Source organism: Streptomyces sp. NBC_01267, assembly GCF_036241575.1.
Classification (GTDB): Bacteria; Actinomycetota; Actinomycetes; order Streptomycetales; family Streptomycetaceae; genus Streptomyces.
The window spans coordinates 454,945-685,139 of sequence record NZ_CP108455.1 but is presented as its reverse complement, the minus strand read 5'-3'; the positions used below and the strand labels follow the sequence as shown (position 1 = coordinate 685,139).

Genomic DNA, 230,195 nt, shown 5'->3' with positions numbered 1-230,195 from the left:
CCGAGTTCGAGCACCCGCGGGGTGGGGGAGAAGAGCCCGTCGGCCGACTCGGCGTACCCCTTCTGCTGCAGTGTCAGCAGCGAACGCCGGGCGGTGGCACGGGAAAGCGCAGTGGTACGGGCGACCGCGGCGAGCGGCAGCCCGCCCTCGGTGGAGCCCAGGGCCGCGAGCACCGAGAGGCCCCGGGCGAGCGACTGGAGGTACGCGGGCCCCAGCTCCTCCTTCGGGTCCCGTGAGGCGTCACGGTCCGGGACGTCCGGGGCCGGGCTCCGCGGGGTGTGCGCCGCGAGCGCCGCCGTCATGGCCCGCGCCGTGTGCCGCATCCGGTCCAGCGCGAAGCCGCGCAGCGAGTCGGCGGAGTGACGGCTGGTGTGGCTGACCACGCTCAGCGCGCACACCGTACGACCGGTGGCGTCGGCGACCGGTACGGCCAGCGCCACCAGGCCCGGCTCGACCAGTTGATCGTCCACGGACCAGCCGCGCTCCCGTGTGAGCGCCGCACGCCGCACGAGCCCCGCCTCGGTGGCGCGGACATCCGTGCCGGCCGGCAGCGGGACCGCGAACGCCGTACCGCCCCCGTCGTCGCGCCGCTCGCGCCAGACCGTGTACTGCTCGGGCCCCCAGTCCGCCGCGAACAGTGCGCCCGGGGCGCAGGATTCGGCCGGGAGCGCGTCACCGGTCCGGAAACTCACGGACAGGGTGCGTCTGCGGGTGGCCTGCGTGACGAAGCGGACCGCGTCCACGTCCGGCACCGCGAGCGAGACGGATTCGTCGAGGGCGTCGGCCAACTGCTCGGCGAGCGGCCCGAGTACGTCCGCCAGGGGGGCCGCGCGCAGGTAGGCGCCGCCCAGTTCCATCGAGCGCGGGGCGAGCGCCAGGTCCCGGCCGTCGGCCCGCAGGTGTCCCAGATGTACGAGCGTGGTCGCGATGCGGTCGACGGGCGAACGGGCCAGGCCGGTGGCGCGGGCCAGTTCGCTGGCGCTCAGCCGCCCGCCCGGCGCCGCGGCGAGCGTGCGCAACACGGTGAGGCCCCGCTCCAGCGGGCCCGCGGGGGCCTCGTCGGCGGCGTCGGTGGTGCTGATCTGCGGCATCGGTCTCCTCCTCGTGCTCGGAACGGTACCGGTCGGGCCGGTCGGCACGCGCACCGTTGACAACCGGGCCGGTACGGGCGGAGACTCGCCGACACAATTTGAACAATAGTTCATCAGGCGAACGCGATCGGACGGACGGATGGACAAGACAGTTCCCACGGCTGCTGAGGCGGTCGCCGGCATCGGCGACGGATCCTCGCTGGCCGTGGGCGGCTTCGGCCTCAGCGGAGTGCCCGATGTGCTGATAGCCGCCCTCCACCGGCAGGGCGCGCGCGGGCTGAGCGTGGTGTCCAACAACTGCGGCGTGGACGGCGGTGGGCTGGGCATCCTGCTGGCGGCCGGACGGATCGTCAGGGTCACCGGCAGCTATGTCGGCGAGAACAAGGAGTTCGCCCGCCGCTACCTGGGCGGCGAACTCGAACTGGAACTCACCCCGCAGGGCACCCTCGCCGAGCGGCTCCGCGCGGGCGGCGCCGGTATTCCGGCCTTCTTCACGCCCGCGGGCGTCGGCACCCCGGTCGCCGAGGGCGGACTGCCCTGGCGCTACGCCCCGGACGGCACGGTGGCGCTGGGCTCCCCCGCCAAGGAAGTACGCGAGTTCGACGGCGCCGAGTACGTCCTGGAGCGTGCGATCACCACGGACTTCGCCCTGGTCCGCGCCGCGCGGGGCGACCGGCACGGGAATCTCGTCTTCCGCCGGGCGGCCCGCAACTTCAACCCGCTGGCCGCGATGGCCGGGCGGATCACCGTCGCCGAGGTGGAGCAACTGGTCGAGCCCGGCGAGCTGGACCCGGACGAGATCCACGTACCGGGGGTGTTCGTGCAGCACGTACTCGAACTGACCCCGCAGCAGGCGGCGGACAAGGGAATCGAGAAGAAGAAGGTGCGCGGCTGATGGCCTGGTCCAGGGACGAGATGGCGGCCCGCGCCGCCGGTGAACTGCCGGACGGCAGTTACGCGAACCTCGGCATCGGTCTGCCGACACTGATCCCCAGCTTCCTGCCCGACGGCGTGGACGTGGTGTTCCAGTCCGAGAACGGGATCCTCGGCGTCGGCCCGTACCCGACCGAGGCGGAGGTGGACCCCGATCTGGTCAACGCGGGCAAGGAGACGGTCACCGTCGTACCGGGCGCCTCCTTCTTCGACTCCGCGCTCTCCTTCGGCATGATCCGCGGCGGTCACATCGATGTCGCGGTGCTCGGTGCCATGCAGGTGTCCGCCCGCGGCGACCTGGCCAACTGGATGATTCCCGGAAAAATGGTCAAGGGCATGGGCGGCGCGATGGACCTGGTGCACGGCGCCCGCCGGGTCGTCGTGCTGATGGAGCACAACGCCAGGGACGGCAGCCCCAAACTCCTGGAGGAGTGCACCCTGCCGCTCACCGGCAGAGCGTGCGTGCACCGGATCATCACCGACCTCGGCGTACTGGACGTCACGGCGGACGGCCTGCTGCTGGTGGAGACCGCCCCCGGCGTGAGCCCGCGGGAACTGCGCGACCGCACCGCGGCGAAGGTCCTTCAGGCACCGTGACCGCCCCGGCCATGTGGCCGACCCGTACCCCTGCTTCCACGTGGCCGACCCGTACCCGCGCTTCCACACGGCGCACCGGTCCCGCCGTTCCCACGCGGTCCACCGGTACTCCCGTTCCCACGCGGCATACCACCGCTTCCGCACGACACACCCCTACCGCCGTTCCCACGAGGAGAGCTCGGATGACCGAACAAGCAACCGTCGACGCGGAGATGGCGGCCGTCGTCCCCGACGGCCGGGCACACCCGGCCCGCGACTACGCCCCGTACCGCAGCACCGCCCTGCGCCACCCCCGGCAGTCGCTGGTGGTGGTCGAGGACCCGGAAGCCGTCGAACTGACCGGACCCGTCTTCGGCGTCACCGACGTCACGGACCTGGACGCGGACCTGACCCGGCAGCACACCGGCGAGCCGCTCGGCGAGCGGATCACCGTCACCGGCCGCGTCGTCGACCGTGACAACAGGCCCGTACGCGGGCAGCTCGTGGAGATGTGGCAGGCCAACTCCTCCGGTCGCTACGCCCATCTGCGCGACCAGCACCCCGCCCCGCTCGACCCCAACTTCACCGGTGTGGGGCGGTGCCTGACGGACCAGCAGGGCAACTACAGCTTCACCACCGTCAAGCCGGGCGCGTATCCGTGGCGCAACCACCTCAACGCCTGGCGGCCCGCCCACATCCACTTCTCCCTCTTCGGAACCGCCTTCACCCAGCGTCTGGTCACCCAGATGTACTTCCCCGGCGATCCGCTGTTCCGCTACGACCCGATCTTCCAGTCCGTGACCGACCCGGCAGCCCGCGACCGCCTGGTCGCCGAGTACGTCCACGACCTGTCCCGGTCCGAGTGGTCCCTCGGCTACCGCTTCGACATCGTGCTCGACGGCCCGCAGGCGACCTGGACGGAGGACGCACAGTGACCGTCCCGCCCCTTCCCACCCCCTCGCAGACCGTGGGCCCCTTCTACGGATACGCCCTCCCCTTCACCGGCGGCGGCGAGATCGCACCGGCCGGCCACCCCGACGCGGTCACCGTGCACGGCCGGGTCCTCGACGGCGACGGCAGCCCCGTGCCCGACGCGCTGCTCGACTTCTGGCAGGCCGCCCCCGACGGCTCCCGCACCGGCGCCCCCGGCTCGCTGCGCCGCGATCCGGTGACCGGCGCGGTACTGGGCCGCCACGGCGTGGACTTCACCGGCTTCGGCCGCGTCGCCACCGACGCCGACGGCCACTGGGCGCTCCGCACCCTGCTGCCGCGCCACGACACCCCGTACCTGTCCATCTGCGTCTTCGCCCGCGGACTGCTGCACCACCTCTACACCCGTGCCTATCTGCCCGTGCCCGGGTACGAGCCGGACGCGCTGCTCGTCTCGCTCCCCGCCGAGCGGCGCGCCACGCTGGTGGCCGACGAGGAGCGCAGCGGGGTCTACGGTTTCGACATCAGGCTCCAGGGGGGAACCACCGAGGAGACGGTCTTCCTTGACTTCCACTGACTCCGGCACCCTCCCCGGCCCCTCCGACGTCGGACTGCTGGGCCCCGGCTGGGCCGGTTCGCCGGTCGAGGAAGCGACCGGCGACCAGGCGTTCCTCCAGGGCATGCTGGACGCCGAGGCGGCGCTGACGCGCGCGCAGGCAGCCCTCGGCCTGGTCCCCGCCGAGGCCGCCGACGCGGTCGGCCGGGCGGCGCGGGCCGCAGATTTCGACCTGCGGGCGCTGGCGGTGAGCGCCCGCGCGGGCGGCAACCCGGTGATTCCGCTGATCGCCGCACTCACCCGCGCGGTACCCGAGCGGTACGCGGCCCACGTCCACCGCGGGGCCACCAGCCAGGACATCCTCGACACGGCGGCCATGCTGGTCGCCCACCGGGCGAGAGTGCTGATCACGGCGGATCTGGACCGCGCGGCGGAAGCACTCGCCCGGCTGGCGGCCGAACACCGCGCCACTCCGATGCCCGGCCGGACCCTGACGCAGCAGGCCGTCCCCACCACCTTCGGCCTCAAGGCCGCAGGCTGGCGCGAGCTGGTACTCGACGCCCGCGACCGGCTCGGCGCCGTCCCACTCCCCGCCCAACTGGGCGGTGCCGCCGGGACATTGGCGGCCTTCGGGGAGCACGCCCTGCCGCTCGCCGCGCGCTTCGCCGCGGAGTGCGGCCTCGCCGAGCCCGTGCTGCCGTGGCACGTGCTGCGCACGCCCGTGGCTGAGCTGGGCGGCGCGCTGGCACTGACCGGCGGGGGGCTCGGCAAGATCGCCGCCGATGTGCTGGTGCTGTCGCGTACGGAGATCGCCGAAGTGGCCGAGGGCTCGGGCGGCGGCTCGTCCGCGATGCCGCACAAGGCCAACCCGGTGCGCGCCACCCTCATCGCTGCCGCCGCACGCCAACTCCCCTCCCTGGCAGCTGTGTTGTACGGATCGATGGTGGCTGAGGACGAACGCCCGGCAGGGGCCTGGCACGCCGAGTGGCAGCCCCTGCGCCAGGCACTGCGGCTGGCCGGGGGAGCGGCACGGGACGCGGTCGAACTCGCCGCCGGGCTGCGGGTCGCACGGCGCACGATGCGCGAGCATCTCGATCTGACCTCGGGCCTGATCGTCTCCGAGCGGCTGGTCGCCGCATTCGAACCGCTGGTGGGACGAGGCGAAGCGCGGCGACTGCTGACCCGCGCCTCGCGCCGGGCCGCCGCCGGGGCGCTACCGCTGGCAGAGGCGCTCGCCGGTGAACCCGCACTCGCCGGGTCGCTCTCCGGAGCGCAGCTGAAGGAACTGCTCGACCCCACCGGCCATCTCGGCGCGGCCACCGCGCTGACGGACCGCGCCCTGCGGCACCGACGCACCGCCCCGCCCGGAGCCACCGCACCCACGCGGGCCGCAGCTGCGCACACCGCACCCACGCGGGCCGCACCCACGCGGGCCGCACCCACGCCCGCCGCACCCCCGCACACGTACGACGCCACATCCGTACCCGACGATGTCACCCCAGAGGACCACCGCTCATGACCCCTCTCCTGCACCACCGGGCCGACGGATCCGCCGACGCGCCCGCGCTGCTCCTCGGCCCCTCGCTCGGCACCTCACTCGCGCTGTGGGACGCGCAGGTGCCCGCGCTGGCCCGGCACCATCACGTCGTCCGCTGGGATCTGCCCGGTCATGGCGGCACCCCGGTGGATGCCCTGCCCACCTCCGGCACCACGACCGTCGCCGATCTGGCCGGGCTCGTGCTCGCCCTGGCCGACAGCCTCCGCATCGACAGGTTCGCCTACGCGGGTGTGTCCCTGGGCGGCGCGGTCGGCGCCTGGCTCGCCGTGCACCATCCCGCACGGGTCACCTCGCTGGCCCTCGTCTGCTCCTCGGCGCGCTTCGGCGAACCAGCCGGCTGGCACGAGCGCGCCGCCGAGGTACGCGCCCACGGCACCGAAGCCGTCGCATCCGGCGCCGCCACCCGCTGGTTCACCCCGGCCTTCGCCGGAACACCCACCGCGAACGCCCTGGTCGACGACCTACGGGCCACCGCCCCCGCCGGATACGCGGCCTGCTGCGACGCCCTCGCCGCGTTCGATCTGCGGGGAACGCTGGCCCGGATCGAGGCGCCCACCCTCGTCGTCGCCGGACGCGACGACCCGGCCACCCCGGTCGCGCACGCCAGGGAACTGGCCGACGGCATCCCCGGCGCCGCACTCGTCGAAATCCCGGAAGCGTCCCATCTCGCCGCCGCCGAGCAACCCGACCGGGTACTCGCCGCACTGAACGGGCACCTGGGCGGAGCCCCGGGCGGGCAGCCGGCCGACGACGGGCGGGCGGCCGTCCGCGCCGCAGGGACGGAAGTACGCGGGGCCGTGCTCGGCGCCGCGCACGTGGCACGGGCGTCCGCCGCCACCAGCGCGTTCACCGCCCCGTTCCAGGACCTGATCACCCGCTACGCCTGGGGCGAGATCTGGACCCGCCCCGGCCTCGACCGCCGTACGCGCAGCTGCATCACCCTCACCGCGCTGATCGCCCGCGGACACCACGACGAACTCGCCCTGCACATCCGCGCCGCGCGCCGCAACGGACTCACCCACGAGGAGATCCAGGAAGTGCTGCTCCAGTCGGCCGTGTACTGCGGTGTACCCGCGGCCAACACCGCGTTCGCGATCGCGGACCGGATCCTGCAGGAAGAGGAGAACGACCGATGACCGGCACCACCACCCGTTCCGCCCGGACCACCGGCCGTACGACCGTCGGCATAGTCGGCGCCGGGCCGGCCGGGCTGCTGCTCGCCCGGCTGCTGCACCAGGCCGGTGTGGAGTGCGTGGTCCTGGAGAGCCGCGACCGGGCCTACGCCGAACAGCGCCAGCGCGCCGGGATCCTGGAACAGGGCACGGTGGACGCGCTGCGCGCCTGCGGCGCGGCGGACCGGCTGGACCGTGAGGGACTCGCCCACGACGGCATCGAGCTGCGCTGGGGCGGACGCGGTCACCGCATCGACCTTCCCGCCCTGACCGGCGGTCGGAAGGTCTGGGTGTACGCGCAGACCGAGGTGGTCAAGGACCTGATAGCCCTCCAGCTCGCCGACGGCCCCGAGCTGCTCTTCGAGGCCACGGTCACCGCGGTCACCGGAGCGGACACCGACCGGCCCGTCATCCACTACACCCACCAGGGCCGCGATTCCACGCTGGCCTGTGACTACGTGGTCGGCTGCGACGGATTCCACGGGGTGACCCGCACCGCCGTCCCGGAAGAACACCGGCGTAGCTACGAGCGGGTGTACCCCTACTCCTGGCTCGGCATCCTCGCCGATGTGCCCCCGTCCGTCGACGAGTTGGTGTACGCCCATTCGGAGCGGGGATTCGCCCTGCACAGCATGCGCTCGGAGACCGTCAGCAGGCTCTACCTCCAGGTACCCAACGGAACGGACCCGGCGCAGTGGTCCGACGAACGGATCTGGGACGAACTCGACGCCCGCTTCGCCGTCGCCGGTGACTGGAAGCTGCGGCGCGGCCCCATCACCTCGAAATCGGTGGTGCCCCTGCGCAGCCAGGTGACCGAACCGATGCGCTGGGGCCGGATACTGCTGGCCGGAGACGCCGCTCACATCGTGCCGCCGACCGGTGCCAAGGGACTCAACCTGGCGGTTTCCGACGTCGTCGTCCTCGCCCGTGCCTTCGCCCGGCTGCAGAGCACGGGGAACGACGATCTTCTCGACGCCTATTCGGACACCTGCCTGCGTCGCGTCTGGCGTGCCGAGCACTTCTCCTGGTTCATGACCACCACCTTGCACGTCGATCCGGAACAGGACGAGTTCACCACCCGGCTGCAGGTCTCGCAGCTGGACAGAATCGCCGGGTCCGGCCACGCCGCAGCCGAACTGGCGGAGAACTACGCGGGGTTGCCCATCGGCTGACCGGCTGCGGGGATCGTCTCGGTGCCGGAGTGCGGCCTGCCGGTGGCGGGAGGCCACACTCCGCCTACGTAGTCTGTGGACAAGGAGACCCACCCGGCGCGGACCGCTGGTGTGGAGCCGAGTCCGAAGGTGGTAGCTGGATGTTCGCGCAGGCCAAGGCAGTGCTCTTCGGTGACCGGGGACCGCTCGCGCCGAAGGGCCCCACCTTTCGTGAGCTGACCGTGCAGGCGCTCTCGTCGATCGAGCACGGCTACGACCTGCTGGCGCCGAAGTTCGACGTGACCCCCTTCCGTACCCCCGACCGCCTCCTCGACGCGGTCACCGGGACCCTGCGGCCCCTCGGCCCGTTCACGGCGGGTGTCGACGTCTGCTGCGGCACCGGGGCAGGGATGCGGGTGCTGCGCCCGCTGTGTACGGAGCGGATCACCGGAGTGGATTTCAGCGCCGGCATGCTGGCCGCGGCCCGGCAGAACGACGCGGGCGCACCACCGCCCTCCGCGGAGTGGGTACGGGCCGACGCCCGCGCCCTTCCCTTCGACGAGGCCTTCGACCTGGCGGTGAGCTTCGGGGCGTTCGGGCACTTCCTGCCCGCCGAACGGCCCGGCCTCTTCGCCGGGGTGCACCGCGCGCTGCGCCCCGGCGGGGTCTTCGCCTTCCCCGTCGGCGCACCGCAGACCCTCCGCGATCCGCTGTACTGGACGCTGCTCGGCTTCGACGCGGTGATGCGCGTACGCAATCTCGTGTGGCGGCCACCGTTCGTCATGTACTACCGGACCTTCCCGCTGGGCGGGGTACGGGAGGACCTGACCGGGGCGGGGTTCTCCGTACGGCTGCTGCCGCTGGAGGAGTTCGGCCGCCGCGCCGACGGGAGCCCGAACTGGCGGCTCGTGGTCGCGCGCAAGGAATGACCGGCCGAAGCAGCGCCACCGGGGGAGCGGTGGCGCTGCTTCGCGTCTGCGGAGGACGTACCAGGAACTACGGAACTACGGCAGCGCGTGGACGTGCGGTCCGACCGCACGTGACCAGGCGTTGCCCGATGTGGCGTCCCAGTTGGTCGACCAGGTCATGGCGCCACGCAGTCCCGGGTAGGTCTTCGAGGGCTTGAACGAGCCGCAGCCCGTTCCCTTGGTGAGACAGTCCAGCGCGTTGTTGACGACGCTCGGTGACACGTAGCCGCTGCCTGCCGCGCTGCTGGAGGCGGGTACGCCCAGGCCGACCTGTGAGGGGTCGAGGCCGCCTTGCAGCTGGATGCAGGCGAGTGCGGTGAGGAAGTCCACGGTGCCCTGGGAGTAGACGTTGCCGTCGCAGCCGAGCATCGAACCGCTGTTGTAGTACTGCATGTTGACGACGGTGAGGATGTTCTTGATGTTGAGTGCGGTCTTGAAGTACTCGTTGGATGTGGACTGCATGTCGATGGTCTGCGGGGCCATGGTGATGACGAGGCCCGAGCCGGCCTTTGCCGAGAGGGACTTCAGCGCCTGTGACATGTAGGTGGAGTTGACGCCGTTCTCCAGGTCGATGTCGACGCCGTTGAATCCGTACTCCTGCATCAGTGTGTACACGGAGTTGGCGAAGTTGGTGGCCGAGGTGGAGTCGGAGACCGAGATGGTGCCGTTCTGGCCGCCGATGGAGATGATGACGGATTTACCGGCGGCCTGTTTTGCCTTGATGTCGGCTTTGAACTGGTCGGTGGTGTAGCCGCCGAGTCCGGCCGAGTCCAGGGTGAAGGAGACGGCGCCGGGTGTGGAGGTCGCGTCGGCGAAGGCGACCGCGATGATGTCGTAGTCCGCGGGTACGTCGCTGAGCTTCTGGACGGCCGCGCCGTTGTTGAAGTTCTGCCAGTAGCCCGTCACCGCGTGCTTGGGTACGGAACCCCCGCCGGTCCCGCCGCCGCTGTCCGCGGAGGTCTGCCCGGTGACGGCCGCGGACTTCGCGGACTCGCCCGCGGAGTTGGTCGCCGTGACCTGGAACTGGTACGAGGTGCTGGCCGACAGCCCGGACACCGTGGCCGAGGCGCCGGTCGACGACTGGATCTTGGACCCGTCCCGGTAGACGTTGTAGCCGGTCGCACCGGACGACGGGCTCCAGGAGAGATCCACCGAGGACTTGGTGACGGACCCGACCTGCAGCCCGCCGGGCGCGGCCGGGACCGTCGGTGTGGGATCGCCGCCCCCGCCGCCGTCCGGACCGAGCACGGTGAGGTCGTCCGCGTAGTAGGCCGGCTGTCCGTACCAGCCGTGGGTGTAGACCGTGACGGACGTGGTCGACGCGCCGGTCCTGAAGCTGGTGGACAGCTGGCTCCACGAGGACGCGCCGGGCGTCCAGGTGGAGACGTCGGTGGTACCGGTACCGCTCGCGCCGAGGTAGACGTAGCTGCCCTGCACCCAACTGCTCAGTGTGTATGTCGAATTGGGCTGCACGGCCACGGTCTGCGTGCACTGCGCGGTGTCCTGCCCGGACGGAGTGGCCTGGAGTGCCGCGCTCCCGCTGTGCACGGGCGAGGAAACGACGGCCCCGCTCCCTGCGGAACAGGTCCAGTTGGACAGGCCGGACTCGAAACCCCCGTTCTTGGCGACGTCGATGTCAGCGGCCTGCGCGGTGCCGGTCAGACCGGCGACCGACAGGGCGGCGGCTGCGATGACGGCCAGCGCGCCGCCGAGCCAGGATCTTCGGGCGAGTGGTGCACGGTCCACGAGGGGCCTCCGGGGGTGAGGTCGGGTGTCGGAAGTGGAGCTGCTCGGACGGTGGCCACCGCTGGAGCTAAAAGGTGGTCCAGACCAATAGGGTTGTCAATACTCCGGGCACCCCGGGTCCGGGAATGGTGACGCGGGGGAGGTCGAGCGGGGCCTTTCCTCGAACCTGATGGACCGTCAATCGAGCGCGTGGCGAACGGTGTCGCAAGGCAAACACTCCGAAATGAAGTGGCCTGGACCCTTGACGCGCTTATGGTCCAGACCAATCATGGGCCCGATCCGTCCGTTGTCCCACCTACTGGGAGCCCCCATGAGACGTAAGAGATCTGCACGCGCCCTGCTGACCACCCTGGCGACCGCCGCGGCATCCGCGGGCATGGTCGTGCTGGGCGGCGGCGCGGCGCACGCTGCCGCGGCCCCCCTGCCCGCCCACGTCTTCGCCCCGTACTTCGAGGCGTACAACGGCGACAGCCTCGCGGACCTGTCACAGCAGTCCGGCGCCAAGTACCTGACCATGGCCTTCCTCCAGACCGAGGCGCGCGGCTCCTGCACCCCGTACTGGAACGGCGACACCGGCCAGCCCGTCTCCTCCTCGGTGTACGGCTCGGACATCACCACCATGCGGTCGCGCGGCGGCGATGTGATCCCGTCCTTCGGTGGCTACGCGGCGGACAACGGCAGCACCGAGATAGCCGACAGCTGCACCGATGTGGATTCCATCGCCGCGGCGTACGAGAAGGTCATCACCACCTACGACGTGTCCCGCCTGGACATGGACATCGAGGACAACTCGCTGACCAACAAGGCGGGCATCGACCGCCGTAACCAGGCGATCAAGAAGGTGCAGGACTGGGCAGCCGCCAACGGCCGTACGGTCCAGATCTCCTACACCCTGCCCACCACCACGAGCGGGCTCGCGAGCAGCGGACTCGCCGTCCTGAAGAGCGCGAACACCTACGGCGCCAAGGTCGATGTCGTCAACCTCATGACGTTCGACTACTACGACAACGCTTCGCACAACATGGCGACCGACACCCAGACCGCGACCACCGGACTGGAGGGGCAGCTGGCCTCGCTCTACCCGACGAAGACCGCGGCACAGCTCTGGGGGATGATCGGCGTCATCGAGATGCCGGGCATCGACGACTTCGGCGCCGCCGAGACCTTCACCACGGCCGACGCCACCTCCGTCTACAACTGGGCCACGTCCAAGGGGATCAACACCCTGTCCTTCTGGGCGCTCCAGCGTGACAACGGCGGCTGTCCCGGCACGGGCGGCTCGGACACCTGCTCGGGCATCGCGCAGGACCCGTGGTACTTCAGCCACACCTTCGAGCCCTTCACCGGCGGCGGCGCTCCGGCGACCGACGACTTCTCGCTCTCCGCGGCGCCCGGCTCGGCGTCCGTGGACCCGGGCGGGACGACCACCTCGACCGTGAGCACCGCGGTCACCTCCGGCGCCGCGCAGTCCGTGACGCTGAAGGCCACCGGCGCACCTGCCGGGGTGACGGCGGCGCTCAGCCCCGCATCGGTCACCGCGGGCGGCACGTCGAAGCTCACGGTCAGTGCCTCGGCGACGGCCGCACCCGGTACGTACCCGATCACGATCACCGGCACCGCGGGCTCGGTCAGCCACTCCAGCACCTTCACGCTGACCGTGTCCGGGCCCGGCGGCAGTACCGGATCGCTGGTGAACGGCAACTTCGAGAGCGGTTCGCTGTCACCGTGGACCTGTGAGAGCGGCGCCTCGGTGGTCGCCACCCCGGCCCACGGCGGCACCCACGCGGTGAAGACGGCCCCCTCCGCCTCCCAGCTCGGCGAGTGCGCGCAGACCCTCACCCTCGCACCCAACAAGGCCTACACGCTGAGCGGTTGGGTCCAGGGCGACTACGCCTACCTGGGCGTACGGGGCGGGGCGACCGGCAGTGCCTGGACCAGCTCCAGCGGCTGGTCGAAGCTGTCGGTCCCGTTCACCACGGACGCGTCGGGTTCGGTCACCGTGTATCTGCACGGCTGGTACGGACAGGGTTCCGTCTACGGCGACGACCTCTCGGTGTCGTGAGCCGCGACCCGGGGCCCGCCCCGAACTGAGCCGGCAACCGGCCCGACCGGTGCCGCGACGTCGCGCGCGTGCGACGCCCCGGCACCGGTCGGGCCACCCCAGCGGCGGGGCACCCGTCGAACACGTCGGCGAGCCTGGAGGATGAGCTGACAAACTGAGACCGACGACCGATGTGGAGGAGTGGGCAGATGCCGCACGAAAGAGCGGGACAGCAGGCGCGGCCGGAGGATCTCACCGATGTCGCCCGGCTGGTGACCGCGTACTACGCGCTGCACCCGGACCCGGACGAGCCGGCGCAACGCGTGGCGTTCGGAACGTCGGGACACCGGGGTTCCTCCTTCGCCACCGCGTTCAACGAGGACCACATCGCCGCGACCAGCCAGGCGATCTGTGAGTACCGGGCCGGCCAGGGCACCGACGGTCCGCTCTTCCTCGGCGCCGACACCCATGCGCTCTCCGAGCCCGCCCGGGTGACCGCCATCGAGGTGTTCGCCGCCAACGGGGTGACGGTGCTCATCGACACCGCCGACGGGTACACCCCGACCCCGGCCGTGTCGCACGCCATCCTCACGTACAACCGTGGCCGCACCTCGGCACTCGCCGACGGCGTGGTGGTCACGCCCTCGCACAACCCGCCCGGCGACGGCGGGTTCAAGTACAACCCGCCCAGCGGCGGACCGGCGGGCTCCGACGCGACCGGCTGGATCCAGGACCGGGCCAACGAGATCATCGCCGCCGGCCTCAAGGACGTGCACCGGATCCCGTACACCCGCGCGCTGGCCGCGCCCACCACCGGGCGGTACGACTTCCTCGGCAGCTACGTGGCGGACCTCCCCGCGGTGCTCGACCTGGACGCGGTACGGGCCGCGGGGATCAGGATCGGCGCCGATCCGCTGGGCGGTGCCTCGGTCGCGTACTGGGGCCGGATCGCCGAGCAGCACCGGATCGATCTGACGGTGGTCAACCCACTGGCCGATCCCACCTGGCGGTTCATGACGCTGGACTGGGACGGCAGGATCCGGATGGACTGCTCGTCGCCCTGGGCGATGGCCTCCCTGATCGAGCGGCGCCACGAGTACGGGATCGCCACCGGCAACGACGCCGACGCCGACCGGCACGGCATCGTCACCCCGGACGCCGGACTGATGAACCCCAACCACTATCTGGCCGCGGCCATTTCCTACCTCTACACCCATCGTGAACAGTGGCCTGCCGCCGCCGGCGTCGGCAAGACGCTGGTGTCGTCGGGGATGATCGACCGGGTCGCCGCCGACCTGGGACGTGAACTGGTCGAAGTGCCGGTCGGTTTCAAGTGGTTCGTGGACGGTCTGGTCGACGGCTCGCTGGGCTTCGGTGGCGAGGAGTCGGCAGGGGCCTCGTTCCTGCGCCGGGACGGCTCGGTGTGGACCACCGACAAGGACGGCATCATCCTGGCGCTGCTCGCCTCCGAGATCCTCGCGGTCACCGGGAAGACCCCGTCCGAGCACTACACCGCGCTCACCGACCGTTTCGGGGCGCCCGCCTACGCCCGGATCGACGCCCCCGCGACACGCGCGGAGAAGGCGGTGCTGGCCAGGCTCTCGCCCGAACAGATCACCGCGGACACACTCGCCGGGGAGCCGGTGACCGCTGTACTCACCGAGGCACCCGGCAACGGTGCGCCCATCGGCGGCATCAAGGTGACCACCGAGAACGCCTGGTTCGCGGCCCGTCCCTCCGGCACCGAGGACGTGTACAAGATCTACGGCGAGTCATTCCTGGGGGCGGACCATCTCGGCCGGGTCCAGGAGGAGGCCAAGGCGGTCGTCTCGGCGGCGCTCGCGGGCTGACGGCGAACGGGCCCTGCCCGTACTCCCGTCGGGGCGGCCGTCAGGCGCCGGGGACGGTCTGCTGGATCTGCCGCAGGAAGGCCGCGTTGTCCGGCGTCTTCCGGATCCTGTCCAGCAGCGCCTCCAGCGCCGACCGGCCGTCCCTGGACCGGAGCGCCCTGCGCAGCCCCCGTACCGCCGTCAACTCGGCGTCGGGGACGAGCAGTTCCTCGCGCCGGGTGCCGGACGGGGAGATGTCGACGGCCGGGAAGATCCTGCTGTCGGCCAGTGCGCGGTCCAGCTTGAGCTCCATGTTGCCGGTGCTCTTGAGCTCCTCGAAGAAGTAGTCGTCGGCGCGCGATCCCGTGTCGACCAGCGCGGTCGCGAGGATGGTGAGCGAGCCGCCCTCCTCGGCGAGACGCGCCGCTCCGAAGAGGCGCTTGGGGCCCTGTACGGCGGAGGCATCGACACCGCCCGAGAGCGTACGGCCGCCGGCGGGGGCCGCGTTGTTGTGCGCCCGGCAGAGCCGGGTGAGGGAGTCCAGCAGGATGACGACGTCCTTGCCCTGCTCGACCAGGCGCTTGGCCCGCTCCACCGCGAGTTCGGCGAGCGCGATGTGCTCCTTCGGCGGCCGGTCGAAGGTCGAGGCGAGCACCTCGCCCCGTACGGAGCGGCGCATGTCGGTGACCTCCTCGGGGCGTTCGTCGAGCAGGACCACCATCAGATGGCACTCGGGGTGGTTGGCCGCGACGGCGGCGGCGAGCTGCTGGAGCAGCACGGTCTTGCCGGTCCTGGGCGGCGCGACGATCAGCCCGCGCTGCCCCTTGCCGACCGGCGTGATCAGATCGACGAGGCGGGTCGTGGCGCTGCCGCCCGCGGTTTCGAGACGCAGCCGCTCCCGGGGATGGAGCGGGGTCAGGTCGCGGAAGTGCGGCCGGCCGCGCAGGGCCTCGGGCGGCCGGCCGTTGACCCGCTCCACGCGGGCGGGCGAACCGGGACGCTCGCAGCTTCCTTCGACGAAGTCGCCCGCACGCAGGCCGAATTGGCGGATCTGCGCGGCGGACACCTGTACGTCGTCGGGGGAGGGGCGGGAGCCCGCTGTCCGCTGGGTGCGCAACAGGCCGTGCCTGCGGTCGGTGAGGTCGAGAACGCCGGCGGCCGGGACGGCCAAGTGCTGGGGTACAGGGGGGCGTTCGAGTGTGCTGGTCATGAGGGGTCCTTTCGCGGACATGGCGAACAGGGGGCCTGGCGGGGCGGTGTGATCACGCCCCGTGCCGGGCGGAGGAGCCCGGGGCCGGGAAGGGAAGTGTGGTACTCGGAGGCTGGATCGCCGCTCACGAAGAGACAGGCGCAACAGCGGGAGAGGAGAATCTGCACCGGCGCCGACCACGGACTGCTGGGAACGTGGTGTACATGAATGTGATGTACGAGAATGCGGCGTACACAAGTGCTGATGGCACCGTACCACACATCGGGTGCGGTGCACGCCGAGGGCGGCTGTGGCGCGGGCTCGGCATACTGGGAGGTGTGGGGTGTCCCCGCCTCGATCTGCGAGCAGGCGCACCACGAGCCGTACGAAGGAGGACACCGTGGCGATGCGAGCACATGACGCCAGGGGGGACGACGTCTACCAGCCGGACGGCAGCGAAGTCACCGAGGACACGGGCATCCTCGACCGTGAGGACACGCTGACCGGTCGCGCGTCGGACCCGTACGACGAGGGCTGGTCGCCGCCGGAGCGGCCACTGGGTGTCGATCACGTGGGTACCACGGCGGAGGAGCAGCACGAGGGCGAGACGCTGGACGAGCGTCTCGCGGAGGAGCTGCCCGACCCGGCGATGCTGCGGGCTCCGCACGGCGACGGCATCGGTGACTCGTCGGACAGCGACGGCGAGGCGCTGGACGACGAGGTCGGCGCCGGCCGTGCGGGCCGTCTGGTCGCCCCCGACGAAGGGGCGCACGAGGAAGCGGAGAAGGACATGCTGGCGGAGGACGTCGGCATCGACGGCGGTGCCGCCTCGGCCGAGGAGGCCGCCGTACACGTCGTTCCCGACGCGGACGGCGGCCTCGCGCACCGCGAGCAGGCGGGCAGCCCGCGCCGGTAGCCCGGAACTGCTGCTCAGTAACGGAGTTCGGCCGCGATGTGCTGGTGGTCGGCGAGTGTGCCGTCAGGGACGAAAGCGACTTCGGCGCCGCTGTCCAGGGCCAGTTCGACGAGTTCGTCGACGATGTCCTCCCGGACGATCCCGTCGTCGGGTGCCTGTGACTCGTGTTCCGCCGGGTCCGCGGGGGCGAGGTGCCCCTCCTTCACCCGGACGGTCTGCTGGAAGCCCTCCTCTACGGCCACGAAGGCGGCGCGCCCCTCCCGTACCGCCTCCCACACCTCGTCGAGACCCGCGGCGAAGGTCCGCCTGCCGCGTGCGGCGTCGAGCCGGTCAGCGGTCCTTTCCGCGGTCCGCCGCTGGAATTCCGCCAGGCTGGGTTCGAGTTCCTTGTGGAGTTCGTAGGCCGGACCGTTCACCATGCCGCCGGTGAGCACCTTGCCCGCGGCGTTGCGGGTGGCGGTCCCCACGTCCTCCAGCAGGCTCAGTGCGGGCGCCAGACCCACCACGTAGAGCGGCCGGGGCACCGCGGTGAGGATCGCGCCGAGCGCGGTGTCCACCTCACGCAGGAACCGCCGGGTCTCCTCGTCCTGGAACGTACTGGCCACATCGCCCACCCGCTCCTCGCGCTGAGGGTCGTTCTGCAGTTCGTCCGGGGTGACGGGGAAGGTGTTGCCGGTGTGCTCGCGCACGGTCTCGCCCGACCCGTGCCAGAGCGTGGCGCGGGTCGCCGCGACGGCGAGCACCCAGTAGGGCCTGGCCTGCGCCCTGGCGGCGACCAGGTTCCTGGTCAGATAGCTGTCGCTCACCACCACCCGCTCGGGCACCGCCCTTTCCAGCACCCAGATCTGGTACTCGTCCGTACCGGCGAAGATCACCAGACCGTCCAGGGAGTACCGCAGGTCGACTTCGGCGAGCGCCCGGTCCAACTGGGCCTTCAGCCCCACGCGCACCTGCCGCGACACGGATTCGTCGGCGTCGATCCGGCGCCCGGCCTCCGTCATGAGATTGCGCAGACGCACCGAGTCCTGGGCGTTGTCGGGTTCGCGCCGGTGGGTGGGCATACTCACGGACACCACCGGATGGGGCTGCTTCTTGCGCAGGGTCTGCAACAGCGCAGGCGTCAGAGCGTTGGTTTCCATGACTCCCTTTCTGGTCCTTGTCCTCCTTCACAATCCATCAGCCGCCGCACGGCTGCATCCGGACGCGACCCGCTCCGATCCGTGCTTAGCATGAGGAATGGCGACGGACGGGCCCGTGCTCGATGTGGTGACCGAATCCCTGGTGGAGCTGTACGAGCGGCTCGGCGCACTGGACGACGGAGCGGTCGCCGACTACATCCCGCAGCTGGCCCTGGCGGACCCGGACACCTTCGGGCTCTCCCTGGTGAGCATGGACGGACACCGGTACCAGGCGGGCGACGCGGAGATGCCGTTCACCGTCCAGTCGGTGTCCAAGCCGTTCGTCTACGCGCTGGTCCTCTCGGAGTTCGGCCTGGAGGAAGTGACCCGCTGGGTGGGCACCGAACCGAGCGGCGAGGGGTACAACGCCATCAGCCTGGAGCCGGACACGGGACGGCCGGACAACGCGATGATCAACGCCGGGGCCATCGCCACTACGGCATTGGTGCCGGGTGCCACCTGCGAGGAGCGGTTCGAGCGCATCCTGGACTGCCTGAGCCGCTTCGCGGGACGCGGCCTCGACGTCGACGAGGCCGTCCACCGCTCCGAGGCGGAGACCGGCGACCGCAACCGCGCGCTGGCCTATCTGATGAGCAGCGCCGGCGCACTGCCCGGCGCGCCCTCCGTCGTGGACACCTACTTCCGGCAGTGCGCGGTACGGGTCACCACCGGAGACCTCGCCGTGATGGCGGCGACCCTGGCCAACGGCGGTGTCAACCCGGTGACCGGAGAGACGGTGGTGTCCGAGACGGTGGCCTGCCAGGTACTCGCGGTGATGGCGTCGTGCGGGATGTACGACGCCTCCGGCGCATGGCTGCTGCGGGTCGGGCTGCCCGCGAAGAGCGGGGTGTCCGGCGGCCTGATCGCGGTGAGCCCCGCCCGGTTCGGCGTCGCGGTGCACAGCCCGCCGCTCGACGCCAGCGGCACCCCGGTACGCGGTGTCGCGGCGCTGCGGGAGCTGTCCGAGCGGTTCGGCCTCCACATGATGCGTCATCCGACGCGCAGCGCCCCCACCGTCACGGAAGCCGACCGGGGCGTGCGGCAGGGCCTGGTGGCCGCGCAGGGAGCGCTGGACTTCACCGCCGCCGAACGGCTCCTGCACGGTCTGTCGGACGTCACCCCGCAGGACGGTGGCTGGGTGGTCCTCGATCTGCTGGACGTCACGAGCATGGACACCTCGGGCGCGACGATGGTGGCGACCGCGCTCGCCCGGCTGGAGGAGGAAGGGCACCGGGTCGCCGTCGTGGTCGAGCCGCGCGCGACCGCCGGCGCGGCGCTGACGCCCTGGCGGAGGTTCCCGTCCCGCGAGGAGGCCGTCGACTGGTGCGAGAACGGGAGCGCCGGTGTGGGCGGGACCGGGCGTACATGAGCGGTGCGGGTGACGGCCCGGGTCCGGCCGTACGGATGACGCCGGCCCGCCGGGCGGGGCCGCGTGGTCGCGCGGCCCCGCCCGGCGGGATCCCGGAACTGCCGTACCGCCCGGTGCGCCGGTTCAACCGCCGTGCGGGGCAACCTTCTTGGCGGCCTGCCCGGTCGGCAGTGCGCTGTTGCCGGTGGTGACCTTGACCTCGTCGACGACCAGCTGCTGCGGGAAGGCGGTGCTGCCGTCGGGGTCGCCCGGCCAGTATCCGCCGACCGCGAGGTTGAGGATCAGGTAGAAGGGCTTGTTGAACACCCACTGCTTGCCACTGACATCGGCCGGTGTGCGTTTCTGGTAGACGTTGCCGTCCACGGACCAGGTGATGGAATCGGGGGCCCAGTCGACGGCGAAGGTGTGGAAGTCGTTGGAGAACACCTGCCCGCCGGGGAGCGTGTAGGGGGCGCCGATGCCGTTCGATCCGGAGTAGCCGGGGCCGTGGATGGTGCCGTGCACGGTCGACGGCTCGAAGCCGACGTTCTCCATGACGTCGATCTCACCGCAGTTGGGCCAGCCGACCTGCCCGATGTCGCTCCCGAGCATCCAGAACGCGGGCCACATGCCCTGTCCCTTCGGGATCTTCATCCGGGCCTCGACATGTCCGTACGTGGACGAGAACTTGCCCGAGGTGTTCAGCCGGGCCGAGGTGTACTCACATGTTCCGTACCAGCACTGGTAGTTGTGCGGGTTCTCCTTGCGGGCCGTGATGACGAGATGGCCCTGCCCGTCGAGGGCGGCGTTGTCGCTGCCGGGTGTGTAGTACTCGCGCTCGTGGTTGTCGACGTTGTCGCCGGTCTCGATCTGCCACTTTCCGGAGTCGACCGCGGAGCCCGCGGGCCCGTCGAAGGTGTCGGAGAACGTCGTCGTGGCGGCCTTCGCCGCGGGTGTCTGGTCCGCGCTCGCCGTGGCGGTGAGGACCGGGGCGAGGAGCAGGGCTGAGGCGGTGGCGACAAGAAGTCGCCGTGCCAGTCGTGGGGAGTCCATGACTCTCCCTTCCGGTGCACGGATGCCGTGCACTGAACGGGCATGTTTGACACAGGTATGACAGACATGCGCAGCGGGGTCGCCCATGTGCGACGACCGGGGTGGGGGGTGCGCCGTACTTCACTTCGAGATTTAAGAAGTGAACCAACTTGCTGTCAAGGCCTTGGTCTGTACCACCCACCGGAAAGCTGAATTCATGTCTGAACGGACCAAAACGAAAAGGGTGTTGTGTCATGGTCGTGTGTTCAGGACTTGAAATGGGACGTCCGTGTCGACCTGTAGGTGTCATCTGCCGGGCCCCGGGGCGAGGACGCGAATTCACCGGCGGGACATGGCCCGGGGGGCGGCCCCCGGGCGTGCGCGGAGGGGGCGTCAAACCGACGGGTGAGCGGGCGCGTTGGAGACCGGAGTGAAGGGTGGGGCGCCGATGTACCTGCGGGTGTCGGGGCGATACCCTGCGCGCGCACCGCCAAACGGGCGGTGCCGCAAGTGTGGAGGATTTTTGTGACCGTATCCAAGAGATCGTGGCGGCGCCGGGGGGCCTTCATAGCCGCGGCAACCAGTGTGATCGGCGTCGGTCTGTGTGCTGTCCCGGCGCAGGCGCATGCTCCGGCGTGGTCTGTCTCGTGCTCCGAGGTCACTGTCGACCTGAAGGCGTACAACGCCAAGGTCACCAACACGGTGACCGTCAGCGTGGACGGGAAGGACATTCTCCCCACGCAGGAGTTCGGCTCGTCGTTCAGCAAGACGCTGCCGCTCGCCGAGCACACCGAGAAGCTCTCTGTGCACCTCGTCGTGAAGGCCGGCGACAGCCAGCAGTTCTCGCTGGACGAGACGAAGACGGCGCCGGTGTGCGACACGCCGAAGCCGCCCGTCACCCCGACCCCGTCGGACACCCCGAGCAAGCCGGCCCCCACTCCGAGCGAGTCGGTGACCCCCAGCGCCAGCCCCAGTGAGTCGGCTGCGGTGCCGGTGCCCTCGCCGAGCGCGAGTAAGCCGACCGACCTGGCCGAGACCGGTTCCTCCAGCTCCACGCCGCTCATCGCGGGCGCGGCTGCTGTGGTGATCGTCGCCGGTGGCGGCATCATGTTCGCCGCGCGCAAGCGCCGCAGCACGCAGAGCTGATCCCCCGTGAGCTGCCGACGCCTCTGCCTGAGGCGTCGGCAGCTTTCGTGATACGTCGGTCAGACCTTGTGGTACGCGTACGCCTCGGACGCCGCGGCCTCCACCGCGTCGAGATCGCCACCCGCCGAAGCGGTGACCAGGGCCGCCACCGCGCCCTCCAGGAACGGTGCGTCCACCAGCCTGGTGCCGTCGGGGAGTTCATCGCCCTCGGCCAGCAACGCCTTCACTGTCAGTACCGCGCTGCCCAGGTCGACGAGGATCGCGACACCGGCCCCCCGGTCGACCGCCGCGGCGGCAGTGCTGATCAGCTCCGAGCTGGTACCGAGCCCGCCGTCCGGGGTGCCACCCGCCGCGGCCACCGGAGCGGTGGTCGCCCCGCCGGTCAGCCCCGTCGCCAGCTCGGCGACCGCAGCCGCGACCGGCGCGCTGTGCGACACGAGGACGATTCCCACGAGCGCACTCATGCGGCCACCGCCACGAGCGCGCCGATCAGCAGCGCGGACGAGGTCGCCCCCGGATCCTGGTGCCCGATGCTGCGCTCGCCCAGATAGCTCGCCCGCCCCTTGCGCGCCAGCAGCGGTACGGTCGCGAGCGCCCCGGCGTCGGCGGCTTCCCCGGCAGCCGCGAACGACTCCCCGAGAGCCTCGGCGGCCGGCAGGAGTGCGTCCAGCATCGTCTTGTCACCGGCGGCGGACCCACCGAGCTGGCCCACCGCCGCGACACCGGCACCCAGGGCCTCGGCCAACTGCTCCCGGGAGACGGTGGCGTCGTCGCCCAGTGCCTTTCCCGTACGGCGCAGCAGCGTGCCGTACAACGGCCCCGACGCACCGCCGACCGTGGAGATCAGCTGCCGCCCGGCCAGGGTCAGGACCGCGCCCGGAGTGTCCGGGGCCTCCTTCTCCAGCACGGCGGTCACCGCGGTGAAGCCGCGCCGCAGATTGCTGCCGTGGTCGGCGTCACCGATGGCCGAGTCCAGTTCGGTCAGCCGGTCCGCCTCCCTTTCGACCGCCTCGGCCGTCGTGTACATCCAGCGGCGGAAGAATTCGGCGTCGAGCACAGGGCCTCCCTGATGGGTCCGGTTCGGTGGACGGGACGAGTTCGGTGGACGGGACGGTCAGCAGCCCCAGCGCAGAGCGGCGGTCCTCACCGGCGCGTCCCACAACCGCAGCAGTTCCTCGTCCACCTGGCAGAGCGTCACCGAGCAGCCTGCCATGTCGAGCGATGTGACGTAGTTCCCCACGAGGGTACGAGCCACGGCCACACCACGCTCGGTCAGCACGCGCTGCACCTCGGCATTGAAGCCGTACAGCTCCAGCAGGGGAGTCGCCCCCATACCGTTCACCAGGGCCAGCACGGGGCCGTTCGGCCGCAGATCCTCCAGAACCGCGTCCACCGCGAAGTCCGCGATCTCCCGCGATGTCATCATCGGGCGCCGCTCGCGGCCGGGCTCGCCGTGGATCCCGACACCCAACTCCAGCTCGCCGGACGGCAGATCGAAGGTCGGACCGCCCTTGGCGGGCGTCGAGCAGGCACTCAGGGCCACACCGAAGGACCGCGCACTGCCGTTCACCTGCCGGGCGATCGCCTCGACCCGCTCCAGCGGCGCGCCCTCCTCCGCCGCGGCCCCCGCGAGCTTCTCCACGAAGAGCGTCGCACCGGTGCCGCGCCGTCCGGCGGTGAACGTGCTGTCATCCACCGCCACGTCGTCGTTGACCAGCACCTTCGCGATGCGTACGCCTTCGTCCTCGGCCAGCTCGGCCGCCATGTCGAAGTTGAGTACATCGCCGGTGTAGTTCTTCACGACGAACAGCACCCCCTCACCGCTGTCGACCGCGGCGGCGGCCCGGACCATCTGGTCCGGAACCGGCGACGTGAACACCTCACCGGGACAGGCGGCGGCAAGCATGCCGGGGCCGACGAACCCGCCGTGCAACGGCTCGTGCCCGGATCCGCCCCCCGAGACCAGCCCCACTTTTCCGGCGACGGGCGCGTCGCGCCGTACGATCAACCGGTTCTCGACATCGACGGAGAGGTCCGGGTGTGCGGCGGCCATGCCGCGCAGGGCATCCGCGACGACGGTTTCCGGGACGTTGATGAGCATCCTCACGGGTACCTCCTGGTGAGCTTTGCAGGCAAGTTGTTGAGCACGATTTTCACAGGTCAGGATGGGTGGGGCAGATTATTGATCTGGGCGGTTCACGGCGTCTCGAAGCGGTTCCGCGCGGTATTGATGCTGACTCCTTGCCGGGTTCCCGATGGAGCGTCAAGTTGGATTGGCGGGTGGCGCCCTTTGCGGATGTGCATCATGGCGTAATTATCGACGCCAGGGTGCGGGCGCGCGCCAGTGTGCCATCGGTCGGATGCAGGTGATCCCACCGAGGTGGGCGGGGCAGCGAGTCAGCTGGCCGGGCGGGGCGGCGTGGCCAGACGGCGGAATGCGGCCGTGAGCTCAGCCGGGTAAAGGAAGGATCCCTGGCTCCGGGTGGATCAACGGACGCATCTGTTCAGTTGAGGAAGCGAAGAGGAGAAACCGATGAATGCGAGGACTTGTTCCGTCATCATCAGCCACACTGCCCGGCCCCACCGCACCTCGACACACAGTCAAACACCCACACACCCAACAGCGTGACAACGCCGATCGACGGGTTCATCGCCTACGGCATCCGGGCACTCCTGGTCCTCCGCGACGCGCCCCTGCGCGCCCGGCTCTACGTTTGGACCCTCTTCGGCACGGCCACCGCTGCCAGCATCTGGGCCAATGCCCTCCACGCGGGCAGGCTCAACGAGGAAGCGGGCCCACCCGCGCGCTGCCGGCCTCGGCGCCCCGGCCGCCCACCTGGGCTTCCTCGGCCTGGACGACGACGGGGACGATCCCGTGGTCGTCACTGGCTTCAAGGCCACCCGCGCCCGCAGGCTCACATCTGCCGAGAAGGAGGCCAACTGGGTCATGGCCGCCGGACGCGTCCCCGTCGAACGCGGCCTTGCCCACCTGAAGAACTGGCGGATCCTCACCCAGCTCCGTAGTGACCCCGCCCTCGCCACCCACCTGTTCCGCGCGCTGCTCGTCCTGACGAACATCGAGGCCGCTACCGGCAATTGATGTCTGCCGCAGGTAGCCCACGATCAGCACATGCCCCCGGAAAAGCGTCACCGGGCCGGGATCGGCTGAGTGAGGTTCACCGGGTTGCCGTCGGGGTCCTGGATGTGGGCGACGCGCTGTCCCCACGGCATGTCGTTGGGGCCTCCGCTGACCGAGCCGCCGAGCGCCTCCACCCGGGCGAGCGTCTCGTCGACGTCGTCGACACCGATGCTGAGCAGGATCCGTGGCGCCGCCCCGGTCTCGGGGTCCGCCTTGGCCACCAGCCCGAGGTCGGTGTCGCCGATGCGCAAGCCGAGGTAGAAGGACGGGCCTTCCTCCGGTACCCGGAAGATCTCCTTGGCGCCGAACAATTTCGTGTAGAAGCCGAGCAGAATGTCCTGGTTGGCAGTCAGGATCACGGGCTGGATGGTGGACATGGCACTCCTGTCGAGAACGGTCGTGTCGCTGGGTAGACCGTAGGAGGACGGTGAACTCATCGGCAAAAACCACCGCGCCGGACGATCGACAGCACGGACTGCCGCCCACGACCAGCACGAGCACCTCGAAACGAGGTCACGGCACCCCGCTGACCAGCTACTTCAAGATGGCGGAGTTTCAGGTGTCACCGCCAGGCTCCGCAACGAGTGGCAGTGCATTGCGACAGAGGCCCGAGGGACAGATATCGCATAGCACGGCCCTCGGGGATCCTCATGCGACTGGACAGGGTTGGTGCACCGGCCAGGGGAGAGCGTTGCATGGCAAACGAGATGGTGATTGCGGCATCGGTGATTTTCCGGGGAACGCCGGGCCGCGGGTCGTCGCACAAGCCGTCCAGGCCGCGCCCGAGGAACCTGCGTCGCCAGGTGCGGACCGTGTCCGGGGTGATCCGCAGCCGGCGGGACACCTCCATGATGGAGTGGCCTTCAGCGCACTCCAGCACGATCCGTGACCGCTGGGCCAGAGCCTGGGCCGTCGTCCGGCGACGTAACCAGCCCTCCAACACAGCCCGCTGGGCATCAGTTACCGACAACGGCGGAATCTTCGGACCCGGACGACTCATGCCCGACTGACGACGAGTCTCTGACTCAGGTCACTAGGGTGCACCGGTTCGTGCCTGGACACGGTACGAACCGCTCGCGCAGCCCGTGATCCGCCAACCGCCCTGCTCGCGCGCCGACTTCACATCAGTCACGCCGTGCACGGACAGCTTCGGCGCGGCCGAGCCGGGGAACCACACGTCGAGGGTGCACGAGCGTGCGCCCTTCGCCGCCGTGCCGCTGAACTTCAGCGTGTGCCGCGAGCTGGAGAGCGCGTCCAGGGTCCCCGGTACGGCCCGCGGGTAGGGCCGTACCACCAGGTCCTTGACCCCGGCGGCGGGCGGCAGGGTGTCGCCGGTGGCGCAGTCCTGCTGGACGTAGTTGCCGGCCGCCGGGGACGTGGTGCTCGACTCGGGGCTGCCGCAGGCCTGCTTCCACACCCAGAAGGCGCCACCCATCCGGTACGCGTCCGCCTCGTCCTGGAACCGCTCGGCCAGGGACTGCGCGCGCTTGCCCGTGAACGGGAACCAGCCCCACTCGCCGCTCCACATCGGCATCCCGTACGCCTTTGCCTGCCGCTCCGCCAGCGCGAAGCCCCGTTCGACGGAGACGAGGGTGATGCCGAGGGACTGGTCCATGGTGATCGACTCGTTGTACAGGTGCGGGGCGAACACCGTCCACGGGTCTTCGGTGAAGCCCGGCAGCGGCGTCGCGGCGAAGCCGAGCCCGGACCACAGCACGCTGGGTTCGAGGAAGGCCAGGTGGTGGAAGCCGCCCGGCGTCGCGTTCTCCGCCGCGCGGATCGCCTTCAGCGCCCGGTCGTAGTACGCGCCGAGCAGCACCGAGCTGTCGGTGCTCGCGTCGTCACCGAACCCCGGCTCGTTGTAGAGGCCGTATCCGGCCACCGCCGGATTGCCTGCGAAGGTGCGCGCGAGCAGGGCGAGGGTGTCCACGAGGTGGCCCTGGATGCCGTTGGTGTCGTGGTAGAAGTTGCTCGCCGCGCGCTGGACGGCGGACGTGGTGTCCCGGTCGAGACCCTGGCAGCGGGAGAGCCCGTCGGTGAGCGTCGCCCAGGCGGGCGCGCCGTCGAACCCCGGCAGTGGTGTCGCGCACGCGCTGCTCTTTGTGCCCGCCGTGTAGCGGGAGTAGGCGTCCTGGTGCATGTCGATGTCGGTGTACATGCCGTACTCGGCGGCCCAGGCGACGGCCCGCTCGATGCGGGCGAGGTAGGACTGCGACCAGTGCCCACGGGTCGGTTCCAGGCGTGACCAGTTGACGTTGAGGCGTACGACGTCGAAGCCCGCGGCGGCCATCTGATGGAAGTCGTTCTCGGTCAGCGGGAGCACCCTCTTGGCTCCGGACCGGCCGTTCGTGCCGTAATCGTTGAGCTGGTTGACGTTCACGCCGCGCAGCAGCACCTGACGGCCGTTCGTGTCGACGATCGTCCGGCTCCGCACCGTCAGTGCGGGCAGCTCCTGCGACCCGGTGGCCCGTGCGGCGGCGCTCACCGTCGCGGTGCGGTCCGGCGCCGCGGTCAGCAGATTCCCTGCGACGACGGCGAGCAGCACCAGGACCGCCACCAGCGGCAGGCCTGTTCGTGGGTTCGTACGTATCTGTGGCGGGCGGCGCAGGAGCAACTCGGCCGGGGCGAGGGCCCACCCGAAGGCCAGGCCGAGCGCGAGCCCCGCACCGACCGCCTGGCCTGCCATGGGTATCGCCGCAAGGTCGCCGCTGCCGGACACGGCTGCGACGAGTCCGTCGACCGCGCCGACCAGTGCGCCCGCACCGAGCGCGCAGACCCAGCCGCCGACCAGGAGTCCGGTCCCCCGCGCCTGGGCGAAGCGCCGCTCGCTGCGCAGTTGCAGCGCGATCGCCACCGCCGTCACCAACACGGCTGATATCGCCGGCAGCTGGGCGGTCAGGCCCGTGGATATCGAGGCGGCGGGTGAGGAGGAGGCCAGGGCGCCGAGCAGCAGCAGTCCGGCAGGCAGGGCGGTCAGCAGGGTCCGGGCGACGATCGGCCGGAGGTCCTGCCCGGCCGCCGGCTCTCCTGGCGGCGCCGCACGCCGGAGCACCAGTACCGCGACCAGGGCCGGCAGCCAGCCGAGCAGCGCCGTCCGCTCGGCCACCAGTCCCGCCGACCAGAGCGCGACCGGCAGGAAGTCCGTGCTGCCGCTGTGCACGGCGACCCCCACGGTGTCCGCAACGGCCTGCCCGAACCGGGCCAGGGCGCCCGCGAGGACGCACACCCCCCAGACCCGGAGGAGTACCCGGCCGCGCCCGGTGCCCGGCCCGGCGGTGCGCACCGTCGCCAGCGTTCCCGCGTACGCCACCGCGGCCAGGACCGGTAGGAACACCAGCCATCCGGCCAGCGACCACAGTCCGTGCACGGCCCCCGCGCGCAGCGTCTGAGCGCCCACCGGGGCGAACAGGCCGGTCGGATCCGCGTACGCGGCGACGAGGCACAGTGCGGTGAACGAGACGGCGGTGGCTGCCGCCACGGTGTGGTCCTGGTACCTGGCACGGGGCATCGGGCGATCGTATGACACCGTCGGGCGCGCCAACCGGCCTGTGTTGATCACGAGTTGATTAAGTTACCGACGGGTTGGACCGGGCCCCGGCGTGTGCGGGACCCCTTGCCACCGGATGCTGATGTTCGCTCAGGTGGCGCTACGAGGTGTTCGCCACCAGCCGCGTCAAGGACAGTGAGGACGGTAAGGACAGCGAAGACGGTAAGGACGGTGGGGCGTGGCCCCACTGCCGGGTGAGAGCCGCGGTACCCAGGGCGGACGCGAGTCCGAAGTGACCGCGATCGGGATCCGGATCGGGTCGACAGGCTGGTGCGGTCGAGCGCGTCGTCCTGCGTCGGGTAACCCGACTCTTCGCACTGTCGCCCCGCTCCGTTGCGGAACCGGATGGCGTAGGGGTGTGCGCATCCGCCCTGTCGTTTGCAGCTGCAGGTCTTGAAGAAACTGCCCGTCCCACGGATGAGTCTGGTCGCCACGTGCGCCGCTCCGGCCATGTGTTCAGGCCCGAGTCGTACCGAGGAGCGGCTGTCGGCGTCGGCGGCCGGGGGACGGCGCCGGCCGGCGGTGGCGCCCCGGGTCCACCGGATGAGTTGCGTTCCGGGAGTGGTGGAGGACCCGGGGACGTCCACCGCTTGGGCGGCGCCGCCCCCTGTTTGCCGTCTGTCTCAGGACCCGGAGCTGACGGGACCGGTACCGCAGGAGACGGCCCTGCCCGCGTAGGCGCCGATGTTCGGGGCGCCGGTGGCCGGGACGGTGTTGCCGTAGTAGTCGCGCCCGCCGTTGCCGGTGATCGCGGCTCCGGTCTTCAGCGCCGGGGATCCGGAGCAGAGCCGGTAGCCGGTGGCGTGGGCGCGGTCGGCGGCGGTGCCCGGTGCCTGCAGCAGCGGGTCGGTGGTGATCCCGGCGCCGGCCGGTGCGCCGGTCACGTTCGACAGGTCGTTGTGGTCCAGCGAGTAGCCGCCGCCGTGCAGGTTGACGGAGGCGGAACCGCTGCCGGTCTTGACGACTGTGTTGTTGCGGAATGTGACGTTGCGCAGGGTGGTGTTGTTCTCCTGGATCACGGACTGGCTGACACCGGGGCCGATGTAGATGGTGTTGTTGTAGACGTCGGCCGACTCGATGGTCCCGCTGCAGTTCTCGAACCCTCGGTAGGAGTCGTTCTGGCTGATGTTGTACCGGACCACGGCCGTGCGCAGGATGCCCGTCGCGTTGCACAGCAGGAAGAATCCGCCGGCGTTGTCGTGGCTGTAGTTGTACTGGAAGACGGTCCCCACGGTGCCCTGGTCGATGTCGTAGGCCATCCCGTCCAGGGTGGTGGTGCCGCCGCTCGTGTCGTTGTACTGGAAGACCGCGTTGTCCGAGTCGTAGGGCCACATCCCGGCGTTGTAGCCGCTGGAGCGCTTGTGGAAGCCGGTCAGGGTGTTGTGGTCGATCAGCGCGCCGGTGGTGTTGCCGGGCACGATGCCGTCGCCGCCGATGTCGGAGAGGTGGTTGCCGCTGATGGTGACGTTCGGCCAGGGGATGAAGGTACCGGCGCTGGGTCCCTCGAAGCCGGACCGGTTCCAGGACGAGACGAAGAAGACGCCCTCGCGGTCCACCGTGCGGATGGTGTTGTTCCTGATGGCGACCGTGTCGAAGGAGGACGGCGTGGTGGTTCCGCTGACGGTGAAGTAGATGCCGCCACTGCCGGACAGGCCCTTGGTGTCGTCGCCGTTGACATCGTGGATGTTCAGGTTCTCCAGCACGATGTGGTGGGCGGTGCCGTAGTCCGAGAGTTCCACCGACACTCCGCGACGGTTGCCCTGCGTCGCCGCTTTGTTGGTGATCTCCAGATTGCGGATCTCCCACCACTGCTGGTTGTGCAGCCGTACCGCGGCGGCTGCACCGTCACCGGCCACCAGTGGGTCGGCTCCGGTGCCGTAGGTATTCACGGTGATCGGTCTGCGAGCGGCCCCGGAGCCCTGCGGTGCCAGGGTTCCGGCACAGGTGGTGCCGCGGTTGAGCAGGATGCGGTCGCCCGGCGCGAACACGGTCGCATCGACCTTGTCCAGGGACTTCCAGGCTGTCCTGGGCGAGGTGCCCGCGCCTGTGTCGCTGCCGCCCGAGCAGTCGAGGTAGTAGGTACGGCCGGCGGCAGCGGCGGGCCCTGCCGGGAGAACGACGCCGAACAGCGAACCACAGAGGGCGCCGGCGAGGAGAAGGGAACGGACGCGCATGAGAACCTCCCGTTGAGGGGGAACGTGAGAGCCTCCGGCGGCAGGCGCGATGCGGTCAGCCGCTCCGACAGGTGGGGGGCTGATCGGTGCTGTGCAGGCGGCCGGGGCAGGGCAAGTGCATCGCACCCATAACTGGGTGTCAATAGGTGATTGAAAGAGCGTCAAAATAAGCATGAACAAGCAGATTTGATGCAGTCGGCTTCCGAATCGGGAACGTGTGAGAGGGGCGAAATCGAGACCGAACTCGTGGAGCACCCGTGAATACCCTGTGGAAGTGATGTCAGTGGGTCCCCTTATGCTGCACCCCGACGATCACGCGGGACCAGGGGAGGGCGCGGCATGTTCGGCAAGCTGTTCGGTAGGAGTGGCGAGAGACCGGCGGCGGATCCGCACGCCCTTCCCGTCACACGCAGGCAGAAGGGCGGCACGTACAAGGTGCGCGCGCTCGGGGACGCGCGGGTGCTCGCCCTGGTGGAGGCGGCCGACGCGGGTGACTGGGAGGCGGTCAAGACGGCGCTGGCCCCCTTCGACCTCGGCCGCGACCACCAAGTTCTCAGTGAGCTGGCCGACTTGGACGGTGTGCAGGACTGGATCGGCCGGGCCGCCGAGGAGGACAAGGAACACCGGGCGACGGCCCTGCTGATATCCGGGGCCCGTCACATCAGCTGGGGCTGGGAGGCGCGGACCGCCGCGCAGGCCGTGAACGTCTCTCGGGAGCAGTGGCGAGTCTTCCACGAGCGGCTCCACATCGCCGAGGAGCAGTTGTTCGAGGCCGCCGAGTTGCGGCCGGAGTGGGTCGCCCCGTGGCGCCGCCTCCTCACCTCCGGCCGTGGCATGTCGTTGGGTCGCCTCGTCAACGAGACCCGGCTCGACGCCGCGCTGCGCCGCGACCCGCTGGATCTGGAGACCCGCGTCGAATGGCTGTCGCAGTTGCAGCCCCGCTGGGGCGGCGAGCCGGGCCAGGCCCTGGCCTTCGCCCGTGATGCGCTCGCCCGCGCACCGCAGGGGCACCGGCTCGGCTGTGTGATCGCCGTGGCGCACATCGAGGACTGGGTCGAGTCGGACACCGAGGACGTCCTCGAAACACCCAGGATCCAGACGGAGTTGCGGGCCGCGGCCGACCACAGCATCCTGCACCCCGCATACGTACGGCGCCCCGGATGGCAGCACGACTTCAGCATGTTCGCCATGGCGCTGTCGCTGGCCGGTGAACGCCACACGGTCCGGCGCGTCTTCAAGGCGCTCGACGGCGCGTACACCGGAGGGCGGCCCTGGACCTATTTCGCGGAACCCGAGGAGCAGTTCGCCCGCCGCCGCCGCGCCTGAGCGCCCGCCGCCATCGCCGCCGCTTGAGCGCCCGCCGTGCCGATCCCCACCGCCACCTGCCGCCCCTCCCACTTCCGGACTTCCTGATGACTCTGCCCGACACCGCCCCGACCCCGCCCGCCGCCGACCGCACCTTCCAGGTGGATCTGCGCGGCCTCGTCGACCTCCTCTCCCACCACCTCTACTCCAGCCCCCGCGTCTACCTGCGCGAACTCCTGCAGAACGCGGCGGACGCGCTGACCGCCCGGCACGGCCTCGAGCCGGACGCACCCGCCGACGCCTTCGGTATCCGCCTGTACGCCGACGGTTCGGTGGTACGCGTCGAGGACGACGGCGTCGGTCTCACCGAGGCCGACGTGCACACCTTCCTCGCCACGATCGGGCGCAGCAGCAAACGCGCGGAGCGGCTGGCCGAGCAACGCGGCGACTTCATCGGCCAGTTCGGGATCGGCCTGCTCTCCTGCTTCCTGGTCGCGGACGAGATCCACGTACTGAGCCGCTCCGCCCACACCCCCGACGCACACGCCGTGGAGTGGCGGGGGCGTGGCGACGGCAGCTACACCGTCCGTACCCTGCCCGCATCCGCCCGCCCCCGGCCCGGTACCACCGTCACGCTGACGCCGCGCGCCGACGCGGGCGAGTGGACCGGGCCGGTGCAGGTACAGGCGCTGGCCCGGCACTTCGGTTCCCTGCTGCGCCACCCGGTGGCCTTCGACGACGGCACGGGCGGTGCGGGTGCGCCCGTGAACCCTGAGCCCGCACCGTGGGCACGTACGTACCCCACGCCCGGAGCCCGTTCGCGCGCACTGGCCGCGTACGGCGAGGAGGTCTTCGGGTTCACACCGCTGGACACCATCGAGCTGGACCTGCCGGCCGTGGGCCTCAAGGGCATCGCGTGTGTGCTGCCCGAGACGGTGCCGGCCGGGCGCCGTCACGGCCATCGCGTGCACGTCAAGGGCATGCTGCTGTCCGAGCAGGCCGAGGAGATCCTGCCCGAGTGGGCGTTCTTCGTCCGCTGTGTCGTCGACGCCGAGAGCCTGCGCCCGACGGCGTCCCGCGAGTCCCTGTACGAGGACGACACGCTCGCCGCCGTCCGCGACGCCCTCGCCGAGCGGCTGCGCGCGTGGATCGCCCGCGCCGCCGCCAGCGACCCGGACCTGCTCGCCCGCTTCCTCCAGGCCCACCACCTGGCCGTGAAGTCGCTCGCGGTGCACGACGACGAGATCCTGCGGATGCTGCTGCCCTGGCTGCCGTTCGATACGACCGACGGGCACACCACCCTCGACGAGTTCGCGCGCACCCACCGCACCGTGCTCGTGACGTCGAGCGTGGAGGAGTTCCGGCAGGTCGCGGCGATCGCCTCGGCCGCCGGGCTCGGCGTCGTCAACGGCGGCTACACGTACGACCGTGAACTGGTCCACCGGCTGCCCGAGATCAGGCCCGAGGTCAGCGTCGCCGACCTCGACCCGGCGACCCTCACCGCCCACCTCGACCCCGTCGACCGGGAGACGGAACTGGCCGCCGTGGCCTACCTCGCCCTGGCTCGCGACGCCCTCGCCGTCTTCGACTGCGACGTCGCACTGCGCACCTTCCAGCCCGCGTCCGCGCCGGCCCTCCTCGTCGACAGCCGCGAGGCCCGGCACGAGCGCACCCGCTCCCAGCTCGCCCGTGAGCAGGAGGGCGGCCTGTGGGGCGACATCCTGGGCGCTCTGCGCCAGGAGGCACCGCGGGCCCAGCTGATCCTCAACCAGCTCAACCCGCTGGTTCGCACCGCCGTCGCCATCGACGAGCCCGAGCTGGCCCGCACCAGCGCCGAAGCCCTCTACGGGCAGGCCGCACTGCTGTCCCGGCGCCCGCTCAGGCCCGCCGAATCGAGCCTCATCAACCGCTCCTTCCTCGACCTTCTCGCCCACGCCCTCCGCAAGGACAGCTGACGATGCCGACCGCACCCCATCCCCAGAGCACGGACGAGCTGTACCAGGCGCTCCAGGAGAACGACCGGCGCCCCTACGGCCGCACCCGCACCGTCACCGCCGAGGAACTCGTGGAAGCCGCCGAGCAGTTCGGGGATCCCGTCCCACTCGTCGACGCGCTCCTCGAACTCCAGGAGGCGTACACCTACGGCTCCGAACCCCGGAAGTCGCCCGTCGTCTTCGCCCGCCTCCTCACCTTGTTCGACGAGCAGCCCGACGTCTTCGACGAGCGTCGGCGCCGCACGCTGCTCTGGCGGTTCAAGTGGGTGGCCAACGCTCTGCGCGCGCTGCCCGAGATACCGCTGGCCAGCCTGCGCCAGTGGCTGACGGAGATGCGCGACCGGTACGAGAAGGCCGACCTGGGCCTCCAGCCGTACTACGGACAGGCGTACCAGCTCGCCGCCCATGCGGGTGAGGACACCGCCCTCGCCTACGAGCTGTGGGCGGGCCGGCCCCGGACACCGCTCAGCGACTGCGAGGCCTGCGAGATCTGCGAGCTGGCCCTGCACCACCTCGCGGCGGGGAACGACGAGCGGGCGCTGGGCGCCTGGGAGCCCGTCCTGGCCGGGAAGGAGTCCTGCCAGGAGGAACCGGCCCGCTCCATCTCGTACGCACTGCTGCCCCTGCTGCGCTCCGGCCGGATCGACCGGGCCCGCGAACTGCACCTCGCCGGGTACCGCGGCTGTCGGCGCAACCCCTCCATGTCCGGGGAGGTCGGCCGGCACCTGGAGTTCTGCGCGCTGACCGGCAACGAGGCACGCGGCCTGGAACTGCTCGCCGAGAACCGGAGCCTGTTCGACGAGGTGGACTCTCCGCTGGACATGTTCGACTTCGTCACCGGCGTGGAAGTCCTCCTCCAGCGCGTCGAACACCTCGGCCACGGCGAACTGCCCACCGCCGGATACGGGGGCCGCACCTGGACGGTGGCCCGCCTGCGCGCCGAGGTACGGGACCGCGCCGACGACCTCGCCGCCCGCTTCGACGCCCGCAACGCAACTACGGCGCACACCGACCGCCGCAGGGCCCGCCTCGACCGCGCCCCGCTCCTGGACGCGCTGGAACTGACCCTGCGCCCGCGCAGCCTCGACGACGTGACCCCGGCCGCCCCGGTGGCCGCACCCGCAGCCCCTACGGCCGCCGTTCCGCAGTCGCTGCCCGAACTCATCCGCCAGGCACGGGAACTGAACGAGCAGGGGCACCCGGGCGCAGAGGCCTGCTGGGCGCAGCTGCGCACGCTCGTCTCCGCCGGCGACTACACCCACCCCGACGACCCGGCCGTGGGCCCGCTGGTACAGCTGCGCGCGGACCTGCTGACCGACGAGGCGAGCCGGGCGGACGAGAAGGACGACTTCGCCGTCGCCGCCGCACTCCACGAGGAGGCCGCGGGCCTGTACGACGACGCCGGTGCGCCGGGCGATGCGGCGCTCGCCCGCGCCTACGCCCTGCTTGCTTCCGCCGAGATCCCCGCCGGGATCCCGGCGGAGGGCGGCGACGGAGCCGAGGCGAAGGCCGCCGCGCTGACCGCCGCCCACGCGTCCATGGTCCGCCTGCACGAGGAGACGCCCGGCCTCGCCCCTTACCAGGAGGCCCGCCTGCTGCGGCTGCGGGCGACCGCGCTCGGCATGCGCCTGCAGACGTCGGGGAGCGAGGAGCATGCCGCGCCGGTCTTCGCCGAGGCGGACCTGCTGCACGCGTTCGCCACCCGGCACGACATCGGCGCGCAGATCTCCGGCGCCCTGCTGCTGCGGACCAGTGCGCACGCCATCTCCGGCGACCTGCCCGCCGCGGTCACCGAGATCGACGGCGTCCTCGACCGGCTGAAGGCGCACGGCCCCGCCTGGCACCTGCCCCGCACGCTCGGACTGCGTGGCCGGATCCAGCTCGGCCTCCGGGACGCGCAGGCCGCGCACACGGACCTGGCCGAAGGCCTGCGACTGGCCGCCGACTGGCCGGCCGGTGTGGTCGACTCCACCCGCCTCCACGGTGACCTGGCCGAGGCCTGCATGCATCTCGGTCGCCCCGACGAGGCCGTGCGGCACCTGACGCGCTCGGCGGAGGTGTACCTGCGCCGCGGCAGCCGGACGGAGGCGTTCTGCGCCTACAGCAATGCGGCTCAGCTCTGCCTCGACCTGGGCCGCGTCGAGGACTGCATCGCCCTGCTCGACTCCCTCCTCACCGAACCGGACGTCGACGCCGGAGAGTTGGACGACCGGCTCGTCGCCCAACTGCGCCTGACCCGCGCCCGCGCGCTGCGCGCGGGGGAGGACCTCAAGGTCGCCGTGGCGGAGTTCGTCGCCCTCGCGGCCGAGTCGGCCGACTGGGACGACGACCCGGGGAGCCACGCCATGATCGCCGCGGAGACGGCCGTACTCCTCGCCGAGTCCGGCGAGTTCGGCCGGGCCCGCGAGGCCGCGGACCAGGCACTCGCCGCCCATGCGCGGGCCCCGCGCTTCGAGGTGCTCAGCAACTGCCTGCGCGAACTCGCCCGCCTCCAGGCCGAGCGGCAGGGCCCCGACGGCCTGGCCGACGCCCTCGCCCACCTCGACGACGCAGGCCGGATCGCCGACGAGGCCCGCGGCGCCGCGTACGAGGCCCCCGGTCGTTCCCTGGACACCGCCCTGGCCTACGAGCACGGGCGGGTCAATGCCTACGCCGGTGAGTACGAGGACGCCCTTTCCGCCCTGGAGAAGGCCCTCGCCCTGCTCGGTGAGCCGGGGCCCGAGGAGGACCGCGCCGGCGAGTGGGCCGAGTGCGTCCGTCTCGCGGGTGCCGTGGAGGGCATCTACCTGGAACGCCCCGCCCCCGCCCTCACCCGCCTCGACGCGGCGGTCTCCCGCCTGACCGCCCTGGGCCACACCGAGGAGACCCGGCCGCTGACCTCCCTGGCGGCCCGGCTGCGCGACGAGGAGTGACGCTGCGGCCCCAGGCCCCACGCTGCGTTGCGTTGCGCACACTGCACCGCGTCGGCACACCGTGGCGCGCGGTGCAGTTCAGCCCAGACCGACCGGATGGACGAAGGTGCCGGGGCGGGGGGTGCCGGAGCGGTCCAGGACGGCGCCACCGTAGGGCCGGCCTCCCGCTCAGGAGGGTGCGCCGGCCTCGTAGGTCCCGTACCGAGGCAGTCCGGTCGGCTCGTACACCTGGGCCACCACTCCGCTCGGGGTCGTCTCGGTGCTCAGCAGGCGCAGCCCGGCCTGCACGCCGTGGTCCGGGAACAGCCGCCGGCCACTGCCCACCAGCACCGGCGCCACCATCAGGCGTACCTCGTCGATCAGACCCGCGGCCAGCAGGGATGCGCCGAGGCGGGCACTGCCGTGGATCTGCAGCTCACCTCCGGGCTGCCATTTCAACTCCGCGACCCGGGCCGGTACGTCCCCGGAGAGGATCGTGGTCGGCTCCCAGCCGGCCTCGGTCAGGCTGTGTGAGGCCACGTACTTCGGCAAGCCGTTGAGCTTCGCGGCGATCGGGTCGTCCGGGTCGTTCATCGCCGGCCAGTCGCGCGCGAAGTTGTCATAGGTACGGCGTCCGAACAGGAACGCGTCCACGTCGCCGATCCAGCCCGTGACGATCCGCATGAACGCGTCGTCGAGGTGCGGAACGAGCCATCCTCCCCGGGTGAACCCGTCGCTGGTGTCCTCCTCCGGAGACCCCGGACCCTGCGCTACTCCGTCCAGCGACAGGAACTCCTGCAGAACCAACTTCACAGTGCACTGCCCTTTCTCGGTTCCGAGACGCCTGCCGCCCCGGTTCAGTGGAGACCGCCCGATGTGCGGAAACTCATCGGATGAGGTCGTTTCAACCTCATCCGACGTCGTACGGCGGTGACGATTCAGCCGGTGGCTGGGGCGGCTGGGTTCGCGGTACCGCGCCGTGTGACTGCCCACAGGAAGAGTGCGAGAAGGCTGATCCCAGCGCCGAGGGCGCACACGGCTGTCCAGCCTGCCACTGCGTAGAGAGTTGTCGAGGCGACCGCGCCGGAGGCGCTGCCGATCGAATAGAAGACCATGTAGCCGCCGATCAGCCGGCTCCCCGCCTCCGGGTGCAGTGCGTAGATCAACGTCTGGTTGGTGACGTGGACCGCCTGCACGGCGAGATCGAGGACGATCACGCCGACGGCCAGTGCCCAGAGCGAGTGCCGGGTGAACGCCAGGGGCAGCCAGGACACGGTGAGCAGGGCCAGGCCGAGGCCGGTGGTCCGCTGGGCGAAGCCGCGGTCATTCAGCCGGCCGGCCGCGGTGGCGGCGAGGGCGCCCGCGGCTCCGGCCAGCCCGAATGCTCCGATTTCGGTGTGGGACAAGGAGAACGGGGGCGCGCTGAGCGGCAGCGCGACACTGCTCCACAGTGCGCTGAAGGCGGCGAAGATCAGGAGGGCGAGCAGGGCCCGCACACGAAGGAGGCGCTCGCGTGCGAACAACGTGAGGGTGGAGCGCAGGAGTTGCCCGTATCCCTCGGGTGCCGACGGGGCACTGTTGCGGGACGGCAGCAGGCGGTACAGGGCCAGGGCGATCACGCAGGTGAGAACCGCCGAAGCGAGGTAGACGGAGCGCCAGCCCGCGAGGTCGGCCAAGAGGCCGGACACGGTGCGGGCGAGCAGGATGCCGGTGACCACGCCGCTGGTCACCAGGCCGACGACCCGTCCTCGCTCCTCGGGTGCGGCGAGGGAAGCGGCGAAGGCCACCAGCGTCTGGGTGACCACCGCGAGCAGCCCCACGGTGGCGAGGCCCACCAGCAGGAGCGTCGCGGTGCCGGCGGTGCCGACCGCCGTCAACGCCGTTGCCAGGAGGAGGAGTTGCACCGCGATGAGACGTCTGCTGTCGAGCAGGTCTCCCAGTGGCACGAGGAAGAAGAGTCCCAGCCCGTATCCGATTTGAGTCAAGGTCACGACTGCGCCGACCGTCGCCGTACTGATCGAGAAGTCGTGGCCCAGCGTTACCAGGAGTGGCTGCGCGAAGTAGACGTTGGCCACAGCTGTTCCACAGGCCACGGCGAAGAGGAGGGTGACTCCTCTGGACAGCCTGAACCTGGACGTCCCTGTGCTCGGTCCCGCGGCCTCTGTCGTCATGACCCCGCGATCTCTTTCCACGTGAAGCTCCCTCGTGACTGGTTTCATCTTGCTACCAGATAGACCGTAGTCCGAGCTGGTAGCATGTTGCAACCAGCTTGAGGTGGAGAGTGACATGGTGGAGCGAACGCGCTTCGACGACAGCGACTGCCCCGTCGCGCGATCGGTCGACACGATCGGCGACTGGTGGTCCTTGCTGATCGTGCGGGACGCCTTTGACGGCAGCCGCCGCTTCGGGGAGTTCCAGCGCAGCCTCGGCGTGGCGAAGAACATCCTTGCCACGCGTCTGCGCTACCTGATCGCCGTCGGAGTCCTTGACACGGTGCCCGCGTCGGACGGCAGCGCCTACCACGAGTACGTACTGACGACCAAGGGCAAGGGCCTCTTCCCCGTCATCGTCGCGCTGCGCCAGTGGGGCGAGCAAAACCTCTTCGCCCCCGACGAGTTGCACTCGGAGATGATTGACCGCCGACAGGGGCGTCCCCTGCGTACGTTGGAGGTCCAGTCCGCGGACGGTCGGCGACTCGACGCCGACGACACCACCGTGAACAAGGTCGGTTGACGGGGGGCGAGCCTTTGGAGGTTCCGCGCTTGACCGCGGGCGACAAGTTCCTGCTCCGTCCTTGGCAGCTCGACGATCTGCCTCTCGTGCGGGAGGCATCGAGCGATGACTACATCCCGTTGATCACGACCGTTCCTGCGGTGTACTCGCAGGAGGCGGGCGAAGCCTTCGTCCGACGCCAGTGGGAGCGAGCGTCTACTGGCAGCGGCTTCCCCTTTGTCATCGTGCGGATCGAGGACGGGCGCCCGCTCGGAATGCGGCCGAGGCCTCGCCGCCGTTGTCCACTGGGCCTTCGGTGACCTGCAGATTCCCCGTCTTGAGTTGTATGTCGAGCCGTGGAACACCGCCTCGGCGCGAACGGCTGAGCGTGTGGGTTTCCGGCGTGAGGGGCTGCTCCGCAGCTGTCAGCAGGTGGGTGAGGAGCGCCGGGACAGGTTCATGTATGCGATGACGGGTGTCGATCTGTCCTGGCCGGCCGCCGGCCGCCGGCTGACTTCGGCGGCGTGGCGGCCCAGCCGCCGGCGGCGGCTCGCTGTCGGTTGACGGTGATCCGGGAGAGGGGCGGCTACTCCCCGGCGAGCCCACGCAGGCCCTTCCAGGCAGGCTGACGCAGAATCCCGTCGCGCGTGCGTTCGGCGTAGTGGACCTCCCCCTGCAGGAGGGGCAGCACCCAGTGGATGCCGGGTGGGGGCCGTGGCGCACCGGCCATGAAGGGGGAAGCGTCAGTGGCGGCCGTCCTGAGGAGCGGAAGCAGGAGACCGCGCGCGGCGGCCGACAAACCGGAACCGACGGCGCCGACGTAGCGAAGGCCGTCGGCTTCGGGGATGCCGACGAGCAGGGACCGCGGCTCACCGCGGAGGTCGGCGGACCAGCCGCCGATCACGACATCGGCCGAGGGACGGAACTTGACCTTCACCCAGTCCGGGGACCGGCGACCGGGCTGGTAGCGGGAGGCCAGGCGCTTGACGATCACGCCTTCCATCCGGCGTTCACGGGTCCACTCGATGCCGGCCTGCACGTCCTCGACCCATACGGGCGGTACGGCGACCTGGCCGTCGTCGGGGAGGTCGAGGCGCTCCAGCAAGCGGCGCCGCTCCAGGTACGGCCGTCCGGTCACCGGCGTACCGCGATGCATCAGGATGTCGAAGATCATGAATGTCACGGGGGTTCGTGCTTGTGCGGTCCGGATCCGGGCGGGTCCGGCGAGCCCCATTCGCAGCTGGAGACGGCCGAAGGACGGTAACCCTGTCGAGTCGAGGGCCACGACTTCGCCGTCCAGGACAAGGGGCGCCTCGGCCACCAGAGCGGTCACCGCACCCAGCTCCGGGTACCGGGCGGTGGCGTTCGTCCCGGAGCGGCCGTACGCGGTCACCACGCCGTGCGTGTCAACGGCGGCGAGCACCCGCATACCGTCCCACTTCACCTCCGCCGCCCACCCGCGCAGATCGGCGGGCGCGGGCCCGTCGCTCGCCAGCATCGGAGCCGGCCGGCCCGGCTGCCGGTCACTGGGGCGGTGGCCAGGCATCCGGTCCGCCGCCGTGCCATTCGATCAGCGACGTCGTCGCGACGAGCTCCTCGTCGATGCCTTCCAGACCGGCCCTGCGCAGGGCGTCGGCGACATCCTTCCGGCTGCGGGCGACGCCGAGGACTTCGGTGCCGGCGCGCACGCGGCGGCCCCCGGACGGATCAGGCGGATACACGATGACAGGCACTGGCATGCTTCCAGCGTGCTCCTGCTCCGGCATTCCAGCACCCGGGGGAGGACTGCCCGGTCCGGGACCACCCGGCCGGATGAGACACCCGGCAGGAGAACCCGATGAGGCTGTCCGCTCCGGAAGTCGAGGTGGGCGCACACCTGCCACAGCACCTCCCGGTCCGGCAGGCTTCGGTCACCGCTCTGGCGACGCGGGCTGGCCGCGGAAGTAGCGACTGCACGACGACGCCCCGCCCACCAGGGACGTTCTGCCCTGTGGCTCGGTCACACCTCCCCGCGCAGTCCTGCCGCCCATCGTGCGAGCGTCGCGAAGTCGTCCGGGAGCAGCCCGAGTCGGGGACTGACCCAGTGCAGGAGCGCGGGGCTGTCGCCATGAGCAGCCACCCAATCGCGGTCCACCGGTCCCAGCTCGTCGTCGACCCAGGCGAAGGGACGACCGGCGGCGTACGCGACCAGGGCCTGCGTCTTCCAGTGCAGTCGGGTGTCGGTCTGCAGGCTCGCGCCCGGCCAGTCGACGAACGGGAGCTCCGGCAGGCCCAGCTGCGGGCCGATCCATTCGTTCGCCTCGTTCATCCAGGTGGTGGCCCAAACCAACTGGTAAGGCAGCGCGAGGAGTTGCTCGCCATGGCGGTGGTCGAGCCAGACCCGCAGCGGCTTGGTGGACGGATCTTCCCACCCTGTCGGCCGCATGCGGTGTGTGACGTACCCCTGCGGGCGCTCGTGCGGCGGGGCCCCGTAGGGGTTCAGCGGTCCGTCGACATCCAGGAAGAGCAGGGGCCGGGTGCTCTCGTTGTCCGTCATGACACCCCAAGGTAGTTCCGTATCGGGAAGGGCGCGGCGGTCGGCCGGGAAACGCGTGCCCCTTCCGGCCGGCCCGACCGCGTCCTGTGCGTTCTCCTCTCACTCGCTCCGACTGCGGCGGCGCTGGTACACGGTGACCCGGCGGCCACGCGCCTCGGTTTCGGAGCAGCGGACGAAGTGCGCCCGCAGGACGCGCTGTTTGGCCCGGTCGCGATCGGTGAGGGCGGACGGCGCGCTCGCGTCGCTGACGACGACGATCCGGTGCACGGCCAGCATGGCGGCCGTTATCTGTTCCGGGGTGCCCTCCACTCCGTTCATGGTGCCGGACTCCAGCGGGCCGCGGACCAGCACCAGATCTCTGATCCCGGTGAATTCCTCGGGCGAGACCAGGGCGGTGTGAGGGGAATGCCGAACAGCAGCCGGACGATCCCGATCACGTGCAGCACGTTAGGCGGCGGGCGGGATCGGGGTCGTCCCCTGCGCTGACGACCCGGCGGGTCCGCCGCAGGGACTACGGCGTACCCGGGCACAGCCGTTGGGTGTAGTTCTCCGGTGCCGCACGGCCGAGGTGCCGCACGGCCGAGGTGCCGCACGACCGCGGTGTCGCCCGGCCGTGCGGCACCGCGAGGTGGGTCAGCGGCGGGCGGCGCCGGGGGACGCCGGGTCGGGGGAGCGAGGCAGGCCCTGACCCGGGAGTGTGGCGCGGTGTGTGGTCAGTCCGCCGCCTCCAGGTGCCGCCAGCGCACCGGATCGCGGGCATCGCCGCCGGGCCTGGCCGTGGGCAACGGGCCGTGATCGGCGCAGTCGAGGACGAGGGTTTCGTTGCCGCCCGGCTGGAACTCGTACCCGACCCGGTCCAGCCGCGACGGCACCCCCAGGCCGTCGAGGGTGTCGCGCAGCCGGTCCAGCGCGGCGTACCGCAGGTCGCTGGTGTGCAGCACGACCGGGAAGAGCCGCACCTCACGGCGGGCCACCCGGACCAGTTCGAGCAGCGCGCTCAGGTGGAACTCCTCGCTCAGCTGCGCCCCGTAGGAGAAGAGGAGGTGAGAACTGAGTACGAGGTCGAAGGAACGGTCGGGGAAGGGGAGTTGAGGCAGGGTGGCTTCGACGTAACGGTCCGGACGGGCCGCGATGTCGGTGGCGAAGGCGCGCGCGGACCGGGCCCGCAGCCGCGTGTACCGCTCGGCGTCACCGAACCAGTTCCACACGAAACTCGACGCGTGGTCCGCCACGTACCGATGCTTGTGCTCGATCTCCTGCTGCGCCAGTTTCCCCAGCAGATGACGTTGCGGACCGTACTGCGGATCGACCGCGACGACATCGGTGCCCCGGGCCCCGGCCTCCGCCGCGAAGCTCGCGGCCCCGCCGGGGCAGTCGAGGATGCGCAGGCCGAGGTCGTCCTCCGAGAGCGCGAACATCGCCCGGTACTCGTCGAAGGAACGTGCGCTGATCAGCATCGCGTCACCCCCGCCCGATGTACGGCATCGTCGTGGGCAGGACCGTGAGGAACTGCACGTTGGCGTCCGGTGGCATCGACGCCATCAGCAGCAGGGCCTCGGTGAAGCGCTCCACGGGGATGGTCTCCTCCACCGCCATCGTTCCGTCGGCCTGCATGGCGGGCGGCTGCGGGCTGCCGTCCACCGGGGTCACGTTGCCCACGTCGATCTGCCCGCAGGAGATGGTGTACGGGCGGCCGTCCAGCGACAGGGCCCTGGTCAGACCGAGCACCGCGTGCTTCGCCGTGGTGTAGGCGATGGCGTTCGGGCGGGGTGAATGGGCGGACGGCGCACCGTTGTTGATGATTCGCCCGCCCTGCGGGGTCTGGTCGCGCATGACGCGGAACGCCTCCTGCGCGCACAGGAACGTTCCGGTGACGGTGGTGTCCATCACCCGGCTCCAGTCCTCGAACGTCACCTCCGCCACCGGCCTGCGCGGTACGGCTGCGCCCGCGTTGTTGAACAGCAGGTCCAGCCGGCCGAAGTGGTCGCGTACGGTCCCGAAGAGCGCCGCGACCTCGGTCGGGCTGCTGATGTCGGTGGGCACGGCGATCACGCGCTCCGGACCGGCGCCTGACAACGCGACGGTCTCTTCGAGCGTTTCCTTGCGCCGGCCGGCCAGCGCGAGCGACCACCCCTGGTCCAGCAGGGCCAGCGCGGCGGCCCGTCCGAGGCCGCTTCCGCCGCCGGTGACGACACCGATCCTTCCGTGGCCGGTCACCGCTCGTTCATCCACGCGCGCAGGATCCGGCGGGCCTCCGGACCGGGGACATCGACGTAGGGTGAACGGCCGTGCAGCACACGGCTGTTGCGGATCATCAGCAGATCTCCCGCGATCAGTCGGAGCCCGAAGGCGATCTCCGGGCGGTAGAGCACCTCGTCCAGGTAGTCGAGGGCTTCCAGCTGCCGGGCGTCCAGGTCCGCGGACGCCCGTACCGTCCGGGTCTGGTAGTAGCAGCCGATGGTCCCGTCGTCCTGTGTGAACAGGATGGGGGTGACGAGGATCTGCCGGCCCGCACGGCCGGTCCGGTCGAACGTCCACTCCTCCTCGAGCAGGGCGAGCAGGTCCGGCCTCTCACGTTCGATGATGTCGTGGACGTGTCGTGCACTGGCCAGCTTCGTGTTGCCGCCGCCGTCCGCGGCAGGCTGGAGGCAGAGCAGGACGAGCAGGTCGCAGGTGTCGCAGTGGAAGCCGAGCTCGGTGGCGCCGTCGCCGTCGCGGTCACGCAGGATGGTCCACAGGTCGCCCTGGGCGTTCTGCGGTACGGCCCTGCCCACCTCGTCCAGGATGAACGACAGGCTGGTGATGAGGTCGGCGTCGGACGCGTCCGGGGAGATGAGGTTGCGGACGCGTGCGAAGCCCACGGCGTCCAGGCTGCGCCGGACGGACGAGCGTACGGCCGCGTACGCCGCCTCGCCCTCGTCCCAGCGCTGCGCCAGCGAGTCGGTCCACAGCAGCCGCCGGTCCTCGTCGGTCATCGACAACGACCACACGTCGGGTGCGGACTCCAGGTACTCGCTGGTCCAGCCGATGCCACCGATCGTGGTTCCGGTCATGGGGTGATCAGTCCTTTCGGGAGCCGTACGGGAGTTCACCGGGTTGCCGTGGCGACGGCGTCGGCCCACAGCCCGAGCGCCTCGCCGATCTGCTCGCCCGTGACGACCAGCGCCGGGAGCATCCGTACGACATTGCTGTGGACCCCGCAGGTGAGCAGCAGCAGACCGAGATCGGCGGCGGCGCGCTGGACGCGCTGGGCGGTCCCGGCGTCGGGGGAGCCGTCGGGCCGGCAGAACTCGCTGCCCACCATCAGGCCCGTCCCGCGGACATCGGCGACGGCCGGGGCATCGGCGGCGGTCTTGCGCAGGCCGTCCACCAGCAGACGTCCCTGTTCGGCGGCGTTCGCCACCAGGCCCTCGTCGCGGATCACGTCGAGAGTGGCGAGCGCGGCGGCGCAGGCCACGGCATTGCCGCCGTAGGTACCGCCCTGCGATCCCGGCCAGGCCCGGCTCATCAGCTCCGTGGACGCGGCGATCGCGGACAACGGGAAACCGCTGGCCAGGCCCTTGGCGGTGATCACCACATCCGGTACGAGCCCCGGGGCGTGCTGGTGGGCCCAGAACGCGCCGGTCCGGCCGAAGCCGGACTGGATCTCATCGACCACCAGCAGGATCCCGTGCCGGTCCGCACGCTCCCGGAGCCCCGCCAGGAAGCTCGGTGGGGCAGGCACGAAACCGCCCTCGCCCAGGATCGGTTCGACGAACATCGCGGCGGTCTCGGCGGGTGCGCTGACGGTGGCCAGCACACGGTCGAGGCCGCGCAGCGCGTGCTCGGCCGCTTCCTCGTCGCTCATTCCGAGCCGGAAGGCGTACGGGAAGGGCGCCACCGCGACCCCGGGCATCAGCGGCCCGATTCCGGCGCGGAAGCGGGTGCCCGCGGTACTCATCGCCGCCGCACCCATCGTGCGCCCGTGGAACGAGCCGTCGAACACGATCACGTTCTGCCGGCCGGTGGCCTGCCGGGCGAGCCGCAGTGCCGCCTCCACCGCCTCGCTGCCCGAGTTCAGGTAGAACACCGAGTCCAGACCGGTGGGCAGCACCTCGCCCAGGCGTTCCGTCAGCGTGAGCAACTGGTCGTGCAGCACGGTCGTGTACTGCCCGTGGATCAGCCGGCCCGCCTGCCGTTGTACGGCTTCGACGACCCGGGGGTGGCAGTGACCGGTACTCGTCACGCCGACCCCGGCGGTGAAATCGAGATAGCGCCGGTCGTCGGCGTCGTAGAGGTACATCCCCTCCCCTCGGGTGGCGATCACGGGCGTGGCCTGCTTCAGGACCGGGGAGAGCTGGGTCATGGCTTCACTCCTGAGGTGGGGCGGTGGGCAGGGTGGTGCGGGCCGGCGGTCAGGGCCGGCTGGGGGAGGGGCAAGGTGAACCGGCATGCGGCCCAGGCCTGTCGGGACAGGCGACGGCCGCCGGGAGGAAGCCGGTACCGGCCGCCCAGGACAGCGCGGCCGACCACCACTGCGCGGTCGGCTCGGCGAAACGCACCCCGAGCCGGCCGAGCACCGCCTGGGTCCACGAGCTGTCGAAGACGACGTTGCGGTCGCCGAGCTGGGACCAGGCCGAGGCGATTCGGGCCATGTCCGGATGGTGCTCCTCGGCGCGGGCCAGCGCCGCGGCGAACGTGGCGTCGTCCGTCAGCCGGACGGGATAGCCGTGGCGGGTCATCCACGTCACCAGCTCGTCGTGCGGGACGGTGTGCGGCGACTCGACGTGGTAGACGCCCGGCGCCGCGTACGGATAGCTCGCGATCGCCGCGATCCCCGCCGCCACCGTGTCCACGTGGGAGAACTCGAACGTCGCCGACGGCCGGCTCGGCGCCGCGCCGGCCAGTACGTAGCCGCGGACGGTCTGATAGACCCGGTTGTCCGCGATGTTGTCCTGGAACGCCCCGGTCCTGCTGTGTGCCGCGATGTGGCCGCTGCGGTGGATGTAGGCCTGACCGCCGGAGGCGGCCCAGGCACGGACGGTCTCCTCCGCCCCGAACTTCACCTTCTCGTACGGGGTCCGGAAGCTCTGGCCGATGCGGAGATCCGCCTCGCTGAACCGGCGTGCGGGACCGGCCACACCGCCCGCGACGGCCAGCGTGGAGATGTGGTGCAGCCGGGCACCGGGGGCGTGCGCGTCGATCCAGTCGAGCAGTTGCCGCACCCCGGCGATATTGGTCCGCTCCAGTTCGGCGGGTGAGGCCACCAACCGGACGTCTGCGGCGGCGTGTACGACGACACGGGCCGTACGGGCCCGTGCGAGCCCGGCGGGAGAGAGGCCGAGGCCCTCCCGGGTGATGTCACCGGCGATCACTTCGGCGCCGCCGAGCCGCCGGGCCGCCTCGGCGTCGCTCCTCCCGCGCACCAGACAGGTCACCCGTGCGCCCTGGTCGGCCAGCTCGGTGAGTACGTGCCGGCCCAGATAGCCGGTCGCCCCGGTCAGGAGTACGTGTGCCGGCTCGCGCACGACTCGCCAGCCGCCCCGAAACGGTTCAGCACCCCGGTGCAGCAGCTGACCGGAGGTGGACACCCCTGCCCTGACGTGGGGAGGAGCGTTGGTGTCCGCCGCACCGGCCACCGCGTGGGAGAAGGCGGTGAAGATCTGTTCCGCGTGGTCGTGGGAGAGCTGTGGCCATGCGTACACCAGATCGGTCACCAGCCTGCCGTCGACGATCCGGGCGGTGAGGCGGAGCCGGTACAGCGTGTCGCCGCTGGGACAGCGGGCCGCCCCGGCCTGCTCGTCCGCCACCGACCAGCCCAGGGCCGGATCCTCGGGCAGCCGGAACGTGCCCAGGAAGTTGAACCCGGCCTCGGGGCGCGCCCCTTCGGCGTCCATCGGTATCTGGGGTGCCCGCCGGACGAGATCCTCGACCTCGGACACCCGCCGTGTGCCGTCCGCCGCGTCGATGGTCAGCCACTTGGCGGCGGTGAACCAGCCCACCGTGTCCAGGTACTGCCCGTCGTCACTGCCGGTCTCCCGGCCGTGGGTCTCCACCTCCACCGCGAGACTCCGCTGGCCGCTCCAGGCCGGCACGGCGTCGGCGAACGCCGAGAGCAGCACCGCTTCGAGGCGCTGGGCACGCCCGTGGCGCGCGACGAGGCGGTCCGTCGCCTCCTCGTCGAGACACCAGGTGAGGGCTGCCGGTTCGGCACCACCGGTGGCGTCGTCCTCGGGGAGCCGGGGTGCGGCGGCCGGGTGCACGGCGGTGGTCGGGGGCACGGCAGCGGCCCACGCGTAGAAGTCGGCGGTCGGCGGGAGGTCGGCCTGCCGGCCGGACAGCGCGGCCCGGTAGGCGGTGGCGAGGTCGTCGAGCAGGATGCGCCACGACAGTCCGTCGACGACGAGGTGGTGGGCGATCAGCGCGAGCCGGTCGTCCACACCGGGCCCGCCGGAGAACAGATGCACCCTCAGCAGGCGTCCGGCTTCCGGGTCGAGACTGCGGTGCAGCTCGGTGCAGACCGTGCCGACCGTCTCGGACAAGGCGTCGGCAGCCCGCAGCCGGGTGTGGCTCACCGTGTCCAGGTCGGCCTCGGGCCGGGTACGCCCGGGACCGCCGGGGCCGAGCGGCCGGCGCAGCGCCGCATGGCGGTGCAGGACGGCCCGGACCGCCGCCGACAGGGCGCTCGTGTCCACGCGCTGCCCGCACCGCAGCAGAACGGACTGGTTCCAGTGCCGTGGCTCGTCGATGGGCTGTCGGAACAACCAGCGCTGCGCGGGAGCGAGCCGGCCCGGTTCGGTGGCGGTGTCGGAGCGCGGCTGCGGAGGACGGTGCGCGGAAGCAGTCGCTGCCGCTGCCAGCAGGGTGGGTGTCGGGTGCTCGTAGAAGTCCTGGAAGGCGACGCGGTGGCCGCGTCGGCGCAGTGACGCGATGGTGCGCATCGCGAGGATCGAGTCGCCGCCCAGGTCCAGCACGTTGGCGTGCTGATCCACCACGGGCAGGCCCAGTGCGTCCGCCCACAGCTCGGCGATGGTGTGTGCCAGCGACGCGGTGGCCCGGTCGGCGCCCTCTGCCGGGGCGGACGGTTCGAGGCGTGCCGTGCGGGCCCGGGACTCGATGAGGCCGGACACGGCGCTGCTCAGACGTTCGCGGTCGAGCTTTCCGTTCGCTCCGAACGGGAAGTCCGGCAGCGCGAGGATCGGCTGGGGGACGGAGTAGTCCGGCAGCCGGTCACGCAGGTGCGAGCGGAGTGCGGCGAGCGCCTCGCCCTCGGCACACCGGTCGGACAGCCGTACGGCGGCCACCAGATGACTGCCCGCGGGGGTGGCGCGCACGATCACCGCGCACTGGCGGACATCCGGGAACTCCCCGATGGCGTGCTCGATCTCGACGGGATCGACGCGGAAGCCCCGGACCTTCGCCTGGCGGTCGGACCGGCCGACGAAGACGAGGTTCCCGTCCGGCCGGCGGCGGCACACATCACCCGTCCGGTACTCCCGCCGCCCCTCGCGCGTGACGAACCGGCGCGCGGTCTCCTCCGGCCGCCCGAAGTACCCGGCGCTCACCCCTGCTCCGCCGATGTGGAGCTCGCCCTCGACCACGTCGCCCTCGATCACGCCGCCCTCGACCGTGTCGCCCTTGAGCACGTCGCTGTCGACCGCGTCGCCCGCCACCGTGTCGCGCTCCAGCCGCAGTTCGACCTCGCCGATGGCCGTGCCGATCGGCACGGTGACTTCGTCCGCGGGCAGTTCGGCCTCGCTGGACGCGAGGAAGCAGGTGGCCCCGACGGTGGTCTCGGTCGGTCCGTAGTGGTTGGCGACCCGCGCGGTGACGCCGTCCCGGAGGAGGCTCGCGGCGAGCGAACGGGGCAGTGCCTCGCCGCCGAGGATCAAGGTGTCCAGGACGGGCCCGTGCGAAGGACGGCCTGCCAGCAGCGCCGTCAGATGCGAGGGCGTGGTCTTGAGCACCGACACCCCGGCGTCGTGCAGCGAGGCCCAGAACGCCTCCGGGTCGCGCGTCCGGTCGTCGGGGACGACATGCACCGATCCGGCGGTCGCCAGCGCGAGCAGCCACGAGGTGTGACCGAGGTCCGCGGCAAGCGTGGTGACGTGGGCGACGCAGGGCGCGTCGGCGGCAGTGAACCCCAGCCGGTCGCGCAGGGACCGCGCGTAGTGCACGGCGTTGGCGTGGGTGACCGCGACCGCCTTCGGCTCCCCGCTCGACCCCGAGGTGAACGACAGGTAGGCGAGGTCGGCGGGCGCCCAGGGGAAGACCGCGGGCGGGTCGACGGGATCGGTCTTGGCGAGCGTGTCGACATCGACGAACTCGGTGCGGTACGGCTCGGGGGCCCGCATCCGCGGGGTCGTGGTGAAAACCTGGCGCACCCCGACGGCGTCCAGCCTCCGGCGTACATCGTCCGGACTCCACCCCGGATCGACCAGTACGGCGGCGGCTCCCGAGCGCAGGATGCCGTGCAACAGCGCGCACACCCGGGCGTCCCGGGCCCCGAGCAGCGCCACCCGGTCGCCGCGGCCGGTCCCGAGCTCGGCGAGGCGGGCCGCGACGTGGCCGGCCACGGTGTCGAGCCGTCGGTGGTCGAAGGCGCGTGCGCCGTCGCTGAGCGCGGGCCGGTCCGGATGGGACAGGGCGTTGCGTATGAGGAGTTCGGGCAGCGAAGTGCGGGAGCGGTCCGCATCCGTCATGTTCGTGGACCTCCGGCTGTGGCATCGGGTGTGCTGCCGCTCACGGAACCCGGGGCGCCCGGGGTGAGATCACCGGCGATGTACACGGTCGGGCTCTCCGGGAGCGACAGCCGCCCGGACAGTTCCCAGGCGAGCAGACGGTGCAGGCCGTCGAGGTGGACGATGCCCTCGCCGGTGGGGAGGTCCGCGTAGTGGTCGTGGGTCACCGGGCGGGTGCTCAGATAGATGGAGGAGAAGGGGGCGTCACGGAACCGGGCGATCTTCGCCGTGCAGACGGGGTTGGCCGCCGCCAGCTCCGCCGCACGCGAGCTGAGCAGGTCCGCGGCCTCGCCGACCGTCCGCCCGGTGCGGGGTACGAGCTCGAACCCACCGCCCTCGCTGAGGTGCCAGGGCAGTATCACTTCGCGGAATTCGGCACGGGTCAGCCGTACCTTCGACCAGGTGCCGAACATCTTGTCGGCCAGGAGGAGAACATTCTCCGCGTCCTGGTTGGTGTTGTTCCCGTGGTCACGCGCCACGGGATGGTCCTGATGGAAGGCGGTGAGCACCTCGTCGAATGTGACCGGACCGATGATCTGCATCGATGCCACTCCTTCTCACGCCGACCGGGCGTACTCGGTGAAATGCCGTTCGGCGAAGAGTTCCGGCCACCGCCCGCCGTCGAGACCGAGGGTCCGGGCCGTGGCGAGCATCTGCCGCCAGTACGGCTTCGCGGGACGCCAGCGTGCCCCCGTCTGGCAGTAGCACGCGTCGACGAAATAGCGGGGAGCGGCACCGGCCGGGCTCGGCGCGGGCCTGCGGGCGTGCAGCAGAGCGGAGTTGATCAGTACGGTCGAGCCGGGCGGCAGCGTGTCGATCACCACCTCGCCGGGCAGCTCGGCGCTGCCGAGGTGGGCGAACGCGGACTTGCTCCGGGGCCGACGATGGGACCCGGGCACCATCGCGAGGCTTCCTATCGTCCCGTCGAGACCACCGAGATAATGCAGCGCGTGCACCATCAACAGCTCCGGATCGCCACGGTCGTTGGGCTCACGGTCGTGGTGCCACGGCTTTCCGGGAACTCCGGGACCGTGCCGGTCGCTGTGCAGATGGTGAAAGACGAACGGCGCGCCCATGAGATCCGCGATCACCCGTAACAACGGCTCGTAAGTGAGAAGTTCACCGTGTGCGGGCATTTCCAGTTCCATGAGCGGCGGCGGGGTTTCGGCGCCGTGGTCGGCACAGGCGGCTATGGAACGTGAACGCAGTCCGTCGTCCACCCAGCGGTCCACTTCGGGCCTGAGCCGGTCCTGCAGCGATTCGGGAATGAGGCCGGGCAATACGATGTACCCCGAATCCGTAAATTGCTGCGCCGAGAGTAGTGTGTTGCCTTCGAAAGTGAGGCTGGCGCGGGGATTCTCCGGATGTTCCTCGGCCGTCGTCGGCAGCGTGGACACAGCGAACCACACCCTTCCCGGGCTCGTACTGTCAAAACAGCCCCTAACGTAATCAGAACCACTTCTGCCGCAACTGTGATCACGGAAAACGGCTGAAAAGCCTTGGCCGGGTCCCGAATCCGTCGGTTTGTTGTACGTGCAACTGAGGGTATTGCCAGGCCCACGGCATGGCCGGCGCGCTCCTCGGGGCCCGGGGCGAACACAGCGGTCACGACTTCCTGCGCGAGGGGGACGAAGTCCTCTCTCCGTTCTCACCGCGACCTGCGGGGGGCCGCGGATGTGCGTGCCCACACCACTGTGTGTAGCGTCGGCGGTCTCCTGGCCCTGCCCTGAGACGCACCACAACGCCACGTGCCGCCAGCCGTGTCGACACCCGCCCACTTCATTTCCGCGCTTTCTGCCCAGCCCTTGGAGTGCACGTTGAGGACGACGTTCCGTTCTCGTATGACCGCCCGCATCGGGCGCGCCTACCTGTCCAGGATTCAGCAGCGCGGGCTCGGCCCCTCAACCATGCGACTGCTGCCCGCGGACCTGCTGATGCTGATGCGCCGTGACGGCATGGACCCCGTGGACCGGATGGCCGAGGTACAGGCGACGACGCCGGTGTCCAAGGTCTCGCTGCCGTTCGGCATGGACGCCTGGATCGTCACCGGTTACGAGGAGTCGAGAGCCGTCCTCGGCGCGGCCGACGCCTTCAGCACGGACTTCGCCCACCTCGCCGCGAATGCCCGCGTGACGGCGGAACAGACGCCCGGCGGACTCGGGTTCAGCGATCCCCCCGTACACACCAGGCTGCGCCGCATCCTCACCCCCGAGTTCACTATGCGCCGGCTGCGGCGCCTCGCCCCCCGGATCGACGCCATCGTGGAGGAGCGCCTCGACGCGATGGACGCCCGGCAGGGGCCCGTCGACCTGGTGCAGGAATTCGCGCTGCCGATCCCGTCCCTGACGATCTGTGAACTGCTCGGCGTGGCGTACGAGGACCGCCACGACTTCCAGCAGCTGGCCATGGACCGCTTCGACCTCGCCGCCGGATCGCGTGCGCCCTTCGGCGCCATGTCGGCCTCGCTCGCCTACTTCCGGGACGTCGTCAAGAAGCAGCGCGCCGAGCCGGGCGACGGTCTGCTCGGCATGATCGTGCGCGAGCACGGCGACAACGTCGACGACGAGGAACTCGCCGGCCTCGCCGACGGTGTGCTCACCGGCGGGTTCGAGACCACCGCCAGCACCCTCGCTCTCGGCTCGCTCGTCCTGCTGCGGGACGAGGACCTCTTCCGGCGAATACGGACCGACGGCGCGCTGACCGCGCCGTTCGTCGAGGAGGTGCTGCGCTATCTCACCGCGGTACAGATCGCCTTCCCCCGGTTCGCCCGGCAGGACATCGAGATAGCCGGACAGGTCATCCCGCGCGGCGACATGGTGCTCTGCTCGCTCAGCGGCGCCAACCGTGATCCGTCGTACACCGCGGACGGCGGACGCTTCGACCCGCACCGCGACACCACCGGGCACCTCGCCTTCGGTTACGGAATCCACCGCTGCATCGGCGCCGAACTCGCCCGGATGGAACTGCGCGCCGCCTACCCGGCCCTGGTGCGCAGGTTCCCTCACCTGCGCCTCGCCGTCCCGCCGCAGGACCTGACCTTCCGCAAGCTGTCGATCGTGTACGGCATCGAATCGCTCCCCGTGCACCTGCGCTGAAGCCGGCCGCCCTCGCACCGGCGTGAGCGCTCGTGTGCGAGGAGCCGTCGGCCTCCGTCATGCCGCGCCCGTGCGCGCGCCCGTACGATCCCGTCCTCACCGGGCCGGGCGCCGTCGTCGGCAGAAGATCCGGGCGGCCTCTGTACAGGGCCGGGCCCGTTCGTAGATCCTCTGTACGGTGAAGCACACCGACGCATCCGACACGGCCCACCTGACCTCGGCACCGGATCCGGAGATCCGGACACTGCTCTCGGTCCTGGACGGGCAGCGGCGCCATGTCCTCGGCATCCTCGACGGACTCGACGCGGACGGCCTGCGCCGACCGGTACTGCCTTCCGGGTGGAGCTGCCTGGGCCTCGTCCAGCACCTCGCCCTCGACGTCGAGCGATTCTGGTTCCGTGCGGTGGCCTTCGGCGACCAGGAGGTCATCGGGGCGCTGGACGAGATCGACAACGCCTGGCAGGTGGAGCCGGACGTCCGGGCCGTCGACGTCCTCGACCGGTACCGCGCGGAGGCACACCTCGCGGACACCGTCGTCACCGCTGCGACCGCGGACACGCCCCTGGTCTGGTGGCCCCGGCATCTCTTCGGCGAGCCGCACCTGCACACCCTCAGGGACGTCCTGCTGCACGTCATCACCGAGACCGCGTGCCACGCGGGCCACCTCGATGCCGCACGGGAACTCATCGACGGCCGACGGTGGATGGTCCTGACCTGAGGCTTGCCCGCAACACGCTGACGACCGAATGTCTCCCGGGCGTCAGCGGACGCCCGCCGATACCGGGTCCGCCGAGGTGTGCGGGTCGGTGTCGGCCGCTCGGATGCGGCGGGAAAGGATCAGCAGTGGCTGGGTGAGCAGCGTGGTGGCGATGGCCATGAGGACGAGAACGGTGTAGAGAGGACCGCTCAACAGGCCCGCCTGGAGACCGGCGTTGAGGGCGATCAACTCGGTCAGACCCCGGGTGCTGAGCAGGATCCCGACCGTCACCGAGGTCCGCTTGTCCAGACGGCACGCGCGCGCCGCCAGTGCGCCCGAGCCCACCTTGGCGACCACCGCGAGCACCGTGACGACCACGAAGGCGGCCACTGCGGTACCGGTCAGGGCGCCGACACTCACGCTCCGGCCGGAGACCACGAAGAAGAACGGCAGCAGCAGCGACCCGACACCCTCCAGCGAGCGCACCAACTCCGGGTCGGGGGTGCCGTCCTGCTCGCGCGGCGTGACCACTCCGGCGAGCAGTGCCCCGAAGATCACGTGCAGGCCGAGTGCGCTGGTCGCCCAGGCGCCGGTGAAGGCGAAACCGATCAGTACCGCCAGCCGCGGCCCCTGGCTGACGCCGGGACGCCGCATGAACCAGCGCAGCAGCAGGCGCGCGGGCCAGACCATCACCACGGCCGTCACCAGCAGCAGGGCCAGACGCACCGGCATCGCCATTCCGGACCGGTCGCCGGTTCCCAGGAGGATGCCGACCAGGACCGTCCACCCCAGGATGTCGATCAGCCCGGCAGCCGAGACGGCGATGACGCCGGGCACCGTGCCGGCCAGCCCGGACTCGCGCACCACGACGACCAGCACCGGAACGGCCGTGATCGACAACGCGATTGCCAGGAAGAGTGTCGAACGCACCGGCACGTCGTGCGGGAGGCCGAGTTTCTCCAGCGTGCCGTGGAACAGCAGCGCGGCGCCCCCACCCACCGCAATGGGCACGGCGAACGCCGCGAACGCCACCGTCAGCGTGGTGCGGGACCGGCCGCGCAGCAGACGGAGGTCCAGTTCGTACCCGACGAAGTACAGGAACAGCACGAGGGCGACCTGGCTCAGGGCGGTGAGCATGGGGGTGATCTCCGCGGGGAACAGCATCCGGCCCACGGAGGAAGGGAGTTGGGACAGCAGACTGGGACCGATGGCTATGCCGGCTGTCAACTGGCCCACGATGGACGGCTGTCCGAGTCTGCGGGCCAGCAGGCCCGCTCCGTTGGCCACGACCAGGATGATCGCGGCGGCTCCGACCAGGTGCGTGATGGTGCTGTCCGGGCTCATGGGTTCCCCCTGTCGTCCGCGCCGCGTACGGCACGTTCACTGTGACAAGCCGGCCGGGCCCCGGAACGTGTTGCCTGAACCGGGGGCGAATGCGCTGATCCGGGAGACGGTCCCGCTGCGGAGTGGACATTCGACTCTTACGCTGCAGGGCGGTGAGCCGACTGTAGCCGAGCCGATCTCGCACGGAGTGGGTATCGCTGTCCGAGTATTGTCAATTCTCCGTTACGGGCGGGGCCAGGGGGAATTGCGCACTCCGCGCGCGGCCGAAATCGAACCTGCGACACCTGGTGGCCGAGGCGGCACCGACGCCGTAGCGGCGCTCGCCCCGGCGCTCCGCGAACCGGCTGCGGATGCGGCCAATCCGGCACCGCATCAGCTCCGAATACCTGTGGCCGGTCCGCGTCGGCAGACCGTGGCCGGATGGGGTACGGCGCACGGGCCGCGCCCCGCGGACGCCGGAGGTACACCGATGAGCACGCTTCTCCCCACGGGTCCCGACGAGTTCGGGGACGGACCGGTGGACGGGCCCGCCGAACCCGACGAGCAGGCGAGGGCCCGCCACCTCGCGCGCGCCGCAAGCGCTGCCACTCGCGCTGTCGCCTACGGGGGCGCCGAGGTCAGGGACGCGGCGGGGCGAACGGCCGCCGACATCGCGGCGGAGGCCGCGGTCGGCGCCGCCCCCGGCCGCGCGGCGCTCCTCGCCCTCGACACCGCCCGGCTGGCCCTCGGCGCCGCGGTCGACAACACCTCACCGCTGCGCGACGAGTTCGCCGCCACCGCCAGGGACGCCGTCGACGCCGCTCGGGCCGCGGTGGACCACGGCGCCGACGGCCTGTGTCCGGTGGCGAACATCCTGGCCGACGGGTACGAGGCACGCGCCGTCGCGATGCTCGGCGGCCACGCACCGCGGATCCCGACCCGGGAAGAGGAAGCCGCCGCAGGCCGGGGGGAGGGCGAGCCGTACGACGCCGTCTACGTCCACCCGGAGGACTCGGCCGCGTACACGGTGGAGACCCGGGTACGCCAGCCGAAGAACGGGAGGTCCTATCTCCCCCTGCCGTTCGTCCTCTCTCCGGACGCCAGACGCATCTCGCCGACGGGTGAGCTGTTCGCCCCCGGTATCGGTCCGCACTGGCGGATCGCGTGGCGTCCGCTGTTCTCCTGACCCGTCCGCAGGTCTCAGCCCTTCACGGTGAAGCCCGCCCGCAGCAGGGACTCGTCGCGTGACGAGGGGCCGACGAGCAGCTCGAAGGCGCCGGGCTCGACGACGCGACGGCCCTCGGAGTCCACCAGCGAGCACGAGGAGACCGGCAGTTCGATGACGACCTCGCGTGACTCACCGGGGGCGAGTGTCACCTGCTGATAGGCCTTCAGCTCCTTCTCGGCCCAGGTCACCGAGGTGACGGTGTCGCTCACGTAGACCTGCACGGTCTCCCGTGCGGGCCGTTCGCCCGTGTTGTGGACCGTGACACGGGCGTGCAGCGTGTCGTCCGCCCCGAGGGTGGGCGTCCGGACTTCGAGACCGGTGTAGGTGACGGTCGTGTAGCTCAGCCCTTCTCCGAACACGAACGCCGGATGCTGCGTGAGATCGGCGTACCGGGTGCCGTGCTGTCCGCGCACCTGGTTGTAGTACGTCGGCTGCTGCCCCGCGTGCCGTGCGAAGGAGACGGGCAGACGCCCCGACGGTTCGACGAGGCCGAGGATCAGTTCGGCCACCGCCCGCCCGCCCTGCATGCCCGGGTTGAAGGCGTACACGATCGCCGCCGCGCCCAGCGCGGAGGGCGGGAGCACCAGCGGCTTGGAGCTGATGACCACGACGACGAGCGGTGTGCCCGTCGCGGCCAGCGCGTCCAGCAGCGCGACCTGCCCGCCGACGAGTTCCAGGGTCGCGGTGGACCGGCCCTCGCCGACCAGCTCGATACGGTCGCCGACGACGGCGACGGTGTAATCGGCGGCCCGCGCCGCGGCGACGGCCTCACCGATCAGGGTCTCGTCCGGTTCCGCGGGGACGACGACGTCCGGCCGGGGCTGGCCGTCGGGGAAGAACGCGCCCTCCGGATCCGGGCCCACCGTGAGGATGTCGGCGCCCCGCGCGTGCGAGACGGTCCAGCCCGCGGGGGAGTGGGCACGGAATCCGTCGAGCACGGTCCTGATCATCGCGCGCGGGTGACCGTCCGGCAGCCAGTCCGCCTGGCCCGACGCGCCCGCCCAGTCGCCGAGTTGGGTGTGCGGGTCGTCGGCGTTCGGCCCGACGACGGCGATCGTCCGCGGCCCGGAGCCGGCCCCGGCGACCACCCCTCCGGAACCGGACCCTCCGGTGAGGGGCAGCGTGCCGTCGTTGGTCAGCAGGACCAGTGAGCGGCGGGCCGCCTCCAGGTTCAGCGCGGTGTGTTCGGCGCTGCCGATGACCTCGGCCTGCCGGGCGGGGTCGGGGCGGCGCGGGTCCTCGAAGAGACCCAGCTCGAACTTCAGGGTCAGGATGCGGCGGACCGCCGCGTCGATCGCCGCTTCGTCGAGCGCGCCCCGGGCGACCGCCTCCTGCGCCCCGGCGAAGAACTTCGGCGTCGTCATCACCATGTCGTTGCCCGCGCGGACCGCTGCCGCGGCTGCTTGCGGGTAGTCGGCGTACACCCGCTGCTCCCACACCATGCGGCCGACGTTGTCCCAGTCGGTCACCAGGGTCCCGGTGTAGCCCCACTCGCCGCGCAGCACGTCGTTCAGCAGCCAGTTGTTCACCGTGATCGGGACGCCGTCCATCGACTGGTACCCGAGCATGAACGTACGGCAGCCCTCCCGGGCGACCCGCTCGAACGGAGGCAGGAACCAGGAACGGAGCTTGCGCCGGGAGAGGTCGGCCTCGCTGGCGTCCCGGCCGCCCTGGGTCTCGGAGTAGCCCGCGAAGTGCTTGGCGCACGCCAGGATCGCGGTCGGGTCGGCGAGCCCGTCGCCCTGGTAGCCGCGCACCATGGCCGAGGCGAACTCCCCGATGAGGTACGGGTCCTCGCCGAAGGTCTCGCTCACCCGGCCCCAGCGCAGGTCGCGCGTGATGCACAGCACCGGGGAGAACGTCCAGTGCACACCGGTCGACGCGACCTCGACGGCCGTCGCCCTCGCGATGCGCTCGACGAGCGCCGGGTCCCAGGTCGCGGCCATACCGAGCTGGGTGGGGTAGATCGTGGCGCCCTCCCAGAAGGAGTGCCCGTGGATGCAGTCCTCCGCGACGAGCAGCGGGATACGCAGACGGGTCCGGCCGGTCAGCTCGGCGGCTTCCAGAACGCGGTCCGGCGGGGCATGCAGGATCGACCCCACGTGCAGGTCCTCGATGAGGTGCCGCACCCCGTCCTTGGCGTTCAACTGGAGCATCTGTCCGGTCTTCTCCGGCAGCGTCATACGGCCGAGGAGGTCGTCGACCCGCTCGGCGACGGGCAGCGCGGGGTCGAGGTAGGGCAGGGAGGGGGCCACAGGGATTCCTTTCGCAACGTCGTTGTCCTGCTCGTCGGGCGGGACAACGGGAGACGCGGCCCAGGGGGCGGGGCACGGCTCCCGCTGGCCGCGACGGTCCACGGTACGCACCATACCGACCAAGTGGTAAGTATTCCGGTGTGCGAATCTGTTCGGCGACGCAGTCCGACGAGACCCGGGAAGTGACGAGTGACCGCTGAAGAGCGGCGCGGCTACGCGAAGGGCCGTGCGAAACGGCGCGAGATCCTCGACCACGCCATGGCCATGTTCGGCGAGGCGGGTTACCGGGGAGCGTCACTGCGCACGATCGCGACCCGCTGCGGTATCTCCCACCCCGGGCTGCTGCACCACTTCCCGACCAAGGAATCGCTCCTGCTCGCGGTCCTGGAACACCGCGACGAGGTCGACGGCGAGTGGATGTCGCTCGGCAGCCCGACCGGCGTCGACCGGCTGCGCAGGATGGCCGATCTGGCCGAGCTGAACGCGGGGCGCCGCGGGATCGTCGAGTTGTTCTCGGTGCTCGCCGCGGAGGCGACGGCCGCCGACCACCCCGCCCACGCGTACTTCGTGCGGCGTTACCGGACCTCGGTGGAGGGAGCGGTACTCGCGTACGGGCAGGCGCACGACGCGGGCGCGCTGCGGCCCGGCATCGCGCCCGAAGTGGCGGCGCAGCAACTGATCGCGCTGATGGACGGACTCCAGGTGCAGTGGCTCCTCAGCGGATGCACGACGGACATGGCGGGCGTGCTGCGCGCGCACGTCCGGGCCCAGCTCACCGTCCCGTTCTGACCCGAGCCGAGTAGGGCCGATCCGATCCGAGCCGGTTCCCGGGGCGGACACCACGTCCGCCGCGCCCCGCATGCGCCGCGCCCGGTGGTCCCGCAGGCTGGTGCCGGACAGGCCGGAACGAGATCGGGGCATCGCATGGGACAACCACTCGGCCGACGCGCGGTGCTGCTCGGCGCCGGAGGTCTGGTCACGGGAGCCGTGGGACTGGGCGCGGCCGGATGCTCCGGAGACCCCCGGACGGCTGCGGGCCCCGGCCGGGCTTCGTCCCCGTCCCCGTCCTCTCGTTCCTCCTTGCCCGCGACCACGCCCTGGCGCCCGGACCGCGCCGACGTGGACCCCGCGGTGAAGCTGCGCGCCGTACAGGTCGTGGAGGCGATCGGCGCCTGGGGCGCCGGAGAGGGCGGCGCGACCGCGGCGAAGAAGCGGGTGGCCGCGCTGGGAGCGGCGCCGTCCCTGGTGGACCAGGCGGGACCGCTGCTGCCGGGCGCGAACGAGGCCGCACTCCAGGTGATCGACGCGCAGTACGGCGGCATCCTCAGCGACTCGGCCAGCGTGCTGGTGGTCTGCCGCCAGTGGACACCCGGTCATGCCGGTGGCACGACCGTCGACGTACGGCTGAGCCGGGCGCAGCCCCACTGGAAGGTGACCGCGCTCCACCCGGCGCGACCCGGCGCGGCGGTGGCGTCGCTGCCCTCGGCCGCACAGCGTGTGCTGGCGAACCCGCGGATCACGTTGCCCCCCGCGGCCGAGGCCGACATCCGCAGCGGGCACATCCACCCGACCGTCCTGCAGGCGCTGCTGCGGCTGGCCGGCACCTATCGGATGTACGTCAGCGTGATCCGCTCCGGCCACCCGCTGGACGTGTTCGGCACGAACCGGCCCAGCGACCATCCGCTGGGCCGGGCCTTCGACGTATGGCAGATCGACGGGCACATGGTCGTCGACCCGGCCACGTCACGCCGGCTGATCGAGTCCTTCATGCGGGACGCGGCGGCGGCCGGCTCGTACAACGTCGGCGGCCCGGTCCAGCTCTCCGGGGGTGCGACGGCCGGTCAGTTCTTCACCGACAACACCCACCACGACCACGTGCACGTGGGCTTCACGGCTTGAGGACCGACCTGATCAGTCCTGGACGACGGCGAACAGCCCGCGTGCCCTGGTGCCGTCCGGCAGCAGCCACTCGGCGCTGACCTGTCCCAGCGACCCGGCCGCGCTGTCGGACGAGCCGTCCTGTCCCGGCCGTCCCGGCTGCTCCGGCCGGAGGACGCGGTTCACGCGGAGGGTCAGCCGACCCGGTCCGGCAGGGGTGCGCATGCCGATCTCGGTGGCGTCCGGCCCGTCGGCCACCGCCGTGGGCCCGGTCGCCGAGGTGGGGCAGGACCCGGCGCGCCGACTGGTGACGGTCGGGTCGGGGCTGTTGCTCGCGTTCTGTGCCTGCGGCTCGGCCGCGCCCACGACGAGAGCGAACAACTGGGCGGCGAGAACCGGGTCGTGGGCTCCGTCGTACACCCACCGCTGTCCCAGCACCCCGTGCTCCGAGGTGCCGATGAGAGCGTGGTCGGCCCCGTCCAGGGGCGCGCCGCGGTACGTGAGCGGTACCTGGTACGTCACCGGCCCGTCGCCGGAATCGTCGGTGACCGCCATGAACTCGATCCCGACCTCGCCCTGCGGATCGTCGAGCCGGAAACCGCCGGCCTTGGTCAGTTCCGGCTGGTGCCCGCTGCCGCGGTACCAGGACTGCTCAGGGAGCCAGGAGGCGAGGAGCTCCAGCTTCGTAGGGGTCAGTGTGGTCCTGTGGACGACCGCCATGTCGTGGCACCTTTCCCGTCGGTAGGCTGCTCATCCTGTCACTCGCCGTGCCGCGGACCGGCGCCCGGTACCAGCAGTACGGCGGCGGCGCGGGCCGTGGCGAGGGCCTGACGGCTGTCCGTCCCGCCCTGCCCCAGGACGACACGGGTGCTCAGGCCGTCCAGCAGGGCGAGCAGTTGGGACGCCTGCTCGGTGACATCGGCCGGGGCGAACTCCGCGCGCTCCACTCCCTTGAGCAGGATGGACCGGAGATCCTGCTGCCAGGCCGCGTCCATCTCCTCCTGGGCGGGGCGCAGGGCTTCGTCGGAGCCGGTGCGCGCCCAGAGCTCGATCCAGAGCATCCAGCGCGGATCGCGCGGACCGGTGGGCAGATAGAGCTGGAGGAACAGGTCGAGGCGCCGTCGTGGCGTGACCCGCTTCCTGAGTAGGGCCCGGCGCTCCTCGGTGAGGGCGTTCTCGCTGTAGCGCAGCGCCTCCAGGAGGAGCCGGTCCTTGCTGTCGAAGTAGTACAGCAGATGGCCGCCGCTGGTGTTCAGGCGCTTGGCGAGGGCGGACATGGTGAGCGTGGCCAGCCCTTCCTCGGCGATGACCGTCGTGGCCTCCCGCACGATGCGTACGCGCAACTCCTCGCCGCCGCGTGCCGAGTGCCGCTGTGCCGCCGCCCCTGCCACCTGGTCCCGCTCCTTCTGTTCCCGGCGCCCCGTGCCCCGGCGCCTGCGGAGCCGAGCCTATCTCTGTGAATTGCCGTCAAGGGGTTGACGGCCGAGGGGAGCTGCCTCCATCTTGAATGACGTTCAAGAGTTTAGAACACCATTCAAATGCGCGACACGGGTCGCGGGACAGGCGGCGGCGTATGGCCGGCGGGACGAGCACAGCGCGGCGCGAAGGAGTGGGGGAGCACCCGCCCGCGGTCGGCGGCGCCCCGGCCGCCGACGACGTCTTCCAGGTGGAGGAACACGGCATCGACCCGATCCCGGACGCCGAGCGGCACGGAGGCGCCCGGGACCTGTTCTGGCTGTGGTTCGGCTCCAACCTGACGTTCACCTACGTCATCAACGGAGCCCTCGCGGTCTCCTTCGGCCTCTCCTTCTGGCAGGCCGTCCTGGTCGTGGTCGCCGGCGGCCTGACGTTCCTCGCCATCAGCGCCGCGGGCCTGAGCGGCGTCCGTACCGGCACCGCCACGCTGGTGATCTCACGCGCGGCCTTCGGCGTACGCGGCAACTGGCCGGCCGGACTGCTGAACTGGATCGTCAGCATCGGCTACACCATCGTCAACACCGTCGTCGGAGCCCTCGCCCTGGCGGCCTGCTGCGCCTCACTGGGCTGGCACGGCAACGCCGCTCGCGCCGTCGCCCTGCTGCTCACCCTTCTGCTGACGTTCGTGGTGGCCCTGTGGGGTCATGCCACGGTGCAGTGGGCGGAGCGGTGGATGGCCTACGTGCTGGCCATCGGCTTCGCCGCCCTGCTGGTCTTCCTGCTGCCGGGTACCGACACCTCGGCGCCCAGCCTTCCCGGCGGCGCCACCGGCTGGTCCCTGGCCTTCGTGGTGACGCTGGCCGGGCCGTTCAGCTATGTGCCCATGCCCGCCGACTACACCCGCTACCTGCCGCGCACCACCACGCTGCGCTCCCTCACCCTCAACGGCGCGGCGGGCGGCTTCGTCTCCTCCGTGGTCCTCGGCATCGCCGGGGCCGCGGCAGCCACCCAGGCGGACCTGGGCGACGCCGTCGCCGGAACCCAGAAGCTTCTCCCGGTGTGGTTCCAGCCGGTGTTCCTCGTGCTGGTACTCGGCGGATCGGTCACCAACTCGATCATCACGCTGTACTCCTCCAGCCTTAACCTGCAAGTGCTCGGCATCCCCTGGAGCCGCGCCAAGGCCATCCTCATCAGCGCCGCCGTCACCGCGCTGGGTTCGCTGGCCGCGCTGTTCGTACTCGACTTCACCGAATCGCTGCTCTCGTTCCTCTCCCTGCTGGTCATCGTGTTCGCCCCGTGGGGCGGCGTCTTCCTCGCCGACATGCTGCTGCGGCGCTGCCACTACGACAGCGACGCCCTGCACGGCGGGCGCGACGGCGCGTACTGGTACCGCGCGGGCTGGCACGCCCCGGGAATCGTCGCCCTCCTCGGCGGGATGACCTTCGCCGCGCTCACCTGTGACAGCGCCCTGTGGACCGGCCCGTGGGTGGCGCCGCTGGGCGGAATGGACCTCACTGCCCTCGGCGCGCCCGTCTCCGGCCTCCTCTACTGGGCGCTCGCCCGCCGCACGACGAAGCCGTACCGGAAACAGGCCTGAACTCCCTGCGGAACGCGGGCAGTCGAGCCCGCACCGCACTCCGATGCCCCACCGACAAGAACCACGCAGGAGCACCACAGATGACACCTCGCACCCCCTCCGCCCCGGCCGCGACACTCGTTCTGCGCGGAGCCCGGATCCACACCGTCGACCCCGGCCTGCCCCGGGCCGAGGCGCTCGCCGTGCGCGACGGGCGCATCGCCTGGATCGGTGACGACGAGGGGGCCGCGGCGTGGATCGGGCCGGACACCCAGGTCATCGAAGGAGAAGGGCGCCTGGTGCTGCCCGGGTTCATCGACGCCCACAACCATGTCCGGCTGGGCTCGGACGACGCCTGCGTCCAGTTGGCCGGAGCGCAGTCACTGGAGGAGATCCACGCCCGCATCCTCCGCTGGCGCGCAGCGAATCCCGACGCCACGTGGATCGAGGCCGAAGCCTTCGACTACTCCGCCGTCCCGGACGGCAGGATGCCCACCGCCCGCGATCTCGACCCGGCCACCGGGGACACCCCCGCGTTCGTCCTCAGCTACGACGTCCACACCGTCTGGCTCAACACCGCCGCCCTGCGGCTGCTCGGTGTCACCGCGGCCCAGCCGGACCTGCCGTTCGGCACCGCGAGGACGGACCCCGCGACCGGCGAACCGACCGGCTTCTTCACCGACTTCGCGGTCAAGGGGCTCTCGCGCGACGGATACCGCGCCCTGCACGCCCTCGGGGTGCCCTGGGCCTCCCCGGACCGCCAGTACCAGCGCCTCGCCGCCTCGCTCGACGACGCCATCAGCTTCGGTATCACCACCGTCGTCGAACCGCAGAACTCCCTCGACGACCTGCCCCTGTTCGAGCGCGCCCGCGCCGAGGGGCGGCTGCGTTCGAGGATCGTCGCCGCCCTCTTCCACCCGCGTGGCACCACCGGCGCGGACCTCGACGACTTCGCGGCGGCGGCGCGCGAACACGCCGACGACCGGCTGCGGCTGGGACCGCTCAAGCTCTACATCGACGACGTGGTGGAGCCGCGCACCGCCGCCATGCTCCAGCCCTACGCAGGGTGCGCCCACCACCGGGGCGACACCTTCTACCCGCCCGAGGAGTTCGCGGACCTGCTCACCGCGCTCGACGCCCGTGGCTTCCAGTGCTTCGTGCACGCCACCGGCGACCGTGGCATCCGCACCGTACTGGACGCCATCGAGCAGGCCCGCGCCGTCAACGGCCCCCGGGACGCCCGCCACCAGGTCGTCCATGTCGAATGCCTGGACCCCGAGGACCTCCCGCGCTTCGCGGCGCTCGACGTCGTGGCCTGCATGCAGCCCCGGCACTGCGCGCCGGAGATCGCCGGCCCCGGCCAGGACTGGGCGGAGAACGTCGGCGAGGAACGCTGGCACAAGGCATGGCCCATGCGCTCCCTGCACGAGGCCGGTACCGTGCTGGCCTTCTCCAGCGACTGGAACGTCGCGGAGATGGACCCCATGGTCGGCATCTACACCGCCGTCACCCGGCGGCCGTTGTCCGGCGGCCCGGCGTGGATACCCGAGGAGACGGTGGACGTACGGACCGCGGTGCACGGCTACACGATGGGCTCCGCCTACGCCAACTTCCTGGAGCACGAGCGGGGTTCGCTGACGGTCGGCAAGCTGGCCGACTTCGCCGTGTTCTCCCGGGACATCCTCGGCCTGCCCATCGAGCGGACCCCGGGAACCGTCGCCCAGATCGTGGTGGTGGGCGGGGAAGTGGTGCACACCGCGGGCTGAGACGGAACGGCCCCGGGGCCGGGCCGCCCGGACGGCGGCCCGGCCCCGGCGGCCGTGGTTACGCCACCGGTGAGTCGAAGTGCGGTTCCGTGCCGAGCAGCGCGGACACGTCGGAGCCCACCGGGAGCTCCCGGGCGGGCTCGCCCCGCGTGAACAGGCGCGCCGGACGCTCCCCGGCCAGCCGGGCCTCGGCCCCGGTCACCCGGAGCCAGCTTCCCTCGCGCAGTCCGAGTACCGGGACGTCGTTGTCCTCCAGGAACTCCGTCAGGCGCTCCGCGCGGGTCTCGCCCTTGTGCGTGCTGCCCGGATCCGGGTCGAGGTAGTGCGGGTTGATCTGGAACGGGACCAGGCCCAGCGTCTCGAAGGACGGCGGCTGGACGATGGGCATGTCGTTGGAGGTGCGGAGCGTGGGCGCGGCCATGTTCGTGCCCGCGCTGGCGCCCATGTAGGGCAGCCCGCCGCGCACGGCGTCGCGCACCGCCTCGCGCAGCCCCGTACGGTACAGCGCGCTCAACAGCCGGAAGGAGTTGCCGCCACCGATGAACACGGCGTCCGCGGCCGCCAGTTCGGCCACCGGGTCGGCGTTCTCGTGGACACCGCGCACCGTGATGCCGACCGGTTCGAGGGCGCCGCGCACCCGCGCCGTGTACGTGTCGTGGTCGGCCAGGGCGTAGGGGACGAAGGCCAGTCGGGCGCCCCGGGGCAGGAACCCGGTGACGGTGTCCAGGGCGTGTTCCAGGTAACCACGGCCGTGCTGGGTGGAGTTGGAAAGAAGCAGCAGATTCACGGTGGTGCTTTCTCAGCGAGGGGACAGGTGTTGTAGCGGGAGGAAAAAAGGGGGTCAGGTGCGCGGGCGGCGGGTGCGCTGGGGCGGGTGGGTGAGCCGCTTCTCCAGGAGCTGGGCCGCCTGCCGGAGGCTGTCGAGCCGGGACTCGGGTCCCTGCGCGAAGAGTTGTTCGGCCCCGCCCAGGCTGAGGCTGCCGTACGGCTCCCGGCCGAGGAACACCGGGACGGCGACGGTGGCGATTCCGCGGTCGTACTCGCCGACCGTCCACGCGTACCCCTGGGCGCGGATACGCAGGAACTCCCGCTCCAACTCGTCGGCGTCGGTGACCGTGCGGTCGGTGAAGCGGGCCATCGGGCGGGCGCGGAAGAGGCGGTGCCGCTGCTCGTCGGGGAGGAACGCGTAGTACGACTTGCTGGTGGCGCCCGCGTGCGCCGGATACAGCTCACCGACCAGCGGGTAGTACCGCAGCGGCCCGGCCTCGCCCTCCTCCGCCGCCACGCAGCGCATGTGGTAGCTGTCCGGCAGGCAGAACAGCACGGTGTCGCCGGTGGTGCGGCACAGCTCCTCCAGCACCGGGCCGGCCAGCAGCTCCAGCGAGCCCGAGCGCTCCCACTGCCGGCTCAGCCGCAGCACGGCCGGACCGATCCGGTAGCGCCGGGTCGCGGGGTCGGAGACCAGGAAACCGCGGCCCGCCAGCGTCGACAGCAGCCGCTGCGCGACGGAGGTGTCCCAGCCGAACTCGCTCGCCACCTCGGTGACGCCCCAGTCGGGTCGGGTCCGCTCGAAGGCCAGCAGGACGAGCAGTGCCCGGTCGACGGTCTGCAGTGCCCCTGCGGGCTTGCGCCGGTCCAGATCGATCTCGGCCAACGTCATCTCACCATCCAGACCCGAATTGCAAATAGAGGGAAACAGTTGCGCTCAACGCTATCGGATCCCGAATCTGCTGTCAGCACCCCCCGGAAGCACCTACCGGAACTCAGCGGGTGCTGACGTAGCGAGAAAGGCCCCCCATGTTGAAGTACGTCCTGGACATCGTGGATCTGCTGGACGATCCCGCGGCCGACGGCAAGCGCGTCGTCGAGTACCTCGACGCCGTAGCCGGTTCCGAGGGCTCGGGGGCCCGGGTCACCACGGTGGCCGGTGAGCGGGGCTCCACCGACTTCGTACAGATCCGCATCCCCGGCAGCCGGGGCCGCACCTCGGGCGGCACGGCCCGCACCCTCGGTGTGGTCGGCCGCCTCGGTGGAGTCGGCGCCCGGCCCGAGGTGACCGGACTGGTCTCGGACGCGGACGGCGCCGCCGCCGCGCTGGCCACCGCCGCCAAACTGCTCGACATGCACCGCCGGGGCGACGTCCTGCCCGGTGACGTGATCGTCGCCACGCACGTCTGCCCCAGCGCGCCCACCGAGCCGCACGACCCGGTGCCGTTCATGGGCTCGCCCGTGGACATCGCCACGATGAACCGCCACGAGGTGACCGATGACATGGAGGCCGTGCTCTCCATCGACACCACCAAGGGCAACCGGATCATCAACCACAAGGGACTCGCCCTCTCTCCCACGGTCAAGGAGGGCTGGGTCCTGCGGGTGAGCGAGCAGCTCGGTGAGCTGCTGGCCGTCGTGACGGGTGAGCCGTTGGTCACTTACCCCGTGACGACACAGGACATCACTCCGTACGGTAATGGTGCACACCACATCAATTCGATCCTCCAGCCCGCGACGGCAACCGCCGCCCCGGTCGTCGGACTCGCGATCACGTCGGCCGCCGCGGTTCCCGGCTGCCAGACGGGCGCCAGCCACGAGACGGACATCGCGTCCGCCGCACGGTTCGCCGTCGAGACCGCCAAGGTCTTCGGCGGTGGCCAACTGGACTTCCACGACGTGGGGGAGTTCGACAACCTCGTCAACCGCTACGGGTCACTGACGCATCTGCAGACCCTCGGCCACCCGTCACGGGAGTCATAAATGGCAACTTCACCACCCGCTGCCGAGGACACCACAGGTATCGGAAGCGACGACTACGCGCTCTCCCGCGTTCCGCGTGACAAGCGCTTCGGCTTCGGGAGCATGCTGCTCCAGTGGCTGGCCCAGTCCGGCTCGATCTCGCAGTTCACGCTCGGCGCCACCATCGGCGTGGGGATGACCTTCGGTAACGCCTTCCTCGCCTTCACCCTGGGCGCGGTGACGCTGGAGATCGTGATCTTCGCGATCGGCCTGGCCGGAATGCGCGAAGGACTGGCGACCCCGCTGCTCACCCGCTGGGTCGGCTTCGGCCGCAACGGCTCCGCCCTGGTCAGCTTCGTCATCGCGGTCAGCCTGGTGGGCTGGTTCGGCGTACAGAACACGATCTTCGGTGACAGCGTCTCCTCCCTGGTGGGAGGCCCGTCCTGGATGTGGTGCGTGGTGGCCGGACTGGCCGTCACGGTGCTGGTGATCTTCGGCTTCAAGTACATGGCCGTCTTCGCCAAGATCGTCACGCCGCTCTTCTTCGCGCTGGTCGCCTGGTCGGTCATCTCCACCCTGACCAAGCACTCCTTCACGGACCTGGTCCACTCGCCGCCGCCCGGCGAGCCGATCTCGCTGGCAGTGGCGGCCACCGCCATCGCGGGCGGGTTCATGACCGGTGCGATCGTCGCCCCCGAGATGACCCGTTTCAACAAGAAGGGCTCGCACGTCTTCCTGCAGAGCGCTTCGTCGATGATCCTCTCGGAGTACATCGTCGGCATGACCGGCGTGCTCCTGGGCCACCTCGTCAAGAGCAACCAGGTCTCGCACATCGTGCTGAGCACCTCGGGCGCGATCGGCGTGATCGTCGTGCTGATGTCGACCGCCAAGGTCAACGACTGGAACCTGTACGGCTCCTCGCTCGGCGTCGTCAACTTCTTCCAGGTCGTCTTCGGCAAGCGTCTGCACCGCGGCGCGGTCACCATCGTGCTGGGCCTGGCGGGCACCCTGCTGTCGGCGGTCGGCATCATGACGCACTTCACGGACTTCCTGTCCCTGCTGGGCGTCGCCATTCCGCCCATCGGCGGCATCATCGTGGCCGAGTACTGGATCGTCCGGCGGATGCGCAAGCCGCTGGACGAGACCCGCGAGGCGCAGACCCTGCCCACCAGCTCGCCCACCTGGGTCCCGATGTCCCTGGTCATCTGGGTGGCGGCGTTCTGCGTCGGCAAGTTCTACGACGGCGGCATCCCGGCGCTCAACTCACTGATCACCGCCTTCGTGCTGTACGCGGGACTCGGCCTGCTGGGCTGGATCAAGCCGTACGGCACCTCCGCCGTGGAGACCACCCCGGAACTCCCCGTTCACGACACCAACACCCCCGTGGGAGCGGCATGAACACCCCTGACCCCGACCCGATCAGCACGGAGCCGATCCCCGCTTCCGAAGAGGCACAGCGCGAGGTCGTCGAACTCTGCGCCGAGCTGATCCGCTTCGACACATCCAACCCCATCAGCAACGAGCGGGCCTGCGCCGACTGGGTCGTGGCCCGGCTGGCGGAGGTCGGCATCGACTCGGAACTGATCGAGAGCGCGCCCGGCCGGGCCAGCGTCATCGCCCGGATCGAGGGCGCGGATCGTGAGCGCGGCGCGCTGCTGGTCCACGGCCACCTCGACGTCGTCCCGGCGGACGCCGCCGAGTGGCAGGTGCCGCCGTTCTCCGGGGAGATCCGCGACGGCTACCTGTGGGGCCGCGGAGCCATCGACATGAAGGACACGGTGGCCGTGATGCTGGCCACCGCCCGGCACTTCGCACGGACCGGAATCCGCCCGTCCAGGGACCTGGTGCTGGCCTTCCTCGCCGACGAGGAGGCGGGCGGCAAGTTCGGCGGCCACTGGCTGGTCGAGCACCGTCCCGAACTCTTCGCCGGAGTCACCGAGGCGATCGGCGAGGGCGGCGGATTCTCCTTCGCGATCGACGACGACCGCAGGCTCTACCCGATCGAGAACGCCCAGCGCGGCATGGCGTGGATGGAGCTGACGGCCACCGGCCGGGCGGGTCACGGCTCGTCGCCCAACGACGAGAACGCGGTCACCGACCTGGCCGAGTCGATCAACCGCATCGGTCGTCACACGTTCCCCATCCGTCTCATCGAGCCGGTGCGGGCCCTGCTCGTCGAGGCCGCCCGGCTGTACGGTGTCGAGTTCGACGAGAACGACATCGAGGGCAGCCTCGCCCGGCTCGGCCCGGTCTCGGACTTCATGCAGGTGGTGCTCCGCAACTCGGCGAACCCCACCATGTTCCAGGCCGGATACCAGACGAACGTCATCCCCGGCCGGGCCACCGCCCGTGTCGACGGCCGCTTCCTGCCCGGCCACGAGCAGGAACTGATCGACGCCATCGACGCCCTGCTGCTGCCTTCGGTCAGCCGGGAGTGGGTCAACCACGACATCGCCATGGAGACCACGTTCGACGGCCCGCTGGTCGACGCGATGTGTGCGGCGGTACGCGCGGAGGACCCGGACGGGCACCCCGTGCCGTACTGCAACCCGGGCGGCACGGACGCCAAGGCCTTCACGCACCTGGGCATCCGGTGCTTCGGTTTCAAGGGGCTCAAGCTCCCGCACGACCTGGACTACGGCCGGCTCTTCCACGGAGTGGACGAGCGCGTGCCGCTGGAGGGGCTGCGGTTCGGTGTCCGCGTCATGACCCGGCTCTGGCAGAGCGCCTGACGGCACTGCCCAAGCGACCGGCACCGGTCACCGCATACGCGTACGCCCCCGACGTCACGGACGCCGGGGGCGTACTGCGTTCCGCGGGCCCGCCGGGCGGATCCGTTCGGGCCAATTTACGCGCCGACGGGTCACGGCCGATGAGGCCGCCGGTCCCGCCGTGTGCGGCCGGCGTGGCCGGGAGGGCCACGGCACGGTGCAAGGGGCGTGGCCAAAAAGATGCCCTATGCATGAACTTGGGGTTCCCCCGTGCGTGAACGGAGTACTACCGTCCGCGACAGGAAGTTACTTTAGTTAAGTAACGCACCTGCTCAAGTCCTGCCAGCCCCAGTCCCCTGGAGGAACGACGTGCAGATCGCCGTGGACACCGACAAGTGCTGTGCTGCCGGCCAGTGCGTACTCGCCGCCCCCGAAGTATTCGATCAGCGTGACGAGGACGGGATCGTCGTGGTGCTGAACGCCACGCCGCCCGCCGACCAGCACGCGGCAGTGGAAGAGGCCGCGCAGATCTGTCCGGCCGCTGCGATCACCCTCACCTGATCCGGCCCCGCACCCCCCACCGTGACCCACCGTGGAAGGACAACGATGACCGAGGTCCCCACCGCAGCACCCGCCTTCACCACCCGTCGCGCCTCCGGGTGTCCGTTCGACCCGCCTCCCGAGATGTCCCGGCTGCAGGAAGCGGAGCCTTTGTCCCGCGTCACCCTGTGGAACGGGGAGCAGGCCTGGTTCGTGACACGTCACGCCGATCAGGTCTCGCTGCTGCGGGACGAGCGCATCAGCGCGGACAACCAGCGGCCGAACTATCCGAGCGTGAGCGCGGGCAACGAGGCCACCCGCGCGCACAACCGCACGTTCATCACGATGGACGAGCCGGAACACAACGAGCAGCGCAAACGGTTCACCGGCGACTTCACCATCAAGCGCACCCAAGCACTGCGGGTACGCGTCGAGCGCATCATCGACGACCTGCTCGACGCCATGGAGAAGGCGGGCCCCCCGGCCGATCTGGTCACCTCCTTCGCCCTGCCGCTTCCCTCGCTGGTGATCTGCGAACTGCTCGGTGTCCCGTACGAGGACCACGGGTTCTTCCAGCGGGCCAGCTCCGTCATCATCGACACGCGCAGCTCCGTGCCGGACGCCCTCGCCGCCTCCCAGGAACTGGTCGAGTACCTGGGCGACCTGGTCGAGTCGAAAGCCAAGAATCCCGGGGACGACCTGCTCAGCCGACTGGCCGCGCAGTATCTGGTGACCGGGCAGAGCACTCGCGACGAGTGCGCCAAGCAGGCCCGGCTGCTGCTGGTGGCCGGACACGAGACGACGGCCAACATGATCGCCCTCGGTACCTGCGCGCTGCTCCAGAACCCCGAGCAGCTGGCAGCCGTTCGCGACGGCAGCCCCGAGCGCGTCGCGGGCGCGGTCGAGGAACTGCTGCGATACCTGTCCATCACCCACATGGGACGGCGGCGGGTCGCCGCTCAGGACATCGAGATCGGCGGACAGACCATCAAGGCGGGCGACGCGGTCATCTGCGCCAACGACATCGCCAACCGGGACCCGGAGGTCTTCGACGAGCCGGACAGGCTGAACATCGACCGGCAGGCCCGCCGCCACCTCGCCTTCGGCTCCGGTCCGCACCAGTGCCTGGGCCAGAACCTCGCCCGGATCGAGCTCCAGCTCGCCTACCCCGCACTCCTGCGGCGGCTGCCCGGCCTCCGGCTGGCCCGCCCGCTGGAAGAGATTTCCTTCCGTACCGACATGGCCGTGTACGGCGTCCACGAGCTGCCGGTCGTCTGGTGAACCGCCCGGTGCCGCGGATCGCCCGCCACCGGGGGACCGCGGCACCGGCTTGCCGCACATCCTGACGCGTCACTGCATACCCTCTCCTTATGCGGAAGGAGGAGAATTGGGTACGGGGAGAAACGCGACAGGAGACAACGATGAAGCGAAGCCGCTACACCCTTGATCGTGGTCTCACCACGCGCATGGTGACCACCATGTTTCTCATCGGCCTGCTGTACGTCGTACTGGTCGGCGTGCTGCTGGTTCTGTTGCGTGGTGCCTGGCCGGCCATTCTGATCATCGCGGGTGTGCTCTTCGTCGCGCAATTCTGGTTCAGCGACAAGATCGCGGCTCTGAGCATGGGGGCGCGGGAAGTCACCGCCGAGGAGGCGCCGGAACTGCACGGCGCGGTCGACCGTATCTGCGCGCTGGCCGATATGGAGAAACCACGGGTGGCGATCGCCCGGAGTGACATTCCGAACGCGTTCGCGACCGGCCGCAGCGAACGCACGGCACTCGTCTGCGCCACCACCGGACTGATGCGCAGACTGGAGCCCGAAGAGCTGGAAGGCGTGCTGGCCCACGAGATGTCGCACGTCGCCCACCGTGACGCCGCGGTCATGACCATCGCCTCGTTCCTCGGTGTGCTCGCCGGTCTGATCACCAGGATCACCCTGTGGAGCGGCCTCGCCCGGGGCAGCCGCAACGCCGGTCCGCTCGGTATCGCGATCCTGCTGGTCCCGCTGGCCAGCGCCGTGGTGTACGCGCTCAGCTTCCTGCTGACCCGGCTGCTCTCCCGCTACCGGGAACTCTCCGCCGACCGGGCCGCCGCACTGCTCACCGGCCGCCCCTCGGCGCTCGCGTCGGCGCTCACCAAGGTGAACGGCCAGATGGCGCGGATCCCGACGGAGGACCTGCGGCAGGCCGAGCCGTACAACGCCTTCTACTTCATGCCGGCCTTCTCCTCGAAGGAGAGCCTGGGCCGCCTGTTCTCCTCGCACCCGACGCTCGAACAGCGCCTGGACCAGCTGGCCCGCATCTCCACCGAACTCTCCCGCGGGGGTGACGGCGCACCGCGGTGACGACCCGCTCCGCTCCGTGCCGTGCCGCTGACCGCGGCCCCCTGAACCTGAACCGCCTGGACCGTAGGAGTACGACTCGTGGGCCTTCTCGACAGCATCCTCGGCCGGAGCAAGCCGGTCCGCCCCGATCTGGATCAGCTCTTCGCCCTGCCGTCCGCCGCGCTCACCCTGCAAGCGGGTGCCGGATTCACACCCACCGGGCTGGGTTCGGTCTGCTTCGCGGGCGTCGAGGGCGGGGGCTTCGCCCGGATCAAACAGGACGTGGAGGAACTGCTCGACGCCGACACCGGGCGGGGCGGCTCCCCGGTGCGGTTCAGTAACGACTCGTACGGCTACACCTGGCTGCTCGCCCAGCAGGATCCCGACGACACGGCAGCTCTCGTCAACGACCTGCACGCGGTCAACACGCTCCTGGAGGACGGCGGATTCGGCCCGCAGCTCCTCTGCTCGCTGCTCGCCTTCAAGGACGCCGACGAGCGGCCCCTGGCCCTTGTCTACCTCTACAAACGAGGCACTTTCTTCCCGTTCGCACCTGTACCGGGCGGCGGTGAGAAGCGGGACAGCCAGCGAGAACTCCAGGTCAGAGCGGTACTGGGCGACGATCTCCGGATCGAACCCGACCTCGCGCGGTGGTTCCCCGTATGGGGGGCACCCGGCCTGTAGCAGTCAACCCGTTGCCGAGGCCTCCGGGTTTTCGGTACGCGTCAGCTGCGCCACCAGCGGTCCTTGCGGGGCTTACGGTGCCGGGGCGCCGACGACGGCGCCGGGGCCGATGGCGGTTCGGCAGGCGCCGACGGGGCCGCGTCACCACGCCGTTCCGTGTCGGTCGGCGGACGGAGACCTTCGGTGGAATAGCCGGTGGTCGCAATGGCGTCCACCAATTGCTGTTCGGTGAAATCCTCCGAGCCTTCGATATGCGGCACGAAACCCACGAGCATTCCGTCGCTGAGTACCTGCGCATCGAGCCCCGCAGCACCATCGGTGTCCCAGACCGCCTCGATGTTCCAGTCGATCACGACACGCACACCGAATTGATAGACACCCACCTCGGCCACATGAGCCATCACCCCACGGGCGCGCAGTGCCGATACCAGACGAGTGGCACGTTCCGAATTCATGGGCGATACGGCCTCCCTGTGCCGCGATTCCCGCTGGGGAAGCGGCCTCGGCCGACAGGTGATTCCCGTCCTTGGTTCCACTGTATTCCTCGTGCGGTATTGCCGCGCTCAGCGGAGCGGGGGCGGCAGTACCGCCGGATTCAGACGTGGAAGGGGACGGTCGTCACCACGATCTTCGGCAGGGGACGCAGCGCGCGCCGCAGCCGCCCGCCGAGCGGGCTGTGCAGCAGGCGGTGCCGCCAGTGGCGCACCACGATCTCCGGGAGGATGACCGTGATGGTCAGGTCCGGACGCTGGTGGTGCAGCGACCCGATGTAGCCGATCAGCGGGGCCACGGTCGCGCGGTACGGGGAGATGACGATCCGCAGCGGCAGATGGTCCCCCCAGAGATGCCAGGCCTCACGGAAGCGCTCGGCGTCCTCGTCGCTGGCGCTGACGTGCAGAGCGAGGACCGGCTGCTGGAGGGAGGCGGCGTAGGCGAGCGCACGCATGCTCGCCTGGTGCAGTGCGTCGATCAGTACGACGGACAGATGGCTGATCTCCTCCGGCGAGTCCTCGGACTCACCGTTCTCCTCCCCGGACCCGGACGGGCCCGTCGCAGGTGGGGGTACGGGCGGAGCGGCCGGAGGCGCGTCACAGGAGCGCGGCGAGATCGAACGGCTCGGGATCTCGATCGTCTGCGTGTGCAGCCGCAGCGCCGCGGTCACCATGTCGTAGTGACGCCGGATCCTCGTCGTCACCAGCAGGAACAGCCCCACGGCGACAAGGGCGAGCCATGCCCCGGCGGTGAACTTGGTGATCCCGGCGGTGACGAAGACGATGGCGGAGAGCAGGGCGCCGGTGGCGTTGAAGCACAGACTCTTGCGCCAGTGCTTGGCGCGGCTGCGCCACCAGTGCACGACCATGCCGCTCTGGGACAGCGTGAACGCGAGGAAGACCCCGACGGCGTACAGCGGAATCAGCGAAGCCGTCAGACCGCTGAACGCGATGTAGACCACGGCCGCCGCCAGCGACAGCACGATGACCCCGTTGCTGAACGCCAGCCGGTCACCGAGCCGCAGGAAGACCCGGGGCGCGTGGTTGTCGCGCGCCAGCAGGAAGAGCACCCGCGGAAAGTCGTTGTACGCGGTGTTCGCCGCGAGCAGGAGCACCAGCGCGGTCGCCGTCTGGGTGAACACGTACATCCCGCCCGACCCGAAGCTGTGGTGGGCGAGCTGCGACAGCACGGTCTCCTTCGACTCCGGGAGGACCCCGTTCAGATGGGCGATGGCGACGGTTCCGGCGAACAGCGCGATCAGGAGCCCGATCATCCAGGTCAGGGTGGTGCGCGCGTTGCGCCAGGTGACGGGCTGGAACACGGGTACAGCGTTGGAGATCGCCTCGATACCGGTCATGGCGGTCGACCCGGAGGCGAAGGCCCGCATGACCAGCAGCAGACCGGCTCCTTCGACCGCGTGCGAGGGTGGGGTCGGAAGTGAAGTGAAGCCGCGCCCGGCCGCCTGGTGCAGGCCGACGGCCATCATCGCCAGGACGGCGATGATGAAGGCGTACGTCGGCGCGGCGAACAACGCGCCTGCCTGCCGGACCCCGCGCAGGTTCCCGGCGAGCAGGACGGCGATGACCAGCACGCCGATCGGGACGATGTCCCCGGAGAGCTGCGGGAGCGCCGAGGTGACGGCCGCGGTCCCGGACGAGATGGAGACGGCGACGGTCAGGATGTAGTCGGTCATCAGACCGGCCGCGGCCACCAGCCCGGGGATCCGCCCGAGGTTGTCGGTGGCGACGATGTAGGAACCACCGCCCTTCGGGTACGCACGGATCGTCTGGCGGTACGACACCCCGACGGCCAGCATCAGGAACACGATCGCCAGGGACACCGGCAGCGAGTAGGAGAGCCCCGCGCTGCCGCCCAGCACCAGCACCGCCAGCAGCGCCTCGGGACCGTACGCCACCGACGACAACGCGTCCGCCGAGAGGACCGGCAGCGCCACCAGTTTGCGCATCCGCTCCCGCGCGAGGGCCGTGCTCCGCAGTGGCGCCCCCAGCACCGCACGTCGGACGCGAGCCCCGATGCCGGCCTTCCGGCCCGAGTCCTCCCAGCTCACCTCCAGTTCACGGGGTTGCGCACCGGAAGGCTGCCCGAGGAGCGGCGCCACGGGGACGATACGGCCGAAGCGGGCCGGTACGACCTGCGCGGGCTCCGGGTAGCTGCCGACATCGGGGTCGACGGGCAGGGCGCGGCGCCAGGCGTCGGGCGCCGCGGACACCCGCCCCCACTCGTACCCGACCACCCGCAGCAGCCTGGACTGTTCCTCGCTGAGCTTCGGTACGGAGACGATCGAGCTGGAGGCGGTGTCCGGGCCGTTCTGACCGTTCCGGCTGCTCCGGTCGTTCCGGCCCGCCGGGTTTTCGCTCTCTTCTCTGTTCACGACTGCGAGACCCTTCGGACAGCCCGGACAGCCCGGACAGCCCGGACACCCGGTTCCCCCGTCCCGGCGGCACACGGGCAGGAACGCTGATCACCACCGGAGTTGACGTACGTACTGAACAACCCCGGGGCGTACGCCGGGTGTTCGCGCGAGGAGCCTCCCGACGGGACCGGTGCCGCGGACGGCGCGGAGGGCAGCCCGACGGTGGTGATGGTCATCGGTTTGTCGGTCACCGCGATCAGATAGAAGCGGGAGCGGGGCAGTGCACGGAAGCCGCCCGGTGGCCGCACGACGTACGTGGCGGAGGCATGCGGGCCGAGCGTGGCCGGGCCCGAGCGGATGCTCCACCAACTGGAGGCGCCCTGGCCGGTCCGGCTGGCGAAGTGGGGACGGAGCGCGGTCCCGGTGGTGTTCACGGCCCGGACGAGCACCGAGGTGATTCCCCGGTGGGGCCGGTCGGTGAGCCGGGGAGTGACGGTCATCCGCAGCGGCGGCGCGCTCGCCGCCGCCACCGTGAAGCACAGCAGGGACGGCACCAGCAGCCCGACAGCCAGGGTGGCTTTGACCCGGCGGCTGCGCAGCTGGGGAATCCGCGGCTGCCAGGCGGTGGCCAGTGCGGTGGCGGGCACGGTGGCGGCTGCCGCCAGCCACAGCGGTGTCATCAACAGGAAGTAGCCGTCCTGCGAACGCGTGGCGAGATAGAAGGACAGCCACGGCATGACGGTGAGGGCGGGACCCAGCCGCCGGACGAAGAGAACCGTGGCGGTGAGCAGCCCGAGGAACAGCAGCAGGCTCGCGTACGAGTAGAAGTCCAGATGGCGACTGCCGTCGGTGAAGTAGTACGTCAGGCCCATGGCGCCCTGGCCGTGCAGGATCGCCCCCTGCGTGATGGGCAGGAAGGACCCCTCCAGCCAGTCGTGGAAGTCCTGAGCGGCGAAGTACGCGTTGATCAGCAGCCAGACCAGGGCGGCGATGCCGGCATAGCGGGCGATCAGGGCGAGCGCGGCGCGCCCGCCCAGCTCCCCCCGGCGCACGGCGTGGATGCCGACCAGCAGGAACGGGACCAGGAACCAGGCCAGTTGCTGGCTTGCGCAGGCCGCGCCGAGGCAGACGGCGCGCAGCACCCCGTACCGCCCGAGGCGTCCGCCCGCCCCCGTGTCGGGCCAGCGGACCACTGTCGGGACGAGGAAGGCGAGCGCGAGGACGGCCGGGTAGCCGGAGCGCGCGTAACCGGGCAGCAGACCGAATCCGAGACAGACCGCGGTGGCCGACGACCGCCACGGCGCCGGGAGCAGCCACCACAGTGTGACCGTCCCGACGAGCAGCGCGGCGGTGGTCACCAGGGTCGCGGCAGCCGTGGTGTGCACGAAGGCATGCACCGGCGCGGTGAGCAGGGCGGTCAGTGGCGGATAGGCGTACGTGTAGTCGACGCCACCGGACATCGTCTTGGTGACGCCGACGCTCGATGTGCCGAAGAGCCACGGCCAGGGCTGACCGTAGACGGGCTGACCGTGCAGGATCGCCTTCGCGGCCTGCGCGGTGAGTACGCCTTCGTCCGAGCCCGCGTGGTCCAGCCAGTAGTGGCCGAGCACCAGCACGATCGCCAGGACCAGCACGCCAAGGTCCACTCCGGCCAGGGCGCGGCGTCCGCGTACGGCCAGGGCCAGGACACCGCACACCAGGATCCCGGCGTAGCAGACGGTGACGATCGCGGCGAGCGGCGGGTGGGACGCGGTCGCCTGCGTCCAGAGGGCGCGGGTACCGATGAACAGGCTGGTGACGGCGATCAGGGTCAGGCCCCGGTGCCACTGCGGTGGCGCGGCGTCGGGTAGCCGATCGCGCTGCTCCGCCCGGACCGGCACGGTGACGAGCCGACGGGTTCCGGTACGCCTGGGACGGGTGGGCAGGGAGTCGTCCATGCAGCTTCCTTCTTGGTGAACCCGACCCGGAAAGTAACTAACGCCATCGCGTGGACAGACGTGGCTGCCGTGAGGTCTCGTGCTCGGAAGGCTATGGCCGAGGTCTGCGGGCGGGCGGCCAAGCCCGCCCGGCAGACGGCCGTGTCGTCGCGGCATACCGCCGGACGGGGGATCTCTGCACCGGCCGAGAACCGCCCTACTAGTTACGACTGCTTGATAAGCCTATTGTTAGTAATTGTGGATGGGGTTGAGGAGTCGGAAGCAGCGGACGACGCCGCCCGCACCGGAGCGGCGGTCCGGCTGGCCGTGGCCCGCATCGCACGGAGGCTGCGACAGACCCATGCCGTGGGCGACGTGACCCTTTCGGAGGTGTCCGTACTGGCCAGGCTGAGCCGCGACGGCGCGGATTCCCCCGGCTCGCTCGCCGAACTGGAACGGGTGCGCCCACAGGCCATGGCATCCACTCTGGCCGCACTTGAGGAGCGCGGCCTGGTGAGCCGCCGACAGGATCCCGCCGACCGCAGACGCGCGGTGATGACGGTCACCGACGCGGGCCGCAGCGTGCTGCGGGAACGGCGCTCGGAATCCGTCCAGCGCCTCACCGAAGTCCTCGACGAGGAGTTCACCACCGCCGAGCGGCGACGACTGCTCGCGGTCGTACCGCTGCTCGAACGCCTGGCGGAGCGGCTGTGATGGCCGCGCGACGCCGCGGGAACGCTGCCCGGCGGAGCGGCGACGCCGCGGTCGGTGAGCGTTACAAATGGGTCGCGCTCTCCAACACCACGCTCGGTGTGCTGATCGCGACCATGGACGCGTCGATCGTGATCATCTCCCTCCCGGCCATCTTCCGCGGGATCGGTCTCGACCCGCTCGCTCCGGGCAACATCGGCTACCTGCTCTGGATGATCCTGGGCTATCTGCTGGTCTCCGCGGTGCTGGTGGTCGTCCTCGGCCGGCTCGGCGACATGTTCGGCCGGGTCCGGATGTACAACATGGGCTTCGCGATCTTCGCCTGCGCCTCGCTCGCCCTCTCGCTCGACCCGCTGAAAGGCGGCCCCGGCGCGCTGTGGCTGATCGGCTTCCGCATCGTGCAGGCCGTCGGCGGGTCGATGCTGACCGCGAACTCCGCAGCCATCCTCACCGACGCCTTCCCCGCCGAGCAGCGCGGCATGGCCCTGGGCGTCAACCAGATCACCGCGCTGGCCGGACAGTTCCTCGGGCTGCTCGCGGGTGGGCTGCTGGCCACCATCGACTGGCGTGCGGTGTTCTGGATCAGCGTGCCGATCGGGGTGTTCGGCACGATCTGGTCGTACCGCAGTCTGCGCGAGACCGGTTCCCGCAAGCCGGGGCGCATCGACTGGGCGGGCAACCTCACGTTCACCGCGGGCGCGGGCATCCTGCTCGCCGCCATCACCTACGGGATCCAGCCCTACGGCGGCCATCCGACGGGCTGGACCAACCCCTGGGTGCTCGGCGGGCTCGGTGGGGGAGTGCTGCTGCTCGTGGCCTTCTGTCTCGTCGAGACCCGGGTCGCCGAACCGATGTTCCAGCTCGGCCTGTTCCGCATCCGCGCCTTCGCCGCCGGGAACCTGGCCGCGCTGCTCACCGCGATTGCCCGTGGCGGGCTCCAGTTCATGCTGATCATCTGGTTGCAGGGGATCTGGCTGCCCCTGCGCGGATACGACTTCGAACAGACGCCGCTGTGGGCCGGCATCTTCATGCTGCCGCTGACCGTCGGATTCCTCATCGCCGGGCCGATGTCCGGCATCCTGTCGGACCGTTACGGCGCGCGGCTGTTCTCCACCACCGGGCTCGCGCTGGTGGCCGCCGCTTTCGTCGGTCTGCTGATCCTGCCGGTGAACTTCTCGTACCTCTACTTCGCGGCGCTGCTGCTGCTCAGCGGGATCGGGCAGGGAATGTTCTCCGCCCCGAACACCTCCGCGATCATGGGCAGTGTCCCGCCGGAACAGCGCGGGGTGGCGTCCGGCATGCGCGCGACGTTCCAGAACTCGGGTACGGCGCTGTCGATCGGCCTGTCGTTCTCGCTGATGATCTCCGGTCTCGCCGGAACGCTTCCGCACACGCTGAGCAGTGGTCTGCAGGGACAGGGGGTACCCGCAGGTACGGCTGAAAAGGTGGCGGGGCTGCCTCCGGTGAGCACGCTGTTCGCGACGTTCCTCGGTAAGAACCCGATCAGTCAACTGCTCGGTCCCAGCGGCGTGTTGGACAGACTCCCCGAGTCTGCGGCGCGCACCCTGACCGGGACCCGGTTCTTCCCCGAACTGGTCTCGGGCCCGTTCCACCACGGCCTCGTCACCGTCTTCAGCGCTGCCGCGGCCATGGCGGTGGTGGCCGCGCTCGCCTCGGCGTTGCGCGGCCGTCGTCCCACCAGCCCCGTCGGCCCCACCAACTCCAGCGACCCGACCGGTGCGAGCAGCCGGCCCGACGTCAGCAGCCCCGGCGGCTCCAATGACCAGGAAGAGAACATGACGAAGAGCGCACTCCTCGTGATGGACGTCCAGCAGGGCATCGTGGAACGGTTCGGCGAGGACCCCGCGTATCTGTCGCGGCTGCGGGAGGTGATCGACGCGGCGCGGACGGGTGGCCTCCCCGTGGTCTACGTGGTCGTCGGATTCCGTACCGGACACCCCGAGATCACCTCCCGCAACAAGAACTTCGGCGCACTCCCGGGCAGCGAGAGCGCCCTGCACGGCGGGGGCTTCGCCGAAGGCGATCCGGCCGCCCGGATCCATCCCGATGTGGCACCGCAGCCGGGGGACGTCGTCGTCACGAAGAAGCGCGTCAGCGCGTTCGCGGGCAGCGACCTCGACATGGTGCTGAGGGCGGGCGGCATCGACAGCCTCGTCCTCACCGGCATCGCCACCAGCGGTGTGGTGCTCTCCACGCTGCGCCAGGCCGCTGACCTCGACTTCGTTCTCACGGTGCTGGAGGACTGCTGTCTGGACGCCGACCCCGAGGTGCACCGGGTGCTCACCGGGAAGGTGTTCCCCCGGCAGGCGGATGTCCTCACCGCTGACGCATGGGTGCGTGCTGCCGGGAAGTGAGACCGCCTGCCGGATCCGTGACCCGTCCGGCAGGTGAAGACGCCCCTGGCCGTGGCCGCCGATCGAGTCCCGTCAGAGACCCCAGCGCGACCCGTCCTCAGGGGGAAGCCAGGTCTGCGCGGACTTGCCCGGCGCGAGGTGGTCGACCACATCGGCCAGTTCCTCGCAGGCCCGCTCGATCCTGAGGCGGATGTTCCGCTGCTCGGTGACGACGGCGGCCAGGAGCAGCGAGGTCAGTGCCACCGATCCGTTGAGCACCGCGACGTTGATCATCGCCTCGAACAGGGTGAGGTTGTCGAAGGGCCCCAGCCGGTGGGTGGCGGACACGACCGCCAGCACGGTGACCAGCAGCGCACTGGGAGCGCTTCCGGCGAGCTGGAAGCGCAGGGCCGCCCAGATCAGCAGCGGAAAGACCGTGAAGAGCAAGGTGAGGTGACTCCGGGTCGCCAGCGGAGCGACGACGGCGACCGCAAGGGTCAGCGTGATGGCCTCGGCCCACCGGTCGGAAGCCCGGGGCCACCGCACCCTGCGCAGTACCAGGAGCAGCGGGGTGACGACGAGCACGCCCATGGCGTCCCCCACCCACCAGGCGAACCAGACCGGCCAGTAGCCGCCCTCCGGGAGCTTGTCCTCGAACAGCAGCACGGTGGTCCCGGTCGTCGCGCTGATGAGCATCCCGCCGAGCGCCCCTACGAAGACCAGGACGGTGCCGTCCCGCAGATGGGCCAGGTCCGTACGGAAGCCGACCCGGCGGAGCATGACGAAGGCGAGGACCGGAGCCAGGGTGTTGCCCGCGATGATGGTGAGGTCGCCGCGGTCGAAGACGTCTCCGGTCGCGGTGATCACGAGCAGGGCGCCGAGCGCGATCCCCGGCCACATCCGGGTGCCCCAGAGCAACAGGCTGCCCAGCGCGATTCCGGTGGGAGGCCACAGCGGTGTGACGGTCGCGCCGCGCACGGTGACCCGGCTCAGCAGGCCGAGCCGCCCGGACCCGTAGTACACGGCGGCGACGGCCAGGACCCGCAGTACGGTCACGGTCGTACGTCTGGTTGTCTCGCTCCGGATCACGCAGCTCATCAGACACCGCGCCCGAGGTCCGGGCCGGACATGACACGCGCGGGCGGGCGAAGGCCGTCACCCGCCGCCGGGCGCGGCGTCGTGGCGCAGAACGAGAACGGCGGCGTCGTCCTGATGCCCGGTGAGCGCCGCGGTCAGGATGACCGCGTCTGCCAGTTCGTCGGCCTCGTCGGCGGCGTGCGAGGCCACCCTGCGCATCACGTTCTCCAGACCGTCCTCGATCGAGAAGGACGGCCCCTCGATCACCCCGTCGGTGAAGAGCACGAACGCGCCCGCCTGCCTCAGCTTCCGCCGGGTGACGGGGTACGACTGGTCCGCCTGGATACCGAGCGGCAGACCCCCGGCGTCCTCCGCGACGACCGCCCGTCCGTCGACCGAGGCCCAGACCGAGGGGACGTGTCCGGCTCGGGCGGAGTCCAGTTCCCAGGTGACCGGGTCGAAACGCAGAAAGGTACAGGTGGCGAAGAGCGCGGAGTCCGCGGACAGCAGCAGGTTGTTGGTCCGGCCCATGATCTTGCCCGGATCCGCCGTGGTGGTGGCCACGGCACGCATACCGATACGGATCTGCCCCATGAACGCGGCGGCCTCGACGTCATGGCCCTGTACGTCCCCGATGGCGTAGCCGAAGGATCCGTCCGGCAGCGGGAACCCGTCGTACCAGTCACCGCCGATGTCCAGACCGCTGCGCGCGGGGCTGTAGCGAGCCGCCGCCCGGAGGCCGGGGGGCGAGGGGAGGGTACGCGTGAGCATGCCGCGCTGCAGGGCCTCGGCCAGCTCGACCCGTGCCTGGTGCAGTTCCACCTCCCGCCGCGCCTGGGCGGTGAGCTGCTGCAGCGTGGTGAGGAGCTCGTCGGCGCTTGCTGCGCTGGAGGGACGACGCCGGTTCATGTGCCGCTCCGCGGTGCGTTCGTGCCCAGGCTGCGGCGGACAGGGCCTGCCCGCCGCGGAGCAGGCTGTGCGGGCAGTCGATCGGGTCCTTCCTCTCCGGCGACCACGGCCCGCACCGTGTGGAAGAGATAAGAACCATCTTATTTCCGGGGCGCGCTTTGTGCAGGACGCGTCAGGGCGGCCGGAAGCGCGGGGCCGGGCCGTCCCTCGTGACAACGGCATGGCAACGCCTCGTGACAACGACATGGCAGCGTCTTTTTGACAACGGCCCCGGCGATCCGATCGCCGGGGCGCGCTGCCGTTCCGGCCCGTGCGGTGGGCCGGTCCGGGTGCGGCGGCGGTCAGGCCGTGGTGAGGGTGAGGCCGTACCTGCTCAGGATCTCGTTGACCGGCTGGAACCAGGTCTCGCCCCCGCCGGTGCAGTCGCCCCAGCCGCCCGAGGTGACACCCTGGGCCTGGTCACCACTGATGAAGGAGCCGCCCGAGTCGCCCGGCTCGGCGCAGACGTTGGTCCTGGTCAGCTGACTGACCGCGCCCTGGCTGTAGTTCACGGTCTCGTCGGTGGCCAGGACGTTCCCGCAGTGCCAGTGCGACGTGGAGCCGGAGCGGCAGATCGAGGCCCCGATGGGCGCCTCCGCGGAGCCGCGGACCAGCTGGTCGGAGACCGTGCCCCAGCCGAGGACCACCGGAACCGTCCACCAGCCGTTGCCGACGCCGACCCAGGCGTAGTCGTCTCCTGGGAACGACGAACCCTGGAACGTACCTATGGCCGAGCCGTCCCAGCCGCTGACCGCCGCGCCCGGCTGCGCGCAGTGGCCCGCGGTGACGAAACCGCCGTTGACGGAGAAGCCGATGGAGCAGCGGACGTTGCCCGTGTAGTACGGATCTCCGCCCACCGTGCCCGCGGACAGGGTCTTCGCCGCCTCGGGGGCGAGCTCCACCGAGACGGGTCCGGTCTTCCTGGCGCGTGCGACAAAAGCTTGGACATCGTTGTCATTCTTTGCTGAAGCGACGATGTCCACGACGACCCGGCTGGCCTCGGGGTCCACGTGCCAGCTGTTGACGCCCGCCGGCGCGGTGCCTCTGTCCATCTGCTTCTTGGTCGCGTCGAGTTGGCGGGCGCTGTGCGCCACCTGTTCGACGGCCGCGCCGGTCGCCCGTACGGCGTCCGCCTTCGTGGAGTCGGTGAGGGCGACCGTCAGTTTCCCGGTGGCCGCGTCGAACCAGGAGCCGCCGTACGAGGAGCCTGCGGCGCGACGCGCCTTCGGCTGGACGGAGGTTGCGGTCTTCTCTGCGGTCAGGCGGCTCTGGGCCTGGCTCTTCGTCAGGCCCAGATCGTGCTGCATGGCCGAGAGCAGACCGTCGGAGGCCGGCCTCGCGGCGGAGGGGGCGGAGTGATCGGCTGCGGAGGCCGGGGCGAGTCCGACGGTCGCCCAGGTTCCCAGAACGAGGAGTGCGGACAGGGCGGTGCGGGTGAGCGTGCTGCGTCTCAAGGGTCTGGCCCTTCTGTTGTTCCAGCATCGTGGGGGTGGAACAGCAGGCGTCCGTGAACACTTTCGAGTGAGAGCGCTCTCAGAGTGTGCCGCAGCGGAGCGTAGCCCACACCGGTTGGGCAGGTCCATGCCAATGACTGTCCCGCCGTCGGGATCCGGCCGAATTCGCGAGCCGACGGGCGCCCGATTTCTTTCGTCCCGGTTTTCGTGAGCGCCCAGGCAGGGGCGAGTGGGGGCATTGCTCGCCATATCGAACGCAATGCGAGGGTCGGATGTCCGCCAGGAGGGGTGCAACGGACCGGCCGACGGGGTCGTCGCACGTTCGGCCGTGTAGCGTCTCACTCAGCTGTCGTGGTTCCGAAGTACCTCTCGCCCGTGCGTACATGCACGGGCGGGTCTGCTGTTCGGCGTCTCCGAGGACCAGGGCGATCACCTCCGGCTCCCGCGCGGTGCGGGAACCGACTTCGAGTCCCCTTGGAGGGCAATCATGGCCAGTGGCACCGTTAAGTGGTTCAACGCGGAAAAGGGTTTCGGCTTCATTGAGCAGGATGGTGGGGGCCCGGACGTCTTCGCCCACTACTCCAACATCAACGCTCAGGGTTTCCGCGAGCTGCAGGAGGGTCAGAAGGTGAACTTCGACATCACGCAGGGTCAGAAGGGCCCGCAGGCGGAGAACATCACCGCGGCCTGATCCGGCGGTTCGCGCCCGCCCCCGGCTTCCGGCCGGGGGCGGGCGCTGTCGTTTCAGGATCTTCACGCGGTGTTCGTACGCCGAAGCCGTACCGGGGCGGAACGAACCCCGCCGCCACCCCGTCGCCACGAGCCGTTCCGGGGAATGGGCCGCGCGGGTGCGCCCGGCGGGCGCGCTGTCCTTTTTGTGTGGATGATCTGCTGGATGCCCGCAGTTCGTGCTGCTGCGGAGCCACCGGAGTCACCGCACCCAGGAGGAGCCCGATGAGCCACGCCGCTACCTCCGGGACGCACATCATCACCACCGAGGTTCCCGCACGGCTGGACCGGCTGCCCTGGTCCCGCTGGCACTGGATGATCGTGATCGGTCTCGGGACCGTCTGGATCCTGGACGGCCTCGAAGTCACCGTCGTGGGCAACATCGCCAGCAGGCTCTCCGAGAGCGGCAGCGGGCTCTCCATCACCGACTCCCAGGTGACGGGCCTCGGCGCCGCCCTCTACGTGGCGGGCGCGTGTTCCGGCGCACTGGTCTTCGGCTGGCTCACCGACCGCTTCGGCCGCAAGAAACTCTTCCTCGTCACGCTCGCCGTCTACCTCGCGGCGACCGCGATGACAGCCCTGTCCTTCTCGGCGTGGTGGTTCTTCCTCTTCCGGTTCCTCACCGGTTTCGGGATCGGTGGCGAGTACGCGGCCATCAACTCGGCCATCGACGAACTGATCCCCGGTAAGTACCGCGGCCGGGTCGACCTGATCATCAACGGCAGTTACTGGCTCGGCGCGATGGGCGGTGCGCTGCTCTCCGTCCTGGCGCTCGACACCGGCATCTTCCCCGAGAACATCGGCTGGCGGCTCACCTTCGCACTCGGCGTCGTCCTCGGCCTGGTGATCCTGCTGGTCCGCCGGCACGTGCCGGAGAGCCCGCGGTGGATGTTCATCCACGGCAGGTCCGACGGCGCGAACGCGATCGTGGACGGCGTGGAGCGGGAGATCGAGCAGGAGAAGGGCATCGAACTGCCGGAAGCGGGGCGGTCCATCACCATCGAACAGCGGACGAGCGTCAGCTTCGTGGAGATCGGCAGGACCCTCTTCCGCTCGTATCCCAAGCGCGCCACACTCGGCTTCTCCCTCTTCATCGGACAGGCGTTCCTCTACAACGCCATCACCTTCGGGTTCAGTTCGATCCTGGTGAAGTTCTTCGGTGTGTCCAGCGGTACGACCGGCTATTTCTTCGCTGTCATCGCATTCGGGAACTTCCTCGGACCCCTGCTGCTCGGCAGGCTCTTCGACACCGTCGGGCGCAAGAAGATGATCTCGGGGACGTACATCCTCTCCGGGTTGCTGCTCTTCGTCACCGCTTGGGTGTTCGACCAGGGCTGGCTCGACGCCACCACGATGACGGTGTGCTGGTGCGGTGTGCTGTTCTTCGCGTCGGCCGGTGCCAGTTCGGCCTACCTGACGGTGAGTGAGATCTTCCCGATGGAGACCCGCGCCATGGCGATCGCGCTGTTCTACGCACTCGGCACCGCGGCGGGCGGGATCTCGGGGCCGCTGGTCTTCTCCGGTCTCACGTCGAGCGGTGTGGTCGGCGACGCGGTCCTCGCGTTCTGCATCGGCGCCGCACTGATGGTCGCGGCGGGCCTGGTCGCCGTGGTGTTCGCCGTGGACGCCGAGGGCAGGTCGCTGGAGGACATCGCCGGACCACTCTCCGAACGGCCGCCCGCGCAGGCCGGCCCGCCGGACGCGCAGGCCGTATGACCGCCGAGGGGCCCGACCGTCGCGGCCGGGCGGTACCCCGATGACAGCCCCCAGGGAGGCGCCGGACATGAGCGATGAAGAGGCGCTGCGGACCTACCGTGGCAAACGGCATTTCGATACGACGTCGGAGCCCCGCGGTGAGACCGGCGGGTCCGGTGACGCCCCCTGTTTCGTGGTGCAGATCCATGACGCGCGCCGGATGCACTTCGACTTCCGGCTGGAGGTGGCGGGCGTACTGAAGTCCTGGGCCGTGCCGAAGGGCCCGTCGGCCGACCCGCGGGACAAGCGGCTCGCCGTACCGACCGAGGACCACCCGCTGGAGTACCGGGAGTTCGAGGGGGTGATCCCGCGCGGCGAGTACGGCGGCGGCACCGTCATCGTGTGGGACGAGGGGACCTACCGCCCGCTCAGCCACGACCGCCGGGGCCGTGGCATCCCGTTCGCGGAGTCCCTGGAGCGCGGTCACGCCACCTTCTGGCTCGACGGGACCAAGCTGCACGGTGAGTACGCGCTCACCCGCTTCCACGGTGGCGCCGACAGCACCGACCCCGAGGCGTGGCTCCTGGTCAAGGCGAGGGAGAAAACCGGCAAGGAGAGGGGTGCCCCGGCCGAGGCCCGGGACGGCTCCACGTCGCACGGGACGGGCAAGGAACGGACCGGCGGGAGTGCGGGTCCGACGGATCCGCGCCGGGCCCGCTCGGTCCGTACCGGACGCACCCTGCAAGAGGTCGCCGACGGTGCGGCGGCGCAGGACGAGGAGCGCTGACGGCCGGTCACCGGTGGGGGCCGGGGTACGTGACCCGGCCCCCACACAGGATCAGTGCGGAAGGCTGCCCGGCGCGGTGGCCCAGGTGGTGTCGGGCCGGTCCGTCAGCCGGTAGGTGAGGCTGCCGCCCGAGGTGATCAGGGACGCGTCGGTCCAGGAACGGTCGCTGCCACGGCCGTTGACCGACAGGCCGCCGATGTAGCGGTGCGCGGAATCGGCGCCAGGAGCGCTGACCGTGATGTCACCCCGGCCCGCGCGGCTGATCACCGCCTTCGGGAACAGCGGTGCGCCCACGAGCATGGTGGCGCTGCCCGGGGTCTGCGGATACAGGCCGAGCGCCGAGAACACGTACCAGGCGGACATCGTGCCCAGGTCGTCGTTGCCCGGCAGGCCGGCCGGACCGGTGCCGTAGACGGTGTCGAGGATCTCCCGGACCGTGGCCTGGGTCTTCCACGGCTGGCCGAGCCCGTTGTAGAGCCACGGGGCGTGGATACCGGGCTCGTTGGTCGGGTCGTAGCGCAGGGCGTCACCGCCCTTGACCGACCAGGAGCCGTCCGCCCGGTGGAAGAATCCGTCCAGCCGCTGCGCCGCGGTCTCCCGCCCGCCCATCGCGCCGGCCAGGCCCTGGACATCCTGCGGGACCATCCAGCTGTAGGTCGCGCTGGTGCCCTGCGCGAAGCCGAGCTCGCTGCCGGGGCTGAAGGGCGTCACCCAGGAACCGTCGGTGTTGCGGGCCTGGATGTAACCGCCGTCCGCGGTGGCCTCCGGGTTGAAGACATTGCGCCACCAGCCGCCGCGTTCGGTGAAGTCGGCGGCCTCCTTCGTACGGCCGAGCAGCTGGGCCCACTTCGCGAGTGCGGAGTCGGCGACCGCGTCCTCCAGGGTCTCGGCCGCGCCGCCCCAGCAGTGGCAGGTGTCCTGGGGCGCGTAGTGCGAGGTCAAGTACTGTGCCAGGTTGGGGCGTTGTCCGGTGCACTGTCCGGGGCACCCGGCGTCCGACAGATCGTCCGGCACCGGAACGGTGGCCTGGCGCACCAGCGAGTCGAAGGCGCCGCGGTAGTCGAAGTTGCGGACGCCCATGGCGTAGAAGGTGGCCAGCGTCGCCGCCGTGGGATCACCCGTCATGACGTGCGTGGCGCCGTTGATGTGCACCCAGCGGTCCCACACACCGCCGTTCTGGCGGGAGAAGTTGTACAGCGACTGCGCGAAGTCGCCGGCCACCTCCGGCTTCAGCGCGGCCAGCAGCTGGATCTGCGCACGGTACTGGTCCCAGCCCGAGAAGTTGCTGTACTGCGCCTGCTGGCCCCGGCCGATCCGGTGCGGCACGCCGTCCATGCCGGGGTAGCGGCCGTCGGTGTCACTGATCAGGCTCGGCTGCATCAGCGCGTGGTACAGCGCGGTGTAGAAGGCGGTGCGCTGTGCGGTGCTGCCGCCGCTGATCCGCACGGCGCGCAGTTCGCGGTCCCAGGCCGCGCGGGTGCGCTTCGCGACGTCGGCGGCGCTCGCACGCGGCACGATCTCCTTGCGGAGGTTGGTCTCGGCGCCCGCGAGGCTGACGTACGAGATGCCGAGACGCATCCTGACATCGTTGTCGGACGAGGTGTCGAAGCCGACCCAGCCGCCCGAACCGCGGCCCGCGCGGTCCGCCCCCGTCGCGTATCCCTCGCCGCCCGAACCCGTGACCGATCCGGGGGAGAGCGTTCCGTCCTTCCAGGTGCCCGTGGTGGAGAAGGCCCGGTCGAAGGAGGCGCTGAAGTAGAGCTTGTAGTAGCTCTTACGGTTGTTGGTACCCCCGTTGGCGCGTCGGCCGCAGAAGGCTCCGGTGAGCACCCAGCCGGTCACCTTGCGGTGCACGGTGTCGATGTCGACATGTGCGTCCTCGCTGCCGTTGAGCGAGTTGGAGACGCGGAAGAGCAGATTCGCGGGCTTGCCCGCGGGAAAGGCGAAATCGCCCACCCCGGCCCGCTCGCTCACGGCGAGATCGGCGGAGGCCCCGGAGGCGAGGCCGACCTGGTAGCGGCCCGGAGTGGCGCTCTCGTCCGCGTGGGTGAAGTCGGCGGCGTAGACGGCGTCCTTGGTGTCCGCCGAGGGCGAGGTGGTGACGTCCCCCACGAACGGCATGATCGGGATGTCTCCCGCGGCGCCGGGCGCGCATCCGGCGCCGTTGACATGGGTGAGGCTCAGGCCCCGCATCCGGGTCGTGTCGTACGAGTAGCCGTTGGCGGCGGCGGTGTTCGTCTGGTCGCCGGCCGTGCTGGTCGGGGACCAGCCGATCATTCCGTACGGCGCGTCGGCCCCCGGATAGGTGTTGCCGCCGTTCGCCGTGCCGATCAGCGGATCGACATAGGCGGTCGGGTGTGCCACGGCCGATGCGGCCTCGGCCGCCGGTGCGAGCAGGGTGGCGGCCAGTGCGGCGGCCAGCCCGACGGCGGTCGCTGACGCCGCGGTTCTGCCGGGGGCGCGGGACGGTCTGAAGAGCATGGAGCGGAGCCTTCCGTGAAGCGAAGCGGAAGTGGGGGGCGTCGGAGATCTTAAGTCGCTTGTGCGGTACGGGAAATGACCCCTGAGGCCCATCCGGTGAACGACGGGTGAAGGGCGAGGCAGGGAGCGCGTGAGACGTCCGGCAGGGTTGTGCGGTCCGGCGCGTGTCGAACACACAGCCGGAGCGGGCGAGCGGCCAAGGTGGTTCCGCAGACGACCACTCCGGGCGCGGCCGACCGGGGCGGCCCACTCTTCCGGCCGGGGAGCAGCCGATGAACACCGCAGAGGTCCTGGCAGACGCATTCGAGCGCATTCAGGAGTCCGTGCACGGCGCGGTCGAAGGGCTGTCGGAGGAAGCCCTCTCCACCAGACTGGACGGCGGGGCGAATTCGATCGCTTGGCTCGTATGGCATCTGTCGCGGATCCAGGACGACCATGTGGCCGGAGCCGCCGGTCTGGAACAGGTGTGGCTCACCGGGGGCTGGGCGGACCGCTTCGGTCTGCCCTTCCCGGAGGGCGAGACCGGATACGGCCAGAACAGCAAGCAGGTGACGCAGGTGCGGGTGGGCGCCGATCTGCTGCTCGGCTACTTCGACGCGGTGCACGAGCAGACGGCCGGGTTCGTCCGCGGGCTCGACGACGCCGCGCTCGACCGGGTGGTCGACGAGACGTGGTCGCCGCCGGTCACCCTCGGGGTCCGGCTGGTCAGTGTCATCGCCGACGACCTGCAGCATGCCGGCCAGGCGGCCTTCGTCCGGGGGGCCCTGGCCCGCCGTTAGCCGCTGCACCCGGGGAGCAGGTTCCCGGTCTTCCCGCGAACCTGCGGGGCCGGTGCCCGCCGGGTGCGGCCGTACGGCGGGCCGCGGCGGGACTCCAGTCCCCGATAGGCGGCAGCCGCAGTGCGAGCAGAACGGCGGAAAGTTACGCTTTGGCCCCCTCAGCCCTCCTCGGAGCGACCGTATGGCAGGACGAGATCTTCCGCTGATCGGGCCGGGCGAGCGACTGGCCCTGAACCGCATGGGCAGCTTCGACTGGGATCTGCGCAGCGGCACGCTGGAGTTCGACGAGCCGGGCCTGGCCGTGTTCGATCTGCGTCCCGGTGAGTACGACGGCAGACCGGAGTCCCTCGTCAGCCGGATACCGTCCGAGGAGGGGAGCCGTCTCGACGCCGCTCTGATGCAGGCGATCCGCGACGGCCGGTCCTCCTACGGGGTGTACTTCCAGCTCCGCCGCCGTACCGGGGTCCGGCAGTGGACCCACGTACGGGGGCGGGTCCTGCGCGACGAGCAGGGCGTCCCGTACCGGGTCGTCGGCATCGTCCGCAATGCCACGGCCGAACTCACCGAATTCACCACGATCAGCCCCGTCGAGGCGGGCCGCCGACGGCTGACCACGATGCTCCAGGGCACCACGGACGCCCTGTCGAGGGCCGTCACCGTCGACGACGTCACCGCGGTGCTGACCGGCGAGGGCGGTCTTGAACGCTTCGGTGCCGACGGACTCGCCCTGGGACTGGTCGTGGGCGGAGCGCTCGATCTGGTGGCGCTCTCCGGCGACTCGATGAACGTCCTGGAGGATCTGCGACGCCACCGGCTGGACGATTCGCTTCCGCTCGCCGAGGTGGTCCTCACCCAGCGGCCCCGATTCGTGACCTCACCGGCGGAGCTGTCGCAGCGGTTCCCCCGGCTGCGTCCGTATGCCCGGCGGCTGGAGGCCGACGCGGCGGCGTTCCTCCCGCTGATCGCCCAGGCCCGTTCCATCGGTGCGCTGGCGCTCTTCTACCGGGGCCGTAACAGCTTCTCCTCCGAGGACCGCAACCTCTGTCTGGGCCTGGCGGGCATCGTCGCCCAGTCCTTGCAGCGCGCCATGCTCTTCGACCAGGAGCGGGAGTTCGCGACCGGACTCCAGTCGTTCATGTTGCCCCGGCGCATTCCGGAGGTCCCGGGCGCCGAGATCGCGGTGCGCTACCACGCGGCCTGGAGCGGCCGGGAGGTGGGCGGCGACTGGTACGACGTCGTCCCGCTGCCGCGCGGCAGGGTCGGCATCGTCGTCGGCGACGTACAGGGACACGACACCCACGCCGCCGCCATCATGGGCCAACTGCGCATCGCCCTGCGGGCGTACGCGGGCGAGGGACACTCCCCGGCGACCGTGCTCGCACGGGCCTCCCGCTTCCTGGCGGAGCTCGACACCGAACGGTTCGCCACCTGCACCTACGCCCAGATCGACCTGACGTCCGGCGGGATCAGGGCGGTTCGGGCCGGGCACCTCGGTCCGCTCATCCGGCATACCGACGGACGAGTCGGCTGGCCGAATCTCCGCGGTGGCCTGCCACTCGGCCTCGCCACTGACTTCGGGCGGGAGGAGTACCCCGAAACCCGGCTGGACCTGGTGCCCGGGGAGACACTCGTGCTGTGCACCGACGGCCTGGTCGAGGAACCCGGGGCCGACATCGGCGTCGGTATGGAGGCCCTCGCCGACGCGGTGGGCGGCGGGCCGGTGGGGGCGGAGCAGCTCGCCGATCACCTGGCGGACCGGCTGTGGGAACGCTGGGGCACCGGCGACGACGTCGCGCTGCTGGTACTGCGCAGGGCGCCCGACCCCGGGACGCCGCAGGCTCCCCGTATCCATCAGTACATCCACCAGGCGGACCCGGAAGGTCTGGCGGAGGCACGCACCGTACTGCGCAACGCCCTTGAGGCGTGGGGGATGGCGGAACTCGTCGACGACGTGGAACTCGCCGCGGGCGAACTGCTCGTGAACGTCCTGCTCCATACGGAGGGCGGCGCCGTGCTCACCCTGGAGGTGCTGCCCGAGCCGGTGCGGCGGATCAGGCTCTGGGTCAAGGACCGGTCGAGCGCCTGGCCGCGACGGCGGACGCCCGGCGAAGCGGCGACCTCGGGACGTGGCCTGATGCTCATCGACGCCGTATCGGCGCGGTGGGGCGTGGAGCCGCGCGGCGACGGCAAGGCCGTCTGGTGCGAATTCGAACCGCCCGGTGCAGAGGACTGAGCAAGCCCCTACACCTCCCGGCAACACCCTTTTGCATCTGTTCCGTTGAGGATGACGGGCGCCATCATGGAAGTGTCCCGGGCGCCATCACCCGGGACCGTTCCTGCTGGTATGCCCCCACGCATCCCCCGCATCCCCCGCACCGCACGTATCCCCCCACGGAGGACTTCCTCATGCGTACCCGATCCGCAGGGCGGCTCGCCGCTCTCGCCCTTTCCCTCTGCGCCGCCGTACTGGCCGCCTCTCCCGCGGTCGCCGCCCCGGCGGACAAGGGCCAGGTACTCAGCAGCTGGACCCAGACCAGCGCGGCTAGTTACAACTCCTGGAACGCCGCCCACCAGAACCAGGGCGCCTGGAGCGCGTACGGCTTCGACTGGTCCACCGACTACTGCTCCAGCTCGCCCGACAACCCCTTCGGGTTCCCGTTCAAGACCGCCTGCGCGCGCCACGACTTCGGCTACCGCAACTACAAGGCCGCGGGCACCTTCGCCGCCAACAAGGCGCGTATCGACAGCGCGCTGTACGCAGACCTCAAGCGGGTGTGCGCCGGGTACTCGGGTGCGAGCGGGGCCGCTTGCACCGGGCTGGCCTGGACGTACTACCAGGCCGTCGACAAGCTCGGCTCCCTCGCTCCCACCGTCGTGGGCTGACCCCCACGTACCGGTCCGGCCCGGCTGTCCGGCCGGGCGGACCGGTCACGCCCGCCGGTACCACGGGTCCACCGCCCGCCAGTACCCCACGGGTCCACCGCCCTACGGCACGTAGTTGAAGGTGTCCGGGTCGGGACCGGTGCGCTCCCCGCGGTCCAGGGCGGTGATCGCCGCCATGTCGGCCTCGGTCAGCTCGAAGTCGAAGAGCGCGAAGTTCTCCTCGACGCGGGAGCGCGTGACGGACTTCGGGAACACGATGTCGTCCCGCTGGAGGTGCCAGCGCAGCGTGACCTGGGCCGTGGAACGCCCCAGCCGCCGGGCGATGCCGGTGATCGTCGGGTCGTCGAGGACCTTGCCCTGGGCGATCGGGGACCAGGCCTCGGTGGCGATCCGGTGCCCGGCGCCGAAAGCGCGGACCTCGTCCTGCGTCAGATAGGGGTGCACCTCGATCTGGTTCACCGCGGGCACGATCTCGGTCTCCTGGAGGAGCCGCCGCAGATGGTGCGGCTGGAAATTGGACACCCCGATGGCCTTGGCCCGTCCGGAGCGGTAGATCTCCTCCATGGCCTTCCAGGTCTCGACGAAGTCACCGACCTCGGGCAGCGGCCAGTGGATCAGGAACAGGTCGAGGTAGTCGAAGCCCAGCTCGGAGAGGGTCCGGTCGAAGGCCTTGAGCGCGTCGTCGTGCGCGTGGAAGCCGTTGTTCAACTTGCTGGTGACGAAGACGTCCGTACGGGGGAGTCCGGACGCGACGACCGCCTGACCGACTTCCTTCTCGTTGCCGTACATCTCGGCGGTGTCGATGTGCCGGTAGCCGATCTCCAGCGCGGCCAGCGTCGCCGCCTTCGTGTCGGCCGGCTCGATCTGGAAGGTGCCGAAGCCCAGCTGGGGGATCTGGACGCCGTTGTTCAGGGTGATGGTGGGAACCGCGTTCACGATCATTCCTTGCCTCGTCCGGATGATGCCTCGGGCAGGGGCGGCCCGCGCCGACCCACTGGATCCAGAGTGCAACGGCCCAGGGCCCCTGTCGCATCGGCTGCCCGGACGGCGGTCCTTCGTACGGCCCGGCCGATTCCGGAGATCCGAAGAAGACCGGTCATCGCCATTCCAAAAGACTGGAACGCGTTCTACTGTGCCCCTCGATCCGATGCCGTTACCGAGGAGGGGCCGTGCACCTCGAATACACCCCCGAGCAGCAGCGGCTGCGCGCCGAACTGCGCACCTACTTCGCCGAACTGGTGCCGGACAACGCCTACGCGCGCTACGCGGACGCGGGAGCCCAGAAACGCTTCTACCGCGAGACGGTGCGCAGACTGGGCACCGACGGCTGGCTGGGCGTCGGCTGGCCCGAGGAGTTCGGCGGTCGCGGACTCTCCCCGATGGAGCAGTTCATCTTCTTCGACGAGGCCGCGCAGGCGGGCGTACCGCTGCCGCTCATGGCGCTCAACACCGTGGGTCCGACCCTCATGCGGTTCGGCACCGACGAGCAGAAGGCGTACTTCCTGCCGAAGATCCTCAAGGGCGAGATCGACTTCGCGATCGGCTACAGCGAGCCCGACGCGGGCACCGATCTCGCCGCGCTCAAGACCCGGGCCGTACGCGAGGGCGACGTGACCACCGGGCACTACACGGTGAACGGGCAGAAGATCTGGACCACCAACGGCGACACCGCCGACTGGGTCTGGCTCGCTGTCCGTACGGACCCGGCCGCCCCCGCGCACAAGGGCATCACGATGCTGCTGGTGCCGACCGACGACCCCGGGTACTCCTGCACCCTCATCAACACCCTCGCCTCGCACGACACCACCGCCAGCTACTACGAGAACATCACGGTCCCCGCCTCCCGCCGCGTCGGCGAGGAGAACAAGGGCTGGCGGCTGATCACCAACCAGCTCAACCACGAGCGCGTCACCCTGGCCGCCCACGGCACCATGGCCATCCGCGCCCTGCACAACGTGCAGTGCTGGGCGGCCGACACCGAGCTCGCCGACGGGCGCCGGGTCATCGACCTGGGCTGGGTGCGCGGGCGCCTCGCGAGGACCCACACCAGGCTCGACGCGATGAAGCTCCTGAACTGGCAGATGGTCAACGCCGTGCAGAACGGGACGCTCACCCCGCAGGACGCCTCGGCGGTCAAGGTGTACGGATCGGAGGCCCGCCGGGACGCCTACGCCTGGCTCATGGAGGTCGTCGGCGCGGCAGGATCTCTCAAGGAGGGATCCACGGGCGCGGTGCTCCACGGTGAACTGGAGCGCGGCTACCGCTCGGCCGTCATCTTCACCTTCGGCGGCGGCAACAACGAGATCCAGCGGGAAATCATCTCCTGGATCGGGCTGGGGATGCCCCGCGTGCGGCGGTAGGCCCTGCGGGCGGGACGGACGCAGTCTGCCCGCTCGTCTCGACCGTGGCGGTGGCGCGGTGGCGCGGTGGCGCGGTGGCGCGGTGGCGCGGTGGCGCGGTGGCGCGGGGGCTCGGAATGCCGGAGGCCCGGGAGAACGGGAGAAGAAAGGTCCGCGAGGAGGTGGCCCGGCTGCGCGCGGGGGCCGAGCGTGTGCAGGGCCGTGCTCGCGGTAGAGGAAGGCTCCCCTGGTAGGGCTGGCCGAATCCCGCCCTACCTGTGGGTCGCTTGATCTGTTGCCATGGCTGAGGGTGGCGGGGGCGGCACCGTGGGATGGGGGTGTTGTGGGGCCAGGGGCCTCTCCCCTGAACGGAGCACGGACCGGCGAGCGTTGCAGCGATGGCTGCTCGGCAGGTTCACCCTGACCGATGTGATGACCGACACCGCGTTGCCGCCGGGAACGGACCCAAGGGAGGCGTTCGATTTGATCAGGCATGGGCGGCAGGAGCTGGACCGGTTGCTCCACATCGTGGATACGCCTGGGACCGCCGAGGCGGCGTAGTACACGACCAGCCCGAGCGGTGATCAAACTCCTGCCCGGCGAATGCCGATGGAGACCGCCGGTGAGCCGGGACTCGACGAGATCCTGCTGCAGTGGCGGCTTTCCGGCGGCTGCGTTTCATGGGGCCACCAGCAGGCCGTGGCGTCTCAATGGCCCCAGGGTGCAGGGCTCTTCCGCCGAGGACCAGGCCATTTCTTTCCGCCGTCCGACTCAACGCCTGCGTCTCGCTCGTCATCGCCCTGGCGGCCTCCTTCGGCTGGGACACCGGGCGGGCCGTCACCAACTTCGTCTGCATCATGCCGGCCGGACCTGCGGTGCTGACCACGTTCCGGCGCGCTGCCCGACGGGCCCGGTTCCAGGCTCCGGTGCACTTCACGCCGGCCCGCCCGGCGGCACCCGACAAGGAGCAGCGCTGATCCGGATGTGGAACGGCTTGATTGACCCGCCGGAGAAACGGGCCCTACGCTCCCCGTGGAGTGATGGCACAAGGAAGCTGGTGAGATTCCAGCACGGTCGCGCCACTGTGAGCCACGCCACCGGAAGGTGGCCGGCGAGTCGGACACTGAGCCCTCACTCCGCCCGTACACGCAAGGGACGCACGATCCCAGAGGGAGGGCTCACCTTGAGTACCGTTTCCACATTCCGTCCGGTGGCCGCACCGGGCGCGATCGGGACCGCCACCTCGCAGCAGCCGGACCCTGTTCCGGCATGAGCAGCCCTCCTGCGGCGAGCGCGGTGATCGGGGAGATCGCCGAGCTCGGTCCGTTCTTCGCCGTGCAGGCCCACCCGCCCGGCGTGGAGCCGCCCGAGCCCTGGCAGCGGATCACCCGCCCGCTGCTCGAAGCCCGTGTGACGGGTGTACGGGACTGGCTGGCCGCGGCCGGCGGGCAGTCGCCCGACGCGGTCGAGATCCGGGTCGCGGCATCCGTCGCCCACCTGGGACTGGCCGCCCGGCTGATCTCACCCGCACTGGCCGCCGCCGTCCTGCACGGCCTGGTACCCGCCCCCGGCCTCGCGGATCTCCGGTGGCAGCCCGTGATCGGCGGCCAGATCCCCCTGTCGCTGCCCAGCGATGCCTTCACCGACCTGTCGCTGCCCGCCGGTGCCTGCACCGGCGGATCCACGGTTGCGCCGACCCGGCTCGCCGACGAGCTGAGCAGTCGTCTGCTGGACGGCCCACTGCGTGAACTCGCCGATGCGATGGCGGAGTTCACGGTCTCCCGGCGCATCCTGTGGGGCAACACCGCCTCGGCCGTCAACGGAGCCGCGTCCATGATCACGACTACCCGCCCGGACCTCACCGCACGGACCCGTGCCATCACCTCACGTCTCCTGGAACGGCCCCCACTGCGCGACGCGAGCTGTACGGGGCCCGACGGAGCGTTCCGGCGGCGCAGCTGCTGCCTGATCTACCGCGCCGCGCCCGGTGCCTCAGGGGCTCTGTGCGGGGACTGCGTACTGTCCCGTTGACCAGGCCGCTCACCCGGCCTTCGCACCTGTGGAGGAACCGCCGCGCGCCGACGTGCCGAGCCTCGCGGAATCGTCCTGGGCGGAGCGCCGGCCGTCGCGCTCGCACCGGAGGAGTACGGACGGCCGGGCCTGGCCCGCCGCCGGCTCGGTGGCCAGGGCTCCCGCAGGAGCGCCCCGAACCGCGACGTGGCGCTGACCGAACCCCGGTCGAACCCGGACCGGCTCCGACGCCCTCGCCCACGAGTGGCCGCCCCCGCGCCGACCGCTCGTGGGCGGGGGACGCGCGGCTCAGGACGTCTCGCGGCGGACCAGGAAGGGGGTGGCCAGCACGCCGGCCACTACCGATTCCGTGCGTGCGGGCCGTTCCAGCACGGAACGCACCGCAACGCACAGATGGTCGGCGATCTCCACGGGATCGAGGGCGACCGAGGAGAGCATCGGCCGCAGGAATGTGGCGATGGCCAGGTTGTCGGCGCCCACCAGGGCGACATCGCCCGGTATCGTCGCGCCCTGGTCGTTCAGGGCGCGGTGCAGCAGCGCCCCGTACTCGTCGTTGTAGGTGAATACGGCGGTCGGACCGCCGGGCCGCCGCACGGTGGCGGCTGCGGAGGCCGCTGATTCGTGGGTGGCCTCCATGGTGATCTCCTCACCGCGCGCGCCGGCCGCGCGAGCCGCGTTCTCCAGCCCTTCGGCGCGGGCACGGCCCAGGCCCTCCAGCGGCCCGGCGGGGATGATCGCCGCGAGGCGCCGGTGCCCGACGGCGAGCAGGTGCGCTGCTGCTTCGGCGCCGATCCGTCCCTGGTCGAACTCCAGCGTGTCGGCCCAGGGCGTGGGGCCGCTGGAGATCATCAGAACCTCGGTCCCGGCGCGGCGCAGCAGGGCGACGGAGGATTTCGTACACCGGTCGGCCGTCACCAGGACCGCCGCGGGGTGCAGTTCCGCCCACATGCGTGCCGCCGCCATGCCGGTGGTCCCGCGATCCCCGTGCACCAGCAGGGTCAGGCCGTCGGCCCGGAGCTTGTCGGAGAGGTGCTCGATGGTGGCGTCGATGATGGGACCGAGCGGGAGCTCGGGCAGCGGCATCACCACCAGCCGGCTGGTTCCCGCGCGTAGTTGGCGCGCCGACACATTGGGGGCGTAGCCGAGCTCCCGCACGGCGGCCAGGACGCGTTCACGTGTGGATGGCGCGATGCGGGAGTTGGGGACGTCGTTGACGACGAGCGAGACCGTGGAGCGCGACACGCGTGCCAGCCGCGCGACGTCCGCGCTGGTGGGTGCCCGTCCGGCGGCTGAGTTCACGGCGTCTCCTGCGAATCTGTGGCTTCGGTCCCGAATCCTAGCCGGGCCTCCGGTGGGGCTTCACAAATCTGCTCACACGTGTGAACATCATGGAGGTGCTCACACGTGTGAGCAATGCCTTCCCCGGAGCCGTACGAGCCGCGCGAACCGTGCCAGGACGCCGACGCCCTCCGCATGACTGACAACGAGGTCACCATGATCACTTCGAGATCCGGGCACCGCGCCGACTCCGGTACCGCGCTCGTGGACGAGCCGGGCACCAGCCCCGGACGGCAGCCCGGCGAGCGCCGCCTGCTGGGCGGCCTCATGGCCAACAGCGTCGCGCTGTACGCCGTCTACGGCGCGGTACCGGCCGTGCTGCTGGCCGACCTGGTCGGCCAGGTGGACCCCGAGAACAAGTCCACCGCGCTGGGAGTCATCAGCGCCATCGGCGCGATCGCCGCGATGCTGGCCAACCCGATCGCCGGGGCGCTGTCCGACCGCACCCGCAGCCGCTTCGGGCGGCGCGCGCCGTGGATGGCGGGCGGAGCCCTGCTGGGCGGACTGTCGCTGATCGCGGTCGGGTCGGGCAACAGCCTCCTGTGGATCGCCGTCGCCTGGACCCTCGCGCAGATATGTTTCAACGGCCTGCAGGCGCCGCTGACCGCGGTCGTCCCTGACCGCACCCCCGTGCACCGGCGAGGCGTCTTCTCCTCGGCGGCCGGCCTGGCGCAGATGCTCGGCGCGACTCTCGGTACCGCACTCGCCGCCGGTTTCGCCAACGCGCTGGGCCTCGGATTCGCCGTCTTCGGCCTGCTGGTCATCGCCGGTACGGCCGTGTTCCTCCTGCTCAACAGGGAACCCTCCACCGCCGGCGCCGAGGTCGCCCCCTTCCACCTGAAGGCGTTCCTGGCCGGCTTCTGGGTCAGCCCGCGTCGCCACCCGGACTTCGCCTGGGCCTTCCTGGGCCGCTTCCTGATGATCCTGGGCTACTACAGCGTCTCGTCCTACCAGCTCTACATCCTGGAGGACTACATCGGCCTGAGTCACAGCCGCGCCAACGACCTGGTGCCGCTGCTGAGCCTCGCGATGCTGCCCGGCATGATCGTCATGATCTTGGTGATGGGACCGCTGTCGGACCGCGTCGGCCGCCGCAAGCCCTTCGTCGTCGCCTCCTCCCTGGGCATGGCGGTCGCGCTGGTCGTGCCGTTCATCGTCCGCTCGGAGGGGGCCATGTTCGCCTTCGCCGTGATCGCGGGATTCGCCTTCGGCACCTACATGGCCGTGGACACCGCCCTGATGACCCAGGTCCTGCCGAACCAGGGCGACGCCGCCAAGGACATGGGCGTCCTCAACATCGCCAACTCCGCACCCCAGGCCCTGGCCCCGGCCGTGGCTGCCGCCGTCATCGGCCTGCTCGGCGGGTACCGCCCGCTGTTCGCCGTCGCGATCGTCCTGGTCGTGGCCGCGGCGCTGAGCGTGCAGCCGATCCGCTCGGTCCGCTGACCCCTGACCACCCCCCAAAAAACGGAACAGCAGTGGACACGGGGTGACACCGTGACCGCCGCTCTTTCCCGAGGATCCGCCGTCGGCCGGACCTGACACCGGTCGACGGCGGGCACCGCACCCCGCAAGGAGATCTCATGCAGCACAACGAGGCCGTCGAGGCCCGTATCGAAGAACTGCTCACCGGACTCGATCTCGAAGGCAAGGTCCGCCTGCTGACCGGCGAAGGGATGTGGAGCACCCATCCCGAAGCAGCGGTCGGTCTGCGCCGCATGGTGCTGTCCGACGGCCCGGCCGGCGTCCGCGGTGAGGCGTGGGACGAGCGGGACACCTCGGCCAACCTCCCCTCTCCCACCGCTGTCGCGGCGACCTGGGACGAGGAACTGGTCCACCGGCTCGGCGCGCTGCTGGCGGCCGAGGCCCGCCGCAAGGGCGTGGACGTCCTGCTCGGCCCCACCGTCAACCTGCACCGCAGCCCGCTGGGCGGCCGCCACTTCGAGTGCTTCTCCGAGGACCCGCTGCTCACCGCCCGCATCGGCGCGGCCTACGTCAACGGCGTGCAGGAGCACGGTGTGGCCGCCACGCCCAAGCACTTCGTCGGCAACGACTCCGAGACCGAACGGATGACCGTCGATGTCCAGGTCGACGAGCGCACCCTGCGCGAGCTCTACCTGGCCCCGTTCGAGCAGATCGTCGCCGACGCCGGTCCCTGGCTGGTGATGGCCTCCTACAACGCGGTCAACGGACCCACCATGACCGAGAACCCGCTGATCGACGACGTCCTCAAGGCGGAGTGGGGCTTCGACGGCGCGGTCGTCTCCGACTGGACCGCGGTGCGCTCCACCGACGCGGCGGGGGCCGCGGGCAACGACCTGGCGATGCCCGGACCCGCCGGGCCCTGGGGCGACGCCCTGGTGACCGCCGTGCGCGAGGGACGGGTCCCGCAGTCGGCGATCGACGAGAAGGTACGCCGCCTGCTCCGCCTCGCCGCCCGGGTCGGTGCGCTGGACGGCTTCGCACCGGCTGCCCCGGCCCCCGCACCCGTGGCCGACCAGGACATCGCCGCCCTGCTCCGCGAAGCCGCAGCCGCCGGTACCGTCCTGCTGCGCAACGACGCCGGTACCCTCCCGCTGAACCCCGGCGCCCTGCGCCGGGTCGCCGTGATCGGCCCCAACGCCGCCCACGCCCGTATCCAGGGCGGCGGCAGTGCCACCGTCAACGCCCCCTACGCGATCTCCCCGCTCCAGGGCCTCACCGACGCGCTGTCCGCCCACGGCGTCGAGGTCGTCCACACTCCCGGCGCCTACGCGACCACCACCATGGCCCCCTTCACCACCGACCAGGTCGTCGACCCGGTCAGCGGACTCCCCGGCGTACGGGCCCGCCTGCTGGACGCCGACGGCGCGGAACTCCTCAGCGAGCACCGCACCAGTGGCCGCCTCGTCTACCTGGGCGTCCCTGCCCTGGAGCACACGGCGACGGTCGAGGTCACCGCACGCCTGCGCGCCGAGGAGGCCGGCGTGCACCGCATCGGCCTGGCCGGCGCCGGCTCGATGCGGCTGGAGATCGACGGAGAGGTCCGCATCGACGAGACCGTCACCCTGGAGAGCGGTGACCCGGTCGAGGCCTTCCTCAACCCCCCGCAGCGCTACACCGAGATGCATCTGGAAGCCGGGCAGGAGGTGGCCTACCGGCTGGTCCACACCGTGGTCAGCAACGCTCTCGGCGCGGTCATCCTGACCGCCGCGCTGCGCACCCCGCGCCGGGACAGCGCGGCCGAACTCGACCACGCCGTCGAGCTGGCAGCCTCCGCCGACGCCGTGGTCCTGGTGCTCGGCACCAACGAGCAGGTCGAGAGCGAGGGCTACGACCGCACCACTCTCGCCCTCCCCGAGGGGCAGGACGAGCTCGCGGCCCGCATCCTGGCCGTCGCCCCGACCACCGTGGTCGCCATCAACTCCGGCGGTCCGGTCCTGATGCCCTGGGCCGACCGGGCCCCGGCCGTACTGCTCAACTGGTTCCCCGGCCAGGAGTACGGCAACGCCCTGGCAGACGTTCTGCTCGGTCACCGCGAGCCCGGCGGCCGGCTGCCCACCACCTGGGCCGCCCGCCAGGAGGACGTCCCGGTCATCGATGTCACCCCCGCCGACGGGGTGCTGCGCTACGGCGAGGGACTGCACATCGGCCACCGGGCGTGGCTGCGCAGCGGCGCGGAGCCGGCGTTCTGGTTCGGCCACGGCCTCGGCTACACCACCTGGTCCTACGACTCCCTCGCCGTTCACCAGGGCGCCGACGGCAGCTGCGAGTTGCTCGTCGAGGTGACCAACACCGGGACGCGGCCCGGCCGGGAGGTCGTCCAGGCGTATCTCGGCCGCCCGGAGTCCGCCGTCGAGCGGCCGGTGCAGTGGTTCGCGGGCTTCGCCGCCGCCACCGCGCAGCCCGGCGAGTCCGTCCGGGTGCGTATCGCCCTGCCGGCCCGGGTGTTCGCCCACTGGGACGTCGAGGCCCACGCCTGGCAGGTCGAACCGGGAACCTTCGACGTCCAGGTCGGGTCCTCGGCCGCCGTCGCGGCACTGCGGGCCGAGGTTCGCCCCCAGGCGTAGCCGACGGCACCACACGGGTACCGCCGTCTGCTGTTCGCGGAAGTGCGACCAGCAGGGGGCGGTACCCGTCCGAGGCGTACCGGGACCACGGCCGGGCGCGGCATCACGCGGGTCGCCGAAGCCGCACAGCCGGTCGGCTCCCGCATTGCACAGAGGAACGCCGAAGGCCGTCAACGCCCCCAAGGAGGCTGCGGTCATACTGCGGAGCATGAGCGATGCACCCCGGACGACGTACGGAGCGGATCCCGGCCTCTTCGGCCCCGCCTCGGTGACCTGGCAGCTGCACTCCGACCCGATCATGTGGGTGGCCGGGATCCGCGCCCTCTACCTCCAGGCGCTGCACCCCCGGGCGGTGCGCGGCGTCATACAGAACTCGGACTTCCGCCGGGACGCCTGGGGCCGGCTGATGCGTACCGCGGGTTTCGTCGGGACGGTCACCTACGGGACGACGGAGGCCGCCGAGCAGGCGGGGGCCCGGGTCCGGAGGATCCACCGCCACCTCGGGGCCACCGATCCGGACACCGGGGAGCGGTACGGGGTCGACGAGCCCGCACTGCTGCTCTGGGTGCACTGCGCGGAGGTCGACTCGTACGTGAGCGTCCTGCGCCGTTCGGGGGCGCTGACCGGCGACGACCGGGCCGACCGCTACATCGACGAGAACCGGGAGAGCGCCCGGCTGGTCGGTCTCGACCCGGCCGCGGTGCCCGCCGACCGGGCCGCACTCGAGGGGTACTTCGCGGCCGTGCGCCCCGAGCTCGCCGCCACCGCGGAATCACGCGAGGTCGACGACTTCCTGCGCAGGCCGCCCGTCCCCGCCCTGCTCACGCCGGCGCGCGAAGTGCTCTGGCGACGGGTGGCCGCGCTCGCTTACGCCTCCCTGCCTCCGTACGCCCACGAGCTCTACGGCAGACCGGCGCCCGCCGAGGAGACCGTCACCCGTCGGCTCACCGTCGCGGGCAACGCCCTGCGCTGCATCCCTGCCCGGCTTCGCTGGCAGCTGCCACCAGGCCATATTCTGAAAGCCATGGCACGCCTGGGCCCCGGCAGCCGCCCGGCACCGTACAAACTCCGGACACCGGACGCCATACTGGACGGGCCGGAGAGGGTGCAGCTACGCGACGGGGGCGACAGCACGAGATGGCGGACACCAGGCTGATCCACGGCCGGTACCGGCTGCTCGATCTGATCGGGCGCGGGGGCATGGGCGAGGTGTGGCGGGCACGTGACGAGTCACTGGGCCGCCTCGTCGCGGTCAAGTGCCTCAAGCCGCTGGGACCCCAGCACGACCAGTCCTTCACCAGGGTGCTGCGCGAACGCTTCCGGCGGGAGGCCCGGGTGGCAGCCGCACTCCAGCACCGCGGTGTCACCGTCGTCCATGACTTCGGGGAGTACGAGGGTGTCCTCTACCTCGTCATGGAACTGCTGGACGGCCGTAACCTCAGCCAGCTCCTCGAGGCCGACGAACAGCATCAGCTGCCGGTGCCCGTGGTCGTCGACATCGCGCGTCAGGTGGCCTCGGCCCTCGCGTACACCCATGAACAGGGCATCGTCCACCGGGACCTGAAGCCCGCCAACATCATGCGGCTCGCCGACGGCACCGTGAAGATCTGCGACTTCGGGATCGCCCGGCTGGGCCACGACATCGGCTTCACCTCCCGGCTCACCGGAACCGGCATCGCCATGGGAACCCCGCACTACATGTCGCCGGAACAGATCGGCGGCGGGGGCGAGGTCGACCACCGCAGCGATCTCTACTCGCTGGGCTGCGTGCTCTACGAGATCGCCACCGGGCAGCCGCCCTTCGACCTCGACGACGCCTGGGCGATCCTGGTGAGCCACCGGGACACCGTGCCCGAGCCGCCGCGCAGCCACCGGGCCGAACTGCCCGCGTTCTTCGACCGGGTCGTCCTGGAACTGCTCGCCAAGAGCCCGGACGACCGGCCCAGGGACGCCAGGGAACTCGGCCGGCGTCTCGCCGCCGGTGCTCCCGCCCCGGAGCTGCCCGCGGTCCCCGCGCCGCGGCCCCCGGAGCAACTGCCGTCCGCCGCCCCGGCGCTGCCGTCCTGGACCCGCGGGATGACCACCGGCCACAAGGCGACCGGCACCTGGACGGTGACCTCCACCCCGACCGACCGGGCCACGGCGCTGACCGGCGAATGGACCACGGCGGCGCCGCGCGGTACCGGCCCGGTCCCGCTGTCGTCCACCGGGCAGCGCCCCACCCCGGACCCGGGGCTCGTGGCCACGCTCACCGGCCGCCACAACGCGGGCCTCAGCCTGAGCAGGCTGGGCCGCTGGGCGGAGGCGGGTGAGGTGCACCGCGCGGTGGCGGCCGAGCGGGAACATGTACTGGGCCCCGGCCACCCGGACACCCTGGCCAGCCACTACGAGGTCGGGTTCACGCTCAGCCGCACCGGGCGGGCGGCGGACGCGCTGCGCGAGTTCACCCGGGTCGCCGACGGCCGTGAACGGGCCCTGGGCGCCGACCACCCGGAGACCCTCGCCGCCCGCCAGGAGATGGCGTACGTCCTCGGGCAGTTGGGCAGGCACTTCGAGGCGCACCAGGTGTACGCGTCGGTGCTCGCCGCACGGCAGCGCACCGTCGGCCCCGATCACCCGGACACGCTGCGCTGTCGCCACAACCTCGCGTTCAACCTCAGCAGGCTCGGACGGCTGGAGGACTCCTACCGGATGGCGTGCGACGTCGCCGCGGTGCGGGCCCGGTTGCTCGGTGCGGGTCACCCGGACACGTTGGTCACCCGGTACGAAGTGGCCTACACGCTGGGCCAGTTGGGGCGGTGGCCGGAGGCGCTGGCGACCTACCAGGAAGTGGCGGCGGCCCGTGCGCAGGCGCTCGGCGCCGACCACCCCGACACCCTCGCGGCCCGCTACGAGGTCGGGATCAGCCTCGGCAGGCTGGGCCGCAGCGCCGAAGCGCTCGAACTCTTCCGCACCCTGGTCGCCGATCGCACCCGGGTCCACGGCCCCGCCGACCCGGAGACGCTGCGCGCCCGCCACGGCCTGGGGGTGAACCTCGGCCGCCTCACCCGCTGGGAGGAGGCGCTCGCCGAGGCGCGCGAGGTCGGCGCGCTCCGTGCGCAGGTGCTCGGCGCCGATCACCCCGACACGCTCGTCAGCCGCCGCGAGATCGCGGTGGGGCTGGGCTGGCTGGGCCGCTGGGCGGATGCCCTCCTGGTCTACCGGCAGGTCGCCGCGGACCGTGAGCGGGTGCTCGGCGTCGACCACCCCGACGCACTGGCCAGCCGCAACGACGAGGCGCACTGCCTGGAACAGCTCGGCCGCGGCAGCGAGGCCGCCGAGCTCTACCGGCAGGTCGCCGCGCGGCGGCAGCAGCGGAGCGCGCAGGGCCACTGACTCCGGCGGCCGGTGATCGGCACGTGCTACGAAGGGGCATGCCCGCACAGGACTCGTACGACATCGTGATCGTCGGCGGCGGCCACAACGGACTCGTCGCCGCCGCCTACCTCGCCCGCGCCGGACGCTCCGTCCTGGTCGTCGAACGGCTGGGGCACACCGGCGGGGCCGCCGTGTCCACCCGGCCGTTCGACGGTGTCGACGTACGGCTCTCGCGCTACTCGTACCTGGTCAGCCTGTTGCCGCGGAAGATCGTGCGGGAGCTGGGGCTCCGGTTCGAGGTCCGCGGGCGCACGGTCTCCTCGTACACCCCGGCGGTGCGGGGCGGCCGGCCCACCGGGCTGCTCGTCGGCGGGGGAGCGGACCGTACCCGCGCGTCCTTCGCGGCGCTGACCGGCGGGGACGCGGAGTACGAGGCGTGGCGCTCGTTCTACGGGACGACCCGGCAGGTCGCCGAGCGGGTGTTCCCGACACTCACCGAACCGCTGCCCGGCCGCGCGGAGCTGCGGGAGCGGATCGCCGACGACCAGGCCTGGCGGATGCTCTTCGAGGAGCCCATCGGCGCCACGATCGAGGAGCGGTTCGACGACGACCTGGTCCGCGGGGTGGTGCTCACCGACGCGCTCATCGGCACGTTCGCCGACGCGCACGATCCGTCACTGGAACAGAACCGCTGCTTCCTTTACCACGTCATCGGCAACGGCACGGGCGACTGGGACGTCCCGGTGGGCGGCATGGGCGCGCTCACCGACGCCCTCGCGACGGCCGCCCGTGACGCGGGCGCCGAGATCGTCACCGGGCACGAGGCGACCCGTATCGAGACGGACGGTGTCCGGGCCGAGGTGACGTTCCGTACGGAGGACCGTGAGGCGAGCGTCGCCGCGGGTCATGTGCTGGTGAACGCGTCGCCCGAGGTCCTCGCGACACTCCTCGGGGAGGAGCGGCCCCCGCCTGCCGAGGGTGCTCAGCTCAAGGTCAACATGCTGCTGCGCAGGCTGCCCAGGCTGCGCGACCGTACCGTCGACCCGTGCGAGGCCTTCGCGGGTACCTTCCACATCGCCGAGGGGTACGGGCAACTGGCCACGGCCCACGCGCAGGCGGCGGCCGGCGGGCTCCCGGCCGCGCCGCCGTCCGAGATCTACTGCCACTCGCTGAGCGACCCGTCGATCCTCGGTCCCGGCCTTGCCGCGGAGGGGTACCAGACACTCACCCTCTTCGGTCTGCACACCCCGGCCCGGCTCTTCGCCCACGACAACGACGCGGCGCGCGATGCCCTGTTGAAGGCGACGCTCGCCCAGCTCGACGCGCATCTGGAGGATCCGGTCACCGACTGCCTCGCGCTCGACGCGGACGGCCGTCCGTGTATCGAGGCGAAGACGCCACTGGACCTGGAACGTGAACTCCGGCTGCCCGGCGGCAACATCTTCCACCGGGCGCTCGCCTTCCCGTACGCGGACCCGGACGGCGAGCACCCCGGCCGGTGGGGTGTGGAGACGGCGCACGCGAATGTCCTGCTCTGTGGCGCGGGCGCCGTCCGGGGTGGCGGTGTCAGTGGCATCCCCGGCCACAACGCCGCCATGGCGGTCCTCGGAAACTAGTGCCGCGACCGGCACCAGGACCTGTCCGGCAGGTCAGGAACCGATCGGGTTCACGTAGGTTGCCGGGTGCGTGGCGCCGTCCTGCTTGGTGATGGCACCACCGAACGGCCACTGGAGCGCGAACTGCGTCTTCTCGTTGGGCGGGGTGATACGCACCAGACCGGGCTCGAACGTGCCTGAGCCCTTCTCCAGGGTGGCACCGAGGGTGATGCTGAAGTCGGTGGTGTCACCGGGCGACAGCGAGATCGTGGTGACCGGCTTCGACGACCGGGCCAGCGACCAGGTGCCGTCACTTGCCTGGTTGCCGACGATGTCGACGCCCGGGAACCCGCTCAGCGTGCAGGTGCGCTTGCTGATGTTGGTCAGCGCGACCGAAGCCTGCGTCTGGTTGTCGGACTTCATGTCCGGGGCGGCGTCACCGCCCATGGCGAAGCCGGCCTTCAGCTCGGACGTGTGGCAGCGGGACGACGCAGAGGCAGCGGCCGGGGCGCCCTTGCCGCTGGAGGAGTTGGGGGCGGCGGCGGGCTTCGCACCACCGGTGGACCCGGTGCCCGCGGCCTCGGGGGGATTGCCGCTGCCGTCCTTGGTGCTGTCGGACGAGGACGAGCCCGAGGAGTCCGAGGCGGAGGCGGAACTGTCCTTCGCGCTCGATCCCTTGCTGTCGGAGGAGGACGAACAGGCGGCGGCACCCAGGCTCAGAGCCGTGACGGCGAGCAGCGCGGCGACGCGGCGGGGAAGGCGGCTGAGCTGTGTGTTCATGGGTGTGGGGCCTCCGGTGTGGGCAGCAGATGATCTACGTCCGTCATCACGCCCGGATCCCCGGGGCGGTTGCAGTAAGACCGAACTGATGGGTGTGACATAGGTCTCGTCCGGTCAGGAGAACAACCCTTGCGGGAAAGCCCTCCTGACCGGCCGTCACCGGAGGTCACCGGACGGTGTCAGTCGGCGGACCGGGTCCAGCCCACCGCCTCGATCAGGGAGGCGTCGCGGGTCCGCGTCCCGTCGAAGACCGTACGCCGGCCGTCCTCGACCAGGATCGCGTCGACGTACGTGCCGCGGCCGACGTACAGCGGATCGGTGGTGTACCGCCAGCGCAGCCGGATCTCCTTGCCGTGCCACGCCGTCAGGTCCGCGTCCAACCGGTGCCAGACACGTCCGGACCACCCGTCCACCGAGCCCGTCGGATGCGACTCGGGGCCCTGGCCCTTGCGGGTGGTGGAGAACGGCACCGGCTGCCAGGTCGCTCCGGCGTCCGCGGAAGCCTCCAGGCGCAGGAAGTCGGAGTGCGGCTCGGTGTCCCACCAGACGGAGGCGCTGAGGTGCGCCCGCTCCGACACCGGACCGAGGCCGGGCAGTGTGAGCGTGGCGGTCGTGGCGCTCTCCATCCCGGAGAACCACGCGGTGCGCCCGTGCGGGGGCCGCACGGGCACGGCTCGGGCCAGATGGTTGCCCGCGGCGACCCGGGGCGCGCTTCCGGTACGCCAGTTGCGCACCGGATGGACCGAGTTGCCCAGCACGATCAGGAAGGAATCGGTGGACGGGTCGAGCACCAGGCTGGTGCCGGTGAATCCGGTGTGGCCCGCGGTGCGCGGGGTGGCCAGCGCCCCCATGTACCAGTGCTGGTAGAGCTCGAATCCCAGGCCGTGGTTGTCGCCGGGGAAGTCGGTGTTGAAGTCGGTGAACAGCAGATCGACCGACTCCGCGCCGAGGATGCGGGCCTTTCCGTACGCGCCGCCGTTCAGCAGGGTGCGGGCGAGGACCGCCAGGTCCCAGGCGCAGGAGAAGACTCCGGCATGACCGGCGACGCCGCCGAGGCTGTAGGCGTTCTCGTCGTGCACCTCGCCCCACACGAGCCCGCGGTCGAGTCCCGACCAGGGCAGCCGGGCGTCCTCGGTGGCGGCGATCTTCGGCTTCCAGGCGGCGGGCGGGTTGTAACGGGTGCGGTGCATTCCGAGCGGAGCGGTGATCTCGTCGTGGAGCAGCACGTCCAGGGTCCGGCCGGTGATCTTCTCCAGGACCAGTTGCACGGAGATGAGATTGAGGTCGGAGTAGAGGTACGCGGTGCCGGGGGCACTGATCGGCGCCTCGTTCCACAGCAGCCGCAGCTTCCCCTCCCGCGTCGGCTCCTTGTAGAGGGCCAGCGTCGCGCGGAACCCCGAGGTGTGCGTGAGCAGTTGGCGCACCGTCACGTCCTGCTTGCCCGCGGCTCCGAACTCCGGGAGGTACGAGGCCACCTTCGCCGTCAGTTCCAGCGCGCCGCGCTCGATCTGCTGCACCGCCAGGAGCGAGGTGAACAGCTTGGAGACGGACGCCAGGTCGTAGAGGGTGTCGTCGGCCGCCGGGATCTGCTGGTCCGCCGGGAACTCGACGCCGGTGTCGGACTTCTCGTCGTACGCCGAGTACCGCACCGCCTGCCCGATCGGCTGGTGCAGCGCGACCGTGCCCCCGCGTCCGGCCAGCAGTACGGCGCTCGCGTACCACGGGTGCTTGGGGGAGGGGCCGAGGAACGTCACGGCGTCCTTCACGAGCAGTTCCAGGTGGTGGGGCAGCAGCCCGGCCTGCTCCGCGGTGCCGCGCCGCAGCGTCGGACGGCTGGATCCGCCAGGGGCTCCGGCGCCCGTGGCGGCTCCGGTGACCGCGGCGGCCGGTCCCGCGGGCAGTGACGCGAGAGCGAGTGCGCCACCCAGGGCCAGCATTCCGCCACCGAGCCGACGTCTGCTGAGGTCCCCGCCCCTTGCGTTCGCGCTCATCACAGCACTCCTTGAAAGTATCTTTCGGCGCCTCGATCAACTGCGGAAACTTTCTGCCATCAGTGCGAGGCTGTCAACCCTCGCCCCGCGTGTCCCCGGTGCTCCGTTGTTCCCGGGGTCTCAAGGGGCCGGTGCGTCAAAGAATCTGACACAGCATCAGAAAATCTCTTCCCTCGGTCGCTCCGCTGGGGCATCCTGCGCCCCATGGAGACGGAGCTGAGTAAGAAACTGGGGATCGAGCACGCCATCTTCGGCTTCACGCCCTTCCCCGCCGTGGCCGCCGCCATCACCAGGGCCGGCGGATTCGGCGTACTCGGAGCGGTCCGCTACACCGCCCCCGACGATCTGGCGCGTGATCTCGACTGGATGCAGGAGCACACCGACGGGCTGCCGTACGGCCTCGACGTCGTGATGCCGGCCAAGAAGGTGGAGGGGGTGACCGAGGCCGAGGTCGAGGCGATGATCCCGGAGGGACACCGCCAGTTCGTCCGGGACACCCTCGCCAAGTACGGCGTCCCCGAACTGGCCGAGGGCGACGTCTCCGGCTGGCGCATCACCGGCTGGATGGAGCAGGTCGCCCGCAACCAGCTCGACGTCGCGTTCGACTACCCCGTCAGACTCCTCGCCAACGCCCTCGGCTCCCCGCCCGCCGACGTCATCGAGCGCGCCCACCGGCACGACGTCCTGGTCGCAGCCCTGGCAGGCAGCGCCAAGCACGCCCGGCGGCACGCCGAAGCGGGCATCGACGTCGTCGTCGCGCAGGGGTACGAGGCGGGCGGCCACACCGGCGACATCGCTTCCATGGTGCTCACACCCGAAGTGGTCGACGCCGTGTCCCCGTTGCCCGTCCTGGCAGCCGGAGGCATCGGCAGCGGGGAACAGATCGCGGCGGGCATCGCGCTGGGCGCCCAGGGGGTGTGGCTCGGCTCGCTCTGGCTCACCACCACCGAGGCCGAGATGCACTCCCGCGCCCTCACCCGGAAACTCCTCGACGCGGGCTCCGGCGACACCGTGCGCTCCCGCGCCCTCACCGGCAAGCCCGCCCGCCAGCTGCGTACCGAATGGACCGACGCCTGGGACGACCCCAGCGGCCCCGGCACCCTGCCCATGCCGCTCCAGGGGCTGCTCGTCGCCGACGCCATCTCCCGAATCCAGAAGTACGAGACCGACCCGCTGCTCGGCACCCCCGTCGGCCAGATCGTCGGCCGGATGAACTCCGAGCGCAGTGTGCAGGCGGTCTTCGACGATCTGACGCGCGGCTTCGAGCGGGCCGTCGACCGCATCAACCGCATCGCCGGACGGAGTCAGTGATGGCGTCGCAGAACGAGAACCCCAACGGCTTCTGGGCCCAGGCCGCAGCCGACCCCGGCCGTACGGTACTGACCGCGCCCGACGGCGCGCAGTGGAGCGCCGGACAACTGCACGCGTCCGCCAACCAGCTGGTGCACGGGCTGCGCGCCGCCGGTCTCGAACGCGGTGACGCCTTCGCGGTCGTACTGCCGAACGGCGTCGAGTTCCTCACCGCGTACCTCGCCGCCTCCCAGGCCGGTTTCTACCTGGTCCCCGTCAACCACCACTTCGTCGGCCCGGAAATCGCCTGGATCGTCTCCGACTCGGGGGCGAAGGTCCTCATCGCCCACGAGCGGTTCGCGGAGGCCGCCGTGGCCGCCGCGGAGGAAGCCGGACTGCCCGCCGACCACCGCTACGCCGTCGGTGACATCCCCGGATTCCGCCCCTACGCCCAACTCCCGGGCGGGCAGCCCGAATCCGTACCCGAGGACCGCACCCTCGGCTGGGTCATGAACTACACCTCGGGCACCACGGGGCGGCCCCGCGGCATCCGCCGCCCGCTGCCCGGCAAGCTGCCCGAGGAGACCTACCTCGGTGGATTCCTCGGGATCTTCGGCATCCGGCCCTTCGACGGCAACGTCCATCTGGTCTGCTCGCCGCTCTACCACACCGCCGTACTCCAGTTCGCGGGAGCGGCCCTGCACATCGGCCACCCGCTGGTCCTGATGGACAAATGGACCCCGGAGGACATGCTGCGCCAGATGGACGCGTACCGGTGCACGCATACCCACATGGTGCCGACCCAGTTCCACCGCCTCCTGGCGCTGCCCGACGAGGTCAAGCAGCGCTACGACGTGACGGCGATGCGCCACGCCATCCACGGGGCGGCGCCGTGCCCCGACCACGTCAAGCGGGCGATGATCGACTGGTGGGGGCGGTGCGTCGAGGAGTACTACGCGGCCAGCGAGGGCGGCGGCGCCTTCGCCACCGCCGACGACTGGCTGAAGAAGCCCGGCACGGTCGGCAAGGCCTGGCCCATCAGTGAACTAGCCGTCTTCGACGACGACGGGAACCGGCTGCCGCCCGGCGAACTCGGCACCGTGTACATGAAGATGTCCACCGGCGGGTTCAGCTACCACAAGGACGAATCCAAGACGAAGAAGAACCGCATCGGTGACTTCTTCACCGTCGGCGACCTCGGCATCCTCGACGAGGACGGCTATCTCTTCCTCCGCGACCGCAAGATCGACATGATCATCTCCGGTGGCGTCAACATCTACCCGGCCGAGATCGAGTCCGCGCTGCTCACCCACCCGGCGGTCGCCGACGCCGCGGCCTTCGGCATACCGCACGCCGACTGGGGCGAGGAGGTGAAGGCCGTCGTCGAACCCGCCGAGGGACACGAGCCCGGAGCGGCCCTCGCCGCCGAGATCCTCACGCACTGCGAGACCCTGCTCGCCGGATACAAACGCCCGAAGAGCGTCGACTTCACCGAGGCGATGCCGCGCGACCCCAACGGCAAGCTCTACAAGAGGCGTCTGCGCGACCCGTACTGGGAGGGCCACCAGCGCGCGCTGTGAACCGCCGGGCCCGGCGGGGACGCTCACCGGGCGACAGCTGATCACCTCTGTCAGCGTGGCCTCATGAGAGCGCCGAGCCGGACACTGGCGGAACAGTGGACCGTAGTGGTCCCCGTGGTCGCGGTGGTGGCCCTGATCTTCAGCTGGGGCCGCCACCTGCCGGTGTTCGCCGTGGTCCTGGTGGCGCTGTGCCTGGCCGGAGCGGTGCTGGCCGCCGTGCACCACGCGGAGGTGATCGCCCACCGGGTGGGGGAGCCCTTCGGGTCCCTGGTGCTCGCCGTGGCCGTCACCGTCATCGAGGTCGCGCTGATCGTCACCCTGATGGCCGACGGGGGCACCAAGTACTCCTCGCTCGCCCGGGACACCGTCTTCGCCGCCGTGATGATCACGTGCAACGGCATCATCGGCCTCTCCCTGCTCGTCGGGGCGTTACGCCGCGGCCTCGCCGTCTTCAACGCCGAGGGATCGGGTACCGCGCTGTCCTCCGTCGCCGCCCTGGCCACCCTCACCCTGGTCCTGCCGACCTTCACCACGAGCAAGCCCGGCCCGGAATTCTCCGGACCGCAGCTGGCCTTCGCCGCGATCTCCTCGCTCTGTCTGTACGGCCTCTTCGTCGCCGTGCAGACCGTGCGCCACCGTGACTACTTCCTGCCGCTCACCCAGCAGGGCGAGATCCAGGGCACGGACGGCCACGCGCCGCCGCCGAGCAGACGGGTGGCCCTGCAGAGCCTGGGGCTGCTGCTGGTCGCACTCGTCGCCGTGGTCGGCAACGCCAAAGCGATCTCGCCGACACTGGAGTCGGGCGTCGAGGCGGCGGGGCTGCCGCACGCGGTCGTCGGCGTGGTCATCGCGCTGCTCGTGCTCCTGCCCGAAACGCTCGCGGCTGTACGGGCGGCCCGCCGGGACCGCGTGCAGACCAGCCTCAACCTGGGGCTGGGCTCCGCGATGGCGAGCATCGGGCTGACGGTCCCCGCCATCGCCCTGGCATCGATCTGGCTCCCCGGACCGCTGCTGCTCGGCCTGGGAGCCACCCACATGGTGCTGCTCACGCTCACCGTCGTGGTGAGCGCCCTGACCATCCTCCCCGGCAGGGCGACCCTGATGCAGGGCGGAATCCATCTCGTACTCTTCGCGGCCTTCGTCTTCCTGGCCGTCAGCCCCTGAGCCTGCGCGCCCCCTCGGCCCACCCGCGCACCGTCCGTCCCTAGACCCGACCCCTTCCTCTCCCTTGACCCCCGCCCCGGCAAACCGCAGGATCACGCCATGACAGGTGTACGCAGCAGCACAGTCGACGGAATCCTGCGCCGCAGCGCGAGGCGGGTGCCCGAGCGCACCGCGGTCCACTACGGGGACCGCTCGTGGACCTACGCCCGGCTCGACGAGGCGGTCACCACCGCAGCCGCCGTACTGGCGGAGCACGGCCTGCGCCCCGGCGACCGGGTCGCCTCCTACGGCCACAACTCGGACGCCTACCTCATCGGCTTCCTCGCCTGCGCCCGCGCGGGCCTGATCCACGTCCCGGTGAACCAGAACCTCACCGGTGACGACCTCGCGTACATCCTCGGTCAGTCGGGCAGCGCCCTGGTCCTCACCGATCCGGCCCTCGCGGCGCGGATCCCCGAAGGCGTAGCGGTACGGCTGCTGCGCGACAGCGACGACTCGCTGCTCGCCGAGCTGGCCACGCCCCGGCCCTTCACCCCGGACCGCGAACCCGAGGCCGAGGACCTGGTCCAACTGCTCTACACCTCGGGCACCACCGCACTCGCCAAGGGCGCGATGATGACGCACCGGGCACTCGTGCACGAGTACGTCAGCGCCATCACCGCGCTGGGCCTGCACGAGACGGACCGGCCGCTGCACTCCCTGCCGCTCTACCACTCGGCCCAACTGCACGTCTTCCTGCTGCCGTACCTCGCGGTGGGCGCCGAGAACACGATCCTGGACGCCCCCGACGCCACGCGGATCTTCGACCTGGTCGAGTCGGGACGCGCGGACAGCCTCTTCGCCCCGCCCACCGTGTGGATCGCCCTCGCGAACCACCCCGACTTCGGGTCCCGTGATCTGACCGGACTCCGCAAGGCGTTCTACGGCGCCTCGATCATGCCGGTGCCCGTCCTGGGACGGCTGCGCGCCCGCCTGCCGGGACTGGGCTTCTCCAACTGCTTCGGGCAGAGCGAGATCGGCCCGCTCGCCATGGTCCTGGGCCCCGACGAGCACGAGGGCCGGATGGACGCCTGCGGCAGGCCCGTCCTCTTCGTCGAGGCCAGGGTGGTCGACGAGCAGGGCGCCGAGGTGCCGGACGGGACCTCGGGCGAAGTCGTCTACCGCTCCCCGCAGCTGTGCGAAGGCTACTGGGACCAGCCGCAGGAGACGGCGGACGCCTTCCGCGACGGCTGGTTCCACTCCGGTGACCTGGCCGTGCGCGACGCACAGGGGTACTTCACGGTCGTCGACCGGGTGAAGGACGTCATCAACTCCGGTGGCGTACTGGTCGCTTCGCGCCAGGTCGAGGACGCGCTCTACACCCACCCCGGCGTCGCCGAGGCGGCGGTCGTCGGGCTGCCCGACGAGCGCTGGATCGAGGCCGTCACCGCCGTGGTCGTGGCGCGCGGCGACGTCACCGAGGCCGAACTGCTCGCCCACACCCGGGAGAAGCTTCCGCACTTCAAGGCCCCGAAACGGGTGCTCTTCGTCGATGGTCTGCCGCGCAACGCCAGCGGGAAGATCCTCAAGCGCGAGCTGCGGGACCGTTTCGCAGATCCACGATCCGCCTGATCTTGCCGACGGACCGTTCGAGCACCTCGGGGTCGACGACCTCCACCCCGGCCGAGACCCCGATGGACTCCTTCACGGCCGCGGCGACGCTACGGGCCGCCGCGGCCCGGATCCCGGGCGCGGCGTCCGGCCGCGCCTCCACCCGTACGGTCAGCGCGTCCAGCCGGCCCTCCCGGGTCAGCCGCAGCTGGAAGTGCGGGGCGAGACCGGGCGTACGGAGCAGGATCTCCTCGACCTGCGTGGGGAAGAGGTTCACTCCCCGAACGATGATCAGGTCGTCGCTGCGCCCGGTGATCCGCTCCATTCGCCGGAACACCCTGGCCGTGCCGGGCAGCAGCCGGGTCAGGTCGCGCGTCCGGTAGCGGATCACCGGCATGGCCTCCTTGGTGAGCGAGGTGAACACCAGCTCCCCCTGCTCCCCGTCCGGCAGGACCTCACCGGTGACCGGGTCGACGACCTCGGGGTAGAAGTGGTCCTCCCAGATGTGGAGCCCGTCCTTGGTCTCGACGCACTCCGATGCGACACCGGGCCCCATGACCTCCGAGAGCCCGTAGATGTCGACGGCGTCGATGGCGAACCGCTCCTCGATCTCGCGCCGCATCTCCTCGGTCCACGGCTCGGCCCCCAGGATGCCGGCCTTGAGCGAGGTGGTCCGCGCGTCGATGCCCTGACGTTCGAACTCGTCCAGCAGGGTGAGCAGGTAGGTCGGCGTCACCATGATGATCTCGGGGCGGAAGTCCTGGATCAGCTGAACCTGACGTGAGGTCATCCCGCCGGACGCGGGGATCACGGTGCAGCCGAGCCGCTCGGCGCCGTAATGCGCCCCGAGGCCGCCGGTGAACAGCCCGTATCCGTACGCCACATGCACCTTGTCACCGGGCCGGCCGCCGGCCGCACGGATCGAACGGGCCACCAGGTCCGCCCAGGTGGACAGGTCGCCTTCGGTGTAGCCGACGACCGTCGGGCGGCCGGTCGTGCCGCTGGAGGCATGGATACGGCGGACGTCGGCCTGCGGTACGGCGAACATCCCGAAGGGGTAGTGGTCGCGCAGATCGGCCTTGACGGTGAACGGGAAACGGGCGAGATCGGCGAGCGTGCGGCAGTCGTCGGGGCGCAACCCCGCCCGGTCGAAGGACTCGCGGTAGAAGGCGACGTTCTCGTACGCGTGCCGCAGCGAGGCGCGCAGGCGCTCGGTCTGCAGTGCTTCGAGCTCTTCACGACTGAGCCGTTCCGCCGCGTCCAGCAGAGCTGCCATGGGGTCACTCCCGTCCCAACCGGACGACCGATCATTCGGTCGATCTGTTCGTGATCAGTAATTCAGGAGCGGGGTGGGGCGTCAAGGGATGTGCGGGGACTCCCGGCGGCGCGCGTCCTCCCGGGGGAGTGGTGGGCAACGCCCCTACGATCGAGGCCGAACCGGCCGATCAAGGGGCGAACCGTGCAGCTGACCACACCACTTGTCGCCGTGCTGGCCGCGGGCGCCGTGGCAGCCGTGCTGAGCGCCGGGGCCGGACCGGCTGCCGCGGCGCCGGGCCCCGGTACTCCCGCGGGAACCGTTGCCCGGCTCGATCCGGTCGCCGCACTCTCCGCCCAGCGGCTGCGCACCGCCGACCTGGTGGCCGCAGCCAAGTACGGAACGGGCAGCCCCGTCGACGACCCGGCCCGGGAGCGGTCGGTCCTCGACGCGGCGGCGCGGCAGGTGCGCGGGCTGGGGGTGGACCCCGGAGCGACCCGGCGGATCTTCCGGGACCAGATCGAGGCGAACAAGGACGTGCAGCGCGCACTCATCCGTGCCTGGGACGCCGAGCCGTCGAAGGCCCCGGCCCGGCGGCCGGACCTGGCCGTGGTGCGCGCCGAGATCAACCGTGTCAACGGCGCGCTCGTCCGGGCGGTCGCCGACGCGTCGGCCGACCGCGCCGCACCGTTCTGCGGCGCCGGACTGGCGCTCTCGGCCCTGCACGCGCGTCGCACCGAGCGGCTGGACACCCTGCACACGGTGGCGCTGGCCCGCTCACTGCGGTCGGTCTGCGGCTGAGGGACGCGAGGCCGCGGCCGGTCGCGCGATCAGCAGCGACAGCAGGTGGCCGCCCCGCACGCAGCTCCGACAGCGACCCGGAGCGGCGCGTACGAGCCGAAGGTGTTTCGTGTCCATCTGCACGAGGCGCTCGGGGTGTCCCCGAGCGCCTGCCGTGCGACGTTCCGCGGGCCCGGCAAGGGCCGGCCGGGCAGACCCTATTCGGCCGCCACCGCCACCCCGCGCGCCCAGCGGTAGTCGGCCTTGCCGCTCGGCGACCGCTGGATCTCCGGCGCGATCACCAGCTGGCGGGGGACCTTGTATCCGGCGATCCTGGTGCGGCAGTGGGCCTGGATCTCGTCGAGGCTGGGCTCGTCCGCCCCGGAGCGCACCTGCACCACGGCCGCCACATGGTTGCCCCACTTGGCGTCCGGCACCCCGGCCACCAGGGCGTCGTACACATCGGGGTGGGACTTGAGCGCCTGCTCGACCTCTTCCGGATACACCTTCTCGCCGCCGGTGTTGATGCACTGCGAGCCACGCCCCAGGACGGTGACGATGCCCTCCTCGTCGACGGTTGCCATGTCACCGAGCAGCACCCAGCGCTCCCCGTCGGCCTCGAAGAAGGTCTCCGCGGTCTTCTTCGGGTCGTTGTAGTAGCCGAGCGGGACATGCCCGCGCTGGGCGATCCGGCCCACCTCCCCGACGGCGACCCGGCGGTACGTGGCCGGATCGACCACCGCCGTACGGGAGTTCATCCGCAGCCTGAACCCCTTGTCCGGGCCCGAGTCGGGTGTCGCGGTGCCGTTGAACCCGGACTCCGACGAACCGAAGTTGTTGAGCAGCATGGCGTTCGGCACGAGTTCCTGGAACTGCGCGCGCACCGTGTCCGACATGATCGCGCCCGAGCTGGAGACGCTGAACAGCGCCGAGCAGTCCGTGCCTTCGAGCGGCCCCCGGAGGGCGTCGACCAGCGGGCGCAGCATCGCGTCGCCGACCAGCGACACGCTGGTGACCTTCTCCTTCTCGATCGTACGGAGCACCTCGTCGGGCACGAACTTCCGGTGGATGACGATGCGCTGACCGAAGTTCAGGGCGATGAAGGCGGTGAGGGTGGAGGTGCCGTGCATCAGCGGGGGCGTGGGGAAGAAGGTGATCCCGTCGCCGCCCGCGGCCACCCGCTCGGCCAGCTCCTCCGGCGTGCCGACCGGCTCACCCGTCGGGGCGCCGCCGCCGAGCCCGGAGAAGAACAGGTCCTCCGCACGCCACATCACCCCCTTGGGCATCCCCGTGGTGCCCCCGGTGTAGATGATGAACTGGTCGTCCGCGGACCGGGGTCCGAAGCCGCGTCCGGGCGCTCCCGCCGCCTCGGCCTCCGCATACGCCACCGGCGCGATCCCGGGCTCCGGCGCCCCCTCGGGAGGCGCCCCGACCCGTACGAGATGGCGCAGCTTCTCCGTCTGCGGCAGGGCAGCCGCCACCCGCTCGGTGAACTCCGCGTCGAAGACCAGCGCCGCGAGATCGGCGTCGCGGTAGAGGTAGACCAACTCGTCTTCCACGTAACGGTAGTTGACGTTGACCGGCACGATGCGCGCCTTGAGGCAGCCGAGCACCGTCTGCAGGTACTCCACCCCGTTGTAGAGGTGGAGCCCCAGATGCTCGCCGGGGCCGATGCCGCTGTCGATCAGATGGTGCGCGATGCGGTTGGCCGCGGTGTCCAGTTCGGCATAGGTGAGTCTGCGCTCCGCCCCCGTGCCGGGGTGGTCGATGAAGACGAGTGCCTCGCGGTCCGGGACCGCGTCGACGACGGACTCGAACAGGTCGGCAAGGTTGTACTCCACCACTTCTCCTGACGCCGGCGTCCAGTGACCCGCCGGTCATTACAGCGCCGCGCACGGAAAGTGGGAAGAGGCCCCGCGAAGAAATCTGACTGAGTGTCAGAAAACTATTGAACTGGAACCCCACCTCCTGCAACCTGTTCTACGTCTTGAGACGGGAGGACGGTCATGGGTGGTACCGAACACCTCACCGTGCGGCGTGAAGGCGCCACACTTGTGCTCACTCTGAACAGGCCCGAGGCGAAGAACGCGCTCTCGCTGCCGATGCTGGTCGGCCTGTACGACGGCTGGCTGGAGGCCGACGAGGACGACACGGTCCGCTCGGTGGTACTCACCGGAGCGGGCGGCGCGTTCTGCGCGGGCATGGACCTCAAGGCCCTCGCGGGCCGCGGAATGGAGGGCGACCAGTACCGGGACCGGTTGAAGGCCGACCCCGATCTGCACTGGAAGGCGATGCTCCGCCACCACCGCCCGCGGAAACCGGTGATCGCCGCGGTCGAGGGGTACTGCGTCGCGGGCGGCACGGAAATCCTTCAGGGCACCGACATCCGGGTCGGTGGCGAGAGCGCCACCTTCGGCCTCTTCGAGGTCAAGCGGGGGCTGTTCCCGATCGGCGGTTCGACCGTCCGGCTCCAGCGCCAGATCCCCCGTACCCACGCACTGGAAATGCTGCTCACCGGGCGCCCGTACACCGCCGCCGAAGCCGCCGCCGTCGGACTCATCGGGCATGTCGTCCCCGACGGCACCGCACTGGAGAAGGCCCTGGAGATCGCCGGACAGATCAACGACTGCGGGCCGCTCGCCGTCGAGGCCGTCAAGGCGTCGGTGTACGAGACCGCCGAGCTGACCGAGACCGAGGGGCTGAAGGCCGAACTGGCCCGTGGATGGCCGGTGTTCGACACGGCCGACGCCAAGGAGGGCTCCCGGGCCTTCGCCGAGAAGCGCCCGCCGGTCTACCGCCGGGCCTGACCCCGGGACGTCCTCGCCCCCCTTCCTCATGCCCCGCCCTCCCCTCCGGCGCCGCCGGAGCTACCCCCGCCCGCCGCGGAGAAATTGGAGCCCACCCATGACAGCCGCTCCCTCACCGGAGGTGCTCCGCGCCCCCCTCGTCGTCGAGTTCCCCTTCACCCGCTCCCTCGGGCCCGTGCAGAGCGCCTTCCTGACCGGACTGCGCGAGCGCACCGTCCTGGGGGTGCGGACCAGCGACGGCAAGGTCCTGGTACCCCCGGTCGAGTACGACCCGGTCACCGCCGACGAGATACGCGACCTCGTCGAGGTGGCCCCGACCGGGACGGTCACCACCTGGGCCTGGAATCCGGACCCGCGGCGCGACCAGCCGCTGGCCACCCCGTTCGCCTGGGTGCTGGTGAAACTCGACGGAGCCGACACCGCGCTGCTCCACGTCCTCGACGCGACGGGCCCCGACGCCGTCCGCACCGGGCAGCGGGTCCGCATCCGCTGGGCCGGTGAACGCACCGGCGCCATCACGGACATCGCCTGCTTCGAGCCGTACGAGGGCGAGCCCGGCGCCGCGACCCCGCACACCGGCGAGTTCGAGGACACGGTCACCGGCATCATCGCGCAGGCTCGCCTCGACTACGTCTACAGCCCCGGCCGCGCCCAGAGCGACTACATCAACGCCCTCGCCGGACGCAAGACCGTCGGCGAGCGCTGCCCGTCCTGCCGCAAGGTGTACGTACCTCCGCGCGGCGCCTGCCCCACCTGCGGAGTCGCGACGGACGAGCAGGTCGAGGTCGGCCCCGCGGGCACCCTCACGACGTACTGCATCGTCAACATCAAGGCCCGCGGTCTCGACATCGAAGTGCCCTACGTCTACGGGCACATCGCGCTGGACGGAGCCGGCCTCCCGCTGCACGGCCGCATCGGCGGCATCCCGTACGACCAGGTGCGGATGGGGCTGCGCGTCGAACCGGTGTGGACCGAGGGCGGGCGCTTCCCCGACCACTACCGGCCCACCGGCGAGCCCGACGCCGACTACGACACCTACAAGGAGCTGATCTGATGCGAGAGGTCGCGATCGTCGCCTTCGCGCAGACCGACCACCGGCGGAGCACCGACGACCTCTCCGAGGTCGAGATGGTGATGCCCGTCCTGCACGGCGTCCTCGCGCAGACCGGGCTGAAGGCGAGCGACATCGACTTCACCTGCTCCGGGTCGAGCGACTACCTCGCCGGACGGGCCTTCTCCTTCACCATGACGCTCGACGGGGTCGGTGCCTGGCCGCCCATCTCGGAGTCCCATGTGGAGATGGACGGGGCCTGGGCGCTGTACGAGGCCTGGGTCAAACTGCTCACCGGCGAGGCGGACACCGCGCTCGTCTACTCGTACGGCAAGTCCTCGCCCGGCGTGGTCAGGGACGTACTGACCCGGCAGCTCGACCCGTACTACGTCGCGCCGCTCTGGCCCGACTCGGTGGCGCTCGCCGCGCTCCAGGCACAGGCACTGATCGACGCGGGGGACACCGGGGAACCGGCGCTCGCCGAGATCGCGGCCCGCAGCCGGGGCGCCGCCGCGGACAACCCGCATGCCCAACTGCGCGGCGCCCGGCCGCAGGGCGGCTATGTCGTACAGCCGCTGCGCACCGGCGACTGCCCGCCCGTCGGGGACGGCGCGGCGGCCGTCGTCCTCGCCGCGGGGGACCGGGCCCGTGAGCTGTGCGGACGGCCCGCCTGGATCCGCGGGATGGACCACCGCATCGAGGCGCACAGCCTGGGCGTGCGCGACCTCACCGACTCGCCGTCCGCCCGGCTCGCCGCCGAGCGCGCCGGGGCCTTCGAACGCCCGGTGGACACCGCCGAACTGCACGCCCCGTTCTCCTCCCAGGAAGTCGTGCTGCGCAAGGCGCTGGACCTCGGCGACGACGTCCGCGTCAACCCGTCGGGCGGCGCGCTCGCCGCCAACCCCGTCATGGCGGCCGGGCTCATCCGGCTCGGCGAGGCAGCGGCCCGGATCCACCGGGGCGAGTCCGACCGCGCCCTGGCCCACGCCACGTCCGGCCCCTGTCTGCAACAGAACCTGGTCGCCGTCCTCGAAGGAGAGGCCCAGTGAGTCCACAAGGCGCAGTGAGTCCGCAAGGTGCAGCGAGTCCGCAAGGCGCAGTGAGTCGGCAAGGTGCAGCGGGTCCGCGGGGTGCAGCGGGTCCGCAGGGCGCGGCCGGGTCCCGGAGCGCGGCGCACAAGGAACCCGTCGCGGTCGTCGGTATCGGCCAGACCCACCATGTCGCGGCCCGGCACGACGTGTCCATCGCCGGGCTGGTCCGCGAGGCCGCCCGACGGGCGCTCGACGACGCCCAGTTGACGTGGTCGGACATCGACGCGGTCGTCATCGGCAAGGCGCCGGACTTCTTCGAGGGCGTGATGATGCCCGAGCTCTACCTCGCCGACGCGCTGGGCGCCGTCGGCAAGCCGATGATGCGGGTGCACACGGCGGGCTCGGTGGGCGGATCCACCGCGCTCGTCGCGTCCAACCTGGTCGCGGCCCGGGTGCACCGGACCGTTCTCACCCTCGCCTTCGAGAAGCAGTCCGAGTCCAACGCCATGTGGGGGCTCTCCCTGCCCGTTCCCTTCCAGCAGCCCCTGCTCGCCGGTGCGGGCGGATTCTTCGCCCCGCACGTGCGGGCGTACATGCGCCGGGCCGGAGCCCCCGACACCGTGGGCTCGCTCGTCGCGTACAAGGACCGCCGCAACGCGCTGAAGAACCCCTACGCGCATCTCCACGAGAAGGACATCACCCTGGAGAAGGTCCAGGCGTCGCCGATGCTCTGGGACCCGATCCGGTACTCCGAGACCTGCCCCTCGTCGGACGGCGCCTGCGCGATGGTCCTCACCGACCGTGCGGGCGCGGCCCGTTCACCGCAGCCGCCCGCCTGGGTGCACGGCGGTGCCATGCGCAGCGAGCCGACGCTGTTCGCGGGCAAGGACTTCGTGTCACCGCAGGCGGGCAAGGACTGCGCGGCCGATGTGTACCGGCAGGCCGGTATCACCGACCCGCGCCGGGAGATCGACGCCGTCGAGATGTACGTGCCGTTCTCCTGGTACGAGCCGATGTGGCTGGAGAACCTGGGATTCGCCGCCGAGGGCGAGGGCTGGAAACTCACCGAGTCCGGCGTCACCGAACTCGACGGAGACCTTCCGGTGAACCCCTCGGGGGGTGTTCTCTCCACCAACCCCATCGGCGCCTCCGGCATGATCAGGTTCGCCGAGGCGGCTCTGCAGGTGCGCGGACAGGCCGGGGAGCACCAGGTGGACGGTGCCCGCAAGGCGCTCGGGCACGCCTACGGCGGTGGCTCGCAGTTCTTCTCCATGTGGCTGGTGGGCTCGGAACCGCCCACCGGCTGACCGCCGCGGCCACGGTCACTGCGGCCGGCCGTGGCCTGTCCGGCGGGCGCGCCGATCGCTAGTGTGGCCTCGGACGACGAACCGGGAGGAGCACGGACGTGGCCGACAGCACCACCCCTCAGCGACCCCTTGTGGGCTGGGACAAGCCGGATCTCGATCTCACCGACGCCGACTGGCAGTCGGGGAGCCAGGGGCGGGGCGACGTTCAGATCGCCTTCGTCGAGGGGTTCATCGCGATGCGCAACGGCGGCAGGCCGGACAGCCCGTCGCTGATCTTCGACCCCGGCGAATGGCGGGCCTTCGTCCTGGGTGCGCGCGACGGCGACTTCGATCTGACCTGAGGCTGTCGGACGGGGCTGTCGGGCGGAGCTGTCGGTCGGCGCTGTCGGTCGGCGCTGTCGGGCGGGGCCCAGGGCCCGTTCCTAATGGTCATCGGCAGAGCTAGCATTACGGTCATGGCCGACGGCACTCTCGTACTCGATCTCGCCCTCACCGTCCGGCACGACGGACACGGGGGAGTGGCCGATGACCTGGAGCACCCCGAGGGGCTGAGCCGCTGGGTGCGTGATCATGCCGAAGTCCTGGCCGAGGTGCCCGGCGCCGGTGCCGTCGTCGCGGACGCCGAGACGCTCACGGCGGTCCGGGAGCTGCGCGCGGCCGTCCGGGCGCTGTTCGCCCGCGCGGTCGCTCCGGCGGCGCCGAGCCCCGCCGACGCCCGGCGTCTGCTGCCCCCGGAGGAGGCGCTCGCCAGGATCAACGCCGCGGCGGCGGCCGTCCCCACCGTGCCCGTCCTGCGCTGGCCGCAGGACGGGGAACCGGTCGCCGTACTGCGGCCGTCCTGTGCCGTCAGCGAGGAGCGCCAGGCGCTGACCGCCGCGCTCGCCCGCGCCGCCGTGGCCTTTCTGTCCGGACCGGACGCCGAGCGGCTGCGCGCCTGCCACGCCCCGCGCTGCGTGCGTTACTTCCTCAAGGAACACCCGCGTCAGGAGTGGTGCAAACCGTCCTGCGGGAACCGCGCCAGGGTGGCCCGTCACCACGAACGGCAGAAGTCGGCGAACCGGTAGCGGCCACCCGAGGGGCACCGTCGTCGACAGGGAGTACCGGGGGCGGCGCGGGCAGTGAATCCACCGGGTGCGGCCCCGGGTGCCCCGGCTTCGGCGGACCGCCCGGGGCACGTACCATGGCTGCATGTCCTTCCTCCGCCGCCGCAGCGCCGCCACTCCCGCGGGCCCGGATTTCGATGTCCTGGCCATGGACCCGGGTGACTGGCCCGGCAATCTCGGCGCCGGACTGCTTCCCGCTCCCGACGGCAGCTGCCAGGGCGTCTTCCTGCGGTACGACCTCTTCGGCGGCCGTGGACCCGCGATGATCATCGGCAATCTGCCGGAGGGCTCCCCGGCCCGGGAGCTCACCGACGGGCAGGTGCCCTTCGAGGTGGCGCAGCTGCTGGCGGCGCTGGAGAACGACGAGCCCATCGAGGTGCTCGACACCGAGGACACCCCGGTGATGCAGGGTGACAACCTCCTCATCGTGCGACGCCTGAAGCTCTCCGAAAGCCGCATCTCCTGCGTCCAGTTCGACCGCAGCGACAACGTCCTTGTCACGATCGCCAGTTGGGACCGGCCGATCACCGACGACCTGTACGCGCTGCTGAAGCCGCTGCCCGCCGAGATGTTCCAGCAGGGCTGACCGGCCCCGCTCCCGGTACCCGGAAGTCCGCCGGAACCGGCCGGACCCGCCTCCGTCAGAGCCTGGTTGTTCCTCCTTCTTCGCAGGTCAATGGCCATGCCAGTGGTCTGGACAACTGTTTCAACAGCCTTCTTGTGCGGCGCTCTTGACGCGCCTTCACCTCAGGTCCGAGAGTGCGCCCATACCGTTCGAGAGATCACCACGGCGCAACTCCCGGCAAGAAGGGCTGTCATGACGTCCCAGCAGAGGATCAGACTCGCGCTCGCGCTGACCGCCGCGAGCGCCTTCAGCCTCGCCCTCCTCAGCCCTGCCGCAGAGGCCCGCACGCAGGACAGCCGGCCGGAGTGTCCCCGTACCCTCGACTGCGAGTGGGTCCCCGCCGCCTACCAGCAGACGGGCGATCCCGCGGACAAGGAGACGTACGGCAGCTACGACACCGCCGACCGTCCGCACACCGGGAAGATCAAGTACATCGTCCTGCACGACACCGAGGAAACCTTCGACAGGACGCTGCAGATCTTCCAGGACCCGCACAACCAGACGTCGGCCCACTATGTGGTCCGCTCCGCCGACGGTCATGTGGCGCAGATGGTCAAGGACAAGGACGTCGCCTGGCAGGCCGGTAACTGGTACATCAACCAGCAGTCCATCGGCATCGAGCAGGAGGGCGTCGCCACCGAGGGCGCCAAGTGGTTCACCCCGGCGATGTACCGGTCGACGGCGCAGCTCGTGCGGTACCTCGCGGCCAAGTACGACATCCCGCTGGACCGCCAGCACATCATCGGTCACGACAACGTTCCGCCCACCAGCGCCGCGGGCGCCGCGGCCATGCACTGGGACCCCGGGACGTTCTGGGACTGGGACTACTTCATGTCCCTCGTGGGCGGACCCACCGTCCCGACCGCCGGACCCACGAGCCAACTGGTCACCGTCAGCCCGGTGTTCAAGCAGAACATCCAGTCCTTCCGCGACTGCGAGAAGAACATCGACCTCCCGGCCCAGCCCTCCAGCGCCGTGCCCCTGTACACCGAGCCCTCCACCAAGGCCCCGCTCTTCTCCGACCCCGGGCTGCACACCGACGGCTCGGCCGGCACCAACTGCATCGCCGACTGGGGAAGCAAGATCAGCGCGTCGCAGCAGGCCGTCGTGGCCGAGCGCAAGCCGGGCTGGACCGCGATCTGGTGGTACGGACAGAAGGCCTGGTTCCGGAGCCCGGAGCACACCAGGACCACCACACCGACCGGCGGCTACGTGGTCCGGCCGAAGGCGGGAAGGACCGATGTGCCGGTGTACGGCGTGGCCTACCCGGAGAAGAGCGAGTACCCGGCGGACTTCACCGCGGCGCACCTGGGCACCCCCCTGCAGTACACGATCAAGCAGGGCCAGGCGTACCCGGGCGGTGGCGAGGCCCCGACGGGCTACTACTACGCCCCGACCATCGACTCGTCCTACCCCTACGACCACACGTACTTCCCCGGCGGGACGAAGTACGTGACCGTGCAGATCGGTCACCGGGTGGCCTTCGTCAAGGCGTCCGACGTCGACATCGTGCGTACGCACTGAACTGGGGTTTTGCTCCTGCGGGCGGAGGGCGCGGAACAGCGTGGTGCGCGCCCGGTGTGTCGGCACCGGGCGCGCACCACGCGTCCCCCTCGCGATCCGGCTGGATCCGGCCGCGCCCCCCCGCGGCTCAGCGGGTGCCGACAGCCGCGCGCACGGCCCGCCGGGCCAGGGCGCAGTCGTCGTGCAGACGGCGCAGGAGCAGACGCTGCTCCTCGCCGTGGGACAGGAGCCCTGACTGGCTGTGGTGGCCCGCGCCGGTCGGGGCGGCCTCGCGCATGGTGCGCTGGACGGCCGTTTCGTACGTCCGGATCTCGCGGGTCAGCACCAGCATCAGATTCACCAGGAACGCGTCCCTGGACGCCGGTCCCCGGGACTGCGCCAGCTGACTGATCTGCCGCCGCGCCACCGGGGCCTCGCCGAGCACGGACCACAGCGTCGCCAGGTCGTACCCGGGCAGGTACCAGCCCGCGTGCTCCCAGTCGACCAGGACGGGACCCGTCGGCGACAGCAGGATGTTGGAGAGCAGCGCGTCACCGTGGCAGAACTCCCCGGTCCCCTGCCGCCCGCCCGAGTGCGCGAGACCGTGCAGCAGCTTCTGCAGATCCCCCAGGTCCCGGTCCGTGAAGAGACCGAGCTCGTGGTACCGGGAGATCCGTGAGGCGTAGTCGAGCGGCTGACCGAACAGCCCGCTCGGCGGTCGCCAGGCGTTGACCCGGGTGATCGCGGTCAGCACCGCCCGGATGTCCGCGCGGGGCGGAGCCTCCACCGGGTGGCGCTGAAGCCCCGCCGCCCGTCCGGCCATTCGCTCGATCACCAGCGTGCAGTTCTCGGGGTCGGCGGCGATGAGCCTCGGCACCCGGACCGGCGGACGGTGCCGGACGAAAGTGCGATACGTAGCTATTTCGTGGCGGAAGCTTTCCGACCAGGCGGGGGAGTGGTCCAGTAGACACTTGGCAACTGCGGTAGCACGCCCGGTTGTTCCGACGAGCAGTACCGAACGCCCGCTTCGGCGCAGTATCTGCACCGGGTTGAACTCCGGACAGATGCGTTGCACCGACGCGATCGCCATACGCAGCTGCGCGCCCTGGGGACCGGACAAGTCGAGTCTCCCGCTGAGCGGTTGGGTACCCGGTCCCGCTGCCCGCCGGACCCTGCCGGTGCCGAGCGCCGCTGCGGCCTGGGAAGGGTCGAGGTACGGTCCGCCACCGGCCGGAAGGGTGCGGTGCGGCCGAGGTGGGGCGGACACGGAGGACGATGCTGTGTACATGGGGATACAGATCCCTTCGTGTGCCGACGAGTTACGTGTGCTGCCCGCCCCGGCGGCCGGTACATACCCTGGGGAGTACGGTCGGCCGCCGGGTCGGGGTGGCGCGTTCCTACCTGACACCGGCGCGTGGGTGGCACACCATGTGGCGGACCCTGGCGAACCCTGGCGAATAGTCGCAACGCATCTGACAGGCGGTTACTGTCGGAACAGCCGAGAACCTGGGGGCTTGACGTGACCGGAGAACCCAACACCCGCCTGGCAGACCTGTTCGGCCTGGCCGGCTGGTCCAAGGGCGAACTCGCGAGACTCGTGAACCGGCAGGCGGCCGTGATGGGCCACCAGCAGCTGGCGACCGACACCTCGCGGGTGAGGCGCTGGATCGACATGGGTGAGAGCCCGCGTGATCCTGTACCGAAGGTGCTGGCAGCCCTGTTCACCGAGCGGCTCGGTCGTGTCGTGACCATCGAGGACCTCGGGTTCGTACGGCCTGGGCGCGCGGGGAAACGGCAGGCCGTCGGGAGCGCGGAACAGACAGCGAATCCGGACGGCCTCCCTTGGGCGCCAGAACGGACGGCAGCGGTCCTCACCGAATTCACGGGAATGGACCTCATGCTCAACCGACGCGGCTTGGTGGGCGCAGGCGCTGCGCTGACCGCAGGATCCGCACTCAGCAGCGCCATGCACGACTGGCTCCACACCGATCCGGCTCTCTCCTCCGACGCCCCACGTGTCGGCAATCCCCTGCACGCCGAGCCCGCCGGGTTCGACCGTTACGAGGCCGCCCCCATCGGGTCGCAGGAGATCGAGGCGCTGGAACACTCCGTCGAGATCTTCCGGGCCTGGGACGCCTCACGCGGCGGGGGACTCCAGCGCAAGGCGGTCGTGGGACAGCTCAACGAGGTGGGAGGCATGCTCTCCTACCGCCACCCCGACAACCTCCAGCGGCGCCTGTGGGGTGTCGCCGCCAACCTCGCCGTCCTCGCGGGCTGGATGTCCCACGACGTCGGTCTCGAACCCACGGCCCAGAAGTACTTCGTCATCGCCGCGCACGCGGCCCGCGAGGGCGGCGACCGGCCGCGCGCGGGCGAGGCCCTCTCCCGGGCCGCCCGTCAGATGGTCCACCTCGGCCGGCCGGACGACGCACTGGACCTGATGAAGCTCGCGCACGACGGTTCCGGCGAGCAGACCCTGCCGCGCACCCGCGCCATGCTGCACACCATCGAGGCCTGGGCGCAGGCTTCGATGGGCCGCGGCCAGGCCATGCGCCGCACCCTCGGCGAGGCCGAGGAACTGTTCGTGTCGGATCCGGGCGACGAGGCGCCGAGCTGGATGCAGATGTTCGACGAGGCGGATCTGCACGGCATGCAGGCCCTGGCCTTCCGTACGCTCGCCGAGCACGAACCCTCCGCCGCCACGACCGCGCAGCGCCACGCCAAGCGGGCGCTGGAGCTGCGGATCAACGGCCGCCAGCGTTCGAAGATCTTCGACTACATCTCCCTGGCCTCGGCGTGCTTCATCTCCGACGACCCGGAACAGGCCGACCGGTACGCCCGGCTCGCCCTGGTGTCGATGGGGGAGACCTCCTCGCACCGCACCTGGGACCGGCTGCGCGAGATGTACCGGCTGACCGGGCAGTACGCGAACCACCGGACCATCCAGGACCTTCGGGAGGAGATCGAACTCGCGCTGCCCAGGCAGGCGAAGCGCCCCAGGAGCGCGGAAGCGTAGCTCATGGAGCAGAGCGACCAGGAACAGCACGGGTGACCGGCCGAAGAGGCTGACCGGTCAGTGGTCGCCGACCCGGGCGACCAGCACACACGCGTCGTCCTGACGACGGTCGGTGTGGCCGCACTCCTCGATGACCAGCCGCATGCACTCCTGTGCGGTACCGGCGTCGGCGAACCGGGGCGCGAGTGCGAGCAGCCCGTCCGGGACCGGCTCGTCCGGGGCGCCGTGCGGCGTCAGTCCGGTGGTGTGCAGGACCAGCACGTCCCCGGCGTGGAGCTGCTCGACGGCCTGTCCGTACGTGGTCCCCGGCATGGCTCCGAGCAGCACGCCGCTCGGAGGTGTCAGCGCGCACCCCGCTCCCCCGCGGAACAGCAGGGGGGCGGGGTGTCCCGACTGCGACCAGACCAGGGTCCGTGCGGCCGGGTCGTACCGGCAGCAGAGGGCGCTGCCCAGTGCGGGCTGCGCGGACGTTTCCAGCAGCTGGTTGAGGTGGCCCATGAGGGGGCCGGGGTCGATGCCGGCCACGGCCAGACCGCGCAGCGCACCGAGCATCATCGCCATCCCGGAGGTGGCACTCACCCCGTGGCCGGTGAGGTCGCCCACGGTGAGCAGCGAGCGCCCGTCGGGGAGTTCCATCGCGTCGTACCAGTCGCCGCCGATCAGGGTGTGGGCGGCGGACGGCAGGTAGTGCGCCGCCAGGTCGAGCGTCGCGGGTCCGTCCTGCGGGAGCTGGACCGAGCCGCGCCAGGGCGGCAGTACGGCTTCCTGGAGCTCGACGGCGACCTGGCGTTCCGTCCGGGCGATGTGCTGCCGGCGCTGGAGGGAGTCCTCCGTCTCACGTACCGTGAGCTGGCTGCGCCGGAGGTCGCTCACGTCCCGCAGGACCGCCCACATGGAAGCGGTGCAGCCGTCGCCGTCGAGCACCGGCTCGCCCATCATGTGCAGGGTCCGGGGCGTCCCGTCGGGCCGCACGATCCGGAACTCCCCGTCGATCGGCTTTCCGTCGACGAGGCAGTCGGTGACCATCGCCATGAGCCGCGGCTGGTCCTCGGCCGTCAGTACGGAGGGGAGCTCGTCCAGTGAGAGCGGTCCGCTCTCCGGCGGGCGCCCGAAGATCTGGTACAGCTCGTCGGACCAGCTGACCTCGTCGGTGAGGAGGTCCCAGTCGGCGCTGCCGACGCGGCTGAGCAGCGAACCGGGCGGCTGGTCGGTCACCGGGTGGGCGAAGGCGCCACTCCCGGAGATCTCGTCGGCCAGTCCGTCCATCCCGTCCGCCGGGAGGCCTTCCTTGAGCTGGCCCAGATGCGTGCCCAGATCGTCGAGATGGTGGACGGCCAGGTCGCACAGGGCCCGCTGCCAGCGGCCCTGGACGTTGTCGTCGTCCGCCACGGCGTCGCGCCGCACGGCGTCCATGTCACCGCGCAGTCGGCGGGTCCGGGTGATGAGCGCGTCGACCGCGCCCCGCTCGGGTGGCTGCGGGGCGGGACGGTCCGCGAACACATGGGACGGCATGACGTACTCCGATACGGGCGCGGCGCGGCCAGGGCTGCGGGATGGACCGTTACGACTGTTGCACAGCCCGCGACAGCCTGTAAGGGAATTGGCGACACTCGATGTGGTGGTGCTTCTGGCATATGCCCCAGGCCGACCGGAGGGGCGGGGAATTCGGGCGTGGTCCGCTGTGTTGTACGGGTGGATCCACTAATGGAAACGACAATCATTAGTGCTCAGGACTGGCTCGCACCAAGGAAGGATCTCGCATGAAGTCTCGTATTCACCCCGTCTCCCGTCCGGTCGTCTTCCGTGACCGTGCCGCGGACTCCGCATTCCTGGCGCGTTCCACGGTCGATTCCGCGAAGTTCACGGAATGGGAGGACGGGAACACGTACCCCGTCGTCGACGTGGAGATCTCGTCGGAGAGTCATCCCTTCTACACCGGCAGGGCCAGGGTGCTGGACACCGCGGGCCGGGTGGAGCGCTTCGAGCGCCGCTACGGCGGGGCCGTCCGGCCGCTCCGGTGACCTCGTCCGGCAGAGTGCCGCAGCTCACATCCGGAAATGTGCCGGAAGCCGGAACGTTCCGGCACTGTTCACCGTTTATCCCTATGTGGGTACGACGGCGACGCCGTCCGTATCCGCCCCGAAACCGCCCCGGCTGGCCTCCCCCGACCAGTCGGGGCACTTCTGTCCGTGCGCCGGACGGCATCCGAGGGGTCACTGTTTTTCGGCCATGCCGGGCGCTGGATATGCCGGGGATATGGCCAGAACCACATGGTGACAATGGGCTGGGAGAGAAGATACTCGTTGACTGAGAAGGTTGAATTCTGTGCGATTCATTCCTGATCAGCCAATGAACCGCGTTCACTGCCTAGCCGCAAACTGCCCTGGGGGAGTGGCTGTGCACGACGAATTCCTGTGCCACGTCACCGCGTACGGTGTCTGCGGTGGTCGGCGCGTCGGTGTGCCACTGGGAACGTACCGGGCACCCACCCTGCCGCTGGCCCTGTGGTGGCTGCGGGACCGCGCCACCTGGATCTCGGAGCGGCTGGATCCCCGTCCGGACAGCGCCGGTCTCCCGGCGCGGGCCCTGTTCGAGCTGCCGGCGGACGCGCCCGACGTGCCAGGGGCGTTCCGTGCCTGGCGGGACGGTGCGGGACCGCAGCGAAAGGCCGCCGAAGTGCTGGCCGGCGGCGGCCTCATGCGGTTCGCGATCCACGACGACACGACGGAGTACGAACTGCTCGCCGAGTCGGTCGACGCGCTGCGGATGCAGCGCGCCGTTCCCTCACTCGTACCGTCGGTGGCCGAATCGGAAGCGGACCACCGCGGCCCCCTGGTGATGCATACGCAGGGCGGGAGCCACGGTGATTTCCGTTCCGCTCAATGGGAGGGTCTCCCCTCGGGAGCTGCCCTGCTGGCCATGCTGAGCAGCTCCACCGTGGTGTTCAGCTCTGCGGCAGGATGACCGCCCGGCCATTGATCTTTCCGGCGTGCAGCCTTTCGTAGGCGAGCGGCGCCTCGTCGATGGAGTACGTCTCCACGTGGACGTCCACCGCTCCGGCGCGTGCGAGGTCGAGCACCTCCGTGAGCTCTGAACGCGAGCCCCAGTAGGGCGCGGTGACCGAGACCTCGAAGGGGAGTGCCCCGAATCCGACGGGCAGCGTGCCGCCGCCGATCCCGACCAGCGTGACATCGGCCTCCACACCGGCCATCGCGCCGGCCATCGCCACGGTGGGCGGGACACCGACGAAGTCGAAGACCGCCTGGGCGCCGAGCCCGCCGGTCAGCGCGCGGACCGCCGCCGCGGCCTTGTCGTCCGAGAGCACCGCTTCGTGGGCGCCGACCGTCTTCGCGAGCGCGAGCTTGTCCTCGGTGACGTCCAGGGCGATGACCCGCGCGGCGGTCATCGCGCGCAGCAGCTGGATGGCCACGTGCCCGAGCCCGCCGGTGCCGATGACCACCGCGGTGGTCCCGGGCGTGAGCTTCGGCAGCGAGCGCTTGATCGCGTGGTACGGCGTCAGACCGGCATCGGTGAGCGGGACGGCCTTGACCGGGTCGAGGCCACCGAGCGGTACGAGATGGCGGGCACTGTCCACGATCATGTACTCGGCCATCGCGCCGGGAGCGCCGAGTCCGGGCGGACGGATGCCCAGCTCATCGGCGCGCAGGCAGTAATTCTCCTTGCCCTCGGCGCACTTGACGCAGTTGCCGCAGCCCCACGGACCGTAGACGGCGACCGGGTCGCCGATGGTGAGGCCGGTGACCCCGGCGCCGAGCGCGGCGACCGTGCCGGCGCCCTCGTGCCCGAGGGTGAGGGGAAGGTCGTACGGCAAGCTGTCCGCGGGCCGGCTCATCACGGCGAAGTCCGAGTGACAGACGCCCGCGGCGGTGACCTTCAGCAGCACCTGGCCAGGGCCCGGCTCCGGATCGGGGATGGTGACGACCTCGGGTGCGGCGCCGACCGTGCGGTACTGAACTGCTTTCATCGTGTGCTCCTCAACTGTGCGGCAGGCGCCGGTCCCCGTACCCGGACCCTGCGGTGAATCCGGTCAGCGTGCGGCGTAGCCGCCGTCGACGAGGTGGTAGCTGCCGTGGATGAACGAGGCGCGGTCCGACAGCAGGAACACCGTCAGTTCGGCCACTTCCTCAGCTGTTCCCAGCCGGCCCGCGGGGTGCAGCGAGATCAGCTGCTCGCGCATCGGGTTGTCGGTGTGGCGCAGCAGCGGGGTGTCGATGAAGCCCGGCCCCACGGCGTTCACACGGATGTTCTGCGCCGCGTATTCGAGGGCGGCGGTCTTGGTGAGTCCCACGACGCCGTGCTTCGCCGCGACGTAGGCGGGCGATCCCGCGAAGCCGTTGGTGCCGAGGATCGAGGCCATGTTGACGATCGCGCCACCACCGGCGGCCAGGATCGCGGGCAGCTCGTACTTCAGCGAGTAGAAGACTCCGTTGAGGTTGGTGTCGATGACGCGCTGCCAGTCGGCCACCTCGTAGGCGCCGGTGGGCACGCTGGGGCCGCCGATCCCGGCGTTGTTCACGGCCAGGTGCAGTGCGCCGAAGGTGTCGACGGCGTGCTGGACCGCGCGCTCCACCGAGGCGGGGTCGGTGACGTCGACGGCGACCGCGGTGGCGCGGGCACCCGACTTCTCCAGCTCGGCGGCGGCCTCGCGGGCGCCTTCCTCGTTGTAGTCGGCCACGACGACGGCGGCGCCGCCGTCGGCGAGCCGGCGGGCTACGGCGAGGCCGATGCCGGACGCGGCGCCCGTGACCAGTGCGGTCCGGCCGGTGAACTCAGCTGTGGGGGTGGTGTTGCTCATGGTGCGTGTGTTCCTTTCGTACAGTGCGCCGCAGCGGGGTCACCCCTGCGGCAGTTCGCCGGCGAGAGCGGCGAACGCGGCATGAACGATGCCGGGAAGGGCGTCCTCGCGGGAGCTCCGGACCCAGGCCGCCTGGGCGGCCACCAGAGCACCTGCCCCGGCACCCACCAGAACGGCTGGGCGCAGATCGCGCTCGTGGTCGACACCCATACGGGCGGCGAGGATGCGGATGGAATCCGCCTGGGCCTCGACGCGGATGTGCTGGAAAGCCGCGTAGAGCGTCGGCTCACCGTCCGCGATCCGCATGAGTTCGAAGATCCGGGGCCGCCGGTGCCAGGCCGGGTGCGCGTCGTCGCTCAGCCAGTCGTCGACCGCGTTGCGGTAGGCGACCAACGGCGGCTCGTCGGCCGGCCGGGACCGCAGGGCGTCGTTGATCCGGTCGCCGTCGGCCCGTACGGAGTCCAGTACCGCGTCCTCCTTGCTGGAGAAGTAGCGGCTGAACGTCCGGCGGGTGACGTCGGCGCGGTCGGCGATGTCCTCGACGGTGACGGCCTTGAGTCCACGGTCGCACACGAGGGTGCAGGCGGCCTCCGCGAGCGCTTCCCGGGTCCGGCGGGCCTTGCGGCCACGCCGGTCCTGGCCGGGTCCCTCATCGTTCATGTCTTCACCGTACACCTGAGAATGTCCCACTGGGACAAGTGACCCGGCGGGACATTTCCCGGATGGTTCGATGCTTTCAGCCGTGCGGTGTCAGCAGGCTCCCTGGTCCCGCCAGACGCCCGAACCGCCGGTGGCGCCGGGTTCCTCGTTCTGGGTCCACCACTGCGCCTGCCAGGTATGTCCGTTGTACGAGACCAGGTTGCCGCCCGTGTAGGCGGTGGCGCCACTCCAGGCGGCGGCGCTGCACGAGCCGCCCGGAGGGGTGGGGGAGGTCGAGACCGGTGGGGTCGTCGGCGGTGTGGTGGGGGGTGTGGCCCCGGCGAACGTCACCGCGTACTTGGCGAACTCCCACGCCGACTGCGGCACGCTGCTGCAGGTGCCGGACGTGGTGCCGTTGTCCGGCGGGCTGCACTCCCGGTCGCGGTTGAGCGACCAGAAGGTGAAGCGGTCCATGTGGTGGCTGGTGGCGTAGTCCAGGACGGTCTGGAAGTCCGCCTGCCGGAAGTACTCGCCGGTGTCGCTGCGGCCGTTCATGCCGGAGAAGCCCTCGTGGGCGTAGGCGGTATCGGCGCTCCAGCCGAAGGTCGACTGGAGGATGGCGTTGAAGTTGGTCAGGGCGCTGGTCTGGGCGGCGGCTCCGCTGAAGCCGCCGTCGAAGGGCATGATCGAGAAGTTGTTGGGCGTGAACCCCTGCGCCTTGGCCTCGTTCAGCATCTGCTTGCCGAACCAGCCGGTGCCGTCGGCCGTGCCCGCGGTGGTGACCGAGACGTAGAGGCCCGGGTTGTTCTGCTGGAGGATCTTTGCCGCGCCGATCTCGTGGGCGACGGCGGCCGTGTTCTCGTACTCCGGCTCCTCCAGGTCGAAGTCGATGGCCTTCAGCTGGTACTTGGTGATGACCTGCTGGTAGGCGGCGGCGGTCGAGGCCGCGTCGGGGCAGGCCTGGCCGAGTTTGGTGCCGCCGTAGCCGCCGATGGAGACGGACACGTCACCGCCCTTGGCCCGGATCGCGCTGATGACGGAGCCCACCGCCGTGTCCGAGGAGACGGGCGAAGTGCCGCCCCAAGTGGGGCTGCAGCCGCCGCCGTTGGGGGCCAGGACGAAGGCGAGCTGGAACGCCTTCAGGCCGGTCGCGTCCATGATCGCGCCTGCGTCCGGCGGGTTGTTGTCCGTGGGCATGAGGTAGGGCGCGGCGGCGTACCACCGGTTGCTGAGCGCGGTGGTCCCGGTGGTGGCGCCGGAAGCCTGGGCGGTGGTGAGCGCGGTCAGGCCGGCGGCGGCCAGTGCGGCGGTCGCCACTCCGCAGAGCAGGGCACGGATGCGTTTCATTCGACGGTCTCCTGAGTGAGGGAGGGGCCGCCAGAATCGAGTGCTGTCGGGTGCGCGTCAACGACTTGGACTAGACCATTGCCAATCCTTGGAGGTCGAACCGGAGGGGATCGGGTCGAACCGGAACGGGTCGAACCGGAACGGGCCGGGTGGCGGGGTGCCCCGTGGTCCGCGCCCCTCGTGGAGGCGCGGACCGGTGGTCAGCCGCGTGGCAGGGCCGACGACTGGACCTGGGGGAGCAGGGTCCAGTCGTTGGAGACGATGCTCGCGTGGGCCTTGGCGAGCTGGGCCACGCGGGCCCGCGCGTCGGCCTCGGCCGGGTTCTTGTCGTCCAGTGCGGGTGCGACGTTCTGTGCGTCGGTCATCATCAGCAGGTAGTGATGCGTGTCGTACCAGGCGGTGTCGATGGAGCCGTAGGAGGCGGCGTCACCGTCGAAGAGGACGAACCAGGGACGGAGCGAGGCATCCGTGTACCGCGACCGGGGGTCCCCGGCCTGGGCGTTGTGGACCGCGGGGAAGACCTGCGCCTGGGCGGTCCGCCCGGCGGTGTGCAGGTCGCGCAGGTACCCCGCGTACTCGCGGTCCGTCCACAGTGAGTCGGTGGGGTTGTTCTCCTCGACCGTGCCGGGAATGACCTCCAGGATCACCTTGCCCGCGAGCTGTGCGCGCGTGGGCCAGTTGCCCGCGGTGGCCGCTTCGTCCAGGGTGGCGTACTCCCCGCCGTCCGGCTTGGCGAGCAGATCTGCCGGGCGGAAGACGGCGGAGCCGAGGTGGGCGCTGATGGTCTGGTCCAACTGGGCGGGCCCGAGGCCGAGGTTGTTCTGGAAACCCGCCTTCATCTCCAGCTTGATCATCAGCGGCGCGTGCCCGGGGTGGGCCGCCAGCCAGACCCGCACATCGTCCAGGCAGCTCTCCAGGTCCTTGTTCGCGCCACCGCTGTAGAGCTGGTCGGGCGTGGTGGCGTTCACGCAGTTGTTGCTGTTGCCCAGCGGGTTGGAGTGGCTGACTTTCCACTCCTTGGTGACGATGTCGTCCCAGACGTCCAGTTCGATCATCGAGGTGCCGGTGTCCAGGGCCTGGGCGAGATAGGGGAAGGTGGCCGGATCGTAAGTGTTGTGAAGGCCCGACCCGGTGGCGCCGGAGAGCGGCAGCGAATCGGAACCGGCCGCGGCGGCGTTGCCGGTACCGCCCGCCGCGGTGAGCGCGAGACCCGCGGCGGTGATGCCGAGCAGTGCGGCGCGCAGGCGGAGCGGAAGGCGTCTGAACCGTTGACCTGACATATGTCCTCCTGTGGGGATGACTCTCCGCCGGACCCTCGCAGCCTGCGATGAATCGACGGAGACATGTCAAGCAACATAAACGGGAATGCTTCTGTCAGGACCGGAAACCGGCTGAAGTGGGATTTCCCGAAAGGGGTTTAACCGGTGGGAAGTTCGTCACCGCACCGGCTGCAGAAGCGCGCCTCGGACTCCCCGGTCAGCCGGCCGCAGCCGGGACAGACCCGGTGGAGCAGACACGGTGCCTCGCCGCCCGCACGTTCCCCTGCGGGCGACGCGATGGAGAGACCGGCGCGTCGGCGGTGCACGGTGAGGTAGACGAGCCCCCCGGGGCCGGCGGTCAGGGCGCGCCGGACGCCACGCGGCAGCCAGGCGAGTGTCCCGGGCCGCAACTCCTGCTGCCCTTCTGCCGTTTCCAGCTGTCCGTCGCCGTCGAGCACACACAGCAGTACGTCCAGATCGGGCTCGACATGTCCGGCGACCCCGGTGCCCGGCGCGAGGCGGATCGTATTGGAGTCCAGCTGGCGCGCCGGGTCGGTGAGCCGCCACAACGCACCGCGCTGCCCGTCGGCCGCGTCGCGGACGAGGCGGGCCGTATCGGCGACGACACCGGGGGCGAAGGGCGAGGACAACGTTTCCTCCTGCGGACGGGCTGCGGGCTGACATGGGATGTTAACGCCCGCCCGCACGCGGCAGCCCAAGCTTCCGTAACCCGGCAATCCCGTACGCCCGCACTCGGGAACCGTGCCCGACCGCCCGGATGTTCAGCCGCGCACGCCCAGTTGGACGGACACCCCGGCGCGCCCGTCCAACTGGTGCGTGGTGTCCTGGTGCAGCAGGCCGATGAGGCGGTCCGCCTCGGCACGCGTCAGATGGAGCAGCATCGCGTCCTCGGGACGTGCGGGGCCCGGCGGTGCGATCACCATCCTCGCGGTGCTGGCACCGGCCGAGTCGGTGGTGAAGGAAGGCGGAAAGGCCTGGCGCCAGTTGATCAGCGCATCCCTGAGCCGGCCGTGCGGAGAGCTCAGGTCGCGCGCGACCCAGCCCGTCGTCACCTGAGCGAGATGATCGAGTTTCTGGGAATTCGTCACTGCTCGATTCTCACCGCACGGTCCGCCGGACGCTCGCTGGGAGCGCGCGAAGAGTGACGGGTTCCGGCAGCACCTCACCCGGTGCCGGGACCCGTCACTCCTCGCCCTTCCGGTGGCCGGACCGGCCGCGCGGGTCAGCGCCGCGGGGGACGCCCGGCCACGCCGATCTCCTCGCCCGGTGGCACCGGCCCCGGCGGGGTGCCGTCCCCGAACGGGCGGCCACCCAGCTGCTCCCGGTGGTGCGGGGTCAGCCAGCCCGACAGGTCCGGGCCGACCGGCACGATGCCGGTCGGGTTGATGCCCTTGTGCACCTCGTAGTAGTGCCGCTTGATGTGGTCGAAGTCGACGGTGTCGCCGAAGCCGGGCGTCTGGTAGAGATCCCTCGCATACGCCCAGAGGACCGGGTCCTCGGTCAGTTTCGACCGGTTGCACTTGAAGTGGCCGTGGTACACCGCGTCGAACCGCACCAGCGTGGTGAACAGCCGGATGTCCGCCTCGGTGAGCGTGTCACCCACCAGGTAGCGACGGTCGGCCAGCCTCTCGGAGGTCAGGTCCAGCCGCCGGAACACGGCACGGTAGGCGTCCTCGTACTCGCTCTGCCCGGCCGCGAAACCCGCTCGGTACACCCCGTTGTTGACATCGCGGTAGATGCCCTCGACGACCTCGTCGATCTCACCGCGCAGCCGCTCCGGGTAGAGGTCGGGCGCGCCGGGCCGGTGCAGCGCCGTCCACTCGGTGGCGAGGTCCAGCGTGATCTGCTGGAAGTCGTTGGTGACCAGCTTCCCGCTGGGTACGTCCACGATCGCGGGCACACTCACCCCGCCCGGGTAGTCCGCCTCCCGCGCGTCGTAGGCCTCGCTGAGGAAGCGGATGCCGAGCACGGGGTCCCGGTCGTCCGGGTCCAGGGTGAAGCGCCAGCTCCGGTCGTCCTGGATCGGGTCGGTGACGCCGAGGGAGAGCGCGTCCTCCAGACCGAGCAGCCGCCGTGAGACGAGAGCACGGCTCGCCCACGGGCAGGCCAGGCTGACGACCAGCCGGTAGCGGCCCGCCTCGACCGGCCAGCCGTCCCGTCCGTCCGCCGTGATGCGGTCCGCGAAGTGGCTCCTGGACCGCTTGAACGGCTTCTTCCCGTATCCGCTGTTACCGTCCTCGCCGCTGTCGGTGGGGTGGTTCATCACCGTGCTCCTTCCCGTTGGCTGAAGCACAGTGTGCCGTCCGGCGCGCCCCGGGCAGGGGCCTTCCGTCATGTGCGCCGGACGGCGTGGCGCCGCCAGGACGCGCCGGCGGTCGCTGCGGTGACCGCGCCGGACCTCCCGGACGGGGAGGCCGCCCCGCGGTGACCCGGCTGCCGGACGTCTGCTGGATGGTCTGTGCGGGCATCCCCCGGCCGGTCGTGACCGGACTGTCTACGATGATGCGCGAGCGGGAGCCGACTGCGGCCGTGCGCCGGGCAGTTGCGGTCGAGGAGTACGGGCTGCGGCTCCGGCCGGGCGCGGGGGACGGCGAGGACGGACGGCGGCGTACGCCGGAACCGCCGTCATGGATCGAGGGGGAACAGAATTGACCGGACACCGTGCGGATGCGCTCACGAGGGTCGTCGCCGCTCTCGGGGCGGCCGGGGTGGCGGAGGACCGGACGGTACGCTGCGAGCCGCTCGCCGGCGGCACGTACAACACCGTCTTCCGCGTCACGCTCGTCGACAGCCGTGACTGGGTGGTGAAGATACCGCCCGCCGGGTCGGCCGGGCTCAGCTACGAGCGGGATCTGCTGAAGGGTGAGATCGCCTTCTACACCGCGGCGGCCGGACTGGACCCGGCGGTCCCCGAGGTCGTGCACAGCGAACTCGATCCGGAGGCCGCCGCGGGGCGGCACGTGATCATGACCGCGCGCCCCGGCGCCCCCTGGCACGAGTGCGACGCCGGGATGCCGGACGGAGAACGCAGCCGCCTCCGGCGCCGGCTGGGACGGCTGACCGGGCGCCTCCACACGGTCACCGGGCCCGGTTACGGATATCCCGCCGAGCCCCTGGGTCCGTTGGCGGCCACCTGGCGCGAGGCCTTCACCTCGATGACGGACGCGCTGCTCGCCGACGCGGAGCGGTACGGGGCCCGGCTGCCGCGTCCGGTGCCGGAGATCCGCCGGGTCCTCGCGGGCGCGTCGGACGTACTCGACGACGTCACCCGGCCCGCCCTGGTCCATTTCGATCTCTGGCAGGGCAATCTGCTGCTCGACGGGGCGGCGGGGGAGCGGAGCCTCAGCGGTGTCATCGACGGCGAGCGGATGTTCTGGGGCGATCCGGTCGCCGATTTCGTCTCTCCGGCGCTCTTCGGGAACATCGAGGACGACAAGGACTTCCTGGCCGGGTACGCGGAGTCCGGCGGCCCCGTGCACTTCGGCGTCTCGGTACGTACCCGGCTGGCGCTCTACCGCTGCTACCTCTACCTGATCATGCTCGTGGAGGTGGTGCCGCGGGAGGCCGGGCCGCAGGAGCGGGAGTGGAGCCGGGATCACGTGGGACCACAGCTCGTTCTGGCACTGACGGAGCTGGAGTCCGCCTCGCACCGCCCGGTGTGAGCATCTCGCACGGCCCGGCATGAGCACTCGTGAGCACGTCGGACGGCCCGGTGCACGTCGCGCGCCGCCGGATTCCGCCCGCGGCGCGCGACGTCACCCCCGTCATCCCGTCATCCCGTCATCCCGTCGGCCCGGCGAGGCCGGAGCGGTGCCGGACCCCGTCAGCTCGTCGGGGTCGGAGCCGCGCCGAACCCCTCGATCACCGGGTGCCAGGTCGGCTGCAGCCGAGGCAGCGTGGAGCCGACCGCCCAGGCGCTGGGGCCGCCCGGCCGGGCGTGCGGGACGGTGGTCACGCCGAAGAGTGAGGCTCCCTTGCCGTCCGGTCCGGTGGCGGCGGGCACGATGCGCCAGGCCCGGCCGTTCCAGCGCATGGTGAACGCCGGTGTGTCCACGCCCTGTTGTTCACCGACGGCCCACAGCCCACCGCGGCTGTCCGCGGACACCGCGTGCAGATTCGCGTCGGCCTTCGGCACGGCGACGGACGTCCAGCTGCGCCCGTCCCAGTGCAGGGCCAGTGGGTGCGAGGTCCCGTCGGCCGGACCGCCGCCGCCGACCGCCCAGACGTCGTCCGGTGCCACAGCGGTGACCGCGGTCAGCGACTCGCCCTGCCCCGCGGTGTGCGGGGCGTCGACGATCCGCCAGGACCGGCCGTTCCAGTGCTCGGTCAGCGGGCGTCCGGCCCCCTGGGCGTCGTACGCCACCCCGACCGCCCACACCCCGCCCGCCCCGTCGGCGGTCGCACCCTGGAGCATGGCGTCGCCGCCGGTGCCGGGGGTGGGGACGGACGTCCAGCTGTGGCCGTCCCAGTGGTAGGCCAGCGGGCGCGGCGTGCCTACCCGGTCCTCCGCGGTGACCCCGACCGCCCAGACGTCGTCGGCCCGTACGGCGGCGAGCGCCGACGGATACGCCGACCTGTCGGCGGGCTCCTGCGGCAGCGGGACCGAGCGCCAGACCCGGCCGTCGAAGTGTTCGGCGAGCGAGCGGTCCTGGGCGGCGGGGGCGTCGTTCCAGGTCCCGACGGCCCAGACGTCGCGGCCCGAGAGCGGCAGCACGGCGTCCAGCTGACCGGCACCGGAGTGGCCGGTCACGGACGTCGCCCGCCAGGCCCGCCCGTCGAAACGCTCGGCGACGGGGACGTCCACCCCCGTGGTGTTCTCCCGGTAGCCCACGGCCCACGCGTCCGCCGGGCCCCGGGCCGCCACCCCGCGCAGCTCCTCGTCGCGCTGCGGCCCCGCGGGACTCCAGGTGTGCCAGGCCTCGCGGGGGACGCCGTCGTCCGCCAGCGCCGGGGCCGTCGCCGCCACCGTGGCGGCCAGCGCCGCGAGGGCGAGCCTCCCGCCGCGTCGCATCCCTCTCCAGTGCATCAGTGACTCCCTCTCCCGCGGGCTGTCTCCCGGGCGCCGCCCGGACTGTCGGCGTGCCAACGGCGCCGGACGGGCGGAGGGTACGGAGGGTCACCCGGATGAACAGTGGCTGATCGCGGGGGCCGGAACGCGAGGCCGGAATACGGGGCCGGAATACAGGTGGAGGGTCCACCGTTGTACGATTCAGTTCAACATTCAACTAATGGCTTCAGGGCTTCGAGAGGTGAGTGCGATGCAGTTCGGGATCTTCACCGTCGGTGACGTCACGACCGACCCGACCACGGGGAAGACGCCGTCCGAGCACGAGCGGATCAAGGCGATGGTCGCCATCGCGCTCAAGGCGGAGGAGGTCGGGCTGGACGTCTTCGCGACCGGCGAGCACCACAACCCGCCGTTCGTCCCGTCGTCCCCCACGACCATGCTGGGCCACATCGCGGCCCGGACCGAGAACATCATCCTCTCCACCTCGACCACCCTCATCACGACGAACGACCCGGTGAAGATCGCCGAGGACTACGCGATGCTCCAGCACCTGGCCGACGGCCGCGTCGACCTGATGATGGGGCGCGGCAACACCGGACCGGTGTACCCGTGGTTCGGGCAGGACATCCGGCAGGGCATCCCGCTCGCCGTGGAGAACTACGCGCTGCTGCACGAGCTGTGGCGCAAGGACGTCGTGAACTGGGAGGGCAAGTTCCGTACGCCGCTCCAGAGTTTCACCGCCACACCCCGGCCGCTCGACGGTGTGCCGCCCTTCGTCTGGCACGGCTCGATCCGCAGCCCGGAGATCGCCGAGCAGGCCGCCTACTACGGAGACGGCTTCTTCGCGAACAACATCTTCTGGCCCAAGGACCACTTCAAGCGGCTGATCAAGTTCTACCGCGAGCGCTTCGCCTTCTACGGGCACGGGACGCCGCAGGAGGCGACCGTGGGGCTCGGCGGGCAGGTGTTCATGCGGAAGAACTCGCAGGACGCCGTACGTGAGTTCCGTCCGTACTTCGACAACGCGCCGGTGTACGGGCACGGCCCCTCGCTGGAGGAGTTCACCGAGGAGACGCCGCTGACCGTGGGCAGCCCGCAGGAGGTCATCGAGAAGACGCTGGCCTTCCGTGACTCCTTCGGCGACTACCAGCGTCAGCTGTTCCTGATGGACCACGCCGGCCTGCCGCTGAAGACCGTGCTCGAACAGCTCGACATCCTCGGCGAGGAGGTCGTCCCCGTCCTGCGCGAGGAATTCGCCAAGGGCCGCCCGGCCGAGGTGCCGGACGGTCCCACCCACGCGGCGCTCGTCGCCGCACGTGACGCGAGCGCGTCCGAATCGAGCAGGCCGGGCGCGGGAGCGTCCGGCGGGAAGAACACGGAGGTGACGGCATGACGCCCCTGAAGCTCGTAGCCGTGTCCGCCGGCCTCAGCCGGCCGTCGTCGACCAGGCTGCTGGCCGACCGGCTGGCCGAGGCCACCACGGCGCAGCTCCCCGACGCGGAGGTCGAGGTGCGGGTCGTCGAGGTGCGCGATCTGGCGACCGCCATCGCCAACCATCTGGTGACCGGCTTCCCGAACCCGGCCCTGCGCGACGCCATCGACGCGGTGACGGAGGCCGACGGCCTGATCGCGGTGACGCCGGTCTTCACCGCCTCGTACAGCGGGCTGTTCAAGTCGTTCTTCGACCTGATCGACAACACCGCGCTCACCGGGAAGCCCGTCCTCGTGGCGGCGACCGGCGGTACCGCACGTCACTCGCTGGTACTGGAACACGCGCTGCGCCCGCTCTTCTCCTATCTGCGGGCGGTGGTCGTCCCCACGGCCGTCTACGCGGCTTCGGAGGACTGGGGCTCGGACGGTGACGCGCAGACCGAACACCTGCCGGGGCGCATCGCGCGGGCCGGGCGGGAACTGGCCGCCCTGATGGCGGGCCGGGCCGCGGTCGGCGGCGCCGAGGACGCGTACGAGAGCATGCTGCCGTTCGCGCAGCAGCTGGCAGGCCTGCGCGCCGACCGGCCCGCGAGCGCCGGATCCGGAACGGTCCTGGGCCGGCCGGGTGACAGGCAGGACGTACTGGAATAACCCGCGGGACGGGGCGCGTTGGGGCCTCCATGACCTCTGACGCGCACGCCCGTTTCGGCAGTATCGGTATCTGGAGTTCGGCCCTGCACCCCACGGATCCCGGCCGCCGCGGCGAAGTGGACGACGCCGTGGCCGAGTTGGACGAGCTCGGTTACGGCACGATCTGGATCGGTGGCAGCCCGTCCGTCGACCAGGCGGCTCAGGTCGTCGGAGCGACCCGGCGGATCACGGTGGCGACCGGGATCCTGAGCATCTGGCAGCACCGGGCGGCCGACGTCGCTGACCGGTTCGAGCGGATCGAGAAGAGCCACCCGGGCCGGTTCGTCCTGGGGCTGGGGGTCAGTCACGACGCGCTCGCCCCGCAGTACGCGCGGCCGTATTCCGCGATGGTCTCCTACCTCGACGCGCTGGACGCCGCGGCCCACCCGGTCCCTGCGGAGCGCCGGGTACTGGCGGCGCTCGGCCCGAAGATGCTGAAGCTGTCCGCCGGGCGGGCCGCCGGCGCGCACCCCTATCTGGTCACCGCGGAGCACACGGCGCAGGCCCGCGCGGCGCTCGGCCCGGACGCGCTCCTCGCGCCGGAGCTCAAGGTCGTACTCGACCCGGACCTGGACCGGGCGCGAACCGTCGCCAGGGGCACGCTCGCCATGTATCTGCAACTGCCCAACTACACCGACAACCTGGTCCGGCTCGGCTTCGACGCGAGCGACTTCACCGACGGCGGCAGCAACCGGCTCCTGGACGCGCTGTTCGCGCTGGGCGGTCCGGAAACCGTGCGGGCCCGGGTGGACGAGTACCGGTCTGCGGGCGCGGACCATGTCGCCCTCCAGGTGCTGGAGGGCGACCGCGCTACGGACCTGCCGCGCGACGGGTGGCGCACGCTGGCATCGGTCTTCTCACTCGGCTGACCCGGCCCTTCCGGCGCGGCCCTCAGGGCTGTCGCGGGAAGGCCCGCCCGAGCTTTTCCTGCGGCCTCGCGGCCTCGTCCGCGGGGCCGCTCCCCGTGTCCGGGGCAAATGGCAGCTGCGTACAGGCTATTGACGCCTCTGTGCGACCACTCCTAAGGTCTCGACCACTTGATGCATGACGTCTGACGTCCTTCGTCAGGTGTTCTGCCAATCCCCCCTCTCGCACCAAGGAGTGTTCGAGCTGATGGCATTGACGTGGAGAGCGGCAACACCCATGCGCCGCTGGGCTGTTGGTCTGCTGGGACTGACTGCGGTGGCCGGTACCTCGCTGGTGACGACGGCCCCCGCTTCCGCCGCGACCGGCAGTCAGTCGGTCGTGGTCAGCCAGGACTGCACGAGCAGCCGGATCCGGGTGGTCCTGCTCAACCCCACCTCGGCCGCGACGACCTTCACCGTCACCTGGCCGGGCGCCGGTACCTGGACCAGCGCGGTGGCTGCCGGTGACCGCAGCGACCTGTACTTCACGAAGCCCAGTGGTACGGACTACTCGTTCCACACCACCACCCCCCAGGGGCTGGACAACACCACCTCGGGCACGCTGAACTGCAGCACGTCCATGGCCGCACAGGTGAGCACCGAGTGCCCGCGCAACACGGACGGCTCGCTGCCCGCGACCCACCGGCTCAAGCTCACCCTGGTCAACAGGTCGGACGCGGCGAAGACGTTCACCGTCGCGTGGCCGGGACGCTCCGGTTCGCCCTGGACCCGTACCGTCGCGGCGCGCAGTTCGGACGACTCGCTCTACTGGACGGTGGCCAACGGCGCCGCCTACAGCCTCCACACGACGGCCACCGGCTTCGACCGCACCGAGAGCGGCACCGCGACCTGCGGCCTGGGCGTGGGTACCCCGGGGATGAACACACAGACCCTGTTCGAGGCCCGGACCAGCACCTCCGCCGGAACGCCGATCTCCGGGATGAACCGCCGGAACGCGGCCGGTACCGGGTACGAGAGCTACACCGGCACCGCGGTGTCGGTCCGTATCCCGTCGATGGCCGTCACCAACAACGGCACGATCATCGCCATGACCGACGCCCGGGTCGACTCCGCCGCCGACCTCGGCGGCGCCAGCAACAACATCCAGGTCGCGATGCGGCGCAGCACCGACGGCGGCGCCAGCTGGACCCCCGCGTCCACCGTCGCCCACACGGACACCACCACCGAGGGGTACGGGGACAGCAGCCTGCTGGTCGACCGCTCGGCCGGTCCCAACGGCAAGGTGTACGCCTTCATCAACTACGCACCCGCGCCCGGCGTCGGCTACTACGGATCCAAGGCGGGCTCCAACTCCGCGACCGACAAGACCGCGATGCACATCCGCTACATCAGCTCCACCGACAACGGCGCCACCTGGAGCGCCCCGGTCGACCTGAACCCGCAGGTCAAGAGCGTCTCGTGGGCAGGTATGTTCGCCTCGTCCGGACACGGCATCCAACTGTCGAGCGGCCGGCTGGTGCAGCCGATCGTCTACAACGAGTCGGGCGTCGACCACGCCGGCAACATCTACTCCGACGACCACGGCGTCACCTGGCACGCGGGTGCCTCGGCCGGGACCGGAGTGAACGAGAACAAGGCGATCCAGCGCAGCACCGGTCAGGTCGTACAGAACCTGCGCTCCAACAGCGGCGGCAACCGCTGGTACGCCACGGCCGCCGACACCGCCGCGGGTACCGACGTCGCGGGCGCCTTCGGCACGGCCTGGAACTCCGGTCTGATCGACCCGGGCTGCAACTCCGACGAGCTCTCCTACCTCAAGCCCACCGACGTCTCAGCGAGCGGTTACCCCACCAGGACCGCTGTCGCCCTGCAGAGCAACAACGCGTCCACCGGCCGCAGCGAGCTGACCGTACGGGTGAGCAAGGACGACGGGGTGACCTGGCCGCACCAGGTGCTGATCAAGTCCGGCGAGGCCGGCTACTCGACCACGGCGGTACTCGGCAACGGGTCGATCGGTGACCTGTACGAGATCGGCGCCACCGGCGGCATCGTGTTCAGCAGCTTCACACTCGACTGGGCCCAGCAGTCCTGACCCCGTCCCCGTACCACGCACCGCACGAAACAGAGGAGTTGCAGCAGACATGAATCCGGCATCGGGCGGTCCGTCGCTCACTCGCAGGGCGCTGGCCGCCGTCGCGGCAGCAGGTACCGTGACCGCGCTGGCACCGGCCACCCCCGCGAGCGCCGCGACAGCGGCGACGGGCCTCCCGGTGCTGGCCGTGGGCGCCGACTGGGCGTCCGTACTGGCCGCGACCCCGCAGGTCCAGCTGGTACCCGGCGCCACCTACACCCTGTCCGCCACGGTCGAACTGCCCGACGGCTGCCGGATCGTGGGCAACGGGGCAACCGTCACCGTCACCGGGGACACGATCGGTGCGCTGAAGGCCACCGGCCGGAGCGACATCACACTCACCGGCATCACCTTCCTCGGCAGGACCGCCGACCCGCTGGGCTCGGCGGCCTCCTTCGGCCACGTCGGCCTCCGGCTGGACCGCTGCACCAACACCCGCGTCCTCGACTGCGACTTCACCCACTGGCGTGGAGCGGGGATCGCGGTCACCGGGTCGGCGAGCGACGACTACTTCGCCTACCGGTCCAAACTGCGGGGCAACACCTTCGACCGCTGCTACTTCGGCGTCTCGATCGCCGACCGCTGCGAGTACTCGGTCCTCAGCGACAACACCTTCACCTACTGCCGGCTCGCCATCTGGAACTCGTCGGGCAACTGGACGATCAACGACAACTCGGTGATGGGCTGTTACGGCGCCTACTACTCGTTCGCCCGCACCAGCCCGTACGGGTCCCTGACCTCGGACAACTGGAACCACGGAACCCTGAGCGGCAACACGTTCAACCACTCCAACGGCGGGGCGAAAGCCCTGTGGAGCGCCAACGCGGCCTTCCCGGTGGGCGGTTCGGCGCTGGATCCGGGCTCCGGCATCGTCGTGAACGGACTGCTGCCGCCGACCTTCACCGGCAACACGCTCTGGTACACCGACATCCGGGCCACCGACCTCGCGGGCACCGGCTGGCTGCTGTCCGGCTGCACCCTGTCGAACCTGACGGTCACCTGCACCGGAACCGCGCCGGTACGCGTGGTGGGGACCCAGTGCAACGGCGCCGCCGATGCGCCCGTGTTCAGCGGCCGGGTCACTGACGTACTGGCCGCTCTGGGCTGACACCGGCGGCGCCGGGAAGGAGGCGTGATCAGCCGATCAGCTCCCGCACCCAGGCGAGTTGCAGCGCCCGGTGGTGTTCACCGCCGCCCTCGTGCCCGTTGAAGCCGTAGACCTCGACCTGCTTGGGACCCGCGTACGCGTGGTAGGCGCCGAAGCAGGTCGACGGCGGGCAGATCGGGTCCATCAGCGCGATGGAGAAGAACGCGGGGGCGGTGGCGCGCGCTGCGAAGTGCACCCCGTCGAAGTACGAGAGCGTCTCGAAGACGCTCTGCGCGCGGTCCCGGTTGAGCTGGAGGTACTCGGCGATCTCGGTGTACGGGGGCATCGCGGCACGCTCCACCCCGCGGCGCATGTCGCACAGGAACGGGACGTCGGGCATCACCCCGGCCAGCCCGGGTACCAGCCCGGACACCGCGAGAGTGATGCCGCCGCCCTGGCTGACCCCGGCGACGACGATACGGTCGGGGTCGATCTCGGGGTGGCTGCGGGCGGCCTCCACGCACCGGACCGCGTCCGTGTACAGCCGCCGGTAGTAGTGCGTTTCGGGTGACTGCACGCCCCGGGTGAGGAAGCCCGGCACCGGGCCGACGCCCGAGGGGCCCTCGTCGGGGGTGCAGCCCGGGGCCGACGACCAGCCCTGACCGCGGGTGTCCATCACCAGGTGTGCGAATCCGGCCGCGGGCCAGAGCAGGTTCTCGTGGGCCAGTCCCCGGCCGCGCCCGTACCCCAGGAACTCGACCACGCAGCCCAGTCGGCGCGGCGGCCCGGCGGGAAGGCGGAGCCAGCCGCGGACCGGGGCGCCGTCGAAGCCCGGGAAGGTCACGTCGTAGACGCGTATCTGGCTGAGGCCGCTGTCCACCGGTGTGAAGACCGGCTCGACGGGCCTGGAATCGGCGAGTGTGCCGGCCCAGAAGGTGTCGAAGGCCGCTGGAGCGGTCGCTTCCGAGCGGTAGGCGAGACACTCGGCAAGTGTGAGATCCGTCAGTGGCATTCGGCACTCCTCCACAACCATGACATATGACGTCAGACGTCTTGAGGGTTGTGACGATAAGACGGGCCCGGCCCCTCGTCAAGATCAGGACGAGGGGCCGGGCCCGCAGGGGCAGGGGAAGGGGTCAGTCGGCGGCCGGAACCGCCGCCCGCGCCTCCTCGACCCGTCGCCGCACCGGCGCGTAGTGCTCGGCGATGGCGCGCGCGAAGGCGTCGACGTCACCGGCGCGGGCGGCGTCGACGATCCTGCGGTGATTGGCCACGGTCTCGGCCTCGTCCTTGCTGGTGATCACCCCGAGGTGGGGCACCACGATCGTGTAGACGTCCCAGAACGCCAGCGACAACTGCCCGATGAGTTCGTTGCCCAGCGGGGCGACCAGCAGGGCGTGGAAGGAGCGGTCGGCCTCGACGAAGCCGGTGCCGTCGCCGCTGCCGGACCGTTCCATGTCGTCGACGATCCGGTACAGCGTGTCCACGTGCTCGGTGTCCAGGGAGGCGACGATCCGCTCGGCCATGCCGCGTTCGAAGAGCTCGCGCACGTCCACCAGGTCCGACATGACCTTGAAATCGTCGTCGCGGCTGAGCAGGCCGCGGAAGGTGAGTCCCTCCACCAGTGCGGACAGGCTCAGCCGTCCGACGTAGGTGCCGTGTCCGTGCCTGACCTCGACGATATCGAGCGCGTCCAGCGTCTTGACGGCCTCGCGCACGCTCGACCGGCTCGCCCCGAGTGTCGCGCTCAACTCGCTCTCGGTGGGCAGCGGGTCTCCCGGACGGAGCTTGTTGTCCAGGATGTAACGCTTGATTCCCTCGCTGACCTCCTTCCTCAGCAGGGAACGCCCCTGACGTCCTTCCAGGATTTGCCTGCTCTCCACCCCTTGACCCCTCTCCTTGTCCCAGCTACGTTCACACGTTATCAGCCATCAGACATCAGACATCGGACAAGTAAGCTCGCCCGATGCCGACGCTGTTTCGTTCCCCCGCACCAAGGAGGGCCCCGTGTCTCAGAAGACACCTGCCAGAGTCGACCGCCGTAGCTTCCTGCGCTTCGCCGGGGCGGTGGGTGCCGCCGCCGCATTCACGGGCACTCTCGCCGCCTGTGGCGGCCCCGCCTCGACGAAGGGCACCTCCGCCTCGTCGGGTGACAAGACCACGATCGAAGCCGGCATCTCGTACGCGCTGTCCACCGGCTTCGACCCGATGACCTCCTCCGGTGCCACCCCGGTGGCGGCCAACTGGCATGTCTTCGAAGGCCTGGTCGACCTCGACCCGGTCACACTGGTCGCCCGGCCCGCGCTCTCCACCAAGATGCCGACGAAGATCGACGCCACGACGTACCACGCCACACTGCGTGACGGCGCCACCTTCCACGACGGCTCGGCCGTCACGCCCGAGGACGTCGTCTTCAGCTTCGAGCGCATCCTGGACGTCAAGAACGCCTCGCTGATGGCGCAGTTCCTGCCGTTCCTGAAGAGCGTCAAGGCGGTGGACGCCAAGACCGTCGAGTTCAAGCTCAAGTACGCGTTCGCGCTCTTCCCCTCGCGCATATCGGTCGCCAAGATCGTCCCGAAGAAGATCGTCCAGGCCGACCAGAAGGGCTTCGACGCCAAGCCGGTCGGGTCCGGTCCCTACAAGCTCGTCTCCGCGACGCGCGAGGACAAGATCGTCTTCAAGAAGCACGCGGCCTACAACGGCCATTACCCGGCCAAGGCCGAGAACATGGTGTGGAACCTGGTCTCCGACGCCTCCGCCCGGGTCAGCGCCATGCAGTCCGGCCGCGTCCAGGCGATCGAGGACGTTCCCTACATCGACATGGCCGGGCTGGAGAAGAAGTCCAAGGTCGAGTCGGCGCAGTCCTTCGGCCAGCTCTTCCTGATGTTCAACTGCACCAAGGCGCCGTACACCGACAAGCGGGTCCGGCAGGCCCTGCACTACGCCCTGGACACCCAGAAGATCATCACCACCGCGATGGGCGGCGGCGCGACGGCGGCCTCCGGGTACCTGCAGACCACGCACCCCGACTACCGCAAGGCCTCCACGGTCTACACGTACGACAAGGCCAAGGCCCAGCAGCTGCTGAAGGACGCCGGCGTCAAGGGCCTCAAGGTGAAGCTGCTCCTGACCGACACCTCCTGGGTCCAGGACATCGCCCCGCTGGTCAAGGAGTGCTGGGACGCCGTCGGCGTCCAGACAACCCTGGACATCGGCCAGTCCTCCGCGCAGTACGCCAAGGTCGACCAGGGCGACTTCGAGGTGCTCGTCGCGCCCGGCGACCCGTCGGTGTTCGGCAACGACGTGGACCTGCTGATGCGCTGGTTCTACGTGGGCACCTGGCCCGAGTCCCGGTTCCACTGGTCCGGCACCGCCGAGGCCAAGAAGGTCGTCAAGCTGCTCGACGAGGCGGCGCAGGCCACCGACGAGGCGAAGCGCAAGGACCTGTGGGGGCAGGTCACGGACATCGTCGCCGAGCAGGCCCCGCTCTACCCGATCCTGCACCGCAAGCTGCCCACCGCCTGGGACGACAGCGCGCTCTCCGGCTTCAAGCCGGTTCCCACCACCGGTCTGTCCTTCCTGGACGTCGCCCGCGCCTGACCGGATCGCCGGCGCCGGGTGCACCCGGCGCCGGCCGTACCCTCCCAAACCGCAAGGAACCTCACGATGGTTGCTTTTCTCCGGCTCGCGTTGCGCCGTATCGCGATGATGCCGGTGATGATTCTCGGCATCACGCTCCTGGTCTTCGTGGTGCTTCAGTTCTCCCCGGCCGATCCGGCCTACAACGCCCTCGGAGAGAGCTCGACTGCTGCCGCCCGCGCCGCGTTCGCCGAGGCCAACGGCCTCAACGACCCGCTGCCGGTACGCTACTTCGACTTTCTGAAAGACCTGGTCCACGGCAATCTCGGCGTGACCGTGCCGCCCAGCCAGCAGGTGGCCGACCGCATCTCGGTGGCCTTCCCGCTCACCCTCCAACTCACCCTGCTGGGCCTCGTGCTGGCCGTCGTCCTCGCGGTGCTCCTGGGTGTGACCGGCGCCGTCTTCCGTGACCGGTGGCCCGACCAGCTGATCCGCGTGCTGTCCATGGCGGGTGTCGCGGTGCCTTCGTTCTGGCTCGGGGTCCTGCTGATCCAGCAGTTCGCCCTGCGCTCCCCGATCTTTCCCACCGGGGGGTACATCAGTCCAGCGGACTCCTTCAGCGGGTGGCTGAAGTGCATGACGCTGCCCGCGATCTCCCTCGCCGTCCCGGTGGCAGCCTCGCTGGCCCGGCTGATCCGTACCTCGATGGTCACCGAACTGGACCGTGACTACGTACGCACCGCCACCGGCAACGGCCTGCCGCGCCTGCTCGTCATCCGCGGTGTCCTGCGCAACGCGCTCGTCACCCCGCTGACCGTGCTCGGCATCAAGGTCGGATATCTGCTCAGCGGCGCGGTCGTCATCGAGGCGATCTTCGACCTTCCGGGCATGGGCAAGCTGATCCTCGAAGGCGTCACCGGCGGGGACGTGGCGCTGGTGCAGGGCACTGTCCTCACGATCGCCATCGCGTTCCTTGTCGTCAACGTCATCGTCGACCTGCTCTACCTGCTGGTCAACCCGCGTATCAGGACGGTGTGACATGTTCACTGGCCGCATCGGCCTCGCCAAGAGGCTGTCCCGCCCCGGCATCCGCTTCCGCTCCCTGCCGGTCACTTCACGCATCGCCCTCGGCCTGCTCGTCGTTGTCGTGCTCGCCGCGATCTTCGCACCCCTGGTCGCCTCCGACCCGCTCGCCACCGGGATGCCTGCTCAGTCACCCAGCGGTGACCACTGGTTCGGCACCGACCGGGTGGGCCGCGACATCTTCGCACGTGTCGTCTACGGCGCCCGGTACTCACTGATGATCGGACTCGGCGCCACAGCCGTCGCCGTCGTACTCGGCGCGGTCATCGGCTCGTTCGCCGCCACGTCGCGCAAGTGGGGCGACGAATCGGTGATGCGGACCCTGGACATCGTCATGTCCTTCCCGCCGATCGCGCTGGCCGCCGTGCTCGTCACGGTCTTCGGCTCCAGCGTGCCCGTCCTGATCTTCACCATCGCCTTCGTGTACGTCCCGTCGCTGGCCCGCGTGGTCCGCGCCAACGTGCTCTCCCAGTACGGCGAGGACTACGTCGCCGCCGAGAAGGTCATCGGCGCCCGCCGCAGCTACATCGTGCGACGCCACGTGGCGGTCAACTGCGCCGCGCCCGTCATGGTGTTCGCCACCGTGCTCGTCGCCGAAGCCATCATCTTCGAGGCCAGTCTGTCCTTCATCGGCGCCGGTGTGCAGGACCCCGAACCCAGCTGGGGCAACGTCCTCTCCTACGGCCGGCAGATCCTGCTGTCCGGCGGCTGGTGGGCCACCCTCTTCCCCGGGCTCGTCCTGCTGATCACCGTACTGGCCCTCAACATCCTCTCCGAGGGCCTCACCGACGCCTCCGCCGCGCCCGGCGGGGCCAGGGCCGACCAGGTCGATCCCGCAGCCACCGCCGCGGTCGGCGCCGCCCCCGCGCCCACGCCGGCCGGGCAGGAGACGGTCGAAGACCCGGACGGACAGGCCGTATCGGGTGCCGCGGCCGACGGCCTCGCGCAACAGGCCGTGGACCAGGACACCGTGAACGAGGCCCTGGCGGCGCTCGCCGCCCAGGTGCTGCGTACCCCGTCGCGGATCACCCCCGTACCGGACACCGCGGCCGAGCTGCTGGCCGTGAAGGATCTGGCCATCCGCTTCCCGGACCGCTACGGCGACGTCAAGGTCGTGGACGGCATCTCCTTCACCGTCCACGAGGGCGAAACCCTCGGACTGGTCGGCGAGTCCGGGTGCGGCAAGAGCATCACCAGCCTCGCCGTCATGGGCCTGCTGGCGCGCAACGCCGAGGTCAGCGGGGCCATCGAGTACCGCGGCCGGGACCTGCTCACGATGAACCCCAAGGAGCGCCGCTCCCTGGCGGGACCCGAGATCGCGATGGTCTACCAGGACGCGCTCTCCTCGCTCAACCCGTCCGTACTGGTCGGGACCCAGCTCAAGCAGCTCACCTCACGCGGCGGCACCAAGACCCCCGCGGAACTGCTCGAACTGGTCGGTCTCGCACCGGAACGCACCCTCCGCAGCTACCCGCACGAGCTCTCCGGCGGCCAGCGCCAGCGCGTGCTGATCGCCATGGCGCTCTCCCGCAGCCCCCGGCTGCTGATCGCCGACGAACCGACCACCGCGCTCGACGTCACCGTGCAGGCCCAGGTCGTCGAACTCCTGGTCCAGCTGCGCGACGAACTCGGCTTCGCCATGGTCCTGGTCTCCCACGACCTGGCACTGGTCGGCGACCTCGCGCACCGCATCGCGGTGATGTACGCGGGCCAGATCGCCGAAGTGGGCGCCACCCGGCCGCTGCTGACCGATCCCGCGCACCACTACAGCCGCGGACTGCTGGGCTCGGTGACCTCACTGGAGACCGGCGCGGAACGCCTGCACCAGATCAAGGGAGTGGTCCCCGCCCCGAAGTACTTCGGGACCGGCTGCCGCTTCGCCTCCAGGTGCCCGGCGGCCACCGAGCTCTGCCGCACCACGCCCCCTGCCCTGACCGACCGCAGCGCGGACGACCACGGCTTCGCCTGTCACCACCCGGCGGTCCCCGCGCTGCTGGAGAAGAGTGCCCGATGATCCAGCTCGAAGGCGTACACGTCCGCCACCGCGCCCGCAGCGGCGGCCTGTTCCACCGCGACTCCGTCCACGCCCTGACCGACGCCACCCTGCAGGTCGAACGCGGCGAGATCGTCGGCCTGGTGGGTGAGTCCGGCTGCGGGAAGTCCACGCTGGCCCGGGTCCTCACCGGACTGCAGAAGCCCACCGAAGGGCGCATGCTCTTCCGTGGCGAGGACCTCTGGGAGATCCCCGCGGCACGGCGGCGGCGCGAATTCGGCTCGGCCGTGGGCGTCGTCTTCCAGGACCCCGCCACCGCGCTCAACCCCCGGATGTCCGTGGGCCGGATCCTGCGCGACCCGCTGGACGTGCATCAGCGCGGCACGGTCCAGGAACGCGAGGAGCGGGTCGAGGAACTCCTCGATCTGGTCGGCCTGCCGGGGCACACCCTGCGGGCACTGCCCAGCCAGCTCTCCGGGGGCCAGCGGCAGCGTGTCGCCATCGCGCGAGCACTCGCCCTGGAACCGGAGCTGATCGTCGCCGACGAACCCACCAGCGCGCTCGACGTGTCGGTCCGTGCCCAGGTGCTCAACCTGCTCATGGACCTGCGGGCCCGCCTCGGCCTCGGCATGGTGTTCATCTCCCACGACATCCAGACGGTGCGCTATCTCTCCGACCGTCTCGCCGTGCTCTACCTCGGCCGGATCGTCGAACAGGGCACCGCGTCGGCCGTCGCCTCGGCACCCGCACATCCGTACACCGAGGCGCTGCTGTCAGCGACCCCCAGCCTGCTGACGACCACCGAGCGCATCGTCCTGACCGGGCCGGTGCCCTCGGCGACCAACCCGCCGACCGGCTGCCCGTTCCGTACGCGCTGCTGGAAGGCGGAGGACGACTGCGCCACGGTCTTCCCCGTGGCCACCGGCCCCGACGAGCACCGCTGGCACTGCGTCCACCCCCAGCCGGCCGTGGCGAACACGGCCGCCGCACTCCCCGACACCACCGCAAGGAGCACGTCTTGACCCCCCGCACGCCCCGCATCCACGGAGTCGTTCCCCCCGTCGTCACCCCGCTCCTGCCCGACGGGCAGGTCGACACCGACTCCCTGGAAAAGCTGGTCGCCTTCCTGATCGACGGGGGAGTGAACGGCCTGTTCGCTCTCGGCAGTTCCGGCGAGGTCGCCTACCTCACCGACCAGCAGCAGGCCACTGTCCTCGACGTGATCGTCGGCGCGGCCGGCGGTCAGGTGCCCGTCCTCGCCGGAGTCATCGAGACCACCACCAACAAGGTCGTCGAACGCGCCGAGGCCGCGGCCCGCCAGGGCGTCGACGCCCTGGTCGCCACCGCCCCCTTCTACACCCGCACCCACGCCACCGAGATCGACCGGCACTTCCGGCTGATCTCCGCGGCCGTGGACCTGCCCCTCTTCGCGTACGACATCCCCGTCTGCGTCAACAACAAGCTGGACCGCTCACTGATCCTGTCGCTGGCCAAGGACGGCGTGCTGGCCGGCGTCAAGGACTCCAGCGGCGACGACGTGGCGTTCCGCCGGCTGGCCATCGACCTGAAGGAGATGCCCGAATTCGCCCTGCTGACCGGGCACGAGGTCGTGGTCGACGCCATGCTGCTCGGCGGCGCCGACGGATCCGTACCGGGTCTCGGCAACGTCGACCCGCACGGCTACCGGCGTCTGCACGACGCGGCCGACCGCGGCGACTGGGTGGCCGCCAAGGCCGAACAGGACCGGCTGGCCGAGCTGTTCGACATCGTCTTCGTCGCCGACCCGGCCACCTCGTCCGGGACCTCCGCCGGCCTCGGCGCGTTCAAGACCGCGCTCCAGGTGCGCGGCATCATCGCCCACAACACCGTCAGCCCGCCCATGCGCCGCCTGGACGAGCAGGAGACCAGGGCGATCGCCGGGATCCTGGACCGGGCCGGCCTGAAGTAGCAGCGCTGTCCCAGGGGTCCGTGGGCGCGGTCGCGCGCGGACCCCTGGGACGATCCGCGCCGTGTCCGGCCCCGGCGCACGTCGCGGATGCCGGGGCCGGACACCACGCTCAAACCTTCCGACGACGCGGCCGGGGGCGTGATGATGGCCTCATGAGCGATCACGACGAGACCGCGGGCAGCCAGAGCGCTTTCGACGAGGAAGCGCGACAGGTACTCGCGGTCGGCGCCCGCGAGGAGAAGCTGCGCCGCCGCTACCCGATCGAGTCGACGTCATTCGAGCGGACCCGGATGGCGCCCTACACCGCATACGCGGCCATGGTCCTCGAAGGTGCCGGCTGGCGGCAGATGTTCCCCGCCCAGCCGAGCGAGGACGAGGCCCGCCTCGATCTGGCCGCGGTCCTGCGCCAGCTGACGGCGCACGCCCCGGCGGGCGCCCGCTACGCCCAGGCCGCCGAGGCCGTCGAGAACGGGGCGGACCAGATCATCATCGGCGAGCGCGTCTACCGCATCGTCCGTGTCGAGCAGACCGTCATCATGACGGAGTACGGGCCCGAGCCCCCGCAGGGTACGGACAGTCCGTTCCCGGAGGAGTTCGACGACCGGGAGTCCGAGCACTGAACCCGCGTGGTCGAATGGCGGGATGAGCGAACGACAGGTATCCGCGCCCCGGGTCCTCGTGGTGCAGAACACTCCGGACGGCGGCCCCCGCCGGGTCGGATCCTGGCTGCGGGACGCCGGGTTGCACCTGGATGTCGTGCACCCCTGGAACGGCGACCCGCTCCCCGAAGGGCTCGGGCGCCGTGCCCTGGTCGTACTCGGCGGCGGCTATCTTCCCGACGACGACCAACGCGCACCCTGGCTCCCGGGAACCCGCGCCCTGGTGCGCGAAGCTCTCGACGCAGGCATCCCGATGCTGGGAATCTGCCTGGGCGGACAGCTCCTCGCCCAGGTGGCCGGAGGCACGGTCCAGGGCGGGACGGGGACCCCGGAATGCGGCAGTACGCCGATCCGGCTGCGCGCCGAAGCGGCCGGCGATCCCCTGTTCCAGGGGCTGCCGGGCGTGGTTCCGGCCATCGAACGTCATGTGGACACCATCACCGGGCTGCCACCGGGCAGCACCTGGCTCGCGGAGAGCGACGCCTGCCCCCACCAGGCGTTCCGGGTCGGCGACCGGGCCTGGGGTGTGCAGTTCCACCCGGAGGCAGAAGCCGCGCACATCGCGGCGTGGGACGAGCAGGAGCTCCGCGCCCTCGGATTCGATCCACCCACACTGATCGCCGCGGCGGAGGCGGACGCGCCGTTGTCCGCCGACGTCTGGGGCGAGTTCACCCGCCGCTTCGCCGGTCTGGTCGCCGCCGGAGCGAGTCCGTCCACGGGTGTGCCCGTCGCGACCTGACCCGCTGCGACGGGGAACCCTCTGTCCGAGGTCAGGAGAGTCAGGCGAGCCGGGCCAGGGAGTCCCAGAACATCGACTCGTAACTCTGCAGCAGCCGTCCGTGCCTGCGGGCGACCGTGATGTCGAAGGTGCTGCCTGGTCCGGCGTCAAGTCCTGCCTGTACCGCGGCCGTTGCCTGTGCGTCGAGACCGGAGGCCGGTTGTGCGAAGAAGTCGAAGAATCCGCAGGCCTTGTCGTCGAAGCCGTAATGGGTGCGCAGGCCCTGCGCGATCGTGGCGCAGTAGCCGCCCCAGGCAGCGAAGTTGGCGGTGAGCGCGAGGGCGGCCTCGGCCGGTCTGCCGGTGAGGGCCAGCCTGGCCACGTACGACGGGTAGGCCTGGCAGCCGGCCGTCGGCTCGTACCCGGTGACGTCGGCCTCGTCGAGTCCGCACGCGGCGATCAATGCGGCCAACTGCTCCAGAGCGGCTTCCTCACCCTCTTCGAGACTCGTGAAGAAGGCCGCGGCGGCGCTCTCCCGGCGCTCCGTGCACCGCACGGCGAGGTGGTGGAAGGAGCTGCGGTCGCTCGCGATGATGTGCCGCTGTTCAAGCGCGAGCGCACGGAGCGCGCCGAGGCGGGCCGTACCCGCCGCGATCAGCGGAACGAGGGGGTTGGCCGCTGCGGCCGGTGCCAGTTCGGCCTTGCCGGCCCTGAGCAGGTCCTGTGCGGTACGCCCCATCTCCGTGCCCCTTCGTTCGCGTACGCAGTCACCGGTTCACACCACGCTACCGGCCGGCCGGACAAGTGCCAGGTCGTCCGGTAGCTGCCGTGCATGTCACGAGCTGCGGTGCCATAATCGAAATGCGCTCGAAAGGCTGAAAGGCGACCCGCCATGACCTGGGCATCGTGGACAACCAGCGGAATCTTCGCAGGACCCGGCGGGGTCCGTACGGAGGAGATCGGCGTGCTGACCGGCGACGTCACGGTGCACACCACGTGGTCGGACGATCAGGTGCAGTTCGCCGTGCAGTACAGCGGCTCCTCGGACTGGTTCACGCTCACCGGCAGTCCTGTGCCCTGTGGCTCCGAAGCGCTCAGCCGCGAACTGCACCAGATGGTGGTCGAGGCGATTCAGGCCGGCGGAGGTGCCACCGCTCTCGCCGCGCAGAGCCTGGCCACGGAAGAATCAGCCACGGACCGCCCCGAGGGTTAGGGCCGCAGCCCGCATCCCGGCGCGCGGTTGTCGCGCGTTAGGGTGCGGGGTGCTGACGAGAGCTGCGGGGCCGCGTTCCCTCGATGACGTACGGGTGCTGGACCGCGAAGAAGAGGGTGGGTCCTGGCCGCTGCTCCTCTGGACGCCCGGCCCCGGCAATCGCATGATCTCCAGCGCCGTGCTGGGCGGTGGTCTGGGTGAGCGGCACTGGGTGCTCAACGCTCAGGTCCGTGCAGGCTACGCACGGACGGACAGCGAACGCCACCTGTCCGAACTCGCCGCGCAGGCCGGCGCCACGGGCCCCGGAGTCGGCCTGATGACCGCTGCTTCCGTACGGAACGCCCGTTCAGCCGTGGACGGGGAGGCGCAGGCCCTGGTCACCGCGGGCATCGGGGTGCACGGCTGGGCCGCCGCCCCGGGCATCGGCAGCGCGGCGCCCCTGCCCGCGGGGACGATCAACATCATTGTGGCCGTTCCGGTGCCGCTGACGGACGCGGCGCTGGTGAACGCGGTCGCCACCGCCACCGAGGCCAAGGTCCAGGCGCTGCGTGACGCGGGCGTCGACGCCTCGGGAACGCCCACCGACGCCGTGTGCGTCGCGGCCCGGGATCCGTCGCTCGGCCCGCCCGGTGCCGTGGAGTCCTTCGCGGGACCCCGGTCGCGGTGGGGCGCCCGGATCGCCCGCGCCGTGCACCGCGCCACCTACCTCGCCTGCCTGCCGTCCGACGCGGCGAGGTGAACGAGGCGAGCTGAACGAGGCGAGCTGAGCGAGGTGGCAACGAGGCGCCCCGGCCCGTACGCCCGGTGCGCGACGCCGGCGCTCAGCCGCGCGTTCCGGCGGTGTCGGCAGTGCCGGTGGTGTCGGCCGGCTGCGGCGCGGCAGGTGTGGCGGGCGCGGTCCTGCCCCCGGCGAGACGACCGGAGAGGCGACGGGCCAGCGGCTCGGTCCAGCGTGCGGTGAGCGGGCCGACGATGACCAGGATGAGTACGTACGCGGTCGCCAGCGGCCCGATGCGGGGCTCGACGCCGACCGCGAGGCCCGCGATCACGATGGAGAACTCGCCGCGGGCGACCAGCGTGCCGCCCGCGCGCCAGCGTCCCGCTGTTCTGATTCCGGCCCGCCGGGCCGCGTACCAGCCGGTGCCGATCTTCGTGAGGACCGTCACGACCGCGAGCAGCAGCGCGGGCAGCAGGACGGGTGGGATGTCGGCGGGGTTGGTGCTCAGGCCGAAGAAGACGAAGAAGACCGCGGCGAACAGGTCGCGCAGCGGGGTGAGCAGGTTGTGGGCGCCTTCGGCGACTTCACCGGAGAGCGCGATACCGACGAGGAATGCACCCACCGCGGCGGAAACCTGCAGTTGCTGGGCGATACCCGCGACGAACAGGGTCAGTCCGAGGACGACGAGGAGCAGCATCTCGGGGTTGTCGGAGGAGACAGCCCGGCTGATGAACCGGCCGTGGCGCAGGGCCACATAGAGAACGGCGCCGACGGTGCCCAGCGAGATCAGCAGGGTGAGACTTCCCCCGGCCAGGCTCAGCCCGGCGAGCATCGCGGTCAGCAGTGGCAGGTAGACGGCCATGGCGAGGTCTTCGATGACCAGGACACCCAGGATGACGGGTGTCTCGCGGTTGCCGAGGCGGCCGAGGTCTCCCAGGACTTTGGCGATGACGCCGGAGGAGGAGATCCAGGTGACCCCGGCGAGGGCGACGGCCGCGACCGGTCCCCAGCCGAGCAGGAGTGCGGCGGCGGCGCCGGGAGTCGCGTTGAGTACGAAGTCGACGATGCCGGACGGGTACTGGGTCTTGAGGTTGGTGACGAGTTCCGATGCGCTGTACTCGAGTCCCAGCAGGAGCAGCAGCAGGATGACGCCTATTTCGGCGCCGGTGGCGGTGAATTCCTCACTGGCGTCCAGGGGGATGAGTCCGCCGTGGCCGAAGGCGAGACCGGCCAGCAGATACAGGGGGATCGGTGAGAACCCGATGCGCCCTGCGAAGCGGCCGAGGAGGCCGAGGGCGAGGATGACCGCCCCGAGTTCGATGAGCAGCGCGGACGTGTTGTGCACAGGTGTCTATCCTCCGGTGATCAGTTCGGCGACGGCGTCCACGCCCTCGCGGGTGCCGACGACAACGAGGGTGTCGCCGCTGGCGAAGCGGAAGTCCGGGGCGGGCGAGGGGAACGCTGCGGTGCGTCGCAGCACGGCGACGACGGAGGCACCGGTCCTGGTACGCGCCTGAGTGGCGCCGAGGGTGCGGCCCGCGTACGGCGACCTCTTGGTGATCAGGACGTGCTCGGTCACCAGATCGATCTCCAGGTACTCCCGGAGATGGGCCACCGGGTCCGGGGTGAGCAGCCTGGACAGCGCGGTCGCTTCGTGCGAGGCCAGCGGGGTCGCGTTGCGGCAGTTGTCGTCGTCCTCGGGGTCGTGGAAGGCGACGATGCGGCGTCCGTCCTGGTGCACCACGACCGAAATGTGCTGTCCGGCCTCGGTGTTGAGGTCGTACCGGGTGCCGACTCCCGGCAGGCTGGTCTTCCGGACGTGCGCGGCGGGTTCCATAGGAGGCTCCATACGGGCATGCAGGGGCGGTGTGCGGGCACAGGTGCGGGAATGGTCGGCGGGCCCGGGGGTGCGGCGTGGACGCTGTCCCGGCCGGCGCCCTCCGGATCACACGAGCCTTCGGCCGGTTCGCAGGAACGGCCCTTGGCCCTGCGAATACTCTAGCGCAGGTCAAGTAATGGTAAACAAGGCGGATTGTATGCGTAGATTCGGACGATATGGGGGGTGTGGCGCGGACCTGCCGCCGGTACTGGAATGATCGAGGGCATGACTGAACGCGTTATCGCCGCGTGTGACGGGGCGTCGAAAGGAAATCCGGGGCCCGCGGGCTGGGCCTGGGTCATTGCCGACAGTGCGGGGACGCCCGTCCGCTGGGAGGCGGGTCCGCTGGGCACCGCGACCAACAACGTCGCCGAACTGACAGCCCTGGAGCGGCTGTTGGCGGCTGTCGATCCGACGGTTCCGATGGAGATCCGGATGGACTCCCAGTACGCGATGAAAGCGGTCACGACCTGGCTGCCCGGCTGGAAGCGCAAGGGCTGGAAGACCTCTTCCGGCAAGCCGGTCGCCAACCAGGAACTCGTCGTCCGCATCGACACGCTGCTCACGGGGCGCTCCGTCGAGTTCCGCTACGTGCCCGCGCACCAGGTGAACGGCGATCCGCTCAACGACTTCGCCGACCGGGCCGCCAGTCGGACGGCGATCGTGCAGCAGCCCGCGGGCAGCGATCAGGGTTCTCCCGAGCCGCCGGCCTCACCCGACACCGTACGGACGGGCGGCGCGTCCCGTCGCTCCTCCGGTGGGGCGGCGAAGTCGGCAGCGCCGCGGCAGCGCGCGTCGACGCGTACGCTCCAGGCCAAGTTCCCCGGCCGCTGCCGGTGCGGTCGCTCGTACGCCACGGGCGAGTCCATCGCCAAGAACACGGACGGCTGGGGCCACCCGGAGTGCCGTACGGCGAGCGGCGCCGAGGCGTAGCGCCTCCTGTGTGGGCCCTGCTCCCTGGTCAGGCCTTCACGGGGTGTTCGGTCCGGCCGACCAGATGATCAGCGGGGGCCGGACGGAACCGCAGAGCGGCGCCCCCGCGGCGTCCGTGAGGCGCAGTTCCGCGGTGAGCCGACCGGCCAGGACCGCGGCGTCCAGCACCTCGGTCGGGACCGCGTCGAGCATCAGTTTGGCCCGGCGGAACATGGTGGCGGTACCGGTCCCGTCCGTGGTGGTCCAGGACAGATAGATGAACCGCCCGCCGAAGCGGTGCTGGATGTACGGACCGGCGAGGGTGATGGAATCCGGGGTGACGGTCGTCGTGCAGTCCAGGGTCCACGAGGCGGACGGGCTGTCACCCGCGTGCAGTTCCACTACGTCCTGCGGCCGGTCCTTGGCCTGAACTCCCACCTGGATGTCCACGGCGTCGGCGAAGGCGGCGCTGGTGCGGCCCGGGAGGGCGGTCGCCTCGATGCAGATCTTCATTGCGTGCCCTGTTCTCCCGGACCGAGGGGCCGGGATCGGCCCGATGGCATCAGTTGCCCCAACTCCCAGTAGAGCATCCGTGGCGTCCGGCCCTTCGGTGCGGCCCGGCCCGGCCCCGGTCCCGTGGGGAGATCGGCACATGCTTGTTCCGCGTTCTTCACCCGCCGGATCGACGGCTGTGGCAATGTCCCGGGAACCGCAACCGACGTCAACAGCGCGCTACAGCGCGGCAGTTGGAGAGGACACCCCACATGTCCCGTCTTATGACGACGAGATGGATCACCGCCACCGCGACCGCCTTCGCGGCGGCCGCGGTCCTGAGCGCCGCACCCCCCACGCCGGCCGCGACCCCGGCGCGTGCCACCCCGGCGGCAGCCGCCTCCACGGTGCTGGACGACTCGTACTACGCGGGCGCCGAGGGCAAGACCGGCCCGGCGCTCAAGAGCGCGCTGCACACCATCATCAGCGTGCAGTCGAAGGTCACCTACGCCCAGGTCTGGGACGCCCTGGACCACACGGACCAGGATCCCGCCAACGCGTCCGACGTGATCGAGCTGTACACCGGCCGGTCCATACCCAAGACCAGCCAGGGCGGCAGCACGGGCGACTGGAACCGGGAGCACGTCTGGGCCAAGTCGCACGGCGACTTCGGCACCGCCACCGGCCCGGGTACCGACCTGCACCATCTGCGGCCCGCGGATGTCGCGGTGAACGGCATCCGGGGGAACAAGGACTTCGACAACGGCGGCACGGCGGTCGCCGGTGCTCCCGGCAACTACACCGATTCCGACTCCTTCGAGCCGAGGGACGCGGTCAAGGGCGATGTCGCACGCATGATCCTCTACATGGCGGTGCGGTACGACGGCGGTGACGGCTTCCCCGACCTGGAGCCCGACGACAAGGTGAACAACGGCTCTGCGCCCGCCATCGGACGCATCAGCGTACTGAAGCAGTGGAGCGACCAGGACCCGCCGGACGCCTTCGAGAAGAACCGCAACGACGTGATCTACAACGACTACCAGCACAACCGCAACCCGTTCATCGACCACCCCGAATGGGTCGACGCCATCTGGTGATCACGGACGCCGTCCGGTGATCACGGCTGGGGCGGGCCGGTCTCCTCGCGGAGGTTACCGGCCCGCACCTCGCGCGCCCTCGTTGCCGTCCTTGGACGTGTGGGCGATGCATTCGACGTCGATCTGGTCGGCGAGTTTGGCCAGTTCGATGGTCAGGGCGGCCACGGTGTTCTCGTCGGCGTTCGACGCGTCGTCGCGTACCGCCTGGAGCCAGCCGGCGCCCAGCGTCCGCAGCATGTGGCTCACGTCGGCCGCTGCCACGTGCAGGACACCCTGTTCATCAGGGACCAGGGCAAGCATGACGTCACGGTTCACAGTCTCTCCGCCTCCAGTGTCTGCGGAATTCTCCGCAAAGCGACTCTAATGACACCTTGTCCCCCCGCGTGGGACATGAGGTCCATGCCCTCCGCGGGTGCGGGCGATGCACGGTGGCCCCACCGGGTCCGTGTTCCCGCTGCTGTCACGGGTATCTCCGCCGATATGGTGTGCGGGCCGGAAAAGGCGGGCCGGGAGATACCCTCCGGCCGCGTGCCTGCCTCATAATCTCGTCCCATGCGCCTGAATCCCGTGGAACCCGATTCCGTACGCCCGTCCGCGGTGTGGAACGAGGCGGTCCGTGAGTTCCTCAGGACGCGGCAGGGGCAGGCGCTCTCCACCCACGAGAGCGCGGAGTACCAGCGTCTCCGGGAGGGTTACATCCGCGCGGTGCGGCACGAGTCCGGCGACGGCGCCGACGCTCAGCCCTGACCCTCGGAGCGTCGGCGCCGGATGACGACGATGTCGATCGCCGCCACGATCGCCAGGACACCGCAGATGACGGCCAGGGTCACCAGGAACCCCGGGCCGGGCGATCCGGCCGGTGCGGAGACGGCCCACAGGGAGAACCCGGCGGCCCCTGCGGCGAATACGGGAAGCGCGGTGACCGAGAGCACCAGGCGCAGCCCCAGCGCGCTGTACGCGGTCAGCGGCTCGGTTCCGGTCCGGACCCGTCCCGGGCCGAGGAGTACAGGATGGTGGTGGTGGGTCGGAACGGTGTTCCGGCCGCCCAGCGCAGCACGGTGAGACATGAGTCCCCTTCCTGGCAGCGGCCTCTCCCGTTGAGGGGCGCGGCCGGAGCCTTCCGGTCCTCTTCCACCAGTGTGCTCCGCCACTGCCGGACCGGGCCACCCCGTACGCGAGGGGGCGGCCCGGTCCGGCCAGGTCCTAGCGGATCCGGGCGACGGCGGAGTAGATGCCGCTGCCTTCCGGCTGCGGGGCGGAGCCGTCCTTGAACCATTCCGGGGCCGTCACCAGTCCCGGCCCGACCAGGTCGAGCCCGTCGAAGAACCGGGCGACCTCGTCACGGGTGCGGAATCCCAGCCGCATGCCGCCCTTCGCGTACTCCGCGGTGACCATCGCCGCCAGTTCCGAGTACAGATCGGACGCGGCGTGGGACATCACCAGGTAACTGCCGGACGGCAGGGTGTCGACCAGGGTGCGGACGATGCCGTACGGATCCTGGTCGTCCGGGACGAAGTGCATGAGCGCGATGAGGGAGAGCGCGATCGGCCGGTCGAAGTCGAGGAAGCCCCTGGCGTGGTCGATGATCGACTGCGGTTCGCGCACATCGGCCTGGATGTAGTCGGTGGCGCCCTCCGGCCGGCTGATCAGCAGGGCCTCGGCGTGACGCAGCACGATGGGGTCGTTGTCCGTGTAGACGATCCGGGCCGAAGGGGTGGTCCGCTGGACGATCTGGTGCAGGTTCGGCCGGGTCGGGATGCCGGTGCCTATGTCGAGGAACTGATCGATGCCACTGCCCGCCAGCCAGGCGGCGGCGCGGTGCATGAACTCACGGTTCTGCCGGGCGGCATCCTTCGCCTCGGTGGGGAGTTGTTCCCCCACCTCCTGGTCGACGGGGTAGTTGTCCTTGCCGCCCAGGAGCCAGTCGTACACCCGCGCGGGATGAGGCTTGCTCGTGTCGATCCGGGGCGTGGGTGTGGCTGCCGTCATGACGGACTCCGTTGCGCGAGGAGTGGATGAGAGAGGCGGGAACAGGCCGGGGGAGGGGGTGCCGGGCGAGCGACTGCCGTACCGGGTCCCGCGGCCGGGCGGGCACTGCCGCCGCCGTTCCCCCACCGCGGAGACTCGAACAGCTCACTCACATCCCACCGCAACCCGACCGACCAGCGCCTTGTCGGCGAAGTCTGCCACAGCAACTCGGCCGTGGCCGCACGGCGTTGACCTCCGGATTCCGGCCCGTCCCGGCCGCCGGGCACGGCGCCGGTGTTCGACGGCCCCGAGGACGGCCGCGAGGACCGCACGCGGGTTCACAGCTGCCGCTTTCGCGGGACGCAGACACGGGTGGTCGCCGGATCGTCCGGGCGTTCCCGTTCGTACAGCGCGACGACCGGGCGGCCGAGCGCGTACCGCTCGACGACCACCGGGACCACGACGGCGCTCCACAGTGCGATGACCAGACCCGCCCCGGGCGACGCAGTGGCCGACGGCGGACCACTGCGACGTCGTCAGACGGCCCACGATCCACCCGGCCGGTTCGCCCGGCACGACATCGCCCGAGTCGACGGCGTCCCGCCGGCCCGTGGCGAACGCCAGACCCGCCAGCACCACCGGGACACCCGCCGAGGCCCGGTGCAGATAGCGGCGGGACATCAGGGCCAGCAGGACACCCCCGCCGTGCCCGTCACGGGTGCGACGCTCGCCAGGTCGTTGGAGGTGCAGCCTTCGTCGTCGCAGCTCCAGACGGTGTGTGACGCCTCGGCCGAACTGATGCGGGGCGTGAACGGGGGTACGGATACCACACCCGTCGGAGACCCGGGCACGTGTGGTGGATGGGGTCCCTGAGGCGAACGTGACAGGATGTCCCTATGTCTACCAACGTATTCTTCGACGTCACCATCGATGAGCAGCCCGCCGGACGGATCGTCTTCGAGCTGTTCGACGACATCGTCCCCAAGACCGCCCAGAACTTCCGCGAGCTGGCCACCGGCGAGCACGGCTTCGGCTACGCGGGCTCGCCCTTCCACCGCGTGATCCCCGACTTCATGCTCCAGGGTGGCGACTTCACCCGGGGCAACGGCACGGGCGGCAAGAGCATCTACGGCGAGAAGTTCGCCGACGAGAACTTCACACTGAAGCACGACCGTCCGTTCCTGCTGTCCATGGCGAACGCCGGGGCCAACACCAACGGCTCCCAGTTCTTCATCACCACGGTGGTGACGTCGTGGCTGGACGGCAAGCACGTCGTGTTCGGCGAGGTCGTCGAGGGCCAGGACCTGGTCAGGAAGATCGAGGCGCTGGGCTCCCGCTCCGGCGCGACCAGCTCGAAGATCGCCGTCTCGGCTTCCGGGACCGTCGAGAAGTAGTCCCGGATCCGGTCCGGCGAGGACCGGGATCCCGATGGGCACCCGAAGTGTCTCCGTGACCGCTGTCGCCCACGCGGTCACGGAGACACCGCCCTTTCCCCGCCGCGCACCACGCGCCCCCGCATCGCGCTCCGGCTTCGGCGCTCCGGCTTCGGCCCACCGGCCTCCGTCAGGCGGCCGTGTCCTCCGCGTTCCGTCCGGCGATCGCCAGGATGGCCATGTCGTCCTGGCGGGTGCCGCCCGTCCAGCGTGTGACATCCGCGGTCAGCGCGTCGATCAGCGAAGCGGGATCCGTGAACCGGTGACCCGCGAGCCGGGAGGTGCACGGGTCGTAGAAGACGCCGTCGCGGTTCCGCGCCTCGGTCACTCCGTCGGTGATCATCAGGAGCATCGCAGTCGGCGGCAGCCGCAGGACATCGACCTGCGCGTCGTCCTCCGGAGTCGCCGGGCCCGCCAGCCGCATACCGAGCGGTAGTTGCGGGACGGTCGGGTCCAGCCGGAGCAGCCGCCCCCCGTCGAGCAGGTACGGGGCGGGGTGCCCCCGGTTCACCAGCCGCAGCACGCCGCCGTCGGGTGAGACCTCGGCCAGCACCACGGTGGTGAAATCCTCACCGGCGATCTCCCGGCTGCTGCGCTCCGCCTCCCTGGACAGCGCCTCGTCCAGCTGGTGCGCCAGCTCCGCGAGGCTGGAGGCACGCTCTGCCTCCTGGCGGAACGCCCCGACGGTGACCGAGACCGACGAGATGGCCTGGAGTCCCTTGCCCCGTACGTCGCCGATCATCATGCGCACGCCGAACGGGGTGTCCTGTACAGCGAAGAGATCGCCGCCGATCCGGGCCTCTGTCTCGGCGGCCGTGTACCCCGCGGCCACTGCCAGGTGACCGGCGTGCGTCGGAGGATCCGGAAGTACGGCCCGTTGCAGGGCCTCGGCGACGTCTCTGGCCACCGCGAGATCGCGCCCCTGGCGTTCCATGAGCCGGTTGACCAGGACGGCCAGCACCCCGATGAGCGCGACGACCGCCAGATCGACGAAGTTCGCCGAGAGTGGACGGGTGTGGTGGTAGTCCAGCGTCACCGAGGCCACGCAGGCCAGACCCCCGAAGACGACGGTCGCGCGGAGCGACAGCATCGCTCCCGCGATCATCGGCGATGCGGCCAGCAACGGGAGGCCCATGTAGGGCTGGGGCGCGGTGAGATCGAGCAGTGCTCCAGCGATCAGGGAGAGCGCCGCCAGTGCCCACGGCACCTTCACCGAAGTGGGTGAGAGTCCCTTCACCTGCTGCTCCCTGCTGCCCGGGGTGGTTCCGTCCGTGGCCACCGACGAAGAGTCGGATCATGCCAGGAACCCGCACGAAACGGGACGAAGGCGCGCGAAAGCCGCCCGGTCCGCTGGCGACGGGGGCCGGTGCCGTCCCGGTCGGCGGGCATCCGGCCCCCGTCGTTCGTCGCCTCAAGTCCGGTGTCCGGAGGGAGGGTTACGGCACCTGCGCGGGGCCGGTCGCGGGGGAGACTCCCGGAGAGGGGGCGACCGGACCGGCGAGCACCCGGGCCCGGCAGGCGGACGGTGTGCCCCAGGCCGAGCGCAGCGCGCGGGCCTTGCGGATCCACAGCGACAGGTCGTACTCGGCGGTGTAGCCGATGGCGCCGTGCAGTTGCAGGGCGGTACGGGCCGCCGCGTACGCCGCTTCGCCCGCCGCCACCTTCGCGGCGGCGATCTCCGCCCCGGCGTCGGCCGACTTCCCGGACAGGGCCACCGCAGCGCCGTGCACCAGCGGACGGGCGAACTCCAGGCCGATGAGGGCGTCCGCGAGCCGGTGCTTGACGGCCTGGAAGGCGCCGATGGTGGTGGAGAACTGGGTGCGCTGCTTGGCGTAGGCGACGGTCCTCTCGACCAGGGCGAGGCCGACCCCCAGCGTCTGGGCGGCGGTGGCGAACGCGGCCCAGTCGGCGGCGGCCGTGGCCGCCGCCTCGACGGCCGGGCTGATGGCGAGCGTCGCACCGGTGCCGGGCAGCGGGCGGGCGAGGCGCCGCGCCGGGTCGAGCGAAGGCTGAACAGGCCCGTGTCCGGCGGTCGTTCGCAGTTCGGCGGTTCCGGGCGCGTCGGCGCCGGTCACCACGAAGGTGACGTCGGCCGCGTCCGCGTCCAGGGCGTACGGCCCGCCCTCCGCCAGCGCCAGGGACACCATGGCCTGCCCGGAGGCGATCCGGGGCAACCACGCGTCTGCCGCGGCGGTGTCTCCGCGCTCGGCCAGACCGCCGAGGAGCACACCGGCCGCGACGCTCTCCACGAGCGGCCCCGGCACCGCGTGCCGCCCCAGTTCGACGAAGGACACGGCGAGTTCGACGGGCAGCAGCCCCATGCCGTCCTGCGCTTCGGGTACGGCCAGGGCGAACACTCCCGCCTCGGCGATCCGGGCCCACAGGGCGCGCCCCCGGCCGGTGTCGCCGTCGCCCCAGGCGCGTACGGCCGCGGGGGTGTCGGCGGCCGTCAGCATGCGGTCCAGGGTCCGCCCGAACTCGGCCTGCTCGTCGTCCAGCAGGAACTTCATGACCGGCGTCCTTTCGGCAGGCCCAGCAGCCGCTCGGCGATGATGTCGCGCTGGATCTCATTGGTGCCCGCATAGATGGGGCCGGCCAGCGAGAAGGTGTATCCGTCGGCCCAACTGCCGTCGGCGGGGGCCTCCCCGGCCTCGTCGGACAGCTCGCCGCGCGGGCCCAGCAGATCGAGCGCCGTCTCGTGCAGGCTGATGTCCAGCTCCGACCAGAAGACCTTGTTCAGGCTGGACTCGGCGCCGATGGAGGCGCCCGCGGCGATGCGCGAGGCGTTGGCGTAGGTGAAGAGCCGATAGGCGCGGGAGCGGATCACGGCGTCGGCCACCCGGTCGCGCAGCGCGGTGTCCGCGGGGTCGGCCTCGTCCCGCCAGAGGGCGGTGAGCTTCTCGGCCGCGGCGGTGAACCGGCCGGGGCTGCGCAGGGTCAGACCGCGTTCGTTCCCCGCGGTGCTCATCGCCACCTGCCAGCCGCGGCCGGGCTCGCCGATGACGTCCTCGTCGGGGACGAAGACGTCGTCGAGGAAGAGTTCGGCGAAGGCGGGCTTCCCGTCGAGGCGGCCGACGGGTCGTACGGTCACGCCCTTCGCGTCGAGCGGGAACATCAGATAGGTGAGGCCCCGGTGCGGCCGGTCCGCCCCGGGATCGCTGCGGAAGAGCCCGAAGGCGCGGTCGGCGAAGGCGGCCCGCGACGACCAGGCCTTCTGGCCGTTGAGCAGCCAGCCGCCTGCCACCCGCACGGCGGTGGAACGCAACGACGCCAGGTCCGACCCGGACTCCGGCTCGGACCAGGCCTGCGCCCAGATCACCTCACCGCTCGCCATCGCGGGCAGGATCCTGGCCCGCTGCTCGGGGCTGCCGTGCTCGAAGAGGGTGGGGGCGAGGAGGTTGATGCCGTTCTGGCTGACGCGGCCCGGTGCCCCCGCCGCGTAGTACTCCTCCTCGAAGATCAGCCAGTGCAGGATCGACGCGCCCCGGCCGCCCTGCTCCACGGGCCAGGAGACCGCCGACCAGCGGCCCGTCGACAGGGTGCGTTCCCAGGCGCGGTGGGCGGCGAAGCCCTCGGACGTCTCCAGGGAGGGCAGCGGGCGGGCCGGGACGTGCGCGGCGAGCCAGTCGCGGGCCTCGGCCCGGAAGGCGTCGTCCTCGGTGGTGAAGTCGAGGTCCATCAGCGTCCCGCCTTCTTCATCGCGCCGATGTCCATACCGCCGAGGGAGTCGGCCGCGGTCTCGGCGTTGTGCGCGTGGGCCAGGTGGTGGAGACCGAAGACCGAGTCCAGGCCGGTGTGCAGGCCCTGGAGGTCCTCGGCCTGGTTGACCGCGCGCTTGGCCAGGGCCAGGCCCATCCGCGGCATCTCTGCGACCCGGGAGGCCAGTTCATGGGTGCGGGCGGTGAGTTCGGTGCCGGGCACGACGCGGTTGACCATGCCGAGCTCGTAGGCACGGCGGGCGCTCATCCGCTCCCCGGTGAAGAGGAACTCCTTCGCGATGCGTGGCGGCATCACCCACGGGTGGGCGAAGTACTCGACACCCGGGATGCCCATCCGCACGACCGGGTCCGCGAAGAAGGCGTCCTCGGAGGCGACGATCAGGTCGCAGATCCAGGCGAGCATCAGACCGCCGGCCACGCAGGCCCCCTGTACGGAGGCGATCATCGGCTTCGGCAGCTCGCGCCACCGTCGGCACATGCCCAGGTAGACCTCGGACTCCCGGGCGAAACGGCTCTCGGCCCCGGTCTTGTCCGAGTGGTCCCACCAGAGACCCGCCGTGCGGTCGAAGGGCAGGTGGGCGTCGCGCTCCGGCGTGCCGATGTCGTGGCCCGCGGAGAAGTGCTCGCCCGCGCCGGCCAGCACGACGGCCTTGACCTCGCTGTCGTCGGCCGCGCGGTAGAAGGCGCGGTCGAGGGCGTAGGTCATCGCGGAGTTCTGGGCGTTGCGGTAGTCCGGGCGGTTCATGGTGACGAGGGCGACCGGGCCCTGCCGCTCGTAACGCACCACGGACGGCTGGTGATCGGCGGTCATCGGCGACTCCTTCCCTAACAAGTGTTTGGTAGGTTAACCTACGGCCATGAGCAGCGTCGAGGAATACGGCACCGGGAACCCCGCCCGGCCGCGGACCGCATCAGCAGGACCTGTCCCAGGTGGGCAGCCGTGAACCAGCCCCCGAAGTACCTCCCCGGGCACCAGCTGCTCGCCGGCCGTACCGCCGTGATCACCGCCGCCGCGGGCGCCGGGATCGGCGGCGCGACCGCGCGCAGATTCCTGGAGGAGGAGGCCCGCGTCGTCCTCGGCGACAGCCACGCACGCCGGCTGGCGGAGACGGTGCAGGCGCTGGCCGAGGAGTTCGGTGCGGACCGGGTCGCCGGGGTGCCCTGCGACGTCACCGACGAGGAACAGGTCGCCGCCCTCCTCGACCTCGCGGAGGAACGACACGGGCGGCTCGACCTCGTCGTCAACAACGCGGGTCTCGGCGGCACCGCGGACCTGGTCGAGATGACCGACGCCCAGTGGGACAAGGTCATCGACGTCACCCTGAACGGCACCTTCCGCTGCACCCGCGCCGCGCTGCGCCGGATGAAGCGGTCCGGCGCAGGCGGCGTCATCGTCAACAACGCCTCGGTGGTGGGCTGGCGCGCCCAGCGCGGGCAGGCCCACTACGCGGCGGCCAAGGCCGGCGTGATGGCGCTGACGCGGTGCGCCGCCGTCGAGGCCGCGGAGTACGGCGTACGCGTCAACGCCGTCTCGCCGAGCCTCGCCATGCATCCGCACCTGGTGAAGGTCACCACGCCCGAACTGCTGGAGCGGCTGACCGAGGCCGAGGCCTTCGGCCGGTACGCCGAGCCGTGGGAGATCGCCAACGTCATCGTCTTCCTGGCCAGCGGCTACTCGTCGTACATGACCGGCGAGACCGTGTCGGTCAGCAGCCAGCACGCCTGAGCGGGGAACGACAATGGACGTGTGCCTACAGCCAAGAAGAAGACCACGATGAGCCCGTCGCCCGCGCGGCGCCGGGAGCTGCTGTCCACCGCCGCCGAGGTGTTCGCCGCGCAGGGCTACAACGCCACCACGGTGCGGAAGATCGCGGACGAGGCCGGGATCCTGGCCGGCAGCCTCTACTACCACTTCGACTCCAAGGAGTCGATGCTCGACGAGATCCTGAGCACCTTCCTGGACGAGCTGTGGGCCCGTTACGACGCAGTCCTCGCCGCCGGGCAGAGCCCCAGGCAGACCATCGAAGACCTGGTCACCGAGTCCTTCCGGGAGATCGACAGGCACCGCGCCGCCGTCGCCATCTACCAGAAGGAGTCCAAGTACCTTTCGATCCAGCCCCGTTTCGGCTATCTCGCCGACTCGCAGGAGAAGTTCGAGAAGGCATGGCTCGGCACGCTCGAACGCGGCGTGGCCGACGGGGCCTTCCGCTCAGATCTCGACATCCGCCTCACCTACCGCTTCGTCCGCGACACCGTCTGGGTCGCCGCGAGCTGGTACCGGCCGGGCGGACAGCACAGCCCCGAGGAGATCGCCCGCCAGTACCTGGCGATGGTGCTGGACGGCATCGCCTCCGGGCCCCCGCAGGACACATAGCGTCTTCCGTCCGGGCCGGACCCCGCGAGCCCGGCCCGGACGGGAGGCCCTACCCCTACCAGGTTCCGCATGGAGGAGCAGTCATGGCTGAGGCCTACATCGTCGAAGCGGCACGTACCCCGGTCGGCCGGCGCAAGGGCGGGCTCAGCGCCGTTCACCCGGCCGACCTCGGCGCGCATGTGCTCGGTGCGCTCGTGGAGCGCACCGGCATCGACCCGTCCGCCGTGGAGGACGTCGTGTTCGGCTGCCTCGACACGGTGGGCCCGCAGGCGGGTGACATCGCGCGGACCTGCTGGCTGGCCGCCGGCCTGCCCGAAGAGGTGCCGGGTGTGACCGTCGACCGGCAGTGCGGCTCCTCCCAGCAGGCCGTCCACTTCGCCGCCCAGGGCGTGCTCTCCGGCACCCAGGACCTGGTCGTCGCGGGCGGCACGCAGAACATGTCGATGATCCCGATCGCCTTCGCCAGCCGGCAGGCGGCCGAGCCGCTCGGGCTCACCGAAGGCCCGTACGCCGGGTCCGTCGGGTGGCGGGCGCGCTACGGCGACCAGCCGGTCAACCAGTTCCACGGCGCCGAGATGATCGCCGAGCAGTGGAACATCTCCCGCCGGGACATGGAGGAGTTCGCGCTCCGCTCGCACCAGCGCGCCGCGCGCGCCATCGACGAGGGCCGCTTCGCCCGGGAGACCGTCGCGTACGGGGACGTCACCGTGGACGAGGGCCCGCGCCGGGACACCTCACTGGAGAAGATGGCCGGGCTCAAGCCCGTCGTGGACGGCGGCAGGCTGACCGCGGCTGTCTCCTCGCAGGTCTCGGACGGCGCCTCGGCCATGCTGATCGCCTCCGAACAGGCCGTCCGCGACCACGGGCTGACGCCGCGGGCGCGCATCCACCATCTCTCCGTACGCGCCGAGGACCCGATCCGGATGCTCTCCGCGCCCATAGCGGCCACCGCCCACGCGCTGAAGAAGACCGGTCTGACGATCGCCGACATCGATCTGGTCGAGATCAACGAGGCCTTCGCCTCCGTGGCGCTGGCCTGGCTGAAGGAGACCGGCGCCGACCCGGAGAAGGTCAATGTCAACGGCGGCGCCATCGCGCTCGGCCACCCGCTGGGCGCGACCGGCACCAAACTGATGACGACCCTGCTGCACGAACTGGAGCGCACCGGCGGCCGGTACGGGCTGCAGACGATGTGCGAGGGCGGCGGTCAGGCCAACGTCACCATCATCGAACGCCTCTGACGGCGCAGGCCGCCGGACAGGACCTGATGCACACCAACGCCCGCGCCCTTCCCGGCACTCGACGGTACCGGGAAGGGCGCGGGCGGTTCGCCCGGAGGGGGCTCAGCCTGCCCGGGACGCCGAGGGCGCGCCCAGCGCGGCGAGGGAGCTCAGCGTGTCCTGGGCCTCGGCCATGATCCGGTCGACGAGTTCGGCGCAGGAGGGCAGGTCGTCGATCAGGCCGGCGACCTGGCCCGAGGCCATCACCCCCAGATCCGGGCGGCCGTCCACCATCGAGGCCTTCAGCATCATCGGGGTGTTGGCCGCCAGCAGTACCTGACTCCACGTCAGATCCTTGCCGTGCTTCATGGCGAGGCCGTCACGGACCATTCCGGCCCAGCTCAGCCCGGAGTGCGCCTTGAAGCCGGCGGCGTGCCGCAGCGCCCGCACCAGCGCGGCCGGGCGGCCCGAGCGCTCCAGCGCCGCGACCAGGGGTGTCCGCAGCATCCGGTGCGGAAGGCCGTCGACCTTGGTGGTGACGGTGATGTCCTTGACGCCCGCCGCGAGGTACTCCGCCTTCACGGCGTCCGGCACCGTGCTGTCCGAGGTGAGCAGGAAGCGGGTGCCCATGGCGACCCCCGCCGCCCCGTGCGCCAGCGCAGCGACGAGACCCCGCCCGTCCCGGAAGCCGCCCGCGGCGATCACCGGAATCCCGACCGCGTCGACGACCTGCGGCAGCAGCACGGTGGTGGCCACCTCGCCGGTGTGCCCGCCGCCCTCGCCGCCCTGCACGATGACCGCGTCGGCGCCCCACGCCGCGACCTTCTCCGCATGGCGGCGCGCGCCGATCGACGGGATCACGACGACACCCGCGTCCTTCAGCCGCCCGATCAGCGCCTCGGACGGCGCCAGCGCGAAGGACGCGACCCGCACACCCTCGTCGATGATGACGCCCACCCGCTCCGCCGCATCGCCCGCGTCCGCCCGGAGGTTGACGCCGAAAGGACGGTCGGTCCGGGACTTCACCTCGCGTACCGCGGAGCGCAGCTGCTCCAGGGTCATGGTCGCGGAGGCGAGGATGCCCAGCGCCCCCGCATCGGCCGTCGCCGACACCAGCCGGGGGCCCGCCACCCACCCCATGCCCGTCTGGACGATCGGATGGCGGACGCCGACCAGCTCGGTGAGCCGGGTGGACAGCGTGAATCCGCTCCCGCTCACGTCCGCACCTCGCGGTTGCGCAGGCCCCGCGGGTCGATGACCGTACGGATCAGCCGGAGCTCCTCCGCGCTCGGCTCGCGGGTACGGGGGACGTCGTCCGGGACCGGGAGCTCGAAGCCGGTGGCCTCCCGCACCTGCGCGGCGCTCACCCCCGGGTGCAGGGACCTGACGCGCAGGGTCCGTCCGGGGGTCTCGAAGTCCAGCACCGCCAGGTCCGTGACGACCCGGCGGAGCTGGTGGAACCGGGTCGCGGACGGACCGGCCGCGGCGGCGCGGTCGTGCCCGACGCCGCTGACCATGTCGACCTTCTCGACGAACACCCGGGGAGAATGCCGGGGGATCCAGTAACTCGTCGGGTTGTTGATGGTGTTGACCGGCGCGCCGCGCACGCCCAGCAGCTGGCGGGCCGGCTGCTTCCAGTCGCCGATGCAGCTGATGTTCTGGTTGCCGTGCCGGTCCAGCTGGCTGGCGCCCATCATGACGTGCCGCTTGCCGCCGGCGACCATGGCCAGATGCCTGCGGTAGGGCAGCCATCCCTCGACGGTCTCCGGCTGCGCGCCGATCGCCGGTACATCACCGATCACCAGGGCCTCGCCGTCGGTGAGCAGCAGATCGGGCGAGAAGGTCAGCTTGGCGAGCCGGGCGCCGACCGACGGCACGGTGCCCATCGGGCTGGCCAGCACCTCGCCGTCACCCCGCCACGCCTCGGCGCAGGCGATGACGCAGTACTCGGCGCGGGTGACGCCGGTCTCCGCGCCCTGAGCGGTCTCCTGCGTACTCATGCGCCCTCCTTGGCGAAGGCCGCGACCGCGGCCTGGTAGGTGTCCTCGTCCCCGGACAGGAAGCGGTCGGTGAACTCGCGCCAGGCGTCCGGGTCCGCGGCTGCCTTGGCGTACGCCGTCTGGAACGCCTCGTCGCGCCCGTAGTCGGGGATGCACGAGGTGAAGTGCGCGCCGTTCGGGGTCTCGACGACCCCGGTGACCGAGTGGCGCCCCACGAGCAGGGTCTGCGGAGGGCCGGCGGCGGCGAACTCCGAGCTCGGCACGATCCGTTCGCAGGAGACGTAGGCGTCGGTGGCCGCTTCGCAGAAGAGGTCGTCGAAGTACGGGTCGGGGCCCAGGTACTGGCCGTTGCCGCGGGCGTCCGCGCGGTTGACGTGGACGAGGGCCGCGTCCATCCGCAGCGCCGGTACGGCCACCAGCTCCTCACCGTCCGCGTACGGTGAAGTGACCGCCCGCAGCTCCGGGTTGACCGTCATCACGTCCGATCCGAGACCGGCCCGGATCGGCATGAACGGCAGTCGGTGGGCGGCGGCGGTCAGCCCCCACATGAACATCGCCTCGTCCAGTTCCGTCAGCTCGAAGTCACCGCGCTGGCGGGCCGCCCGGAAGTGCGGCTCCAGCGGGATGGAGTCGAGCGTGGCGAAGGCGGCGACCAGCTTGCGGATCTTTCCGGCGGCGGCCAGCAGGCCCACGTCGGGGCCGCCGTAGGAGATGACGGTCAGATCGGTGACGTCCGACCGCAGCAGGGCGCGGACGAGCGCCATGGGTTTGCGCCGGGAACCCCAGCCGCCGATGCCCAGCGTCATACCGCTGCGCAGCCGTCCGACGACGTCCTCCGCGGACATGACCTTGCCGGTCCTCTCAGGGGTGTCGCTGCTCACGACTTCTCCTCCTTGTTTCCGAAGGTGTTACGGACCTGGTCGGCGATCCCCACGAGGTTCGCCTCGAAGGTGAAGCCCTGTTCGAAGCGGTAACTGCGGCGGACGTCGACCGGGTCGATGCCGTTGATCGCGGCCTTGGCGAGGCGGATCAGCGTGCCGTCCTTGGCGGCGATCTCGACGGCCAGAGCCACCGCCGCGTCCAGCAGCCCGTCGCGGGGAACGACCTGCCACACGGAGCCGTGCCGGTGGAGTTCCTGCGCCGTGGCGGTACGGGAGGTGTAGTACAAGGTGCGCATCAGGTGCTGGGGGACCAGCCGGGCGAGGTGCGTGGCGGCGCCGAGCGCGCCGCGGTCCAGCTCGGGGAGGCCGAAGGTGGCGTCGTCGCTCGCCACGATCGCGTCGGCGTTGCCGACGAGGCCGATACCGCCGCCCAGGCAGTACCCGCCCACCGCGGCGACGACGGGCACCTCGCACTCGTATACGGCGGCGAAGGCCTCGGCGCAGCCGTGGTTGGCGCCGACCAGCGCTCCGTGGCCTTCGGAGCGCTGCATCTCCTTGATGTCGACGCCGGCGTTGAAGCCACGTCCGGCGGCGGTCAGCACCACGCAGCGGACGGTGGGATCGGCCCCTGCGGCGCGCACCGCTTGGGCCAGGGCGAACCAGCCCTGTACGGGCAGGGCGTTGACGGGAGGGAAGTCGACGGTGACCACACTGACGCCGTCGTGCGGGCTTGAGGTGGAGACACCCATGAGCAGATCAGCTACCTTTCCACCAAACATTTGTTAGGTGAGAAGGTAGCAGTGCTTCGCGTACCGCGGGAGGGGGCGCCCGGCGTCCCGGCTCCCGCAACTGCCGAGAAGGAGAAGTGAGATGACTTCGAGCACCACCGGAAGCGGCACAGGAAACGCCACGGGAAACGGCTCCGGGCTCTGCGCCGGACGCGTCGCCGTCGTCACCGGCGCGGGCCGCGGCCTGGGCCGCGCCCATGCGCACGCCCTGGCGGCGGAGGGCGCGCGGGTCGTCGTCAACGACCTGGGTGTCGGACTCGACGGGGCAGGCGGCTCGGCGGGACCGGCGCAGGACGTGGTCGACGAGATCGTCGCGGCGGGCGGTGAGGCGGTCGCCCACGGCGGCGACATCGCCACCGCGGTCGGCGCGGCCTCCCTGGTCGCCACCGCCGTGGAGACCTTCGGCCGGCTCGACATCCTGGTCAACAACGCCGGGTTCCTGCGCGACAAGATGCTCGTCAACCTCGACGAGGACGCCTGGGACGCGGTGATGCGCGTCCACCTCAAGGGTCACTTCCTGGCGCTCAAGTACGCCGGGGCGCACTGGCGTGCGGAGGCCAAGGCGGGGCGCGCGCCGCAGGCGCGGGTGATCAACACCAGCTCCGGCGCGGGACTGCTGGGGAGCGTGGGGCAGGGCAACTACTCGGCCGCCAAGGCCGGGATCCTGGGGCTGACCCTGGTGGCCGCCGCCGAACTGGGGCGGTACGGGGTCCAGGTCAACGCCATCGCGCCCGCCGCCCGGACCCGGATGACCGAAGAGGTCTTCGCCGAGGCCATGACCGCGTCCGGTGAGGGCGGCTTCGACGCGATGGCGCCGGAGAACGTCTCGCCGCTCGTGGTCTGGCTGGCGTCGGAGGCCGCCGCGGGCGTCACCGGCCGCGTCTTCGAGGCGGAAGCCGGGCGGATCACCGTCATGGAGGGCTGGCGGCCGGGCCCGAGCGCCGACAAGGGGGCGCGCTGGACCCCGGCCGAGGCGGGCGAGGCCGCCCTGGTCCTGCTGGCCGCCGCCGAACTGCCCCAGCCGGTATACGGCGCGCAGTGACCGGCCCACCGTGCGGGCACCCCGGCCCTGGTCCTGCCGGGGTGCCCGCACGGCCCGTGAGCGGGGGTGATCCACGAGCCGGAGCGTCCGGTGTCTTCCCCGGACGGAAGTGTCCTGCTACGTTTTTCAAGAATTCATTTCAGTTCTGTGAACTTCCGTCGCCCTGGCGAAGGACTCGGAGGCTTCGATGCCCCTCGTCGATTCACCCCACCCCGTGTGGGCAACACCTCGACCCTGTGAACTCCCTCCGTCGATGATCGGGCGGATGACCCTGATCATCGACGCGTTCGAAAACCGTTCCTCGCGGCTGACTCTCGAAGAGGTCGCGTACCGCACCCGGCTGCCACGGTCGACCGCGCACCGCATCCTGGACCAGCTCGTCGGCTGCCAGTGGCTGGAACACACCTCGTACGGCTACCGGCTCGGCCCGCGTGCCCTCGGACTCGGCGGCCAGGACGGCAGCCGGGGCGAGATCCGTGAGGCCGCCGCCCCCCTGCTCCACGAACTCCACCTGCGCACCGGCATGGTGGTGCATCTCGCCGTACTCGAAGGTGCCGAGATCGTGTACCTCGACAAGATCGGCGGCCGGTTCGCCAGCGGCCTGCCCTCGCGGGTCGGCGGACACGCGCCCGCCCACGCCACGGGGGTGGGCAAGGCCATGCTCGCCTGGCTCGAACCCGAGCAGGTGGACACCCTCCTGCCCGAGGCGCTGCCCCGGAGTACCGAACGCACCATCACCGGCCTTCCGGCGCTCCGGCAGGAGCTCGACCGGATCAGGCGGCGGCACGGTCTCGCCTTCGACCGGGGAGAGGCGATCCCCGGCGTGTCGTGTGCCGCGGCGCCGCTGCGCGGACCGGAGGGGCCCGTCGCGGCCATCTCCCTCAGCGGTGACGAGCGGACCGCCCGGCTGGAACGGGTGGCCCCCCTCGTGGTCAACGCCGCCCGAGAGGTCTCACGCAGTCTGTTCCCGGAGCGGGAGACCGTACGCCGCAGCAGCCGCGGGCCGCAGATCCCGGAGCGCACCTGGTCGCCGGAGGTCATGGACCGGCTGATCAGCGCGGGCCGGGACGGGGAATGGATCTGACACCGTTCCCGGTGGCGCCGACCGGTCCGGACCGGCGCGTCCGAGCACGGCGGCGCCGCACCGTACACCGGCCCGGGACGGTGGAGCCGCGGGGCCGGCCGCCCCGGGCCCAGCGGCTGTCGGGTGGCCGCCCGGTCGCGGGCCACCCGCCGGGCTCTCAGCCCCAGCGGTCGCCCGGCCCCCAGACCGGCGGCAGCGCCGGGCCGGTCCCCGCGCCCTGCGGCGCGGTGTCCCGGCCGAGGTCGAACCCTCCGCGGTAGAAGATCATCGGCGGTTCCTCGCCCGGCGTGTCCAGTTCCAGCACCCGGCCGAGCACCACGTCGTGGTCACCGGCCGCCCGGACCGAGTCGACCGACGCGTGCACCCGCAACAGCACGCCGGGCAGGGCGGGCGCCCCCCAGCGCGACAACCGCCAGTCCAGGCCGTCGAACTTCCTGCCCCGGCTGGAGCCGAAGCGTGCGCACACCTCGGTCTGGTGTGCGGCCAGCACATTCACACAGAACCGGCCCGTGGCGCGGATCCGCGGCCAGGCCCGGCCGCGGTGGTCCGCGCAGAAGAGAACGAGCGGCGGCTCAAGGGAAACCGACGCGAAGGACTGGCAGGCGAAACCGGCCGGTCCTTCCTCGTCGTGGCCCGTGACCACCGTGACGCCGCTGGCGAACCGGCCCATGGCCGTGCGCAGTTCGGCGGGGCTCGGCGTACGGACGTCCGCGGGAGCCGTGCGGGAGAGCGCCTCGGCCGGCATACGGGACACCTCCGATCGTGAGCGGGCCACCGGCCGGACACCGGTGACATCGGCGACGACCGTAGGACCGGGCCCCGGGAGAGCAGGGAGGGATCCCGCTCAGTGGAACGGCGCCGGGGCCGGTGCCCTGGATCCCGCTGATCGGGACGTGACCCACGGCGCCGGGCCCGGCGGCCTACGGTCCTGGCGACGGGCACCCACCGCACCCGAACCCCACCTCAGCCCGCTCGAACCTCACCGCACCCGAACCTCACTCCACCCGAACCACCCCGACCGAGGCGGACGATGACCACTGATACGAGTTACCGGGCCACCCTGCGCGAACTGGCCACCGACGGCGGCGTCCTGCGCTACCACGAGGCCGGGGAGGGCCCGCCACTGCTGCTGTTGCACGGGTCGGGGCCCGGGGTGACCGGCTGGCGCAACTACCGTGGCAACCTCGGCTTCTTCGCGGAGCACTTCCGCTGCCTGATCCTGGAATTCCCCGGCTTCGGGGTCAGCGACCCCGCCGACGGGCCTCCCATGGTGACCGCGCAGCAGAGCGTGGAACGCTTCCTGGACGGGCTCGGGCTGGACCGCGTACACGTCATCGGCAACTCGATGGGCGGGATCGTCGCCACCCGGTTCGCGATCGCCCACCCCGAGCGGGTCGAGAAGCTCGTCACCATCGGCGGCGTCGGCAAGAACATCTTCAGCCCGGGGCCGGGCGAAGGCATCAGGCTGCTCATGGACTTCACCGAGAACCCCACCCGGGAGGCCCTGGTGCGGTGGCTCCTCTCGATGGTGCACGACCCGGCGCTGGTCACCGAGGAACTTATCGAGGAACGCTGGACGCAGGCCACCGACCCGGCCACGCTGGCGAGCGCCCGGCAGATGTACGGCAGGGCCGCGTTCGCCGGACAGGCTGCCGCAGCCGCGGCCTCGGACACCGCCCCGTACTGGGCCCAGTTGCACAAGGTGCAGGCACCCACCCTGCTGACCTGGGGGCGCGACGACCGGGTCAGCCCCGTCGACATGGCGCTGCTGCCGATGCGCACCCTGCCGCGTGGCGAACTGCACGTCTTCCCGGACTGCGGCCACTGGGTGATGATCGAACAGAAAGCCGCGTTCGAGAGCGCGGTGCTCGCGTTCCTCACGCGCGAAGGGAGCGCACGATGACCGCGGACGCCACGCGCGCCACGAACCCGGCCGCCGGATCCGACGGCTGGGACCAGCAGGTCGACTTCCTGATCGTCGGCAGCGGAGGCGGTGGCATGGCCGCCGCGCTGAGCGCGGCCGACGCCGGCCTGGACACCCTGATCGTCGAGAAGGGCCGTACGTTCGGCGGCTCCACCGCCATCTCCGGCGGCGGTATCTGGATCCCCAACAACCCGACCCTGCGCCGCAAGGGAGTCGTCGACGACCGCGAATCCATCCTGCGCTACCTCGGCGCCCTCACCGAGGGCGAGGTGCCGCAGGCGCGGCTCGACGCCTATGTCGACCAGGGCGCCCCGCTGATGGACCTGCTCGACCGCAGCCCGCACCTGCGCTTCTTCTGGGTCAAGGGCTACTCCGACTACCACCCGGAGAAGAGCGGCGGACGTCCGCTGGGCCGCACCATCGAGGCGCTGCCCTTCGACACCCGCAGGCTCGGCGCGGACGAGGAGTACCAGCGGCCCAACAGCCTCAAGGGGCCGCTCGGCCTCTGGGTGACGTCGAAGGACTACCACGACCTCGCCATGGTCAAGCGGACCTGGAAGGGCCGCCGTGCCTCCCTGGTCGCGGCCTGGCGGGTCTCCTCCAACGTGGTCCGCCGACGGCACATGGCCACCGGAGGGCGCGCCCTGGTGGCCCGGCTGCGCATGGCGCTGAAGGACCACGACATCCCGCTGTGGCTGCGGTCCCCGATGCGCTCCCTGGTGACCGATGCCGACGGTACGGTCACCGGGGCGGTCGTGGAACACCAGGGCCGGACCGTACGGATCCGCGCCCGCCGGGGTGTCCTGCTCGCCACCGGCGGGTTCGACCACCACACGGGCCTGCGTGAACGCCACCTGCCCGCGGGCGGCCGGGAGGACGTCAGCGCCGGCGCCCAGGAGAACGTCGGGGACGGCATCATCGCGGGCCAGCAGGCCGGAGCGGCCGTCGACCTGATGGACGACGCGTGGTGGATGCCGTCGGTCAAGCACCCGTCCGGCGTGGTGATCCCGCTGGTCTCGGAGCGCTGCATACCGCCGTCCGTCATCGTGTCCGGGGCGGGGGAGCGGTTCACCAACGAGTCGGCGCCCTATGTCAACTTCGTGCACGATCAGCTCGACGGCGGCCACGTCCCCGCCTGGTTCGTCATGGACGCCAAGGCCCGATCCCGCTACCCCTTCGCCCAGGTCCTGCCGGGCGTCCCCTTCCCGCAGGGTTTCTACGACAGCGGAGTCGTCCACCGGGCCGACACCCTGGCCGGGCTGGCGGAGCGCATCGGCGTACCGGCCGACGCCCTGACCCGTACCGTCCAGCGGTTCAACGGCTTCGCCCGCGCGGGCCGGGACGAGGACTTCGGCCGGGGGGACAGCGCGTACGACCGCTACTACGGCGACCCCACCCTGAAGAACCCCAATCTCGACGAGATCGACCGGGGCCCCTTCTACGCCGTCCGTATCGAGGTCGGCGACCTCGGCACCAAGGGCGGTCTCGTCTGTGACGAGCACAGCCGGGTGCTGCGCGCCGACCACAGCGCGATCCCCGGTCTGTACGCCACCGGGAACACCTCCGCCTCCGTCATGGGCCGTGAGTACGCGGGGGCGGGCGCGACGATCGGCCCGGCCATGGTGTTCGGCCACATCGCCGCGCGGCACGCGGCCCGCGCCACGCCGACGCATCCGGCGTAGGACTCCAGGAGACCGACCGATGTCACACCCCCGCCCGCTCCGTGTCCGGGTCGTCGAGATGCTCGCCGAGACCCCGGACGCGTACTCACTCGTTCTCGAACCGGCCCCCGGCGACGCCGGACGGTTCGCCTACAGTCCCGGCCAGTTCCTCACCGTCCGGATACCGGAGGCCGGTGGCGGGACCGGCAGCGTGGCGCGCTGCTACTCGCTCGCCAGCTCTCCCGTCCTCGGCGAGAAGCCGAGGATCACCGTCAAGCGAACCCGGGGCGGCCACGGATCCAACTGGATCTGCGACACCGTCCGGGAGGGCTGCACGCTGGAAGTCCTGCGCCCCGCCGGTACGTTCACCCCGGCATCGCTGGACACCGACTTCGTCCTGTTCGCCGGGGGCAGCGGCATCACGCCGGTCATGTCGATCCTCAAATCGGCGCTGCACGCCGGTTCGGGCACCGTGACGCTCGTCTACGCCAACCGGGACGAGGGCTCGGTGATCTACCGCGACGAGCTCATCGCGCTCGCCCGGGAGTACCCCCGGCGGCTGCACGTCGTGCACTGGCTGGAGTCGGTCCAGGGCCTGCCCACCGAAGCCGGACTGCGCCAACTCGCCCTGTCCCGCACGGCCGGGGAGGCCTTCGTCTGCGGACCCGGCCCCTTCATGGACGCCGTGGTGGCGGTGCTCACCGGGCTCGGCATGCCGGCGGAGCGGGTGCACGTCGAACGGTTCTCCTCCCTGGCGGGAGACCCGTTCGCAGGACCGGAGCCCACCGGTCCGGCGGCGTCCGAGGATCCGGCGGGCCCCGCGGGCACCGCCGAGGTCCGGCTCGACGGCGAGACCCGCACGGTACCCCTGCCTCCGGGAACCAGACTGCTGGACGCCCTGCTGGCGGCCGGTCTGGACGCGCCGTTCTCCTGCCGGGAGGGCTCGTGCAGTGCCTGCGCCTGCCGGCTCCTGGCCGGTGAGGTCGCCATGGAACGCAACGAGGTACTGGAACAGGCCGACCTCGACGAGGGCTACATCCTCGCCTGCCAGTCCACCGCGCTCACCGAACGGCTCTCGGTCAGCTATGACGCGTAGCGCCTGATCCGGACGACAGGCTCCGGGCCCCGGCGCGATTCCCACTCAGCGGGAGCGGGCTCCTGCGACCGCACGGGGACTGCAACCTTTCCCGTGTCCCCACGGCCCGTACCCACGTACCCCGGTCCTCGCTCTTCCCTTCCCGATTCGGTTCCAGGAGGTCCCGATGCTCGATGCGGCGCAACGTGCCGAAGCCGCAGACCTGTTGTGGGCGGCACAGCGGGACCGCTCCCCGGTCTCCCCGCTGACCGACAGCTACCCCGGCATCGACGTGGTCGACGCCTACGAGATCCAACTGGCCAACATCCGCCGCCAACTCGCCGACGGCGCCACGGTGCGCGGTCACAAGGTCGGGCTCTCCTCGGAGGTCATGCAGCAGATGATGGGGGTGGACGAACCGGACTACGGCCATCTGCTCTCCGGCATGGTGCTGTCCGAGGACGTGCCGGTGGAGACCGGCGACTACTGCTACCCCCGGGTCGAGGTGGAGGTCGGGTTCCTGCTGGGCGCCGCCCTGCCCGGTGAGGGCTGTACGACGGCGGACGTACTCGCCGCCACGGAGTACGTCGTACCGAGCATCGAGCTGATCGACAGCCGGATCAAGGACTGGCGGATCGGACTCCCGGACACGGTCGCCGACAACGCCTCCTCCGCCGGGGTGGTGCTCGGCGCCGCGCGGGTCCGGCCGTCGGACCTGGACCTCGCCGACATACCCGCCGTACTGCACCGCCGCGGCCAGGAGGCCGCCCGCGGCAACACCGGCGCGGTCCTGGGCGACCCCACCACCGCCGTCGCCTGGCTGGCCCGCAAGGTCGCCGCGTTCGGCGTGCGGCTGGAGGCCGGTCACCTCGTCCTGCCCGGTTCGTGCACCCGGGCGGTCGACGTCCGCCCCGGGGACGACTTCCATGCCGAGTTCGGCGGACTCGGCTCCGTGTCCGTCATCTTCCAGTGAGGCGAGAGCAGTGACCAAGGCCAGTGCAGCCATTGTCGGTTCCGGGAACATCGGCACCGATCTGATGTACAAGTTGCTCCGCTCGGACGCCATCGAGCCCCGCTGGATGATCGGCGTCGACGCGGACAGCCCCGGACTGAAACGTGCGGCCGACCACGGCCTGACCACCGGCTCCACGGGGGTCGGCCCGCTGCTGGAACAGGACGAACTCCCCGACATCGTCTTCGAGGCGACCTCCGCCCACGTCCACCGGGCCAACGCCCCGCGCTACGCCGAACTGGGCATCCAGGCCGTCGATCTGACGCCCGCGGCCATCGGCCCGGCCGTGGTGCCGGCCGTCAACCAGGGCGAGCACCTGGAGGCCCCGAACGTCAGCCTCATCACCTGCGGGGGCCAGGCGACCATCCCGATCGTGCACGCCGTGTCCCGGGTGACCGAGGTGGCGTACGCCGAGATCGTGGCGAGCGTCGCGTCGCCGTCGGCGGGGCCGGGCACCCGGCAGAACATCGACGAGTTCACCCACGCCACCAGCCGGGGCATCGAGCGGATCGGCGGCGCCCGCAAGGGCAAAGCCATCATCATCCTCAACCCGGCCGAACCGCCCATGCTCATGCGGGACACGGTGTTCTGCTCGCTCCCGGCCGACGCGGACCGCTCGGCCGTCTCCGCCTCCGTCCACCGGATGGTGGCCGACGTGGCCGCGTACGTCCCCGGCTACCGGCTGCGCGCCGAGCCGCAGTTCGACGATCCCGGCCCCGGCAGCGGCGGGTTCGCCCGTGTCGCGGTCTTCCTGGAGGTCGAGGGCGCCGGTGACTTCCTGCCGCCGTACTCCGGGAACCTCGACATCATGACCGCCGCCGCCACCAGGGTCGGCGAGGGCTTCGCCCGGCAGATCACCACGGGCCGGGCCTGACCGGCCCCGGGCCCCCACCTCTTCGAGGGAGACACCTTCACATGCCCTACAGCGCAGACCTCGACATCCGGGTCACCGACTCCTCGCTGCGGGACGGCTCGCACGCCAAGCAGCACCAGTTCACCGTCGAGCACGTCCGCTCGATCGTGGCGGCTCTCGACGACGCGGGAGTGCCCGTCATCGAGGTCACCCACGGCGACGGACTCGGCGGATCGTCCTTCAACTACGGCTTCAGCCACACCCCCGAGCAGGAACTGATCAAGGCCGCGGTGGAGACCGCCACCCGGGCCCGGATCGCCTTCCTCATGCTGCCCGGACTGGGCGTACAGGACGACATCCGGAGCGCGGCCGACAACGGCGCGGCCATCTGCCGCATCGCCACCCACTGCACCGAGGCGGACATCTCCGTCCAGCACTTCGGACTGGCCCGCGAACTCGGCCTGGAGACCGTGGGTTTCCTGATGATGTCGCACAGCAGTCCGCCGGAGGCCCTGGCGACGCAGGCCCGCATCATGGCCGACGCGGGCTGCCAGTGCGTCTACATCGTGGACTCGGCCGGGGCACTGGTGCTGGAGCAGACCAGTGACCGGGTGGCGGCCCTGGTCGCCGAGCTCGGCGCGGACGCCCAGGTGGGATTCCACGGACACGAGAACCTCGGGCTGGGAGTGGCCAACTCCGTACTCGCCGTACGGGCCGGCGCCCTCCAGATCGACGGCTCGACCCGGCGGTTCGGGGCCGGTGCGGGCAACACCCCGGTCGAGGCCTTCGCGGCCGTCGCGGAGAAGCTCGGCATCCGGACCGGCATCGACACCCTGAAGATCATCGACGCGGCGGAGGACGTGGTCCGTCCCGTGATGGACGGCGAGTGCCTGCTCGACCGGCTCTCCCTGACCATGGGCTACGCGGGGGTGTACTCCAGCTTCCTCAAGCACGCGGACCGGCAGGCCCGGCGCTACGGGGTGTCCGGCGCGGAGATCCTCATCGAGGCCGGACGGCGCGAACTCGTCGGCGGCCAGGAGGACCAGCTGATCGAGATCGCCGTCGGTCTGGCGGCGAAGAACAAGGCAGCCGTCGGCGCCTGAGCAGTCCCCCCGGTCCGACAGGGCCGCAGCGCAGCAGAGGAATTGAGGAAGAGATGGCCGACACCGCACTCGACAGGATCATGGCCAGGGCGGACGAGCTCCGCGAACTCGGCCCGCGCAACGAGGCCCGGGGCAGGCTCACCGACCGGACGGCCGAACTGCTCCGCGAGGCCGGAACCATGCGGATGCTCCAGCCGAAGACGCACGGAGGCCTGGAGGCACACCCGCGTGAGTTCGCCGAGACCGTGATGGCGGTCGCCGCACTGGACGGCGCCACCGGCTGGGTCAGCGGCGTGGTGGGGGTGCACCCGTGGGAGATGGCCTTCGCCGACCCGAAGGTCCAGGAGGAGGTCTGGGGCGAGGACCAGGACACCTGGATCGCCTCCCCGTACGCCCCGATGGGTGTGGCCAGGCCGGTCGACGGCGGCTATCTCTTCAGCGGGCACTGGCAGTTCTCCTCCGGGACCGACCACTGCCGGTGGATCTTTCTGGGCGGCTTCCTGGGGGACGCCGACGGCACCCCCGTATCGCCCCCGCAGTCGCTGCACCTGATCCTGCCCCGCTCCGACTACGAGATCATCGAGGACTCGTGGGACGTCGTCGGGCTGCGCGGCACCGGCAGCAAGGACGTCGTCGTCACGGACGCGTTCGTCCCCGACCACCGGGTCATCCCGTACAACAAGGTGGTCGACGGCACCGCCGCCAAGGAAGCGGGCCTGACCAACCCCGCCTACCATCTGCCGTTCTCCTGCGCCTTCCCGCTGGGCATCACCTCCGCGGTCATCGGCATCGCCGAGGGCGCACTCGCCCACCACGTGGAGTACCAGCGCCACCGCACCACGGTGACCGGCACCAGGATCAAGGACGACCCGCACGCCCTGTACGCGCTCAGCGAGGCCACCGCCGAGATCGGCGCGGCCCGCACCGCCCTGCTCGACAACGTCTCCCGGATGTACGACACCGTCGAGGCCGGACGGGAAGTGACCTTCGGGGACCGGGCGGCGGGCCGGCGCATCCAGGTCGGGGCGGCCTGGCGAGCGGTCCGTGCGATGGACGAGATCGTCGCCCGCTCCGGGGGCAACGCCATGCGCATGGACAACCCCTTGCAGCGCTTCTGGCGCGACGCGCACACCGGCCTCGCGCACGCCATCCACGTACCCGGTTCGGTGTTCCACGCCTCGGCGCTCACCGACCTGGGCATCGAGCCGCCGCAGGGGCCGATGCGCTCGATGATCTGACACCCGTGCCCCGGGCCCGCAAGGGCCCGCACCGGGCCGGCCCGACCCGCCCGGACCCGTTCCGACCTGACGATGGAGCCGACGACAGATGGCTGAGATCCGCGCACTGGGATACCTCGTGGTCCGCACCCGACACCTCGACCGCTGGCGTGAACTGGCCGTCGACGCACTCGGGTTCGCCGAGGGGAAGGGGCCCGACCCCGAAGGGCTGTACCTGCGCATGGACGAGCGCAGGGCCCGGCTGACCCTGCTCCCCGGCGACAGCGACCGGGTGGAGGCCGTGGGCTGGGAGGTGCGCGACCAGTTCGCACTCGCCCGGGTACGGCACGCCGTCGAGGCCTCCGGCACAGCGGTGAAGGAGCTCTCCCCGGACCGGACGTCGGAGCGGGGTGTGGAGGAGGCCATTGCCTTCACCGACCCCGGGGGCACCCCGCTCGAAGTCTTCTACGCGCCGGTACTCGACCACAGCCCCCTGCTCACGGGCGCGGGCCAGCGGTTCGTCACGGGGGGCGCCGGCATGGGACATGTCGTACTGCCCACGACCCGGATGGACGAGACGGTCACCTTCTACACCGAGGTCCTGGACTTCCTGCCGCGCGGCGCGATGCGGCTCGGCGGCCCGGTCACCGACCCGCCGCGCCGGGTGCGTTTCCTGGGCGTCAACGAGCGCCACCACAGCCTGGCGGTCGTTCCCGCGCCGCACGGCGAAGCGCCCGGCCTGGTGCACCTGATGGTCGAGGCGGACAGCCTCGACGCCGTCGGGATCGCCCTCGACCGGGTGCATCAGCACGGCTTCCCGCTGTCCTCGACCCTCGGCCGGCACACCAACGACAAGATGGTGTCCTTCTACGTCCGGGCGCCCGGCGGCTGGGACGTCGAGTACGGCAGTGAGGGGATGCTCGTCGACGAGACCCACTACACGGCCGAGGAGATCACCGCCGACAGCTACTGGGGCCACGACTGGTCCGGCACCCAGCCGCTGGCCGCCTTCGCCCCGCTGCCCGCGGGAGAGGAGCGCTGACCCGAAGGCCCCTACGACGCCGTGTGCCTGTGCCGTGCGCGAGGTGACGGCGTATCGGCACGGGGCCGGTGTGCTCGTGACCGGCTGATGCCGCTCACCCAGGACGGCCGGGACGGTGAAGAAGTCCCGGCCGTCCTGAATCCGAGGAACGGGGAAGCCAGTGCCCAGAGTTGCGGAGAACCGCCCGGCGGCGGAGCCCAGCTCGCCGGACCAGCGGGCCCGGCGGCTGCGTCTGCTGGAGGCGGCTGCCCAGCTGGCCGCCGTGAACGGACTGGAGCGGGTCCAGATGCACGAGGTGGCCCGGCAGGCCCGCGTCGCCATCGGGACCCTCTACCGGTATTTCCCGTCCAAGACGCACTTGTTCGTCGGAGTGATGGCCGATCAGGTGGGACGCCTCGGCGACACCTTCGCCCAGCGGCGGCCCGTCGCCGGACTGCCGTCCCACGAGGCCGCGTTCGGTGTCCTCCAGCAGGCCAGCCGTGCACTGCTGCGCCGCCCCGAGCTGGCCAACGCGATGCTCACCTCGGCCACCAACGCCGATGCCGGGAAGGTGCCCGGGGTGGCCGCGATCGACAGCGGCATCCGTGCCGTCATCCTGGACGTGATCGGTCTGGAACATCCCACCCCCGAGGACCTGACCCGCGTCCGGCTGCTGCTCCAACTCTGGTACGGAGTACTTCAGTCGGGCCTGCAGGGGCGGATCTCGATGCCGGAGGTGGAGTCGGATCTACGGCTGGGCTGCCGGATGCTGCTCGCCGGGATGTCGCCTCCCGCGCCCGCGCCGTGATTCTCCGGATTCCCCGCCCGCCGGCGGGGAATCCGGAGAGGTCTCAGTTCGCGGCGCTCTGCACACCGGTGGTGTCGAGGTCGGCCACGCTGTATGCCGCGTACGACTGGTAAGGACTGCGGCCCTTGAAGTACGGGGTCAGTTGCTGGTCCAGTTCGTCGGGGGTGAACGCCGGGCCCGTGGTGCGGAACTGCCGCTCCACCTGGGGTGCGGCCATCAGCGCCACCATGTCGCCGTAGACCACGAAGACCTGGCCGTTGATCTCCGCCGCCGCAGGTGACGCCAGGTAGCCGACGAACGTGCCGATCCGCTCCGGGGCCAGGATGTCCAGCTCACCCGCGCCGTCGGCCGCCTCGCCGAAGACGTGCTCGGTCATGCCGGTACGGGCCCGCGGGCAGATGGCGTTGGCCCGCACGCCGTACCGGCTCAGCCCCTGGGCGGTGGAGAGGGTCAGCGCGACGATGCCGGCTTTGGCGGCCGAGTAGTTGGGCTGGCCCGCGGCGCCGAACAGGAACGCTTCCGACGAGGTGTTGACGACCCGTCCGTAGACCGGACCGCCGGTGGCCTTGCTGAGGGCGCGCCAGTGGACGGCGGCGGCCCGTGAGACCGACGCGTGTCCCTTCAGGTGGACACGGATGACGTCGTCCCAGGCGGTCTCGGTCAGGTTGAAGAGCATCATGTCGCGCAGTACGCCTGCGTTGTTGACGAGGATGTCCAGGCTGCCGTACCGGGTGACTGCCTTCTCCACCAGCCGTTCGCCCAGTGACCAGTCACCCACGTCGCCGACGACGGCCGTGGCCTGTCCGCCCCCGCTGATGATCTCGTCGACCACGGCCTGGGCGGCGGGGCCCACGTCGTTGACGACGACCCTGGCCCCGGCCGCGGCCAGGGCCAGCGCCTCGGCGCGGCCGACGCCCGCACCAGCGCCGGTGACGACGGCCGTCCGGCCGTCCAGGCTGACTGCTTCATGCATGGCTTCGCTCCTCGTTGCACGACGGTCCCGGCACGGGGGACCCGGACACCTACCAAGCTAGTATGAATTCTAATTCTGCGACAGGGGGTGGCGGGACGCCACGCTCAGCGGTCCAGGGTCGTGGCACCTTCCACGGTCCTGGACTCCGGTCCGTGCGCCCGCGCTCCGTCCTGCACGGCGAGATAGCGCGCGGGGAACTCGCCGCCCCCGTGGACCGCCAGATCCGCGCCGTTCACGTACGACGCCAGGCCGCTCGCGAGGTAGAGGCACGCACCCGCCACGTCCCCGGGGGCGGCCATCCGGCTCATCGGGATCGTCCTGGCCACGGCCGCTCCGCCGTCGTCTCCGTAGACGGCCGCCGCGTTCTCGGTGCGGATCAGTCCGGTGGTGATGTGGTTGACCCGGACCCGGGGTGCCCACTCCAGGGCCAGGGCGCGGGTCAGGCCCAGCAGTCCGGCCTTGGCCGCGGAGTACGCGGCCGTGCCCGGCTGCGGGTCGTGCCCCGAGACGCTGCCGATGTTGATGACCGAACCGCCGCTCTCCTGCGGCTGCATGACCCGGTTGGCGGCCTGCGCCGTGTAGAAGGGGGCCAGCAGGTTGAGGGCGACGATCTTCTCGACGAACCGCGGCGAGACCGTGGCGGCGTCGGCGTCGGGCGAGCCGCCCGCGTTGTTGACGAGCACGTCCAGTCGGCCGAAGCTAGCCGCCGCATGCTCGACGAGACCGCTCGCCGCGGCGGGATCGCGGACATCGGCGGCGAGGAAGTGCGCGGTCCGGCCGCCCGCCGTGGGCAGGGCGAGGGGCTCGCCGCGACCGCAGACCAGGACGTCCGCCCCGGCTCCGAGGAACGCCTCGGCGATGGCGAAGCCGATGCCCTTGGTGCCTCCCGTGACGACGACCGCCCGTCCGGTGAAGTCCACCGGATTGCTGATGCTCATGCGTTGCCTTCCGTGGCGTCCGGGTCCGGACGCCACGGAAGGCGGCCGGGTGTCGAGCAAACCTACCAAGCGTTTGGTAGGTGGACTAGAGTGCGCTGAATGCGGAAGTGCAATGAATTCCGATGCATGCGTGGATGAGCCGATGAGTGGATGAGGAGTCCCCATGACCCAGGACGGCCCGGTCCGTACCGTTCCCCGTGTTCTCGCCGCCACGGCGCAGCGACACCCCGACACGGAGGCGCTGGTCGACGGCGCGGTCCGGCTGACGTACCGCGAACTCGCCGCGCAGGTACGGCGGGCCACGGCGGCGGCCATGGCGTCCGGCATCGCCCCGGGCGACCGGGTGGCGATCTGGGCGCCCAACGGGCACCGGTGGGTGGTGGCCGCCCTCGGCGCGCTCGGCGCGGGCGCCGTGCTGGTACCCGTCAACACCCGCTACAAGGGGGAGGAGGCCGCCTGGCTGCTGGCCAGGAGCAAGGCCCGGACGCTCTTCGTGGACAACGGGTTCCTCGGCCACGACTACCTGGACATGCTGCGGGACAGTGGCGCGTCCGCCCCCGGAACGCCGGCCGCCGGACGCCCGGTCCCCGCGCTGCCGGACCTGCTCGACGTCGTACTCATCGGCGGCGCCGAGGTCACCGGCGCGCGGACCTGGCCGGAGTTCCTCGCCGCGGGCGGGGACATTCCCGACGCGGCGGCCGACCGCCGCGCCGCCGAGGTCGGTGAGGAGGACGTCTGCGACATGTTCTTCACCTCGGGCACCACCGGCCGGCCCAAGGGCGCACTCACCGCGCACGGGCAGAACATCCGCGCCTACCAGGCGTGGAGCGAACGGGCCGGACTGCGCCACGGCGACCGCTATCTCATCGTCAACCCGCTGTTCCACACCTTCGGTTACAAGGCGGGGGTGCTCGCCTGTCTGCTCAGGGCGGCCACCATGGTCCTCCAGCCGGTGTTCGAGGTCCGGGAGACGCTGCGGCTGGTGAGCGAGGAGCAGGTGAGCGTGCTGCCGGGCCCGCCCGCCGTCTACACGTCGATCCTCGACCATCCCGACCGGCACGCCTACGACATCACGTCGCTGCGCCTCGCGGTGACCGGCGCCGCCGTGGTCCCGGTCGCACTCGTCGAGCGCATGCGGGACGAACTGCACCTGACCGTACTGACCGCGTACGGCCTCACCGAGGCCTGCGGCATGGTCTCCATGTGTACGGTCGCCGACGACACCCGGACCGTCGCCACGACCTCCGGCCGCGCCGTGGACGGCGTCGCACTCCAGGTCGTCGACCCGGCGGGAGCACCGCTCGGGCCGGGCGGGACCGGTGAGATCGTGGTGGGCGGGTACAACGTGATGCGCGGCTACTTCGAGGACCCGGCGGCCACCGCCGAGGCCGTCGACGCCCAGGGCCGGCTGCACACCGGAGACGTCGGGCACCTCGACGCGCACGGCAACCTGACGATCACCGACCGGCTCAAGGACATGTTCCTGGTCGGCGGGTTCAACGTGTACCCCGCCGAGATCGAGCAACTCCTCACCAGGCACCGGCAGATCTCCGAGGCCGCGGTCGTCGGGATACCGGACCCCCGGCTGGGCGAGGTGGGCCGGGCCTATGTCACCGCCCGGCCGGGGGAGCGCCCCGACCCCGGCGAGGTGATCGCCTTCTGCCGGGGGCGGCTGGCCAACTTCAAGGTGCCGCGCGACGTGGTGGTCGTGGACCGGCTGCCGCGCAACGCGGTCGGCAAGGTGCTCAAGAGCGCGCTCGACCGGAGCTGACCGGATCCGGGGGCAGGGCGCGCGCGGGATCGGGTGCGGGGGCCGGGTTCGGGGCTCGCGTCCGGATGGTGTGCGGACCCCTGGGGTGCGGGTGTGGGCCCGGCGCCGCCGGGCTGGGTATCCTCGGGCCGGTCGGACCATGACAGGTGGAGGAACGGTGCCCAGAGTCGCAGCGGGCAGAGCCGCGGTCGAACCGAGCTCGGTCGAGCAGCGGGCCCGGCACATCCGGATCCTGGACGCCGCGGAGGAACTCGCCACCGAGAAGGACCTCGACCGTGTCCAGATGCACGAGGTGGCCAAGCGGGCCGGGGTGGCGATCGGGACGCTCTACCGTTACTTCCCCTCCAAGATCCACCTGTTCGTCGGTGTGATGGCGCACCAGGTGGACCGGATGAGCGAAGGCATCGCCAGGCGTCCGCGCGGCAAGGCCGACGCCGCGGAACGCGTCTTCGACGTACTGGTCCGTGCCAACCGGTCGCTGCTGAGCAAGCCGGCCCTGGCGAAGGCCATGATCCAGTCCTCGAACGCGGCCAACGCCGCCGTCGTGACGGACGTCGCGCGGATCGACGCGACCTTCCGTGACGTGCTGCTGGCCGCGGCCGGGGTGGACCGGCCCACCGCCGACGACCTCGCGGTCGTCCGCCTGCTGCTCCAGGTGTGGTTCGGCATCCTGCAGTCCAGCCTGAACGGCCGCATCTCCATGCCGGATGCCGAGGCGGATCTGCGGCTCGCCTGCACCCTGCTGCTCCGGGGCATGTCACCCGGCGGCCACGCATCCGGCTGACCCGGCGTTCCCCCGCTCCTGGAATTCCGTGGCCCTGGCATGCCTGCAATGCATTAACTAGATTGAATTCTAGTTATGTTCTGCACGTCGAGTGTTCCTGAATAACCGATCTGACCCCGTTTTGCACCTCGTGTTGCCGGGATATCGGTCCATTCTCTTGACCGCTTGATGGGTCGCTGGTGAAATCAATTACAGGCCAGCCGGACGTTCGATTCCGGCTCACCGAGACGTCACGGTTCCGATGAACCGGCCTCGGCCTGGCCGTATCTCACTCCTCCTCATGCGCAAGGCCGGGAGTCTCACCATGAATCAGATACCTATGCCGACGGGCGAGGCCGAACGGCCTCCGCTCTCCCGCGGACGTTCCGTCCTTCTGCTCCTCGTGATTGTTCTGCTGGTCGAGATCGTCCCGCTCACCTACACGCTGGTGACACCGGCGCTGACGCAGATCGCCGAGGAATTCAGTACCACCCAGGTCGCCTGGGTGATCACTCTCACCACGCTGGTGGGCGCCGCCGCGACACCGGTCGTGGGCAAGCTCGGCGACGTCCACGGCAAGAAGCGGGTGTTGCTGGCCGTCTCGGTGGTCTTCGTGGCCGGCTCGCTGCTCGCCGCGCTCGCCCCGGACTTCCCCCTGCTGCTCACGGGCCGGGCGCTCCAGGGGATCGGGCTGCCGGTCATGGTGCTCGCGTACGGGCTGGTGCGGGACATCTTCCGGCCCAAGCTCGTCGCGGTGGCGCTGGGCCTCGTCTCCACCGGTATGGGAATCAGCGCGGTCATCGGCCCGGTGGTCGGCGGATATCTCATCGACCACTTCGGCTACACCGGCCTCTTCTGGTTCCAGGTCGTCCATGCGCTGATCGCCCTGACCCTGGTGGCCGTGCTGCTGCCGGAGAGCGCTCTGCGTGCCCGCGCCCGGCTCGACTGGGCGGGCGCGGGACTGCTGTCGCTCGGCGCCACCGTGCTGCTGCTCGGGCTGAGCGAGTCCAAGGACTGGGGATTCACCTCCGGCCGGACCCTGGTGTGCGTGATCGGCGGTGTCGTCGTCCTGGCCGTCTGGCTGACCCACGAACGCCGCCTGCCGGAGCCGCTGATCGACCTCGCACTGCTGAAGCAGCGACCGGTGGCGATGGCCCTGACGGCCAGCGCCGTCGTACAGATCGCCTTCGTCGGACAGTCGATGCTCGTCCCGATGCTGGTGATGATGCCCGAGTCCGCGGGTCTCGGGTACGGATTCGGCTCCAGCGCGCTCGGGGTGGCGCGTTTCATGCTGCCGCTCGGCATCGTGGCCATGATCTCGGGTCCCCTGGCGGGCCACGCGTCCAGGCGGTTCGGTGCCCGGCCCGCCCTGATGTTCGGCGGTGTCGCGGTGGCCGGGGGAGCGGTACTGCTGGCCGTGCGGCACGACACCGTTCCCCAGATGATGATCGCGATGGTCGTCTTCGGGATCGGCCTGGGCACTTCCTCGTCCGCGCTGCCCAACCTGCTGGTGCAGCACGTGCCGGCCCAGGTGCAGGGCATCGCGGGCGGCATGCTCAATCTGACCGGTTCCCTCGGCAGCGCCTTCGGTACGCAGATGCTCGTGGTCATACTCGCGGCGCCGGGCGTCGTGACGGCCGGGAGGAGCACGATGTACCCCGAATCCGGTTTCGTCGCCGCCTTCCTGACGATGGCCGCGGTGGGTCTGTGTGCCGCGATCGCGGCCACCTTCGCCGGTCCACGGGAAGGCGCGGGGGCGGCCGTGCGGAGCGTCCCCGCGGGCCAGGCCGTGCACTGACCGGCAGCGCGGACCGGAACGCACAGCGGTGTGCCGGGAGGGAATCGCTTCCCTCCCGGCACACCGCCGCGTCTTCTGGACGGTCAGGCCCCGGACTCGAAACCCGACGCGAGCAGCCGGGGCGACTCGGGGCGCCCGTCCAGCACGCGGTTGGTCCGGTACGTCACCAGCCAACCGGCCGAACTCCTGTGCAGCCGCCAGTGGTTGGCGGTCGCCCGGTGGACCGTGAAGCCGCTCTCGCCGTGCACGACCATCAGCGAATGGCAGACCGCCACCGCCTCGTCACCGGTCACCGTCACCCGGGGCGGCCCCACGACATGCGCGCAGCCGCCGGAGATCCACTGTCCGTGCCGTTCGGAACCCACCATCGCGGCGATCTCGGCGCGGCCCGTCATCAGCCACCCCTCGACGTCGTACACGCCGTCCGGCTCCCAGAGGGCGGCCACCGAATCGGCCTCCGCGCTGTCGGCCAGCGGCCCGTACGAGGCGATCAGCCGGGTGATCTCCCGTTCGTCCTCCAACTGCGCGAGGCGTTCCTCGACGGCGGCGAGGCGCCGCGCGATCCCGTCCGCGCCCTGCGTACCGGCTGCGCCGTCCCGGCCAGGCGCACCGGTGCCGTCGTTCCCGTGCATCACTGTCATCTCGGCCTCCCGGCTGTCAGTCGGCCTTCCCGGCCAGCGCCCACAGTGCTTCGAGCTGTTCGCAGTAGTGGGTGGCCGAGCGCGCGTCGATGGCGGTGCTCACCACGGTGGCCCCGGCCTCCCGTACCCGCCGCAGGGCACGTCCGGTGGCCTCCGGGTCCCCGGAGGGGTCGGTCCGCCCCGCGGAGAGCACCACGTCGAAGTTCTCGGGGAGTTCCGCGGCGGCCAGCATCTCGGCCAGCCGGTCCACCGGCAGCCCGAAGGGCACCCACCCGTCGCCGTACTCCACGGCCCGGCGCAGCGACCGGGCGGTGCGCCCGCCGATCCACAACGGCACCTGGGGCTGGACGGCGTGCGGGTCGACGACGAAGCCCTCGAAGTCGTAGAACGCGCCGTGGTATTCGGGTTCGCGCCGGGACAGCGAAGCGCGCAGCGCGGCGAGCGCGTCGTCGGCGCGCGCCCCGCGCCCCTCGAACGGGGCGTCCAGCAGGGCGAATTCCTCCGCCAGACTGCCGACACCGAGGCCGAGTACGAGCCTGCCGCCGCTGACCCGGTCGAGCGTGCCGTACCGCTTGGCGATCTCCAGCGGGTGGTGGTAGCCGAGGACGAGGACCTGGGTGGCCAGCCGGATCCGCTCGGTGTGCGCGGCGAGATGGCCGAGGGTCGCGAGCGGATCCCAGTAGGTGCCGCCCCGTTGCTCGGCGACATCGGCCGGGACGGCGACATGTTCGCTGCAGGTGAGGTGATGGAAACCGAGCCCGTCGGCGGTGCGTGCGATCCGGGCGAGTTCCTCGATGCCGGCGGAGCGTTCCCACTCCGCGTGCGCGCCGGGGACCCGGGTCACGACGGGGCTGACAATACCGATGCGCATCGGCGCACCTTTCGTTACGGAGATGACTTACGGAGAAGGCTTACGGAGAAGGCTTGTTCGGGAGGTCCGCGGAGCGGAGGTACGAGCGCCGCCGCAGCGGGGCGGGTTCAGGTACGGCGGAGCAGCCGCTTCGACGCCTCGTGCGCCCCCGCCACCAGGGCGGCCCGGTCCGGGCCGCCGCGCTGCGCGGCGGTCGCCTCGTTGCCGCCCGCGATCCGCACCGGCCCCTCGTGGAGATGGTCGAGCCCTTCCCGCGCCACGTCCTCGGGGTCGGCGACCCGCAGCCCCGGAAGGTCGAAGTCCAGTCCGGCACGGACCATGGCGGGGGTCCGGGTGACGCCGAGCACCAGCTCCAGCACCTGGATGTCGTACTCCCTGAGTTCCAGCCACAGCCCTTCCGCGAAGATCCTTCCGAACGCCTTCGCGGCGGAGTAGATGCTCATGTGCGCCTGGCCCATGTACCCGGCGAGCGAACCGACGAGCAGGATGCCACCCCGGCGCCGCTCCTTCATCAGGGCGCCGAAATGGTGGGTGAGCCGGAGCTGCGCGGTGATGTTCAGGTCGATGACGCCCTGTACCCCGTCGAGGTCGCCGGTGACGAACTCGTGGCCGTAACTGTTGGCGCCCGCGTTGAAGACCAGCAGCCCGACCTCAAGTCCGTCGGTGACCGCGCGGACCGCTCCCAGTGCGTCCGGGGCGAGGAGGTCGAGTTCCAGCGTGCGGACCTCGACGCCCTTCGCGCGTACCTGCTCCGCGGTGTCATGGAGCGGTCCGGGCTTCCTGGCGATCAGCACCAGGTTGAGACCGGCGTCGGCCAACTGGTGGGCGAAGGCGGATCCCACCCCCTCGGATCCGCCCGCGACGACCGCCCACGGTCCGTACGTGCCCCTGTCGATCACGGAGTGCTCCTCTCGCCGTCTGCCTGGTCGTCCGCGTCGTTCTCTGCTGCGTCTTCCGTCCGCGGGTCCGGTACCTCGATGGCGCCGGTCAGCGCCGCCTGCCGGACGCTGTCACGCAGCGACCGGCAGGTCTCGAGCCGCCCGGCGTCCGTCGCGGCGGCCGGCCGCTCCGCGCACGCGGACATGGCGGCGCCGTCCCACTGGATGCTGGTCTGGTGCCAACTGCTCTTGCGGACCAGCACGGTGGCCTCGCACCGCAGGCACGCCACCGGTCGCATGGGCGCGTCCAGCAGGCGGTTGTCCCGCGGCGTCACCGCGACGGCCCACTTGCGGCGCCCTCGGACGCCTGGCGGGCGAGGTTGTCCTCGACCTCCTTGCGCCACGCCTCGACGGGGCGCTCCGTGTCGAGTTCGAACTCGTACCGCTCCACCATCTCCGGCCGGACATCGGCGACGTCCACGTAGAACTGCTCGTACCAGCGGCGCAGTTGGTAGACCGGGCCGTCCTCCTCGCAGAGCAGCGGGTTGTCGATGCGGGTCTTGTTCTGCCAGATGGCCACGTCCTGCTCGAAGCCGATCCTGATGAAGTCGGCCATCTTCGCGGCCATTTCGTCCGCGGCGTCGCCTTCGAGCGCGTCACTGCGCTCCACCATCACGCCGTACTGGAGCACGAAGGAGTTCTCGTCCACCGGGTAGTGGCAGTTGATCAGGACGGAGTTCAGGTCCATCCGGTCGTAGTGGTAGGTCAGTTCGTCGATCATGAACGACGGCCCGTGGTAGGCGGCCACCGAGGTGTTCCCGAGGAGTTTCGGTTCGTCGCCGGTCGCGGCGGGGCGCCGGTCCTCGCGGCCGACACCCTTCTGGAACTGGCTCGCCACGTGCCCCTCGAAGACGTTCTTGAAGTACGTCGGGAAGGAGAAGTGCACATAGAAGAAGTGCGCCATGTCCACCACGTTGTCGATCACTTCGCGGCAGTTGCTCCTGACCGTGATCTCGCTCCAGAGCCAGTCGGTCCAGTCGTCCCTGCCCGCTCCCGCCATACGGGGGATCGTCACGTCCGGCGGCGGCGGATTGCCCTCGGGATCGTTCCAGAGGAACAGCAGACCGTCCTGCTCCATGGTGATCCAGGCGGCCGTGCGCGCCCTGAGCGGGACCCGGCGGCTGTACGGGATCTGCCGGCAGCGTCCGTCGCCTCCCCACCGCCAGTCGTGGAAGGGGCAGGCCAGCGCATCGCCCTTGACGGTGCCCTGCGACAGGTCACCGCCCATGTGCCGGCAGTAGGCATCCAGAACGTTCAGCGAGCCGTCACCGCTCCGGAAGACGACCAGCTTCTGCCCGAAGGCGTGGATCGCGTGCGGCGAACCGTCCTTGAACCTCGCGGCCGTGCCCAGACAGTGCCAGCCACGGGCGAAGCGGGCCGGGGCCGCCGCTGCCTCGATACTGCGGACGCCGTCGTTCTGAGACTCCACTGCGGTCATGCTCACCCATCCCTTGAGAGCCCGGATTCCTCCTCCCGAAACGTAGGCGCCGGTGACGCGCGGCAACCGCCGAGTCCCACTGACCGGAACCGCCCGGGGCGCCGGGCGGTGACACGGCGCACCATCGATCCCGGCAGTTCCGACACACCTGGGAGGACACATGGCGAGCAACGGCGTTCTGGAGTCGGTCCGCCCGCTGCTCCCCGCCATCGCGGAGCGCGCGGGAGCGACGGACGAGAACCGGGTGGTGCCCGGTGAGAGCGTGCGCGAACTGCGTGCGGCCGGATTCTTCCGGATGCTCCAGCCGAAGCGGTACGGCGGGGCCGAGAGCGACCCCGTGCACTTCTACGAGGTGGTCAGGGAGGTCTCCGGCGCCTGCGCCTCGACCGGCTGGGTGGCCTCCGTGCTCGGTGTGCACGCCTGGCAGCTGGGGTTGTTCCCCGAGCGCGCCCAGGACGAGGTGTGGGGGCCCGGCCCGGACACGCTGATCTCGTCGTCGTACGCCCCCGTCGGCCGGCTCACCCCGGTGGACGGCGGGTACGAGCTCAGTGGCCGCTGGAGTTTCTCCTCGGGCTGCGACCACGCCTCGTGGGCGCTGCTGGGCGCGCTGCTGGTGGGCGCCGAGGGCAAGCCGGTCGACTTCATGACGGTCCTGGTGCCACGGGAGGACTACCGCATCCTGGACGTCTGGGACGTGATCGGGCTGCGTGGCACCGGCAGCAACGACATCGCCGCCGACCGGGTCTTCGTCCCCGCGCACCGGACCCTGCGCAACTACGAGCACTCCAGGCTGCGCGGGCCGGGGCAGCGGGTGAACCCGGGACCGCTCTACCGGATGCCGTTCGGGGCCGTCTTCACCTCGGCGATCACCGCACCCGTCGTCGGCGCCGTGGCCGGGTGCTACCGGTCCTACGTCGACGCCATGCGGGAGCGGTCCCGGCGGAGCCTGGGCGGAGGGCGGTTCGCCGACGACGGATTCGCCCAGGTCGCGGTGGGGCGTGCCGCCTCCGAGATCGATGCCGCCGTCCTCCAGACGGACCGCAACATCGGTGAGCTGTACGCCTGTGCCACGAACGGCGGTGAGATCCCCATGGAACTGCGGCTGCGGACCCGCCGCGACCAGGTGCGCGGCACCGAACGGGCGCTGGAGGCCGTCGACATCCTCTTCAAGACCGCAGGGGGGAACTCCCTGCGGCGGGGGAACCCCGTCGAGCGCGCCTGGCGGGACGCGCACGCCGGGAGCGTGCACGTGGCGAACGACGTGGAGCGCACCCTGGCCATGTACGGCCGGGGCGCGTTCGGTCTCACCGTCGAGGACAACCTGCTCTGAACCAGTACCGGGGCCTGCGCGAAGCCGGCCGCGCCGCTCGCGCGTGAAGGCCCCGGTGCCCGGCTCAGCGCGAGGCGTTTGGCCGGTGTTGCGAGAACAGGGCGTCGGCGAACCTCTCGGCGTCACCCCACGAGGCGGCGATGGAACCGCGGTGGTCCGCACCCGGATACACCCGGTAACTGACGTCGCGTGACGTCTTGCGCAGACTCTTCACCAGGTCGTCGGTGGTGGACCTCGCGACGAGCTGGTCGTCCGCGCCCTGCGCCACGAACGTGGGCACCCGCAGTTTCAGTCCGCCCGTCTCCTGCTTCTTCAAGTAGTCGGTGAGCGGCGCGACATCGGCGTCCGGCTTGAAGACGTCCTCGGGCGGGATCGTCGCCGCCACCTCACGCACGCTCTCCAGACAGCCGGTACGGGCGGCGGTGATCAGCGGCAGGGCCTTCTTGGTCAGCAGGTCCTCGGGGACGACCGCCGGATCCGCCGCCGCCGCGCCGAGCAGCAGCGGGGGCAGGAAGGCCACGGAGGCCTGGGCGCCGGGACCGCCGGCACGGATGTACGGCACGGTCTGGCTCACTTCCCACCCACCGGGGGCGATGGCGACGGCGCCGACCAGCTGCACGTCCTTGCCGGTGGAAGCGGCGGCGGCCGAGAACAGCGCCGCGTGACCGCCCTGGCTGTGCCCCACCGCGAGCCAGCGACGGCCCACCCGCGGGTCGACCCTGCGGGCCGCCCTGACCAAGTCCACGACCGTGTTCGCCGCGCTGCGGCCGTTCAGATAGGGATGGTCGCCCGGGGTTCCCAGGCCCTCGTAGTCGGTCCGTACGACCGCGTAGCCGTGTGTCACCCACTGGTCGAGGGTCTGGACCTGCTGGGCGAGCTGTTCGTGCTCCGGGCCGTCCGGGGTGTCGGCCGACGGGGCACAGATGTCGGCCAGTCCCGTGGTGCCGTGCGCCCAGCTGATGACCGGCCAGCCGCCCGGCGGCGGTGGTGTCTTCGGCAGGGACACCGTGCCGGACACCACGATCCGGCGTCCCTGGCTGTCCTCCGACAGATAGGTCACCGTGCGGTTCTCGGCCGCGCTCGGCAGCGCCGCCACTCCGGTCAGTGTCCGTTCGGTGAGCAGCGAGCCGCGCTGACCGGGGAGGGTTCCGGCGGCCGTGTCCGAGACCGGGGCCGGGGCATGCGGTTCGTGGGCCTGCGCCGCGAGCGGGGTGAGTCCCGCGAGGACGACGGTCGCGACCGCGGTGACGACCGTGATCCGGCCGCCCGGCGGCCTGAGAGCTGATCCCATGTGTCTCTCCTGATACGAGGGGCCGACTGATCCGGCGAGGCCCGTTGCCCGTCCCGGGGGCGGGAACCGGCCGGAATTCCTTGCGAAAGCCAGCCAACCGCTCCCCGGGCGGTGCCGGGGCGCCGGTCCCACTGAGCGGTCACGGCGCGGGGCATACGTCGCGCCGGTTCGGGATCTCCTCTCCCGGTGAGCGGGAGGGAGCCCGCGCGGGGTGCGGCCCGCCCGCTAGCGTCCGGCCGTCGGCCGCCCGTCCTGCTTGCGCGGCCCGCCCGGCCGGACCCCACCGGCACCCTTCACCGGCCGGCACTGCCACCGAGGAGAACCCATGACACGTCATGTCGCCGTCACCGGCGCCGCTTCCGGTATCGGCCACGCGCTGGCCGCCCTGCTCACCGCGCGCGGTGACGAGGTGATCGGCGTCGACCTGGCCGACGCCGAGGTCTGCGCGGACCTCTCCACGCCCGACGGCCGCGCGAGCGCCGTCGGCGGAGTCCTGGAACGCTGCGACGGCGTCCTCGACGCGCTCATCACCTGCGCCGGGGTGGCGGCGCCCGGACGGCTGATGATCAGCGTCAACTACTTCGGGACCACCGAGCTAGTGACGGCCCTGCGCCCGGCCCTCGCCGCGGCCGACCGGCCCCGGGTCGGCGTGGTCGGCTCCATCTCCGGTACACAGCAGGGCGATCCGCGGATCGTGGCCGCCTGCCTGTCCGGTGACGAGTCCCTTGCCACGGCGCGGGCGGAGGAGGCGGTCGCCCGGGGCGACGCGCGGCAGCTCTACCCCTCGTCCAAGGCGGCGCTCGCCCAGTGGCTCCGGCGCACCTGCGTCTCACCGGGCTGGGCCGACGCCGGGATCCCGCTCAACGCGGTGGCCCCCGGCGTGGTCCTGACGCCCATGTCCGCGGAACTCGTCGCCGACGAGCGGATGCGTGAAGTGATGCGGGAAGCCGTCCCCATGCCGCTGAACGGATACGCGGACCCCGAAACCGTGGCACACGCCCTGGCCTGGCTGACCGCGCCGGAGAACTCCCACATCACCGGTCAGGTGGTGTACGTCGACGGCGGCGCCGAGGCCACGCTCCGCGGACCGGAGCAGTTCTGACACCCGGGGAGCATGTCTGACGCCCCGACAGAAACGGGCGACCTTCCCTTGTACTGAACGAGAATTGATTCTAGTTTTGTGGTGGCCGCCGCTGTGTCGCGGCCACCACTGCGAGGAGGACCCATGCCTGAGGCCGTCATCGTCGAAGCCGTACGCACCCCGGTCGGACGCCGCCGGGGCGTCCTGTCGGGGCTGCACCCCGCGGAACTGCTCGGCACGGTGCAGCAGGAGGTCGTGGCACGCGCGGGCGTCGCCCCGGACCAGGTGGGCCAGGTGATAGGCGGCTGCGTCACGCAGGCGGGGGAGCAGTCCAACAACGTCACCCGCACCGCGTGGCTGCACAGCGGCCTGCCGTACACCACCGCCTGCACCACCGTCGACTGCGCCTGTGGCTCGTCCCAGCAGGCCGTCCACCTGATCGCCGGGCTGATCGCGTCCGGCGCCGTCGACATCGGCATCGGCTGCGGTGTCGAAGCCATGAGCCGGGTGTTCCTCGGCCAGGCCAGTACGCCGGAAACGGGATCACCCGTACCGGAGAGCTGGGCACTCGACCTGCCCGATCAGTTCACCGCGGCCGAACGGATCGCCCGCAACCGCGGGATCACCCGCCAGGACGTCGACGCCTTCGGTCTGGCCTCCCAGCGCAAGGCCGCCGAGGCCTGGGCGGCGGGCCGGTTCGACAGCCAGATCGTTCCCGTACGGGCCCCTGTCCTGGAGTCCGGGGAGCCGACCGGCCGGACCGCCGTCGTCACCCGGGACCAGGGGCTGCGGGAGACCACCGCGGAGGGGCTGGCCGGGCTGCGTCCCGTAGTGCCCGACGGCATCCACACCGCGGGCAACTCCTCGCAGATCAGCGACGGGGCGGCTGCTGTACTGCTGATGAGCGCAGAACGGGCCAGGGAACTCGGGCTGCGCCCGCGCGCCCGGATCGTCGCCTCCGGCATGGTCGGCGCGGACCCGTACTACCACCTCGACGGGCCCGTCGCGGCCACCGAACACGTACTGCGCCGGGCGGGGATGAAACTCTCCGACATCGATCTGGTCGAGATCAACGAGGCGTTCGCCTCCGTGGTCCTGTCCTGGGCGCGGGTCCACCGGGCCGACATGGACCGGGTCAACGTCAACGGCGGCGCCATCGCGCTGGGACACGCCGTGGGCTCCACCGGTGCCCGGCTGCCCACCCAGGCCCTGCACGAACTCGAACGGTCCGACAAGTCGACCGCTCTCGTCACCATGTGCGCCGGCGGTGCCCACGCCACGGGCACCATCATCGAACGGATCTGAACCACCATGACCATGGGACTGACCGAGGAGCACCGCGACCTGCGGGACTCCGTCCGTGCCTTCGCCGCACGGCACATCACCACCACCGTCGTCCGCGCCGCCGCCGACGCCGGGACCGAGCAACTCCCGCCGTTCTGGGCGGCCCTGGCCGGACAGGGGCTGCTCTCCCTGCATCTTCCCGAGGACATCGGGTCCGGCTACGGCATGCTCGAACTGGCCGTGGTGACAGAGGAATTGGGCCGCAACCTGGCCCCCGGCCCCTTTCTGTCCACGGTGCTCACCAGCGCCGTCCTGGACCGGGCGGGCCACCGGGACCGGCTGGCGGGGCTGGCCGACGGCAGTACGGTCGGGGCCACCGCCCTCGCCCCGGGCACCCTGACGGCGACCCGGGACGCGGCGGGCACCCTGCGGGTCTCCGGCACCTCCGCGCCGGTACTCGGCGGCGGGCCCGCCGATGTGTTCGTCCTGCCGGTCGAGTCCCGCGGCCGGACCCGCTGGGCAGTGGTGGCCCGTACGGACGCCGAGGTCACCGCCGTCGACAGCCACGACCCGACACGCCGGCTGGTCCGCGTAGCCCTGCGGGACCTGGAACTCTCCCCGGAGCGGCTGCTCTCCGGAATCGACCCCCGGCTGCCCCTGGACCTCGCCGCCACGCTGTTCGCCGCCGAGGCCTCCGGGCTGGCCGACCGGGCCACGTCGACCGCCGCCGAGTACGCGAAGGTCCGCGAGCAGTTCGGGCGGCCGATCGGACAGTTCCAGGGGGTCAAGCACCGCTGCGCCCGCATGGCGGCCCGCGCCGAACAGGCCCGCGCGTGCGCCTGGGACGCGGCCCGCGCCCAGGACCCCGGCGCCGTCGGGACCCCCGAGGAGGCCGCCCTCGCCGTGGCGGTCGCGAGCGCCACGAGTGTCGAGGCGGGCTTCACCACCGCGAAGGACTGTGTGCAGACCCTCGGCGGCATCGGCTTCACCTGGGAGCACGACGCGGGACTGTACCTGCGCCGCGCCCAGACGCTCCGCATCTTGCTCGGACCGACCACCGGCTGGCAGCGCCGGGTCGCCGCACTCACCCGCGCCGGTACCCGTCGCAGGTTCTCCGTCGACCTGCCGCCGGAGGCCGAGACGGTCCGTGCCGGGACCCGGGCCGAACTCGCGCCCGCCATCGCGCTGGACGGCGCGGAGCGCACCAGCTACCTGGCGGAGCACGGCTACACCGCCCCGCACCTGCCGGCCCCCTGGGGCAAGGGCGCCGACGCGGTGGCGCAGCTCGTCATCGCCGAGGAGCTGAGCGCGGCGGGGCTGGAACCCGCCGACATGATCATCGGTGGCTGGGTGGTACCGACCCTCATCGAGCACGGCAGCGAGGAACAGCAACGCCGCTTCCTGCCGCCGACGCTCCGCGGCGACCTCGTCTGGTGCCAGCTGTTCAGCGAGCCGGGAGCCGGATCCGACCTGGCCGGGCTCAGCACCAGGGCGGAGCGGGCCGAAGGCGGCTGGCGGCTCACCGGGCAGAAGGTGTGGACGTCCATGGCGCGCGAGGCGGACTGGGGCATCTGCCTGGCCCGCACCGACGCGAGTGTGCCCAAGCACCGGGGGATCTCCTACTTCCTGGTGGACATGCGCAGCCCCGGCATCGACATCCGTCCGCTGCGTGAACTCACCGGCGAGTCCCTGTTCAACGAGGTCTTCCTGGACGACGTCTTCGTCCCCGACGCCCTGCTGGTCGCAGGTCCGGGAGACGGCTGGAAACTCGCCCGCACGACGCTGGCCAACGAGCGCGTCTCGCTCTCGAACGACTCCTCGCTCGGCTCCGGAGGCGAGGAACTGCTCGCACTCGCCGGCCGGGACCCCGGCGAGGAACGGCTCACGGTGCTCGGCCAGATCCTCTGCGACGCCCAGTCGACCGGGCTGCTCGGCCTGCGCCAGACCCTGCGCTCGCTGGCCGGCGGGCAGCCGGGGGCGGAGTCCAGCGTCGCCAAGCTCCTCGGTGTGGAACACATGCAGCAGGTGTGGGAGACCGCGATGGACTGGCAGGGCGCCGACGCGCTGACGGTGGCACCCGCCTGCGACCCCGGCCCGGAAGAGCCGCGTCCGCCGGTGCGGGCGGACCGGCCGCGCACCGCCACCTGGATGTTCCTCAACACCCGGTGCCTGTCGATCGCGGGCGGCACCACCGACGTACAGCTGAACATCATCGGCGAGCGCCTGCTGGGACTCGCCCGCGATCCCGCTCCGGTACCGCGCGGCTGACCGGTCGACCCCACGAGCGCGGCCGACGCCGTCCGGCACCGGCCGGACAGCGAACGAATGAAGCGAAGAAACGAAGGAATACAGACGATGCCGATCGATCCCGACAAGGCGCTCGGGGCCACCACCCCGGCCGAGCGGGTGAGCTGGACCGTGCGGGACGTCCTCCTGTACCACCTCTCGCTGGGCGCGGGCACGCACGCCGCCACCGACCCCGAACTCCCGTACACCTACGAACGCGGGCTCCGCGTACTGCCCACCTTCGCCATGGTGGCCGGCCGTGGACCGTCCGCCGGGGAGCGGGCGGCGGCGCCGCTCGACCTGCCCGGCCTCGACCTCGACCCGCGCGGGATGCTGCACGCCGGACAGGCGCTGACCCTGCACCGGCCGCTCCCGTCCTCGGGCACCGCGGACATCACCACCCGAGTGGCCGGGCTCCGGGACAAGGGGAAGGCCGCGCTGGTCACCCTCGAACAGATCGCGGCCGACCCGGACGGCGCCCCGCTGTGGACCGCCACCATGGACATCTGGGCCCGCGGCGAGGGCGGCTTCGGCGGCGACCCGGGGACGGAGGCCCCCTGGCGGGCCCCCGATCGCGCGCCGGACCAGGTCGTCGACGTACCGACCACCCAGGGACAGGCACTGCTCTACCGGCTCAACGGAGACCTCAACCCGCTGCACGCGGACCCCGCGTTCGCAGCCTCCGCGGGCTTCGAACGGCCCGTCCTGCACGGGCTGGCGTCCTACGGAGTGCTGGCCAAGACCCTGGTCGACAGGGTGCTCGACGGCGACACCGACGCACTCACCGGACTGTCGGTCCGGTTCGCGGGACCGCTTCTGCCGGGCGAGACGCTCCGTACGGCGGTCTGGCGCGAGAACGGTGCGCTCACCCTGGAATCGACCTGCCCGGAACGCGACGGCGCGCCCGTGCTCAGCCGGGCGACCGCCGAGGTGACGTCATGACCGCGGAGCCCGGAGTGCACACCGCCCGGCCGCAGGACAGCCGTCCGGCCCTGACCGCCGACACCCGGGACACCGGCGTCGACGCCGCGGTGGCCGCCGCCCGCAGGGTGATCGCCGCCCTGCTCGCCGCGGGCGACGCGCCCGGCGCGGACCTCGGCCGGGTGACGAGCACGCTCCACGAGGTCGCCGACCATCTCGACGAGCACGCCCCGCCGTTGAAGGAACGGCTCGTCACCATGTGGGCCGGGGAGGGCGTCACCCGCCACGACCCGGTCACCGGCCCGGAGAACGCCATCGCCCCGCCGCTCGTGCTGCGGGGCAAGGACGACGGTTCGGTGACCGCCACCACCACGCTGGGCCTGCCGTACCAGGGGCCGCCCGGGTACGTGCACGGGGGCGTCTCGGCGCTCCTGCTCGACCACACACTCGGCGTGGCCAACCACTGGGGCGGCCCGTCGGGCATGACCGCCGAACTGACCCTGCGCTACCACCGGCCGACCCCGCTGTTCGAACCGCTGACCGTGACGGGCCGTCAGACATCGGTCGACGGACGCAAGATCAGTACGGCCGGCGCCATCACGGCCGCCGGAAAGGTCTGCGTCAGCGCGGAGGGGCTGTTCATCGCCGTCCAGCCGGAGCGGCCACGCTGAGACGGTGACGAACCGGCCGCACGGGCGTGACCGGCGTACGGGGGCGGGGCGCCGGATCCATCCGGCGCCCCGCCCCCGTACGCCGCTGTCCGTCAGAGCCGGACGTCCCGGCGTACGACCTTCCCACTGGCCCCGCGCGGCAGCTCCTCGCCGGTGATCCGCCACCGGGACGGCACCTTGTAGTGGGCCAGCCGCTCGCGTGCGTACGCCGTCAACTCCCGCTCGGTCGGCGCCGGTTCGCCCTGCGTCACGACCACCGCGCCGACCTCCTGCCCCAGGTCCGGATGGGGCACGCCCAGGACGATGCACTCCCGCACCCCCGGGTGCTCCGCCAGGACGTTCTCGATCTCGGCCGGATAGACGTTCTCGCCACCGCGCAGAATCAGGTCCGAACGCCGGCTGGTCAGCCGCAGCAGGCCCCCGTCGATCCGGCCGATGTCACCGGTGTGCAGCCAGCGCCCGGCCCGGACCGTCTTCGCGGTGGCTTCCGGATCCTCCCAGTAGCCCAGCATGTTGAACGCGCTGCGCACACACACCTCGCCCTCCTCGCCCTCCGGAAGGGCGTTCCCTGCGGGATCCCGGATCTCCACCGAGACGGTGACGTTCGGCCTGCCCAGCGTGCCCGGGAACTCGGCCAGCTCCGCCGGGGTGGCCGCGGCCACCCCGGTGGACGTCTCGGTGAGTCCGTAACTGTCCACCAACGCCTGCCGCGCCACCGGCAGCGCCTCGCGCAGCCGGTCCTTGAACGCCGGTGACGACGGTGCGGAGGCGAGCGAGAAGGCGGTCAGTGACGACAGGTCGTAACCGGACAGATCGCCGTGCTCGACGAGCCGGTGCGCCATGGTGGGCACGGCGCCCCAGTTGGTGACCCGCTCCCGCTCGATGAGCCGGAGCACCTTGTCCACGTTGAACGCACCCCGGTGCATCACCACCGTGCCGCCGGCCGCGAGCTGGGGCACCACCAGATTGTGCAGACCGGCGATGTGGAAGAGAGGCAGCGCCAGCAGATGGCGGCGCGCGGCGGCGGCCGGTCCGCCGTACTCCTGCGCGCGCGAGTTGCTGAACGCGTGGAAGTCCACCACGGCCAGGAGATTGCGGTGCGAGTGCACCGCGCCCTTCGGCAGGCCCGAGGTGCCGCTGGTGTAGAGGATGACGGCCGGGTCGTCCTCGGCCACGTCGCAGGACGGCAGCGCGGCCTGCGGGTATTTCCGGGCGAGGAGCGGCACGTCCGTCTCGACGCTCAGCACGGGCACCCGCGGATCGTCGATCAGCGCGGCCCGCTTGGCGTCCGCGATCACCACCGTGGGCCGGACATGTCCGATGCCGTAGGCCAGTTCACGCCCCGACCACCAGGCGTTGAAGCCCACCGCGACGGCCCCGATGGACACCGCGGCCCAGAACGACATGATCCACTCGGGCGAGTTGGCCGCCGCGATGGCCACCCGGTCGCCCTTGCGCACTCCGTGATCCGTACGCAGCGACTCGGCCAGCGACGAGACCAGCGCGGCATGCCCCGTGAAGGTCAGCCGCTCGTCCGTGGTGACCACGTAGTCGCTCTCACCGTGGCGCAACGAGTCGGCGAGCAGTTCGTGCAGCGCTCTGCGACGGTTCTTGAACACCGGCATCCGGGCGCCGAGAACCTCCTCGTCGACGAGTTCGAACGGTTCGCCCGGTCCGGTGGGACCGGCTGCTGGGGCGGAAGGAACCGCATGCTGATCCGTCGGCCTGGCCATGGCACATCTCTCCCTCGGTGACGTCGAGCCCGTGCGCCGACATTGTGGCCGCGACACCCGAACCCGCCGGGCGGCCGGTCCCGATGAGCGGGACAGCCCCGACCACCCGCACCACGCCGCCCCGATGATGGGGCACTCCAGGAGATGATCACGGGAGGAACACCCATGGGAACCCTCGCGGGGAAGGTCGCACTCGTCACCGGCGCAGGCCAGGGGGTGGGCCAGGGAATCGCATTGGCGCTGGCGGCCGAAGGCGCGGACATCGCTGTCGTCGGACGCACCCGCGCCCGCTTGGAGACCACCTGCCTGACGCTGCGGGAACGCGGTGTGCGAGCAGAGGCGTACGTGTGCGACGTGAGCCGCACCGAGACGATCCCCGCAGTCGTCGACAGCGTGGTCGCCGACCTCGGAGGTGTGGACATTCTCGTCAACAACGCCTACGACGGAGCTTACGGGCGCCTGCTGTCCATGACCGAGGACGACTTCCGACGGGGTTTCCACAGCGGGCCGTTCGCCGCCTTCGCGTTCATGAAGGCCTGCCATCCGCACCTCAGGAGGAACGGAGGGGGCAGCATCATCAACCTGGTCAGCTCGGCGATGGTGCGCTGGGATCCGACGACGTACGGAGCCTACGCGGCTGCCAAACAGGCCCTGCGCTCGCTGACACGCACCGCGGCGGCCGAATGGGGCGCCGACGGGATCAGGGCCAACTCCATTGCCCCGCACGCACTCTCGCCCGGCCTGAAGAGCTGGACGGAGACCAACCCGGAGGAGGCGGAGGCGTTCCGCCGGACCATTCCCCTGGGATACATCGGTGACTGCGAGCAGGACATCGGCCGTGCGGTCGTGATGCTCGCGGGCCCCGACGCCCGCTACCTGACCGGCGCCACCGTTCCGCTCGACGGCGGCCAGGCCCACTTCGGATGACCACACGCCCCACGCCCCGCGCGTGGACGGAGGAATCTTCATGAGCCCTGAGACCCCCTCGACCCCTGACGGCCCCGCGGTGCCCGACGTACTGGCGCCCGCCCGTCTCGGCCCGGTGCAGCTGCGCAACCGCATCATCAAAGCGGCCACCTACGAGGCCCTGAGTTACCGCAGCAGGGTCACCGAGGAACTGATCGAGTTCCACCGCAGGTACGCCGCAGGCGGTGTCGGGATGACCACTGTTGCGTACTGCGCGGTCGCACCCGAGGGACGCACCGACCGCCACCAGCTCCTCTGGGAACCGGAGGCAGCGCCCGGCCTGCGCAAACTCACCGAAGCGGTCCACGCGGAGGGCGCCGCGGTCTCGGCGCAGATCGGGCACGGCGGTCCCGTCGCCAACCCGAAGGGCAACCGGCTGCCCGCGCTGTCGCCGTCCCGCCAGTTCCACCTCACCTCGCTGAGCTTCGCGAAGGAAGCCACCCGCGACGACATCAGCCGCATCACCCGCGCCCACGCGGACGCCGCCCGGATGGCCGCCGACACCGGTTTCGACGCGGTGGAGATCCACCTCGGCCACAACTACCTGGCCAGTTCGTTCCTCAGCCCGAAGATCAACCACCGGACCGACGGCTACGGCGGCAGCCTGAAGAACCGGGCCCGGTTCGCCCGCGAGATCACCACGGCGGTGCGGGAGGCGGTCGGCGACCGGATCGCGGTCCTCGCCAAACTGAACATGGACGACGGTGTCCCCGGCGGCATCTGGCTCGACGAGGCGATCCCGGTCGCCCAGTGGCTGGACGCGGACGGCTGCCTCGACGCACTCGAACTCACCGTGGGCAGCTCGCTGCTGAACCCGATGTACCTCTTCAAGGGCGACGCGCCGCTCAAGGAGTTCGCCGCCGTCATGCCCCAGCCGGTCAAACTCGGCGTGCAGCTCTTCGGGAAGCAGAAACTGCGCAGCTACCCCTACCAGGACGCCTACCTCCTGGAGGACGCCAAACAGATCAGGGCCGCGGTGAAGACGCCGATGGTGCTGCTCGGCGGAGTCACCGACAAACCCGTCATGGACCGCGCCATGGCCGAGGGCTTCGAGTTCGTCGCCATGGCCCGCGCCCTGCTCCGCGAGCCGGACCTGATCAACCGCATCCGCGCGGACGAGAAGACCCGCTCCCTGTGCATCCACTGCAACAAGTGCATGCCCGCCTCCTTCAACGGAACCCGCTGCGTCCTGGTGGAGACGAGCAGCCCGCGCGGTGACAACTGGGGCCGCACCACGGTCTCGTGAACGGCTCCACGACCACTCCGCCCCCACGGCGGACAGCGAAGGCAGAGGAAGGAGACAGAAGGGTGCAGCACGACACGATCGCCGACCTGCTGCTCGACCGGCTCGGCGACAACCGTCCCGGGCTGCGGACCCGCGAACGGACCTGGACCTGGGACGACGTGGTGAAGGAGAGCGCGGCCCGCGCCGCACTCGCCACGGAGCTGCGGACCGAAGGCCCCTTCCACATCGGGATCCTGCTGGCCAACGTCCCCGAGTTCCTGTTCTGGCTCGGCGGCGCGGCGCTGAGCGGCGCGACCGTCGTCGGGATCAACTCCACCCGGCGCGGCCCCGATCTGGAACAGGAGGTCCGGCACACCGACTGCCAGCTGCTGATCACCGACCGGGCCGGCCAGGAACTCCTCGACGGGCTGGACACCGGGGTTCCGCCCGACCGCTTCCTGCTGGTCGATGACGCGTCGTACACCGCCCGGACGCTCACTCCGGCAGCCCCGCGGAAGGCCCCGGACATCGCACCGGACACCCGGATGCTGCTGCTCTTCACCTCGGGCACCACGGGGGCGTCCAAGGCGGCGAGCTGTTCCCAGGGGCGGCTCGCGGCCCTCGGCCACTCCAACAGCGCCAAGTACGACATCGGCCGGGACGACATCAGTTACTGCTGCATGCCGCTCTTCCACGGCAACGCGCTGATGGCCCTCTGGGCGCCGTCGCTGGCCGCGGGCGCGTGCGTCGCACTCGTACCGAAGTTCTCCGCATCGGGTTTCCTGCCCGACGTACGCTTCCACGGCGCGACCTACTTCACCTATGTCGGCAAGGCGATCGGCTATCTGCTCGGCACCCCGGAGAGCCCCGACGACCACGACAACCCGCTGACCCACGGCTTCGGCACCGAGGCCTCCCCGGAGGACCAGGCGGCCTTCCGGCGCCGGTTCGGGGCGCGGCTCTTCGAGGGGTACGGATCCAGCGAGGGCAGCGGCATGATCCGCCTCGACCCCGACGCCCCGCCGGGCGCACTGGGCCGCCCCGCCCACGACGGGGTGGCGGTCGTGAACCCCGAGACCTTCGAGGTCCGCCCGCCGGCCCTGCTCGACGCGTACGGCCGCGTCACCAACGCCGAGGAGGCGATCGGCGAGATCGTCGACCGGCACGGCGCGGCCAAGTTCGAGGGCTACTACAAGAACGACGCGGCGAACGCCGAACGCGTCCGCAACGGCTGGTACTGGACCGGAGACCTCGGCTACCTCGACCCCGACGGCTGTCTGTACTTCGCGGGCCGCTCCGGCGACTGGATACGCGCCGACGGGGAGAACACCTCCGCCCTGCTCGTCGAACGCATCCTGCGCCGCCACCCCCAGGTCCTCGCCGCAGCGGTGTTCGGCGTCCCCGACCCCCGCTCCGGCGACCAGGTGATGGCCGCGCTGGAAGTCGCCGAAGGCACCGCCTTCGAGGACCTGCGGCTGCCGGAGTTCCTGGACCGGCAGGACGACCTCGGCACGAAGAGCGCACCACGCTTCGTCAGGCTCTCCACCGAGCTGCCCACGACGGGCTCCAACAAGCTCCGCAAGAAGGAGATGCAGCTCGTCGGCTGGCACACCGACGACCCGGTGCACCGCTGGGCGGGCCGCGACCGGCCCGCGTACGCCCTGATGACCGGCGAGGACAAGCAGCGGCTGCGCGAGGAGTTCCTGCTGTACGGCCGCCGGCGCTTCCTTCCGTAGCCCGCCCTTCCCGGCCCCTGGGGGCCGCACCAGATTGAGAGCACATCCATGGACCTGCGCGAGACACCAGCGCACCGCCGGCTCCGCGAGGAGCTGCGGACGTACTTCGCCGGACTGCTCCCGGCCGACGAGCGACGCCGGGCCGGCGAGGCGGGAGTCGGCGGCGACCGCTTCCGCGAGGTGGTTGCCAGGCTCGGCGCCGACGGCTGGCTCGGCATCGGCTGGCCCGAGGAGTACGGCGGTCAGGGCCGCTCCGTGGCGGAGCAGTACGTGTTCTTCGACGAGGTGCAACGGGCCGGGCTGCCGTTCCCGTTCGTCACCGTCAACACGGTCGGCCCGACGCTGATGGCGTACGGCACCCCCGAACAGAAGAAGAAGTTCCTGCCCGGCATCCTCTCCGGCGACATCGTCTTCGCCATCGGCTACACGGAACCCGGCGCCGGGACCGACCTCGCCTCGCTGACCACCCGGGCCGTACGGGACGGCGACGACTTCGTCATCGACGGCAGCAAGATCTTCACCAGCGGCGCCAACACCGCCGACCACATCTGGCTCGCCTGCCGCACCGACCCCGGCGCGCCCAAGCACCGGGGCATCTCCGTCCTCACCGTCCCGACCACCGACCCGGGGTTCTCCTGGAGCCCGATCCGCACGGTCGGCGGCCTGCTGGTGACCGCCACCTACTACAGCGGCGTCCGGGTCCCAGCGGGCCATGTGGTCGGCGAGGTGAACGGCGGCTGGCAGCTGATCACCACACAGCTCAACCACGAGCGCATCGGACTCGCCGCGCTCGGCGGCCGGACCATCGACCTGTGGGAGCAGACCCTGGAGTGGGCCAAGGAGAACGGCCTCGCCGAACTCCCTTGGGTCCAGCGGGACTTCGCCCGCAGCTACGCCAAGCTGGAGGCGATGCGCCTGATGAACTGGAAGATGACGGGCGAGGTCGCCCGCTCCACCCTGTCCGGCGCCGACGCGGGCGCGGCCAAGGCGTACGGCACCGAGACGCACGTCGACGTACAGCGCACCCTCACCGGCATCCTCGGCGCGGCCGGCCGGATCCGCCCCGAGTCACCCGGCGCCGCTCTGTCGGGACAGGTCGAACAGCTCTCCCGGCAGGGCATCGTGAACACCTTCGGCGGCGGTGTGAACGAAATTCTCCGCGACCTGGTCGCCACCAACGGCCTGGGCCTGCCGCGGCGGAGGAGGAGCGCATGAGCGACGTGTACGAGAAGCGGCTCCAGGCCTTCACCGGACGCGAACTGCGGCCGGTGACACCCGGACCCGACCCGGTCAACGTACCGATGATCCGGCACTGGGCCGAGGCGATGGGCGACAGCAATCGCGTGCATCTGGACGACGCAGCGGCGCGGGCCGCCGGCCGCCCCGGCGTGGTCGCCCCCGCCTCGATGATCCAGGCATGGACCATGCCCGGCTACGCCGCCGCCACAGCCGCCGGTGACCAGGGAGCCTTCGGTGAACTGACCGGGCTGCTCGCCGAAGGCGGATACACCTCGGTGGTGGCGACCGACTCCGAGCTGGAGTTCTTCCGCGAACTGGTCCCGGGCGACCACATCTCCGTGACCGAGGTCGTCGAGGCGATCTCCCCGCAGAAGACCACCGCGCTGGGCGAGGGCCGGTTCGTCACCACCCTGAAGACGTACACCGACGCGCAGGGCGGGACCGTCGCCACCCAGCGCTGGCGCACCCTGCGGTTCCGGCCGCGGAACACGCAGGCCCAGGAGCCGCCCGCGCTGCGCCCGCGGCCCGCGCTCAACAGCGACAACGCCTTCTGGTTCGCTGCCGCCCGGGAACACCGGCTGGTCATCCAGCGCTGCACGGGCTGCGGTGCCCTGCGCCATCCGACCGGGCCCTGCTGCCCGGACTGCCACTCCTTCGACTGGGACACCGTCGGGGCCGCGGGCGGCGGAACCGTCCACAGCTTCACCGTCAACCACCACCCCCGCCACCCCGCGTTCGACTTCCCCCTGGTCGTGGCGGTCGTCGAACTCACCGAGGGCACCCGGCTGATCGCCGGCCTGACGGGTGTCGAACCGTCCGGCGTGCACGTCGGCATGGACGTCGTACTCGACTGGACCGACCCCGATCCGGAGCTGTCACTGCCGGTGTTCCGGCCGCTCGCGCAGGAGGAAGCACACTGATGGACTTCACGCTCGACGAGGAACTGCTGGCGGTCCGCGACCTCGCGGCCGAGATCTTCACCGACCGGGCCACCTCCGCCCGGCTGCGTGAGGTGGAGAGCGGGCCGGACCGTACCGACCCGGAGCTGTGGGCGCAGCTGGCGAAGGCCGGGCTGCTGGGCATCGTGCTGCCCGTGGACGCGGGCGGGGCGGGCCTCGGACTCGGCGCGTTCAGCGTGCTCCTGGAGGAGCAGGGACGCCGTGTCGCACCCGTACCGCTGTGGTCGGCCGGGGTCGGCGCCCTGGCGGTCGCCGCGCACGGCACCCCCGGGCAGCGGGCCGCGCTGTTGCCGGGGGCCGTGGACGGGAGCGGACGGCTCACCGTCGCACTGGAGGAGTTCGGTCCGGCGGACGCGGCCCACCCCGCGTGCCGGGCGCGGGCCGTCCCGGTGGACGGCGACGGACCGGCGGCCTGGCGGCTGACCGGGACGAAGGCCGCTGTCCCCTCACCGTTCGGGGCCGGGCACGTCCTGGTCGCGGCCACCGCCGAGCAGGGCACCGGGCTCTTCCTGGTCGAGACGGACACCGAGGGGGCCCGCTGGGAGGCCGCCGAGACCACGACGTACGACCTCAGCGGGCATCTCGTCCTGGACGACGCCGCCGCGCAGGCCGTGGGCACCCCCGGAACCGGTGTGCTGGAGTGGCTGCTCGACCGCGCGTCCGTCGCCCTCTCCGCCGTCCAACTGGGCGTCGCACAGGGTGCGTTGGCACATGCCGCCACCTATCTCAGTGAGCGGGAGCAGTTCGGCAGGCCGCTGGCGACCTTCCAGGCCGTGCAGCACCAGCTCGCCGACTGCTACATCGACATCGACGCGATGCGGGTGACCCACTGGCAGGCGGTCTCCGACCTGGAGGCGGGCGCGGAAGCCGCGCGGGCGGTGCTGGTGGCACGGTGGTGGGCGAACGAGGCGGGCCTGAACGTGGTCCACCGGGTGCAGCACGTGCACGGCGGGATCGGCGTCGACACCGACTACCCGGTGCACCGGCACTTCCTGTGGGGCAGGCAGATCGCGGGCACCCTCGGCGGCGCGGGGGCCACCCTCGCGCAGCTCGGCGCCGAACTCGCCGGCGGCGGACCGGTGACGCCGTGACGGCCCGCGCCCGAACCGGGCCGGCCGTCGGCGACACCCTCCCCGAGCTGTCGGTTCCGCTCACCCGGACGATGATCGTGGCCACCGCCCTCGCGAGCCGCGACTTCCAGGACGTGCACCACGACCCGGATTCGGCCGTCGAGCGAGGGTCGGCGGACATCTTCATGAACATCCTGACCACCAACGGCCTGGTCGACCGGTTCGTCAGCGCGTGGGCCGGACCGTCCGCCGTCGTCAAAGCGATCCGCATCCGGCTGGGCGTCCCCAACCACCCCGGCGACACGATGGTCCTCAGCGGCACCGTGACCGCCGTGGACGCGGGCCGGGCCGAGATCCGGGTCCGCGGTGACAACCGCCTGGGCAGCCATGTCACCGGCACCGTCGTCGTCCAGTTCGCGCAGGAGGAATCCCGATGAACGCCCTGTCCGGCGCCGCCGCCATCGCCGGTATCGGCGCGACCGAGTTCTCCAAGAAGTCCGGGCGCAGCGAACTGCGGCTCGCCTGCGAGGCCGTGCTCGCCGCCGTCGCGGACGCGGGGCTCACACCGTCCGACGTCGACGGGCTCGTGACCTTCACCTCCGACACCAGTTCCGAGATCCACATCGCCCGCAACACCGGCATGGGAGAGCTGAAGTTCTTCTCCCGCGTCGGCTACGGCGGCGGGGCCGCGTGCGGAACGGTGCAGCAGGCCGCCATGGCCATCGCCACCGGGGTGGCCGAAGTCGTGGTCTGTTACCGGGCGTTCAACGAACGCTCCGGCGAGCGCTACGGGCTCGGCCAGGCCGACCGGGCCATGGACACCGGCGCCGACCGGGCCGCGTACTCCTGGATGACACCGCACGGCCTGAGCACCCCCGCCCAGTGGGTGGCGATGTTCGCCCGCCGCTACATGTACGAATACGGCGCCACCAGCGAGGACTTCGGCCGGGTCGCCGTCGTGGACCGCAAGCACGCGGCGACGAACCCGGCGGCCTGGTTCCACGGCCGACCCATCACCCTGGCGGACCACCAGGCCTCCCGCTGGATCGCCGAACCGCTGCGGCTGCTCGACTGCTGCCAGGAGACCGACGGCGGCCAGGCGCTCGTCCTGGTGTCGGCCGAGCGCGCCCGCGACCTGCCGCATCCCCCGGCCCAGGTCCTCGGCGCGGCACAGGGATCGGGACGCGACCAGCACATGATGACCAGCTACTACCGGACCGGGGCCGCAGCCATCCCCGAGATGGGTCTGGTCGGCGAACAGCTCTACGCCCAGAGCGGCCTCGGCCCCGCCGACATGGACGCCGCCGTCCTCTACGACCACTTCACCCCGCTGGTCCTCCCGCAACTGGAGGAACTGGGGTTCTGCGCGCCCGGCGAGGCGAAGGACTTCATCGCCGACGGGCACCTGGAAATCGGTGGCCTGCTGCCCACCAACACCCACGGCGGCCAGCTCGGTGAGGCCTATCTGCACGGGATGAACGGCATCGCCGAGGCGGTCCGCCTCATCCGCCGCACCTCCGTCAACCAGCCACCGGACGTGGGCCATGTGCTGGTGACCGCGGGCACCGGCGTACCCACCAGCGGCCTCGTCCTGGGCGCGGCCGGGTGAGCGCGCCGGAAGGGACCGGGGCGGGTGCCTGGCGGGGCCGTCCGCTGGGGGAGCGCACCGTCTCGTACGAGGAGAGCGACGCGATCCTCTACGCCCTGGCGATCGGCGCGGACGCCACCGACCTGGACCTGGTCTTCGAGGAGCGCCTCAGGGTGCTGCCGACGTTCGCCCTCACCCTGGCCCAGTGGGCCCCCGACGCGCTGGGCGCGCTGGGCGCGTTCGACATCCGCACCGCGGTGCACGGCGCCCAGCGGCTGGAGGTGCTGGCTCCGCTGCCGCGTGCCGGGAAGGTGGCGATGCGGGCGTACGTCGGGGACGTGTGGGACAAGGGCTCGGCCGCGGTGTTCGACGTCGTGGTGGTCAGCGACTTCTCCGTAGCGACCTGGTCCCTCTTCGCGCCGGGCCGCGGCGGGTTCGGCGGCGAACGCGGACCGTCGGCGCCGGCCGTCCCGCCGGGGCCGACGGACCACCGGACCGAGGTGGCGACGGCGCCGAACCAGGCGGCGCTCTACCGTCTGCTCGGCGACCGCCACGCCATGCACATCGACCCGGAGGCGGCCCGCGCGGCCGGGCAGCCGCGGCCGTTCCTGCACGGTCTGTGCTCGCTCGCCGCGGCGACACTTCCGCTCGCCCGGTACGCCGGCGCCCATCCGGCCGACCTGGTCCGGCTGGAAGGGCGGTTCGCCGCCCCCGTCTTCCCGGGCGACCTCCTCACGGCACACACCTGGGAGCCCACCGACGCAGCAGCCTCCCCGGACCTGCGCTTCGAGCTCCACAACGGCGGGCGGGCAGCGGTCTCGGGGGGACGGGCGGCGTACCGGACCGGTCGGGCGGCGGATACGGAAACGGCGGACGCCCCCCGTCAGGTGGGGGCGTCCGCCGAGAAGTGAGGGGCGCTCCGGGCGCCCGGTGCTCCTCCCCGACCGGTGTCACCGCCGGTCCGCTGCTCCTCCCTGACCGCTGCTACTTCCCGGCCACTGTCACTGTTTGACCGCTCCGGAGTTCGCGCTGCGCACGAAGTGCCGCTGGAAGGCGAAGAACAGCACGGCCACCGGGACGGTCGCGAGCAGCGCCGCGGTGAGCTTGAGCGGGTACTGGGTGCCCGCGCTCAGGCTGCCCGAGACGAGATGTGCCAGACCGGTCGTCAGCGTCTCGTACTGCGGGGACTGGGTGGCCACCAGGAAGTGGGTGAACTCGTTCCACGAACCCTGGAACGAGAGGATCGTCAGGGTGATTAGCGCGGGCCTCGCCATCGGCAGGACCACCGACCAGAACGTACGGAAGATGCTCGCCCCGTCGATCCTGGCCGCCTCCTCCACCTCCCTGGGGACCGACACGAAGAACTGCCGCATGATGAACACGCCGGCCCCGTCCACCAGCAACGGGATCACCATGCCGGCGTAACTGTCGAAGATGCCCAGCTGGTTGAGGACCAGGAACTTGGGGATCAGCAGCACCACACCGGGCACCGACATCACCGCGAGCAGCCCGTTGAAGAGCAGGGCGCGCCCGCGGAAGTCCAGCCGGGCCAGCGCGTACCCGGCCAGCGAGTCGAAGAAGACCCGCCCGGCGGTGATGAAGAGGGTGACCAGTGCGGAGTTCGCCAGCCACCGGGTGAACGGCACGGCGTCGCCGGTCCCGCCCAGCCCGAACAGCCGCCGGTAGGAATTCAGCGAGAACGGGTCCGGCAGGAGCGACAGCGGATGCGCGGCAGCGTCCGGATCGGTCTTGAGGGACGTCACGACCTGGATGACGAACGGCAGCAGGTACATCAGCCCGACACCGGCGAGCAGCAGGTACACGACCGTGCGCACGGTGCGGTCCCCCGTACCGCCGGTCGGACGGCGACGGGCCGTGGTGGTGGTCCGGCTGCTCATGAGGTCCTCCTGCGGGGGAACCGGCCACGCGTACCGGTGCCGGCCGCGTCGCGGTCGCGGAGCAGCACGCGCTGCACCACGGTCATCGCCAGGATGATCGCCAGCAGGATGAAGGCGATCGCTGCCGCGCGCCCGTAGTCGGCATCCTGGAATCCGGCGGTGTACGAGAGGAACGCGGGGGTGAGCGTGGTGTTGGCGGGTGCGCCCTGGCTCATCACGTAGACCGCGTCGAAGACCTGCCAGGAGCCGATCAGTCCGAGGGTGACCACCAGGAACAGCACCGGCCTGAGGGCCGGGAGCGTGACGTTGCGGAAGGACTGCCAGCGGCTGGCGCCGTCCAGCAGCGCCGCCTCCTCCAACTCGGCGGGGACGTCCTGGAGCGCGGCGAGGAAGATCAGCATGTAGGTGCCCGAGGTGGTCCACACCGCCAGCACGATGATGGTGCACATCGCGATGGACGGCCCGGACAGCCAGTCCCACCAGGACAGTCCCAGGAATCCGTGGGCCGCGAGCGCGGGCACCGGCCTGTCGGGGTCGACGATGCCGAGCATGCCGAGCAGGCTCCACACCAGGCCGTGGGCGTCGGTGAACCACTTCGGTCCGGTGATGCCGACCCACTTCAGCAGCGCGTTCACCGCGCCGCTGCCCTGGAACAGGAAGAGGAAGACGGTCGAGATGGCGATGGAACTGGTCACCGAGGGGAAGTAGAAGACGGTCCGGAACAACCCTTTCCCCTTGATCCGGCGGCTGTTGACGGCGATGGCCAGCCCCAGCGAGAGGGCCGTCTGCAACGGCACCACCAGCAGGACGTAGTACAGGTTGTTGCGTACCGACGTCATGAACAGTTTCCGGTCCTGCCCCTCGCGGGTCAGCAGATCGGTGTAGTTGTGCACTCCTACGAAGTCGGCGGCGCCGCTGAACGGGTTCGACTGCCCGTCCCAGTGCAGCATGCTCACCCACAGGGCCATCCCGATGGGCAGCAGCAGGAACAGCCCGAGGACGATCACCATGGGGCTGACGAACAGCCACCCCCACATTCCCTGGCGGCCCTTGATACCGGTGCCTCGGCGACCCCCGGGGCCGCGGCGTCCGCGCTGCGTTCCGGCGCCGCGGGCGCGGCCGGCCGGTCCGGCGCCGGCACCTCCGGCCCCCACCGGCACCGCGACGGCGCCGTTGCCGTGCTGGCTCATTGTTCTCTCCTCCTGCGCCCGCCGGTGGGGCCCGGCGGGCGTCGTGCGACATCAAGTGGAACCAGGTGCTGCAGACGGGTCAGTTGCCGCCCTTGAGTACCTGCTCACCATTGGTCTGCAGGTCGGAAAGGATCTTCTTGGGATCGGCGGTCGCCAGCCCGGCCAGATCGGTGTCGAACTGGGTCAGCACCTTGGTGAACCCGGGAACGGTGACCGGGCCCTGCGCGTACGCCGCCCCGTCGCTGAACGCCTTGTCCTGCGGGTGCTTCTCCTTGAAGGTGGCCAGTGCGCTGTCCCGCGACGGCATGACCCCGAAGGCATCGGCGAAGGACAGCTGCTGCTCCGCGGTGGTGAGCGCCTTGACCAGCGACACGGCGGCGGCGTGGTGGGAGCTCTTGTTGGCGATGCCCCAGCAGGTGCTGAAGGACAGCGTGCCCTTGCCGGACGGCCCCTCGGGCAGGGCGACGACCTTGTAGCCCACGGACGGGTAGTCCGTCTTCATCGCCCCGGTCAGCCAGTTGCCCTCGATGGTCATCGCGGCCTTCTGCGTACCGAGCGCCTCGCCGCCCCAGCCGGTGTCGACCTGCTTGGGGTACTTCAGCACGCCTTCGCCCAGCAGCTTCTTGAGGTACGTCAGCGCCTTGACGTTGGCGGCGCTGTCAGCGGTCACCTTGGTCTGCCCGGCGTCGGTTATCCATCCGCCGGACTGCTTGAGGAAGCCGCCGAGCTCGTTGTACGAGCCGTCCACGACCAGACCGGTGACCTTCTTCGTGGTCAGCCTCCTGGCGGTCTTCTCCAGGTCCTCCCAGGTCTTCGGGTAGTCGGCCTCGGTGAGACCGGTATTCTTCCACATCGTGGTGTTGACCGCCAGCGCCAGGGTGGAGCTGTCCTTGGGCGCGCACATGAACTTGCCGCCGTAGCTGAAGGACTTGCGCAGCGACGCCGAGAAGTCGTCCTTGTCCGCGAGCTGGTCCCCGTAGGCGTACAGCGAGTTGCCCTTGGCGTAGTTGGCGAAGACCGACGAGCCCACGTAGAAGACGTCCGGCGGCTTGCCTCCCGCCAGCGCCTGGCCGAGCTGCTGGTCCAGATTCTGGGCGGGCACCACCGTGACGGTGTTGCCGGTCTTCTTCGCCCAGGCCGCAGCCGCTGTCCTGACGGCCTTCGTCTCGGCGTCGCCCGAGGAGCCGATCATCACGTTGAGGCTCTGTTTGCTCTTGGTGTCCTGTTCGGCGCTGCTGTTGCTGCCGAAGTTGGACGAACACCCGGTGAGCAGGAACGCGCCGCACACAGCGGTGGCGGTCGCGGCTCTGCGTACTGTCATCGTTTTCTCCAGGGCTTTCTGTACGGGACGGAGAGACGCCGAAGGCGGAGCTGAGGCGTGCAGGGTGAAGGTGAAGGTGGTGAGGGTGAAAGTGAAAGGGGGCGGGGCAAAGGGCCGTTACGGGCGGAGCGTGGTCGCAGAGCTCTCCCGGACCACCAGTTCCGGTGCCAGCAGGATCTGCTCCGGCTCGACCCGCCGGTCGTTGATACGGGACATGAGCAGCCGGGTGCACGCCCGGCCGACCTCCTCCAGCGGCTGGCGGACGCTGCTGAGGCTCGGGGAGAGCAGACCGGCGGCGGGGGAGTCGTCGAAGCCGACCACCGCCACGTCCCTGCCCGGACTCCGGCCGCTGTCGCGCAGCGCCCGGTAGCAGCCCAGCGCCAGGGTGTCGCTGGCCGCGACGACCGCCGTGGCACGCGTCAGGACAGGTCCCACCGCGTCCCGTGCGGCGTCCACGTCGTCCACCGAGGACACCCGTAGTTCGCGTACGGGCAGACCGTGCTGCCGCATCGCCTCCCGCCAGCCGCGGGCCCGGTCGTCGCCGACACCGGAACCGCGCGGCCAGCCGAGGAAGGCGATCTTGCGGTGACCGGCGGCCACCAGATGATCGACCGCGGCCCCGGTTCCGTGGGCGCCGTCGACG

Annotated in this window: 204 protein-coding genes, 3 pseudogenes and 1 riboswitch (2 of these 208 only partly in view); of the genes and pseudogenes, 120 read left to right on the top strand and 87 right to left on the bottom strand. The window is 71.1% G+C overall.

Features of this window, described 5'->3' with window-relative positions; all coding sequences use genetic code 11:
• Positions 1-1,091: the 5' portion of an IclR family transcriptional regulator domain-containing protein gene (locus OG709_RS03265; protein WP_250300451.1), read on the bottom strand. Its footprint begins 571 nt before the window's first position; only the first 1,091 of its 1,662 coding nucleotides appear in the window; its start codon is at positions 1,089-1,091; its stop codon lies off the left edge, out of view.
• 139 nt (positions 1,092-1,230) lie between these two features.
• Between OG709_RS03265 and OG709_RS03260 the strand changes: the two genes are divergently transcribed.
• From OG709_RS03260 to OG709_RS03225, 8 genes are all read left to right on the top strand, one after another.
• Positions 1,231-1,986, top strand: coding sequence for a CoA transferase subunit A (locus OG709_RS03260; protein WP_250300449.1), 756 nt, complete (start codon positions 1,231-1,233; stop codon positions 1,984-1,986).
• The gene (locus tag OG709_RS03255; protein ID WP_250300447.1) at positions 1,986-2,621 is read left to right on the top strand and encodes a CoA transferase subunit B; all 636 of its coding nucleotides are present in this window, start codon (positions 1,986-1,988) and stop codon (positions 2,619-2,621) included. Before OG709_RS03260 ends, OG709_RS03255 begins: the two co-directional genes overlap by 1 nt.
• 182 nt (positions 2,622-2,803) lie before the next feature.
• Positions 2,804-3,535, top strand: a complete 732-nt coding sequence (gene pcaH / locus OG709_RS03250) for a protocatechuate 3,4-dioxygenase subunit beta (RefSeq protein WP_250300445.1) — start codon at positions 2,804-2,806, stop codon at positions 3,533-3,535.
• Entirely contained in the window at positions 3,532-4,107 is a 576-nt protein-coding gene (gene pcaG, locus OG709_RS03245; RefSeq protein WP_250300444.1) for a protocatechuate 3,4-dioxygenase subunit alpha, read from the top strand. Before pcaH ends, pcaG begins: the two co-directional genes overlap by 4 nt.
• Positions 4,094-5,605, top strand: a complete 1,512-nt coding sequence (gene pcaB, locus OG709_RS03240; protein WP_329164728.1) for a 3-carboxy-cis,cis-muconate cycloisomerase — start codon at positions 4,094-4,096, stop codon at positions 5,603-5,605. Before pcaG ends, pcaB begins: the two co-directional genes overlap by 14 nt.
• The gene (gene pcaDC, locus OG709_RS03235) at positions 5,602-6,780 is read left to right on the top strand and encodes a bifunctional 3-oxoadipate enol-lactonase/4-carboxymuconolactone decarboxylase PcaDC (RefSeq protein WP_250300442.1); all 1,179 of its coding nucleotides are present in this window, start codon (positions 5,602-5,604) and stop codon (positions 6,778-6,780) included. The genes pcaB and pcaDC overlap by 4 nt, the downstream gene beginning before the upstream one ends.
• A complete protein-coding gene (locus OG709_RS03230) occupies positions 6,777-7,988 on the top strand; it encodes a 4-hydroxybenzoate 3-monooxygenase (protein ID WP_250300440.1) in 1,212 nt (403 codons plus the stop codon). Before pcaDC ends, OG709_RS03230 begins: the two co-directional genes overlap by 4 nt.
• Positions 7,989-8,128: 140 nt before the next feature.
• On the top strand, positions 8,129-8,896 hold the full coding sequence (locus tag OG709_RS03225; RefSeq protein ID WP_250300438.1) for a class I SAM-dependent methyltransferase: 768 nt from the start codon (positions 8,129-8,131) through the stop codon (positions 8,894-8,896).
• A 75-nt stretch (positions 8,897-8,971) separates the two neighbouring features.
• On the opposite strand, the gene OG709_RS03220 is transcribed toward OG709_RS03225, so the two are convergent.
• Positions 8,972-10,681, bottom strand: coding sequence for a chitinase (locus tag OG709_RS03220; protein ID WP_266644344.1), 1,710 nt, complete (start codon positions 10,679-10,681; stop codon positions 8,972-8,974).
• Positions 10,682-10,991: 310 nt separating this feature from the next.
• Here OG709_RS03220 and OG709_RS03215 point away from each other — a divergent pair, with 310 nt between their 5' ends.
• Entirely contained in the window at positions 10,992-12,743 is a 1,752-nt protein-coding gene (locus tag OG709_RS03215) for a glycosyl hydrolase family 18 protein (RefSeq protein WP_329164723.1), read from the top strand.
• A 188-nt stretch (positions 12,744-12,931) separates the two neighbouring features.
• Positions 12,932-14,572: a phosphoglucomutase (alpha-D-glucose-1,6-bisphosphate-dependent) gene (gene pgm / locus OG709_RS03210; RefSeq protein ID WP_329164721.1), complete on the top strand. Its 1,641-nt coding sequence runs from the start codon at positions 12,932-12,934 to the stop codon at positions 14,570-14,572.
• A 40-nt stretch (positions 14,573-14,612) separates the two neighbouring features.
• Here pgm and rho read toward each other — a convergent pair whose 3' ends face one another.
• Positions 14,613-15,761, bottom strand: a complete 1,149-nt coding sequence (gene rho / locus OG709_RS03205) for a transcription termination factor Rho (RefSeq protein ID WP_250300405.1) — start codon at positions 15,759-15,761, stop codon at positions 14,613-14,615.
• A 243-nt stretch (positions 15,762-16,004) separates the two neighbouring features.
• On the opposite strand from rho, the gene OG709_RS03200 reads away from it, so the two are divergent.
• Together OG709_RS03200 and OG709_RS03195 are read left to right on the top strand one after the other, a co-directional pair.
• The gene (locus OG709_RS03200) at positions 16,005-16,160 is read left to right on the top strand and encodes a hypothetical protein (RefSeq protein WP_266644348.1); all 156 of its coding nucleotides are present in this window, start codon (positions 16,005-16,007) and stop codon (positions 16,158-16,160) included.
• Complete coding sequence (locus tag OG709_RS03195) at positions 16,147-16,656, top strand: DUF5709 domain-containing protein (RefSeq protein ID WP_250300401.1); 510 nt, start codon at positions 16,147-16,149, stop codon at positions 16,654-16,656. Before OG709_RS03200 ends, OG709_RS03195 begins: the two co-directional genes overlap by 14 nt.
• A 14-nt stretch (positions 16,657-16,670) precedes the next feature.
• Here OG709_RS03195 and OG709_RS03190 read toward each other — a convergent pair whose 3' ends face one another.
• Positions 16,671-17,795 carry a baeRF3 domain-containing protein gene (locus tag OG709_RS03190; RefSeq protein WP_250300400.1) on the bottom strand — a complete coding sequence of 375 codons (1,125 nt, stop codon included), beginning with the start codon at positions 17,793-17,795 and terminating at the stop codon, positions 16,671-16,673.
• Between the two features lie 97 nt (positions 17,796-17,892).
• Between OG709_RS03190 and glsA the strand changes: the two genes are divergently transcribed.
• Positions 17,893-19,203 (top strand): glutaminase A, encoded by a 1,311-nt coding sequence (gene glsA / locus OG709_RS03185; protein WP_250300398.1) that lies wholly within the window; start codon positions 17,893-17,895, stop codon positions 19,201-19,203.
• Positions 19,204-19,326: 123 nt separating this feature from the next.
• Here the strand turns inward: glsA and OG709_RS03180 are convergent, their stop codons facing one another.
• Complete coding sequence (locus OG709_RS03180; protein WP_329164718.1) at positions 19,327-20,235, bottom strand: glycoside hydrolase family 16 protein; 909 nt, start codon at positions 20,233-20,235, stop codon at positions 19,327-19,329.
• A 504-nt stretch (positions 20,236-20,739) separates the two neighbouring features.
• Here OG709_RS03180 and OG709_RS03175 point away from each other — a divergent pair.
• Positions 20,740-21,360 carry an LAETG motif-containing sortase-dependent surface protein gene (locus OG709_RS03175; RefSeq protein WP_329164716.1) on the top strand — a complete coding sequence of 207 codons (621 nt, stop codon included), beginning with the start codon at positions 20,740-20,742 and terminating at the stop codon, positions 21,358-21,360.
• A 59-nt stretch (positions 21,361-21,419) separates the two neighbouring features.
• On the opposite strand, the gene OG709_RS03170 is transcribed toward OG709_RS03175, so the two are convergent.
• Genes OG709_RS03170 through dhaK form a run of 3 tightly spaced genes read right to left on the bottom strand, consistent with a single transcriptional unit; the run spans position 21,420 to position 23,467 of the window.
• Entirely contained in the window at positions 21,420-21,824 is a 405-nt protein-coding gene (locus tag OG709_RS03170; protein WP_250300394.1) for a PTS-dependent dihydroxyacetone kinase phosphotransferase subunit DhaM, read from the bottom strand.
• The gene (dhaL, locus tag OG709_RS03165; RefSeq protein WP_250300392.1) at positions 21,821-22,417 is read right to left on the bottom strand and encodes a dihydroxyacetone kinase subunit DhaL; all 597 of its coding nucleotides are present in this window, start codon (positions 22,415-22,417) and stop codon (positions 21,821-21,823) included. The genes OG709_RS03170 and dhaL overlap by 4 nt, the downstream gene beginning before the upstream one ends.
• Positions 22,418-22,474: 57 nt before the next feature.
• A complete protein-coding gene (gene dhaK, locus OG709_RS03160) occupies positions 22,475-23,467 on the bottom strand; it encodes a dihydroxyacetone kinase subunit DhaK (protein WP_250300390.1) in 993 nt (330 codons plus the stop codon).
• 530 nt (positions 23,468-23,997) lie between these two features.
• Between dhaK and OG709_RS36025 the strand changes: the two are divergent.
• Positions 23,998-24,153: pseudogene (locus OG709_RS36025) on the top strand (DUF2637 domain-containing protein); the annotation flags it as partial.
• Positions 24,119-24,460 carry a transposase family protein gene (locus OG709_RS03155; protein WP_329164714.1) on the top strand — a complete coding sequence of 114 codons (342 nt, stop codon included), beginning with the start codon at positions 24,119-24,121 and terminating at the stop codon, positions 24,458-24,460. The pseudogene OG709_RS36025 and the gene OG709_RS03155, both read left to right, overlap by 35 nt.
• Positions 24,461-24,507: 47 nt before the next feature.
• On the opposite strand, the gene OG709_RS03150 is transcribed toward OG709_RS03155, so the two are convergent.
• The 4 genes from OG709_RS03150 to OG709_RS03135 form a co-directional block, all read right to left on the bottom strand.
• Positions 24,508-24,876: a VOC family protein gene (locus OG709_RS03150; protein ID WP_326695358.1), complete on the bottom strand. Its 369-nt coding sequence runs from the start codon at positions 24,874-24,876 to the stop codon at positions 24,508-24,510.
• Between the two features lie 185 nt (positions 24,877-25,061).
• Positions 25,062-25,499, bottom strand: coding sequence for a helix-turn-helix domain-containing protein (locus tag OG709_RS03145; protein WP_266644355.1), 438 nt, complete (start codon positions 25,497-25,499; stop codon positions 25,062-25,064).
• Positions 25,500-25,532: 33 nt separating this feature from the next.
• Positions 25,533-28,007 (bottom strand): glycoside hydrolase family 5 protein, encoded by a 2,475-nt coding sequence (locus OG709_RS03140; protein ID WP_329164711.1) that lies wholly within the window; start codon positions 28,005-28,007, stop codon positions 25,533-25,535.
• A gap of 662 nt (positions 28,008-28,669) precedes the next feature.
• Complete coding sequence (locus tag OG709_RS03135; RefSeq protein WP_266644357.1) at positions 28,670-30,220, bottom strand: right-handed parallel beta-helix repeat-containing protein; 1,551 nt, start codon at positions 30,218-30,220, stop codon at positions 28,670-28,672.
• A gap of 339 nt (positions 30,221-30,559) precedes the next feature.
• Here OG709_RS03135 and OG709_RS03130 point away from each other — a divergent pair, with 339 nt between their 5' ends.
• The 3 genes from OG709_RS03130 to OG709_RS03120 all read left to right on the top strand — a co-directional run bounded on the left by OG709_RS03130 (position 30,560) and on the right by OG709_RS03120 (position 36,431).
• Positions 30,560-31,546 (top strand): hypothetical protein, encoded by a 987-nt coding sequence (locus OG709_RS03130; RefSeq protein ID WP_250300381.1) that lies wholly within the window; start codon positions 30,560-30,562, stop codon positions 31,544-31,546.
• A gap of 86 nt (positions 31,547-31,632) precedes the next feature.
• Positions 31,633-33,480 (top strand): HSP90 family protein, encoded by a 1,848-nt coding sequence (locus OG709_RS03125; protein ID WP_329164708.1) that lies wholly within the window; start codon positions 31,633-31,635, stop codon positions 33,478-33,480.
• Positions 33,481-33,482: 2 nt separating this feature from the next.
• On the top strand, positions 33,483-36,431 hold the full coding sequence (locus tag OG709_RS03120; RefSeq protein WP_266644362.1) for a hypothetical protein: 2,949 nt from the start codon (positions 33,483-33,485) through the stop codon (positions 36,429-36,431).
• Positions 36,432-36,599: 168 nt separating this feature from the next.
• On the opposite strand, the gene OG709_RS03115 is transcribed toward OG709_RS03120, so the two are convergent.
• Positions 36,600-37,223, bottom strand: a complete 624-nt coding sequence (locus OG709_RS03115; RefSeq protein WP_329164706.1) for a dihydrofolate reductase family protein — start codon at positions 37,221-37,223, stop codon at positions 36,600-36,602.
• Positions 37,224-37,348: 125 nt separating this feature from the next.
• Complete coding sequence (locus OG709_RS03110) at positions 37,349-38,581, bottom strand: MFS transporter (protein ID WP_329164704.1); 1,233 nt, start codon at positions 38,579-38,581, stop codon at positions 37,349-37,351.
• Between the two features lie 115 nt (positions 38,582-38,696).
• Here OG709_RS03110 and OG709_RS03105 point away from each other — a divergent pair, with 115 nt between their 5' ends.
• Together OG709_RS03105 and OG709_RS03100 are read left to right on the top strand one after the other, a co-directional pair.
• Complete coding sequence (locus tag OG709_RS03105; RefSeq protein WP_266644366.1) at positions 38,697-39,143, top strand: winged helix-turn-helix transcriptional regulator; 447 nt, start codon at positions 38,697-38,699, stop codon at positions 39,141-39,143.
• Between the two features lie 216 nt (positions 39,144-39,359).
• The gene (locus OG709_RS03100) at positions 39,360-39,686 is read left to right on the top strand and encodes a GNAT family N-acetyltransferase (RefSeq protein WP_329164702.1); all 327 of its coding nucleotides are present in this window, start codon (positions 39,360-39,362) and stop codon (positions 39,684-39,686) included.
• A 22-nt stretch (positions 39,687-39,708) separates the two neighbouring features.
• On the opposite strand, the gene ligD is transcribed toward OG709_RS03100, so the two are convergent.
• The 11 genes from ligD to OG709_RS03045 form a co-directional block, all read right to left on the bottom strand.
• The gene (ligD, locus tag OG709_RS03095) at positions 39,709-40,668 is read right to left on the bottom strand and encodes a non-homologous end-joining DNA ligase (RefSeq protein WP_329164700.1); all 960 of its coding nucleotides are present in this window, start codon (positions 40,666-40,668) and stop codon (positions 39,709-39,711) included.
• Positions 40,646-40,861 carry a hypothetical protein gene (locus OG709_RS03090; RefSeq protein WP_250300369.1) on the bottom strand — a complete coding sequence of 72 codons (216 nt, stop codon included), beginning with the start codon at positions 40,859-40,861 and terminating at the stop codon, positions 40,646-40,648. The genes ligD and OG709_RS03090 overlap by 23 nt, the downstream gene beginning before the upstream one ends.
• Positions 40,862-41,121: 260 nt before the next feature.
• On the bottom strand, positions 41,122-41,658 hold the full coding sequence (locus tag OG709_RS03085; protein WP_329164698.1) for a hypothetical protein: 537 nt from the start codon (positions 41,656-41,658) through the stop codon (positions 41,122-41,124).
• A 99-nt stretch (positions 41,659-41,757) separates the two neighbouring features.
• Complete coding sequence (locus tag OG709_RS03080) at positions 41,758-41,976, bottom strand: hypothetical protein (protein WP_250300365.1); 219 nt, start codon at positions 41,974-41,976, stop codon at positions 41,758-41,760.
• A gap of 395 nt (positions 41,977-42,371) precedes the next feature.
• Positions 42,372-43,115, bottom strand: a complete 744-nt coding sequence (locus tag OG709_RS03075; protein ID WP_250300362.1) for a methyltransferase domain-containing protein — start codon at positions 43,113-43,115, stop codon at positions 42,372-42,374.
• A 4-nt stretch (positions 43,116-43,119) separates the two neighbouring features.
• Positions 43,120-43,890 (bottom strand): SDR family oxidoreductase, encoded by a 771-nt coding sequence (locus tag OG709_RS03070; RefSeq protein WP_250300361.1) that lies wholly within the window; start codon positions 43,888-43,890, stop codon positions 43,120-43,122.
• Positions 43,872-44,711, bottom strand: a complete 840-nt coding sequence (locus OG709_RS03065) for a TauD/TfdA family dioxygenase (RefSeq protein ID WP_250300359.1) — start codon at positions 44,709-44,711, stop codon at positions 43,872-43,874. Before OG709_RS03065 ends, OG709_RS03070 begins: the two co-directional genes overlap by 19 nt.
• A gap of 35 nt (positions 44,712-44,746) precedes the next feature.
• Positions 44,747-46,003 carry an aspartate aminotransferase family protein gene (locus tag OG709_RS03060; protein ID WP_250300357.1) on the bottom strand — a complete coding sequence of 419 codons (1,257 nt, stop codon included), beginning with the start codon at positions 46,001-46,003 and terminating at the stop codon, positions 44,747-44,749.
• A gap of 49 nt (positions 46,004-46,052) precedes the next feature.
• Positions 46,053-50,339: an AMP-binding protein gene (locus tag OG709_RS03055; RefSeq protein ID WP_329164693.1), complete on the bottom strand. Its 4,287-nt coding sequence runs from the start codon at positions 50,337-50,339 to the stop codon at positions 46,053-46,055.
• The gene (locus OG709_RS03050) at positions 50,336-50,920 is read right to left on the bottom strand and encodes a DUF6309 family protein (protein ID WP_266644375.1); all 585 of its coding nucleotides are present in this window, start codon (positions 50,918-50,920) and stop codon (positions 50,336-50,338) included. The genes OG709_RS03055 and OG709_RS03050 overlap by 4 nt, the downstream gene beginning before the upstream one ends.
• 15 nt (positions 50,921-50,935) lie before the next feature.
• The gene (locus OG709_RS03045; RefSeq protein WP_250300350.1) at positions 50,936-51,775 is read right to left on the bottom strand and encodes a phytanoyl-CoA dioxygenase family protein; all 840 of its coding nucleotides are present in this window, start codon (positions 51,773-51,775) and stop codon (positions 50,936-50,938) included.
• 444 nt (positions 51,776-52,219) lie between these two features.
• Between OG709_RS03045 and OG709_RS03040 the strand changes: the two genes are divergently transcribed.
• Positions 52,220-53,473, top strand: a complete 1,254-nt coding sequence (locus tag OG709_RS03040) for a cytochrome P450 (protein WP_250300348.1) — start codon at positions 52,220-52,222, stop codon at positions 53,471-53,473.
• Between the two features lie 211 nt (positions 53,474-53,684).
• Positions 53,685-54,191 (top strand): mycothiol transferase, encoded by a 507-nt coding sequence (locus tag OG709_RS03035; protein WP_443068568.1) that lies wholly within the window; start codon positions 53,685-53,687, stop codon positions 54,189-54,191.
• 42 nt (positions 54,192-54,233) lie between these two features.
• On the opposite strand, the gene OG709_RS03030 is transcribed toward OG709_RS03035, so the two are convergent.
• Positions 54,234-55,514 (bottom strand): cation:proton antiporter, encoded by a 1,281-nt coding sequence (locus tag OG709_RS03030; RefSeq protein WP_250300344.1) that lies wholly within the window; start codon positions 55,512-55,514, stop codon positions 54,234-54,236.
• A gap of 469 nt (positions 55,515-55,983) precedes the next feature.
• Here OG709_RS03030 and OG709_RS03025 point away from each other — a divergent pair, with 469 nt between their 5' ends.
• A complete protein-coding gene (locus OG709_RS03025; protein ID WP_250300342.1) occupies positions 55,984-56,679 on the top strand; it encodes a hypothetical protein in 696 nt (231 codons plus the stop codon).
• 14 nt (positions 56,680-56,693) lie between these two features.
• On the opposite strand, the gene OG709_RS03020 is transcribed toward OG709_RS03025, so the two are convergent.
• Complete coding sequence (locus OG709_RS03020) at positions 56,694-58,976, bottom strand: glycoside hydrolase family 3 N-terminal domain-containing protein (protein WP_266644383.1); 2,283 nt, start codon at positions 58,974-58,976, stop codon at positions 56,694-56,696.
• Between the two features lie 189 nt (positions 58,977-59,165).
• Here OG709_RS03020 and OG709_RS03015 point away from each other — a divergent pair, with 189 nt between their 5' ends.
• Both OG709_RS03015 and OG709_RS03010 read left to right on the top strand, forming a co-directional pair.
• The gene (locus OG709_RS03015; RefSeq protein WP_250300338.1) at positions 59,166-59,765 is read left to right on the top strand and encodes a TetR/AcrR family transcriptional regulator; all 600 of its coding nucleotides are present in this window, start codon (positions 59,166-59,168) and stop codon (positions 59,763-59,765) included.
• A 291-nt stretch (positions 59,766-60,056) separates the two neighbouring features.
• Positions 60,057-60,875: a hypothetical protein gene (locus OG709_RS03010; protein ID WP_250300336.1), complete on the top strand. Its 819-nt coding sequence runs from the start codon at positions 60,057-60,059 to the stop codon at positions 60,873-60,875.
• 12 nt (positions 60,876-60,887) lie between these two features.
• On the opposite strand, the gene OG709_RS03005 is transcribed toward OG709_RS03010, so the two are convergent.
• Entirely contained in the window at positions 60,888-61,574 is a 687-nt protein-coding gene (locus OG709_RS03005; protein WP_326695370.1) for a maltokinase N-terminal cap-like domain-containing protein, read from the bottom strand.
• A 38-nt stretch (positions 61,575-61,612) separates the two neighbouring features.
• Positions 61,613-62,245, bottom strand: a complete 633-nt coding sequence (locus tag OG709_RS03000) for a TetR/AcrR family transcriptional regulator (RefSeq protein WP_329164684.1) — start codon at positions 62,243-62,245, stop codon at positions 61,613-61,615.
• A gap of 182 nt (positions 62,246-62,427) precedes the next feature.
• Between OG709_RS03000 and OG709_RS02995 the strand changes: the two genes are divergently transcribed.
• Both OG709_RS02995 and OG709_RS02990 read left to right on the top strand, forming a co-directional pair.
• Complete coding sequence (locus OG709_RS02995) at positions 62,428-63,867, top strand: purine-cytosine permease family protein (protein ID WP_329164682.1); 1,440 nt, start codon at positions 62,428-62,430, stop codon at positions 63,865-63,867.
• 80 nt (positions 63,868-63,947) lie between these two features.
• On the top strand, positions 63,948-65,612 hold the full coding sequence (locus tag OG709_RS02990; protein ID WP_250300329.1) for an amidohydrolase: 1,665 nt from the start codon (positions 63,948-63,950) through the stop codon (positions 65,610-65,612).
• A gap of 58 nt (positions 65,613-65,670) precedes the next feature.
• Here the strand turns inward: OG709_RS02990 and pepE are convergent, their stop codons facing one another.
• Together pepE and OG709_RS02980 are read right to left on the bottom strand one after the other, a co-directional pair.
• Entirely contained in the window at positions 65,671-66,399 is a 729-nt protein-coding gene (pepE, locus tag OG709_RS02985; protein ID WP_250300327.1) for a dipeptidase PepE, read from the bottom strand.
• A 54-nt stretch (positions 66,400-66,453) separates the two neighbouring features.
• Complete coding sequence (locus OG709_RS02980; protein WP_250300326.1) at positions 66,454-67,272, bottom strand: IclR family transcriptional regulator; 819 nt, start codon at positions 67,270-67,272, stop codon at positions 66,454-66,456.
• A 137-nt stretch (positions 67,273-67,409) separates the two neighbouring features.
• Here OG709_RS02980 and OG709_RS02975 point away from each other — a divergent pair, with 137 nt between their 5' ends.
• The 7 genes from OG709_RS02975 (at position 67,410) to pspAB (ending at position 74,601) form a co-directional block, all read left to right on the top strand.
• Positions 67,410-68,363 (top strand): DUF1177 domain-containing protein, encoded by a 954-nt coding sequence (locus tag OG709_RS02975; protein WP_329164678.1) that lies wholly within the window; start codon positions 67,410-67,412, stop codon positions 68,361-68,363.
• Entirely contained in the window at positions 68,364-69,740 is a 1,377-nt protein-coding gene (locus tag OG709_RS02970) for a cytosine permease (RefSeq protein WP_250300322.1), read from the top strand.
• Positions 69,737-71,074, top strand: coding sequence for a M20/M25/M40 family metallo-hydrolase (locus OG709_RS02965; RefSeq protein ID WP_250300320.1), 1,338 nt, complete (start codon positions 69,737-69,739; stop codon positions 71,072-71,074). The genes OG709_RS02970 and OG709_RS02965 overlap by 4 nt, the downstream gene beginning before the upstream one ends.
• Positions 71,075-71,422: 348 nt before the next feature.
• A complete protein-coding gene (locus OG709_RS02960; RefSeq protein WP_250300318.1) occupies positions 71,423-71,614 on the top strand; it encodes a ferredoxin in 192 nt (63 codons plus the stop codon).
• A gap of 45 nt (positions 71,615-71,659) precedes the next feature.
• Complete coding sequence (locus OG709_RS02955) at positions 71,660-72,874, top strand: cytochrome P450 (protein WP_266644396.1); 1,215 nt, start codon at positions 71,660-71,662, stop codon at positions 72,872-72,874.
• A 140-nt stretch (positions 72,875-73,014) separates the two neighbouring features.
• Positions 73,015-73,938 carry a zinc metalloprotease HtpX gene (htpX, locus tag OG709_RS02950; RefSeq protein ID WP_250300314.1) on the top strand — a complete coding sequence of 308 codons (924 nt, stop codon included), beginning with the start codon at positions 73,015-73,017 and terminating at the stop codon, positions 73,936-73,938.
• A gap of 78 nt (positions 73,939-74,016) precedes the next feature.
• Positions 74,017-74,601: a PspA-associated protein PspAB gene (gene pspAB, locus OG709_RS02945; RefSeq protein WP_250300313.1), complete on the top strand. Its 585-nt coding sequence runs from the start codon at positions 74,017-74,019 to the stop codon at positions 74,599-74,601.
• 41 nt (positions 74,602-74,642) lie between these two features.
• Here the strand turns inward: pspAB and OG709_RS02940 are convergent, their stop codons facing one another.
• The 3 genes from OG709_RS02940 to OG709_RS02930 form a co-directional block, all read right to left on the bottom strand.
• Positions 74,643-75,056, bottom strand: coding sequence for a hypothetical protein (locus OG709_RS02940; protein ID WP_329164675.1), 414 nt, complete (start codon positions 75,054-75,056; stop codon positions 74,643-74,645).
• A gap of 140 nt (positions 75,057-75,196) precedes the next feature.
• Entirely contained in the window at positions 75,197-77,059 is a 1,863-nt protein-coding gene (locus OG709_RS02935) for an APC family permease (RefSeq protein WP_250300436.1), read from the bottom strand.
• Between the two features lie 422 nt (positions 77,060-77,481).
• Complete coding sequence (locus tag OG709_RS02930) at positions 77,482-79,404, bottom strand: hypothetical protein (RefSeq protein ID WP_329164674.1); 1,923 nt, start codon at positions 79,402-79,404, stop codon at positions 77,482-77,484.
• Positions 79,405-79,641: 237 nt separating this feature from the next.
• On the opposite strand from OG709_RS02930, the gene OG709_RS02925 reads away from it, so the two are divergent.
• The gene (locus OG709_RS02925) at positions 79,642-80,097 is read left to right on the top strand and encodes a MarR family winged helix-turn-helix transcriptional regulator (protein ID WP_266644401.1); all 456 of its coding nucleotides are present in this window, start codon (positions 79,642-79,644) and stop codon (positions 80,095-80,097) included.
• Entirely contained in the window at positions 80,097-82,469 is a 2,373-nt protein-coding gene (locus OG709_RS02920; protein WP_443068528.1) for an MFS transporter, read from the top strand. The genes OG709_RS02925 and OG709_RS02920 overlap by 1 nt, the downstream gene beginning before the upstream one ends.
• A 72-nt stretch (positions 82,470-82,541) precedes the next feature.
• On the opposite strand, the gene OG709_RS02910 is transcribed toward OG709_RS02920, so the two are convergent.
• The 3 genes from OG709_RS02910 to OG709_RS02900 all read right to left on the bottom strand — a co-directional run bounded on the left by OG709_RS02910 (position 82,542) and on the right by OG709_RS02900 (position 85,927).
• Positions 82,542-83,537 (bottom strand): MASE1 domain-containing protein, encoded by a 996-nt coding sequence (locus tag OG709_RS02910; protein ID WP_266644402.1) that lies wholly within the window; start codon positions 83,535-83,537, stop codon positions 82,542-82,544.
• 66 nt (positions 83,538-83,603) lie between these two features.
• Positions 83,604-84,434, bottom strand: coding sequence for a PP2C family protein-serine/threonine phosphatase (locus OG709_RS02905; protein ID WP_329164670.1), 831 nt, complete (start codon positions 84,432-84,434; stop codon positions 83,604-83,606).
• Positions 84,435-84,775: 341 nt separating this feature from the next.
• Positions 84,776-85,927 (bottom strand): S1 family peptidase, encoded by a 1,152-nt coding sequence (locus tag OG709_RS02900; protein WP_329164668.1) that lies wholly within the window; start codon positions 85,925-85,927, stop codon positions 84,776-84,778.
• A 487-nt stretch (positions 85,928-86,414) separates the two neighbouring features.
• Here OG709_RS02900 and OG709_RS02895 point away from each other — a divergent pair, with 487 nt between their 5' ends.
• The 3 genes from OG709_RS02895 to OG709_RS02885 all read left to right on the top strand — a co-directional run bounded on the left by OG709_RS02895 (position 86,415) and on the right by OG709_RS02885 (position 89,138).
• The gene (locus tag OG709_RS02895) at positions 86,415-86,618 is read left to right on the top strand and encodes a cold-shock protein (RefSeq protein ID WP_250300301.1); all 204 of its coding nucleotides are present in this window, start codon (positions 86,415-86,417) and stop codon (positions 86,616-86,618) included.
• Positions 86,619-86,881: 263 nt separating this feature from the next.
• Entirely contained in the window at positions 86,882-88,372 is a 1,491-nt protein-coding gene (locus tag OG709_RS02890; RefSeq protein ID WP_266644405.1) for an MFS transporter, read from the top strand.
• 67 nt (positions 88,373-88,439) lie between these two features.
• Positions 88,440-89,138, top strand: a complete 699-nt coding sequence (locus OG709_RS02885) for a DNA polymerase ligase N-terminal domain-containing protein (RefSeq protein ID WP_250300297.1) — start codon at positions 88,440-88,442, stop codon at positions 89,136-89,138.
• A gap of 51 nt (positions 89,139-89,189) precedes the next feature.
• Here OG709_RS02885 and OG709_RS02880 read toward each other — a convergent pair whose 3' ends face one another.
• The gene (locus tag OG709_RS02880; RefSeq protein ID WP_266644408.1) at positions 89,190-91,619 is read right to left on the bottom strand and encodes a GH92 family glycosyl hydrolase; all 2,430 of its coding nucleotides are present in this window, start codon (positions 91,617-91,619) and stop codon (positions 89,190-89,192) included.
• A 272-nt stretch (positions 91,620-91,891) separates the two neighbouring features.
• Between OG709_RS02880 and OG709_RS02875 the strand changes: the two genes are divergently transcribed.
• The 3 genes from OG709_RS02875 (at position 91,892) to OG709_RS02865 (ending at position 95,281) form a co-directional block, all read left to right on the top strand.
• Complete coding sequence (locus OG709_RS02875; RefSeq protein WP_250300293.1) at positions 91,892-92,398, top strand: mycothiol transferase; 507 nt, start codon at positions 91,892-91,894, stop codon at positions 92,396-92,398.
• A 181-nt stretch (positions 92,399-92,579) separates the two neighbouring features.
• Positions 92,580-94,631: a SpoIIE family protein phosphatase gene (locus OG709_RS02870; RefSeq protein ID WP_266644410.1), complete on the top strand. Its 2,052-nt coding sequence runs from the start codon at positions 92,580-92,582 to the stop codon at positions 94,629-94,631.
• Positions 94,632-94,804: 173 nt separating this feature from the next.
• Positions 94,805-95,281, top strand: a complete 477-nt coding sequence (locus OG709_RS02865) for a phospholipase (protein WP_250300288.1) — start codon at positions 94,805-94,807, stop codon at positions 95,279-95,281.
• A gap of 102 nt (positions 95,282-95,383) precedes the next feature.
• Here OG709_RS02865 and OG709_RS02860 read toward each other — a convergent pair whose 3' ends face one another.
• Positions 95,384-96,223, bottom strand: a complete 840-nt coding sequence (locus OG709_RS02860; RefSeq protein WP_374211255.1) for an aldo/keto reductase — start codon at positions 96,221-96,223, stop codon at positions 95,384-95,386.
• Between the two features lie 227 nt (positions 96,224-96,450).
• Here OG709_RS02860 and OG709_RS02855 point away from each other — a divergent pair, with 227 nt between their 5' ends.
• From OG709_RS02855 to OG709_RS02845, 3 genes and pseudogenes are all read left to right on the top strand, one after another.
• Complete coding sequence (locus tag OG709_RS02855) at positions 96,451-97,641, top strand: acyl-CoA dehydrogenase family protein (RefSeq protein ID WP_329164662.1); 1,191 nt, start codon at positions 96,451-96,453, stop codon at positions 97,639-97,641.
• A 779-nt stretch (positions 97,642-98,420) separates the two neighbouring features.
• A pseudogene (locus OG709_RS02850) lies at positions 98,421-98,597 on the top strand (ECF transporter S component); the annotation flags it as partial.
• A gap of 47 nt (positions 98,598-98,644) precedes the next feature.
• A riboswitch (cobalamin riboswitch) is annotated at positions 98,645-98,767 on the top strand.
• A 122-nt stretch (positions 98,768-98,889) separates the two neighbouring features.
• Positions 98,890-99,651, top strand: a complete 762-nt coding sequence (locus OG709_RS02845; RefSeq protein ID WP_329164660.1) for a (2Fe-2S)-binding protein — start codon at positions 98,890-98,892, stop codon at positions 99,649-99,651.
• A gap of 288 nt (positions 99,652-99,939) precedes the next feature.
• On the opposite strand, the gene OG709_RS02840 is transcribed toward OG709_RS02845, so the two are convergent.
• A complete protein-coding gene (locus OG709_RS02840) occupies positions 99,940-100,950 on the bottom strand; it encodes a LacI family DNA-binding transcriptional regulator (RefSeq protein ID WP_250300272.1) in 1,011 nt (336 codons plus the stop codon).
• 174 nt (positions 100,951-101,124) lie between these two features.
• Between OG709_RS02840 and OG709_RS02835 the strand changes: the two genes are divergently transcribed.
• The 5 genes from OG709_RS02835 (at position 101,125) to OG709_RS02815 (ending at position 110,011) form a co-directional block, all read left to right on the top strand.
• On the top strand, positions 101,125-102,435 hold the full coding sequence (locus OG709_RS02835; RefSeq protein WP_250300270.1) for an MFS transporter: 1,311 nt from the start codon (positions 101,125-101,127) through the stop codon (positions 102,433-102,435).
• 137 nt (positions 102,436-102,572) lie between these two features.
• Positions 102,573-105,038 carry a beta-glucosidase family protein gene (locus tag OG709_RS02830; RefSeq protein ID WP_329164657.1) on the top strand — a complete coding sequence of 822 codons (2,466 nt, stop codon included), beginning with the start codon at positions 102,573-102,575 and terminating at the stop codon, positions 105,036-105,038.
• A gap of 208 nt (positions 105,039-105,246) precedes the next feature.
• Positions 105,247-106,194, top strand: coding sequence for an oxygenase MpaB family protein (locus OG709_RS02825; RefSeq protein ID WP_326695378.1), 948 nt, complete (start codon positions 105,247-105,249; stop codon positions 106,192-106,194).
• Entirely contained in the window at positions 106,176-108,413 is a 2,238-nt protein-coding gene (locus OG709_RS02820) for a serine/threonine-protein kinase (protein ID WP_266644414.1), read from the top strand. The genes OG709_RS02825 and OG709_RS02820 overlap by 19 nt, the downstream gene beginning before the upstream one ends.
• A 38-nt stretch (positions 108,414-108,451) precedes the next feature.
• The gene (locus OG709_RS02815) at positions 108,452-110,011 is read left to right on the top strand and encodes a phytoene desaturase family protein (RefSeq protein ID WP_329164656.1); all 1,560 of its coding nucleotides are present in this window, start codon (positions 108,452-108,454) and stop codon (positions 110,009-110,011) included.
• 33 nt (positions 110,012-110,044) lie between these two features.
• Here OG709_RS02815 and OG709_RS02810 read toward each other — a convergent pair whose 3' ends face one another.
• Positions 110,045-110,770, bottom strand: a complete 726-nt coding sequence (locus OG709_RS02810; protein ID WP_250300260.1) for a DUF4232 domain-containing protein — start codon at positions 110,768-110,770, stop codon at positions 110,045-110,047.
• A gap of 179 nt (positions 110,771-110,949) precedes the next feature.
• Positions 110,950-112,761, bottom strand: coding sequence for a serine hydrolase (locus OG709_RS02805; protein WP_329164654.1), 1,812 nt, complete (start codon positions 112,759-112,761; stop codon positions 110,950-110,952).
• A gap of 204 nt (positions 112,762-112,965) precedes the next feature.
• Between OG709_RS02805 and OG709_RS02800 the strand changes: the two genes are divergently transcribed.
• From OG709_RS02800 to OG709_RS02785, 4 genes are all read left to right on the top strand, one after another.
• Positions 112,966-114,072, top strand: coding sequence for an NAD(P)H-dependent flavin oxidoreductase (locus tag OG709_RS02800; protein ID WP_250300256.1), 1,107 nt, complete (start codon positions 112,966-112,968; stop codon positions 114,070-114,072).
• Positions 114,072-115,631: an acyl-CoA synthetase gene (locus OG709_RS02795; RefSeq protein WP_266644419.1), complete on the top strand. Its 1,560-nt coding sequence runs from the start codon at positions 114,072-114,074 to the stop codon at positions 115,629-115,631. The genes OG709_RS02800 and OG709_RS02795 overlap by 1 nt, the downstream gene beginning before the upstream one ends.
• A 63-nt stretch (positions 115,632-115,694) precedes the next feature.
• Positions 115,695-116,795, top strand: coding sequence for a calcium:proton antiporter (locus tag OG709_RS02790; protein ID WP_329164652.1), 1,101 nt, complete (start codon positions 115,695-115,697; stop codon positions 116,793-116,795).
• Between the two features lie 99 nt (positions 116,796-116,894).
• Positions 116,895-118,406, top strand: coding sequence for an acyl-CoA synthetase (locus tag OG709_RS02785; RefSeq protein ID WP_250300251.1), 1,512 nt, complete (start codon positions 116,895-116,897; stop codon positions 118,404-118,406).
• Here OG709_RS02785 and paaK read toward each other — a convergent pair.
• Positions 118,360-119,661 carry a phenylacetate--CoA ligase PaaK gene (paaK, locus tag OG709_RS02780; protein WP_329164650.1) on the bottom strand — a complete coding sequence of 434 codons (1,302 nt, stop codon included), beginning with the start codon at positions 119,659-119,661 and terminating at the stop codon, positions 118,360-118,362. The two genes, OG709_RS02785 and paaK, sit on opposite strands and share 47 nt — an antisense overlap.
• 183 nt (positions 119,662-119,844) lie before the next feature.
• On the opposite strand from paaK, the gene aroQ reads away from it, so the two are divergent.
• Positions 119,845-120,441, top strand: coding sequence for a gamma subclass chorismate mutase AroQ (gene aroQ, locus OG709_RS02775; RefSeq protein WP_250300247.1), 597 nt, complete (start codon positions 119,845-119,847; stop codon positions 120,439-120,441).
• A 197-nt stretch (positions 120,442-120,638) separates the two neighbouring features.
• Here aroQ and OG709_RS02770 read toward each other — a convergent pair whose 3' ends face one another.
• Positions 120,639-122,261, bottom strand: a complete 1,623-nt coding sequence (locus OG709_RS02770; RefSeq protein ID WP_250300245.1) for an acyl-CoA synthetase — start codon at positions 122,259-122,261, stop codon at positions 120,639-120,641.
• Positions 122,262-122,426: 165 nt separating this feature from the next.
• Here OG709_RS02770 and OG709_RS02765 point away from each other — a divergent pair, with 165 nt between their 5' ends.
• The 8 genes from OG709_RS02765 to OG709_RS02730 all read left to right on the top strand — a co-directional run bounded on the left by OG709_RS02765 (position 122,427) and on the right by OG709_RS02730 (position 129,868).
• A complete protein-coding gene (locus OG709_RS02765; RefSeq protein ID WP_250300243.1) occupies positions 122,427-123,227 on the top strand; it encodes a crotonase/enoyl-CoA hydratase family protein in 801 nt (266 codons plus the stop codon).
• 97 nt (positions 123,228-123,324) lie between these two features.
• On the top strand, positions 123,325-124,281 hold the full coding sequence (locus OG709_RS02760; protein ID WP_266644425.1) for a Zn-ribbon domain-containing OB-fold protein: 957 nt from the start codon (positions 123,325-123,327) through the stop codon (positions 124,279-124,281).
• Positions 124,281-125,327: a thiolase domain-containing protein gene (locus tag OG709_RS02755; RefSeq protein ID WP_250300239.1), complete on the top strand. Its 1,047-nt coding sequence runs from the start codon at positions 124,281-124,283 to the stop codon at positions 125,325-125,327. Before OG709_RS02760 ends, OG709_RS02755 begins: the two co-directional genes overlap by 1 nt.
• 50 nt (positions 125,328-125,377) lie before the next feature.
• Entirely contained in the window at positions 125,378-126,616 is a 1,239-nt protein-coding gene (locus tag OG709_RS02750; RefSeq protein WP_266644427.1) for a thiolase domain-containing protein, read from the top strand.
• Between the two features lie 98 nt (positions 126,617-126,714).
• A complete protein-coding gene (locus tag OG709_RS02745) occupies positions 126,715-126,957 on the top strand; it encodes a DUF397 domain-containing protein (RefSeq protein WP_250300237.1) in 243 nt (80 codons plus the stop codon).
• A gap of 114 nt (positions 126,958-127,071) precedes the next feature.
• Positions 127,072-127,680, top strand: a complete 609-nt coding sequence (locus OG709_RS02740; RefSeq protein WP_326695379.1) for a CGNR zinc finger domain-containing protein — start codon at positions 127,072-127,074, stop codon at positions 127,678-127,680.
• A 124-nt stretch (positions 127,681-127,804) separates the two neighbouring features.
• A complete protein-coding gene (locus OG709_RS02735) occupies positions 127,805-128,305 on the top strand; it encodes a hypothetical protein (RefSeq protein WP_250300233.1) in 501 nt (166 codons plus the stop codon).
• Positions 128,306-128,536: 231 nt separating this feature from the next.
• Positions 128,537-129,868, top strand: coding sequence for an N-acetylmuramoyl-L-alanine amidase (locus OG709_RS02730; protein ID WP_329164648.1), 1,332 nt, complete (start codon positions 128,537-128,539; stop codon positions 129,866-129,868).
• A gap of 127 nt (positions 129,869-129,995) precedes the next feature.
• Here OG709_RS02730 and OG709_RS02725 read toward each other — a convergent pair whose 3' ends face one another.
• Positions 129,996-131,135 carry an aminoglycoside phosphotransferase family protein gene (locus tag OG709_RS02725; protein ID WP_250300231.1) on the bottom strand — a complete coding sequence of 380 codons (1,140 nt, stop codon included), beginning with the start codon at positions 131,133-131,135 and terminating at the stop codon, positions 129,996-129,998.
• Positions 131,136-131,366: 231 nt separating this feature from the next.
• Between OG709_RS02725 and OG709_RS02720 the strand changes: the two genes are divergently transcribed.
• Positions 131,367-132,863: a DNA-binding protein NsdB gene (locus tag OG709_RS02720; protein WP_250300229.1), complete on the top strand. Its 1,497-nt coding sequence runs from the start codon at positions 131,367-131,369 to the stop codon at positions 132,861-132,863.
• A 57-nt stretch (positions 132,864-132,920) separates the two neighbouring features.
• Here the strand turns inward: OG709_RS02720 and OG709_RS02715 are convergent, their stop codons facing one another.
• Complete coding sequence (locus tag OG709_RS02715) at positions 132,921-134,375, bottom strand: PP2C family protein-serine/threonine phosphatase (protein WP_329164646.1); 1,455 nt, start codon at positions 134,373-134,375, stop codon at positions 132,921-132,923.
• 248 nt (positions 134,376-134,623) lie between these two features.
• Here OG709_RS02715 and OG709_RS02710 point away from each other — a divergent pair, with 248 nt between their 5' ends.
• Complete coding sequence (locus OG709_RS02710; RefSeq protein ID WP_329164644.1) at positions 134,624-134,884, top strand: type B 50S ribosomal protein L31; 261 nt, start codon at positions 134,624-134,626, stop codon at positions 134,882-134,884.
• A 376-nt stretch (positions 134,885-135,260) separates the two neighbouring features.
• Positions 135,261-135,668: pseudogene (locus OG709_RS02705) on the top strand (hypothetical protein); the annotation flags it as partial.
• 139 nt (positions 135,669-135,807) lie between these two features.
• Here OG709_RS02705 and OG709_RS02700 read toward each other — a convergent pair.
• From OG709_RS02700 to OG709_RS02665, 8 genes are all read right to left on the bottom strand, one after another.
• Complete coding sequence (locus OG709_RS02700) at positions 135,808-136,848, bottom strand: NAD(P)-dependent alcohol dehydrogenase (RefSeq protein WP_250300223.1); 1,041 nt, start codon at positions 136,846-136,848, stop codon at positions 135,808-135,810.
• 63 nt (positions 136,849-136,911) lie between these two features.
• Positions 136,912-137,679, bottom strand: a complete 768-nt coding sequence (locus OG709_RS02695; protein ID WP_266644434.1) for an SDR family NAD(P)-dependent oxidoreductase — start codon at positions 137,677-137,679, stop codon at positions 136,912-136,914.
• Between the two features lie 39 nt (positions 137,680-137,718).
• A complete protein-coding gene (locus tag OG709_RS02690; RefSeq protein WP_326695382.1) occupies positions 137,719-138,339 on the bottom strand; it encodes a TetR/AcrR family transcriptional regulator in 621 nt (206 codons plus the stop codon).
• 90 nt (positions 138,340-138,429) lie between these two features.
• Positions 138,430-139,665 (bottom strand): carbohydrate-binding protein, encoded by a 1,236-nt coding sequence (locus OG709_RS02685; protein WP_266644436.1) that lies wholly within the window; start codon positions 139,663-139,665, stop codon positions 138,430-138,432.
• Positions 139,666-139,865: 200 nt separating this feature from the next.
• The gene (locus OG709_RS02680) at positions 139,866-140,945 is read right to left on the bottom strand and encodes a phosphatidylinositol-specific phospholipase C domain-containing protein (protein ID WP_329164640.1); all 1,080 of its coding nucleotides are present in this window, start codon (positions 140,943-140,945) and stop codon (positions 139,866-139,868) included.
• Between the two features lie 137 nt (positions 140,946-141,082).
• A complete protein-coding gene (locus OG709_RS02675) occupies positions 141,083-141,574 on the bottom strand; it encodes a cupin domain-containing protein (RefSeq protein ID WP_250300212.1) in 492 nt (163 codons plus the stop codon).
• 132 nt (positions 141,575-141,706) lie between these two features.
• Positions 141,707-142,033 (bottom strand): hypothetical protein, encoded by a 327-nt coding sequence (locus OG709_RS02670; RefSeq protein WP_266644439.1) that lies wholly within the window; start codon positions 142,031-142,033, stop codon positions 141,707-141,709.
• A gap of 134 nt (positions 142,034-142,167) precedes the next feature.
• Entirely contained in the window at positions 142,168-143,208 is a 1,041-nt protein-coding gene (locus OG709_RS02665; protein ID WP_250300208.1) for a glutathione S-transferase family protein, read from the bottom strand.
• Positions 143,209-143,369: 161 nt separating this feature from the next.
• Between OG709_RS02665 and OG709_RS02660 the strand changes: the two genes are divergently transcribed.
• Together OG709_RS02660 and OG709_RS02655 are read left to right on the top strand one after the other, a co-directional pair.
• Positions 143,370-143,597 carry a hypothetical protein gene (locus tag OG709_RS02660; RefSeq protein ID WP_250300207.1) on the top strand — a complete coding sequence of 76 codons (228 nt, stop codon included), beginning with the start codon at positions 143,370-143,372 and terminating at the stop codon, positions 143,595-143,597.
• On the top strand, positions 143,594-144,607 hold the full coding sequence (locus tag OG709_RS02655) for a phosphotransferase family protein (RefSeq protein WP_443068527.1): 1,014 nt from the start codon (positions 143,594-143,596) through the stop codon (positions 144,605-144,607). Before OG709_RS02660 ends, OG709_RS02655 begins: the two co-directional genes overlap by 4 nt.
• 161 nt (positions 144,608-144,768) lie before the next feature.
• Here OG709_RS02655 and OG709_RS02650 read toward each other — a convergent pair whose 3' ends face one another.
• Complete coding sequence (locus OG709_RS02650; protein WP_329164638.1) at positions 144,769-145,971, bottom strand: hypothetical protein; 1,203 nt, start codon at positions 145,969-145,971, stop codon at positions 144,769-144,771.
• 232 nt (positions 145,972-146,203) lie between these two features.
• On the opposite strand from OG709_RS02650, the gene OG709_RS02645 reads away from it, so the two are divergent.
• The 5 genes from OG709_RS02645 to OG709_RS02625 all read left to right on the top strand — a co-directional run bounded on the left by OG709_RS02645 (position 146,204) and on the right by OG709_RS02625 (position 152,179).
• Complete coding sequence (locus OG709_RS02645) at positions 146,204-147,346, top strand: LLM class flavin-dependent oxidoreductase (protein ID WP_250300202.1); 1,143 nt, start codon at positions 146,204-146,206, stop codon at positions 147,344-147,346.
• The gene (locus OG709_RS02640) at positions 147,343-148,035 is read left to right on the top strand and encodes an FMN reductase (protein WP_250300199.1); all 693 of its coding nucleotides are present in this window, start codon (positions 147,343-147,345) and stop codon (positions 148,033-148,035) included. Before OG709_RS02645 ends, OG709_RS02640 begins: the two co-directional genes overlap by 4 nt.
• A gap of 29 nt (positions 148,036-148,064) precedes the next feature.
• The gene (locus OG709_RS02635; protein WP_326695385.1) at positions 148,065-148,943 is read left to right on the top strand and encodes an LLM class F420-dependent oxidoreductase; all 879 of its coding nucleotides are present in this window, start codon (positions 148,065-148,067) and stop codon (positions 148,941-148,943) included.
• A 244-nt stretch (positions 148,944-149,187) separates the two neighbouring features.
• Positions 149,188-151,032, top strand: a complete 1,845-nt coding sequence (locus OG709_RS02630; protein WP_329164635.1) for an exo-alpha-sialidase — start codon at positions 149,188-149,190, stop codon at positions 151,030-151,032.
• Between the two features lie 49 nt (positions 151,033-151,081).
• A complete protein-coding gene (locus OG709_RS02625; RefSeq protein ID WP_329164632.1) occupies positions 151,082-152,179 on the top strand; it encodes a right-handed parallel beta-helix repeat-containing protein in 1,098 nt (365 codons plus the stop codon).
• 28 nt (positions 152,180-152,207) lie between these two features.
• On the opposite strand, the gene OG709_RS02620 is transcribed toward OG709_RS02625, so the two are convergent.
• Positions 152,208-153,170 (bottom strand): acetylxylan esterase, encoded by a 963-nt coding sequence (locus tag OG709_RS02620; protein WP_266644448.1) that lies wholly within the window; start codon positions 153,168-153,170, stop codon positions 152,208-152,210.
• A 124-nt stretch (positions 153,171-153,294) separates the two neighbouring features.
• Positions 153,295-154,041 carry a FadR/GntR family transcriptional regulator gene (locus OG709_RS02615; protein ID WP_374211253.1) on the bottom strand — a complete coding sequence of 249 codons (747 nt, stop codon included), beginning with the start codon at positions 154,039-154,041 and terminating at the stop codon, positions 153,295-153,297.
• 124 nt (positions 154,042-154,165) lie between these two features.
• On the opposite strand from OG709_RS02615, the gene OG709_RS02610 reads away from it, so the two are divergent.
• From OG709_RS02610 to OG709_RS02580, 7 genes are all read left to right on the top strand, one after another.
• Positions 154,166-155,758 (top strand): ABC transporter substrate-binding protein, encoded by a 1,593-nt coding sequence (locus tag OG709_RS02610; protein ID WP_250300189.1) that lies wholly within the window; start codon positions 154,166-154,168, stop codon positions 155,756-155,758.
• A 66-nt stretch (positions 155,759-155,824) separates the two neighbouring features.
• Positions 155,825-156,775 (top strand): ABC transporter permease, encoded by a 951-nt coding sequence (locus tag OG709_RS02605; protein ID WP_250300187.1) that lies wholly within the window; start codon positions 155,825-155,827, stop codon positions 156,773-156,775.
• A gap of 1 nt (position 156,776) precedes the next feature.
• Positions 156,777-158,834, top strand: coding sequence for a dipeptide/oligopeptide/nickel ABC transporter permease/ATP-binding protein (locus tag OG709_RS02600; protein WP_250300185.1), 2,058 nt, complete (start codon positions 156,777-156,779; stop codon positions 158,832-158,834).
• Positions 158,831-159,835, top strand: a complete 1,005-nt coding sequence (locus OG709_RS02595) for an oligopeptide/dipeptide ABC transporter ATP-binding protein (RefSeq protein WP_250300183.1) — start codon at positions 158,831-158,833, stop codon at positions 159,833-159,835. Before OG709_RS02600 ends, OG709_RS02595 begins: the two co-directional genes overlap by 4 nt.
• Positions 159,832-160,761, top strand: a complete 930-nt coding sequence (locus OG709_RS02590; RefSeq protein WP_250300181.1) for a dihydrodipicolinate synthase family protein — start codon at positions 159,832-159,834, stop codon at positions 160,759-160,761. Before OG709_RS02595 ends, OG709_RS02590 begins: the two co-directional genes overlap by 4 nt.
• Before the next feature lie 152 nt (positions 160,762-160,913).
• Entirely contained in the window at positions 160,914-161,381 is a 468-nt protein-coding gene (locus tag OG709_RS02585) for a DUF5954 family protein (protein ID WP_266644457.1), read from the top strand.
• Between the two features lie 22 nt (positions 161,382-161,403).
• Positions 161,404-162,159, top strand: a complete 756-nt coding sequence (locus tag OG709_RS02580; protein WP_326695389.1) for a type 1 glutamine amidotransferase — start codon at positions 161,404-161,406, stop codon at positions 162,157-162,159.
• 40 nt (positions 162,160-162,199) lie between these two features.
• Here OG709_RS02580 and OG709_RS02575 read toward each other — a convergent pair whose 3' ends face one another.
• Positions 162,200-162,877 (bottom strand): transcriptional regulator, encoded by a 678-nt coding sequence (locus OG709_RS02575; protein WP_329164628.1) that lies wholly within the window; start codon positions 162,875-162,877, stop codon positions 162,200-162,202.
• A 153-nt stretch (positions 162,878-163,030) separates the two neighbouring features.
• Here OG709_RS02575 and OG709_RS02570 point away from each other — a divergent pair, with 153 nt between their 5' ends.
• Together OG709_RS02570 and OG709_RS02565 are read left to right on the top strand one after the other, a co-directional pair.
• Positions 163,031-163,351, top strand: a complete 321-nt coding sequence (locus OG709_RS02570; protein WP_250300172.1) for a hypothetical protein — start codon at positions 163,031-163,033, stop codon at positions 163,349-163,351.
• Between the two features lie 49 nt (positions 163,352-163,400).
• Positions 163,401-164,090: an adenosylcobinamide amidohydrolase gene (locus tag OG709_RS02565; RefSeq protein ID WP_401274445.1), complete on the top strand. Its 690-nt coding sequence runs from the start codon at positions 163,401-163,403 to the stop codon at positions 164,088-164,090.
• Positions 164,091-164,172: 82 nt separating this feature from the next.
• Here the strand turns inward: OG709_RS02565 and OG709_RS02560 are convergent, their stop codons facing one another.
• Both OG709_RS02560 and OG709_RS02555 read right to left on the bottom strand, forming a co-directional pair.
• Positions 164,173-165,414 carry a cation:proton antiporter gene (locus OG709_RS02560; RefSeq protein ID WP_329164626.1) on the bottom strand — a complete coding sequence of 414 codons (1,242 nt, stop codon included), beginning with the start codon at positions 165,412-165,414 and terminating at the stop codon, positions 164,173-164,175.
• Between the two features lie 6 nt (positions 165,415-165,420).
• On the bottom strand, positions 165,421-165,906 hold the full coding sequence (locus tag OG709_RS02555; protein WP_250300169.1) for a cation:proton antiporter regulatory subunit: 486 nt from the start codon (positions 165,904-165,906) through the stop codon (positions 165,421-165,423).
• 255 nt (positions 165,907-166,161) lie between these two features.
• On the opposite strand from OG709_RS02555, the gene OG709_RS02550 reads away from it, so the two are divergent.
• A complete protein-coding gene (locus OG709_RS02550; protein WP_326695390.1) occupies positions 166,162-166,881 on the top strand; it encodes a ribonuclease H family protein in 720 nt (239 codons plus the stop codon).
• A gap of 36 nt (positions 166,882-166,917) precedes the next feature.
• On the opposite strand, the gene OG709_RS02545 is transcribed toward OG709_RS02550, so the two are convergent.
• Positions 166,918-167,373: a DUF5990 family protein gene (locus OG709_RS02545; protein ID WP_250300166.1), complete on the bottom strand. Its 456-nt coding sequence runs from the start codon at positions 167,371-167,373 to the stop codon at positions 166,918-166,920.
• Between the two features lie 251 nt (positions 167,374-167,624).
• On the opposite strand from OG709_RS02545, the gene OG709_RS02540 reads away from it, so the two are divergent.
• Positions 167,625-168,449: an endonuclease I family protein gene (locus tag OG709_RS02540; protein ID WP_401274438.1), complete on the top strand. Its 825-nt coding sequence runs from the start codon at positions 167,625-167,627 to the stop codon at positions 168,447-168,449.
• A 54-nt stretch (positions 168,450-168,503) separates the two neighbouring features.
• Here OG709_RS02540 and OG709_RS02535 read toward each other — a convergent pair whose 3' ends face one another.
• On the bottom strand, positions 168,504-168,764 hold the full coding sequence (locus OG709_RS02535) for a DUF6213 family protein (RefSeq protein WP_250300163.1): 261 nt from the start codon (positions 168,762-168,764) through the stop codon (positions 168,504-168,506).
• A gap of 237 nt (positions 168,765-169,001) precedes the next feature.
• Here OG709_RS02535 and OG709_RS02530 point away from each other — a divergent pair, with 237 nt between their 5' ends.
• Positions 169,002-169,196 (top strand): hypothetical protein, encoded by a 195-nt coding sequence (locus OG709_RS02530; protein ID WP_250300162.1) that lies wholly within the window; start codon positions 169,002-169,004, stop codon positions 169,194-169,196.
• Here the strand turns inward: OG709_RS02530 and OG709_RS02525 are convergent.
• The 3 genes from OG709_RS02525 to OG709_RS02515 all read right to left on the bottom strand — a co-directional run bounded on the left by OG709_RS02525 (position 169,187) and on the right by OG709_RS02515 (position 170,878).
• Complete coding sequence (locus tag OG709_RS02525) at positions 169,187-169,516, bottom strand: DUF6343 family protein (protein ID WP_250300159.1); 330 nt, start codon at positions 169,514-169,516, stop codon at positions 169,187-169,189. The two genes, OG709_RS02530 and OG709_RS02525, sit on opposite strands and share 10 nt — an antisense overlap.
• Before the next feature lie 136 nt (positions 169,517-169,652).
• On the bottom strand, positions 169,653-170,438 hold the full coding sequence (locus tag OG709_RS02520) for an SAM-dependent methyltransferase (RefSeq protein ID WP_250300157.1): 786 nt from the start codon (positions 170,436-170,438) through the stop codon (positions 169,653-169,655).
• A gap of 317 nt (positions 170,439-170,755) precedes the next feature.
• Entirely contained in the window at positions 170,756-170,878 is a 123-nt protein-coding gene (locus OG709_RS02515; RefSeq protein ID WP_266644466.1) for a hypothetical protein, read from the bottom strand.
• Positions 170,879-170,897: 19 nt separating this feature from the next.
• Here OG709_RS02515 and OG709_RS02510 point away from each other — a divergent pair, with 19 nt between their 5' ends.
• Both OG709_RS02510 and OG709_RS02505 read left to right on the top strand, forming a co-directional pair.
• Positions 170,898-171,290: a hypothetical protein gene (locus OG709_RS02510; protein WP_329164621.1), complete on the top strand. Its 393-nt coding sequence runs from the start codon at positions 170,898-170,900 to the stop codon at positions 171,288-171,290.
• 23 nt (positions 171,291-171,313) lie between these two features.
• Positions 171,314-171,811, top strand: a complete 498-nt coding sequence (locus OG709_RS02505) for a peptidylprolyl isomerase (RefSeq protein WP_250300155.1) — start codon at positions 171,314-171,316, stop codon at positions 171,809-171,811.
• Between the two features lie 169 nt (positions 171,812-171,980).
• On the opposite strand, the gene OG709_RS02500 is transcribed toward OG709_RS02505, so the two are convergent.
• From OG709_RS02500 to OG709_RS02485, 4 genes are all read right to left on the bottom strand, one after another.
• On the bottom strand, positions 171,981-173,129 hold the full coding sequence (locus OG709_RS02500) for a PP2C family protein-serine/threonine phosphatase (protein WP_329164616.1): 1,149 nt from the start codon (positions 173,127-173,129) through the stop codon (positions 171,981-171,983).
• Between the two features lie 157 nt (positions 173,130-173,286).
• Entirely contained in the window at positions 173,287-174,360 is a 1,074-nt protein-coding gene (locus OG709_RS02495; protein WP_250300151.1) for an acyl-CoA dehydrogenase family protein, read from the bottom strand.
• A complete protein-coding gene (locus OG709_RS02490; protein ID WP_329164612.1) occupies positions 174,357-175,529 on the bottom strand; it encodes an acyl-CoA dehydrogenase family protein in 1,173 nt (390 codons plus the stop codon). The genes OG709_RS02495 and OG709_RS02490 overlap by 4 nt, the downstream gene beginning before the upstream one ends.
• On the bottom strand, positions 175,529-176,380 hold the full coding sequence (locus tag OG709_RS02485; RefSeq protein WP_250300147.1) for an enoyl-CoA hydratase: 852 nt from the start codon (positions 176,378-176,380) through the stop codon (positions 175,529-175,531). The genes OG709_RS02490 and OG709_RS02485 overlap by 1 nt, the downstream gene beginning before the upstream one ends.
• A 129-nt stretch (positions 176,381-176,509) precedes the next feature.
• Between OG709_RS02485 and OG709_RS02480 the strand changes: the two genes are divergently transcribed.
• The 3 genes from OG709_RS02480 (at position 176,510) to OG709_RS02470 (ending at position 179,184) form a co-directional block, all read left to right on the top strand.
• On the top strand, positions 176,510-177,295 hold the full coding sequence (locus OG709_RS02480) for an SDR family oxidoreductase (protein WP_329164609.1): 786 nt from the start codon (positions 176,510-176,512) through the stop codon (positions 177,293-177,295).
• A gap of 48 nt (positions 177,296-177,343) precedes the next feature.
• The gene (locus OG709_RS02475; RefSeq protein ID WP_250300424.1) at positions 177,344-177,943 is read left to right on the top strand and encodes a TetR/AcrR family transcriptional regulator; all 600 of its coding nucleotides are present in this window, start codon (positions 177,344-177,346) and stop codon (positions 177,941-177,943) included.
• An 83-nt stretch (positions 177,944-178,026) separates the two neighbouring features.
• Positions 178,027-179,184 (top strand): acetyl-CoA C-acetyltransferase, encoded by a 1,158-nt coding sequence (locus tag OG709_RS02470; RefSeq protein WP_329164607.1) that lies wholly within the window; start codon positions 178,027-178,029, stop codon positions 179,182-179,184.
• A 102-nt stretch (positions 179,185-179,286) separates the two neighbouring features.
• On the opposite strand, the gene OG709_RS02465 is transcribed toward OG709_RS02470, so the two are convergent.
• From OG709_RS02465 to OG709_RS02450, 4 genes are read right to left on the bottom strand one after another with little or no spacing between them, the layout of a single operon-like run.
• Positions 179,287-180,360, bottom strand: a complete 1,074-nt coding sequence (locus OG709_RS02465) for an NAD(P)H-dependent flavin oxidoreductase (protein ID WP_250300423.1) — start codon at positions 180,358-180,360, stop codon at positions 179,287-179,289.
• Positions 180,361-180,377: 17 nt separating this feature from the next.
• Positions 180,378-181,163: a CoA-transferase subunit beta gene (locus tag OG709_RS02460; protein WP_250300141.1), complete on the bottom strand. Its 786-nt coding sequence runs from the start codon at positions 181,161-181,163 to the stop codon at positions 180,378-180,380.
• A complete protein-coding gene (locus tag OG709_RS02455; RefSeq protein ID WP_266645152.1) occupies positions 181,160-182,008 on the bottom strand; it encodes a CoA transferase subunit A in 849 nt (282 codons plus the stop codon). Before OG709_RS02455 ends, OG709_RS02460 begins: the two co-directional genes overlap by 4 nt.
• A gap of 32 nt (positions 182,009-182,040) precedes the next feature.
• Positions 182,041-182,793 (bottom strand): enoyl-CoA hydratase family protein, encoded by a 753-nt coding sequence (locus OG709_RS02450; protein ID WP_250300139.1) that lies wholly within the window; start codon positions 182,791-182,793, stop codon positions 182,041-182,043.
• A 121-nt stretch (positions 182,794-182,914) separates the two neighbouring features.
• On the opposite strand from OG709_RS02450, the gene OG709_RS02445 reads away from it, so the two are divergent.
• Positions 182,915-183,874, top strand: a complete 960-nt coding sequence (locus tag OG709_RS02445; RefSeq protein ID WP_329164604.1) for an SDR family oxidoreductase — start codon at positions 182,915-182,917, stop codon at positions 183,872-183,874.
• 265 nt (positions 183,875-184,139) lie between these two features.
• A complete protein-coding gene (locus tag OG709_RS02440; protein WP_250300136.1) occupies positions 184,140-184,958 on the top strand; it encodes an IclR family transcriptional regulator in 819 nt (272 codons plus the stop codon).
• Positions 184,959-185,115: 157 nt separating this feature from the next.
• Here OG709_RS02440 and OG709_RS02435 read toward each other — a convergent pair whose 3' ends face one another.
• Positions 185,116-185,703, bottom strand: coding sequence for a flavin reductase family protein (locus OG709_RS02435; RefSeq protein ID WP_326695396.1), 588 nt, complete (start codon positions 185,701-185,703; stop codon positions 185,116-185,118).
• A 285-nt stretch (positions 185,704-185,988) separates the two neighbouring features.
• Here OG709_RS02435 and OG709_RS02430 point away from each other — a divergent pair, with 285 nt between their 5' ends.
• The 9 genes from OG709_RS02430 to OG709_RS02390 all read left to right on the top strand — a co-directional run bounded on the left by OG709_RS02430 (position 185,989) and on the right by OG709_RS02390 (position 195,632).
• On the top strand, positions 185,989-186,861 hold the full coding sequence (locus tag OG709_RS02430) for an alpha/beta fold hydrolase (protein ID WP_329164601.1): 873 nt from the start codon (positions 185,989-185,991) through the stop codon (positions 186,859-186,861).
• Positions 186,858-188,564 (top strand): FAD-binding protein, encoded by a 1,707-nt coding sequence (locus OG709_RS02425; RefSeq protein ID WP_250300128.1) that lies wholly within the window; start codon positions 186,858-186,860, stop codon positions 188,562-188,564. The genes OG709_RS02430 and OG709_RS02425 overlap by 4 nt, the downstream gene beginning before the upstream one ends.
• Before the next feature lie 19 nt (positions 188,565-188,583).
• A complete protein-coding gene (locus OG709_RS02420) occupies positions 188,584-189,639 on the top strand; it encodes a ferredoxin--NADP reductase (RefSeq protein WP_326695400.1) in 1,056 nt (351 codons plus the stop codon).
• Between the two features lie 166 nt (positions 189,640-189,805).
• Positions 189,806-190,591: a 2-keto-4-pentenoate hydratase gene (locus OG709_RS02415; RefSeq protein WP_250300124.1), complete on the top strand. Its 786-nt coding sequence runs from the start codon at positions 189,806-189,808 to the stop codon at positions 190,589-190,591.
• Positions 190,592-190,601: 10 nt separating this feature from the next.
• Positions 190,602-191,504 (top strand): acetaldehyde dehydrogenase (acetylating), encoded by a 903-nt coding sequence (locus tag OG709_RS02410; RefSeq protein WP_250300122.1) that lies wholly within the window; start codon positions 190,602-190,604, stop codon positions 191,502-191,504.
• Positions 191,505-191,545: 41 nt separating this feature from the next.
• Positions 191,546-192,586: a 4-hydroxy-2-oxovalerate aldolase gene (dmpG, locus tag OG709_RS02405; protein WP_250300120.1), complete on the top strand. Its 1,041-nt coding sequence runs from the start codon at positions 191,546-191,548 to the stop codon at positions 192,584-192,586.
• A 53-nt stretch (positions 192,587-192,639) separates the two neighbouring features.
• Positions 192,640-193,824: an acyl-CoA dehydrogenase family protein gene (locus tag OG709_RS02400; RefSeq protein WP_250300119.1), complete on the top strand. Its 1,185-nt coding sequence runs from the start codon at positions 192,640-192,642 to the stop codon at positions 193,822-193,824.
• Positions 193,825-193,912: 88 nt separating this feature from the next.
• Complete coding sequence (locus OG709_RS02395) at positions 193,913-194,845, top strand: VOC family protein (protein WP_250300117.1); 933 nt, start codon at positions 193,913-193,915, stop codon at positions 194,843-194,845.
• 160 nt (positions 194,846-195,005) lie between these two features.
• Positions 195,006-195,632, top strand: coding sequence for a TetR family transcriptional regulator (locus tag OG709_RS02390; protein ID WP_250300115.1), 627 nt, complete (start codon positions 195,006-195,008; stop codon positions 195,630-195,632).
• Between the two features lie 43 nt (positions 195,633-195,675).
• Here the strand turns inward: OG709_RS02390 and OG709_RS02385 are convergent, their stop codons facing one another.
• On the bottom strand, positions 195,676-196,605 hold the full coding sequence (locus tag OG709_RS02385) for a 3-oxoacyl-ACP reductase (protein WP_266644484.1): 930 nt from the start codon (positions 196,603-196,605) through the stop codon (positions 195,676-195,678).
• A gap of 104 nt (positions 196,606-196,709) precedes the next feature.
• Positions 196,710-197,543 (bottom strand): SDR family oxidoreductase, encoded by an 834-nt coding sequence (locus OG709_RS02380; RefSeq protein WP_250300110.1) that lies wholly within the window; start codon positions 197,541-197,543, stop codon positions 196,710-196,712.
• Between the two features lie 163 nt (positions 197,544-197,706).
• Here OG709_RS02380 and OG709_RS02375 point away from each other — a divergent pair, with 163 nt between their 5' ends.
• From OG709_RS02375 to OG709_RS02365, 3 genes are all read left to right on the top strand, one after another.
• Complete coding sequence (locus OG709_RS02375; protein WP_250300108.1) at positions 197,707-199,314, top strand: FadD3 family acyl-CoA ligase; 1,608 nt, start codon at positions 197,707-197,709, stop codon at positions 199,312-199,314.
• 157 nt (positions 199,315-199,471) lie between these two features.
• Positions 199,472-200,098: a TetR family transcriptional regulator gene (locus tag OG709_RS02370; protein WP_266644486.1), complete on the top strand. Its 627-nt coding sequence runs from the start codon at positions 199,472-199,474 to the stop codon at positions 200,096-200,098.
• A gap of 304 nt (positions 200,099-200,402) precedes the next feature.
• A complete protein-coding gene (locus OG709_RS02365; RefSeq protein ID WP_329164594.1) occupies positions 200,403-201,875 on the top strand; it encodes an MFS transporter in 1,473 nt (490 codons plus the stop codon).
• Between the two features lie 83 nt (positions 201,876-201,958).
• Here OG709_RS02365 and OG709_RS02360 read toward each other — a convergent pair whose 3' ends face one another.
• From OG709_RS02360 to OG709_RS02340, 5 genes are all read right to left on the bottom strand, one after another.
• A complete protein-coding gene (locus OG709_RS02360) occupies positions 201,959-202,516 on the bottom strand; it encodes a nuclear transport factor 2 family protein (protein ID WP_326695407.1) in 558 nt (185 codons plus the stop codon).
• A 16-nt stretch (positions 202,517-202,532) separates the two neighbouring features.
• On the bottom strand, positions 202,533-203,387 hold the full coding sequence (locus OG709_RS02355; RefSeq protein WP_329164591.1) for an LLM class F420-dependent oxidoreductase: 855 nt from the start codon (positions 203,385-203,387) through the stop codon (positions 202,533-202,535).
• A gap of 107 nt (positions 203,388-203,494) precedes the next feature.
• The gene (locus OG709_RS02350) at positions 203,495-204,286 is read right to left on the bottom strand and encodes an SDR family NAD(P)-dependent oxidoreductase (RefSeq protein WP_329164589.1); all 792 of its coding nucleotides are present in this window, start codon (positions 204,284-204,286) and stop codon (positions 203,495-203,497) included.
• Entirely contained in the window at positions 204,283-204,564 is a 282-nt protein-coding gene (locus OG709_RS02345) for a ferredoxin (protein ID WP_250300093.1), read from the bottom strand. The genes OG709_RS02350 and OG709_RS02345 overlap by 4 nt, the downstream gene beginning before the upstream one ends.
• 32 nt (positions 204,565-204,596) lie before the next feature.
• Positions 204,597-205,763 (bottom strand): Rieske 2Fe-2S domain-containing protein, encoded by a 1,167-nt coding sequence (locus tag OG709_RS02340; RefSeq protein ID WP_266644493.1) that lies wholly within the window; start codon positions 205,761-205,763, stop codon positions 204,597-204,599.
• 160 nt (positions 205,764-205,923) lie between these two features.
• Here OG709_RS02340 and hsaA point away from each other — a divergent pair, with 160 nt between their 5' ends.
• Positions 205,924-207,093, top strand: a complete 1,170-nt coding sequence (gene hsaA, locus OG709_RS02335; protein ID WP_250300088.1) for a 3-hydroxy-9,10-secoandrosta-1,3,5(10)-triene-9,17-dione monooxygenase oxygenase subunit — start codon at positions 205,924-205,926, stop codon at positions 207,091-207,093.
• A 64-nt stretch (positions 207,094-207,157) separates the two neighbouring features.
• Here the strand turns inward: hsaA and OG709_RS02330 are convergent, their stop codons facing one another.
• A complete protein-coding gene (locus tag OG709_RS02330; RefSeq protein WP_250300087.1) occupies positions 207,158-208,384 on the bottom strand; it encodes an alpha/beta hydrolase family protein in 1,227 nt (408 codons plus the stop codon).
• A gap of 325 nt (positions 208,385-208,709) precedes the next feature.
• On the opposite strand from OG709_RS02330, the gene OG709_RS02325 reads away from it, so the two are divergent.
• From OG709_RS02325 to OG709_RS02305, 5 genes are all read left to right on the top strand, one after another.
• On the top strand, positions 208,710-209,486 hold the full coding sequence (locus OG709_RS02325; protein ID WP_250300085.1) for an SDR family oxidoreductase: 777 nt from the start codon (positions 208,710-208,712) through the stop codon (positions 209,484-209,486).
• A 123-nt stretch (positions 209,487-209,609) separates the two neighbouring features.
• On the top strand, positions 209,610-210,770 hold the full coding sequence (locus OG709_RS02320) for a steroid 3-ketoacyl-CoA thiolase (protein WP_329164584.1): 1,161 nt from the start codon (positions 209,610-209,612) through the stop codon (positions 210,768-210,770).
• A gap of 6 nt (positions 210,771-210,776) precedes the next feature.
• Entirely contained in the window at positions 210,777-213,017 is a 2,241-nt protein-coding gene (locus OG709_RS02315; protein ID WP_329164582.1) for an acyl-CoA dehydrogenase, read from the top strand.
• Positions 213,018-213,104: 87 nt separating this feature from the next.
• Positions 213,105-213,977 (top strand): MaoC/PaaZ C-terminal domain-containing protein, encoded by an 873-nt coding sequence (locus tag OG709_RS02310; protein WP_326695409.1) that lies wholly within the window; start codon positions 213,105-213,107, stop codon positions 213,975-213,977.
• Positions 213,974-214,627, top strand: a complete 654-nt coding sequence (locus tag OG709_RS02305) for a PaaI family thioesterase (protein WP_266644499.1) — start codon at positions 213,974-213,976, stop codon at positions 214,625-214,627. The genes OG709_RS02310 and OG709_RS02305 overlap by 4 nt, the downstream gene beginning before the upstream one ends.
• A gap of 92 nt (positions 214,628-214,719) precedes the next feature.
• Here OG709_RS02305 and OG709_RS02300 read toward each other — a convergent pair whose 3' ends face one another.
• Positions 214,720-216,360 carry a class I adenylate-forming enzyme family protein gene (locus OG709_RS02300; RefSeq protein WP_329164580.1) on the bottom strand — a complete coding sequence of 547 codons (1,641 nt, stop codon included), beginning with the start codon at positions 216,358-216,360 and terminating at the stop codon, positions 214,720-214,722.
• 165 nt (positions 216,361-216,525) lie between these two features.
• On the opposite strand from OG709_RS02300, the gene OG709_RS02295 reads away from it, so the two are divergent.
• From OG709_RS02295 to OG709_RS02255, 9 genes are all read left to right on the top strand, one after another.
• Positions 216,526-217,287 (top strand): SDR family NAD(P)-dependent oxidoreductase, encoded by a 762-nt coding sequence (locus tag OG709_RS02295; RefSeq protein ID WP_266644503.1) that lies wholly within the window; start codon positions 216,526-216,528, stop codon positions 217,285-217,287.
• Between the two features lie 40 nt (positions 217,288-217,327).
• Positions 217,328-218,572 carry an NADH:flavin oxidoreductase gene (locus OG709_RS02290; protein WP_250300062.1) on the top strand — a complete coding sequence of 415 codons (1,245 nt, stop codon included), beginning with the start codon at positions 217,328-217,330 and terminating at the stop codon, positions 218,570-218,572.
• 62 nt (positions 218,573-218,634) lie between these two features.
• Positions 218,635-220,287 (top strand): AMP-binding protein, encoded by a 1,653-nt coding sequence (locus OG709_RS02285; RefSeq protein WP_266644504.1) that lies wholly within the window; start codon positions 218,635-218,637, stop codon positions 220,285-220,287.
• 48 nt (positions 220,288-220,335) lie between these two features.
• Positions 220,336-221,502 carry an acyl-CoA dehydrogenase family protein gene (locus OG709_RS02280; RefSeq protein ID WP_250300051.1) on the top strand — a complete coding sequence of 389 codons (1,167 nt, stop codon included), beginning with the start codon at positions 220,336-220,338 and terminating at the stop codon, positions 221,500-221,502.
• Positions 221,499-222,446, top strand: coding sequence for a bifunctional MaoC family dehydratase N-terminal/OB-fold nucleic acid binding domain-containing protein (locus tag OG709_RS02275; protein WP_250300041.1), 948 nt, complete (start codon positions 221,499-221,501; stop codon positions 222,444-222,446). The genes OG709_RS02280 and OG709_RS02275 overlap by 4 nt, the downstream gene beginning before the upstream one ends.
• Complete coding sequence (locus OG709_RS02270) at positions 222,446-223,576, top strand: acyl-CoA dehydrogenase family protein (RefSeq protein ID WP_266644506.1); 1,131 nt, start codon at positions 222,446-222,448, stop codon at positions 223,574-223,576. Before OG709_RS02275 ends, OG709_RS02270 begins: the two co-directional genes overlap by 1 nt.
• The gene (locus OG709_RS02265; RefSeq protein WP_374211246.1) at positions 223,573-223,992 is read left to right on the top strand and encodes a MaoC family dehydratase; all 420 of its coding nucleotides are present in this window, start codon (positions 223,573-223,575) and stop codon (positions 223,990-223,992) included. The genes OG709_RS02270 and OG709_RS02265 overlap by 4 nt, the downstream gene beginning before the upstream one ends.
• On the top strand, positions 223,989-225,164 hold the full coding sequence (locus OG709_RS02260; RefSeq protein WP_250300031.1) for a lipid-transfer protein: 1,176 nt from the start codon (positions 223,989-223,991) through the stop codon (positions 225,162-225,164). The genes OG709_RS02265 and OG709_RS02260 overlap by 4 nt, the downstream gene beginning before the upstream one ends.
• On the top strand, positions 225,161-226,054 hold the full coding sequence (locus OG709_RS02255; RefSeq protein ID WP_250300027.1) for a MaoC/PaaZ C-terminal domain-containing protein: 894 nt from the start codon (positions 225,161-225,163) through the stop codon (positions 226,052-226,054). The genes OG709_RS02260 and OG709_RS02255 overlap by 4 nt, the downstream gene beginning before the upstream one ends.
• A gap of 90 nt (positions 226,055-226,144) precedes the next feature.
• Here OG709_RS02255 and OG709_RS02250 read toward each other — a convergent pair whose 3' ends face one another.
• From OG709_RS02250 to OG709_RS02235, 4 genes are all read right to left on the bottom strand, one after another.
• Entirely contained in the window at positions 226,145-227,041 is an 897-nt protein-coding gene (locus OG709_RS02250) for a carbohydrate ABC transporter permease (protein ID WP_250300023.1), read from the bottom strand.
• Positions 227,038-228,231: a carbohydrate ABC transporter permease gene (locus OG709_RS02245; protein ID WP_250300017.1), complete on the bottom strand. Its 1,194-nt coding sequence runs from the start codon at positions 228,229-228,231 to the stop codon at positions 227,038-227,040. The genes OG709_RS02250 and OG709_RS02245 overlap by 4 nt, the downstream gene beginning before the upstream one ends.
• Before the next feature lie 79 nt (positions 228,232-228,310).
• Positions 228,311-229,552 carry a sugar ABC transporter substrate-binding protein gene (locus OG709_RS02240; RefSeq protein ID WP_329164572.1) on the bottom strand — a complete coding sequence of 414 codons (1,242 nt, stop codon included), beginning with the start codon at positions 229,550-229,552 and terminating at the stop codon, positions 228,311-228,313.
• A 117-nt stretch (positions 229,553-229,669) separates the two neighbouring features.
• Positions 229,670-230,195 carry the final stretch of a LacI family DNA-binding transcriptional regulator gene (locus tag OG709_RS02235; RefSeq protein ID WP_250300009.1) on the bottom strand. 527 nt of this gene lie beyond the right edge of the window, so 526 of the gene's 1,053 nt are visible here — the last part of the coding sequence; its start codon lies off the right edge, out of view; it ends in the stop codon at positions 229,670-229,672.

Bases quoted from the DNA above. Each gene is read 5' to 3' on its own strand.
- OG709_RS02475 (WP_250300424.1), top strand. From the start codon at position 177,344: ATGAGCCCGTCGCCCGCGCGGCGCCGGGAGCTGCTGTCCACCGCCGCC.
- OG709_RS02980 (WP_250300326.1), bottom strand. From the start codon at position 67,272: ATGACGTTGGCCGAGATCGATCTGGACCGGCGCAAGCCCGCAGGGGCA.
- OG709_RS02815 (WP_329164656.1), top strand. From the start codon at position 108,452: ATGCCCGCACAGGACTCGTACGACATCGTGATCGTCGGCGGCGGCCAC.
- OG709_RS02990 (WP_250300329.1), top strand. From the start codon at position 63,948: ATGACACCTCGCACCCCCTCCGCCCCGGCCGCGACACTCGTTCTGCGC.
- OG709_RS03225 (WP_250300438.1), top strand. From the start codon at position 8,129: ATGTTCGCGCAGGCCAAGGCAGTGCTCTTCGGTGACCGGGGACCGCTC.
- rho (WP_250300405.1), bottom strand. From the start codon at position 15,761: ATGACCAGCACACTCGAACGCCCCCCTGTACCCCAGCACTTGGCCGTC.
- pgm (WP_329164721.1), top strand. From the start codon at position 12,932: ATGCCGCACGAAAGAGCGGGACAGCAGGCGCGGCCGGAGGATCTCACC.
- OG709_RS02830 (WP_329164657.1), top strand. From the start codon at position 102,573: ATGCAGCACAACGAGGCCGTCGAGGCCCGTATCGAAGAACTGCTCACC.
- OG709_RS02520 (WP_250300157.1), bottom strand. From the start codon at position 170,438: ATGACGGCAGCCACACCCACGCCCCGGATCGACACGAGCAAGCCTCAT.
- OG709_RS02890 (WP_266644405.1), top strand. From the start codon at position 86,882: ATGAGCCACGCCGCTACCTCCGGGACGCACATCATCACCACCGAGGTT.
- OG709_RS03170 (WP_250300394.1), bottom strand. From the start codon at position 21,824: ATGAGTGCGCTCGTGGGAATCGTCCTCGTGTCGCACAGCGCGCCGGTC.
- OG709_RS02330 (WP_250300087.1), bottom strand. From the start codon at position 208,384: ATGGGATCAGCTCTCAGGCCGCCGGGCGGCCGGATCACGGTCGTCACC.
- OG709_RS02920 (WP_443068528.1), top strand. From the start codon at position 80,097: ATGGCCGCGCGACGCCGCGGGAACGCTGCCCGGCGGAGCGGCGACGCC.
- OG709_RS02875 (WP_250300293.1), top strand. From the start codon at position 91,892: ATGAACACCGCAGAGGTCCTGGCAGACGCATTCGAGCGCATTCAGGAG.
- OG709_RS02630 (WP_329164635.1), top strand. From the start codon at position 149,188: ATGGCATTGACGTGGAGAGCGGCAACACCCATGCGCCGCTGGGCTGTT.
- OG709_RS02865 (WP_250300288.1), top strand. From the start codon at position 94,805: ATGCGTACCCGATCCGCAGGGCGGCTCGCCGCTCTCGCCCTTTCCCTC.
- OG709_RS02425 (WP_250300128.1), top strand. From the start codon at position 186,858: ATGACCGCGGACGCCACGCGCGCCACGAACCCGGCCGCCGGATCCGAC.
- OG709_RS02380 (WP_250300110.1), bottom strand. From the start codon at position 197,543: ATGAGCATCAGCAATCCGGTGGACTTCACCGGACGGGCGGTCGTCGTC.
- OG709_RS02395 (WP_250300117.1), top strand. From the start codon at position 193,913: ATGGCTGAGATCCGCGCACTGGGATACCTCGTGGTCCGCACCCGACAC.
- OG709_RS03090 (WP_250300369.1), bottom strand. From the start codon at position 40,861: ATGCCAGTGCCTGTCATCGTGTATCCGCCTGATCCGTCCGGGGGCCGC.
- OG709_RS02725 (WP_250300231.1), bottom strand. From the start codon at position 131,135: ATGTACACAGCATCGTCCTCCGTGTCCGCCCCACCTCGGCCGCACCGC.
- OG709_RS02445 (WP_329164604.1), top strand. From the start codon at position 182,915: ATGACTTCGAGCACCACCGGAAGCGGCACAGGAAACGCCACGGGAAAC.
- OG709_RS02595 (WP_250300183.1), top strand. From the start codon at position 158,831: ATGATCCAGCTCGAAGGCGTACACGTCCGCCACCGCGCCCGCAGCGGC.
- OG709_RS03065 (WP_250300359.1), bottom strand. From the start codon at position 44,711: ATGACCGGAACCACGATCGGTGGCATCGGCTGGACCAGCGAGTACCTG.
- OG709_RS03005 (WP_326695370.1), bottom strand. From the start codon at position 61,574: ATGGCGGTCGTCCACAGGACCACACTGACCCCTACGAAGCTGGAGCTC.
- OG709_RS03135 (WP_266644357.1), bottom strand. From the start codon at position 30,220: ATGCGCGTCCGTTCCCTTCTCCTCGCCGGCGCCCTCTGTGGTTCGCTG.
- OG709_RS03075 (WP_250300362.1), bottom strand. From the start codon at position 43,115: ATGCTGATCAGCGCACGTTCCTTCGACGAGTACCGGGCGATGTTCGCG.
- OG709_RS02420 (WP_326695400.1), top strand. From the start codon at position 188,584: ATGTCACACCCCCGCCCGCTCCGTGTCCGGGTCGTCGAGATGCTCGCC.
- OG709_RS02280 (WP_250300051.1), top strand. From the start codon at position 220,336: ATGGACCTGCGCGAGACACCAGCGCACCGCCGGCTCCGCGAGGAGCTG.
- OG709_RS02755 (WP_250300239.1), top strand. From the start codon at position 124,281: ATGCGAGAGGTCGCGATCGTCGCCTTCGCGCAGACCGACCACCGGCGG.
- OG709_RS02650 (WP_329164638.1), bottom strand. From the start codon at position 145,971: ATGCACTGGAGAGGGATGCGACGCGGCGGGAGGCTCGCCCTCGCGGCG.
- OG709_RS03040 (WP_250300348.1), top strand. From the start codon at position 52,220: ATGACCGCCCGCATCGGGCGCGCCTACCTGTCCAGGATTCAGCAGCGC.
- OG709_RS02895 (WP_250300301.1), top strand. From the start codon at position 86,415: ATGGCCAGTGGCACCGTTAAGTGGTTCAACGCGGAAAAGGGTTTCGGC.
- OG709_RS02730 (WP_329164648.1), top strand. From the start codon at position 128,537: ATGACGTCCCAGCAGAGGATCAGACTCGCGCTCGCGCTGACCGCCGCG.
- OG709_RS02975 (WP_329164678.1), top strand. From the start codon at position 67,410: ATGTTGAAGTACGTCCTGGACATCGTGGATCTGCTGGACGATCCCGCG.
- OG709_RS02525 (WP_250300159.1), bottom strand. From the start codon at position 169,516: ATGTCTCACCGTGCTGCGCTGGGCGGCCGGAACACCGTTCCGACCCAC.
- OG709_RS02250 (WP_250300023.1), bottom strand. From the start codon at position 227,041: ATGAGCAGCCGGACCACCACCACGGCCCGTCGCCGTCCGACCGGCGGT.
- OG709_RS03230 (WP_250300440.1), top strand. From the start codon at position 6,777: ATGACCGGCACCACCACCCGTTCCGCCCGGACCACCGGCCGTACGACC.
- OG709_RS02340 (WP_266644493.1), bottom strand. From the start codon at position 205,763: ATGACCGCAGTGGAGTCTCAGAACGACGGCGTCCGCAGTATCGAGGCA.
- OG709_RS03085 (WP_329164698.1), bottom strand. From the start codon at position 41,658: ATGACGGACAACGAGAGCACCCGGCCCCTGCTCTTCCTGGATGTCGAC.
- OG709_RS03130 (WP_250300381.1), top strand. From the start codon at position 30,560: ATGTTCGGCAAGCTGTTCGGTAGGAGTGGCGAGAGACCGGCGGCGGAT.
- OG709_RS02260 (WP_250300031.1), top strand. From the start codon at position 223,989: ATGAACGCCCTGTCCGGCGCCGCCGCCATCGCCGGTATCGGCGCGACC.
- OG709_RS02345 (WP_250300093.1), bottom strand. From the start codon at position 204,564: ATGCGACCGGTGGCGTGCCTGCGGTGCGAGGCCACCGTGCTGGTCCGC.
- OG709_RS02545 (WP_250300166.1), bottom strand. From the start codon at position 167,373: ATGAAGATCTGCATCGAGGCGACCGCCCTCCCGGGCCGCACCAGCGCC.
- OG709_RS03195 (WP_250300401.1), top strand. From the start codon at position 16,147: ATGCGAGCACATGACGCCAGGGGGGACGACGTCTACCAGCCGGACGGC.
- OG709_RS02415 (WP_250300124.1), top strand. From the start codon at position 189,806: ATGCTCGATGCGGCGCAACGTGCCGAAGCCGCAGACCTGTTGTGGGCG.
- OG709_RS02795 (WP_266644419.1), top strand. From the start codon at position 114,072: ATGGCGTCGCAGAACGAGAACCCCAACGGCTTCTGGGCCCAGGCCGCA.
- OG709_RS02845 (WP_329164660.1), top strand. From the start codon at position 98,890: ATGAGCAGCCCTCCTGCGGCGAGCGCGGTGATCGGGGAGATCGCCGAG.
- OG709_RS02965 (WP_250300320.1), top strand. From the start codon at position 69,737: ATGAACACCCCTGACCCCGACCCGATCAGCACGGAGCCGATCCCCGCT.
- OG709_RS02580 (WP_326695389.1), top strand. From the start codon at position 161,404: ATGAGCGAACGACAGGTATCCGCGCCCCGGGTCCTCGTGGTGCAGAAC.
- OG709_RS02740 (WP_326695379.1), top strand. From the start codon at position 127,072: ATGGCCGACGGCACTCTCGTACTCGATCTCGCCCTCACCGTCCGGCAC.
- OG709_RS02325 (WP_250300085.1), top strand. From the start codon at position 208,710: ATGACACGTCATGTCGCCGTCACCGGCGCCGCTTCCGGTATCGGCCAC.
- OG709_RS02585 (WP_266644457.1), top strand. From the start codon at position 160,914: ATGAGCGATCACGACGAGACCGCGGGCAGCCAGAGCGCTTTCGACGAG.
- OG709_RS02575 (WP_329164628.1), bottom strand. From the start codon at position 162,877: ATGGGGCGTACCGCACAGGACCTGCTCAGGGCCGGCAAGGCCGAACTG.
- OG709_RS03055 (WP_329164693.1), bottom strand. From the start codon at position 50,339: ATGACGGATGCGGACCGCTCCCGCACTTCGCTGCCCGAACTCCTCATA.
- OG709_RS02450 (WP_250300139.1), bottom strand. From the start codon at position 182,793: ATGGGTGTCTCCACCTCAAGCCCGCACGACGGCGTCAGTGTGGTCACC.
- glsA (WP_250300398.1), top strand. From the start codon at position 17,893: ATGGCGACGGACGGGCCCGTGCTCGATGTGGTGACCGAATCCCTGGTG.
- OG709_RS03105 (WP_266644366.1), top strand. From the start codon at position 38,697: ATGGTGGAGCGAACGCGCTTCGACGACAGCGACTGCCCCGTCGCGCGA.
- OG709_RS02885 (WP_250300297.1), top strand. From the start codon at position 88,440: ATGAGCGATGAAGAGGCGCTGCGGACCTACCGTGGCAAACGGCATTTC.
- OG709_RS03260 (WP_250300449.1), top strand. From the start codon at position 1,231: ATGGACAAGACAGTTCCCACGGCTGCTGAGGCGGTCGCCGGCATCGGC.
- OG709_RS03200 (WP_266644348.1), top strand. From the start codon at position 16,005: ATGGCACCGTACCACACATCGGGTGCGGTGCACGCCGAGGGCGGCTGT.
- OG709_RS02315 (WP_329164582.1), top strand. From the start codon at position 210,777: ATGACCATGGGACTGACCGAGGAGCACCGCGACCTGCGGGACTCCGTC.
- htpX (WP_250300314.1), top strand. From the start codon at position 73,015: ATGAAGCGAAGCCGCTACACCCTTGATCGTGGTCTCACCACGCGCATG.
- OG709_RS03180 (WP_329164718.1), bottom strand. From the start codon at position 20,235: ATGGACTCCCCACGACTGGCACGGCGACTTCTTGTCGCCACCGCCTCA.
- OG709_RS02825 (WP_326695378.1), top strand. From the start codon at position 105,247: ATGAGCGATGCACCCCGGACGACGTACGGAGCGGATCCCGGCCTCTTC.
- OG709_RS02935 (WP_250300436.1), bottom strand. From the start codon at position 77,059: ATGCGCAAACTGGTGGCGCTGCCGGTCCTCTCGGCGGACGCGTTGTCG.
- OG709_RS02510 (WP_329164621.1), top strand. From the start codon at position 170,898: ATGACCAGACCCGCCCCGGGCGACGCAGTGGCCGACGGCGGACCACTG.
- pcaH (WP_250300445.1), top strand. From the start codon at position 2,804: ATGACCGAACAAGCAACCGTCGACGCGGAGATGGCGGCCGTCGTCCCC.
- OG709_RS03155 (WP_329164714.1), top strand. From the start codon at position 24,119: ATGCCCTCCACGCGGGCAGGCTCAACGAGGAAGCGGGCCCACCCGCGC.
- OG709_RS02835 (WP_250300270.1), top strand. From the start codon at position 101,125: ATGACTGACAACGAGGTCACCATGATCACTTCGAGATCCGGGCACCGC.
- OG709_RS02530 (WP_250300162.1), top strand. From the start codon at position 169,002: ATGCGCCTGAATCCCGTGGAACCCGATTCCGTACGCCCGTCCGCGGTG.
- OG709_RS02955 (WP_266644396.1), top strand. From the start codon at position 71,660: ATGACCGAGGTCCCCACCGCAGCACCCGCCTTCACCACCCGTCGCGCC.
- OG709_RS03125 (WP_329164708.1), top strand. From the start codon at position 31,633: ATGACTCTGCCCGACACCGCCCCGACCCCGCCCGCCGCCGACCGCACC.
- OG709_RS02710 (WP_329164644.1), top strand. From the start codon at position 134,624: ATGAAGTCTCGTATTCACCCCGTCTCCCGTCCGGTCGTCTTCCGTGAC.
- OG709_RS02680 (WP_329164640.1), bottom strand. From the start codon at position 140,945: ATGTCAGGTCAACGGTTCAGACGCCTTCCGCTCCGCCTGCGCGCCGCA.
- OG709_RS02270 (WP_266644506.1), top strand. From the start codon at position 222,446: ATGGACTTCACGCTCGACGAGGAACTGCTGGCGGTCCGCGACCTCGCG.
- OG709_RS02490 (WP_329164612.1), bottom strand. From the start codon at position 175,529: ATGGACCTCGACTTCACCACCGAGGACGACGCCTTCCGGGCCGAGGCC.
- OG709_RS02485 (WP_250300147.1), bottom strand. From the start codon at position 176,380: ATGACCGCCGATCACCAGCCGTCCGTGGTGCGTTACGAGCGGCAGGGC.
- dmpG (WP_250300120.1), top strand. From the start codon at position 191,546: ATGCCCTACAGCGCAGACCTCGACATCCGGGTCACCGACTCCTCGCTG.
- OG709_RS02820 (WP_266644414.1), top strand. From the start codon at position 106,176: ATGGCGGACACCAGGCTGATCCACGGCCGGTACCGGCTGCTCGATCTG.
- OG709_RS02690 (WP_326695382.1), bottom strand. From the start codon at position 138,339: ATGAACGATGAGGGACCCGGCCAGGACCGGCGTGGCCGCAAGGCCCGC.
- OG709_RS02735 (WP_250300233.1), top strand. From the start codon at position 127,805: ATGTCCTTCCTCCGCCGCCGCAGCGCCGCCACTCCCGCGGGCCCGGAT.
- OG709_RS02810 (WP_250300260.1), bottom strand. From the start codon at position 110,770: ATGAACACACAGCTCAGCCGCCTTCCCCGCCGCGTCGCCGCGCTGCTC.
- OG709_RS03050 (WP_266644375.1), bottom strand. From the start codon at position 50,920: ATGCAGATCATCGGTCCGGTCACATTCGACGAGGTGCTCACCGCCTTC.
- OG709_RS02540 (WP_401274438.1), top strand. From the start codon at position 167,625: ATGTCCCGTCTTATGACGACGAGATGGATCACCGCCACCGCGACCGCC.
- OG709_RS02930 (WP_329164674.1), bottom strand. From the start codon at position 79,404: ATGGACGACTCCCTGCCCACCCGTCCCAGGCGTACCGGAACCCGTCGG.
- OG709_RS02905 (WP_329164670.1), bottom strand. From the start codon at position 84,434: ATGAACCGGCGTCGTCCCTCCAGCGCAGCAAGCGCCGACGAGCTCCTC.
- OG709_RS02940 (WP_329164675.1), bottom strand. From the start codon at position 75,056: ATGAATTCGGAACGTGCCACTCGTCTGGTATCGGCACTGCGCGCCCGT.
- OG709_RS03025 (WP_250300342.1), top strand. From the start codon at position 55,984: ATGAGCACGCTTCTCCCCACGGGTCCCGACGAGTTCGGGGACGGACCG.
- OG709_RS03060 (WP_250300357.1), bottom strand. From the start codon at position 46,003: ATGACCCAGCTCTCCCCGGTCCTGAAGCAGGCCACGCCCGTGATCGCC.
- OG709_RS02805 (WP_329164654.1), bottom strand. From the start codon at position 112,761: ATGAGCGCGAACGCAAGGGGCGGGGACCTCAGCAGACGTCGGCTCGGT.
- OG709_RS02880 (WP_266644408.1), bottom strand. From the start codon at position 91,619: ATGCTCTTCAGACCGTCCCGCGCCCCCGGCAGAACCGCGGCGTCAGCG.
- OG709_RS03030 (WP_250300344.1), bottom strand. From the start codon at position 55,514: ATGAGCCCGGACAGCACCATCACGCACCTGGTCGGAGCCGCCGCGATC.
- OG709_RS02555 (WP_250300169.1), bottom strand. From the start codon at position 165,906: ATGGAACCCGCCGCGCACGTCCGGAAGACCAGCCTGCCGGGAGTCGGC.
- hsaA (WP_250300088.1), top strand. From the start codon at position 205,924: ATGGCGAGCAACGGCGTTCTGGAGTCGGTCCGCCCGCTGCTCCCCGCC.
- OG709_RS02400 (WP_250300119.1), top strand. From the start codon at position 192,640: ATGGCCGACACCGCACTCGACAGGATCATGGCCAGGGCGGACGAGCTC.
- OG709_RS03080 (WP_250300365.1), bottom strand. From the start codon at position 41,976: ATGAACGGAGTGGAGGGCACCCCGGAACAGATAACGGCCGCCATGCTG.
- OG709_RS02600 (WP_250300185.1), top strand. From the start codon at position 156,777: ATGTTCACTGGCCGCATCGGCCTCGCCAAGAGGCTGTCCCGCCCCGGC.
- OG709_RS02685 (WP_266644436.1), bottom strand. From the start codon at position 139,665: ATGAAACGCATCCGTGCCCTGCTCTGCGGAGTGGCGACCGCCGCACTG.
- OG709_RS02605 (WP_250300187.1), top strand. From the start codon at position 155,825: ATGGTTGCTTTTCTCCGGCTCGCGTTGCGCCGTATCGCGATGATGCCG.
- OG709_RS02765 (WP_250300243.1), top strand. From the start codon at position 122,427: ATGGGTGGTACCGAACACCTCACCGTGCGGCGTGAAGGCGCCACACTT.
- OG709_RS02290 (WP_250300062.1), top strand. From the start codon at position 217,328: ATGAGCCCTGAGACCCCCTCGACCCCTGACGGCCCCGCGGTGCCCGAC.
- OG709_RS02790 (WP_329164652.1), top strand. From the start codon at position 115,695: ATGAGAGCGCCGAGCCGGACACTGGCGGAACAGTGGACCGTAGTGGTC.
- OG709_RS02360 (WP_326695407.1), bottom strand. From the start codon at position 202,516: ATGACAGTGATGCACGGGAACGACGGCACCGGTGCGCCTGGCCGGGAC.
- OG709_RS02460 (WP_250300141.1), bottom strand. From the start codon at position 181,163: ATGAGTACGCAGGAGACCGCTCAGGGCGCGGAGACCGGCGTCACCCGC.
- OG709_RS02505 (WP_250300155.1), top strand. From the start codon at position 171,314: ATGTCTACCAACGTATTCTTCGACGTCACCATCGATGAGCAGCCCGCC.
- OG709_RS02635 (WP_326695385.1), top strand. From the start codon at position 148,065: ATGACCTCTGACGCGCACGCCCGTTTCGGCAGTATCGGTATCTGGAGT.
- OG709_RS03110 (WP_329164704.1), bottom strand. From the start codon at position 38,581: ATGACGACAGAGGCCGCGGGACCGAGCACAGGGACGTCCAGGTTCAGG.
- OG709_RS02275 (WP_250300041.1), top strand. From the start codon at position 221,499: ATGAGCGACGTGTACGAGAAGCGGCTCCAGGCCTTCACCGGACGCGAA.
- OG709_RS02300 (WP_329164580.1), bottom strand. From the start codon at position 216,360: ATGGCCAGGCCGACGGATCAGCATGCGGTTCCTTCCGCCCCAGCAGCC.
- OG709_RS02470 (WP_329164607.1), top strand. From the start codon at position 178,027: ATGGCTGAGGCCTACATCGTCGAAGCGGCACGTACCCCGGTCGGCCGG.
- OG709_RS02695 (WP_266644434.1), bottom strand. From the start codon at position 137,679: ATGAGCAACACCACCCCCACAGCTGAGTTCACCGGCCGGACCGCACTG.
- OG709_RS02440 (WP_250300136.1), top strand. From the start codon at position 184,140: ATGACCCTGATCATCGACGCGTTCGAAAACCGTTCCTCGCGGCTGACT.
- OG709_RS02320 (WP_329164584.1), top strand. From the start codon at position 209,610: ATGCCTGAGGCCGTCATCGTCGAAGCCGTACGCACCCCGGTCGGACGC.
- OG709_RS02970 (WP_250300322.1), top strand. From the start codon at position 68,364: ATGGCAACTTCACCACCCGCTGCCGAGGACACCACAGGTATCGGAAGC.
- OG709_RS03145 (WP_266644355.1), bottom strand. From the start codon at position 25,499: ATGAGTCGTCCGGGTCCGAAGATTCCGCCGTTGTCGGTAACTGATGCC.
- OG709_RS02625 (WP_329164632.1), top strand. From the start codon at position 151,082: ATGAATCCGGCATCGGGCGGTCCGTCGCTCACTCGCAGGGCGCTGGCC.
- OG709_RS02860 (WP_374211255.1), bottom strand. From the start codon at position 96,223: ATGATCGTGAACGCGGTTCCCACCATCACCCTGAACAACGGCGTCCAG.
- pcaDC (WP_250300442.1), top strand. From the start codon at position 5,602: ATGACCCCTCTCCTGCACCACCGGGCCGACGGATCCGCCGACGCGCCC.
- OG709_RS02430 (WP_329164601.1), top strand. From the start codon at position 185,989: ATGACCACTGATACGAGTTACCGGGCCACCCTGCGCGAACTGGCCACC.
- OG709_RS02385 (WP_266644484.1), bottom strand. From the start codon at position 196,605: ATGCATGAAGCAGTCAGCCTGGACGGCCGGACGGCCGTCGTCACCGGC.
- OG709_RS03140 (WP_329164711.1), bottom strand. From the start codon at position 28,007: ATGCCCCGTGCCAGGTACCAGGACCACACCGTGGCGGCAGCCACCGCC.
- OG709_RS02640 (WP_250300199.1), top strand. From the start codon at position 147,343: ATGACGCCCCTGAAGCTCGTAGCCGTGTCCGCCGGCCTCAGCCGGCCG.
- OG709_RS02760 (WP_266644425.1), top strand. From the start codon at position 123,325: ATGACAGCCGCTCCCTCACCGGAGGTGCTCCGCGCCCCCCTCGTCGTC.
- OG709_RS02645 (WP_250300202.1), top strand. From the start codon at position 146,204: ATGCAGTTCGGGATCTTCACCGTCGGTGACGTCACGACCGACCCGACC.
- OG709_RS02455 (WP_266645152.1), bottom strand. From the start codon at position 182,008: ATGTCCGCGGAGGACGTCGTCGGACGGCTGCGCAGCGGTATGACGCTG.
- OG709_RS02295 (WP_266644503.1), top strand. From the start codon at position 216,526: ATGGGAACCCTCGCGGGGAAGGTCGCACTCGTCACCGGCGCAGGCCAG.
- OG709_RS02620 (WP_266644448.1), bottom strand. From the start codon at position 153,170: ATGCCACTGACGGATCTCACACTTGCCGAGTGTCTCGCCTACCGCTCG.
- OG709_RS03215 (WP_329164723.1), top strand. From the start codon at position 10,992: ATGAGACGTAAGAGATCTGCACGCGCCCTGCTGACCACCCTGGCGACC.
- OG709_RS02375 (WP_250300108.1), top strand. From the start codon at position 197,707: ATGACCCAGGACGGCCCGGTCCGTACCGTTCCCCGTGTTCTCGCCGCC.
- OG709_RS02495 (WP_250300151.1), bottom strand. From the start codon at position 174,360: ATGAAGTTCCTGCTGGACGACGAGCAGGCCGAGTTCGGGCGGACCCTG.
- OG709_RS02785 (WP_250300251.1), top strand. From the start codon at position 116,895: ATGACAGGTGTACGCAGCAGCACAGTCGACGGAATCCTGCGCCGCAGC.
- OG709_RS02435 (WP_326695396.1), bottom strand. From the start codon at position 185,703: ATGCCGGCCGAGGCGCTCTCCCGCACGGCTCCCGCGGACGTCCGTACG.
- OG709_RS02800 (WP_250300256.1), top strand. From the start codon at position 112,966: ATGGAGACGGAGCTGAGTAAGAAACTGGGGATCGAGCACGCCATCTTC.
- ligD (WP_329164700.1), bottom strand. From the start codon at position 40,668: ATGCCTGGCCACCGCCCCAGTGACCGGCAGCCGGGCCGGCCGGCTCCG.
- OG709_RS02355 (WP_329164591.1), bottom strand. From the start codon at position 203,387: ATGCGCATCGGTATTGTCAGCCCCGTCGTGACCCGGGTCCCCGGCGCG.
- OG709_RS02365 (WP_329164594.1), top strand. From the start codon at position 200,403: ATGAATCAGATACCTATGCCGACGGGCGAGGCCGAACGGCCTCCGCTC.
- OG709_RS02240 (WP_329164572.1), bottom strand. From the start codon at position 229,552: ATGACAGTACGCAGAGCCGCGACCGCCACCGCTGTGTGCGGCGCGTTC.
- OG709_RS02570 (WP_250300172.1), top strand. From the start codon at position 163,031: ATGACCTGGGCATCGTGGACAACCAGCGGAATCTTCGCAGGACCCGGC.
- OG709_RS03150 (WP_326695358.1), bottom strand. From the start codon at position 24,876: ATGTCCACCATCCAGCCCGTGATCCTGACTGCCAACCAGGACATTCTG.
- OG709_RS02995 (WP_329164682.1), top strand. From the start codon at position 62,428: ATGGCCGGCGGGACGAGCACAGCGCGGCGCGAAGGAGTGGGGGAGCAC.
- OG709_RS02245 (WP_250300017.1), bottom strand. From the start codon at position 228,231: ATGAGCCAGCACGGCAACGGCGCCGTCGCGGTGCCGGTGGGGGCCGGA.
- OG709_RS02700 (WP_250300223.1), bottom strand. From the start codon at position 136,848: ATGAAAGCAGTTCAGTACCGCACGGTCGGCGCCGCACCCGAGGTCGTC.
- OG709_RS02550 (WP_326695390.1), top strand. From the start codon at position 166,162: ATGATCGAGGGCATGACTGAACGCGTTATCGCCGCGTGTGACGGGGCG.
- OG709_RS02665 (WP_250300208.1), bottom strand. From the start codon at position 143,208: ATGAACCACCCCACCGACAGCGGCGAGGACGGTAACAGCGGATACGGG.
- OG709_RS02870 (WP_266644410.1), top strand. From the start codon at position 92,580: ATGGCAGGACGAGATCTTCCGCTGATCGGGCCGGGCGAGCGACTGGCC.
- paaK (WP_329164650.1), bottom strand. From the start codon at position 119,661: ATGGCAGCTCTGCTGGACGCGGCGGAACGGCTCAGTCGTGAAGAGCTC.
- OG709_RS02310 (WP_326695409.1), top strand. From the start codon at position 213,105: ATGCCGATCGATCCCGACAAGGCGCTCGGGGCCACCACCCCGGCCGAG.
- OG709_RS03190 (WP_250300400.1), bottom strand. From the start codon at position 17,795: ATGGAAACCAACGCTCTGACGCCTGCGCTGTTGCAGACCCTGCGCAAG.
- OG709_RS03255 (WP_250300447.1), top strand. From the start codon at position 1,986: ATGGCCTGGTCCAGGGACGAGATGGCGGCCCGCGCCGCCGGTGAACTG.
- OG709_RS02715 (WP_329164646.1), bottom strand. From the start codon at position 134,375: ATGCCGTCCCATGTGTTCGCGGACCGTCCCGCCCCGCAGCCACCCGAG.
- OG709_RS02305 (WP_266644499.1), top strand. From the start codon at position 213,974: ATGACCGCGGAGCCCGGAGTGCACACCGCCCGGCCGCAGGACAGCCGT.
- OG709_RS03120 (WP_266644362.1), top strand. From the start codon at position 33,483: ATGCCGACCGCACCCCATCCCCAGAGCACGGACGAGCTGTACCAGGCG.